This window comes from Actinoplanes sp. NBRC 103695, from assembly GCF_030269485.1.
In the GTDB taxonomy this organism is placed as follows: Bacteria; Actinomycetota; Actinomycetes; order Mycobacteriales; family Micromonosporaceae; genus Actinoplanes.
This window is the reverse complement of record NZ_BSTL01000011.1, coordinates 57,286-284,253: the sequence shown is the minus strand read 5'-3', so window position 1 is coordinate 284,253 and position 226,968 is coordinate 57,286. Positions and strand designations below refer to the sequence as shown.

212 protein-coding genes, 2 tRNA genes, 2 pseudogenes and 1 riboswitch (1 of these 217 only partly in view) are annotated in these 226,968 nt (G+C 70.7%); of the genes and pseudogenes, 119 read left to right on the top strand and 97 right to left on the bottom strand.

Annotated elements, in window-relative coordinates; translation table 11 throughout:
• The 8 genes from QSK31_RS21790 to QSK31_RS21755 form a co-directional block, all read left to right on the top strand.
• A protein-coding gene (locus QSK31_RS21790; RefSeq protein WP_285686098.1) for a DNA polymerase III subunit gamma and tau crosses the window boundary here: on the top strand, positions 1-566 show its end. Its footprint begins 3,058 nt before the window's first position; only the last 566 of its 3,624 coding nucleotides appear in the window; its start codon lies beyond the left edge, outside the window; it ends in the stop codon at positions 564-566.
• Positions 567-835: 269 nt separating this feature from the next.
• Positions 836-1,159: a YbaB/EbfC family nucleoid-associated protein gene (locus QSK31_RS21785; RefSeq protein ID WP_285686097.1), complete on the top strand. Its 324-nt coding sequence runs from the start codon at positions 836-838 to the stop codon at positions 1,157-1,159.
• 4 nt (positions 1,160-1,163) lie between these two features.
• The gene (gene recR / locus QSK31_RS21780; RefSeq protein ID WP_285686096.1) at positions 1,164-1,757 is read left to right on the top strand and encodes a recombination mediator RecR; all 594 of its coding nucleotides are present in this window, start codon (positions 1,164-1,166) and stop codon (positions 1,755-1,757) included.
• A gap of 442 nt (positions 1,758-2,199) precedes the next feature.
• Positions 2,200-3,126 carry an ABC transporter permease gene (locus QSK31_RS21775; RefSeq protein WP_285686095.1) on the top strand — a complete coding sequence of 309 codons (927 nt, stop codon included), beginning with the start codon at positions 2,200-2,202 and terminating at the stop codon, positions 3,124-3,126.
• Positions 3,127-3,208: 82 nt separating this feature from the next.
• Entirely contained in the window at positions 3,209-4,966 is a 1,758-nt protein-coding gene (locus QSK31_RS21770; protein WP_285686094.1) for an ABC transporter substrate-binding protein, read from the top strand.
• An 87-nt stretch (positions 4,967-5,053) separates the two neighbouring features.
• Positions 5,054-6,067 carry an ABC transporter permease gene (locus QSK31_RS21765; protein WP_285686093.1) on the top strand — a complete coding sequence of 338 codons (1,014 nt, stop codon included), beginning with the start codon at positions 5,054-5,056 and terminating at the stop codon, positions 6,065-6,067.
• A complete protein-coding gene (locus tag QSK31_RS21760; RefSeq protein ID WP_285686092.1) occupies positions 6,067-7,116 on the top strand; it encodes an ABC transporter ATP-binding protein in 1,050 nt (349 codons plus the stop codon). Before QSK31_RS21765 ends, QSK31_RS21760 begins: the two co-directional genes overlap by 1 nt.
• On the top strand, positions 7,116-8,159 hold the full coding sequence (locus QSK31_RS21755; RefSeq protein ID WP_285686091.1) for an ABC transporter ATP-binding protein: 1,044 nt from the start codon (positions 7,116-7,118) through the stop codon (positions 8,157-8,159). The genes QSK31_RS21760 and QSK31_RS21755 overlap by 1 nt, the downstream gene beginning before the upstream one ends.
• Here the strand turns inward: QSK31_RS21755 and QSK31_RS21750 are convergent.
• The 5 genes from QSK31_RS21750 to QSK31_RS21730 all read right to left on the bottom strand — a co-directional run bounded on the left by QSK31_RS21750 (position 8,149) and on the right by QSK31_RS21730 (position 13,435).
• Positions 8,149-9,636 carry a beta-N-acetylhexosaminidase gene (locus QSK31_RS21750; RefSeq protein ID WP_285686090.1) on the bottom strand — a complete coding sequence of 496 codons (1,488 nt, stop codon included), beginning with the start codon at positions 9,634-9,636 and terminating at the stop codon, positions 8,149-8,151. The two genes, QSK31_RS21755 and QSK31_RS21750, sit on opposite strands and share 11 nt — an antisense overlap.
• A 35-nt stretch (positions 9,637-9,671) precedes the next feature.
• A complete protein-coding gene (locus QSK31_RS21745; protein ID WP_285686089.1) occupies positions 9,672-9,914 on the bottom strand; it encodes a hypothetical protein in 243 nt (80 codons plus the stop codon).
• The gene (locus tag QSK31_RS21740) at positions 9,914-10,567 is read right to left on the bottom strand and encodes an HNH endonuclease family protein (RefSeq protein WP_502872991.1); all 654 of its coding nucleotides are present in this window, start codon (positions 10,565-10,567) and stop codon (positions 9,914-9,916) included. Before QSK31_RS21740 ends, QSK31_RS21745 begins: the two co-directional genes overlap by 1 nt.
• Before the next feature lie 189 nt (positions 10,568-10,756).
• Positions 10,757-12,490 carry a 2-isopropylmalate synthase gene (leuA, locus tag QSK31_RS21735; RefSeq protein ID WP_285686088.1) on the bottom strand — a complete coding sequence of 578 codons (1,734 nt, stop codon included), beginning with the start codon at positions 12,488-12,490 and terminating at the stop codon, positions 10,757-10,759.
• 132 nt (positions 12,491-12,622) lie between these two features.
• A complete protein-coding gene (locus tag QSK31_RS21730; protein ID WP_285686087.1) occupies positions 12,623-13,435 on the bottom strand; it encodes a hypothetical protein in 813 nt (270 codons plus the stop codon).
• Positions 13,436-13,595: 160 nt separating this feature from the next.
• Here QSK31_RS21730 and QSK31_RS21725 point away from each other — a divergent pair, with 160 nt between their 5' ends.
• The 3 genes from QSK31_RS21725 to QSK31_RS21715 all read left to right on the top strand — a co-directional run bounded on the left by QSK31_RS21725 (position 13,596) and on the right by QSK31_RS21715 (position 16,529).
• The gene (locus tag QSK31_RS21725; protein WP_285686086.1) at positions 13,596-14,861 is read left to right on the top strand and encodes an aspartate kinase; all 1,266 of its coding nucleotides are present in this window, start codon (positions 13,596-13,598) and stop codon (positions 14,859-14,861) included.
• A gap of 7 nt (positions 14,862-14,868) precedes the next feature.
• Positions 14,869-15,927: an aspartate-semialdehyde dehydrogenase gene (locus QSK31_RS21720; RefSeq protein WP_285686085.1), complete on the top strand. Its 1,059-nt coding sequence runs from the start codon at positions 14,869-14,871 to the stop codon at positions 15,925-15,927.
• Between the two features lie 68 nt (positions 15,928-15,995).
• A complete protein-coding gene (locus tag QSK31_RS21715; protein ID WP_285686084.1) occupies positions 15,996-16,529 on the top strand; it encodes a hypothetical protein in 534 nt (177 codons plus the stop codon).
• Positions 16,530-16,553: 24 nt separating this feature from the next.
• On the opposite strand, the gene QSK31_RS21710 is transcribed toward QSK31_RS21715, so the two are convergent.
• Positions 16,554-17,078 (bottom strand): orotate phosphoribosyltransferase, encoded by a 525-nt coding sequence (locus tag QSK31_RS21710; RefSeq protein WP_285686083.1) that lies wholly within the window; start codon positions 17,076-17,078, stop codon positions 16,554-16,556.
• Positions 17,079-17,170: 92 nt separating this feature from the next.
• Here QSK31_RS21710 and QSK31_RS21705 point away from each other — a divergent pair, with 92 nt between their 5' ends.
• The 3 genes from QSK31_RS21705 (at position 17,171) to QSK31_RS21695 (ending at position 20,922) form a co-directional block, all read left to right on the top strand.
• Positions 17,171-18,349 (top strand): FIST signal transduction protein, encoded by a 1,179-nt coding sequence (locus QSK31_RS21705; RefSeq protein WP_285686082.1) that lies wholly within the window; start codon positions 17,171-17,173, stop codon positions 18,347-18,349.
• 1 nt (position 18,350) lies between these two features.
• Positions 18,351-20,543: a putative bifunctional diguanylate cyclase/phosphodiesterase gene (locus QSK31_RS21700; protein WP_285686081.1), complete on the top strand. Its 2,193-nt coding sequence runs from the start codon at positions 18,351-18,353 to the stop codon at positions 20,541-20,543.
• Positions 20,544-20,619: 76 nt separating this feature from the next.
• A complete protein-coding gene (locus tag QSK31_RS21695) occupies positions 20,620-20,922 on the top strand; it encodes a hypothetical protein (RefSeq protein WP_285686080.1) in 303 nt (100 codons plus the stop codon).
• A gap of 75 nt (positions 20,923-20,997) precedes the next feature.
• Here QSK31_RS21695 and QSK31_RS21690 read toward each other — a convergent pair whose 3' ends face one another.
• Entirely contained in the window at positions 20,998-21,897 is a 900-nt protein-coding gene (locus QSK31_RS21690; RefSeq protein ID WP_285686079.1) for a glycoside hydrolase family 19 protein, read from the bottom strand.
• Between the two features lie 368 nt (positions 21,898-22,265).
• Between QSK31_RS21690 and QSK31_RS21685 the strand changes: the two genes are divergently transcribed.
• The gene (locus tag QSK31_RS21685; protein ID WP_285686078.1) at positions 22,266-23,204 is read left to right on the top strand and encodes a GntR family transcriptional regulator; all 939 of its coding nucleotides are present in this window, start codon (positions 22,266-22,268) and stop codon (positions 23,202-23,204) included.
• A gap of 57 nt (positions 23,205-23,261) precedes the next feature.
• On the opposite strand, the gene QSK31_RS21680 is transcribed toward QSK31_RS21685, so the two are convergent.
• Both QSK31_RS21680 and QSK31_RS21675 read right to left on the bottom strand, forming a co-directional pair.
• Positions 23,262-23,335 (bottom strand) — tRNA-Pro (locus QSK31_RS21680).
• A gap of 74 nt (positions 23,336-23,409) precedes the next feature.
• Complete coding sequence (locus tag QSK31_RS21675; protein ID WP_285686077.1) at positions 23,410-24,303, bottom strand: metallophosphoesterase; 894 nt, start codon at positions 24,301-24,303, stop codon at positions 23,410-23,412.
• A gap of 25 nt (positions 24,304-24,328) precedes the next feature.
• Here QSK31_RS21675 and QSK31_RS21670 point away from each other — a divergent pair, with 25 nt between their 5' ends.
• Positions 24,329-24,781 (top strand): GatB/YqeY domain-containing protein, encoded by a 453-nt coding sequence (locus QSK31_RS21670; RefSeq protein WP_285686076.1) that lies wholly within the window; start codon positions 24,329-24,331, stop codon positions 24,779-24,781.
• 52 nt (positions 24,782-24,833) lie between these two features.
• Here QSK31_RS21670 and QSK31_RS21665 read toward each other — a convergent pair whose 3' ends face one another.
• Positions 24,834-27,248 carry a transglycosylase domain-containing protein gene (locus QSK31_RS21665; RefSeq protein ID WP_285686174.1) on the bottom strand — a complete coding sequence of 805 codons (2,415 nt, stop codon included), beginning with the start codon at positions 27,246-27,248 and terminating at the stop codon, positions 24,834-24,836.
• A gap of 321 nt (positions 27,249-27,569) precedes the next feature.
• Between QSK31_RS21665 and QSK31_RS21660 the strand changes: the two genes are divergently transcribed.
• Complete coding sequence (locus QSK31_RS21660) at positions 27,570-27,872, top strand: WhiB family transcriptional regulator (protein ID WP_285686075.1); 303 nt, start codon at positions 27,570-27,572, stop codon at positions 27,870-27,872.
• Between the two features lie 12 nt (positions 27,873-27,884).
• Here the strand turns inward: QSK31_RS21660 and bagB are convergent, their stop codons facing one another.
• The 3 genes from bagB to QSK31_RS21645 all read right to left on the bottom strand — a co-directional run bounded on the left by bagB (position 27,885) and on the right by QSK31_RS21645 (position 31,357).
• Positions 27,885-29,030, bottom strand: coding sequence for an ATPase BagB (bagB, locus tag QSK31_RS21655; protein WP_502872990.1), 1,146 nt, complete (start codon positions 29,028-29,030; stop codon positions 27,885-27,887).
• Positions 29,031-29,055: 25 nt separating this feature from the next.
• Positions 29,056-30,015: an ATPase BagA gene (gene bagA, locus QSK31_RS21650; protein ID WP_285686074.1), complete on the bottom strand. Its 960-nt coding sequence runs from the start codon at positions 30,013-30,015 to the stop codon at positions 29,056-29,058.
• 76 nt (positions 30,016-30,091) lie between these two features.
• A complete protein-coding gene (locus QSK31_RS21645; protein ID WP_285686073.1) occupies positions 30,092-31,357 on the bottom strand; it encodes an Rv0361 family membrane protein in 1,266 nt (421 codons plus the stop codon).
• Between the two features lie 112 nt (positions 31,358-31,469).
• Between QSK31_RS21645 and sp36 the strand changes: the two genes are divergently transcribed.
• The 5 genes from sp36 to QSK31_RS21620 all read left to right on the top strand — a co-directional run bounded on the left by sp36 (position 31,470) and on the right by QSK31_RS21620 (position 38,111).
• Positions 31,470-31,625: a Sp36 family protein gene (sp36, locus tag QSK31_RS21640; protein ID WP_093619400.1), complete on the top strand. Its 156-nt coding sequence runs from the start codon at positions 31,470-31,472 to the stop codon at positions 31,623-31,625.
• 85 nt (positions 31,626-31,710) lie between these two features.
• Positions 31,711-32,202 carry a RidA family protein gene (locus tag QSK31_RS21635; RefSeq protein WP_285686072.1) on the top strand — a complete coding sequence of 164 codons (492 nt, stop codon included), beginning with the start codon at positions 31,711-31,713 and terminating at the stop codon, positions 32,200-32,202.
• An 86-nt stretch (positions 32,203-32,288) separates the two neighbouring features.
• Complete coding sequence (locus tag QSK31_RS21630) at positions 32,289-33,083, top strand: MBL fold metallo-hydrolase (RefSeq protein ID WP_285686172.1); 795 nt, start codon at positions 32,289-32,291, stop codon at positions 33,081-33,083.
• Positions 33,080-36,727: an adenylate/guanylate cyclase domain-containing protein gene (locus QSK31_RS21625; protein WP_285686071.1), complete on the top strand. Its 3,648-nt coding sequence runs from the start codon at positions 33,080-33,082 to the stop codon at positions 36,725-36,727. The genes QSK31_RS21630 and QSK31_RS21625 overlap by 4 nt, the downstream gene beginning before the upstream one ends.
• Before the next feature lie 79 nt (positions 36,728-36,806).
• A complete protein-coding gene (locus QSK31_RS21620) occupies positions 36,807-38,111 on the top strand; it encodes a serine/threonine-protein kinase (protein ID WP_285686070.1) in 1,305 nt (434 codons plus the stop codon).
• Here QSK31_RS21620 and QSK31_RS21615 read toward each other — a convergent pair.
• The 3 genes from QSK31_RS21615 to QSK31_RS21605 all read right to left on the bottom strand — a co-directional run bounded on the left by QSK31_RS21615 (position 38,054) and on the right by QSK31_RS21605 (position 42,517).
• Positions 38,054-40,060: an ATP-binding protein gene (locus QSK31_RS21615; protein WP_285686069.1), complete on the bottom strand. Its 2,007-nt coding sequence runs from the start codon at positions 40,058-40,060 to the stop codon at positions 38,054-38,056. The two genes, QSK31_RS21620 and QSK31_RS21615, sit on opposite strands and share 58 nt — an antisense overlap.
• A 58-nt stretch (positions 40,061-40,118) precedes the next feature.
• Positions 40,119-41,555, bottom strand: coding sequence for a carboxyl transferase domain-containing protein (locus QSK31_RS21610; RefSeq protein ID WP_285686068.1), 1,437 nt, complete (start codon positions 41,553-41,555; stop codon positions 40,119-40,121).
• A 284-nt stretch (positions 41,556-41,839) separates the two neighbouring features.
• Positions 41,840-42,517, bottom strand: coding sequence for a Crp/Fnr family transcriptional regulator (locus QSK31_RS21605; protein ID WP_285686067.1), 678 nt, complete (start codon positions 42,515-42,517; stop codon positions 41,840-41,842).
• 205 nt (positions 42,518-42,722) lie between these two features.
• Between QSK31_RS21605 and QSK31_RS21600 the strand changes: the two genes are divergently transcribed.
• Positions 42,723-43,901, top strand: a complete 1,179-nt coding sequence (locus QSK31_RS21600) for a CapA family protein (protein ID WP_285686066.1) — start codon at positions 42,723-42,725, stop codon at positions 43,899-43,901.
• Between the two features lie 71 nt (positions 43,902-43,972).
• Entirely contained in the window at positions 43,973-44,767 is a 795-nt protein-coding gene (gene nth / locus QSK31_RS21595) for an endonuclease III (RefSeq protein WP_285686171.1), read from the top strand.
• Here the strand turns inward: nth and QSK31_RS21590 are convergent.
• Positions 44,748-44,984 carry a hypothetical protein gene (locus tag QSK31_RS21590; protein ID WP_285686065.1) on the bottom strand — a complete coding sequence of 79 codons (237 nt, stop codon included), beginning with the start codon at positions 44,982-44,984 and terminating at the stop codon, positions 44,748-44,750. The genes nth and QSK31_RS21590 overlap by 20 nt on opposite strands.
• 61 nt (positions 44,985-45,045) lie before the next feature.
• Between QSK31_RS21590 and QSK31_RS21585 the strand changes: the two genes are divergently transcribed.
• The 4 genes from QSK31_RS21585 (at position 45,046) to QSK31_RS21570 (ending at position 47,776) form a co-directional block, all read left to right on the top strand.
• Positions 45,046-45,462: a TlpA family protein disulfide reductase gene (locus tag QSK31_RS21585; protein ID WP_285686064.1), complete on the top strand. Its 417-nt coding sequence runs from the start codon at positions 45,046-45,048 to the stop codon at positions 45,460-45,462.
• Between the two features lie 128 nt (positions 45,463-45,590).
• On the top strand, positions 45,591-46,274 hold the full coding sequence (locus tag QSK31_RS21580; RefSeq protein ID WP_285686063.1) for an NUDIX hydrolase: 684 nt from the start codon (positions 45,591-45,593) through the stop codon (positions 46,272-46,274).
• A gap of 31 nt (positions 46,275-46,305) precedes the next feature.
• A complete protein-coding gene (locus tag QSK31_RS21575; protein WP_285686062.1) occupies positions 46,306-47,484 on the top strand; it encodes a MarP family serine protease in 1,179 nt (392 codons plus the stop codon).
• Complete coding sequence (locus tag QSK31_RS21570; RefSeq protein WP_285686061.1) at positions 47,477-47,776, top strand: hypothetical protein; 300 nt, start codon at positions 47,477-47,479, stop codon at positions 47,774-47,776. The genes QSK31_RS21575 and QSK31_RS21570 overlap by 8 nt, the downstream gene beginning before the upstream one ends.
• A 91-nt stretch (positions 47,777-47,867) precedes the next feature.
• Here QSK31_RS21570 and QSK31_RS21565 read toward each other — a convergent pair whose 3' ends face one another.
• From QSK31_RS21565 to eccCa, 3 genes are all read right to left on the bottom strand, one after another.
• A complete protein-coding gene (locus QSK31_RS21565; protein ID WP_285686060.1) occupies positions 47,868-48,455 on the bottom strand; it encodes a P-loop NTPase family protein in 588 nt (195 codons plus the stop codon).
• 148 nt (positions 48,456-48,603) lie between these two features.
• Positions 48,604-49,830: a type VII secretion-associated serine protease mycosin gene (gene mycP / locus QSK31_RS21560; protein ID WP_285686059.1), complete on the bottom strand. Its 1,227-nt coding sequence runs from the start codon at positions 49,828-49,830 to the stop codon at positions 48,604-48,606.
• Positions 49,831-50,065: 235 nt separating this feature from the next.
• Positions 50,066-54,016: a type VII secretion protein EccCa gene (gene eccCa, locus QSK31_RS21555; protein WP_285686058.1), complete on the bottom strand. Its 3,951-nt coding sequence runs from the start codon at positions 54,014-54,016 to the stop codon at positions 50,066-50,068.
• 118 nt (positions 54,017-54,134) lie between these two features.
• On the opposite strand from eccCa, the gene eccD reads away from it, so the two are divergent.
• A complete protein-coding gene (gene eccD, locus QSK31_RS21550; RefSeq protein WP_285686056.1) occupies positions 54,135-55,571 on the top strand; it encodes a type VII secretion integral membrane protein EccD in 1,437 nt (478 codons plus the stop codon).
• Between the two features lie 60 nt (positions 55,572-55,631).
• Here eccD and QSK31_RS21545 read toward each other — a convergent pair whose 3' ends face one another.
• From QSK31_RS21545 to QSK31_RS21535, 3 genes are all read right to left on the bottom strand, one after another.
• Complete coding sequence (locus tag QSK31_RS21545; RefSeq protein ID WP_285686055.1) at positions 55,632-56,135, bottom strand: inorganic diphosphatase; 504 nt, start codon at positions 56,133-56,135, stop codon at positions 55,632-55,634.
• Between the two features lie 857 nt (positions 56,136-56,992).
• Positions 56,993-57,196, bottom strand: coding sequence for a hypothetical protein (locus tag QSK31_RS21540; RefSeq protein ID WP_285686054.1), 204 nt, complete (start codon positions 57,194-57,196; stop codon positions 56,993-56,995).
• Positions 57,197-57,250: 54 nt separating this feature from the next.
• Complete coding sequence (locus QSK31_RS21535; protein WP_285686053.1) at positions 57,251-57,697, bottom strand: hypothetical protein; 447 nt, start codon at positions 57,695-57,697, stop codon at positions 57,251-57,253.
• Between the two features lie 300 nt (positions 57,698-57,997).
• On the opposite strand from QSK31_RS21535, the gene dacB reads away from it, so the two are divergent.
• From dacB to QSK31_RS21500, 7 genes are all read left to right on the top strand, one after another.
• Positions 57,998-59,413 (top strand): D-alanyl-D-alanine carboxypeptidase/D-alanyl-D-alanine endopeptidase, encoded by a 1,416-nt coding sequence (gene dacB / locus QSK31_RS21530; RefSeq protein WP_502872989.1) that lies wholly within the window; start codon positions 57,998-58,000, stop codon positions 59,411-59,413.
• A 70-nt stretch (positions 59,414-59,483) separates the two neighbouring features.
• The gene (locus QSK31_RS21525) at positions 59,484-60,539 is read left to right on the top strand and encodes an Rv3626c family coenzyme F420 biosynthesis-associated protein (RefSeq protein WP_285686051.1); all 1,056 of its coding nucleotides are present in this window, start codon (positions 59,484-59,486) and stop codon (positions 60,537-60,539) included.
• Positions 60,540-61,490, top strand: coding sequence for a tRNA lysidine(34) synthetase TilS (gene tilS, locus QSK31_RS21520; protein WP_285686050.1), 951 nt, complete (start codon positions 60,540-60,542; stop codon positions 61,488-61,490). It begins immediately after the preceding gene.
• Between the two features lie 106 nt (positions 61,491-61,596).
• The gene (hpt, locus tag QSK31_RS21515) at positions 61,597-62,172 is read left to right on the top strand and encodes a hypoxanthine phosphoribosyltransferase (protein WP_285686049.1); all 576 of its coding nucleotides are present in this window, start codon (positions 61,597-61,599) and stop codon (positions 62,170-62,172) included.
• A 225-nt stretch (positions 62,173-62,397) separates the two neighbouring features.
• The gene (ftsH, locus tag QSK31_RS21510; protein WP_285686048.1) at positions 62,398-64,416 is read left to right on the top strand and encodes an ATP-dependent zinc metalloprotease FtsH; all 2,019 of its coding nucleotides are present in this window, start codon (positions 62,398-62,400) and stop codon (positions 64,414-64,416) included.
• On the top strand, positions 64,416-65,051 hold the full coding sequence (gene folE, locus QSK31_RS21505; protein WP_285686170.1) for a GTP cyclohydrolase I FolE: 636 nt from the start codon (positions 64,416-64,418) through the stop codon (positions 65,049-65,051). Before ftsH ends, folE begins: the two co-directional genes overlap by 1 nt.
• Positions 65,048-65,446, top strand: a complete 399-nt coding sequence (locus tag QSK31_RS21500; RefSeq protein ID WP_285686046.1) for a RidA family protein — start codon at positions 65,048-65,050, stop codon at positions 65,444-65,446. The genes folE and QSK31_RS21500 overlap by 4 nt, the downstream gene beginning before the upstream one ends.
• On the opposite strand, the gene QSK31_RS21495 is transcribed toward QSK31_RS21500, so the two are convergent.
• Genes QSK31_RS21495 through QSK31_RS21485 form a run of 3 tightly spaced genes read right to left on the bottom strand, consistent with a single transcriptional unit; the run spans position 65,443 to position 68,625 of the window.
• On the bottom strand, positions 65,443-65,703 hold the full coding sequence (locus QSK31_RS21495; protein WP_285686045.1) for a hypothetical protein: 261 nt from the start codon (positions 65,701-65,703) through the stop codon (positions 65,443-65,445). The genes QSK31_RS21500 and QSK31_RS21495 overlap by 4 nt on opposite strands.
• 13 nt (positions 65,704-65,716) lie before the next feature.
• Positions 65,717-66,418 carry a hypothetical protein gene (locus tag QSK31_RS21490; RefSeq protein WP_285686044.1) on the bottom strand — a complete coding sequence of 234 codons (702 nt, stop codon included), beginning with the start codon at positions 66,416-66,418 and terminating at the stop codon, positions 65,717-65,719.
• Positions 66,415-68,625 carry an FtsK/SpoIIIE domain-containing protein gene (locus QSK31_RS21485; protein WP_502872988.1) on the bottom strand — a complete coding sequence of 737 codons (2,211 nt, stop codon included), beginning with the start codon at positions 68,623-68,625 and terminating at the stop codon, positions 66,415-66,417. Before QSK31_RS21485 ends, QSK31_RS21490 begins: the two co-directional genes overlap by 4 nt.
• Positions 68,626-68,679: 54 nt before the next feature.
• On the opposite strand from QSK31_RS21485, the gene QSK31_RS21480 reads away from it, so the two are divergent.
• Entirely contained in the window at positions 68,680-69,672 is a 993-nt protein-coding gene (locus QSK31_RS21480) for a hypothetical protein (RefSeq protein WP_285686042.1), read from the top strand.
• 3 nt (positions 69,673-69,675) lie between these two features.
• Here QSK31_RS21480 and QSK31_RS21475 read toward each other — a convergent pair whose 3' ends face one another.
• The 7 genes from QSK31_RS21475 to QSK31_RS21445 all read right to left on the bottom strand — a co-directional run bounded on the left by QSK31_RS21475 (position 69,676) and on the right by QSK31_RS21445 (position 78,557).
• On the bottom strand, positions 69,676-70,269 hold the full coding sequence (locus QSK31_RS21475) for a hypothetical protein (protein WP_285686041.1): 594 nt from the start codon (positions 70,267-70,269) through the stop codon (positions 69,676-69,678).
• A gap of 11 nt (positions 70,270-70,280) precedes the next feature.
• Positions 70,281-71,396 (bottom strand): M23 family metallopeptidase, encoded by a 1,116-nt coding sequence (locus QSK31_RS21470; protein WP_285686040.1) that lies wholly within the window; start codon positions 71,394-71,396, stop codon positions 70,281-70,283.
• Entirely contained in the window at positions 71,393-71,944 is a 552-nt protein-coding gene (locus QSK31_RS21465; protein ID WP_285686039.1) for a hypothetical protein, read from the bottom strand. The genes QSK31_RS21470 and QSK31_RS21465 overlap by 4 nt, the downstream gene beginning before the upstream one ends.
• 6 nt (positions 71,945-71,950) lie before the next feature.
• On the bottom strand, positions 71,951-73,897 hold the full coding sequence (locus QSK31_RS21460; protein ID WP_285686038.1) for an MFS transporter: 1,947 nt from the start codon (positions 73,895-73,897) through the stop codon (positions 71,951-71,953).
• A 1-nt stretch (position 73,898) separates the two neighbouring features.
• Positions 73,899-77,702, bottom strand: coding sequence for an ATP-binding protein (locus QSK31_RS21455; RefSeq protein ID WP_285686037.1), 3,804 nt, complete (start codon positions 77,700-77,702; stop codon positions 73,899-73,901).
• Positions 77,703-77,898: 196 nt separating this feature from the next.
• Positions 77,899-78,261, bottom strand: coding sequence for a hypothetical protein (locus tag QSK31_RS21450; RefSeq protein ID WP_285686036.1), 363 nt, complete (start codon positions 78,259-78,261; stop codon positions 77,899-77,901).
• A gap of 2 nt (positions 78,262-78,263) precedes the next feature.
• Entirely contained in the window at positions 78,264-78,557 is a 294-nt protein-coding gene (locus tag QSK31_RS21445) for a hypothetical protein (protein WP_285686035.1), read from the bottom strand.
• Between the two features lie 370 nt (positions 78,558-78,927).
• Between QSK31_RS21445 and folP the strand changes: the two genes are divergently transcribed.
• The 7 genes from folP to QSK31_RS21410 all read left to right on the top strand — a co-directional run bounded on the left by folP (position 78,928) and on the right by QSK31_RS21410 (position 83,472).
• Entirely contained in the window at positions 78,928-79,752 is an 825-nt protein-coding gene (gene folP, locus QSK31_RS21440; RefSeq protein WP_285686169.1) for a dihydropteroate synthase, read from the top strand.
• Positions 79,749-80,111, top strand: coding sequence for a dihydroneopterin aldolase (gene folB, locus QSK31_RS21435; RefSeq protein ID WP_285686034.1), 363 nt, complete (start codon positions 79,749-79,751; stop codon positions 80,109-80,111). Before folP ends, folB begins: the two co-directional genes overlap by 4 nt.
• Positions 80,108-80,638: a 2-amino-4-hydroxy-6-hydroxymethyldihydropteridine diphosphokinase gene (gene folK / locus QSK31_RS21430; protein ID WP_285686033.1), complete on the top strand. Its 531-nt coding sequence runs from the start codon at positions 80,108-80,110 to the stop codon at positions 80,636-80,638. Before folB ends, folK begins: the two co-directional genes overlap by 4 nt.
• A gap of 35 nt (positions 80,639-80,673) precedes the next feature.
• Positions 80,674-81,147 carry a DUF3180 domain-containing protein gene (locus QSK31_RS21425; RefSeq protein WP_285686168.1) on the top strand — a complete coding sequence of 158 codons (474 nt, stop codon included), beginning with the start codon at positions 80,674-80,676 and terminating at the stop codon, positions 81,145-81,147.
• A gap of 76 nt (positions 81,148-81,223) precedes the next feature.
• Positions 81,224-82,447 carry an ABC transporter permease gene (locus QSK31_RS21420; protein ID WP_285686032.1) on the top strand — a complete coding sequence of 408 codons (1,224 nt, stop codon included), beginning with the start codon at positions 81,224-81,226 and terminating at the stop codon, positions 82,445-82,447.
• Between the two features lie 185 nt (positions 82,448-82,632).
• Positions 82,633-82,914, top strand: coding sequence for a hypothetical protein (locus tag QSK31_RS21415; RefSeq protein WP_285686031.1), 282 nt, complete (start codon positions 82,633-82,635; stop codon positions 82,912-82,914).
• Between the two features lie 63 nt (positions 82,915-82,977).
• Positions 82,978-83,472: a hypothetical protein gene (locus tag QSK31_RS21410; RefSeq protein ID WP_285686030.1), complete on the top strand. Its 495-nt coding sequence runs from the start codon at positions 82,978-82,980 to the stop codon at positions 83,470-83,472.
• A gap of 248 nt (positions 83,473-83,720) precedes the next feature.
• Here QSK31_RS21410 and QSK31_RS21405 read toward each other — a convergent pair whose 3' ends face one another.
• The 4 genes from QSK31_RS21405 to QSK31_RS21390 all read right to left on the bottom strand — a co-directional run bounded on the left by QSK31_RS21405 (position 83,721) and on the right by QSK31_RS21390 (position 87,084).
• Positions 83,721-84,746 carry an ABC-2 membrane transporter-related protein gene (locus QSK31_RS21405; protein WP_285686029.1) on the bottom strand — a complete coding sequence of 342 codons (1,026 nt, stop codon included), beginning with the start codon at positions 84,744-84,746 and terminating at the stop codon, positions 83,721-83,723.
• Positions 84,743-85,633 carry an ABC transporter ATP-binding protein gene (locus QSK31_RS21400; protein WP_285686027.1) on the bottom strand — a complete coding sequence of 297 codons (891 nt, stop codon included), beginning with the start codon at positions 85,631-85,633 and terminating at the stop codon, positions 84,743-84,745. The genes QSK31_RS21405 and QSK31_RS21400 overlap by 4 nt, the downstream gene beginning before the upstream one ends.
• Complete coding sequence (locus QSK31_RS21395; RefSeq protein ID WP_285686026.1) at positions 85,630-86,019, bottom strand: GntR family transcriptional regulator; 390 nt, start codon at positions 86,017-86,019, stop codon at positions 85,630-85,632. Before QSK31_RS21395 ends, QSK31_RS21400 begins: the two co-directional genes overlap by 4 nt.
• A gap of 69 nt (positions 86,020-86,088) precedes the next feature.
• Positions 86,089-87,084, bottom strand: coding sequence for an ABC transporter ATP-binding protein (locus QSK31_RS21390; RefSeq protein ID WP_285686025.1), 996 nt, complete (start codon positions 87,082-87,084; stop codon positions 86,089-86,091).
• Between the two features lie 2 nt (positions 87,085-87,086).
• Here QSK31_RS21390 and QSK31_RS21385 point away from each other — a divergent pair, with 2 nt between their 5' ends.
• From QSK31_RS21385 to QSK31_RS21370, 4 genes are all read left to right on the top strand, one after another.
• A complete protein-coding gene (locus tag QSK31_RS21385) occupies positions 87,087-87,806 on the top strand; it encodes an ABC transporter permease (RefSeq protein ID WP_285686024.1) in 720 nt (239 codons plus the stop codon).
• Entirely contained in the window at positions 87,803-88,522 is a 720-nt protein-coding gene (locus tag QSK31_RS21380) for an ABC transporter permease (RefSeq protein ID WP_285686023.1), read from the top strand. Before QSK31_RS21385 ends, QSK31_RS21380 begins: the two co-directional genes overlap by 4 nt.
• Positions 88,523-88,668: 146 nt before the next feature.
• Positions 88,669-89,667, top strand: coding sequence for a glycine betaine ABC transporter substrate-binding protein (locus QSK31_RS21375; protein WP_285686022.1), 999 nt, complete (start codon positions 88,669-88,671; stop codon positions 89,665-89,667).
• Between the two features lie 94 nt (positions 89,668-89,761).
• Positions 89,762-91,456, top strand: coding sequence for a hypothetical protein (locus QSK31_RS21370; RefSeq protein WP_285686020.1), 1,695 nt, complete (start codon positions 89,762-89,764; stop codon positions 91,454-91,456).
• Between the two features lie 2 nt (positions 91,457-91,458).
• Here QSK31_RS21370 and QSK31_RS21365 read toward each other — a convergent pair whose 3' ends face one another.
• Both QSK31_RS21365 and QSK31_RS21360 read right to left on the bottom strand, forming a co-directional pair.
• The gene (locus QSK31_RS21365) at positions 91,459-92,583 is read right to left on the bottom strand and encodes an NADH-quinone oxidoreductase subunit D (protein ID WP_285686167.1); all 1,125 of its coding nucleotides are present in this window, start codon (positions 92,581-92,583) and stop codon (positions 91,459-91,461) included.
• Between the two features lie 14 nt (positions 92,584-92,597).
• Positions 92,598-93,680 carry an SAM-dependent methyltransferase gene (locus QSK31_RS21360; protein WP_285686019.1) on the bottom strand — a complete coding sequence of 361 codons (1,083 nt, stop codon included), beginning with the start codon at positions 93,678-93,680 and terminating at the stop codon, positions 92,598-92,600.
• Positions 93,681-93,832: 152 nt separating this feature from the next.
• Here QSK31_RS21360 and QSK31_RS21355 point away from each other — a divergent pair, with 152 nt between their 5' ends.
• Genes QSK31_RS21355 through panD form a run of 3 tightly spaced genes read left to right on the top strand, consistent with a single transcriptional unit; the run spans position 93,833 to position 95,903 of the window.
• Positions 93,833-94,693, top strand: coding sequence for a Rossmann-like and DUF2520 domain-containing protein (locus tag QSK31_RS21355; protein WP_285686018.1), 861 nt, complete (start codon positions 93,833-93,835; stop codon positions 94,691-94,693).
• On the top strand, positions 94,690-95,508 hold the full coding sequence (panC, locus tag QSK31_RS21350; protein WP_285686017.1) for a pantoate--beta-alanine ligase: 819 nt from the start codon (positions 94,690-94,692) through the stop codon (positions 95,506-95,508). Before QSK31_RS21355 ends, panC begins: the two co-directional genes overlap by 4 nt.
• Positions 95,508-95,903, top strand: coding sequence for an aspartate 1-decarboxylase (panD, locus tag QSK31_RS21345; protein ID WP_285686016.1), 396 nt, complete (start codon positions 95,508-95,510; stop codon positions 95,901-95,903). Before panC ends, panD begins: the two co-directional genes overlap by 1 nt.
• Here panD and QSK31_RS21340 read toward each other — a convergent pair.
• Entirely contained in the window at positions 95,900-97,546 is a 1,647-nt protein-coding gene (locus tag QSK31_RS21340; RefSeq protein ID WP_285686015.1) for an L-aspartate oxidase, read from the bottom strand. The two genes, panD and QSK31_RS21340, sit on opposite strands and share 4 nt — an antisense overlap.
• A 47-nt stretch (positions 97,547-97,593) precedes the next feature.
• On the bottom strand, positions 97,594-98,493 hold the full coding sequence (locus tag QSK31_RS21335; RefSeq protein WP_285686014.1) for a septum formation family protein: 900 nt from the start codon (positions 98,491-98,493) through the stop codon (positions 97,594-97,596).
• A 176-nt stretch (positions 98,494-98,669) separates the two neighbouring features.
• On the opposite strand from QSK31_RS21335, the gene nadC reads away from it, so the two are divergent.
• The 4 genes from nadC (at position 98,670) to QSK31_RS21315 (ending at position 103,872) form a co-directional block, all read left to right on the top strand.
• Positions 98,670-99,521 carry a carboxylating nicotinate-nucleotide diphosphorylase gene (gene nadC, locus QSK31_RS21330; protein WP_285686013.1) on the top strand — a complete coding sequence of 284 codons (852 nt, stop codon included), beginning with the start codon at positions 98,670-98,672 and terminating at the stop codon, positions 99,519-99,521.
• 27 nt (positions 99,522-99,548) lie between these two features.
• Positions 99,549-100,307: a type III pantothenate kinase gene (locus tag QSK31_RS21325; protein WP_285686012.1), complete on the top strand. Its 759-nt coding sequence runs from the start codon at positions 99,549-99,551 to the stop codon at positions 100,305-100,307.
• 303 nt (positions 100,308-100,610) lie between these two features.
• A complete protein-coding gene (locus QSK31_RS21320; RefSeq protein ID WP_285686011.1) occupies positions 100,611-100,967 on the top strand; it encodes a histone-like nucleoid-structuring protein Lsr2 in 357 nt (118 codons plus the stop codon).
• Positions 100,968-101,343: 376 nt separating this feature from the next.
• Entirely contained in the window at positions 101,344-103,872 is a 2,529-nt protein-coding gene (locus QSK31_RS21315) for an ATP-dependent Clp protease ATP-binding subunit (RefSeq protein WP_285686010.1), read from the top strand.
• A gap of 48 nt (positions 103,873-103,920) precedes the next feature.
• Here the strand turns inward: QSK31_RS21315 and QSK31_RS21310 are convergent, their stop codons facing one another.
• A complete protein-coding gene (locus QSK31_RS21310; protein ID WP_285686009.1) occupies positions 103,921-104,805 on the bottom strand; it encodes an HhH-GPD family protein in 885 nt (294 codons plus the stop codon).
• 21 nt (positions 104,806-104,826) lie between these two features.
• Here QSK31_RS21310 and QSK31_RS21305 point away from each other — a divergent pair, with 21 nt between their 5' ends.
• The 5 genes from QSK31_RS21305 (at position 104,827) to QSK31_RS21285 (ending at position 108,106) form a co-directional block, all read left to right on the top strand.
• Complete coding sequence (locus tag QSK31_RS21305) at positions 104,827-105,339, top strand: glycine cleavage system transcriptional repressor (RefSeq protein WP_285686008.1); 513 nt, start codon at positions 104,827-104,829, stop codon at positions 105,337-105,339.
• Positions 105,336-105,887, top strand: a complete 552-nt coding sequence (locus tag QSK31_RS21300; protein ID WP_285686007.1) for a peptide deformylase — start codon at positions 105,336-105,338, stop codon at positions 105,885-105,887. Before QSK31_RS21305 ends, QSK31_RS21300 begins: the two co-directional genes overlap by 4 nt.
• Before the next feature lie 71 nt (positions 105,888-105,958).
• On the top strand, positions 105,959-106,708 hold the full coding sequence (locus tag QSK31_RS21295; protein WP_285686006.1) for an adhesin: 750 nt from the start codon (positions 105,959-105,961) through the stop codon (positions 106,706-106,708).
• Positions 106,705-107,376 carry an HAD family hydrolase gene (locus QSK31_RS21290; protein WP_285686005.1) on the top strand — a complete coding sequence of 224 codons (672 nt, stop codon included), beginning with the start codon at positions 106,705-106,707 and terminating at the stop codon, positions 107,374-107,376. Before QSK31_RS21295 ends, QSK31_RS21290 begins: the two co-directional genes overlap by 4 nt.
• 10 nt (positions 107,377-107,386) lie before the next feature.
• Positions 107,387-108,106, top strand: a complete 720-nt coding sequence (locus tag QSK31_RS21285; RefSeq protein WP_285686004.1) for a class I SAM-dependent DNA methyltransferase — start codon at positions 107,387-107,389, stop codon at positions 108,104-108,106.
• Positions 108,107-108,335: 229 nt separating this feature from the next.
• On the opposite strand, the gene QSK31_RS21280 is transcribed toward QSK31_RS21285, so the two are convergent.
• Positions 108,336-109,244: a DJ-1/PfpI family protein gene (locus QSK31_RS21280; RefSeq protein WP_285686003.1), complete on the bottom strand. Its 909-nt coding sequence runs from the start codon at positions 109,242-109,244 to the stop codon at positions 108,336-108,338.
• Between the two features lie 45 nt (positions 109,245-109,289).
• Between QSK31_RS21280 and QSK31_RS21275 the strand changes: the two genes are divergently transcribed.
• Positions 109,290-109,913 carry an HD domain-containing protein gene (locus tag QSK31_RS21275; RefSeq protein WP_285686002.1) on the top strand — a complete coding sequence of 208 codons (624 nt, stop codon included), beginning with the start codon at positions 109,290-109,292 and terminating at the stop codon, positions 109,911-109,913.
• 58 nt (positions 109,914-109,971) lie between these two features.
• On the opposite strand, the gene QSK31_RS21270 is transcribed toward QSK31_RS21275, so the two are convergent.
• Positions 109,972-110,916 carry a GlxA family transcriptional regulator gene (locus tag QSK31_RS21270; RefSeq protein WP_285686001.1) on the bottom strand — a complete coding sequence of 315 codons (945 nt, stop codon included), beginning with the start codon at positions 110,914-110,916 and terminating at the stop codon, positions 109,972-109,974.
• A 71-nt stretch (positions 110,917-110,987) separates the two neighbouring features.
• Between QSK31_RS21270 and QSK31_RS21265 the strand changes: the two genes are divergently transcribed.
• Positions 110,988-111,626, top strand: a complete 639-nt coding sequence (locus QSK31_RS21265) for an HD domain-containing protein (protein ID WP_285686000.1) — start codon at positions 110,988-110,990, stop codon at positions 111,624-111,626.
• Positions 111,627-111,731: 105 nt separating this feature from the next.
• Here the strand turns inward: QSK31_RS21265 and disA are convergent, their stop codons facing one another.
• The 4 genes from disA to QSK31_RS21245 all read right to left on the bottom strand — a co-directional run bounded on the left by disA (position 111,732) and on the right by QSK31_RS21245 (position 116,090).
• Positions 111,732-112,919, bottom strand: a complete 1,188-nt coding sequence (gene disA, locus QSK31_RS21260) for a DNA integrity scanning diadenylate cyclase DisA (protein WP_502872987.1) — start codon at positions 112,917-112,919, stop codon at positions 111,732-111,734.
• Positions 112,920-113,005: 86 nt separating this feature from the next.
• A complete protein-coding gene (gene radA / locus QSK31_RS21255) occupies positions 113,006-114,406 on the bottom strand; it encodes a DNA repair protein RadA (protein ID WP_285685999.1) in 1,401 nt (466 codons plus the stop codon).
• 30 nt (positions 114,407-114,436) lie between these two features.
• Entirely contained in the window at positions 114,437-115,171 is a 735-nt protein-coding gene (locus QSK31_RS21250) for a hypothetical protein (protein ID WP_285685998.1), read from the bottom strand.
• Positions 115,172-115,262: 91 nt separating this feature from the next.
• Positions 115,263-116,090 carry a UbiA family prenyltransferase gene (locus tag QSK31_RS21245; protein WP_285685997.1) on the bottom strand — a complete coding sequence of 276 codons (828 nt, stop codon included), beginning with the start codon at positions 116,088-116,090 and terminating at the stop codon, positions 115,263-115,265.
• Positions 116,091-116,136: 46 nt separating this feature from the next.
• On the opposite strand from QSK31_RS21245, the gene QSK31_RS21240 reads away from it, so the two are divergent.
• The 5 genes from QSK31_RS21240 to QSK31_RS21220 are packed head-to-tail and all read left to right on the top strand — an operon-like array spanning position 116,137 to position 119,929.
• Entirely contained in the window at positions 116,137-116,856 is a 720-nt protein-coding gene (locus QSK31_RS21240; RefSeq protein ID WP_285685996.1) for a methyltransferase domain-containing protein, read from the top strand.
• Positions 116,853-118,007 carry an acyl-CoA dehydrogenase family protein gene (locus tag QSK31_RS21235; protein ID WP_285685995.1) on the top strand — a complete coding sequence of 385 codons (1,155 nt, stop codon included), beginning with the start codon at positions 116,853-116,855 and terminating at the stop codon, positions 118,005-118,007. Before QSK31_RS21240 ends, QSK31_RS21235 begins: the two co-directional genes overlap by 4 nt.
• Positions 118,008-118,016: 9 nt before the next feature.
• The gene (locus QSK31_RS21230) at positions 118,017-119,057 is read left to right on the top strand and encodes a type III polyketide synthase (RefSeq protein ID WP_285685994.1); all 1,041 of its coding nucleotides are present in this window, start codon (positions 118,017-118,019) and stop codon (positions 119,055-119,057) included.
• A complete protein-coding gene (locus tag QSK31_RS21225) occupies positions 119,054-119,512 on the top strand; it encodes a DUF6023 family protein (protein ID WP_285685993.1) in 459 nt (152 codons plus the stop codon). Before QSK31_RS21230 ends, QSK31_RS21225 begins: the two co-directional genes overlap by 4 nt.
• A gap of 45 nt (positions 119,513-119,557) precedes the next feature.
• On the top strand, positions 119,558-119,929 hold the full coding sequence (locus QSK31_RS21220) for a transposase (protein ID WP_502872986.1): 372 nt from the start codon (positions 119,558-119,560) through the stop codon (positions 119,927-119,929).
• Positions 119,930-120,091: 162 nt separating this feature from the next.
• Here the strand turns inward: QSK31_RS21220 and QSK31_RS21215 are convergent, their stop codons facing one another.
• Positions 120,092-120,859, bottom strand: coding sequence for a hypothetical protein (locus tag QSK31_RS21215; protein WP_285685992.1), 768 nt, complete (start codon positions 120,857-120,859; stop codon positions 120,092-120,094).
• A 331-nt stretch (positions 120,860-121,190) separates the two neighbouring features.
• Here QSK31_RS21215 and QSK31_RS21210 point away from each other — a divergent pair, with 331 nt between their 5' ends.
• From QSK31_RS21210 to QSK31_RS21195, 4 genes are all read left to right on the top strand, one after another.
• Entirely contained in the window at positions 121,191-121,676 is a 486-nt protein-coding gene (locus QSK31_RS21210; RefSeq protein ID WP_184988251.1) for a CarD family transcriptional regulator, read from the top strand.
• Between the two features lie 42 nt (positions 121,677-121,718).
• A complete protein-coding gene (gene ispD / locus QSK31_RS21205; protein WP_285685990.1) occupies positions 121,719-122,459 on the top strand; it encodes a 2-C-methyl-D-erythritol 4-phosphate cytidylyltransferase in 741 nt (246 codons plus the stop codon).
• Positions 122,456-122,935 carry a 2-C-methyl-D-erythritol 2,4-cyclodiphosphate synthase gene (gene ispF, locus QSK31_RS21200; RefSeq protein WP_285685989.1) on the top strand — a complete coding sequence of 160 codons (480 nt, stop codon included), beginning with the start codon at positions 122,456-122,458 and terminating at the stop codon, positions 122,933-122,935. The genes ispD and ispF overlap by 4 nt, the downstream gene beginning before the upstream one ends.
• A 90-nt stretch (positions 122,936-123,025) precedes the next feature.
• Positions 123,026-124,198 (top strand): tetratricopeptide repeat protein, encoded by a 1,173-nt coding sequence (locus tag QSK31_RS21195; protein ID WP_285685988.1) that lies wholly within the window; start codon positions 123,026-123,028, stop codon positions 124,196-124,198.
• A gap of 16 nt (positions 124,199-124,214) precedes the next feature.
• On the opposite strand, the gene QSK31_RS21190 is transcribed toward QSK31_RS21195, so the two are convergent.
• The 4 genes from QSK31_RS21190 to QSK31_RS21175 all read right to left on the bottom strand — a co-directional run bounded on the left by QSK31_RS21190 (position 124,215) and on the right by QSK31_RS21175 (position 127,836).
• A complete protein-coding gene (locus QSK31_RS21190) occupies positions 124,215-125,171 on the bottom strand; it encodes an outer membrane protein assembly factor BamB family protein (RefSeq protein ID WP_285685987.1) in 957 nt (318 codons plus the stop codon).
• Positions 125,172-125,212: 41 nt separating this feature from the next.
• On the bottom strand, positions 125,213-125,671 hold the full coding sequence (locus tag QSK31_RS21185; RefSeq protein WP_285685985.1) for an SRPBCC family protein: 459 nt from the start codon (positions 125,669-125,671) through the stop codon (positions 125,213-125,215).
• 53 nt (positions 125,672-125,724) lie between these two features.
• Positions 125,725-126,573, bottom strand: coding sequence for a hypothetical protein (locus tag QSK31_RS21180; RefSeq protein ID WP_285685984.1), 849 nt, complete (start codon positions 126,571-126,573; stop codon positions 125,725-125,727).
• A 72-nt stretch (positions 126,574-126,645) separates the two neighbouring features.
• Positions 126,646-127,836: a chitosanase gene (locus QSK31_RS21175; RefSeq protein ID WP_285685983.1), complete on the bottom strand. Its 1,191-nt coding sequence runs from the start codon at positions 127,834-127,836 to the stop codon at positions 126,646-126,648.
• Positions 127,837-128,047: 211 nt separating this feature from the next.
• Between QSK31_RS21175 and QSK31_RS21170 the strand changes: the two genes are divergently transcribed.
• From QSK31_RS21170 to QSK31_RS21160, 3 genes are all read left to right on the top strand, one after another.
• Positions 128,048-129,190: an ROK family transcriptional regulator gene (locus QSK31_RS21170; RefSeq protein ID WP_285685982.1), complete on the top strand. Its 1,143-nt coding sequence runs from the start codon at positions 128,048-128,050 to the stop codon at positions 129,188-129,190.
• Positions 129,191-129,209: 19 nt separating this feature from the next.
• Complete coding sequence (locus tag QSK31_RS21165; RefSeq protein ID WP_285685981.1) at positions 129,210-130,028, top strand: SMP-30/gluconolactonase/LRE family protein; 819 nt, start codon at positions 129,210-129,212, stop codon at positions 130,026-130,028.
• Positions 130,029-130,178: 150 nt separating this feature from the next.
• Positions 130,179-130,718 carry an ATP-binding protein gene (locus QSK31_RS21160; protein WP_285685980.1) on the top strand — a complete coding sequence of 180 codons (540 nt, stop codon included), beginning with the start codon at positions 130,179-130,181 and terminating at the stop codon, positions 130,716-130,718.
• Positions 130,719-130,747: 29 nt separating this feature from the next.
• On the opposite strand, the gene hisC is transcribed toward QSK31_RS21160, so the two are convergent.
• From hisC to hppD, 4 genes are read right to left on the bottom strand one after another with little or no spacing between them, the layout of a single operon-like run.
• Positions 130,748-131,827, bottom strand: a complete 1,080-nt coding sequence (gene hisC, locus QSK31_RS21155; protein ID WP_285685979.1) for a histidinol-phosphate transaminase — start codon at positions 131,825-131,827, stop codon at positions 130,748-130,750.
• The gene (locus tag QSK31_RS21150; protein WP_285685978.1) at positions 131,827-132,759 is read right to left on the bottom strand and encodes an RDD family protein; all 933 of its coding nucleotides are present in this window, start codon (positions 132,757-132,759) and stop codon (positions 131,827-131,829) included. Before QSK31_RS21150 ends, hisC begins: the two co-directional genes overlap by 1 nt.
• The gene (locus tag QSK31_RS21145; RefSeq protein ID WP_285685977.1) at positions 132,756-133,343 is read right to left on the bottom strand and encodes an RDD family protein; all 588 of its coding nucleotides are present in this window, start codon (positions 133,341-133,343) and stop codon (positions 132,756-132,758) included. The genes QSK31_RS21150 and QSK31_RS21145 overlap by 4 nt, the downstream gene beginning before the upstream one ends.
• Positions 133,344-133,353: 10 nt before the next feature.
• Entirely contained in the window at positions 133,354-134,508 is a 1,155-nt protein-coding gene (gene hppD / locus QSK31_RS21140) for a 4-hydroxyphenylpyruvate dioxygenase (protein WP_285685976.1), read from the bottom strand.
• Between the two features lie 89 nt (positions 134,509-134,597).
• On the opposite strand from hppD, the gene QSK31_RS21135 reads away from it, so the two are divergent.
• The 3 genes from QSK31_RS21135 (at position 134,598) to QSK31_RS21125 (ending at position 138,175) form a co-directional block, all read left to right on the top strand.
• Entirely contained in the window at positions 134,598-135,086 is a 489-nt protein-coding gene (locus tag QSK31_RS21135; protein ID WP_285685975.1) for an Lrp/AsnC family transcriptional regulator, read from the top strand.
• 92 nt (positions 135,087-135,178) lie between these two features.
• Complete coding sequence (locus QSK31_RS21130; RefSeq protein ID WP_285685972.1) at positions 135,179-136,450, top strand: PQQ-binding-like beta-propeller repeat protein; 1,272 nt, start codon at positions 135,179-135,181, stop codon at positions 136,448-136,450.
• 60 nt (positions 136,451-136,510) lie between these two features.
• Positions 136,511-138,175, top strand: a complete 1,665-nt coding sequence (locus QSK31_RS21125) for a fumarate hydratase (protein ID WP_285685971.1) — start codon at positions 136,511-136,513, stop codon at positions 138,173-138,175.
• A 152-nt stretch (positions 138,176-138,327) separates the two neighbouring features.
• Here QSK31_RS21125 and QSK31_RS21120 read toward each other — a convergent pair whose 3' ends face one another.
• Complete coding sequence (locus tag QSK31_RS21120; protein WP_285685969.1) at positions 138,328-138,567, bottom strand: GntR family transcriptional regulator; 240 nt, start codon at positions 138,565-138,567, stop codon at positions 138,328-138,330.
• A 332-nt stretch (positions 138,568-138,899) separates the two neighbouring features.
• Positions 138,900-139,418, bottom strand: coding sequence for a hypothetical protein (locus QSK31_RS21115; RefSeq protein WP_285685968.1), 519 nt, complete (start codon positions 139,416-139,418; stop codon positions 138,900-138,902).
• Positions 139,419-139,508: 90 nt separating this feature from the next.
• Between QSK31_RS21115 and QSK31_RS21110 the strand changes: the two genes are divergently transcribed.
• Genes QSK31_RS21110 through rlmB form a run of 3 tightly spaced genes read left to right on the top strand, consistent with a single transcriptional unit; the run spans position 139,509 to position 143,494 of the window.
• On the top strand, positions 139,509-140,906 hold the full coding sequence (locus QSK31_RS21110; RefSeq protein WP_285685967.1) for a class II fumarate hydratase: 1,398 nt from the start codon (positions 139,509-139,511) through the stop codon (positions 140,904-140,906).
• A 51-nt stretch (positions 140,907-140,957) separates the two neighbouring features.
• Positions 140,958-142,373 carry a cysteine--tRNA ligase gene (gene cysS / locus QSK31_RS21105; protein ID WP_285685966.1) on the top strand — a complete coding sequence of 472 codons (1,416 nt, stop codon included), beginning with the start codon at positions 140,958-140,960 and terminating at the stop codon, positions 142,371-142,373.
• On the top strand, positions 142,373-143,494 hold the full coding sequence (gene rlmB, locus QSK31_RS21100) for a 23S rRNA (guanosine(2251)-2'-O)-methyltransferase RlmB (RefSeq protein WP_285685964.1): 1,122 nt from the start codon (positions 142,373-142,375) through the stop codon (positions 143,492-143,494). Before cysS ends, rlmB begins: the two co-directional genes overlap by 1 nt.
• 30 nt (positions 143,495-143,524) lie before the next feature.
• Here the strand turns inward: rlmB and QSK31_RS21095 are convergent, their stop codons facing one another.
• Complete coding sequence (locus tag QSK31_RS21095) at positions 143,525-144,151, bottom strand: TetR/AcrR family transcriptional regulator (protein ID WP_285685963.1); 627 nt, start codon at positions 144,149-144,151, stop codon at positions 143,525-143,527.
• 49 nt (positions 144,152-144,200) lie between these two features.
• On the opposite strand from QSK31_RS21095, the gene QSK31_RS21090 reads away from it, so the two are divergent.
• Together QSK31_RS21090 and QSK31_RS21085 are read left to right on the top strand one after the other, a co-directional pair.
• Complete coding sequence (locus QSK31_RS21090; protein WP_285685962.1) at positions 144,201-145,190, top strand: NADP-dependent oxidoreductase; 990 nt, start codon at positions 144,201-144,203, stop codon at positions 145,188-145,190.
• A 424-nt stretch (positions 145,191-145,614) separates the two neighbouring features.
• Complete coding sequence (locus QSK31_RS21085; protein ID WP_285685961.1) at positions 145,615-148,728, top strand: Hsp70 family protein; 3,114 nt, start codon at positions 145,615-145,617, stop codon at positions 148,726-148,728.
• A gap of 51 nt (positions 148,729-148,779) precedes the next feature.
• Here the strand turns inward: QSK31_RS21085 and QSK31_RS21080 are convergent, their stop codons facing one another.
• Positions 148,780-149,865, bottom strand: coding sequence for an ABC transporter ATP-binding protein (locus tag QSK31_RS21080; protein WP_285685960.1), 1,086 nt, complete (start codon positions 149,863-149,865; stop codon positions 148,780-148,782).
• A gap of 158 nt (positions 149,866-150,023) precedes the next feature.
• On the opposite strand from QSK31_RS21080, the gene QSK31_RS21075 reads away from it, so the two are divergent.
• Positions 150,024-150,097, top strand: a tRNA-Thr gene (locus QSK31_RS21075).
• Positions 150,098-150,312: 215 nt separating this feature from the next.
• Here QSK31_RS21075 and QSK31_RS21070 read toward each other — a convergent pair.
• From QSK31_RS21070 to QSK31_RS21045, 6 genes are all read right to left on the bottom strand, one after another.
• On the bottom strand, positions 150,313-150,525 hold the full coding sequence (locus QSK31_RS21070) for a hypothetical protein (protein ID WP_285685959.1): 213 nt from the start codon (positions 150,523-150,525) through the stop codon (positions 150,313-150,315).
• A complete protein-coding gene (locus QSK31_RS21065; RefSeq protein WP_285685958.1) occupies positions 150,518-150,913 on the bottom strand; it encodes an ArsR/SmtB family transcription factor in 396 nt (131 codons plus the stop codon). The genes QSK31_RS21070 and QSK31_RS21065 overlap by 8 nt, the downstream gene beginning before the upstream one ends.
• Positions 150,900-151,334 (bottom strand): SRPBCC domain-containing protein, encoded by a 435-nt coding sequence (locus QSK31_RS21060; RefSeq protein ID WP_285685957.1) that lies wholly within the window; start codon positions 151,332-151,334, stop codon positions 150,900-150,902. The genes QSK31_RS21065 and QSK31_RS21060 overlap by 14 nt, the downstream gene beginning before the upstream one ends.
• A gap of 59 nt (positions 151,335-151,393) precedes the next feature.
• Positions 151,394-152,170: a class I SAM-dependent methyltransferase gene (locus QSK31_RS21055; RefSeq protein ID WP_285686164.1), complete on the bottom strand. Its 777-nt coding sequence runs from the start codon at positions 152,168-152,170 to the stop codon at positions 151,394-151,396.
• A gap of 49 nt (positions 152,171-152,219) precedes the next feature.
• Positions 152,220-152,624, bottom strand: a complete 405-nt coding sequence (locus tag QSK31_RS21050) for an NUDIX hydrolase (RefSeq protein WP_285685956.1) — start codon at positions 152,622-152,624, stop codon at positions 152,220-152,222.
• Positions 152,625-152,897: 273 nt separating this feature from the next.
• On the bottom strand, positions 152,898-153,524 hold the full coding sequence (locus QSK31_RS21045) for a TetR/AcrR family transcriptional regulator (RefSeq protein WP_285685955.1): 627 nt from the start codon (positions 153,522-153,524) through the stop codon (positions 152,898-152,900).
• An 89-nt stretch (positions 153,525-153,613) separates the two neighbouring features.
• Here QSK31_RS21045 and QSK31_RS21040 point away from each other — a divergent pair, with 89 nt between their 5' ends.
• From QSK31_RS21040 to QSK31_RS21030, 3 genes are all read left to right on the top strand, one after another.
• A complete protein-coding gene (locus QSK31_RS21040) occupies positions 153,614-155,071 on the top strand; it encodes an MFS transporter (protein WP_285685954.1) in 1,458 nt (485 codons plus the stop codon).
• Positions 155,072-155,091: 20 nt separating this feature from the next.
• Complete coding sequence (locus tag QSK31_RS21035) at positions 155,092-155,505, top strand: GNAT family N-acetyltransferase (RefSeq protein ID WP_285685953.1); 414 nt, start codon at positions 155,092-155,094, stop codon at positions 155,503-155,505.
• 206 nt (positions 155,506-155,711) lie between these two features.
• Complete coding sequence (locus QSK31_RS21030; protein WP_285685952.1) at positions 155,712-158,963, top strand: S8 family serine peptidase; 3,252 nt, start codon at positions 155,712-155,714, stop codon at positions 158,961-158,963.
• Between the two features lie 62 nt (positions 158,964-159,025).
• On the opposite strand, the gene QSK31_RS21025 is transcribed toward QSK31_RS21030, so the two are convergent.
• Complete coding sequence (locus QSK31_RS21025) at positions 159,026-159,838, bottom strand: hypothetical protein (RefSeq protein ID WP_285685951.1); 813 nt, start codon at positions 159,836-159,838, stop codon at positions 159,026-159,028.
• A 140-nt stretch (positions 159,839-159,978) separates the two neighbouring features.
• On the opposite strand from QSK31_RS21025, the gene QSK31_RS21020 reads away from it, so the two are divergent.
• The gene (locus QSK31_RS21020) at positions 159,979-161,727 is read left to right on the top strand and encodes a potassium channel family protein (protein ID WP_502872994.1); all 1,749 of its coding nucleotides are present in this window, start codon (positions 159,979-159,981) and stop codon (positions 161,725-161,727) included.
• A 9-nt stretch (positions 161,728-161,736) separates the two neighbouring features.
• Here QSK31_RS21020 and QSK31_RS21015 read toward each other — a convergent pair whose 3' ends face one another.
• Positions 161,737-162,963, bottom strand: coding sequence for a DUF4032 domain-containing protein (locus tag QSK31_RS21015; RefSeq protein ID WP_285685949.1), 1,227 nt, complete (start codon positions 162,961-162,963; stop codon positions 161,737-161,739).
• Positions 162,964-163,058: 95 nt separating this feature from the next.
• Here QSK31_RS21015 and QSK31_RS21010 point away from each other — a divergent pair, with 95 nt between their 5' ends.
• Positions 163,059-164,507, top strand: coding sequence for a trypsin-like serine peptidase (locus QSK31_RS21010; protein ID WP_285685948.1), 1,449 nt, complete (start codon positions 163,059-163,061; stop codon positions 164,505-164,507).
• Positions 164,508-164,520: 13 nt separating this feature from the next.
• Positions 164,521-165,228, top strand: coding sequence for a phosphatase PAP2 family protein (locus QSK31_RS21005; RefSeq protein ID WP_285685947.1), 708 nt, complete (start codon positions 164,521-164,523; stop codon positions 165,226-165,228).
• Here the strand turns inward: QSK31_RS21005 and QSK31_RS21000 are convergent.
• Entirely contained in the window at positions 165,206-165,850 is a 645-nt protein-coding gene (locus tag QSK31_RS21000; protein WP_285685946.1) for an O-methyltransferase, read from the bottom strand. The two genes, QSK31_RS21005 and QSK31_RS21000, sit on opposite strands and share 23 nt — an antisense overlap.
• A 55-nt stretch (positions 165,851-165,905) precedes the next feature.
• Here QSK31_RS21000 and QSK31_RS20995 point away from each other — a divergent pair, with 55 nt between their 5' ends.
• Positions 165,906-166,472 (top strand): TetR/AcrR family transcriptional regulator, encoded by a 567-nt coding sequence (locus QSK31_RS20995; protein WP_285685945.1) that lies wholly within the window; start codon positions 165,906-165,908, stop codon positions 166,470-166,472.
• Here the strand turns inward: QSK31_RS20995 and QSK31_RS20990 are convergent, their stop codons facing one another.
• The 4 genes from QSK31_RS20990 to QSK31_RS20975 form a co-directional block, all read right to left on the bottom strand.
• The gene (locus tag QSK31_RS20990) at positions 166,473-166,850 is read right to left on the bottom strand and encodes a DUF3263 domain-containing protein (protein WP_285685944.1); all 378 of its coding nucleotides are present in this window, start codon (positions 166,848-166,850) and stop codon (positions 166,473-166,475) included.
• Between the two features lie 26 nt (positions 166,851-166,876).
• The gene (locus QSK31_RS20985) at positions 166,877-167,878 is read right to left on the bottom strand and encodes an ABC transporter permease subunit (protein WP_285685943.1); all 1,002 of its coding nucleotides are present in this window, start codon (positions 167,876-167,878) and stop codon (positions 166,877-166,879) included.
• Positions 167,875-168,858, bottom strand: coding sequence for an ABC transporter ATP-binding protein (locus tag QSK31_RS20980; RefSeq protein WP_285685942.1), 984 nt, complete (start codon positions 168,856-168,858; stop codon positions 167,875-167,877). Before QSK31_RS20980 ends, QSK31_RS20985 begins: the two co-directional genes overlap by 4 nt.
• A gap of 74 nt (positions 168,859-168,932) precedes the next feature.
• Positions 168,933-169,718, bottom strand: a complete 786-nt coding sequence (locus QSK31_RS20975) for a DeoR/GlpR family DNA-binding transcription regulator (protein ID WP_285685941.1) — start codon at positions 169,716-169,718, stop codon at positions 168,933-168,935.
• 189 nt (positions 169,719-169,907) lie between these two features.
• Between QSK31_RS20975 and QSK31_RS20970 the strand changes: the two genes are divergently transcribed.
• From QSK31_RS20970 to QSK31_RS20955, 4 genes are all read left to right on the top strand, one after another.
• Complete coding sequence (locus QSK31_RS20970) at positions 169,908-170,822, top strand: SIS domain-containing protein (protein WP_285685940.1); 915 nt, start codon at positions 169,908-169,910, stop codon at positions 170,820-170,822.
• 11 nt (positions 170,823-170,833) lie between these two features.
• Positions 170,834-171,748: an ROK family protein gene (locus QSK31_RS20965; protein WP_285685939.1), complete on the top strand. Its 915-nt coding sequence runs from the start codon at positions 170,834-170,836 to the stop codon at positions 171,746-171,748.
• Positions 171,745-172,830: an N-acetylglucosamine-6-phosphate deacetylase gene (gene nagA, locus QSK31_RS20960; protein ID WP_285685938.1), complete on the top strand. Its 1,086-nt coding sequence runs from the start codon at positions 171,745-171,747 to the stop codon at positions 172,828-172,830. Before QSK31_RS20965 ends, nagA begins: the two co-directional genes overlap by 4 nt.
• Before the next feature lie 77 nt (positions 172,831-172,907).
• Positions 172,908-173,792, top strand: coding sequence for an endonuclease/exonuclease/phosphatase family protein (locus QSK31_RS20955; RefSeq protein WP_285685937.1), 885 nt, complete (start codon positions 172,908-172,910; stop codon positions 173,790-173,792).
• A gap of 1,195 nt (positions 173,793-174,987) precedes the next feature.
• On the opposite strand, the gene QSK31_RS20950 is transcribed toward QSK31_RS20955, so the two are convergent.
• Entirely contained in the window at positions 174,988-175,950 is a 963-nt protein-coding gene (locus QSK31_RS20950; protein WP_285685936.1) for a helix-turn-helix transcriptional regulator, read from the bottom strand.
• A 172-nt stretch (positions 175,951-176,122) separates the two neighbouring features.
• Between QSK31_RS20950 and QSK31_RS20945 the strand changes: the two genes are divergently transcribed.
• The 3 genes from QSK31_RS20945 to QSK31_RS20935 all read left to right on the top strand — a co-directional run bounded on the left by QSK31_RS20945 (position 176,123) and on the right by QSK31_RS20935 (position 179,113).
• Complete coding sequence (locus QSK31_RS20945; RefSeq protein WP_285685935.1) at positions 176,123-177,517, top strand: FAD-dependent oxidoreductase; 1,395 nt, start codon at positions 176,123-176,125, stop codon at positions 177,515-177,517.
• 193 nt (positions 177,518-177,710) lie between these two features.
• Complete coding sequence (locus tag QSK31_RS20940; RefSeq protein ID WP_285685934.1) at positions 177,711-178,673, top strand: helix-turn-helix domain-containing protein; 963 nt, start codon at positions 177,711-177,713, stop codon at positions 178,671-178,673.
• A gap of 5 nt (positions 178,674-178,678) precedes the next feature.
• Positions 178,679-179,113 (top strand): SgcJ/EcaC family oxidoreductase, encoded by a 435-nt coding sequence (locus QSK31_RS20935; protein ID WP_285685933.1) that lies wholly within the window; start codon positions 178,679-178,681, stop codon positions 179,111-179,113.
• A gap of 39 nt (positions 179,114-179,152) precedes the next feature.
• On the opposite strand, the gene QSK31_RS20930 is transcribed toward QSK31_RS20935, so the two are convergent.
• On the bottom strand, positions 179,153-181,357 hold the full coding sequence (locus QSK31_RS20930) for an AAA family ATPase (RefSeq protein ID WP_285685932.1): 2,205 nt from the start codon (positions 181,355-181,357) through the stop codon (positions 179,153-179,155).
• Between the two features lie 168 nt (positions 181,358-181,525).
• Here QSK31_RS20930 and QSK31_RS20925 point away from each other — a divergent pair, with 168 nt between their 5' ends.
• From QSK31_RS20925 to QSK31_RS20910, 4 genes are all read left to right on the top strand, one after another.
• Positions 181,526-184,288, top strand: a complete 2,763-nt coding sequence (locus QSK31_RS20925) for an alpha/beta fold hydrolase (protein ID WP_285685931.1) — start codon at positions 181,526-181,528, stop codon at positions 184,286-184,288.
• Positions 184,285-185,136, top strand: coding sequence for an ABC transporter permease (locus tag QSK31_RS20920; protein ID WP_285685930.1), 852 nt, complete (start codon positions 184,285-184,287; stop codon positions 185,134-185,136). Before QSK31_RS20925 ends, QSK31_RS20920 begins: the two co-directional genes overlap by 4 nt.
• Positions 185,137-185,196: 60 nt before the next feature.
• Positions 185,197-185,304, top strand: a riboswitch (SAM riboswitch).
• Between the two features lie 8 nt (positions 185,305-185,312).
• The gene (gene thrC, locus QSK31_RS20915) at positions 185,313-186,587 is read left to right on the top strand and encodes a threonine synthase (protein ID WP_285685929.1); all 1,275 of its coding nucleotides are present in this window, start codon (positions 185,313-185,315) and stop codon (positions 186,585-186,587) included.
• 271 nt (positions 186,588-186,858) lie between these two features.
• The gene (locus QSK31_RS20910) at positions 186,859-187,857 is read left to right on the top strand and encodes a GNAT family N-acetyltransferase (protein ID WP_285685928.1); all 999 of its coding nucleotides are present in this window, start codon (positions 186,859-186,861) and stop codon (positions 187,855-187,857) included.
• On the opposite strand, the gene QSK31_RS20905 is transcribed toward QSK31_RS20910, so the two are convergent.
• Both QSK31_RS20905 and QSK31_RS20900 read right to left on the bottom strand, forming a co-directional pair.
• Positions 187,850-188,284 (bottom strand): hypothetical protein, encoded by a 435-nt coding sequence (locus QSK31_RS20905; protein ID WP_285685927.1) that lies wholly within the window; start codon positions 188,282-188,284, stop codon positions 187,850-187,852. The two genes, QSK31_RS20910 and QSK31_RS20905, sit on opposite strands and share 8 nt — an antisense overlap.
• Before the next feature lie 81 nt (positions 188,285-188,365).
• Positions 188,366-188,905 (bottom strand): GNAT family N-acetyltransferase, encoded by a 540-nt coding sequence (locus QSK31_RS20900; RefSeq protein ID WP_285685926.1) that lies wholly within the window; start codon positions 188,903-188,905, stop codon positions 188,366-188,368.
• 333 nt (positions 188,906-189,238) lie between these two features.
• Here QSK31_RS20900 and groL point away from each other — a divergent pair, with 333 nt between their 5' ends.
• From groL to QSK31_RS20885, 3 genes are all read left to right on the top strand, one after another.
• Positions 189,239-190,864, top strand: coding sequence for a chaperonin GroEL (groL, locus tag QSK31_RS20895; protein ID WP_285685925.1), 1,626 nt, complete (start codon positions 189,239-189,241; stop codon positions 190,862-190,864).
• 210 nt (positions 190,865-191,074) lie between these two features.
• Positions 191,075-192,850, top strand: a complete 1,776-nt coding sequence (locus QSK31_RS20890) for a glycerol-3-phosphate dehydrogenase/oxidase (protein WP_285685924.1) — start codon at positions 191,075-191,077, stop codon at positions 192,848-192,850.
• A gap of 13 nt (positions 192,851-192,863) precedes the next feature.
• Complete coding sequence (locus QSK31_RS20885) at positions 192,864-193,127, top strand: DUF4031 domain-containing protein (protein ID WP_285685923.1); 264 nt, start codon at positions 192,864-192,866, stop codon at positions 193,125-193,127.
• Here QSK31_RS20885 and QSK31_RS20880 read toward each other — a convergent pair.
• A complete protein-coding gene (locus QSK31_RS20880) occupies positions 193,117-193,749 on the bottom strand; it encodes an HD domain-containing protein (protein ID WP_285685922.1) in 633 nt (210 codons plus the stop codon). The genes QSK31_RS20885 and QSK31_RS20880 overlap by 11 nt on opposite strands.
• A 16-nt stretch (positions 193,750-193,765) precedes the next feature.
• On the opposite strand from QSK31_RS20880, the gene QSK31_RS20875 reads away from it, so the two are divergent.
• Both QSK31_RS20875 and QSK31_RS20870 read left to right on the top strand, forming a co-directional pair.
• Complete coding sequence (locus QSK31_RS20875; protein WP_285685921.1) at positions 193,766-194,980, top strand: FUSC family protein; 1,215 nt, start codon at positions 193,766-193,768, stop codon at positions 194,978-194,980.
• Positions 194,902-196,838: pseudogene (locus QSK31_RS20870) on the top strand (PrsW family intramembrane metalloprotease); the annotation flags it as partial. The gene QSK31_RS20875 and the pseudogene QSK31_RS20870, both read left to right, overlap by 79 nt.
• A 552-nt stretch (positions 196,839-197,390) precedes the next feature.
• Here QSK31_RS20870 and QSK31_RS20865 read toward each other — a convergent pair.
• Positions 197,391-197,687 carry a GroES family chaperonin gene (locus QSK31_RS20865; RefSeq protein WP_285686163.1) on the bottom strand — a complete coding sequence of 99 codons (297 nt, stop codon included), beginning with the start codon at positions 197,685-197,687 and terminating at the stop codon, positions 197,391-197,393.
• Positions 197,688-197,827: 140 nt separating this feature from the next.
• Between QSK31_RS20865 and QSK31_RS20860 the strand changes: the two genes are divergently transcribed.
• Positions 197,828-199,078, top strand: a complete 1,251-nt coding sequence (locus QSK31_RS20860; protein ID WP_502872993.1) for an AI-2E family transporter — start codon at positions 197,828-197,830, stop codon at positions 199,076-199,078.
• Positions 199,079-199,568: 490 nt separating this feature from the next.
• Here the strand turns inward: QSK31_RS20860 and QSK31_RS20855 are convergent, their stop codons facing one another.
• On the bottom strand, positions 199,569-201,569 hold the full coding sequence (locus QSK31_RS20855) for an ATP-dependent DNA helicase (RefSeq protein WP_285686162.1): 2,001 nt from the start codon (positions 201,567-201,569) through the stop codon (positions 199,569-199,571).
• A gap of 146 nt (positions 201,570-201,715) precedes the next feature.
• Here QSK31_RS20855 and QSK31_RS20850 point away from each other — a divergent pair, with 146 nt between their 5' ends.
• On the top strand, positions 201,716-202,222 hold the full coding sequence (locus QSK31_RS20850) for a DUF402 domain-containing protein (RefSeq protein ID WP_285685919.1): 507 nt from the start codon (positions 201,716-201,718) through the stop codon (positions 202,220-202,222).
• Here QSK31_RS20850 and sigJ read toward each other — a convergent pair.
• The gene (sigJ, locus tag QSK31_RS20845) at positions 202,205-203,092 is read right to left on the bottom strand and encodes an RNA polymerase sigma factor SigJ (RefSeq protein WP_285685918.1); all 888 of its coding nucleotides are present in this window, start codon (positions 203,090-203,092) and stop codon (positions 202,205-202,207) included. The two genes, QSK31_RS20850 and sigJ, sit on opposite strands and share 18 nt — an antisense overlap.
• Before the next feature lie 94 nt (positions 203,093-203,186).
• On the opposite strand from sigJ, the gene QSK31_RS20840 reads away from it, so the two are divergent.
• From QSK31_RS20840 to QSK31_RS20830, 3 genes are all read left to right on the top strand, one after another.
• Positions 203,187-204,140 (top strand): PI-PLC domain-containing protein, encoded by a 954-nt coding sequence (locus QSK31_RS20840; RefSeq protein WP_285685917.1) that lies wholly within the window; start codon positions 203,187-203,189, stop codon positions 204,138-204,140.
• A 107-nt stretch (positions 204,141-204,247) separates the two neighbouring features.
• Entirely contained in the window at positions 204,248-204,874 is a 627-nt protein-coding gene (locus QSK31_RS20835) for a DUF47 domain-containing protein (RefSeq protein ID WP_285685916.1), read from the top strand.
• The gene (locus tag QSK31_RS20830) at positions 204,875-205,882 is read left to right on the top strand and encodes an inorganic phosphate transporter (protein ID WP_285685915.1); all 1,008 of its coding nucleotides are present in this window, start codon (positions 204,875-204,877) and stop codon (positions 205,880-205,882) included.
• A gap of 22 nt (positions 205,883-205,904) precedes the next feature.
• Here the strand turns inward: QSK31_RS20830 and QSK31_RS20825 are convergent, their stop codons facing one another.
• Positions 205,905-206,870, bottom strand: a complete 966-nt coding sequence (locus QSK31_RS20825) for a Gfo/Idh/MocA family protein (protein WP_285685914.1) — start codon at positions 206,868-206,870, stop codon at positions 205,905-205,907.
• Between the two features lie 76 nt (positions 206,871-206,946).
• Here QSK31_RS20825 and QSK31_RS20820 point away from each other — a divergent pair, with 76 nt between their 5' ends.
• Positions 206,947-207,696: an NUDIX hydrolase gene (locus QSK31_RS20820; protein WP_285686161.1), complete on the top strand. Its 750-nt coding sequence runs from the start codon at positions 206,947-206,949 to the stop codon at positions 207,694-207,696.
• Positions 207,697-207,703: 7 nt separating this feature from the next.
• On the opposite strand, the gene pstB is transcribed toward QSK31_RS20820, so the two are convergent.
• From pstB to QSK31_RS20790, 6 genes are all read right to left on the bottom strand, one after another.
• Entirely contained in the window at positions 207,704-208,480 is a 777-nt protein-coding gene (gene pstB, locus QSK31_RS20815) for a phosphate ABC transporter ATP-binding protein PstB (RefSeq protein WP_285685913.1), read from the bottom strand.
• Positions 208,481-208,495: 15 nt separating this feature from the next.
• Positions 208,496-209,578 (bottom strand): phosphate ABC transporter permease PstA, encoded by a 1,083-nt coding sequence (gene pstA / locus QSK31_RS20810; RefSeq protein ID WP_285685912.1) that lies wholly within the window; start codon positions 209,576-209,578, stop codon positions 208,496-208,498.
• Positions 209,575-210,645: a phosphate ABC transporter permease subunit PstC gene (pstC, locus tag QSK31_RS20805; RefSeq protein WP_285685911.1), complete on the bottom strand. Its 1,071-nt coding sequence runs from the start codon at positions 210,643-210,645 to the stop codon at positions 209,575-209,577. Before pstC ends, pstA begins: the two co-directional genes overlap by 4 nt.
• Positions 210,646-210,685: 40 nt before the next feature.
• The gene (pstS, locus tag QSK31_RS20800; protein WP_285685910.1) at positions 210,686-211,780 is read right to left on the bottom strand and encodes a phosphate ABC transporter substrate-binding protein PstS; all 1,095 of its coding nucleotides are present in this window, start codon (positions 211,778-211,780) and stop codon (positions 210,686-210,688) included.
• A gap of 182 nt (positions 211,781-211,962) precedes the next feature.
• Entirely contained in the window at positions 211,963-212,829 is an 867-nt protein-coding gene (gene mshD / locus QSK31_RS20795) for a mycothiol synthase (protein WP_285685909.1), read from the bottom strand.
• 10 nt (positions 212,830-212,839) lie between these two features.
• Positions 212,840-213,562 carry a winged helix-turn-helix transcriptional regulator gene (locus QSK31_RS20790; RefSeq protein ID WP_285685908.1) on the bottom strand — a complete coding sequence of 241 codons (723 nt, stop codon included), beginning with the start codon at positions 213,560-213,562 and terminating at the stop codon, positions 212,840-212,842.
• Positions 213,563-213,836: 274 nt separating this feature from the next.
• On the opposite strand from QSK31_RS20790, the gene QSK31_RS20785 reads away from it, so the two are divergent.
• From QSK31_RS20785 to QSK31_RS20760, 7 genes are all read left to right on the top strand, one after another.
• Positions 213,837-214,832 carry a hypothetical protein gene (locus tag QSK31_RS20785; RefSeq protein ID WP_285685907.1) on the top strand — a complete coding sequence of 332 codons (996 nt, stop codon included), beginning with the start codon at positions 213,837-213,839 and terminating at the stop codon, positions 214,830-214,832.
• Positions 214,833-214,906: 74 nt separating this feature from the next.
• Positions 214,907-215,698 (top strand): LmeA family phospholipid-binding protein, encoded by a 792-nt coding sequence (locus QSK31_RS20780; protein ID WP_285685906.1) that lies wholly within the window; start codon positions 214,907-214,909, stop codon positions 215,696-215,698.
• 71 nt (positions 215,699-215,769) lie between these two features.
• Entirely contained in the window at positions 215,770-215,847 is a 78-nt protein-coding gene (locus tag QSK31_RS48840) for an Ms5788A family Cys-rich leader peptide (RefSeq protein WP_311772860.1), read from the top strand.
• 130 nt (positions 215,848-215,977) lie between these two features.
• Positions 215,978-216,826, top strand: coding sequence for a sulfurtransferase (locus QSK31_RS20775; protein ID WP_285685905.1), 849 nt, complete (start codon positions 215,978-215,980; stop codon positions 216,824-216,826).
• A 2-nt stretch (positions 216,827-216,828) separates the two neighbouring features.
• On the top strand, positions 216,829-217,152 hold the full coding sequence (locus QSK31_RS20770) for a DUF1416 domain-containing protein (RefSeq protein ID WP_285685904.1): 324 nt from the start codon (positions 216,829-216,831) through the stop codon (positions 217,150-217,152).
• Between the two features lie 66 nt (positions 217,153-217,218).
• Positions 217,219-218,073, top strand: a complete 855-nt coding sequence (locus tag QSK31_RS20765; protein ID WP_285685903.1) for a hypothetical protein — start codon at positions 217,219-217,221, stop codon at positions 218,071-218,073.
• An 85-nt stretch (positions 218,074-218,158) separates the two neighbouring features.
• The gene (locus QSK31_RS20760; RefSeq protein ID WP_285685902.1) at positions 218,159-220,969 is read left to right on the top strand and encodes an RICIN domain-containing protein; all 2,811 of its coding nucleotides are present in this window, start codon (positions 218,159-218,161) and stop codon (positions 220,967-220,969) included.
• A gap of 127 nt (positions 220,970-221,096) precedes the next feature.
• Here the strand turns inward: QSK31_RS20760 and QSK31_RS20755 are convergent, their stop codons facing one another.
• The 8 genes and pseudogenes from QSK31_RS20755 to QSK31_RS20720 all read right to left on the bottom strand — a co-directional run bounded on the left by QSK31_RS20755 (position 221,097) and on the right by QSK31_RS20720 (position 226,417).
• Positions 221,097-221,876 carry an EI24 domain-containing protein gene (locus QSK31_RS20755; protein ID WP_285685901.1) on the bottom strand — a complete coding sequence of 260 codons (780 nt, stop codon included), beginning with the start codon at positions 221,874-221,876 and terminating at the stop codon, positions 221,097-221,099.
• A 23-nt stretch (positions 221,877-221,899) separates the two neighbouring features.
• On the bottom strand, positions 221,900-222,370 hold the full coding sequence (locus QSK31_RS20750) for a hypothetical protein (RefSeq protein ID WP_285685900.1): 471 nt from the start codon (positions 222,368-222,370) through the stop codon (positions 221,900-221,902).
• Between the two features lie 39 nt (positions 222,371-222,409).
• Positions 222,410-223,297 (bottom strand): alpha/beta fold hydrolase, encoded by an 888-nt coding sequence (locus QSK31_RS20745; protein WP_285685899.1) that lies wholly within the window; start codon positions 223,295-223,297, stop codon positions 222,410-222,412.
• Positions 223,294-223,617 (bottom strand): DUF2516 family protein, encoded by a 324-nt coding sequence (locus tag QSK31_RS20740; RefSeq protein WP_285685898.1) that lies wholly within the window; start codon positions 223,615-223,617, stop codon positions 223,294-223,296. Before QSK31_RS20740 ends, QSK31_RS20745 begins: the two co-directional genes overlap by 4 nt.
• A 57-nt stretch (positions 223,618-223,674) precedes the next feature.
• Positions 223,675-224,136: a hypothetical protein gene (locus tag QSK31_RS20735; RefSeq protein ID WP_285685897.1), complete on the bottom strand. Its 462-nt coding sequence runs from the start codon at positions 224,134-224,136 to the stop codon at positions 223,675-223,677.
• A gap of 97 nt (positions 224,137-224,233) precedes the next feature.
• Positions 224,234-224,609, bottom strand: a pseudogene (locus QSK31_RS20730) (helix-turn-helix domain-containing protein); the annotation flags it as partial.
• 69 nt (positions 224,610-224,678) lie between these two features.
• The gene (locus QSK31_RS20725) at positions 224,679-225,590 is read right to left on the bottom strand and encodes an asparaginase (protein WP_285685895.1); all 912 of its coding nucleotides are present in this window, start codon (positions 225,588-225,590) and stop codon (positions 224,679-224,681) included.
• Positions 225,587-226,417: a beta-keto acid cleavage family enzyme gene (locus tag QSK31_RS20720; RefSeq protein ID WP_285685894.1), complete on the bottom strand. Its 831-nt coding sequence runs from the start codon at positions 226,415-226,417 to the stop codon at positions 225,587-225,589. Before QSK31_RS20720 ends, QSK31_RS20725 begins: the two co-directional genes overlap by 4 nt.
• Between the last annotated feature and the right edge of the window lie 551 nt (positions 226,418-226,968).

The window sequence follows — 226,968 nt, the reverse complement described above, 5'->3', positions numbered from 1 at the left end:
CCGCTCCGGCCGGGAGCGCCGCTCCGGCCGGGAGCGCCGCCGTACCCGGGCGTGCTCCCGCCGCTGTACCCGAGCCGATTGCCGCACCCGGGCAGGCCCAGGTCGCCCCAGCCGAACGCGCTCCCGCTGAACGCCCTCCCGCTGAGCGTGCCGCGTCCGAGCGGGCTGCGTCCGAGCGGGCTGCCTCCGAGCGCGCTGCCTCCGAGCGGGCCTCTGCCGCCGCGGCCCAGCGGCCTACCGCCGATGCCGGCCGACCAGCAGGCCGAGGCCTGGCAGCGGCCCGTGCCGCCGCCGCGGCGATCGCCAACCGCCAGTCGTCGGCCGCGAAGCCCGGCGCCGCGTCCAAACCGGCCCCGGGAGCCGAGGACAACGCCCCCGCCGAGGAAGCCCCTTACGACCCCGAGTTCGAGGGCCCGCCCAAGTCCTTCGACGGCTTCGACCCCGGCGACGAGCCGCTCGACGACGTCATCGATGAGAAGAGCGCACGCCAGAACAGCGAGCAGCAGGCGATGGACCTGCTACGAGAGGCCTTCGGCGCGGAGAAGATCGGCGAAACCCAGGGCTGAGCCGGGGAGGGCCGGCGAGACCCGGGGGCTGAGCCGGGGAGGGCCGGCGAGACCCGGGGGCTGAGCCGGGGAGGGCCGGCGAGACCCGGGGGCTGAGCTGGGCAGGGCCGGCGAAACCCAGGGCTGAGCCGGAGAAGAGCGGCGCGAACTCGGAGCTGAGCCGATCAGGGCCGACGGTGGCGTGTGGCCGGTGGTGCTGGGGGGACTACTACGCTGAACGGGACTTTCGGCATCCGAGCCGATGAGCCCGACTGAGTAGGAGCGGTGCGATGCGCCCCGGTGGACAGCCGAACATGCAGCAGATCATGAAGCAGGCGCAGAAGATGCAGGAGCAGATGCAGAAGGCGCAGGCCGAGCTCGCTGCCGATGAGCTGACCGGTACGGCCGGCGGCGGGCTGGTGTCCGTGGTCGTGACGGGTCTGGGTGAGTTCAAGTCGGTGAAGATCGACCCCAAGGCGGTCGACGCGGATGACGTGGAGACGCTGGAGGACCTGGTGCTCGCGGCGATCCACAACGCGGCCGAGGCGCAGCGGCAGCTCACCGAGCAGAAGATGGGTCCGGCCACTGGCGGTCTGACCCTGCCGGGGTTCTGACCCCGTGTACGAGGGCGCCATTCAGGACCTGATCGACGAGCTGGGCCGGTTGCCGGGCGTGGGCCCGAAGTCGGCCCAGCGGATCGCCTTCCATGTCCTGTCCACCGATCCGGCCGACGTGAACCGGCTGGCCGACTCGCTGCGCAAGGTGAAGGAGCTGGTGCGTTTCTGCACGACCTGCTTCAACGTGGCCGAGTCGGAGCAGTGCCGGGTGTGCCGTGATCCGCGCCGCGGCAACGAGGTGTTGTGTGTGGTCGAGGAGCCGAAGGATGTGGTGGCGATCGAACGGACCGGTGAGTTCCGTGGCCGCTATCACGTGCTGGGTGGCGCCATCAATCCGCTCGAGGGCATCGGTCCGGACAATCTGCGGATCCGTGAGTTGATGCAGCGGCTGGGGACGGGCGAGGTGAAGGAGTTGATCCTCGCCACTGACCCGAATACCGAGGGTGAGGCTACGGCTACCTACTTGGCGTTGATGGTGAAGCCGATGGGTATCGCCGTGACCCGGTTGGCAAGTGGCCTTCCGGTCGGCGGTGACTTGGAGTATGCCGACGAGATCACCCTGGGCCGTGCCTTCGAGGGGCGTCGTGCGGTGTAAGTGACCTGGTGGGCACACTGGTGATATTGAGTGGAAACAACAACTGGTGGGAACAACGGTGCGTTACCGTGTGTGCGCGGACGGATTTGTCACGCTGCCATCACGGCGCGGCCAGGAAACGGTAAAGGGCCTCAAAGCCTATTGACCGCTGGGCGGGATTACGTGAGCGTTCCTCTCACGGCGGCGGCGTAACCCGTCCGCTGGTTCGTGTCCGCATCGGCGACCATCATTGCCGAGGCGGTCCGCACCACCCCACGTACGCGAACAACCGATCGGTTGCCCGCGCTGCGGGGCCGGTCGATCTCGCGGTGTGCGCACCGCGACGGCGGCGGCGCCGTGGCCGGTGGCCGGGGAGAGGACCGGACGCTTCATGGTCGTTGGACCCGGCACGGTCTCGGACCAGGTCCCGCTGGCGCCGGATCCCGCGCCAGGCGGAGCGGTCGTGACCAAGCAGATCGAGGGCCGTTCGCTCGGTCGGATCGCCTGGAACCGCCTCAAGCGTGACAAGGTCGCCATGGCCGGTGGCATCGTTGTCATCTTCCTGATCCTGGTCGCGATCTTCGCTCCGCTGATCGCCGGCGCGTTCGGCTCGCCGCCGAACGATTTCCACCAGGACAAGATCGACCCCAACACGCTCGCGCCGATCGGCGGCACCGGCATCTCCGGCGAGCACCTGTTCGGCGTCGAGCCGCAGAACGGCCGCGACATCTTCAGCCGGGTGGTCTACGGCGCCCGGATCTCGCTGCTGATCGCCTTCCTGGCCACGCTGTTGTCGGTGGTCATCGGTGCCACGCTCGGCGTGGTGGCCGGCTTCTTCGGCGGCTGGGTGGACACGATCATCAGCCGCGCGATGGATGTCTTCCTCGCGTTCCCGCTGCTGGTCTTCTCGATCGCGCTGGCCGGTGTGGTTCCGGACACGGCGTTCGGGCTGTCCGGCGACGCTCTGCGGATCGCCCTGCTGATCTTCATCATCGGCTTCTTCAGCTGGCCGTACATCGGTCGCATCGTGCGCGGGCAGACGCTGTCGCTGCGTGAGCGGGAGTTCGTCGACGCGGCCCGCAGCCTGGGCGCGCGCGGTCCGCGGATCATCTTCAAGGAGATGCTGCCGAACCTGATCGCGCCGATCCTGATCTACGCCACGCTGCTGATCCCGACGAACATCCTTTTCGAGGCGGCGCTGTCGTTCCTCGGCGTGGGTGTGCGCCCGCCGACCGCGAGCTGGGGCGGCATGCTCTCGGACGCGGCGCGGTTCTACACGATCTGGCACTTCATGTTCTTCCCGGGCATGGCCATTTTCATCACGGTCCTTGCTTTCAACCTCTTCGGTGACGGCCTGCGAGACGCCCTCGACCCGAAGGGCAAGCGCTGATGCACCACACCAGTGAGGCGAAGACTTCTTCTCCAGCCAGGCGGTCCGGACCCGGGCCGTTCCTTCAGGGAGGTTGCTACAAGTGATCCGCAGAAACAGGGTGCTGGCGGCCGCGACGGCCGTCCTGGCACTCGGATTGACCGGCGCGTGCGGCGGCGGTGACGACAGTGATTCCGATTCCGGCGGGACCTCGGCCAAGGCCGAGTTCAACGCTGCTATGACCAAGGTGTTCAACCCTTCTGACAAGAAGGGCGGCACCATCAAGCTGGCGAACTCGGGCGACTGGGACACGCTGGACCCGGGTGAGACCTACTACGGCTACTCGTGGAACTTCCTCCGGCTGTACGGCCGGGCCCTGCTCACCTTCAAGGTGGAGCCGGGCAAGGGCAGCAACGACCTGACTCCGGACCTCGCCGAGGGCCTGGGCACGCCGTCCGAGGGCGGCAAGACCTGGACCTACAAGATCAAGCCCGGCATCAAGTACGAGGACGGCACGGTCGTCAAGGCCGCCGACGTCAAGTACGCGGTGCTGCGCTCGGTCGACAAGGCGACGTTCCCGAACGGCCCCGCGTACTTCGAGCAGTTCCTGAACCTGCCGAAGGACTACAAGGGCCCGTACAAGTCCAAGGGTGTGAACACCGACTCGGCGATCACCACCCCGGACGACACGACGGTCGTCTTCCACCTGAAGCAGGCGTTCGGTGGTTTCGACTACCTGGCCGCGCTGTCGCAGACGGTTCCGGTTCCGGAGGCCAAGGACACCGGCGCCAACTACAAGCAGCACGTGGTGTCCTCCGGCCCGTACATGTTCGACACGAACAACCTGGGCAAGGACTTCTCGCTCAAGCGGAACCCGAACTGGGACGCCGCGTCCGACCCGATCCGTAAGGCGCTGCCGGACCGCTACGAGGTCTCGCTGAACGTCAACGCGGACGACCTCGACAACCGGCTGCTCTCGGGCGACCTGGACATCGATGTCGTGGGCACCGGCGTGCAGCCGGCCGCTCTGGGCCGGGTCGTGGGTGACCCGGCGCTGAAGGCCAACACGGACAACCCGACGCTGTCGCGTCTCTGGTACACCTCGATCAACGGCACGGTCGCGCCGTTCGACAAGATCGACTGCCGCAAGGCCGTCGAGTACGCCGCGGACAAGACCGGCTACCAGACCGCGTACGGCGGCCCGCTCGCCGGTGGCATCCTCGCCAGCACGCTGATGCCGCCGCAGGTCCCGGGCTACCAGAAGTTCGACCTGTACCCGTCTCCGGACGGCAAGGGCGACGTGGAGAAGGCCAAGGCGGCTCTCACCGCGTGTGGCCAGCCGAACGGTTTCGCCACGAACATCGCCTACCGGGCCGAGCGTCCGAAGGAGAAGGCGGTCGCCGAGTCGCTGCAGCAGTCCCTGGCCCGGGTGGGCATCAAGCTCACGCTGAAGCCGTACCCGCAGGGTGACTACTTCTCCCAGTACGCCGGCAACCCGCCGTACGTGAAGGCCAACAAGATCGGCCTCGCGACCAACGGCTGGGGCGCCGACTGGAACGACGGCTTCGGCTTCCTGTCGCAGATCGTGGACAGCCGCGTCATCCGGGAGACCGGTGGCTCGTCGAACACGAGTGTCCGTGACCCCGAGGTCGACAAGATGCTGGACGCCGCGATCAGCAACACCGACGCCGCCGCTCGTGAGCAGGCGTGGGGCGCGATCGACAAGAAGGTCATGGAGGACGCCTACATCCTTCCGGGCATCCACGCCAAGTCGCTGCTCATCCGTCCGAAGAAGCTGACCAACGTATTCGTCAGCGAGGCGTACGCGATGTACGACTACACCGCGCTCGGCGTGGCCTGATCCAGGCCGGAAGACACACGATAGGTAGGTGAAGGCAGCAGGCGGCCGGTCTGGGACCTCCCGGGCCGGCCGTCTAGGCCGAGGTCAGTGATTACGTACATCATCAGGCGCCTGTTCGCGGCCGTCCTGCTGCTCTTCATCGTCAGCGCCGCCACGTTCGCCATCTTCTATCTCTTCCCCCGGCTCGTCGGGGGCACCCCGGAGACGCTGGCCACCCGCTACGTGGGCCGGGCGGCGACCCCCGAGACGGTCAATCTGATCGCTCACAAGCTGGGCTTCTACGACCCGGTCTACGTGCAGTACGGGCGCTGGATCAAGGGCATCTTCCTGGGCGCCGACTTCGACGCCGGCGCGGGCATCGAGCACTGCCCGGCGCCCTGCTTCGGCTACTCGTTCATCACCCACCAGCCGGTGTGGCCGGACCTGCTGGACCGCCTGCCGGTGACCCTGTCGCTGGCGATCGGCGCGGCCATCCTCTGGCTGATCCTCGGCCTCTCCACCGGCACGATCTCGGCGCTGCGCCGCGGCTCGCTGCTGGACCGCACCGTGATGACGGTCTCGCTGGCCGGCGTCTCGCTGCCGATCTTCTTCACCGGCCTGCTGGGCCTGCTGGTCTTCAGTTATCAGCTCGGCTGGACGGCGCCCGGCGGAAGCTATACGCCGTTCACCGAGAATCCCGGCGACTGGTTCTATTCGCTGCTGTTGCCCTGGGTGGTGCTCGCCTTCCAGTTCTCCGCCTCGTACGCGCGTCTGACTCGCGCGGGCATGCTGGAGACGATGAGCGAGGACTACATCCGGACGGCGCGCGCGAAGGGCCTGAGGGAACGCGACGTGAACGTCAAACACGGTCTGCGCGCCGCCCTCACCCCGATCCTGACCATCTTCGGCCTCGACTTCGGCCTGCTGCTCGGCGGCGCGGTGCTGACCGAGCAGGTCTTCTCGCTGCCCGGGCTGGGCAAGTACGCGGTCGACGCGATCACCAACAACGACCTGCCCAAGGTGCTCGGCGTGACGCTGATGGCCGCCTTCTTCGTGGTCATCGCCAACCTGATCGTCGACCTGCTGTACGCGGTCGTCGACCCGAGAGTGAGGCTGGGCTGATGACCGACGTGAGTCCGAAGGGTCGGCCCTTCCTCGAGGTCAAGGATCTGAAGATCCACTTCCCGACCGACGACGGTGTGGTTCGCAGCGTCGACGGCCTGAACTTCACGCTCGAGCGGGGCAAGACGCTCGGCATCGTGGGCGAGTCCGGCTCCGGCAAGTCGGTGACCAGCCTCGGCATCATGGGGCTCTACAACAAGAGCAACTCGAAGATGTCCGGGGAGATCTGGCTGGACGGCCAGGAGCTGGTCAGCAGCGGCGCCGAGACGGTCCGCAAGCTGCGCGGCAACGACATGGCGATGATCTTCCAGGACCCGCTGTCCGCGATGCACCCGTACTACTCGATCGGCAAGCAGATCGTGGAGGCGTACCGGGTCCACCACAACGTGTCCAAGCAGGTCGCCCGCAAGCACGCGGTGGACATGCTGGGCCGGGTCGGCATCCCGCAGCCGGACCGCCGGGTGGACGACTACCCGCATCAGTTCTCCGGCGGTATGCGGCAGCGCGCGATGATCGCGATGGCTCTGGTCAACGACCCGGAGCTCCTGATCGCGGACGAGCCGACCACCGCCCTGGACGTGACCGTGCAGGCGCAGATCCTCGACCTGATGCACGACCTGCAGTCCGAGTTCAACTCCGCGCTGATCGTGATCACCCATGATCTGGGAGTGGTGGCCGAGCTCGCCGACGACGTGCTGGTCATGTACGGCGGACGATGCATCGAGTACGCCGACGCCACCACGATCTTCGACAAGCCGGAGCACCCGTACACCTGGGGTCTGCTCGGGTCGATGCCCCGCATGGACCGGCCGAACATCGACCGGCTGGTGCCCATCCCGGGTCTGCCACCGTCGCTGATCAACCTGCCGACCGGCTGCTCGTTCCATCCGCGCTGCCAGTACGAGCCGCGTACCGGCGGCCTGGGCTCGACGACGATGCCCGAGCTGAGCCGGGCCGGCGGCAGCAAGCACCTGGTTCGTTGCCACATCCCCACCGAGGAGCGGCAGCGGATCTGGTCCGAAGAGGTCAAGCCGAAGCTGGAGGCGTGATGAGTGACAAGAAGGACGCGCTCCTGTCGGTGAAGGGCCTGGAGAAGCACTTCCCGATCACCAAGGGCGTGCTGCGCCGCAAGGTCGGCGCGGTCCGCGCGGTGGACGGCATCGACTTCGAGGTCTTCAAGGGTGAGACGCTGGGCCTGGTCGGCGAGTCCGGTTGCGGCAAGTCGACCACCGGCCGGTTGCTGACCCGCCTGCTGGAGCCCACCGGCGGCACGATCGAGTTCGACGGCCGGGACATCACACACCTGAGCCAGGGCCGGATGCGGCCGATGCGCCGGGACATGCAGATGATCTTCCAGGACCCGTTCTCGTCGCTGAACCCGCGGCACACCGTGGGCACGATCGTCGGGGCGCCGTTCCGGATCCAGAACGTCAAGACCGAGCACGGCATCAAGCGCGCGGTGCAGGACCTGCTCAAGCTGGTCGGCCTCAACCCGGAGCACTACAACCGTTACCCGCACGAGTTCTCCGGCGGTCAGCGGCAGCGCATCGGCATCGCCCGCACGCTGGCGCTGCGGCCGAAGATGATCGTCGCGGACGAGCCGGTCTCGGCCCTCGACGTGTCGATCCAGGCCCAGGTCGTCAACCTGCTCGACGATCTGCAGAACGAGTTCGGCCTGACGTACGTGTTCATCGCGCACGACCTGTCCGTGGTGCGGCACATCTCCGACCGGGTGGCGGTGATGTACCTGGGCAAGGTGGTGGAGATCGCCGACCGGGAGACGCTGTACAACAGCCCGCGTCACCCGTACACGGTGGCTCTGCTCTCCGCGGTGCCGGTGCCGGACCCGCGACGGCGCGACAAGCTCCAGCGGGAGCGCGTGCTGCTGACCGGCGACGTGCCGAGCCCGATCAACCCGCCGTCCGGTTGCCGTTTCCGCACCCGCTGCTGGAAGGCGCAGGACATCTGCGCTACAGAGGAGCCGCCGCTGGTTCCGCGGGTGGACGACCCCGCCTCGCACCAGACCGCGTGTCACTTCCCGGTGGTCGAGGGCGAGGCCGTCCAGGGCCGCAAGACCGCGCTTACCAGCTGATCTGGGGCGACGGGTAGAAGTCGACGCCGCGTGCGGTCCACTGTGGGCCGTACGCGGCGAGGCGCGAGCGGAACGCCTCCCAGTCGTGGCTCGAGGCCGGCGACCAGCCGAGTTCGGCGATCGCGGCCAGCCGCGGGAACGCCATGTATTCGATGTGGTCGATGTTGCGCAGCGTCTCCGACCACAGGGCGGCTTCAACCCCCAGGACCGCCGATTCGGGTACGCCGGTCAGGTGCGTCCCGGGATCCCAGTCGTACGCGGTCCGCACCTCGATCAAGCCGGCCCAGGTCAGGCCGAGCGGGGTGTTCCGGTCGTACTTCATGTCCAGGTAGGCCTTGTTGGCCGGCGACATCACCACCCGCATGCCGTTCGCCACGGCGCCGGCCAGTACCGGGTTGCTGCGTGACATTCCCCAGTTCTGCGCCACCGAGGAGTAGGCGGCGGGGGACTGGGCGATCTCGTGCCAGCCGTACGCCGTCTTGCCGTACTTGGCGACCAGCGGGATCACCCGGTTCTGGAAGGCCACGTAGTCGGCGGGCGGGGTGGCATGGGCCTCGTCGCCGCCGATGTGGATGTACGGCCCGGGGGTGATCGCCGCCAGTTCGCGGATCACGTCCTCGACGAACCGGTAGGTGGTCTCCGACGAGATGCACAGCGAGCTGTAGCCGACCGCGGTGTCGGTGCGCGGCGGCGGTGCGACCCCGTCGCAGGTCAGTTCGGGGTAGGCGACCTGTGCCGCGTTGACGTGCCCGGGCATGTCGATCTCCGGCACGATGGTCACGAACCGGGCGGCCGCGTAGGCGACCAGGTCGGCGTACTCCGCCTTGGTCAGGAAGCCGCCGCCGACGCCGTCCACGCCGGTGCCCGCCGCGCCGCCGATCTCGGTGAGCCGCGGCCAGCCGTCGATCTGGATCCGCCAGCCCTGGTCGTCGCTGAGGTGCAGGTGCAGGTAGTTGATCTTCAGGCGGCGGATCTCGTCGATGTACTTCTTGACCTCGTCCGGCGTGTGGAAGTGCCGGGCCAGGTCCAGGTGCGAGCCGCGGTAGGTGAACCGCGGCCGGTCCTCGATCGTCCCGCCGGCGATGGCGCGTCCCTCGCGCAGCTGCAGCAGCGTCTGCGTCCCGTCGAAGAGCCCGGCCGGGGTGGTGGCCGTGACCTCGACGCTGTTCCGGTTGACGACCAGCTTGTAGCCGTCGCCGAGCCCGCCGGCGATCTTCAACGAGATCTTCCGGCCGGCCGGCGCGGCGGAGGGCGTCACCGGGAGGGCGAGGCCGGTCTCGGCCGATATGTCGGCGGCCAGCTGGTTACCGACGGCCGGTGTCCGGGTCTGGATGACGGTGTTGCGATCGAGATGGAAGTCGGCGCCGCTAGGGACGGCGGACACCGGCGCCGGGATGACATCGGCGAAGCCATCCACGGACAAAACGGGCACTGGGGCCGCCAGCAAGGCGACCGTCAGGAGCTGAGGCAGGGCCATGCCCGACGGTATATCGATTACTGTAAATAAAGCTACTACTCCGGGCGATGCAGCAGAGACACCGTGAAGTCGTGCAGCACGTCGGCGTCGGCCGGGTCGGCGAGCGTCACCTTGCCGCCCGTCACGTGGTACCACTCGGCGGCGTCCTTGTACTGCACGGTCAGCGTGACGTCCTTGCCGGACACCTCGCTGACCAGCGTCACCTCGCCGGTGATCACCCCGACCTCGTCGGTCATCACGCCACCCGGCGCGTTCAGATCGCTGCGCTTGCCCGCCATCAGCACTCCTTGAGCATCGCGGTCAGCGCCTTCTTCTCGGCGCTGGTCACCGTCAGCTTCCAGTAGCTCTTCACCGTGATCCAGTCGCCGGCATAGGTGCACCACTCGGCACGGACCGAGGGCTTCCAGGTCGACGGATCCTGATCACCCTTACCCCGGTTCGAGGCCTGTGACACCGCCACGAGCTGCGGCCGATCCAGGTCGTTGGCGAAATCGCCGCGCTTGTCCTTCGTCCACGCCCCGGCGCCCGAGCGCCACGCGTTGGCCAGCGGCACCACGTGGTCGATGTCCACCAGGGTGGGCTTGGTCAGCGTCTTGCCGTCGTAGATGCTCTTCCAGGTGCCGCCGACCACGTTGCAGCCGGACAGCTTCACCTTGCGGCCGTCGCGCTTGAGCACCGTATCGCGGACGTCGCAGTTCGAGCCGGTGTCACGCCAGTGCGGGAACTCGTCCCGGGTGTAGCCGCGCATCGAGGCGGCCTTGGCCTCTTTCAGGCCGGCGAGCAGCTTCACGGGATCGCCGCTGGTGCCGCCGCCGGCCACGCCACCGTCCGGAGTCGTCGTGGGAGCGGGTTCGAGAGGAACCACTTCACAGCCGGTGGTGAGGGTCGCTGCCGCGATCAGGACAAGAGCGAGGGGGGTACGTGTGAGCACCCCTCAAGCGTAAGCGGGTTGTGCCCGTTTCTCGCCCTGGAGCGTACGGTGCCCGTTTTGCACCGCGCGCCGGAAAAGCCGGGAGCAGGGATGCCGGCGCCGGTAAGCCGGGAGCAGGGATGCCAGCGCCGGAAAGCCGAGACCCGGGATGCCGGCGCCGGAGAGCCCGGCGCCGGAAAGCCGGAACGGTCAGCGCGCTCGGTTCACCGCACTGGTGACGGCCGTGATCGAGGCGGTGACGATGTTCGCGTCCAGGCCGACGCCCCACACCGTGGTATCGCCGACCTCGCACTCGACATAGGCCGCGGCCTGCGCGTCCCCGCCGGACGACAGCGCGTGCTCGGCGTAGTCGTGCACCCGGACCTGGATCCCCAGCGGCTGCAGCGCCTGCACGTACGCGTCGATCGGGCCGTTGCCGACCCCGGTGAGCACCTTCTCCTCGCCGCGGTCGGTCACCGTGACGTCGATCTCCACCTTGCCGTCCACGGTGGCCGTCGTGTAGCGCTGCAGGACGATCCGGGCGAAGGCCTGGTGGTCCGTCAGGTACTCGCCGGCGAAGATGTCGTACATCGCCTGCGGCCCGACCTCGCCGCCCGCCGAGTCGGTGACCCGCTGCACCACGCCGGAGAACTCGATCTGCAGCCGCCGCGGCAGGTCGAACTTGTGCTCCTCCTTCATGATGTACGCCACGCCGCCCTTGCCGGACTGCGAGTTGACCCGGATGACCGCCTCGTACGTGCGGCCCACGTCCTTGGGGTCGATCGGCAGGTAGGGCACGCCCCAGGTGAACTCGTCCACCGGCGTCCCGGCCGCCTCGGCGTCCTTGACCAGCGCGCTCAGGCCCTTGTTGATCGCGTCCTGGTGCGAGCCGGAGAACGCGGTGTAGACCAGGTCGCCCACGTACGGGTGACGCTCGTGCACCGGCAGCTGGTTGCAGTACTCGACCGCGCGCTTGACCTCGTCGATGTCGGAGAAGTCGATCATCGGGTCGATGCCCTGCGAGAACAGGTTGAGTCCCAGCGTGACCAGGTCGACGTTGCCGGTGCGCTCGCCGTTGCCGAACAGGCAGCCCTCGACGCGGTCGGCGCCCGCCAGCAGACCCAGCTCGGCGGCGGCCACCGCGCAGCCACGGTCGTTGTGCGGGTGCAGGCTGAGCACCACGGACTCGCGGCGCGGCAGGTGGCGGTGCATCCACTCGATGGAGTCGGCGTACACGTTGGGGGTGGCCATCTCGACCGTCGCCGGCAGGTTGATGATCAGCGGCCGGTCCGGGGTCGGGTCGATCACGTCGATGACCGCCGAGCAGACCTCGAGCGCGTAGTCCAGCTCGGTGCCGGTGTACGACTCGGGGCTGTACTCGTAGAAGATCTCGGTGTCGGGGGTGTGGATCTCGGCGTATTTCTGGCACAGCCGCGCGCCCGTGGTCGCGATGTCGGTGATGCCGTCCTTGTCCAGGCCGAACACCACCCGGCGCTGCAGCGTCGACGTCGAGTTGTAGAAGTGCACGATGGCCCGCTTGGCGCCGCGGATCGACTCGAAGGTGCGGTCGATCAGGTGCTCGCGGCACTGAGTCAGCACCTGGATGGTGACGTCGTCCGGGATCAGGTCCTGCTCGATGAGCTGGCGTACGAAATCGAAGTCGGTCTGGCTCGCGGCGGGGAACCCGACCTCGATCTCCTTGTAGCCCATCTGCACGAGCAGCATGAACATCCGGCGCTTGCGCTCGGGGGACATCGGGTCGATCAGCGCCTGGTTGCCGTCGCGCAGGTCGACGGCGCACCAGCGGGGCGCGGTCTCGATGCGGCGGGCCGGCCACTGCCGATCGGGCAGGTCGATCGCGAATTGCTGGTGGTAGGCCTGGTAACGCTGGAACGGCATCGCGCTGGGGCGCTGGCGGGCGATGGCGTCGTCAACAACTGACATGGGAGAACTCCTGACGGACGAGACCTTTAGGCGGCCGCGCGCACATCAACTCCGCGACGAGGTGCCGGCCTGGGATGAGGCCTCGTCGCGGCAGCGAAGGAGGAGTGCGTTCCACATATCGCCGCAACCCTATCAGCCTTGCGGCTGCGCGCCAGGGGATGTGGGCCCGTTCGAGGGATCGACGGCCGGTGGTGGCGGTGGCGGCGGCGGGCTCTTCATGCCCATCGCCTCGCCCCCGCTGATCGGGCCGGGCAGGTCGATGCGCGGCGGCGCGGCCGCGACACTCACCAGCGTGAGCGTGCCGAAGTCGACCCGCGCGGCGGTGAGCTGGCCGTTGTCGGCGTAGCAGTAGATGCCCACGTCCACCGGTGGTTTCAAGGACGCGGAGATGCCGTCCACCGCGTAGCACTTGCCCTGGGCGGCCGGACCCTGGTTGGACAGCGGCTGCGCGGCGACCACGGAGAGCGGCGCCTGCCGGTCCTGGAAGACGCTGAGCCACTGCCGGAAGACCCGCTGGACCTTCGGGTCGTACTCCTTGGGGAGTTGCTTGTTCGGCTCGGCGACCCGGACGCAGGACGGGTTGACCGGGTTCGTCGCGGACGGCATCGCGCACTGGTAGACGCCGTCGCCGACCTGCACGATGGACACGTCGGTGGTGCCGCCCAGCGCGCCGCCCGGCACATCCACCCGCCAGGTGCCGTCGGTCGCGACCGTCGCCACCACCGAGCGGGTGCCCTGGCCGTCGCCCGGGTCGAAGTCGTAGAGCGCCGCGTAACGATGGTCCTGTGCCAGCGCCGCACGCGCGGCTAGCTCACCACGGGCCGCGTCGGTGTCCGCCGGGAGATCGCCGGTCGGCTCCGGAGCCGGGTCGGCCGCGGGCGCGTCGGACCCGCAGCCCGCTGCCAGGAGGGTCAGCAGGACGACGGGTACGAGGCGTGGACGCACCGAGACATTCTCGCCTCTGTGTCGCACATCGGTCGTGACTCGAACGGGCGTGTCGCGGCGCACAGGCCGGAATCTGGGATCGCCGCTCGGAGCCGAACCCCGGCGACGCTAGGCTGGTCCGCGTCCGTTCCCGCCCGGTGTTGAGAGGAAGTCTGCGGCCGTGGCCCTGGTGGTGCAGAAATACGGCGGCTCGTCCGTCGCCACGGCGGAGCGCATCAAGCGGGTCGCGGAGCGGATCGTGTCGGCGCGCAAGGCCGGCGACGACGTGGTCGTGGTCGTCTCCGCGATGGGTGACACCACCGACGAGCTGATGGACCTGGCCAACCAGGTCAGCCCGCTGCCGCCCGGCCGTGAGCTGGACATGCTGCTGACCGCGGGCGAGCGCATCTCGATGGCGCTGCTGGCGATGGCGATCCACAACCTGGGCTACGAGGCCCGGTCGTACACCGGCTCGCAGGCCGGCGTGCTGACCACCTCGGTGCACGGCAAGGCCCGGATCATCGACGTCACCCCCGGCCGGCTGCGCACCGCGCTGGACGAGGGCGCGATCGCGATCGTGGCCGGCTTCCAGGGCGTCTCGCAGGACACCAAGGACATCACCACGCTGGGCCGCGGCGGGTCGGACACCACGGCGGTCGCGCTGGCCGCGGCGCTGCACGCCGACGTCTGCGAGATCTACACCGACGTGGACGGTGTGTTCACCGCCGACCCGCGGATCGTGCCGAACGCGCGGCACATCAAGCAGATCACGTACGAGGAGATGCTGGAGCTCGCCGCCGGCGGGGCGAAGGTGCTGATGCTGCGCTGCGTCGAGTACGCCCGGCGCTTCGGCGTCCCGATCCACGTACGCTCCTCGTACACGAACAAGACCGGCACCATGGTCACCGGATCGATGGAGGACCCTTCCGTGGAACAGGCGCTGATCACCGGGGTCGCCCACGACCGCAGTGAAGCCAAGATCACGATCGTCGGGGTGCCCGACGAGCCGGGCGCCGCCGGCCGGATCTTCGAGACCGTGGCCTCGGCCGAGATCAACATCGACATGATCGTGCAGAACGTGTCCACCGAGGGCACCGGCCGCACCGACATCTCGTTCACGCTGCCCAAGGCCGACGGGCCGACCGCGATGGCAGCGCTCAACAAGATCCAGGCTCAGATCAAGTTCAAGAGCCTGCTCTTCGACGACCACGTCGGCAAGGTCTCCCTGATCGGCGCCGGGATGCGGTCGCACCCGGGCGTGGCCGCCTCCTTCTTCGCCTGCATCGGCGCGGCCGGCGTCAACATCGAGATGATCTCCACGTCGGAGATCCGGGTCTCCGTGGTCTGCCGGGACAGCGACCTCGACACCGCCGTCCGCGCCGTGCACGAGCAGTTCGAGCTCGGCGGCGACGAGCAGGCAGTCGTCTACGCGGGCACCGGACGTTAGCCCCGGGATGACGCGGCAGCCCACGCTCGCCGTCGTCGGGGCCACCGGCTCCGTCGGGACGGTGATGCGCGAGCTGTTGTCCTCCCGCCGCAACGTGTGGGGCGAGATCCGGCTGATCGCGTCGGCCCGTTCGGCGGGTCGGACGCTGCGTTGCCGCGGCGAGGACCTCACGGTCGTGGAGCTGACGCCGGAGGCCTTCGACGGCGTCGACGTGGCCATGTTCGACGTGCCCGACGCCGTCTCGCTGCAATGGGCGCCGATCGCGGTCGAGCGCGGCGTCACCGTGGTGGACAACTCGGCCGCCTTCCGGATGCACCCCGAGGTGCCGCTGGTGGTGCCCGAGGTCAACAAGGAGGCGATGCGCAGCCGTCCGCGCGGCATCATCAGCAACGCCAACTGCACCACGATGGCGATGATCATGGCGATCGCGCCCCTGCACCGCGAGTACGGCCTGCGTGAGCTGGTCCTCGCCTCCTACCAGGCGGTCTCCGGCGCCGGTCAGATCGGCGTCGACGTCCTGCACGACCAGCTGATGAAGGTGGCCGGCGACCGGACCCTCGGCTCCCGCCCCGGCAACGTCCGGCAGGCGGTCGGCGACGACCTCGGCCCGTTCCCGGCACCCTTGGCGCTGAACGTGGTCCCCTGGTCGGGTGACCTGGAGGCCGACGGCTGGTCGTCCGAGGAACTGAAGATGCGCAACGAGTCGCGCAAGATCCTCGGCCTGCCCGCGCTCAAGGTCTCCGCCACCTGCGTACGCGTCCCGGTGGTGACCGGCCACTCGGTCGCCGTGCACGCGGTCTTCGGCTCGGAGCTCACCGCCGAGGACGCCCGCGGGGTGCTGCGCAACGCACCCGCGGTGATCCTGGTCGACGATCCGGCCGCGGGCGAGTTCCCGATGCCGATCGACGCGGTCGGCACCGACCCGTCCTGGGTGGGCCGCATCCGCCGGGCGATGGACGACCCCCGCGCGCTGGACATGTTCATCACCGGCGACAACATGCGCAAGGGCGCCGCCCTCAACACGGTGCAGATCGCCGAGCTCCTCGCCAAGGAGCTCACGCGCTGACGGAGGCTCAGGTCGCCGGGTTGCGGACCGATCGTTAGGTCCGCATCCCAGCGACTCCAGGAGCCTTGATGGTCTGCCCGAACTGCGGCACCGGCGTATCCGTCGGGTCGCCCTGCCCGTCCTGTGGCCTCGCCGTCCCGGCCCCGGCCGCCGACCAGTTCGGCTCCCCGATGCCGTCCGGCCTGACCGGGTACGCCCCGCCGCCCACGACGGCCCAGCTCTACCCGGAGACAGCTCCCGCTCCGGCCTACCCCGTGCCCGGCTATGCCGCGCCGCCGCAGGCCGGTGGTTATCAGCCGGCCGGTTACCCGGCGAACCCCTATCCGGCTTACCCGGCTTATCCGGTGGGAGTGCCCTACAACGCCTACTTCGCGCCGGCCAAGGTGGGCAACGGCTTCAGCATCGCGGGCATCGTGCTGGGTGTCCTGGCGATCGTCGCCTGCCCGCTGGTCCTCGGCCTCGTCGCCGTCTCCATGGCGCAACGTGCCTACAAACGCGGCGAGAGCCTGTGGAAGGTCTCGCTGGGCGTCTCGATCACCGGCCTGGTGGTCGGCATCGTCGGCGGCATCGTCGTGGCGGTCAGCACCGGGGTGTTCCGCTGAGCAGCGGATTGTCAGCAGTGCCGGTCAGTTGGCGGCGTCCAGGTCGGCGCGGTTGAGCAGTGCCCTCAGCTTGATGCCGTGGTCGGCCAGCGCCTCGGCGCCGCCCTCCTGACGGTCGATCACGCACAGCGCGTGGTCCACGTGCGCGCCCAGCTTCCGGAGCTCGCCGGTGGAGATCACCACCTGGCCGCCGGAGGTCACCACGTCCTCGACCACCAGCACCCGCCGGCCGGCCACCTCCGCACCCTCGCAGAGCCGGGCGGTGCCGTACTCCTTGGCCTGCTTGCGCACGAACGCGCAGGGCAGCCCGGCGTGCCGGCCGAGAGCGGTGACCACCGCGATGCCGCCCATTTCCAGGCCGGCCAGCACCTCGGTGCCCTCGGGGATGAGGACCGCCATCCGCTGCGCCAGCTTGTCGAGCAGGACCGGGTCGGCCTCGAACTGGTACTTGTCGAAGTATTCGGTGGCGGTGCGGCCACTGCGCAGGGTGAACGTGCCGGTGAGCCGGGCGACGCTGTTCACCTGCTGGGTGAGGTCGGAGTCAGTCACAAGTAAACACCCTGTCAGGTGGCCCCGGAGGGGCGAAAGGCACCCCGGCCGCACCCCCTCAGCAACCGTTCACGGCTGCCGATCAGAGGATCATGCAGACACCGCACCGCTGGTTCGGCGCCGGTCACAGCACCGCGGCGGACAGCGCCAAGGCGGGCGCCGAGGCGGCCTTCTCGGCGATCAACGGGCGTACCCCTGCAGTGGTCTTTGTTTTTGCCTCGCACCGCCATGACCTGCCGGCGCTGCTGATGGGCGTCCGCGACGAGGCCGGGCCGCACGCCTTGGTCGTGGGGGCCTCCACGCTCGGTGAGCTGGCCAACGACGGCGCCGGTGCGGGCGGGGTGTCGGTGGGCGCGCTGGGCGGTGAGGGTTTCACGGCACGCGCGCGCGTCGCCCACATCGGCGACGCCGGGCACCGTCAGGCCGGTGCGGAGGCAGCCGAGGCGATGGCCGGCATGAACAGCCCGCCCGGCATGAACAGCCCGCACAGTGTCCTGATCCTGCTCGCCGACGGGCTGTCCGGCGACCCGCACGAGGTGGTCCGCGGCGCGTATTCGGTGCTGGGGGCCGCGGTGCCGCTGGTCGGCGGCTTCGCGGGCGGCGGTTCGGACGGGGCCCGGACGTTCCAGTTCGTCGGCGACGCCGTCTACACCGACGCGGTCGTGGGGGTGGCGCTCGGCTCGGACGCGCCGATCGGGATCGGTGTCGCGCACGGCTGGCGCCGGCTGGAGCCGCCGATGATCGTGACCAGGAGCAGCGGCGGGCGGATCTACGAGCTGGACGACGAGCCGGCCCTGGACGTGCTGCTGCGCCGCAACGACATGCCCGGCGGTGCCGCCGCCGACCTGTTCGACGGTGTGGACGCGCCGCCGGCGCTGGGCCTTTCCCGGCGCAACGGGGAGGACATCCGGGTGATTCACGACGGTGACGACGTGGAACGGTCCATCCTGGGGATGTCCGACGTTCCGCAGGGCGCGCTGTGCTGGCTGATGGAGGCCGATCACGAGGCGCTGATCCAGGGTGCGACCGAGTCGTGCCTGGAGGCGCTCGAGGGTCTCGGCGGGAAGGTGCCGCTGGGTGTGCTCGCCTTCGACTGCGGCGCGCGACGGGGTCGGCTGGGACCTGAGGGCATGCAGGAGGAGATGGCCGCTATGCGCTCCGCGCTGGGCAACACGCCGTACGCCGGCTTCTACACCTCGGGGGAGATCGCCCGGGTACGAGGGGCGCTCGGCACCCATCACCTGACCCTCGTCACCCTGGCACTGGCCTGACATGTCCCAGTGGTCGACGCATCAGCTCACCGACTTCTTCTCGGCGGTCAACGCGGCCACCGACGAGGAGTCCGCCGTCGCGTACGCCGTGGAGCGGGCCGCCGAGATGGTCGAGGCCGAGGTCGCCGCCGTGATGGTGGGGGACGAGGTCCGCGGCGAGTGGGGCTTCGGTCCCGAGGTGCCGGTGGCCGGCCTGCTCCGCGCCGACGAGCGGCTGGGCGTGCCCGGGCTGGGCGCGCTGCACACCTGCTACACCGGGCTGGGCGAGGGCCGGAAGCAGGGCGCGCTGATGGTCGGCCGGTTGAGCGACGAGTTCGGCGCCGAAGAACGGCAGATGCTCCATGGCATGGCTCAGGTGCTCGGCCTGGCCCTGCGCAGCATCCGGGTGCTCTCCGACGAGCGTGGCCTGCGTGCCGACTCCGAGCGTGAGGCGGAGGTCGCGCAGACGCGGCAGATGCTGGTGGAGACGCTGCTGACGATCCAGCGGAGCATCTCCGGCCGGCGGCCGCTGCCGGAGATCCTGGACCTGGTGACCAGCGGGGCGGCGGTGCTGCTCGGCGCCAACTCGGTGGCGCTGATGCTGGCCGAGGAGGGCCGGGCCCGTCGGCTGACCGTGGCGTCCACGGCCGGCACGCCCGAGGCCGCGACCCATGAGGGCGAGGCGCGCGAGGCGATGGCCGGCGGGCAGGCGCTGATCCGGGCGCTCTCCCGGGATTCGGTGATCGCGGCGCCGTTGCAGGTCACCAGTGAGATGGCCGGCAGTCTGGTGGCCCGGCTGCCCGGACCGGCCGAGCGGCACACCGGGCATCGCGATCAGCTGGCCGCGTTCGCCCAGCAGGTCAGCCTGGCGCTGACGGACTCCCGTACCGTCGAAGCGGTCCACGAAGCGCACCATGACCCGGTCACCGGCCTGCCGAACCGCGGTCTGTTCCTGAAGATCTTCAACCGGGTGCTGGCCTCGCGCGATGTCGCGACCGACCCGACCAGCGTGCTCTTCATCGACCTCGACCGGTTCAAGGCGGTCAACGACAGCCTCGGCCACGAGGCCGGTGACGCGCTGCTCGCCGCGGTGGCCGGCCGGATCCGGGGCTGCGTGCGGGCCAGCGACACCACCGCCCGGCTGGGTGGCGACGAGTTCGCGGTGCTGCTGCACGACTCGCCGATCGATTCCGCGATCTCGGTGGCCGAGCGGATCATCAACGCGGTGAAAGATCCGTTCCGGGTGGCCGACCGGGACATCTTCATCGGCGCGAGCATCGGCGTGGCCATCTCCCGGGAGACCTCCGAGCATTCGGATGTGCTGCTGAACAACGCGGACGTGGCGATGTACCGGGCCAAGAAGGAGGGCCCGGGCAAGATGGTGGTCTACGAGCCGTACATGCACACCGAGGCGCTGAACGTCCTCAGCCTGCGTGGCGACCTGCAGAAGGCGCTGGACGCCGGCGAGTTCGCGCTGCAGTACCAGCCGCTGATCCGGCTGGAGACCGGCGAGGTGGCCGGTGTCGAGGCGCTGATCCGCTGGCACAGTCCCGGTCGTGGGCTGGTGTCGCCGGTCGACTTCATCCCGATCGCCGAGGAGTCCGGGCTGATCGTGGAGATCGGCCAGTGGGTGCTGGAGACGGCGGCCACCCAGGTCGCGGCGTGGCGCCGGACGTTCCCCGACCTGACCCTCAACGTGAACGTGTCGGGCCATCAGCTGGTGCATCCGCGGTTCGCCGACAACGTGATGCGGGCCCTGGCGGTGGCCGGGCTGCCGTCCAGCACGGTCACCCTGGAGCTCACCGAGTCGGTGCTGATGAGCGACCCGGACCTGGCCCGCGCGTCGCTGACCGCCCTGCGCAGGCTCGGTGTCCAGCTGTCCATCGACGACTTCGGCACCGGGTACTCGTCCCTGGCGTACCTCCGCGAACTGCCTGTCGACGAGCTGAAGGTGGACCGGGCGTTCATCGCGCGCGCCGAGCTGACCGCCGAGGACCTGGCGCTGGTCCGGACCATCGTGCAGCTCGGCCAGATCCTCGGGCTGCGGGTGGTGGCCGAGGGCATCGAGAACGCCGCCCAGCTGGAGGCGCTGCGGTCGCTGGGATGCGGGTACGGCCAGGGCTACCATCTGTGCCGGCCGGCGGACGCCGCGGACCTACCGCCTTTTCTCGAGCGCGCAAGTCTCCGTCACCCGAACGCGTCACTCATCGCGTAGTTACGGCCCCTTCTGTCTGGTTTCGCGTATTTTGCACCTCATTGGGAGACCTTCACTTCTCTCGAGAGGACGGACCGTGACACCCTTCGCTCTGCTGTTCCTCCTGGCCCTCGCCGGGTCCTCCTGCTTCGCGATCGGCCGGGCACTGGGCCGCGGCGAACGCTACGAGAAGGGCTACCGGGCGGGCTTCCGCGACGGCGAGACCGGCTCCCTGGCCCGCGCCGCGCGCCTGATCTCGCTCAACGAGCGGCCGGCCATCGCTCCGGCGGTCGAGTCGATGCTGCTCCCGACCTATGCCGTGCCCCAGCAGCTGCCGCCGCCCCGGGCCGCGGCGCCGGCCGTCGTCGGGGTTCCGGCTCGTCCGCAACTCGCGCTTTAACCCAGGACAAACGACGAGGGGGGTACGACCGCCGCCCGGTCGTACCCCCCTCGGCCCCTCTTCCGAATTGAAGTCTCAGCAGTAGAGGTTGCCGCCCGGGTCGACCCCGAACAGCTGGGTGAAGGACAGGTACGCGTTGACCCGGTTCTGCACCTGGGCCGGATTGGCGCCGTTGCACTCGAGCGTGCCGTTGATGGCGCGGATGGTGCCGCCGAAGCCGGCCGACCCGGTGATCGCGGCGTGCGCGGTCATCGTGCTCGGGCCGTTCTGGGTCAGCCAGTACCAGAACGCGGTCTGGTAGGCGATCGACGATACGTTCTTGACCTGGTCGGGGTTGTTCAACAGGTCGATGCCGAGGTAGTCACCGGCCGCCTTGTAGTTGTAGTTCCAGCTCAGCTGGATCGGACCGCGGCCGTGGTAGGCGGTCTGGCCGGCCGGGCAGCCGTAGGGCCGGCTCCAGTCGCAGTAGCGTCCCCAGCCCGGAACGTCCTGCTCCTCGGTGTACCGCAGCTGGCCTGATTCGTGGTCGACGTTGGCCAGAAACGCCGCCACCTCCCGCTTCTTCGTGACGTCGCTGCCGCTGCCGAAGGCCGGGAAGCGGTTCGCGGCCTCGATCAGGCCGCTGTACGTGTACAGGCTGGCGCGTTGCGACGCCGGCCACCTCTGGTCGAACTGTGCCTGGCTGAGGGGGAAGCCGCCGGTCGGCGGCGGGTCCTCACCGCCTCCGCCGCAGGCGCCCTGGTCGGCCCAGACGTCCCACGGGCCGCTGTGCGTTGCCGGGCTCTCGTTCTGGGTCCACCACTTGGCTCGGTAGTTGTGGCCGTTCTGCGAGGCGACGTTCTCGCCGACGTACACCTGGGAAGCGCTCCAGGCGCCGGCGCAAGCGGCGGCCTGGGAGGCGGTGGCGGGGGCGATGGCTGCGAGGGTGCCGACGAGAAGAGCGCCGACGGACGCGAGGAAGCGCTGTCTGAGCATGGGGGATCAGAACCTTCCGGCTTGGGGGGCCGCGGAGACATATTGAGCCAACCCGATGTCTGGGGTGACGTCAACTACTGTTAGGAAAGTTCATGGATTAAACAAAGCAACCGTTTTGCACCTCTTCGAGGCTGCCGGCGCGGGACGGTAGATCCGAAATGAGGGATGGAACCCGATCCCGAAAGGCGCCTGATGTCCGCACTCGCCCGCCTGATCCCCGACGTGCGGCTTTCCGAGGAGGCCTTCACCGCCCGCCATCGGGTTCTGCGCGTACGGCCACGGTCGCCGACCGACAGACCTGCCTCCGCCGCGGACATCCCCACCTGTGTCCGGGACGGCGAAAACGTCCTATGACATAGGGTCACGTGATGAGCGAGCTGAGCGTCGATGCGGCGTCGGCCACCCCGGTCTACCGGCAGATCGTCGAGCAGGTCCGGTACCTCGTCGAGGGCGGCGGCCTGCGGGCAGGCGATCGCCTTCCGCCGGTTCGCCAGCTCGCCGACAATCTCGGCGTCAACCGGAACACGGTCGCCAAGGCGTACGCCACCCTGCGGGAACTGCGGGTGATCGAGACCAGGGGCGCGTCCGGGACGACGATCGCCGCGCACGCTCCCCGCCAGCATGCGGAGGGCACCGGCGACGCGCTGCGCGACGCCGTCGAGGAGGCGGTGCGGCACGGCATGTCGCCCGAGGCGGTTCGCGACGCCGCGTACGCCCTGGCCCAGCGCGCCGCCGCCGAGGTGCGAGCCGTCTTCGCCGAGTGCAACGAGGAGCGTGCCTCGGCCTTCGCCAAGGAGCTGTCCGGGCGGCTGAGCGCCGACGTCCGGCCGAGCCTGCTCACCGAGCTCGAGACCGCCACGACCGACGCCGACCTCGTGATCACCACGTTCTTCCACCTGGCCGAGGTCCGGCGGTGGGCGCACACGTCCGGACGGGACGTCGAGACCGTCGCGGTGGTGGTGGCGCCGCACATCCGGACCCTGATGAAGGTCGCCGAACTGCCCGAGGGTTCCCGGGTCGGCGTCCGCTACTCGACCGTCCACCAGGCCGAGCAGGTCCGCGACTGGCTGGCGACGGCCGGTCCCGCCGAGGTGGTCGTCGTTCCCTACGAAAGCACCGAACCCCGCACCGACCTGCGGATGCTCGTGGTGCCGAGCGAGGACCCGGCGCTGGGCGAGATCGCCGGCCCGGACACCGAGGTGGTGGAGTTCGGCAACGTCCTCGACGAGGGGTCGATCCAGATGGTCGGCACGGTCCTGGCCGAGATCCGCAGCCGCCTCTCGTTTGACCTAGGGCAACCACGCTGAAGATCAGGGAAATGAGAAGAGCCGGTCTCCCGAAGGAAACCGGCTCTGCACTGAGCGTCGGGGTAGCCGGATTTGAACCGACGGCCTCTACGTCCCGAACGTAGCGCGCTACCAAGCTGCGCCATACCCCGCTGCGTGCTCGACAATACTATCCGACGCTCGGGCGGCCCGGAAATCGGTATATCGCTGCACGCAAAACCGCAGGTCAGCGCGGTATCAAGGTGAGGATGGAGGCCTCCGGGCGGCAGGCGAAGCGGATCGGGGCGGTGGGGTGGGTGCCCAGGCCGGCGGAGACGTGCAGCCAGCTGTCGGTGCCGGGCCAGCGGTGCAGGCCCCGCGCCATGGAGTTCGGCAGGTCGCAGTTGGTGGTGAGGGCGCCGTAACCGGGGACGCGGACCTGGCCGCCGTGGGTGTGGCCGGCCAGCAGGAGGCTGAAGCCGTCCTGAGCCATCGCCGACAGGACGCGGTCGGCGGGGGTGTGGGTGACACCGATGTGCAGGTCGGCGCCGCGGGAGACGTGGCCGGACACCGACGGGTAGTCGTCGCGCTCCACGTGCGGGTCGTCGACGCCGGCCAACTCCACCGAGCGGCCGCCGGCCTTGAGCACGGTGCGGGCGTTGTTCAGGTCGGCCCAGCCGGCGTCGGTGAACGCGGACCGCAGGTCCTGCCAGGGCAGGTCGACGCCCTGCACGTACTCGCGCTCGGGCAGCAGGTACTGCAGGGGGTTCTTCCAGATCGGGCCGCGGTAGTCGTTGCTGCCGAAGACGAACGCGCCGGGCACGTCGAAGAACGGATCCAGGGCATCGAGTACGCCGGGCACGGCGTCCGGCGACGACAGGTTGTCACCGGTGACCACCACCAGGTCGGGGTCGGTGCCGCGCAGCGCGGCCACCCACGCCTGCTTGCGACGCTGCTCAGGCATCATGTGCAGGTCGGAGAGGTGCAGGATGCGCAGTGGTTCCGCATCCGGTTCGAGGACGGGCACGTCGAAGCGGCGCAACGTGAACATGTTGCGTTCGACCAGCGACGCGTACGCGAAGGTGGCACCCCCGAGGGCGGTGACACCGGCGGCCAGCGAGATAACGGTGCGCTTGCGCATGACGGCAAGGGTAGTTTCTCCGTCCATGGGAACGCTCAAGGACCGCCTGAACGAGGATCTGCGCACCGCCATGAAGGGCCGGGACGAGCTCACCACCTCGACCCTGCGGATGGCGCTGGCCGCCGTACGCACCGCCGAGGTCTCCGGAACCGCCGCGCGGGATCTGACCGACGACGAGGTCACCTCCGTGCTGTCCAAGGAGGCGAAGAAGCGGCGCGAGGCGTCGGCCGCGTTCGCCGGCGCCGGTCGCGACGATCAGGCGGCACGGGAGATCGCCGAGGAGGAGATCCTCGACCGCTATCTGCCCAAGCAGCTGTCCGACGAGGAGATCGCCGAGATCGTGGCGGGCGCGCTGACGGCAGGCGGCTTCAGCGGCAAGGGGCAGATGGGCCCGGCGATGAAGGCGGCCCAGGCGGCGGTCGCCGGTCGCGCCGAGGGCGGCCGGGTCGCCGCCGAGGTCCGCAAGCAGCTGGGCTGAGCCGGAAAGCAGAGAACCCCCGGGCCGGTGGGCCTCGGGGGTTCTCTTCGCGTCAGTTACGGCGTGGGAAGTTCGGCAGGTTCGGCTGCCCCGGTTTGGGCTTGCCCGGTTTCTCGCCGCCCTTGCCGTTGCTCACCTCGATGGCGATCGGGCTGTTCTTGATCGCCCTGCCGTCCGGGTTGGTCCCGGCCACGGTGCCGGCCGGGCACTTCGAGTCGACCTCGCCGCCGATCACGTACGGGTCGAAACCGGCGCCGGAGAGCCGCGACTTGGCCTCGCCGATCGACGAGCACTCCACGTTGGGAACCGAGCGCTGCTCACCGAGGGTGAGCTTTCTGTTGCCCGGTTTCTTGAAGTTCTCCTTCGGCTTGCCCTTCATGTAGTCGGCAGCCGTCTTGTACACCGCGGGGTTGATGATCGGGTGCTGCATGCGGTCGGTGTGGTTGGCCCAGTCCGGGTTGACCATGAAGCCGGCCACCACGATCGACGTGGTGCCGACGATCAGCGACGCGGTCTTGTCGCGGTCGGTCGTGCCGGACTTGCCGAAGACCGGGTGACCGACGTCCCGCCGGACGTTTCCGGCGGTGGCGCCCTTGCACCGGCCCAGGGCCGACTGGTCACCCAGCGGGCAGCGGGCCGCGTCCAGGGCCGACCGGGCGACCTCGGCCGACGTCGCCCGCGTGCAGTGCGGGTTGCCGACGTCGATCTTCTCGCCCTTCTGGGTCTTGATCTCCTGGACCGGGGTCGGCTCGCAGTACATGCCGTCACCGGCCAGGGTGGCGTACGCGTTCGCCATGTCCAGCGGGGTGGTCGAGGAGACGCCCAGGGTGAAGGCGCCCCAGCCGTGGGCGAGGTCCTTGTTGTTGGCGTACCGGGCGTCGTTGGCCGCGCGGAACTGGATGCCGAAGCGCTTGGCCACGTCCACCACGTTCTCGGCGCCGACCCGCTCCTCGAGCGGCACGAAGAACGTGTTCCGGGACAGTCCGAAGCCGGTCCACATGTTCGTCGGGCCACCGTCGGCGCCGCCGGAGTTCTCCGGGCAGTACTTGTTGGTGCCGGGGCAGGCGGCCGGGCTGCCGTACTCGACGATGTAGTTGGTCTTGGCCATCGGCCCGGCGTTGATCGTGGTGCCGAGCGGCATGCCCTTCTCCAGGGCGGCGACCATGGTGAACATCTTCATGACCGACCCGGCCTGGTAACCGGTGATGTCGCCGCCACCGCTGAACAGCGGGTTCGTGGTGTTCGGGGCGGACCCGCGTTCCTTTTTCCTCTTCTTCGCGGGGTTGGAGGAGATCTTGTTCTGCGGGTGGGCCGGGTCGTCCAGCTTGAACTTGCGGTTGGTCGCGAGGAACTTGACCCGTCCGGTCTTCGGCTCGACGCCGGCCAGCAGGACCGCGTTCTGGCTGGAGTCCGAGATCTTCTCGGTCGCCCGTTTGCGCGCCTGGTCCTGTGCCTTGGGGTCGAGCGAGGTGACGATGCGGTAGCCGCCGCTCTTCAGCTGGCGCTCGCGGTCGTAGTTGTTCACGCCGAACGCCGGCTGGCTGTTCCACCAGCGGTAGAAGTAGTCGCAGAAGAAGCCCCAGCTGTTCTTCACCACCGAGGTGCAGCCGTTGCCGACCCGCTTGATCTGGGTCGGGATCTTCGTGGCGATCGCGTCCGTGTACTCCTTCGGCGTGATCATCGCGAGGTCGCGCATGTTGCCGAGCACCCAGGTCCGGCGGTCCTTGGCCTGCGGGTAGCCGGTCTTGGTGGTGGGGTCGAACGCGGACGGCGCCTTGACCATGCCGGCCAGCAGCGCGGCCTCGGGGACGGTCAGGAGGCTGGCCCGCTTGCCGAAGTAGACCTGGCTGGCCGCGGCGATGCCGTACGCCCCGCCACCGAACGGCGCCGTGTTCAGGTACCGCTCGAGGATCTGCTGCTTGGTCATCTCCTTCTCGACCTGCAGCGCGTACTTCATCTCGTTGACCTTGCGCTTGGGCGTGTCCTTGGTCGCGTCGACGACCTCCTGCGGACTGGTCGCCGTGTACGCCAGCGACATCCGCACGTACTGCATGGTGAGCGTCGAGGCGCCCTGCTGGGACTTGCCGCTGTTGTTGTTCACGAATGCGCGGGCCACGCCCTTGACGTCCACGCCGTTGTGCTTGAAGAACTGGTGGTCCTCGGCGGCGACGATCGCGTCCTGCATGTTCTGCGAGATGTCCTTGAGGCGCACGTCGCTGCGGAACTCGTCATACATCGCGGCGATCTGGGTCTTGCCGTCGCTGGCGTAGACGCGGCTGACCTGAGGGGCCGTCGCGGTCTTGAGCTGGCTCGGGAGCTGCGCGAACGTGTCGCTGCCGGCCTTCGCGGCCAGGCCCGACATGGCGACCGCCGGGAATGCGGCAGCCGCGACCACCACCCCGGCCAGCAGGCCACAGATGAGCAGTGAGGTCGCGTTGGCGAAGATGTTGTGATCGCGTCGGCGCATCCAGGAACTCACGGCATGCAAGTTACCTGAAGGGTGCACGCGATCGCTCGGCGAGAAGGTCACGGTTCGCCCAGAATGATTCTGCACGGTCATCCTGCCCTGCGGGCCGTTTCTGTGGAAGTGGTTCCCCCACATGGTGCGTTCGGCTGGCCCGCATTGCCCGACTGTGCCCGTCTATGCCGATTTTGATGGTGAACGTTGCGTAATCGCCCGACTACAGAGCATGATGGTCCAGCGAGCTATCGCACGACGCCTACGCGGGCTCAGGGGACACATGAGCCCGCGGCGTCAGGGGGTAAAGGCAAGGGGGGACGTTTACCGATGGGAATGATCAGCGACTGGCCCAGCATGGCGGCGTGTCAGAGTGGTGATCCTGACGCCCTGTTCGTGCAGGGGGCCGAGCAGAACGTGGCGAAAAGGATCTGCCGCAGCTGCCCGGTTCGCTATGAGTGCCTCGCCGACGCGCTGGACAACCGCATCGAGTTCGGTGTCTGGGGCGGGATGACCGAGCGGGAACGCCGCGCGCTGCTGCGCCGCCACCCGCACGTGGCGAGCTGGCGCAAGATGTTCGAGGCCGCGCTCAAGGAGAAGAACGCCGACAAGGTGCTGGTCTCGGCAGGCTGACCATCGTGGGCGTCACGGCTGCCCGGCCGTGGCCAGGGCGGCGCCGATCGTCCGCAGTCCGTCGACATCATGCACGTCGGTGGGCTGCGCCGTGACCGCCGCCATGGGCACGGCCGGGAACGCGTCGGAGAAGGTCGCGGCGACCCGCGTCTCCCGCTCCGTCTGCCGCAGCAGAGAAGCGTGGATCCGCAGAGCGTCGGCGGTGACCTCGTTGCCGTCCGTCTCGTCCAACGCGGCCGCGGCCCGCTCGGCCTCGTCGGCGGTCAGCCCCGGCAACTCGGAGCGGTGCACCCTGTTCAGCACCAGGCCGGCCAGCGGCATCCGCTCGGCGACCAGCCGCTCGGCGAAGTAGGCGGCCTCCCGCACCGCGTCCCGCTCGGGCGAGGCGATCAGCAGGAACGCGGTCTGCGGGTCCTGCAGGATGCGGTACGTCTCGTCGGCGCGCTGCCGGAAGCCACCGAACATCGAGTCCAGCGCGGCCACGAAACCGGACAGGTCGGTCAGCAACTGCGCTCCCAGGATCTTCTGCACCGCCCGGGAGAACAGCCCGAACGACGCAGTGACCAGCGAGAACACGCTCCGGCCGCCGGACCGGGCCGGGGCTAGCAGCAGGCGAAGCATGCGCCCGTCGAGAAACCGGGACAGCCGGGCCGGCGCATCCAGGAAATCCAGCGCCGAACGCGACGGCGGGGTGTCGACCACGATCAGGTCCCACTCGTCGGTGCCCTGCAGCTGACCCAGCTTCTCCATCGCCATGTACTCCTGAGTGCCGGCGAAGGTGGAGCTCATGGCCTGGTAGAACGGGTTGGCGAAGATCTCCGCGGCCCGCTGTGGCGTGGTGTGCTCCTGCACCACCTCGTCGAACGTCCGCTTCATGTCCAGCATCATGGCGTGCAACTCGCCGCCGGTGCCCTCGGTGTCGATGCCCTTCACCTGCCGGGGGGTGTTGTCCAGCTCGGTGAGGCCCATCGACTGCGCCAACCGGCGGGCCGGGTCGATGGTCAGCACCACCACCCGCCGGCCGTGCACCTCGGCGGCGCGCACACCGATCGCGGCGGCGGTCGTGGTCTTGCCGACGCCGCCGGAGCCGCAACACACGACGATCTTGGTGACGGGATCGGCCAGCATCGCGTCGAGGTCGAAGCGCGCAGCGGTCACCACCCGAGCGTAACCAGTCCGGTGCTCAGTCACCCATCAACGCCTCGGCCAGCGCGTCCAGCCCGTCCCGGTCCACCCCGCGGGCGAGCAGCGGCAGCTCGACCATCGGCAGACCCAGCTCGGCCAGCTCGGCGCGCAGCGATTCCTCCAGCCCACGCCGGGTCAGGTGCGCCTTCGCCTCGTCCTGGAGCACCGCGACCGTGCCCGCGTCGGCGGCCAGACCGGCGGCGGTCAGACCCCGCTTCAGCTCGGCCTTGGTGACCTTGCTCTCGCCGAGCAGGGGCGGGCGTACGCCGTTCAGAATGATCCGCCCGATCGAGATGTCCAGGGCCCGCAACTCGGCGATGGCGTCCAGACTCTCCTGGACCGGCATCTCCTCCAGCAGCGTCACCACGTGCACCGAGGTGATCGGCGAGCGCAGCAGCGACGCCACGCCCTCGCTCTGCGTCTTGATCGGGCCGACCTTGGCCAGCCGCGCGGTCTCCGCGGTCACGTTCAGGAAGCGGCCGATGCGCCCGGTCGGCGGCGCGTCGAGCACCACCGCGTCGTACACCCGGCGGCCGTCCCTGGCCCGGGTGGTCGACTCCTTGACCTTGCCGGTGAGCAGCACGTCCCGCAGGCCCGGGGCAATCGTGGTGGCGAAGTCGATCGCGCCCACCTTGCGCAGCGCCCGCCCGGCCGCACCCAGCCGGTAGAACATCTCGAGGTACTCGAGCAGCGCCTCCTCGGCGTCCACCGCAAGCGCCCGCACCTCGCCACCGCCCGGCACCTGCGCGATCCGCAGCTCCTTGTAGGGCAGCGGCTCGGCGCCGAAGAGCTGTGCGATGCCCTGCCGGCCCTCGACCTCGACGAGCAGAACCCTGCGCCCGCCCTCGGCCAGGCCGAGCGCGAGCGCCGCCGCCACGCTGGTCTTGCCGGTCCCGCCCTTGCCGGTCACCACGTGCAGGCGCGCGGGCCAGCGCGAGGTCCGCTGTTGGTCACCCATGCTTTCGACTGTACGTACGCGCGGTCACCGGTTACCAGGCGGCTGCCGCGGAGCGAAGCGACGCCAATCAGCTCAGTCAACCGCTGATCTCGCAGACCAGCCAACCGGACTTGCGTACGGTCGTGAAGGTCAATGTCTGCTGGGCGGTCTTCTCGTCCTCGGTCGACATCGTGAGCTGCACGGAGACCGTGGCGCGTTCCTCGGTCTTGCCGTCCACCGCCGGTTCGTCCCAGCGGAAGCTCGGCGCGTCGTACTCGGCGGCATAGCCCTTGATCTGCTGCACCTTGGCGTTGATCTTGTCCTTGTCGCGCGCCTCGCGGCAGACCAGCTCGCCGGCCGCGCTCGCGTCCTGGCGGGTGTAGACGGCGGTGAGGAACTCGTTGACGGCCGTCCCCGGGTCGGGCGCGCCGCTCGCGTCGCTGTCCCGCAGCAGCAGGTAGGCCGACGCCGCGCCGCCACCGCAGAGCAGCAGCGTGGTGGTGAGCGCCACCGAGATCCACAGGCCGCTGCGCCGGCGCCGGTCGCCGTCCTCGGCCTTGAGCTGCACCTCCCACGGCTGGGCCGGCGGCTGTGGCACCGGCACCGAGGCGGCGCCGAGCAGGGACGGGATCTGCACCTCGGCCGGCGGCGAATGCTCGAACGCGAGGTGCTCGGGCGGCCGGTGCTGCCACTCGCCGGCCTTCTCGTGCTTGGCGTGCCACGGGCCGTCCGGCACGGGCTGGTGCCAGGTGGTGTCCGCCTCGGCCGGCACCGGCGCGATCGGGGCGGTGTCATCGGAGCGCACGGCGGGGATCTGGGCGGTGTCGTCGGCCCGCACGGCCGGGATCTGCTCGGTCTGATCGGAGACGACCGGGATCAGCTCGGTGCTCGCCTCACCCGGGGCCGGCGTCCCCGAGGTCGAGCCTGGCGCGGCGGCCGACGCTTCCGGGGTCGAGACCGGCGCGGTGGCCGACGTTTCCGGGGTCGAGACCGGCGCGATGGCCTGCGTTTCCGGGGACGGGCCCGGCGCGGTGGCGGGCCCGTCCGAGGGCGAGCCGGGCGCGGTGGCCTGCGGCTCCGGGGTCGGGCGCGGCGCGGTCGCCTGCGGTTCGGGGAACGAGCCCGGCATCGGGAACAGGGCCGGCGCTGTGGCGGGGAACGAGCCCGGAGGCGGGAAGGCCGCCTGGGTGGCGTCCGGGCCCGCATCGATGAAGTCCGCCCCTGCTTGCGGGGCGGACTCGTGTGGCGGTTCCGGAGCGGGCACCGGCTCGGGCGGCGGGATCGGCTGCGGCGGATCCGGCTCGGGCGTCGGGACCGGCTCAGGCTCCGGATGACTGGATGCCGGGTTACCGGTTGCCGTCATCGGTGCCCTCCGTCCTCGGCGGTCGTTGTGACATCGCGCTCAGCCTAACCAAATCGGGACATGCGCGAGCCCTAAGCTGTCGCGGTACCCGAATCGAAGGAGCACATCGACGATGCAGAAGTGGGAATACGTGACCGTTCCGCTGCTGGTCCACGCGACCAAGCAGATCCTGGACAACTGGGGTGAGGACGGCTGGGAGCTGGTCCAGGTCGTGCCCGGCCCCAATCCGGAGCAGCTGGTGGCGTACTTGAAGCGGCCCAAGTCGTGACCGCCTGCACCGAGCGGCACACGCCGGCGGCGAGAAACGGCGCCGCACGCGAGGGCCAGATGGGCATGACGGAGGAGGGTTCAGCGTGACGGCACCTACGCCGGTTAGTGGTGACGGCGGGGCGGCGATCTACGCCCGCCTGGCCGAGCTGGGCCTGACCCTGCCGCAGGTGGTGCCTCCGCTGGCCGCCTACGTGCCGGCCGTGCAGTCCGGCAACTACGTGTACGTCTCTGGCCAGCTTCCGATGGTCGAGGGCAAGCTCCCGGCCACCGGCAAGGTCGGCGCCGAGGTCACCGCGGCGGACGCGGCCGGCCTGGCCCGGATCTGCGGTCTGAACGCGCTGGCCGCGATCGACGCTCTGGTGGGCCTGGGACGCCTGGTGAAGATCGTGAAGATCACCGGTTTCGTGGCGTCCGCGCCCGGGTTCACCGGTCAGCCGGGTGTGATCAACGGCGCCTCCGAGCTCTTCGGTGACGTGCTGGGCGAGCTCGGCCGGCACGCGCGGAGCGCGGTCGGCGTGGCTGAGCTGCCGCTCGGGGCTCCGGTCGAGGTGGAGGTCATCGCCGAGGTCGCCTGAGCTCGTGTGCGTTTGTGCACGAGACTTGACCGAAAGTGACCGGATCGCACATCCGGTCCCTGCCGGGTCGCGCGAAGCGACGTACCATCCGTGACGTGGGTGGTGCAGCTCAGGACGGTTTGCCCGGCTGGGTGACGCTGGTGCGTGCGCCCAATCCAGGCCCGATGACGCTGGACGGCACCAACACCTGGGTGTTGCGTGCCGCGGGCGCCGGCGACGCGGTGGTGATCGACCCCGGGCCACTCGACGACGGGCATCTCGCGACCATCGCCGAGCACGCGCCGGTGAGCACGATCCTGATCACGCACGGCCACGGCGATCATGTGGCGGGCGCCGCCAAGCTGTCTCGGCTGCTGGGCGGCGCTCCGGTGCGTGCTGCCGACCCACGGCACTGTGTGGACGGCGACCCCCTGGTCCCGGGCCGGCTGACACTGGCCGGGTTGGAGCTCGAGGTGCTGGCCACGCCCGGTCACACGGCCGACTCGGTGTGTTTCGTGACCGACGACGCGGTGTTCACCGGCGACACCATCCTCGGCCGGGGCACCACGGTCGTCGCACATCCGGACGGCGACCTGGGCGCCTACCTCGACAGTCTCGACGTGCTCACGGCGTACCCGAGGATTTTGCTCCCGGGGCACGGCCCGGCGCAGGAGGACTGCGCGGGGGTCGCACGGGCCTATCTCGCGCATCGCCGCGAGCGGCTGGCGCAGGTGCGCGCGGCGATCGCGGAGGGTGCGGACAGTCCGAAGGCCATTGTTGACTCTGTGTATCGCGACATTGACCCGAAGATCCGCTTTGCGGCTGAGATGTCCGCGCGGGCTCAGCTGGAATATCTGAGGCGGGAATCACAGCCGGGGTCGCAACAGTTGGACTCCCTGTGACCTGTCCCGTGTGTGGAACTGTGGCTGTTCCCGGTGCCCGTTTCTGCCACAACTGCGGTGCCGCCCTGCCCGCCGCGGCCAGCCTGCCGGCGGCCGAGCGACGCATCGTGACCGTGCTCTTCGGCGACCTCTCCGACTTCACCTCCTGGTCGGAGGACCTCGACCCGGAGCGGGTCGGCGCCGTCACCGACCGGGTGCTCGCCGCGCTGGCCGGCGCCGTGAAGACGTTCGGCGGCCACGTCGACAAGCTCACCGGCGACGGGATCATGGCCGTGTTCGGCGCGCCGGTCGCCCACGAGGACGACGCCGAGCGGGCCGTTCGCGCCGCGCTGAGCATGCAGCGGGCGGTCCGCCGGGTGCTGGACGACGAGCGCGGCGGCGGCGCACCGCTCGGCCTGCGCGTCGGGTTGAACACCGGCGAGGTGGTGGCCGGCATCCAGGCGGCGATCGAGTACACCGTGATCGGCGACACCGTGAACACCGCCGCCCGGCTGGCCGACGCCGCCGCGGTCGGTGGGGTCTACGCCGGCGTCCGGACCAGCGCGGCCACCCGGCACGTGGCGTCCTGGCGGCAGCTGCGCCCGCTCCGGCTCAAGGGCAAGCGCGAGCCGGTCCCCGCGTACGAGCTACTCGGCCTGCACGACGCGCCCGGCACCCGCTCCGGCGTGGGCGACGAGGCGCCGTTCGTCGGCCGGGAAACCGAGCTGGGCCGCGTTTCCGGCCGGCTGACCGAGGCGATCGACTCCCTCACCCCGCGGATCATGGTGATGACCGCCGAGGCCGGGATCGGCAAGACCCGCTTCGCCAGCGAGATCAAGCGCATGGCGGCCGGGTACGACCTGGGCAGCCACAGCCGGTTCGCCGCGCACACCGGCGCCCGGGTGCTGCGGGTGCGGTGCCGCGCGTTCGGCGAGCGCCGCCGGTTCGCGCCGCTGGCCGACCTGGTCCGCAAGTCCGCCGGTCTGCCGAAGGACGTGACCGCGACGATCACCCGGCCGGTGGTCGAGGAGCGGCTGCGCAAGCTGGTCAACCGCCTGGGCCGGGACGGCGAGACGCCCGAGGTGGACATCGACCGGCTGCTCGGGCTGCTCGGCTACGGCGAGGCGCCGACCGTGCCGGTGGGCCCCAACGCGACCGCCGACTGGCAGCCCAGCGGCAAGCGCACCGACGCCGAGGCGATCTCGATCGCGGTCGGTGACCTGCTCACCGCGCTCGCCACCGAGGCGCCGCTGGTCGTGATCGTGGACGACCTGCACGACGCCACGGCCACCACGATCGACGCGCTGGGCAGCACGCTCGCCCGGCTGGACGGGCCGGTGGTGGTGATGCTGCTCGGGCGGCCCGAGCTGGTGCGTACGGCCGGCGCCCTGACCCGGCTCTCCGAGGCTGAGGTGCACACCCTGCCGCCGCTGCGGGGCGCCGACGCCTCCCGGCTGCTCACGTCCTATCTGAACGGTGGCAAGCTGCCGCAGGCCGACTCGGACAAGCTGCTGGCCACCGCGCAGGGCAACCCGTTCTACCTGGCCGAGATGGTCACGTTGCTGCTGGAGCGGGGCGCGCTGATACCCGCGGTCGGCGCCAACGCGGCCGGTCGCTGGCAGCTGGCCGCCGGTTCGCTGGGCAACCAGATGCTCTCCCGGGACCTGGCCGCGGTGCTCGCCGCGCGCATCGACGCGCTGCCCGCCGAGCCCCGCTCGGTGCTGAGGGACGCGGCGGTGGTCGGCGACACGGTGCCAACCGGGGTGATCGAGGCGCTGCGTGAGCGCCGCGCCGCCGGTGACGCCCGGCCCGGCGCGGTGGCCGCGGTCGAGCTCGAGCGGGCGGTCGACGAATTGCTGCAACGCCGCATGCTGCACCGGGTGCGTGGCGGTTTCGCGTTCAGCACGCCGCTGATGCGCGAGGGCGCGTACGCCGGGATCGGCAAGGCCGAGCTGGCCGACAAACACGCCTACCTGGCTCGCTGGGCGGCGCCGGAGTCGGTCACCGAGCTGGGCTACGACGCGGCCCTGCGGCTGAGCCTCACCGAGAACGAGCGGGACGCCTTCGTGGCCACCCACGCCGAGTGCGCGGTGGAGCTCGCCGACCAGGTGCGGCTGCGGGCCGACGCCCCGGCCCGGCAGGTCGGGCCGCTCGGCATGGACGCGCTCAGCCGGCTGGCCCGGCGGGCACTGGCCAACGTGGAGCCCGGCGCGGCCATCGAGTACGGCGAGCGGGCCACCGCCCTGGCCAAGGGCAACCTGCCGCTGACCGACCAGCTGGTCCAGGCCCGTGCGCTGCTGCGGCTGGGACGGGCGGACGAGGCGCTGGCGTACGGCGAGAAGATCGCCGGGACGGCCATGGACGACGCGGTGGCGCGGGCCGAGGCGCTGCTCGTCGCCGGCCGGGCGCACGAGGCGCTGGGCGACATGGCGCGGGCGACGGTGGCCTGGCAGGAGGCCCTGGACGTGGCCACCGAGGCCGAGCTGGCGCCGGAGCGGGCCAACGCGATGCGCCGGCTGGGCATGGCCGACTTCCTGTCCGGGCGGCTCAGTCAGGCGAGCAGCCGGTTCGCGGCGGCGTACCAGGTGACGCTCTCCGCGGGCGACCGGCACGGCCAGGCCTGGGCGCTGCAGAATCTGGCCTGGGTGACGACCACCCGCGGCGACTTCACCGGCACGGACGCGGTGCTCGGCCGGGCCGCGCGGCTCTTCGCCGAGCTGGGCGATCCGGTCGGGCGCTCCTGGCTGCGCGGCACCACCGCGTTCGCCCGGTTGCTCTCCGGCCGCCTCGCCGAGTCGCGCCGCCTCGCCCGGATCTTCCTGCCGTTCGGTGAGCGGGTCGGCGAGGGCTGGGCGGTGGGCACGCTGCGTGCGGTCGAGGCGTACGCGGCCAGCGAACTGGGCGACCTCGGTGAGGCGGATCAGGAGGCTCGCCGCGCGTACAAGGAGTTCAGCGCGGTCTCCGACGACTGGGGGCGTGGCCTGGCGCTGGTGGTGCGCGGGGCGATCGCCCGCGGCCTCGGCCAGTGGGACCATGCCGCCGACCTGCTCGGCGACGCGCTGGGCTACGCCGACCGGACCGGGCATCCGCTGCTGCTCGGCATGGCCGGGACGATCCGCGGCTTCGTGTCGCTGCAGATGGGTGACGTGGCGGGGGCCGAGGCGGATGCCCGCCGGGTGATGTCCGCGGTCGAGCCGCACAACCCGATGGCGCCGGCGCAGGTCGGACCGCGGGTGTTGCTGGCCGAGGCGCGGCTGCGGTCGGGTGACGCGGCCACCGCGGTCGGGCTGCTGGCGCCGATCGCGGGTGACACGGGCGCGCCGTCGCTGCTGTTCTCGCGGCGGCACGCGCTGGCCGCGTACGCATCGGCTCTGCTCGCCGAAGGCCGCACGGACGCCGCGCTGACGTGGGTGAAGCGGGCCCGCGAGGTGTGCTCGGAGGATGTGCGCAGCAGCGTGACGGCCGCCGCGGTACACGCCCGGGTGCTTGCGGCGATCGGATGTCTGGACGAGGCGCGGGTGGCGGCGGACGAAGCGGTCATGCTCGCGTATTCCACCGAACAGGCTGGTGAACGCGTCGGGGCCGAGGAATTGCGGGATGCTTTGGCGCTGCCGATGACCGGTCCGGCGGAATCTGTCATCCTCACGTCTGACGTGCCGGGATGATCTGCTCGGCATCTGGGTTATTTTCATACGCGTGAACGACACCCCGCCTGGCGCTCTGCCCACGCCATACGTGCCAGGCATGTCCGGCTTGTCGGTCATGGCGCGCGGTGGTTACGCCACTGTGTACAAAGCGACCCAGGACTCGGTCGGCCGCGAGGTCGCGATCAAGGTCGAGAACCGCACCCTGGAAAACCCCCGTGACCAGGCCCGATTCCTGCGTGAGGCGCGCGCGGCCGGCCGCATGTCGTCGCATCCGCACGTGGTCGACCTGTTCGACGTCGGTGTCACGGTCGACCAGCACCCGTACCTGATCATGGAACTGTGCGACGGGTCGTACCTCGATCGGATGCGCGTCACCCCGCTCGGCGCGGTCGAGGCCCGTGACCTGGGGGTGAAGATCGCCGACGCGCTGGTGCACTCGCACGCCAACGGGGTGCTGCACCGCGACGTGAAACCGGCGAACATCCTCTACTCGCACTTCAACCCGGCCGTGCTCGCCGACTTCGGGCTGGCCGTGCTGGGCGAGATGCGCGATTCGTCGGTCACCCTCGAGGTCCTCACTCCCGCGTACGCGCCGCCGGAGATGTTCCGCCACGACACCCCGTCCGGCGCCGTCGACGTCTACGCCCTCTGCGCCACGCTGTACGCGGTGATGAAGGGCCACCCGCCGCGCTGGGAGGGCGACCGCAGTCCCAGCCTGATCACGTTGATGGACCTGTTCAACCGGCCCATTCCCGACCTGCCGCACATCCCGCAGTCGATGACCGAGGTGCTGCGGTACGGCATGGCCAACGACCCGCGCGCCCGGCCCACCGCCGAGCAGCTGCGCGAGATGCTCGGCGGCCTGCAGCTGGCGCCGGGCGGACCGCCGCCCCAACCGCCGGCGCTGTACCGCTCGTCGCACAGCTTCGGCACGCCGCGGCCGGTCCCGCCGACCAGCCAGACCCAGCCCGACGAGACGCCGACCGTGCACACCCAGCGCAAGAAGCGCAAGTGGTTCCTCGGCGGCTTCGGCGTGTTCCTGCTGGTCGGCGCGTCCCTGGCGGGCGCCTGGCTGGCTTCGACGCCACCCGCCGGCCTGCGGTCGGTCGCCGGCAAGCTCCGCGTGCCGGTCGCGTCCACCTCGCCGCTCGGGTGGCGGGAGTTCGGGCGTGGCACGTTGCCCGCCGGCGTCGATCCGGCGGACCGGGCCGCGGTGACCGGCGACGAGACCGTGCGTGAGGTGTGCAGCGTGCGCTCGTTCCGGCGGGCTACCGCCGTCGACGATCTGGCCGGCTGGTCCTTCGCGGTCCAGCCGACCGGTCGATCATTCGTGTGCCTGGCGGCTCACTCGGGGTCGAGGACGGCCAGCAACTCGCCGGTGTCCACTTCGGCACCCGGGTGAACCGGTAGCGACGCCACCACCCCCGCGGACGGGGCGTGGACCGGGTGCTCCAGCTTCATCGCCTCCAGGGTGAGGAGCAGTTCTCCCGCCCGTACGCGCTGGCCCGGAACCACCAGCACCCGCCGCACCGCGCCCGGCAGCGGGGCGATCAGCGAACCCTCCGCCGCCTCCGGCGCGGGCAGCGGGAAGCGCGGCACCTCGCGCAACGTGACCGACCCCTCGGGGCTGTCCACATACGACACCTCGCCGACCCGGTGCACCAGGAAGGTCAGCCGGATCCCGCTCACGTCCAGCGCCACCCTGTCGCTGCTCGCGTGCACCACCGTGGTCGGCGGGTGGTCGTCGATCGTCGGCTCCTGACCCAGGCCGGCCAGGTCCAGCTCCTCCGGGTCCACCGCGCGCACCCACCAGCCGGCCAGCTCGCCGTGCCGGTTCATCCGGTAGCCCACCTCGACCGGGCCGGCCGGGCCGTCGTAGACCGCGGTCTGCGAGCCCGACGGCACGTTGCGCCAGCCGCTGGGCAGAGACGCGAGCACGCGGGCGGACGAGCGGCGGGAGGCCGCGCCGGCCAGGGCGGCGGCGAGACAGGAGATGCGTACGGCGTCGACCGACGAGAGCAACGGCGCGAACACCTCGGGGTGCCGGTCCAGGAACCCGGTGTCCACCTCGCCCACCCGGAACGACGGGTGACGCAGCACCCGGACCAGCAGGTCACGGTTCGTCACCACGCCGTGCAGCTGGGCCCGGGCCAGCGCCGAGCCGAGCATCCGGGCCGCCTCGGGCCGGGTCGGCGCCCACGCCACCAGCTTCGCCAGCATCGGGTCGTGGTGCGCGCCGACCACTGAGCCGTCGATCACTCCGGAGTCCAGGCGCAGGCCCGGCTGCGGCAGCGGGCGGAACGAACCGGCTACATCGGGGACGGCGAACCGGTGCAGTGTCCCGGCCGCGGGCAGCCACGCGTACGCCGGATCCTCCGCGCAGATCCGCACCTCGATGGCGTGCCCGCGGATCGGCGGCGGTCCGGGCATCGGCAGCGGGCCGCCCTCGGCGATCAGGAACTGCAGCCGGACCAGGTCGTACCCGGAGACGCACTCGGTGATCGCGTGCTCCACCTGGAGGCTGGGCGTGAGCTCCAGGAAGTGGAAGTCGCCGGACGGATCCAGCAGGAACTCGACCGTGCCGACGCCGACGAAGCCCAGCACCTTGACGCTGACCATCGCCGCCCGGCACAGCTCCTCACGCAGGCCCGGGTCCACCGCCGGGGACGGCGTCTCCTCGACGATCTTCTGGTAGCGGCGCTGCACCGAGCACTCCCGCTCGCCGAAGGGCACCACGTTGCCGTGCGCGTCGGCCAGGATCGGGATCTCGATGTGCCGGGCGTCCTCGACGAACGGCTCGCAGAAGACGTCCGTGCCCACCTCCTGGCGGGTGCTCGCGACCGCCTCGGCCAGCGTGACCCGGTCCCGGACCACACGCATGCCGGCGCCACCACCACCGATGGCCGGCTTGATCAGCACCGGGAAGTCGGTGACCCGGTCGGGGTCGGTGTACGTCGGCAGCACCCGTACGCCCGCCTCGGCGACCCTCTTCTTGCTCTCGATCTTGCTCTGCAGCGTGCCCAGAATCTTCGCCGGAGGTCCCACCCAGATCATCCCGGCGTCCGCGACAGCGGCGGCGAAGTCCGGGTCCTCAGCCATCACCCCGTTGCCCGGATGGACCGCGTTCGCCCCCGCGCGACGGGCGGCGGCGATGATCAGGTCGCCGCGGAGATAGGTCGACGACGGCGAGTTGCCGGGCAGGTGGACGGCGTAGTCGGCCTCCGTCACATGCGGCGCGTCGGCGTCGGCATCGGAATAGACGGCAACCGTCTCGATGCCGACCAGGCGGCAGGTGGCGAACACCCGGCGGGCGATCTCACCACGGTGGGCCACCAACAGACGTCGGATCACTTCTTCAGAGTCTCCTTATTGCAGAGCGGCGGAGCCGCCTCAGGCAGCTCGCTACCTCTCAGGGCCTGAACACGCCCACGTGCTCGGCACCCTGCACGGCCGCGCTGTGCACGGCGGAAAGGCAGAGACCAAGCACCGTACGCGTGTCGCGGGGGTCGATGACGCCGTCGTCCGGGAGCTTGCGCCGCTGGTCCGGCTCCTCGGCCGGCCGTTCCACCGGCCAGCTGAAAAGGAACCGGGGCTCGTACGCCCGGCCGTAGATGCCGCCCAGTTGCTCGGCCGGCGTCGCGCCGATCATCAGCGTCAGATGCGGAACGCCCGACTTCGCCACCGCGTGCACCAGTGGCGCGCCGTGCCGGACGTCGGCCGCCTCCCGGTCCTCGACCTGGGCGTCGCTGGTGTACTGCACGAAGAGCAGGGTGGTGTCGGTCGCGTTGGCCAGCTGGATGAAGTGCACGGCCTTCTGGGTCTCGGCCGGGGTGAACGTGCCGCCGAGATTGGCGACCACGCCGATCGGATAGCCGTGCAGCTCGCCCCACCCGGTCACCACCGCGGTGCCCTGGGTCGGCTTGAACTCGTCGAAGTCGCTGTCGTCAAGGATCCGGGCGAGCACCTCGCGCGGGTCGAACGACTCCGCACCGGCCATCGTGAGCAGGGCCTCGGCGTCGTGGCGGGGCGGGCGCGGGGGTGTGGTGCGCGGGAACGGGCCGCGCTTGCGCCAGTTGAAGCGGCGTACGCACTGCCGGGCCAGCCGCAGGCCGTCACGCTCGTCCTCGGCCAGCTGGTCGGCCGGGCCGGTCACGCCCGCCGGCACGGTCGGCGCGCTGCGGACCTCGGCGCCACGGCCGTTAGTGGCGGCCCGTACCGGCTGAGGGTGGATCGTGAGCACTTTGGCATGCCCACGGACCATGATCGTGTAGTCGGAGAGCGCCGGCAGGTAGGCGGCGTCGCCGTTGGTCGCCCCGAACACCACGCAGACGGTCGGCACCCGGTCGGCGGTGAGCTGGCTCAGGTCGCGGGCGATCGCGCCGCCCGGCGGCGGACCCGTCGGTGCTGCCGCACCGGTCGACTCGACCAGGTTGACCAGGGGGAGACGGTTGACCGCGGCGATCCGGGCCGCCCGCCGGATCTTCTCTACCGTGTACGGGTTGACGGCGCCACCGTCCACCGTCGGATCGTTGGCGATCACCACGCACTCGACGCCCTCGACGACGCCGATGCCGGTCACCACGCTGGCGCCCACCGGATAGCCGGAGCCCCAGGCCGCCACCGGTGACAGCTCCAGGAACGGGCTGTCCTGGTCGAGCAGCATCTCGACGCGCTCGCGCGGCAGCAGCTTGCCCCGGGCGTGATGGCGGGTCACCCATTTCTCGCCGCCCCCGGCCCGGGCCTCGTCGAGCGCCGCCTCGAGTTCCGCCAGGCGCTCCAGCATCGCGGACTTGTTCTGGAGGTAGGCCGGGGTGCGGTGGTCGATCGACGACTCCAGGACCGTCATGATCGACTGCACCGAGCGGCAGAAGCTGGCGCCGAATGACGGCGCCGCAGGCGAGGGCCAGGAGAGCATGACAAAGACAGCTCAGTCACGATCTCACCCCGCTGCGCTGCCCGCCGGCCCGTGCATTGCTCAAGTCCGCGCCCTCTCGCTGTATGTCGTGCCTCTCGACCACCTCCACAACGAGCGTCTGACCGGGTGCGACACGGATCTTGGCGTCCTTCTCCGGGGTGTTACAAATACAAAAAGGCCGCCCGTCTCCGGGCGGCCTTTCTCGTGCTCAGGGGTCAGACGCGGGCGCGGCGGGCCAAGCGCTCCGGGTCGAGAATTATGACGCTCTTGCCATCCAGCCGCAGCCACGCCCGGGAGGCGAAGTCGGCCAGCGCCTTGTTCACCGTCTCGCGGGAGGCGCCGACCAGCTGGGCCAGCTCCTCCTGAGTCAGGTCGTGGGTGACCCGCAGGACGCCGCCGTCCCGGGTGCCGAAGCGACCGGCCATCTGCAGCAGGTTTTTCGCCACCCGACCGGGGACATCGGTGAAGATCAGATCGGCCAGGGCGTCGTTCGTCCGGCGCAACCGTCGTGCGAGCACACGCAGTAACTGCTCGGCGATCTCCGGCCGGTTGTTCAGCCACGGGCGCAGCGACGACTTCTTCAGCCGCGCCAGCCGGGTGTCGGTCACCGCGGTCGCGGTCGCCGTCCGCGGGCCCGGGTCGAACAGGGAAAGCTCACCGAGCATGTCGGACGGGCCCATGATCGAGACAAGGTTCTGCCGGCCGTCGGCCGCCCGGCGTCCCAGCTTGATCTTGCCGGAGAGCACGATATAGAGACTGTCACCCGCCTCGCCCTCATTGAAGACGATGTCGCCCTTGCGGACCTCGATCGTGTCCATCTCCTTGGCGAGCGCCTCGGCCGCCTCCGGGTCAACACCCTGGAAGATCCCGCTGCGCGCCAGCACCTCATCCATCGCCGCACACCTCCACCTGCGCGTTTGCCCGCGCTCGATCAGTCTAGGCGCACGCGGGCCGGAAACAGGCGGGCACCCCTTGATCCAGATCCCGCAGCGTAACCGCTACGGGCCGTCTCGCTCGAAAAACCGTCGCTCTCGGTGACCACCTGTCGGCTGAAAGACCGTCGTCCACGCTTGCTCCCTGACGGTATCGTCGCCGTCGATGAATGCCCACCCCCGGACCGGTCTGTTCGGTCGCCCCGTGCTCACGGTGACCATCGCCGTCGCCGCGCTGGTCGGCGCCGGGATCGGCGGCGTCGCCCTCGCGGGCCGGGACAAGAACACCGACCCTCCCCAGTGGCAGCCGGCGCCGGCGGCGTCCACCCCGCGCTCGTCGGCAACCCCCCGGAAAGAGTCGGCCGAGGTGCCCGCGGCCGAGGCGATCTCCCTGTCGGCCACCGGGGACATCATCATGGGCAGCGCGCCCAGCAAGCTGCCGGTCAAGGGCGGCGACGGCTTCTTCGACTCGGTCGCCGACGAGCTCAAGGCCGACCTGGTCATGGGCAACCTCGAGCAGCCGCTCACCGGCGACACCGGCTCCTCCAAATGCGGGTCGCCGCCACGCGACAACTGTTTCGCGTTCCGGGCGCCGCCGTCGTACGCGAAGCATCTGAAAAAAGCCGGCTTCCAGCTGCTCAACACGGCGAACAACCACTCCAACGACTATGGGCGGCAGGGCTACAAGAACACCGCGGCGGCGCTCGAGGCCGCCGGGCTCCGGCACACCGGGGCTCAGGGTCAGATCACCGTCGTCGAGGTCAAAGGCGTCAAGGTCGCGGCGGTGGGCTTCTCCTCGTACGCCGGGGCGAACAACCTGAACGACCTGGACGCCGCGCGTGACGTGGTCGCCAAGGCCGCCGACCAGGCCGACCTGGTCGTCGTGCAGGTGCACATGGGCGCCGAGGGATCGGACAAGAACCACGTGCGCTCCGGGCACGAGCTGTTCTTCGGCGAGGACCGCGGCGACCCCAAGGCGTTCAGCCGGGCGGTCATCGACGCCGGCGCCGACGTGGTGGTCGGGCACGGCCCGCACGTGCTGCGCGGCATGGAGTTCTACAAGGACCGGCTGATCGCGTACAGCCTGGGCAACTTCGCCGGCGGCGGCAAGACGCTGTCCAGCACCGGCGTCCTCAAGTACGGCGCGATCCTGCACGTCTCGCTCGAACCGGACGGCAGCTGGGCTGGCGGCAAGGTGGTCTCCACCTACATGAACGCGGCCGGTGTCCCGACCGCCGACGAGAACGGTAAGTCCCGCGATCTGATCGCCGACCTGTCCGCCGACGACTTCGGCGACTCGGGGGCGAAGATCGGCGAGGACGGATCGATCTCCCCGCCGGGGTGAGTTCTCCTGTCGTACGGGCGACGTATTCTTTGTCGGTGACTCCGCCCCCCGCCGCGCCTGCCGCCGCTCTCCTGGCACGCTCGGCCAAGCGTTTCGCCGGCGAGACGCCGATCGGGCGCAAGCGCCGGGCCCGCAAAATGGCGCGCGAGCTGGCGGAGACGCACCCCGACGCGCACTGCGAGCTCGACTTCACCACGCCGCTCGAGCTGGCCGTGGCGACCATCCTCTCCGCGCAGACCACCGACGTCCGGGTCAACGAGGTCACGCCGCGGGTGTTCAAGAGGTATGTGACACCCGCCGACTACGCGGCCGCCGACCGCGGCGAGATGGAGGAGGTCCTGCGGCCCACCGGCTTCTTCCGGGCCAAGACCGACTCGCTGATCAAGCTGGGGCAGGCCCTGGTCGATCGGTACGACTCGGAGCTGCCCAGCAAGCTGGACGACCTGGTCAGCCTGCCCGGCATCGGCCGCAAGACGGCCAACGTGATCCTCGGCAACGCGTTCGACGTCCCCGGCATCACCGTCGACACCCACTTCCGGCGCCTGACCAACCGGTTCGGCTGGGTCCACGAGGAGGACCCGGTCAAGATCGAGTTCCAGGTCGCCGACCTCATCGAGAAACGCGACTGGACCATGCTGTCGCACCGGGTGATCTTCCACGGCCGCCGCGTGTGCCACGCCCGCAAGCCGGCCTGCGGCGCCTGCACGCTGGCGCCGATGTGCCCGTCCTACGGCACCGGGCCCACCGATGCGGCCGGCTCGGCCAAGCTGCTCAAGGGCCCCCGGGCTCGCGAGCTGGCCGTCCACGCCGGCGTCGACCCGTCCCTGGTCCCCGCCGCCGCGATCGTCACGCCGGAGGCCCCGTGAGGCGTGGGCCGCGATGGCTCGCCGCACCGATGGTGCTGGCGATGGCGGCATGCACCTCCCCGCCCCGGACCTCGGCCACGCCCACGTCAGAGACCCCGTCGCCGTTCGACGACTGCGCCACCTTGAGCGCGGCGCCTCCCTCCGCGGCGCCCGCCTCCTCGCTTTCGCCGTCGTCCTCGACCGCGCCCGCGTCCTCCCTTTCGCCGTCGTCCTTCACCGCGCCTGCCTCTTCCGTCTCGCCGCCGTCCGCTTCCGCGTCGCGTGGGACAAAACGGGCGGTGACTCTGCCTGAGCTGTCGTTGCCGTGCTTCACCGGTGGGCAGGAGGTCGCGCTGGGCTCCCTGCCCGGGCCCGCGGTGATCAACATGTGGGCGTCGTGGTGCGGGCCGTGCCGGGATGAGCTGCCCGTCGTACAGCGGCTGGCCGATCGGGCCGACGGCCGGCTGCACGTGCTCGGGGTCGACGTCGGTGACAGCCGGGAGGCGGCCGCGTCGTTCGGCTCGGGCCGGGGGGTCACGATCCCCACGCTGTACGACCGGGACCGGCGGCTGCTCGCCGCGCTCGGCAAGATCAACCTGCCGGTGACGGTGTTCGTCGACTCGGCCGGCCGGGCCGTCGTGCATCCGCTGCCGGTCGACGCCCGGGAGCTGTCCGAGCTGACCCGCACCCACACCGGCGTGACGGTGACGCCGTGACTGAGCTCGCCCGCTTTTACCTCGGCGTGACGGTGACGCCGTGACTGAGCTCGCCCGCTTTTACCTCGGCGTGACGGTGACGCCATGACTGAGCTTGCTCTCTTTGACGCCGGTGTGACGGTGACGCCGTGACTGAGCTGCCGGACTGGTGGGAACCGTTGGTGAGCCGGACGCCTTCCCTGCGTACCGAAGACTTCACCACCCTGCGCGCCCCACGCGGCGAAGGGCGACCCAGCGCCGTGCTCGTGCTCCTCGGCGAGGACCGGCCCGGCGAGCCCGACCTGCTCGTGCTGCAGCGCGCCGCGACCATGCGCAACCACGCCGGTCAGCCCGCCTTCCCGGGCGGCGCGGCCGACCCCGGCGACGCCGACCCGGCCGCCACCGCGTTGCGCGAGGCCGGCGAGGAGGTCGGGCTCGACCCGGCCAGCGCCACCGTCCTCGCGCTGCTGCCCGAGCTGTACATCCCGGTCAGCGGCTTCGTCGTGACGCCGGTGCTGGCCTGGTGGCACGCGCCGCACCCGGTGCACGCGTGCCAGCCCGCCGAGGTGGCCCGGGTGGAACGGCTGCCGGTGGCCGAGCTGGTCGACCCGGCCAACCGGCTGCGGATCCGGCATCCGAGCGGCTGGATCGGCCCGGCGTTCCTGGTCCGCGACATGCTCGTCTGGGGTTTCACCGCCGGTGTGACCTCGACCCTGCTCGACCTGGCCGGCTGGAGCCGGCCGTGGGACACCGACCGTGTCGAGGACCTTCCGCAGGAGGCCGCGCCGGTTCCGGCCGGGTCCGGCGGCGCCCCCGACGAGGTTGTCCCGTGAGCGAGTGGCCCCTCCCTTCTACGCTGAGTTGGTGCACGTGGTCGATGCGATCCTGATCCTGCTGATGCTGGTCTTCGCGATCAGCGGATACCGGCAGGGTTTCGTCATCGGTGCCCTGTCGTTCGGCGGCTTCTTCAGCGGCGCGCTGATCGGGCTCCAGGTCGGCCCGCTGATCGCCAACCAGTTCGCCGACGGCGCGGTCCGCGTCGTGGTGTCCCTGGTGTCGATCTTCGCGCTGGCGGTGCTCGGTCAGACGCTGGCCGGCTGGTTCGGCACCCGGCTGCGGCGGTCGATCACCAGCAAGCCGGTGCAGCGGATGGACGACGCGGGCGGCGCCATGGTGTCGCTGATCGCGGTGCTGCTGGTTGCGTGGCTGGTGGCGATCCCGCTGAAGTCGACGTCGCTGCCCTGGCTCAACCGCGAGGTGCGCAGCAGCGCGGTGCTCGACGGCATCAACACACTGATGCCGCAGGAGGCGCAGGCGCTGTCCTCGGCGCTGCGCAGCACCCTCGACACCAACGGTTTCCCCGAGGTGTTCAGCGGGCTCGCCCCGACCAACGCCCGCGAGGTGGCAGCCCCCGATCCGGCCCTGGCCAAGTCCCAGGTCGTCGTCAACAGCCGCCGGTCCGTCCTCAAGATCCTCGGTACCGCGCCCAGCTGCTCCCGGCGCATCGAGGGCTCAGGCTTCGTGTACGCCGACGAGCGCGTGATGACCAACGCGCACGTGGTGGCTGGCACCCGCGAGGTCGAGGTGGAAACCTCGAACGGCCGCCTGGACGGCACGGTCGTCGTCTACGACCCGAAACGCGACCTGGCCGTCATCTACGTGCCCGGCCTGCGGGCGGCGCGGCTGAACTTCGTGGCCAAGCCGGCCGCCACCGGCCAGAGCGCGGTCGTGCTGGGCTACCCACTGGACGGACCGTACGACGCACAGTCGGCCCGGGTCAGCGACGTGGGCAACGTGCCCGGTCCGGACATCTACGAGGCCGGCGAGGTCAACCGCGAGATCTACACGATCCGGGCGCTGGTCCGCAGCGGCAACTCGGGCGGTCCGCTGGTGGCCCCGAACGGCCAGGTCCTCGGCGTGATCTTCGCCGCGGCGGCCGACGACCGGAACATCGGCTTCGCGGTCACCGCCCGCGAGGCGGCGGGCGTGGCCCAGGCCGGCCGCGACCGCACCCGCGGCGTCCGCACCGGCGACTGTGCGTGACGGGCTGCCCCGCATCAAGCGCGCCCTCCGGGCGGTCAGCGCGCAGACCCGGGCCAACGCCCTCCAGTCACTCGGCCACCACGCCCGCCTGCATCGGGCGATCGACGCCGAGTCGGTCGACCTCCTGCGCCGGGCCCTCACCGACCGAACCGTGCTCGGCGGCTGCCAGATCCGTGTATATGCGGACAATGCCGCCAGCGACGTCGGCATGTTCGCCCCGAGGTGTGCCCTGCCTCGCTGGCTACGCCGCCGCCACGCCGGCCCGAGGCCGAACCTCACCGGCTCGCGGTAGAACATCACCGGCCTGCGGTAGATATCCGGCGGCGCGTCGTCGCATGGCTAGAACTGATCGTCAGATGAAGCGAAGGCGACCGCCGTCTCGGCTAATCGCCGTTCTGGTCCGGGCCTGCCGCACGGTGAAGCGGACCGGCCAGCCAGGTGGCGACCTCCCGCCGATTGCGCAGCCGGACAACCCGGAGTTCCGGGCGCTGGGCCAGGAGGTCGGCGATCCGATCGGCCGCCCGATGGTGCGTGGTCCAGGCCCAGCGGACGATGTGCTCGGCATTGGTGAAGATCGTCCATGGTGGAGGTTCGCGGTTGCCGTTGAAGATCGGCTTGCGGCCGACCTGCCGGGCAACGGTTCGCCGGATGACCTGTGCCATCACGACAGAACGGCGCAGATCAAGCCAAACCACCAGATCCGCCCGGGCGGCCATGCGTGGGCGCACTAGGCTGTACTGCCATTCCGCGACCCACTCCGGCTGTCCGATCAGAGCATCGACGTCCGCTTCGAACGATGGTCTCGGCACCCAGTCGGGCCCGTGATAGAGCGAGTCCATCTCGGTATGGGGAACCCTCAGAGCCTCGGCGATCCATCCGGCGACCGTGGTCTTGCCCGCGCCGGACGTCCCCGCGACCAGCACCCGCGACGGCCGGCCGATCAGCTCGTCGGTCGCGCTGAGGATCGGCATCCGATGACGTTAACGCCAGACGGTCGAGGCGCGGTGCGGCGCTCCCGGTCGAGGGAGAAAGGCCGGCAGGGAGACGCGATGGCCGGGGAAGCGAGAGTCCGGTGACGTGGGCGGTCCGGTGACGTGGACGGTCAGGTGACGTGGACGGTCAGGTGACGTGGGCGAAACGGCGGACGATCAGGATCCCGACGCCGGCCGAGAGGGTGAAGAAGGCGGCCGCCGCCCACCAGCCTCGGGACTTCTTCTCGTCGTCGGCGGGAGCCGCTGTCACGACGGAGCCGGCGTTCTTGCCGGGGGCCCGGTTGCTGTGGGCCGCGTCGGCCAGCTTGTCCGGGGCGGACTGGGCCGAACCAGACACGCGCGCGGCGCCCAGGCGGGCCACGCCGGGCGGCGGGGACGTGTCCAGCGGGTTCCCGGCCACCGCGGGAATCTCCGCGGTCAGGGCGCCGGTCGGGTCGACCAGACCGAAGCCGTACTTGTCGTCGCGGCCCTCCGGACCCCGGTCGCGGGCCGTCCTGATGATGCGGTTGACCACCTCGCCGGCCGGCATCTCGGGCCAGCGGGAGCGGATCAGCGCCGCCGTCCCGGAGACCATCGGCGCGGCGAAGCTGGTGCCCTGCACGTTCCAGTAGCCGGTGGGGCGGGCGCCGACCAGCTTGGTGGCGGGCGCCGTCACCACGGTCTCGGCGCCGGTGATCGAGCCGGACCAGAGCACGTCGCCGGAGCGTTCCATGCCGGCCACCGCGAGCACGCCGGGCTCGCGAGCCGGGTACCACACACCGCTCGACGACGAGGCGCTCGCGTTGCCGGTGCAGGCGACCACCACGACGTCCTTGGCGAAGGCGTAGTCGATCGCCGCCGCCAGCGCCGCGCTGCTGCCGCTGCCGCCGAGGGACAGGTTGATCACCCGGGCGCCGTGGTCGACGGCCCAGCGGACACCCTTGGCCACGATCAGCGCGTCGTTGTACCGGTTTTCCTGGTCGAGGACGCGAATCGGCAGGATCTTGGCCTTGGGCGCGATGCCGACCACCCCGGCGTCGTCGTCCTTGCCGGCGATGATCGCCGAGACCGTCGTGCCGTGCCCGACCAGGTCGGTGTCGCCGTCGCCCTTGTCGTCCACCAGGTCCAGGCCGGTCAGCACCTGGCCCTGGAGATCGACGTGCCGGGCGTCGACCCCGGAGTCGATCACGGCGACCGTGACACCGGCGCCCATCGACCAGTTCCACGCACCGGTCACGTTGAGCGTGCGCAGATGCCACTGCTCGGTGCGGACCGTGTCGTCGGCGAGAGCCGCCGTTGCGGGCAGCCCGAGCGCGGCGAAGAGGCCGGCGACAACACCGGCGGCCGCACGCAGGCAACGCCCGCCGGCGGTCAACAAAGCGCACCACCACGCGGGATGCGCGTGGCGGAGCAGTAAGTCGCGGAACCCTGGGGGGAGGTGCTCGCTGCGCTCACTGGTCGATGACGCCTATCTGGTGAGGTGAACGGGGCCGTTCGATGCAGGGAGATTACTCCGAAAAAGCGAGAGGTTGCGGGGGTGTGGACAACTCAATCGCACCGTTCGTCCGTTCGACCTAGTAGGGCGACCGGTGCGACCGAGAATCGACGCCCTAGTAGGGCGGCTGGTGGGCGAGCTGGACGAGACGCACTCCCTCACGTCGGGTGATGAGGCGGCCACGTCCTGGTGGCATCGGGACGGCCTTGACCGGGCCGATGAGCGCGCCCTCGTCGGTCGGACCGGACATCACCAGGCCCGGCGACGACAGCTCGCGCAGCCGCTGGATGACCGGCTCGTACAGGGCCCGGCTCGCGCCACCGGCCCGGCGCGTGACCACCAGGTGCAGGCCGACGTCGCGGGCCTGCGGCAGGTACTCCAGGAGCGGCGTGAGCGGGTTGGTCGGGCCGGAGACGACCAGGTCGTAGTCGTCGACCAGCACGAACAGCTCCGGCCCGGTCCACCACGACCGGTCCCGCAGCTGCTGCGCGGTCACGTCGGGGCCGGGCAGCCGGCGTTCCATGTACCCGGCCACCGACTGGATCAGCTCCAGCGTCTTCTGCGCCTGCATGCCGTAGCCGATCCGGTGCTCGGTCTCCGGCAGGTCCATCAGGCTGCGCCGGTAGTCGACCAGGATGATCCGGGCCTCCTCCGGCTGGAACCGCTGCATCACGGTGGTCGCCAGCGCGCGCAGGAAGGACGACTTGCCGCATTCGGCGTCGCCGAAGAGCAGGAAATGCGGGTCGGTCGCGAAGTCGATCTCCACCACCGAGAGGTCCTGCTCGGACAGCCCGATCGGCAGGCGCAGGCCGCTGCTGCGGGTCTGGTCCATGTCGGCGTACGGGTACGACTGCGGCAACAGGCGCACCCGCGGGGCCAGCGGGCCACGCCAGTTCGCCGCGATCTCCTTGACCAGCTCGGACGTCTCGCCGATGGTGCTCAGCTCGGCGCGTACCGTCAGAAGGTGGTAGCTCTTGTTCTTGTCGGTCGGGTGCTCGACGATGCCACGGCCGGCCTGCTCCGGCACGTTGATCGCGGCGCGACGGTTGACGCTGGAGTCGCTCGGATCGCCCAGCCGCAGCTCCAGCCGCGAGCCGAAGATGTCCCGGATGGCCGGCCGGAAGTCCATCCAGCGGGTGGCCGTGCCGACGATGTGGATGCCGTAGGAGAGGCCGCGGGTCGCCATGTCGGTGATGACCGGCTCCAGCTCCTCGAACTCCTTGCGCAGCGTGGACCAGCCGTCGATGACCAGGAAGACGTCGCCGAACGGGTCGGCGTCCACGGCTGACGGGTTCGCGCGCCGCCGCCGGTAGGAGGACATCGAGTCGACGCCCATCTCGGCGAACCGCTGTTCCCGTTCGGCCAGCAGGGTGAGGACCTCGCCGACCGTCCGGCGCACGCCCACCACATCGGTGCGCACGCTGACACCGCCCACGTGCGGCAGGTCTTTGAGTACGCCGAGAGCGCCGCCCCCGAAGTCGAGGCAGTACACCTGCACCTCGGCAGGCGTATGGGTGAGCGCCAGGCCGCAGACGAGCGTACGCAGCGCCGCCGACTTGCCGGACTGCGTCGCCCCGACCACGGCGAGGTGCCCGGCCGCGCCGCCGAGCTGGATCCACATCGCGTCCCGCCGCTGCTCGCGCGGCTTGTCGATGAGCGCGATCGGCACCTGCAGCGCGCCGTGCAGCTCCGGGTTCGCGAAGCACAGGCCGCGCACCGGGTCGACCGCGACCGGGCCGAGCAGCTCGTCCAGCACCGACGACTGGGTCAGCGGCGGCAACCACACCTGGTGCGCCGGCGGTCCCTGGCCGGTCAGCCGGGCCACCATCACGTCCATCAGGCTCTCGCCGGCCGGGGCGTCCTCGGGCTGCGGCTCGACCGGTTTGACAGTCTTCGGTACCGGCACGTAATGGGTCGAATAGGACAGCACCTGGGGTGCCGCATTGCCGCTCACGCCCGCGCGCCGGCCGCCGGCCTTGCGGTACGGGCCGGAGACGTACGCCGCCTTGAACCGGACCAGCGGCTCGGTGCCGAACTTGAGGTAGCCGTGCCCGGGGGCGCGGGGCAGCTCATAGGCGTCGGGCACCCCGAGCACCGCCCGCGACTCGAGAGCGGAGAAGGTTCGCAGACCGATCCGGTACGACAGGTGCGTGTCCAGTCCCCGCAGCCGCCCCTCCTCCAGGCGCTGGCTGGCCAGCAGCAGGTGCACGCCCAGCGATCGCCCGAGACGTCCGATCTGGACGAAGAGGTCAATGAAGTCCGGTTTGGCGGACAGCAGCTCGGAGAACTCGTCGCAGATCACCAGCAGCGACGGCAACGGTGGCAGCGCCGAGCCACTGGCCCGCGCCTTCTCGTAGTCGCGCAGGCTGGCGTAGTTGCCGGATTTCCGGAGCAGCTCCTGGCGGCGCAACATCTCGCCGTCGATCGCGTCCACCATGCGGTCGACCAGCGGAAGCTCGTCGGCCAGGTTGGTGATCACCGCCGCGGTGTGCGGCAGCCGGTCCAATGACGCGAAGGTCGCGCCGCCCTTGAAGTCGACCAGCACGAAGTTCAGCGTCTCCGACGAATGCGTGCCGGCCAGCGCCAGCACCAGCGTGCGCAGCAGCTCCGACTTGCCCGAACCGGTCGCGCCGATCAGCAGGCCGTGCGGGCCCATGCCGTCCTGCGCCGACTCCTTCAGGTCCAGCTCGATCGGCCCGCCGTCACCGCCGATCCCGATCGGTACGCGCAACTTGTCCCGGTTCGGCCGGGGCAGCCAGCTCTGCGCCACGCTGAACGTGTCCACATCGGCGATGCCGAGCAGCTCGCCCAGCCCCATCTCGGCGGCCAGCGGCGAATCCGGCGACTTGGACGCGGCGGCCAGCCGGTACGGAGCGAGCCGCCGCGCGATCGCCTCCGCCTCCGGTTCGCTCAGCCGGTCCGGCGTGCCGACCTCGGCGGCGTGCTCCGTGGCGTACGTGTGCAGGTTGCGTTTTCCGGCAGCCTGCCGGACCTCCAGCACCAACAGCGACCGATCGAGCAGCTTGGGTGGGGTCTCGTCGAGATCGAGAACGGTCACGCCGTCGATGCCGTCGTCCAGCTGAGTGGCGCCGCGCAGGTCCACGCCGTCCAGCACGATGATCATATGCGGCGTGCTCATGCCGATCGCGGCCGCGTTGAACCGCGGCCGGTTACCGATCACGTCCTCGATCATCTTCTCGAGGTCCGGCCCCGAACTGGCCACCATCCGCACCGGGCCGAGCGCGTCGGTGCGATGCGGGTGCAGGTTGTGCGGCAGCCACTTGACCCACTCCCAGGACGCCCGCCGCTCCGGGCCGGCGGCCACCGCGATCAGCAGGTCGTCCGGCGCGTGGAAGACCGCGAGCTGGGCCAGCACGGCACGGGTCAGCGCCCGCGACTCGGCCTCCGGCCCACGCATGAACACCCGCGCGAAACCGCGCAGGGAGACCGCGACCGGCAGGTCCGGCACCACCGAGTACGCGTCCAGGAAGCGCCGCAACGCCCCCGCGGTCATCGGCTCCAGATCCTCCAGAGGCCTGGTCACCGGGGGTACCAGTGGAGTCGCCAAGGTCTGCGGGCCGACCGCCAGCCGGACCACCCCGAAATCGGGATCAGCCGGGCGGCGTTCCCACACCCGGTGGCTCCCGGCCGTCGACCAGAGCTGGCCCGGCTCCGGGTGCCGGTAGTAGAGGCCGGTCCGCTGCCGGCCCGCCGTCTCACGGACCCGGCGGCGCAAGTTCGCCAGATGACGCAGATATTCGCGCCGGGCGGCCATCATCTCGGCCTTCTTCGGCGAGCCGTTGCTGCCGAACGACGTGGCCAGCATCGCCAGCGAGGACACCCCGAACAGGCCGCCGACCACATAGGACATGGCACCGCCACTGCCCCGGCCCATCATCATGGCCATCGCGACCGAACCACCCAGCATGGGCAGCGCCATCATGGCCTGCTGCCAGCGCCGGCCACCCTCCTGCGGAACCTCCGGCGGTGCGTCCACAGCCAGCTCGCCGGTCGGAATCTCCGGTGCCGGTCGGCGGGCGGACCGCTTGATCACGGTCGTACTCATGACAAGCTGTCCCTTTCGTCCCCGTCACCTGCATCCACAGGCGGGCATCGCGCCGGGCCCAGGATAGGTAAAGTCCCCTCCGTTCCGCAGCCTCGCTTCCGTCGATGGGTTTTCATTCATGAGTGTCGGGTTGGCGCGCATCACGATCAGCGCTCCGCAACGCCGCGTCGATGTGGCGTTGCCCGAGCACGTTCCGCTGGCCGAGCTGCTGCCGGAAGTGCTCCGGCACGCCGGTGAGGGGCTGGCCGACGACGGCGAACGACACGGCGGGTGGCTGCTCCGGCGCACCGACGGCGTTCCCCTGACCATCGCGCAGGGGCTCTTCCCCCAGGGCGTCCGCGACGGCGAGGTGCTGCACCTGGTGCCGGCCCGCGACGACTGGCCGGAGCTGGAGTACGACGACGTCGTCGAGGCCATCGCCGAGGGCGCGCGCCGCCGCGGCACCGTCTGGACGCCCGCGTCGACCCGCACCGCCACCGTGTTCAGCGGCGCGTTGCTGCTGGGCATCGGCCTGATCGCGGTGCTCGCCGCCGGGCCGTCGTGGGCGGGCTCGGCCTACGTCGGGCTCGGCGTCGGTCTGCTGCTCGCGCTCGCCGGGGTGACGGCTTCTCGTGCGTACGGGGACGCCCGCGCCGGTGCGGCCCTCGGCGCCTGCGCGATGCCGTACGCGTTCGCCGGCGGCGCCGTCCTCGTCTCCTCCGGCTCGGCCGACCGCGTCGGAGTGTTTCCGCTGCTCCCGTGGCTGGGCGGTCCTGAGCTGCTGACCGGCTCGGTGGCCCTGCTGCTGGTCGCCGCGCTCGGTGGCATCGGCGTCGCGGCCGGGCTGCGCGTCTTCACCGCCGGCGCGATGATCGGCCTGCTCGGGGCGATCACCGCCCTGATCAGCGTCTGGACGTCGGCCGCCGGCGGCGCGGCGGTCCTGATCTCGGTCCTGGTCTGCGGCATCGGCGTGATCCCGCTGCTCGCGATCCGGTTCGGCAAGGTCCCGATGCCGCCGGTCACCCTGCCGACCGGCAGCGGCGCCGAGGGCTTCACCGCGGCACAGACCGCCGGCGCGGCCGACCTGGCCCGCGAGCGTCCCGACCGGGCGACCGTCTTCGCCGCGGTCACCCGCACCGAGGAGCTGCTGGCCGGCATGCTGCTCGGCCACGCGGTCCTGGCGAGCGGCGCCTTCCTCGTACTGGCCACCGCCGGCAGCGTCTCGGCGCGCATCCTGATGGCGGTTACGGCGGCCGCGCTGCTGCTGCGTTCCCGCCTCTTCGTCACGCTGCGCCAGCGGGTGCCGCTGCTCTGCGCCGGCCTCTTCGGCGTGGCCGCCCTCGGCGTCGACCTGCTCACCGGCGCCGGCACGCCGGTACGCCTGGGCGTCAGCGCCGCGGCCGTGATCCTGGCACTGTCCACGATGGCCGCCGGTGCCACCTACTCCCGCAAGCCCCCGTCGCCCTACCTGGGCCGGGCCGCTGACCTGCTCGACACCCTGGTCGTGGTCTCGGTGATCCCGGTCGCCTGTGCCGTGGCCGGCCTCTATGGCGCCGTCACCAACATCTCCTTCTGAAAGATCAGGGCCGGTCCCCGCGGAAGCGGAACCGGCCCTGCGTCGTCGGCTGCCCTCGGGTCAGTGGCCCTCGTCGTGGTGTTCCAGATCTTCCTGCCGCTTGAAGGAGGCACGAATCTCCTCCTCGGCCTCCACCCGGCCGGTCCAGGTGGCGCCCTCCACCGACTTCCCCGGCTCGAGATCCTTGTAGACCGTGAAGAAGTGCTGGATCTCCATCCGGTCGAACTCGCCGAGGTGATGGATGTCGCGCAGGTGCTCCTGACGCGGATCCTCGTAAGGCACGCAGAGGACCTTGTCGTCGCGGCCCTTCTCGTCGGTCATCCGGTACATCCCGATCGCGCGGGCGCGCACCAGGCAGCCCGGGAACGTCGGCTCCTGGATCAGGACCAAGGCGTCGAGCGGGTCGCCGTCCTGACCGAGGGTGCCCTCGATGAAGCCGTAGTCCGCCGGGTACTGCGTCGCGGTGAACAACGTGCGGTCCAGCCGGATGCGCCCGGTCTTGTGGTCGACCTCGTACTTGTTGCGCTGACCCTTCGGGATCTCAACCAAGACGTCGAAATCCATGATGTGCTCCCTCGGTCATCTGCCGGCCGTGTGTAAGCCCGATCACGATGGGCGGCAGGCGAGCTCGGGCTCGGCACAATCCGCGCGCCGCGATGTGCGGGATGTCAGTAGTCTCCCCTAAGTCTGCCGCCACGAGCGAGGAGGGGCCGGTGGGGAGGGAAGATTCACACAGGGGACGGGCATCGGTGCCCGCAAACCCTCCCGAGTCGGTCGCCGCCCCGTCGGCGGGCGACGGGTCTCCGCCGCCCCAGCAGCCCCACCAGCCACAACCGCCCCAGCAGCCGCAGGTCGCTCAGCCCGCGCGCGGGGCGGTCCCGGCCGGCGGTGAGTCCGGGGCGGGCCGCGGCCGAGCGTCGGTCCTGGCAACACCTACCGGCAACGACGGCCGCGCTGGAGACAGTCACGTCGAGCACGGCCGGGCCGGCGACGGCCGAGCTGATGGCAGCCGAGCTGAGGACGGCCGGGCCTGGGATGGCCGGGCTGATGGCAGTCGGGCTGGGGACAGCCGGGCTGGGGACGGTCAGGCTGATGGCAGCCGAGCTGGGGACGGCTGGGCAGCGGCTGGTCAGGCAGGGGACGACCACATGGGGGACGACCGGCGCAGGGGCGGCGCGGGCTCGGATGGGCCGGAAAGGGCTGAATTGTCACGGGGAGAGTCGGCGCCGGAAGGTGCCGCTACGGGGGCCAGGGGATCGGCTCGGGTCGGCGGTCCGCCGGCCGAGGGGCAGCAAGGACCGGGTCCGTCCGGGGGACCACAGGGATCAGGCGCGGGGTCACCGGCCGGAGGACAACAACCCTCGGGTACGCCGGGAGCGCCGTCGATCGGGGGCCATCAGCAGCCGGACACCCCGCCGCAGTCACAGCCTCACCCGCAGTCTCATCCGCAGGCCGGTCGACAGCCGCAGGCCGGCCCGTGGCCGCAGGCCGGGGCTCAGCCGCAGGCTGGAGCGCAGCCGCAGGCTGGAGCGCAGCCCGGTTCGCACCCGCAGTCTGGTCCCCACCCACAGGCCGGCCCGTGGCCGCAGGCCGGGGCTCAGCCGCAGGCCGGATCGCAGCCGCAAGCTGAAGCGCAGGCTGATCCGCAGCCGCGAGCTGGAGCGCAAGACGGGGCGCAGTCACGTCCGGATGGCGCGCAGCAGGGTGATCATGTGCAGGCGGTCGGGGGTGGGCAGCTGAGCGGGCCGCCACCCAAGAAGGCGGGCCGCGCATCGGTGCCGATGCCGGCAGCCTGGGCCACGCCTCCGGGCAGCGGCGCCGGTCAGCAGCCAGGCAACGTGCAGCGACCTGAGGACGGTCAACAGCCAGGCAACGGTCAGCAGCCAGGCAACGCTCAGCGGCCTGGTGGTGGTCAGCACCCGGGCAACGCTCAGCAGCCGGGCAACGTCGTCCCAGGCGGTATGCAGCGCGGCCCAGTGCAAGGGGGCCCGGGCGTTATCCACAGCGGCTCGGGCGGTGCTCAAGGAGTCCAGGGCGGCTCGGGCGGTGCTCAAGGCGGCCCGGGCGGTGCTCAGGGAGCCCATGGCGGCTCGGGCCGTGCGCAGGTCGTTCCCGACGGTGGTCAAGGAACGCCGGGCGGTTTTCAGGGAGGTCAGGGCGGCGGCGGTGCGGGGGTTTGGCCTGCGGGTGGGGAGTCCGCGGGCGGCGAGAGTGACGTTGAGAGTGCGGCCGGTGGGCTGCGGCCCGCGGTCGGGCGGGTCAGTGTGTCGCGGCCGGTGGGGATCGACCGGGCCGCGGGCGGTGGCGCGGGGCCGGGCGGGAGTCAGGCGGATGGGCCGGGACAACCCGGAACGAGCGCACCGGGAGCGGGCGGGCAACCAGCCGGTGCGGCCACGGGGGAACCGTCTCGGACTCGGCGTACCTTAATGGTTTCCGGTTTGTTGGGTTTGATCCTGATGGTGGCTGTCGGGGCGGCGACCTTCATCATGCGGCCGGGGCCGGTCGCCGGGTGGCTGGCCGATGAGCCGGCGGCCAAGGCCTCCGTGACGCTCGCGCCGGAGCCGATGCCTACGCCGGTGCTGGTCGCGGCCGATGAGGGCGCCGCGGCACCCAGCGCGGCCGGTGTGCAGCAGGCGATCAAGGGCCTGATCGCGGCGCCGGCGCTGGGTTCCCGGGTGCGCGTCTCGGTGGTCGACGCCGCTACCGGCGCGACGCTCTTCGCGCAGGGCGCCGACACCCCGACCACGCCGGCCTCCACGACCAAGCTGGTCACCGCCGCGACGGTGCTCGCCGCGCGTGGCCCGGCCTACCGGCTGACCACCCGCGCGGTGGCCGGCGCCCAGCCCGGCGAGGTGGTGCTGGTGGGCGGCGGCGATCCGACGCTGGCCGTCAACTCCAAGGGGCAGTTCCCCGGCGCCGCGCGGCTGGACCGGCTCGCCGACCAGGTCAAGAAGGCCATGGGCGACACCCCGATCACCCGGGTGCTGATCGACACGTCGATGTTCACCGGCCCGTCCACGGGCAAGGGCTGGAACAGCACGATCATCTCGCCGGAGGGTCAGGTCTCCGCGATCACGCCGCTGATGACGAACGCCGGGCGGCGGACGCCGGTGCACAACGACGTCGGCGGGGATCCGCGGCACTCCGATCCGGCGCTGGCGGCGGGGCAGGCGTTCGCCAAGCAGCTCGACGTCACGGCCAAGGTCACCCGGGGTACGGCGCCCGCCGCGGCGCCGGCCGGACCGTCCGCCGCTCCGGGATCGGCCGCGCCGGGCACCGAGCTGGGCGCGGTCCAGTCGCCTCCGCTGGTGCACGTCGTCGACTGGATGCTGGAGCAGTCCGACAACACGATCGCCGAGGTGCTGGCCCGGCAGGTGGCGCTGGCCGCTGACGAGCCGGCCTCGTTCGAGGGTGCCAGCCGGGCGATGATCGCCAAGGTGGGCGAGTTGGGCCTGCCCGCCGACCAGCTCGAGCTGTCCGACGCGAGCGGGCTGTCCCGGCTCAACCAGATCAGCCCGGCGCTGCTCACCAAGCTGCTGACCGTGGCGGCCAGTGGCGAGCACCCGGCGCTGAACCCGATGTTCGGGGGGCTGCCGGTGGCGGGGTGGTCGGGGACGCTGCGGACCCGCTTCGTGACGCCGGCGCCGAACAAGGCGGGCCAGGGCCTGGTCCGGGCCAAGACGGGGTCGCTGACCGGGGTGAACACGATCGCCGGCCAGCTCGTGACGAATGACGGGCGGCTGCTGGTCTTCGCGATCATGGCGGACAAGACGGGGGACTCGACCTCGGCGCGGCAGGCGTTGGACAGGGTCGCCACCCGTCTGGTGGCCTGCGGCTGCTGAGGTCGGGTAAACACAGTTCGGGGTTTCTTCAGGGGCCGTTCGCTGGTGGGCCGCGAGTACTGTCGGCTGCATGGCGCAGTTCGTTGACTGGGATCTGGCCGCCGCCACCGCGGGCGCGCTGTCGAAATCCGGCCCCGCGGTGTCCTACGAGGAAGCCATGCAGGTGGTGACCGAGCTCCGGGAGCTGACCGACGAGGCGGCCGGTCACGTGGCCGCCTACACCGGTCTGTCCTCCCAGGTGGAGGTGCCGCCGGTCCGGGTCGTCGACCGCAAGGACTGGGCGGCGGTCAACATCGCCGGGTTGCGGCAGGTGATCGGCCCGCTGGTCACCCGGCTGGCCGGCGACCGGCAGCCGGGCGGGGTGGCCGACGCGATCGGTTCCCGGGTCACGGGCGTGCAGACCGGCACCGTGCTGGCCTATCTCTCCGGCCGGGTCCTCGGACAGTACGAGGTGTTCTCCGGCGAGCCCGGCCAGCTGCTGCTGAACGCGCCGAACATCGTCGAGGTCGAGCGCAAGCTGGAGGCCGACCCCCGCGACTTCCGCCTCTGGGTGTGCCTGCACGAGGTCACCCACCGCACCCAGTTCACCGCGGTGCCGTGGATGCGTGGCTACTTCCTCGGCGAGGTGCAGGCCTTCGTCGACGCCTCGCAGAACAGCGAGCACATCCTGGAGCGGCTGCGGCGCGGCGTCGCCACGTTGTCCGACGCGCTGCGCGACGAGAACAGCCGTTCGTCGGTGCTGGACATCGTGCAGACCCCGGCACAGAAGGCCGTGCTGGACAGGCTGACCGCGCTGATGACGCTGTTGGAGGGCCACGCCGAGTTCGTGATGGACGGCGTCGGCCCCGAGGTGATCCCGAGCGTGGAGTCGATCCGGGCCAAGTTCAACCGGCGCCGGGAGACCGGCAACCCGCTGGAGAAGGCGATCCGCCGGGTGCTGGGCATCGAGGTCAAGATGCGGCAGTACGCGGAGGGCCGGAAATTCGTGCACGGCGTCGTCGAGCGGGTCGGCATGCCGGGGTTCAACCGGATCTTCGAGTCCCCGCTGACTCTGCCGCGGCTGGAGGAACTGGGCGACCCGGATGCCTGGGTGGCCCGGGTGCACGGCGGCGTCTCCGCCGGCTAGATGGCGTACCTGCCGGCGCCGGTCGCGGCCACCCGCCGGGCGGTCCGGTCGGCGCTGGCCTGGCTTCCGGCGGGATCGTTGGTGCTGGTGGCGTGCTCGGGCGGGGCCGATTCGCTGGCGCTGGCCGCGGCGACCTCGTTCGTGGCACCTCGGATGGGCCTCCGCGCGGGGCTGGTGACCATTGATCATGGGCTGCAGGCCGGCTCTGCTGCTCGCGCCGAGGCGGTCGTCGGGTGGGCTGCTGGCTTCTCGCCCGTTCTGTCCATGGCGGTCGAGGTGTCCGGTGCCGGTGGACCCGAGGCGGCTGCCCGAAATGCGCGATACGCAGCCCTCGAGGCGGCGGCCCTGGAGTACGCCGCCGCCGCGGTGCTGCTGGGGCACACCCGCGATGACCAGGCCGAGACCGTGCTGCTGGCGCTGGCCAGGGGCGCCGGCCCGCGCGGGATGTCCGGCATGCCGGTGCGCCGCGGCCTGCTGCTGCGCCCCTTCCTCGGCGTGGCCCGCTCGGAGACTCGCAAGGCCTGCGCGGCGCTCGGCCTGGAGATCTGGGACGACCCCCACAACCGGGATTCCGCGTACGCCCGCGCGCGCGTCCGCGCCGACCTGCTGCCCGCTCTGATCGCCGCGCTCGGCCCGGGCGTGGTCGACAACCTGGCGCGTACGGCCGGTCAGCTGGCCGCCGACAACGCAGCCCTGGACGCCCTGGCCGCCGCCGAGGTGCGCGACGAGCTCGTGGTGACCGACCTGTCCGTCCTGCCGGACGCGATCCGCACCCGGGTGCTGCACCAGTGGGCCCGGCGGCTGGGCGTCCCCGGCGGCTCGCTGTCCCACCGGCACGTGGCCGCCCTGGACGCTTTGATCACGGACTGGCACGGCCAGGGTTCGACAGCGTTACCGGGTGGGGTGCAGGTGGCCCGGCGAGAGGGACGCCTGACCCGAGTTGACCTGTGACGGTCGCCACGCCGTGTCGCGAACACCAGGGGTTTCGCCGGGTTTGCGCTGGTCCCAGCCGCGACCCCGGCCGCTGCGCGCAACCTTGATGCGGCAGGCTAGGCCCATGGCAGACGGCTCCTGGTATGACGCCGACATCGACCACGTGATCCTCTCTGAGGAACAGATCCGGGAGAAGGTCGAGGAACTGGCCAAGCAGGTCTCGGCCGACCATGCCGGCGCCGACGGCGGCCTGCTTCTGGTCTGCGTGCTGAAGGGCGCGGTCATGTTCATGGCCGACTTCGCCCGGGAGCTGGGCCGGACGGGTCCGTCCGTCGAGATGGAGTTCATGGCGGTGTCGTCCTACGGCTCCGGCACGACCTCGTCGGGGGTGGTGCGCATCCTCAAGGACCTGGACCGCGACATCGCCGGCCGGCACGTGGTGATCGTCGAGGACATCGTCGACTCCGGCCTGACCCTCTCCTGGCTGATGAAATACCTGCAGAGCAGGTCACCGGCCAGCGTCGAGGTGGTCGCGCTGGTGCGCAAGCCGGACGCGGTGAAGGTCAACGTTCCGGTGAAGTACATCGGCTTCGAGATCCCGAACGAGTTCGTGGTGGGCTACGGCTTGGACTTCGCCGAGCGTTACCGTGAGCTGCCCTATATCGGGGTGTTGAAGCCGGACGTGTACGCCCGTAGCTGAACGGGTTCCTCAGCGTCTTCTCAGGAATGGGCCGATTCGCCCGCTTTTCACCTGGCTAGGCCGTAAACGGCCGGTGTCGAGCGGGTGGGCTCACGGAGTCGCGACCGGCACTCACGGTGTACCGTCGAGTGACCAATGGCGCAGCCCCATGCTCGCCGGCAGCAAGTCAGGTGACCAGGACGCCGATCAGGAGGGTCCGGGCGCGCTAACCGCCCGACAGACAGTATGGAACGTACGCGTTTCTTCCGCCGCCCGGTGGTCTGGATCAGTCTGGTGATCATCGGTGCGATTGCGCTGAGCTCAATCTTCACCAGTGGTCCGAGCTACCAGCGAGTTGACACTTCGGTCGCCCTCGAGCGGCTGACCCAGCCAGGCATCAAAAAAGTCCTGATCAAGGACAAAGAGCAGACCCTGCAGATCGATCTGGTCTCCGACGAGCGATTCGCCGGCAAAGAGACCAAGCTGATCGAGACGCAGTACCCCTACGAGGCGAGCAACCAGATCCTTCAGTCCGTCCAGCAGGCCAAGGCCGCCGGGCGGGTCCAGGAGAACTTCAACGTCACGGTTTCCGGCGACAGCATCCTGCTGAGTCTGCTGGTCAACCTGCTGCCGATCGCGATCCTGGTGATCCTGCTCCTGCTCTTCATGTCGCAGATGCAGGGCGGCGGCTCGAGGGTGCTCAACTTCGGCAAGTCCAAGGCGAAGATGATCACCAAGGACACGCCGAAGACGACGTTCGCCGACGTGGCGGGCGCCGACGAGGCAGTCCAAGAGCTGTATGAGATCAAGGATTTCCTGCAGAACCCGGCGAAATACCAGGCGCTCGGCGCGAAGATCCCGAAGGGCGTGCTGCTCTTCGGCTCGCCCGGCACGGGTAAGACGCTGCTGGCTCGCGCGGTCGCCGGTGAGGCCGGTGTGCCGTTCTACTCGATCTCCGGCTCGGACTTCGTCGAGATGTTCGTCGGTGTCGGCGCCAGCCGTGTCCGTGACCTGTTCGAGCAGGCCAAGGCCAACGCGCCGGCGATCGTCTTCGTCGACGAGATCGACGCCGTCGGCCGGCACCGCGGCGCCGGCATGGGCGGCGGTCACGACGAGCGCGAGCAGACGCTCAACCAGCTGCTCGTGGAGATGGACGGCTTCGACACCAAGGGCGGCGTGATCCTGATCGCGGCGACCAACCGGCCGGACATCCTCGACCCGGCGCTGCTGCGCCCGGGCCGCTTCGACCGGCAGATCCCGGTGGACAACCCGGACATGGAGGGCCGCAAGGCGATCCTCCGGGTGCACGCCAAGGGCAAGCCGTTCACGCCGGATGTCGACCTCGACGCGGTGGCTCGCCGGACGCCCGGTTTCTCGGGCGCCGACCTGGCCAACGTGATCAACGAGGCCGCGTTGCTCACCGCGCGTAACGAGAAGCGGGCGATCAGCAACTACTTCCTCGAGGAGTCGATCGACCGCGTTATCGCCGGACCGGAACGCAAGACCCGGGCGATGAGCGACAAGGAAAAGAAGATCACCGCGTACCACGAGGGCGGTCACGCGCTGGTGGCGTACGCGCTGCCGCACTCCGCCCCCGTGCACAAGGTGACGATCCTGCCGCGCGGTCGCTCCCTCGGTCACACGCTGGTGCTGCCGACCGAGGACAAGTACACCCAGACCCGCGCTGAGATGATCGACACTCTGGCGTACGCCCTGGGTGGCCGGGCCGCCGAGGAGCTCGTCTTCCACGAGCCCACCACCGGCGCCGGCAACGACATCGAGAAGGCGTCGAGCCTGGCCCGCGCCATGGTCACGCAGTACGGCATGAGCTCCAAGCTGGGCGCCATCAAGTACGGCACCAGTGGTGACGAGCCCTTCATGGGTCGCAACATGGGCCACGAGAAGGACTACTCGGACGCCGTCGCCGCCGACATCGACAGCGAGGTCCGGGCGCTCATCGAGCTCGCGCACGACGAGGCGTGGGAGATCCTTGTGGAGTACCGCGATGTCCTCGACGACATGGTGCTCGAGCTGATGGAGAAGGAAACCATCACGCAGGACGACATGAACCGCATCTGCGCCCGCGTGCAGAAACGTCCTCCGATGGCGCCCTTCAGCGGCTTCGGCAAGCGCCTGCCGTCCTCCGCCCCGCCGGTTCTCACCCCGGCGGAGCAGTCCGCGCTCAAGGCGCAGGCCGAGGCGGACGGCCAGGCGGCGGTCGGTCCCGGTCCCTCGGGCAGCAACGGCGCGGAAGGCGGCCACTGATCGGCGAGCTCGACTCTCTCGCAGCACGACTGGTCGACGGCAAGCTCAACGGGTCTCCCGTCGAGCAGGCCGTCGACCTGCCGCGTATCGAGAAGGCGGTCCGGGAGATCCTCATCGCGATCGGTGAGGACCCGGACCGGGACGGCCTGCAACACACCCCGTCCCGGGTGGCCCGGGCGTACGCGGAGCTCTTCGCCGGTCTGCGCGTCGACCCGTCCCAGGTGGTCCGCACGACGTTCGAGGCCAACCACGAGGAGCTCGTGCTCGTGCGCGACATCGAGGTGCAGAGCATGTGCGAGCACCACCTGCTGCCGTTCATCGGCAGCGCGCACGTCGGCTACATCCCCGGCACCGACGGCCGCATCACCGGCCTGTCCAAGCTGGCCCGGCTGGTCGAGGTGTTCGCCCGCCGGCCGCAGGTGCAGGAGCGGCTCACGTCGGAGATCGCCGACCTGCTGATGAAGCAGCTGGGGGCGCGCGGCGTCATCGTCGTGCTGGAGTGCCGGCACCTGTGCATGGAAATGCGTGGCATCCGCAAGGTCGGAGCCCGTACGGTCACGTCCGCGGTCCGCGGCGCGTTCCAACGCGACGGCAAGGTCCGCGCGGAAGCGATGATGCTGATCAACGCGAGGTGACTGTGCTGGAGCGCTCCAACCCATCGGATCTGCACCAACCCGACGGTTACTCACACATCACGGTCTCGCCGGCCGGCCGGATGATCCACTTCGCCGGTCAGTGCCCGGTCGACATCGACGATCACGTCGTCGGCGACGACTTCCTGACCCAGACCGACCAGGTCATCGCCAACTGCATGGCCGTGCTGGCCGCTGCCGAGGTCAAGCCGGACGCCGTGGTGCGGTCCCTGGTCTACGTGGTCAGCGGGGACAGCGCCGACCTCAGCGCCGTCTGGCGTCGCCTGATGGACTCGCCGCTCGCCCCGGCCTTCACGACGGCCAGCACCCTGCTCGGGGTGACCGCCCTCGGCTACCGGGGCCAGCTCGTCGAGGTGGATCTGACCGCGGCGGGCTAGACGATCATGCGATAGGTGTCGGCGGAGTCCATCGCGCCGCGCGCCAGAGTCGCCGCCTCGTCCAGCCGCATCCGGGCCTGCTCCAGCTGCGCGATCGCCGACGCCACCGACGGGTGGAACGACCCGATCGCGGTCAGCCGCAGCAACGACAGCGCGTCGTCCAGCTGCTCCGACACGTGCTGGATGCCGGTCACCGCGCGCCCGGTGCCGTCCACCGACGCCGCGACGTTCGCCTTCACCTCTTCGACGCTGGCCACCCGGGCCGCCCCCTCACTTGACGAACTGCAGCAATCCCACGGCCATGCAGGTCAGCAGCACCGGCGTCAGGCACGCCACCACCCCGACCAGGGGGGTGCGGTCCACCTTCTCCGGGCCGCCGCCGTAGACGAACCCGATCGTCACCCAGCCCAGCCCGAACGCCAGCAGCGGCATGCTCAGCCCGCACAGCAGCGCATAGGTGGGCACCGAACCGGCCGGCGCCACCAGGTAGAGCACGATCTGCACGATCAGCACGGCGGCCGCGAACGGGCCGTACACCAGCAGGTTGCGCGCCCACGGCCGCAGCGACGCGATGCGTTTGCCCGGCGAACCCAGCATCGCCGCGTCGGCCGCGTCCGCGGTGCCCCTGACCTGCCGCAACGCCGTCAGGACCGCAGCTGGTCCGCCGGTCACCGCGGGCGCGGCGAGGGCCTGCTCGGCGGCCTGCGGCACAAGATCCTTCTCCGGTACGCCGAACTCCTGCACCAACCGGGCGCGCTGCGGTGCGAGCCGCGCGCGTACAGCGGAAAGCTCTTGCCTGGCGGACCCCAGAGCCGCAGCCCGCTCACCCGCCATCGCACTCGCCTGGCGCCGGAGGGTGTCCAACCGCTGCGCCGCGGCCAGATAGTCGGCCCACGGCCCACCGATCGGCTGCGCCGGCGCCTGCCCACCCTGCGTCGGGATCGGCACTTCCTCCGTGGTCGGCTCGGTCACGGCTCCTCCGCCTCAGGCCGCGCGAACGGCACCAGCCGGTCCGACTTGTCCGTCTGCCGGTCGTGGAGCAGCGCACGGTTCGGCCGCGGGTGCCAGTCGACCGGCCGGCCCAGCATCAGCGCCACATCCTGCTGCGACGTGTTCAGGAACAGCAGCCCGGCCACATCCTCCCGGCCCGCGCTGCCGCCCGTCTCCTCGGCGAACCGCCGCATCCCCCGCCACCACGACAGCAGGTGCACGCCGCGGCTCGGCCCCTCACGCAGCACCTGACGCAGCGTCGGCAGCGTCCCCGGGCTGGCCGCGTCCATCCCGAACACCACCAGGTAGCTCGGCCGCTCCACGGTCAGCTGGTCGGCCAGGCCGGACGCGCCGACCGCCACCACTTCCTGCCGGTGGCCGATCTCCACAGCCAGGTCCTTGGCCAGCTCGTCACCTTCGGCGACCAACGACGAGATCACAAATCGTGCGGTACGCGGGGCGTGGAAGGCCGCCACGCTCAACGCGGCCGCCTGCAACACCTCGGCGCCGTCCGGCCGCGACCCGAAGATCGCCAGGTGCCGTCCCGGCGACGTGTCCAGCGGGAAGGCGGCCGTGGACAGCTGCACGTCGATCGACCGGCCGACCAGAGCCGCGGGACGGCCCGCGCGGCCGGCCAGCGCCGCCCGGTAGGTCGGGTCGTCGGCCAGGTGCTGCTGGGCGTAGCCGGCGAAGATGCGCGGCGGGACGGACTCCGGATCGCGGGCGCCCCACAGCTTGTGCCGCAGGTCGCTGAGCGCCGCCTTGTCGGCGTGCGGGTCGGGGAAGCGCACCACGCGTTCGTGGCCGCGGGTGGCGCCGCGCGGGCCGCCGAGGCCACCGGCGGTGTTCACCACGGCGGTGCCCAGGGCCACGCCTGCCGCCGAGTCGTTGGTGGGTTCCAGCACGTCGCCGCCGCCGGGCAGGGCGATGCGGACCGGGAACTGGCCGAAGATGGAGTCGCGTTTGGCGTACAGGGCCTCGACGCCGAGCACGGTCTGACTGGCCAGGACCAGATGGATGCCGTACGAGCGGCCCTTGCGAGCCAGCGACTCCAGCAGGCCGACCGCTTCCGTGGCGATCGGATCGTTGCCGGCGAGCAACACCTGGAACTCGTCGATCACGCACAGCACCCGCGGCATCGGCTTACCGCGGCCCTCCTCGGCGGCGACCGCGCGCAGGTCGGCGAACTTCGTCACCCCCGCCCGCTTGTACGCCACCGACCGCCGGGTCATCTCGGCGTCCAGTTCGCGCAGCACGGCCAGGCCGTACTCCCGGTCGGACTCGACACCGACGGCCCGCGCGTGCGGCAGCCAGGTGCGGTCCCGCTGGGTCGGGACGAACTCGGCGAACGAGACGCCCTCCTTGAAGTCGAGCAGGTACAGCGACAGCTCGGCGGGGGAGAACCGGGTGCACAGCCCGTACAGCACGTTGATCAGGAACGCGGTCTTGCCGGCGCCGGACCGCCCGCCGACCATCCAGTGTGGCGTCAGGTCGTTGAACTGCAGCACCACCGGGTTGTCGCCGGCCTGACCCACCGGGGTGCTCAGCCCGTCGGCGGCGTCCGCCGTCCAGATCTCCTCGCCCGGCTCGGGCACCAGGTCGGCCAGCGTCACCCGGTCGGCCTGGGCGGAGCTGGCGACCAGTTCCTGGCACACCGCGTCGATCAGGTGCGGCGGCGGGTCGTCGTCGAGGAAGACCGGAACGTCGAGGAACCCGTCGACGGCCGCGGTGAACCGGCCGGCCGGCGTGTTGCCGATCCGTACGTCCGGGTTGAGCAACCCGACCGGCGTGGAGTGCGGCAGCATGCCTTGCTGGCTGTCGCCGGTGTTCTCCGGCGGTGGCGGCCAGCCCGCCACGATCAGATGAAGCCCGGCCTCCGGCCCCTGCTGGGCGAGCAGCGCGATCTGGCTCAGCTCACCCCACGCGGTCGGCGGCAGGCTGGCGATCACCAGCAGCATGACCTTGTCGCGCCTGCTCCGCCGAGGCCCTTCGGCGCGGCGGGTCCGCAGCCACTTCTGCACCTCGTTCAGGGTTTCGCGCAGCTCGGCCTGATCGGTGGCCACCGGCGCCAGAATCCCCGCGTCGGTCAACGGCTCGAACGGCGCGAAAACGGTCCCGCCGCCCGCACAGTCCACGGCCCGCAACAACAACGACCCGGCGGGCGTGGCGGCCAGCAGACGCAGAACCACGCTGCGCAACATGCCCGCCACCCGAGCATCCCGAGCGTCCTGATCGACGGTCAGATGTCCCGCCCCGAACAACGGCACAACGGCGGGGAAGGTGGCATCGTCCAACGGCTGGGCGACACCGATCCGAACGAACTGAGGCAGCCCAGCACCACCGAGCGGCGTGACGGCCGACCGTGCTTCAAGGGGAGCGCCCAGCCATCCAGGTGCAAGCTCAGCGGCCGCAGCCCGCAACTCTTCGGCCAGGGCATGCTGCTCCCGAGGATCGCCCGCAGCCGGCGCCTGCCCATCAAGCGCACCCGCCGCGGCGGCGACGACAGCCTCGGCTTGCCGATGCAGGGCAGCGGCCTGATCGATCCGCGAACTCGATTCCGCCACCGCCTCACCTCCCTGTGTGCGCTCAAACCGTATCCCAGCCACGCCGAACCTTTGCGTTCCGTAGCCACAGCACGTTCCGTGGCGCAGATCAATCGATGGCCGGAACGCACTAAAGTCGACGGTGTGCAGCCCCCGGAGCCCTCGTCCCCCCCGACACAGCCCACCCCGGCCGTGCCACTCCAGGGCGCGCCCCCACCCCCCGCAAAGCACCCCAACCGCCGCGCCCGCCTCATCCTGGCCATGATCGCCGGCATCGCAGCCTTGCTCTGCCTAGGCGGCCTAGGCGTCGCCGTCTCCCTCTACGACGACGCCACCGAAATCAAGCGTGACGCCCCGGACGCGGTGGTCGATTCTTTCTTGAGGGCCTATCTAGTCGATCGTGACGACAAGCAGGCTGAGCTCTTCATGTGCGAGGCGCAACCGAAACTCGCAGCCATTTCCGCTCTCCGTGACGAGAACGTCAAGCGGGAGAAGGACTTTGGCGTATCGGTTGGAGTGAGCTGGAGCAGCCTGCTGATCTCCGGTAGCGGGAGTCAGAGACTGGTCACCACGGATCTGACGATCGCCGGAAGACGAGATGGTCAGACGCAGAGTAGGCGGACGGAAACGTGGAGTTTCCACCTTGTTGACAACGAAGGTTGGCGCGTCTGCGGTGCCAATAAAGAAGCGTGAAACCTACTCCACCCAGAGCGTGTTCACCGGCACTTCGAGGGTGCTCGGTGCACGACCGGTCCAACCCCACCTGTACCAGTCCAACTCGGTAGTCACGCGGACGCAGACGTCGCCCTCATCACCACTGTGCACCTCGGTCACGCCACGAAGGTCGCGACGCTCGTGGCCATTGTCCAAAATCTGAACTACACGGCGCCCCGTAATAACATCCGCGTCCAGGGCCGATACCGGGCTGCGGCGCGGCGGACCATCTAGCGATACGAGCCGAGAGATCATGTCGCTAGGCAGGACGGCGGTACCGGCGAGCCCATACTCCTCGGCCCAGACCCTCTCAACAGGGACCATCGGAGCGAAGACCTCAGTCTGCTCGGCTTCGGCCCGGTACCACTCTGACTCAGACATGACCGGAACGTACGTTCGGCTGCCCTGAACGACCTTCTCGTCCGCACGCAGGTCCGCCCGCCACCCCATGCCTGGAAGACCGATGAGCACTCGGCGGCCGCGCAACGGGCCCGCCATGTTGGCCGGCGTCGGCACGATCGGCCGTAGGCCCTCGTGCTCCCATCCCCCGGCTTGGCCGCTGAACGGGTCGGGCATTGCACCCCTACTCACTCGTCGCCCCCAAGTGGCGCGCCCTGTTCCCGCATGTAACGGATAGGGTCGATCGCGCCTCTGCTGGTTCGATCGTTGTTCCTGTGCACCTCGAAGTGGAGGTGCGGTCCGGATGAGTTTCCGCTGGTGCCCACTCGCCCGATGATGTCACCTGCCGCCACCTGCTGGCCGACGGTCACGAACGGCTTCTGCACCATGTGGCAGTAGCGCGTCATCACGTCATTGGCGTGAACGATCTCGACCATCCACCCGCAACCGCCCTTGCCCGGGTAGCCATCGACGTCACAACTGCGCCGGCCGCGCCGGTCCTCGTCGCACTTGACCACCGACACCACTCCGCTAGCCACCGCCGCGATCGGCGTGTACCGGCTGACGATCAGGTCGACGCCCTGGTGGGTAGGCCTCTGCGGCGTGCGGAACCCCGACCCGACCGTCGACTTTAGCGGGATACCGTAGCCGGACGCCGCGATCTGTCCGCCGGCCGCGCACATCAGCGCCGTCGAATTACCGATTGCGTGAGCAGCGCCGTCGGCGAGCTCGTTGACGATCATGGTGGCGAGGGCCTCGTGCTTGGCGTAGGCATTCGGGTATGCGCTGCGCTGGACCTTCTGGGCGGCTTTGGTGAGCGAGAGCTTGTCCCAGTTCTTGACGGTTTGCAGCTTCTCGTAGAACTTCCGGCTGGCGTAGACCGGATCCTGAACCTGTTTCGGCGTTCCCCAGCCGGCGCTTGGCCGCTGCTGAAAGAGCCCCAGCGAATCGTGGTCGTTGCGTGCGCCCAGATTCCCATAGTTGTGGAGTGTCGACTCCTGCATAGCCGTTGCAACCGCGATGACCCAGGCGCGCGGCGGCAACTTGAGGTCGGCACCGGTGTTGATGATGATTGCCGCATTCCTGATCTGGTCCGCGCCGTAATTGGAGATAGACGGCATCTTGCCGTTCTCATCGATCGGACCACCTTGCCCGCAGCCCAACGTGGAGAAGGCGTTGGTGTCGTCTTCGGCGCCCAGTCCGCCGATCAGAATCGCGCTGACGCTGCCACCGCAACAGAGGAGAACCAACGTCGCGACCAGGGCGATCAGCAGCCCGAACCGGCTCGGCCGGGGGAATCTCATGGTCCGTTCCAGTCGATGGCACTCACCAGCCAGCGGCCTTCGGGTGCTGTCAGGCGCAGCGTGAGTTGTCCGGAGTCGGTCTCGATGACGGCATCGAGAAGGTTCTCGCCGATCGGTACCAGCTTTGGTTGCCCGTTGACACGATCTGCCGGTACGTCCTCCGGATCAGTGCCCGCGAGATCGTTAGCGAGTTCCTCGGTTGCGTTCGGCCTCAGACGATCGCGCCAGGTCTTTGCCGAGACGCTCCGATGATCGACCCAGGCGCCGGCGAAGGCATATGCGACCGCCTCGGGCTGGGCGGTACCAGGACTGGTTTTGGGCTGTGGAGGCGGTTCGGGTGAGATGACGCTGTCCTCGTCATCAAGGTTAACGCTGAGCGTGGGCCTCGGTGATCCCGCCCCCACCGGAGTGCGGTCGGGCTCAGACCCATCGGAGAAGACGCGACCGATCCCCACAACAGCGAGCACGATGATCGCGAGTACCAACGCGACACCCCACCGAGATCGGAACAATCCCGTCAGACCACGTTCCAGCATGCGCGGAGCCATCGATTATCACTTCGCCTCTGTGCGCACCCGCGGCTCGGAAGGTTCGCGTGTTGTGGTCTGTGTCTCCGGTCGATAGATCGAGAACGAGGCCGGTCGTTCGGCGACATCGGGTTCCGACCAAATGGCGGGCCGTCGCGTCCGCGCGGGGTCGGCTGGAGTGCGCGGCGTCGAGGTGGGCGCCTCATCAGGCGTCCGCTCGACGGCCTCCTCCGGCCGCGAATCGGGCTTGGCTGAGCCTTTCCTCGAGGCGGGAAGCGGCGACGACTTTCGATCGGGCTGAGTGCTCGACGGATCTTCGGTCCTTGATTCCGGTCGCAGGGAGGACCAGCGGCTTCCGCCGCCCAGCGGATCGACGCTGATCGTGCTGCTCTTCCCGTCCTCGTTGGTCAACAGGACGTCTCTGCCCCGTCGGCTGACAAGGTTTTCGAAGAAGCGGGAAAGCTGCCTCGTGTTGTTCTTGCCGCCGAGTTGAGTAATGCGCGTATAGGGGCGCAACAACACCCAGCCGACAACGCCGCAGAGGAAGACCAAGACCACCTGCAGCCATCCGGCGAGACTGGCAGTATTCATGATCAGATCGACAGCGAATAGATAGATTGCCGAGCCTGTGCCGAAGATCGCAATGTTGAACACCGCGGCGACAACGGCGTTGCCCAACCGCTTGATCCCGGCACTTGCCGGCCGGAGCATGCCCACCGTGCCGAGAATCGGCGCCGCGATTACCGCCCACCGGAAAATCAAAAAGCCGAGCAGGACTAGCAGTGAGGCGGTCAGATCGAACAGCGCAAACATGATGGCCGCGAGCATCGCGATGAACCCAGCGCCTACGCGGTCCATTCCGTTGACGCCCTTGAGGTACTCGTACGCCTCCGGGTCCTCGCCTTTGATCTGTTCGGCGACCGCCCTCCACTGGTCCTTCTTGCCGTTGCGAACAGCGTCGCGGGTGCTGGGATTATCGCGAATCCGCTGCGCTTCTTCCCAAGTGAAAGAGCGCGCGTCATAAAGCGCGCGACCATACTTCTTCGCAGTATCGCTATCGGCGGATCCAAGAATTCCTCGCAACCAGTTCCGATAGAGCATCGTGTCGGTCGCGGTATCGCTGGCCCGGACAGCCGGCGGTCGATGATCATCGCATGCGCCAGGATTCGGGTCATCGCACTGGCTCGGGGGGAGGGTCTGCGCACGTGGTCCTACAGCATCGTGGACCACGCCAAGAGTCGAAATGAGGCCTTGATCGGCGAAGTTGGCCGATCGGACCGGCCAGGCGGCGAGAGCCGTCACTGCGACCATCACCAAAATCGCCCAGCCCGCAGTTGTAGTCGCCGCACCCATCTCTGCTTGGCGGGATCGCCATATCAGGTACAAGCCGACGATTGCCAGCGTGATGACACCAAAAACGCTGAATACCTTCTCGTAGACCGCCTTTGTGGCTTCCTCCACAAGCGGATCCGCCCAGCTCCACATGGTGCGCGGATCCCAAGACCGCTCTCGCAGCGCATTTGATGCGCCGATAACGGCCGTGGCGATCATAAACTCGCCGTTCGCAACTGTGGTCTCGAATTTGTATTCGGGGTCTATGAGTGTTGAGGCGCAGCCATTGTCGAGGTCGTAAGTAGTAAAACTGTACCCCGCATAGCCGTACTCGCTGTAGATGCCTTGAGGTCCAGCCTTACCCGCTGAGCTGGGGCGTTCCGCGAACCAGCCCGCCAAACCCGAATCCGGGGTGCTCGGTTCGGGTGAATAAAGGCATCTAGCTTGCCCTTCTCCGACCTTGGCCAGCCGCTTCACGCAGCCGTCCATGTCGTTCCGCCACTCTTCGAGGCTGCAGGCGCCCGGGGCGCGTTCGAAGACCGGTGTTGCGCTGGCGGGGGGCGGCGCCGCTACCGCCCATGCGATCGACGCTACCGCTGTTACCAGCAAGGTCAGCAACGTCGCCAGGGCCCGCCGCATCATCTCAGCCCTCCAGGTCGGACATGCTGGGAATGGTGGTCACCGGGGCCGCCTGTGCCGCCGGCGTCGTGTCCAGGTGCTCGAGGAGGCCGTCGACGTAGGAGACGTCGACTCTCACCTTTTGCACCCGGCCGTCCACGTCCCGCATCACGAACTCGCGGAAGCCGAGTCGATGGGATGAGGACGTGTCCACCTGGGACAGCGAGGCTAGCGTGGATTCGTACCCGTCGTGAACCGGCACCCGCAGCAACCGGAGCGCCTCGCTGGCGATCTCCTGGTCTTCCGCGATGCGGCCGACGAAGACCGTCGACACCAGGTTCTGTACGTCCAGGCCGAGGATGTCGCGGGGGTTCTGCGAGGCGATCAGGGCCGCCAGGTTCCACTTGCGGGAGTCGCGGGCGAGGCGGACCAGGAAGGACCGTCCCGAGCGCCAGCCCTCCATGAAGTGGGCCTCGTCCAGGCCGACCATCTTGCGGGCCGACATCGAACCGCCGTAGGAACGGCGGACCGCCAGGCGGTGCGCGGTGTGCAGCATCGGCAGGGCCAGGGACTCCTCCGCCGACCAGTATTCGCGTTCGATTTTCAGGTCGGGCAGGCGCAGGCCGGCCATGGTGATCACGGTGAGGGTCGAGTCGGCGCCGAGCAGGTGTTTCGGCGGGGAGCCGAAGAACAGCAGGGCCAGCGGCATCTCGGCGGTGTCGAGGAGCAGGTTGGCGAGTTCCTTGCCGTCGTCGTCGAGGCCCTGGAGGGTACGCACCACGTCGTCCAGCGTGGAGGTTTCCTCAGCCGGCACCTTCCGGACTGCGTGCCGCAGCAGCGTCGCCGTGGACGCCTCCTTGGCCACCTGCGGCGGGACCAGCATCGAGCAGATGTCCTGCACCAGCATGCGGCGCTCGGCTCGGGCGTTGGACACCGCGATCTCGTATTCCCGGTCGCCGCCGGGGCCGGCCGGGAACTCGGTGCGGATCGGGGTCGGGATCAGCGCGTACGGCGCCAGCGTGCCCTGCTCCGAGCCGGTCAGGTTGAGCACCCGGGAGTACGGCTTGAGTTCCGGCATCTGGCACAGCCGGGCGAGCGGGCCGGACGGGTCGAGCAGCGTGACCTGCACACCCCGCCGCGCGTTCAGGTAGCCCAGGGCGCCCATCAGCGTCGACTTGCCACCGCCGGGCTCCGCCACGAAGACGCCCAGCCCGGAACGCTCGCGCACCTCCATCGGGAAGTGCAGGTCGAGGAAGACCGGCCGCCGACAGGTGCCCGCGGTGCGCCCGATCAGGTCGCCGCGCCGGTCGCCGACGGTCGAGGCGGCCTGGGGCAGCGCCGCGGCCAGCAGCTTCACCGGCATCCGGCGCACGTAGCCGGTGTTGGCGATCGGCTCGCCGGGGATGAACTCGCGCGCCAGCTGGTCCTGGTTCTTCGGGTGCTGCAGGGAGATCCGCAGCTCCCTCGAATACAGCTGGATGAGGCGGCGCGCTCTTTCCAGACATTCTTCACGCGTACGCCCACCGACCGCGATCCGGTGCCAGCCGTGCGCCCGCGCCGATTCGACCGGTAGTCCCGTGGTCATCTCGTCGCCGATCACCAGCGCCCGTTTGGCCAGCCGTTCCAGCTCGGGCGGCGCGTCGATGCCGTGCTCGGCGTAGTCGAGCTGCTGCGAGCGGATCATCCGCAGCCGATGTTCGAGGTTCTTGAACGAGCTGCCTGAGCCCAGGATGTCGATCCGTGACGACAGTTCCATCGGCCACGGCAGACGCTCGTGGAAGTGCATCCACGGCTCGTGTTTCTCGGGGATCTCCAGCGGCTCCATCCGGCCGACAGACAGCACTGCGACGTGCCGTTCCTCGCCGGTCATCCGGTTCACCAGTTTGACCGTCGAGCCGTACGGCGTGCGGTACCGCTCCACCTGCTCGGTCAGCGCCAGCAGGTCGCCGGAGTCCCACTGCCCGCTGGTCACCGGCGACAGCGGCCCGGGCGGCGCCATGCACAGCGCGACCGACCGGAAGAGCAGCCATTCCAGCTCCTGCGGGGTGACCCGGCGGCCCCGCATGCCGAACGCGTTCAGCACCTCGTCGAACTGCTCGACGGTCCGGCCCAGCTTGCGCCGCTCGCCGTCGGAGGTGCCCTTGCCGAACATCCGCAGGATGCGCTCGGAGAACGTGTCGCCGAGCGAGCGCCGCGCGAACGTCACACCCAGGTAGGTCTGCCCTTCGGCGTGGTTCACCGAGAGCAGGTGCCGCTGGGCGGCGACCAGGTGGTCCGACCAGGAGGTCGCCCCACTTACGTCGGGGAGCGGGCGGACGGTCAGGGAGTCGACGGTACGGGCCCACTCGTCCGCCGGGAACGGCCTGGTGGTGCGGCGCAGGTGCAGCCGGAAGCCGGCCAGGCCCGCGTACTGTTCGGAGATCGCGGAGAGCAGCGCCTCCCGTTCGGCGTCGGGGCGGAACGCCCAGCGCACCTCGGGCAGCCAGTACCAGGCCGTCACCGTGGACTGGGTGAAGGTCAGGTGGCCGGCGATCTCGCTGATCTCCAGCTCGATCGAGGGGTCGCGGTCGCTGAACTTGATCTTGCCAGGCTTGACGGTCGCCGGCTTCAGATCGCTCTTGCGTACGGCGGGAAGGTTGTCCGGCTCGTCACGCTTCCGCCGGCGCTTGGCGGGCGCTTTGGTCTGCGGACGCGCGGGTGCCCGTTCCGGCATGGTGGCCGGCAGGTCTCGGGGTTCTGGCTCGGCGAGCGCTCGGCCGGAACGAATCGGCTGGATGTCGCGCTCCGGAGCCCGTGGCACCGGGGTGACGCCGGGGTGCCCGCCGTTGGCGCTGTGTGACCGGTCCGGCGTGGCGACGGTCTGCCACAGCGGCGGCGTCGAGACGGGCGGGGCGGAAACCGGCCGCGCCGCCGAGACAGGTGGTGCCGAGGCGGGTGGGACCGAGGCCGGCGCGGCCGAGACGGGCCGTGAGCCTGGCGGAGTGGAGACCGGCCGCGGAGCCGAAAGCGGCGCGGCCGATGGGGGTGTGGCGGAGACCGGCCGGTCGGGCGCGCCGAGGACCTCGTCAGGCCAGTCCTCCAGCCCGGCGTCGAAGTCGTCCACCGGCGGAGCTTGGTGGGGAGGCGTAGCCGGCGTGGCCTGGGCGGGCCGCACGTCGTGGACCGGCTGTGCGGCCGGCGAACCGTATTCCCGCAGAGGCCCGTCCTGGGAGGCGCGCGGCGCGTCGTCGTCCCGCGCGGCGGGCTGCTCAACAGTCGTGGCGGTGCCGAGATCCGAAGGAGCCCGGTCGCGATCCGGCGGCGCCACGTTGTGACCCGAAGGCGCCTGGCCGAGATCAACAGGCACCCGATGGAGATCAAGACCCCGGTCGCGATCGTGCGAATCGCGGACGTGGTCGAGTGGCCGATCGAATCCGACCGGCGGCCGGTCGGGCGCACGCGGCGCCGGGTCAGGACCGACAGCGGCCAGACCAGGATCAGGATCGGCGGCGGCCCGACCAAGACCGGGATCAGGATCGGGGAAGGCGGCGGCCCGGTCGGAGTCAGGAGCCGGGTCGGTGTCGAGGACGAAGGTGTCGGGATCCAGGACGGACAGCGCCGGCGCTCCCGCGGGCGTCCGCTCCTCGAATTCGAACCCGAAATCGAAGTCGTCATCGTCGCCCGGCGGGTCCTGCTGCTCGCCCTCCGAAGCCGGTGCGGCCGGCGCGGACGCGGGCGCCCCGCCGAAGAGATCGAGGAACGGCGAGTCGATGTCCAGTGAGTTGTCGTCCAGTCCCGCGCTCCCGTTCGCACGGGGCCGCACGGGCTGCGGCGCCTGGAACACGCCCACGGCACCATGCCCCGGGCTCGTCACCAACTCGGTGTCGGGAGAGTTGAACTCAGCAGAAGCATCGTCTGTGTAATCATTCGAACGCACACCGTTACTTTGCCTGGCCGACTGGGGGGATCCGCCTCGGGGACGTCCCGGCGGAGGGGATGTGGTCATGAAGCGGCCCCGCTCGGGTGTGCGACAGGACTGTGGATCGTCATATCAGCTCCTCCCGAATGCGGATGCGAGAGGCGACGAGACGAGGGTCGCGCCGCTCGGTGGCAGGTTCGCGGGTGCGCTTCCAGTCGGTGAGCGCGGTCCGGATGACCACACGTGCGGGCCGGTCGGGGTCGACGTGCCGGAACACGTACGACGTGCTGACCATGGCCAGGGCGATCTCCCAGGCGGGGAAGGGGTCGATCTCGAACGAGATCAGATAGTGCACGAACATGAAAAGCGGCACGAGAAGGACGAACATCCCATACTGCGCGTACGGCAGGTGCATGGGCAGCGTGTATCCCGGCGGCCCGAGGTAGACGAGTCGCGCCCGATAGATGTCGTCATCCGTACGTAGGCGCATGACTAGCTGAAGATCAAATCGATCAGGTAGTCGCCCAGGAAGAACAGCGTCGCGGCGCCGGCGATGAAGGCGAGGCCGACGATGGCGATCGCCGAGCTGGTGAGAACCTTCGAGATCTCACCGCGACTGGCCCGGCCGATGAAGATGACGCCCAGCACGGCGAGGAGAATCGGCGCGATGTTGCCCGCGAAGAAGGAGACGACACCCTCGGTGTTGATGCCCTTGGGTTCGGGGGCCGCGAGCACGGCCTGCTGGAGCACCGTCGCTGCCTGAGCGGCGAGTTCGGTGGCGATCATCGGTTAAACCTCCCGGGTGACCGACCAGAAAGATCGATCACTGCAGTTGTGAAGCCTGACGGCAACCCCATATGGTGCTACTTCTGGCTCTCCCACGTCCAGTGAGCCGTAAGGGCGACCTGTCCTGCGCTAGCCCATCTGCTTCCTTCGGTCCTTCAAATGATGCCTGTCCGAAGCGTACGGGCCGCCCCTCTTACCTACAAGCTGCCTGATTCGTTACCCAAGGTAAAGGCGTGACTGAACCTGAGTGACGGGACGGATGAGCCGCCCGCAACCTGCGCGATGGTACACACGTTCGAAGATCCACAGTGACTAAGTTGGGACTGTGCCGATCGGCGACGAATTGCTCCATCTTGATCACCCGGTGGTGATGGGGGTCCTCAACGTCACCCCGGACAGCTTCAGCGACGGCGGTCTCTACGCCGACCCCGATGCCGCCGTGGCGCACGGCGTGGCGATGCGGGACGAGGGCGCGGACATCGTGGACGTCGGCGGGGAGTCCACCCGGCCCGGCGCCGAGCGGGTCGACACGCGTACCGAAACAGACCGGGTCGTCCCGGTGATCGCCGCGCTCACCGCCGCCGGCGTCCCGACCAGCATCGACACCACCCGGGCCGACGTCGCCGCGGCCGCGCTGGACGCCGGTGCGGCGCTGGTCAACGACGTCTCCGGCGGCCTGGCCGACCCCGGCATGACGCCGCTGGTGGCGAGCGCCGGCTGCCCGTACGTCGTCATGCACTGGCGTGGGCACTCCCGGGAGATGAACGCCCTGGCCCGCTACCACGACGTGGTCGCCGAGGTGGCCGCGGAGCTGGCCGGACGGGTCGAGGCCGCGCGCGCGGCCGGGGTCGCCGCCGAGCGGATCATCCTCGACCCGGGACTGGGCTTCGCCAAGAACGCCGAGCACAACTGGGCGCTGACCCGCCGGCTGGACGTGCTGGTCGGTACCGGTCAGCCGGTGCTCTTCGGGGCCAGTCGCAAGTCCTACCTGGGCCGTCTGCTGGCCGCGCCGGACGGCACGCCGCGGCCGGTCGCCGGACGCGCCGACGCCACGCTCGCGACCAGCGTGCTGGCGGTGGCCGCCGGGGTGTGGGGAGTGCGCGTCCACGAGGTGCGCGCGACCAAGGACGCGATCGAGGTGTGGAGCGCGTCCGGCGCTCCGAGGTTGGCACAACCATCCGGGGGTACGCCGTGAGCGATCGGATCCGGCTGACGGGACTACGCGTCCATGGCCGCCACGGCGTCTACGACTTCGAACGCGCCGACGGTCAGGACTTCGTGATCGACGCCGAGCTGGAGCTGGACCTCGCCCCCGCCGCGGCCACCGACGACGTCACCCGCACCGTGCACTACGGCGAACTGGCCGGCCGCCTCGCCGCGATCGTCGCGGGTGAACCGGTCGACCTGATCGAGACACTGGCCGACCGGCTGGCCGCCGCATGCCTGACCGACGAGCGTGTCGCCGCGGCCACCGTCACCGTCCACAAGCCGCAGGCGCCGATCCCGCACGAGTTCGCCGACGTCGCCGTGGTCCTGCGCCGGGAACGTCCGTGAGCAGGGCCGTCCTCTCGCTGGGCAGCAACCTGGGCGACCGCATCGGCTACCTGCGCCGGGCCGTCGACCTGCTCGGCGACCGGGTACTCCTGGCCTCCGGGGTGTACGAGACGCCGCCCTGGGAGAACGACAGCGCTCAGCCCCCGTACCTCAACGGGGTCCTGCTCTGTCTGGACCCGGAGGCCGAACCGGCCGACTGGCTCGCGCTCGCCCGGGCCTGCGAGACCGACGCGGGCCGGGTGCGCGACCCGGAACACCGCTTCGCGCCGCGCACGCTGGACGTCGACGTGATCGAGGTGCACACCGCCGACGATCAGCCCGTGGTCAGCGCCGACGCCGAGCTGACCCTGCCGCACCCGCGCGCCCACCTGCGGGCCTTCGTGCTCAAACCGTGGCTGGACATCCAGCCGTACGCGCGGCTCACCGGGCACGGCTGGGTGACCGACCTGCTCAACCAGCCGGGGCTCGCCGCCGACGCCGCCGCGATGACCCCCCGGCCCGACCTCCTACTACAGTCGGACGCGTGAGCAACAACCCGAGCGGTCCGCGCGCCGACCCGTCGATGCGCCCGACCAGCATCTCGGCGCTGGTGGTCGCGGCCCTGGTCGCGGCGGCGGTCGGCTGGCTGCTGCTCAGCTTCTTCTACAACGAGTGGCCGGCCCCGCCCTGGCTGCCGGTCATCGTGATCGCCGCGCTGGCCGCCGCCGAGGGCATCCTCGCGCAGAACACCGCCGCCCGCGTCCAGCGCAAACGCGGCGCGCTCCCGGTGGAGCCGCTGGCCGTGGCGCGGTACGCCGTACTCGCCAAGGCCTCCTCGCTGGCCGGCGCCCTCTACGGCGGGTACTGCTCGGGCCTGCTGCTGTTCTTCGCGCTGGACATGTCCCGCGAGTTCTCCAACGACGCCCTGCCGGCCACCGCCGCCGGGGTGGCCGCGGCGCTCGCCCTGATCGGTGCCGCCCTCTGGCTGGAGCGCTCCTGCCGGGTGCCAGACCAGGACGACCCGGACGACCTGGACAAAGATTCCAAGCTGAACTGACCCGGCGCCTTGGTCTTGAACTCCGCTGGTGGTTACATCCGTATCCTCAGTAAGGGGCAGGGGCCGGAGGCAGAAGATGGCGTACGACGAGCAGGTCAGTGATCCGGCGGCGTACCGAGCGGGATACGCCGCGCACGACTTCCGGAGCAGGCACGGGCTCGATCCCGACCAGGACGGCGGATCCGCCCAGCCGCTGCGCCTGATCTCGAGCGAGGACACCGGCCGCGACCGGCTCGGCATCCACATCGGCTGGGAGATCGTGCTGCTGCTCGCCGTCGCGGCGATCGGCTTCCTGCTCTACCGCCTCGAACCGGACGCGCTGCGCCGTCCCGCACTGGACACCCTGCTCATCTGGGGCGCGGCGATCGGACTGCTCGCCCTCGGCGCCGGGCTGTCGCTGCGCGCCGGCGTACCCAACCTCGCGATCGGCCCGATCGCCGTCGCCGCCTCCCTGCAGTACGCCGAGAACGGCGACAAGGGCCTGCTCCAGGCGGCCGTCCCCGCGCTGATCATCGCCGCGATCGCCGGCCTGCTGGTCGCCATCCTGGTGGTCAGCCTGCACGTCCCCGGCTGGGTGGCCACCCTGGCGGCCGCGTTCGGCGTGGTCGTCTTCAACCAGCTGCGCGCCGGCCCGGTCAACGTCCAAGGCGACTTCGACCCCTCCGACCAGGCGTTCTTCCTCTTCGGCGGCTTCGCGCTGCTGGCCGTGCTGGGCGGCGCCACGGGCACCGTCGCGCCACTGCGGCGCTTCATCGGCAAGCTGCGCCCGATCGGCGACCCGGCCCGCCGCCGCGGCGCCGGCGTCACCGTACCCGTGGTCGCCGCCCTGGTCTTCTCCTCGCTGTTCGCGGTCGTGGCCGGCGTCCTGCTCGCCACCGTGCAGCCCGGCCGGCCGGTCACGCCGGCGCCTGGCTTCGAGTGGACCGGCATCGCGATCGGCGTCGCCATGCTGGCCGGGACCAGCGCGTTCGGCCGGCGCGGCGGCATCTTCGGCACGCTGCTCGCGACCGCCGCGCTCACCCTCTTCCTGGACTACGCCGACCGCCGCGACTTCGACATCGCGCTCTACGCGATCGCCGCCGCGGTGCTCGCCGCCGGCCTGGTGGTCACCCGCCTGATCGAGACGTACGGCCGCCCGCAGCCCCTCGGCGGCTCCGACGACGACTGGCAGATGACCGCCGCGAGCTCCGCGGGCACCTGGCACCCGGATCAGCCGGAGACCTGGTCCCAGCCCCCCGCCCAGCCTCAAGCCAGGACGGATCGCTGGGACGACGGTCCCTGGGGTGGAGGCAGAGCTTAATTGCTTCGCTTCGCTCCGCGGGGCGATCGGCCCCCTGATGCCGTTGAGATGGCCCGCGGTTTTCTGACGCCCGCAAAGAGCGACGGGCGTCAGAAAACCGCGAGCCATCTCAACGACGGGCCGATCGCGGGACGGAGTCACGCCACCTCGAACGTTGGGACGGGGTGCCGCCTAGACTGGGTGGCATGACGTCTGCGAGCTTTGCTGAGCTGGATGCGCTGGAGACGGAGCAGTTGCGTGAGCGCGCCTTCGCCAAGGCGCGGGAGCAGCGTGATGTGAGCTTCTTCTGGTCGGTGTTCAAGCACCTGCCCGACTCGGACGAGGCCTCCGCGCTGGACGGCGCGCCCAACTCGGTCGGCCCCACCATCGACGAGGCGGTCGCCCTCTGGCGCGAGCTGACCGGCCACCACTACGGCGAACAGGAACCTCTGCTGCGCGCGGCGTTCATCGACTATTTGCAGAGGTAGATCCCGTTCCGGGCATTTATGCCCGTCGTTTGAAGCTGTACGCCACCTGGGAAATAGCGGCGCATGGCTCTCGGTAACAAGTACAAGTCCGCACCAGGGGCAGGCACCTTCGCCGCGCTCATCCTGGTGCTCGTCTTCGGCAGCCCGTGGTATCGGGACTGGGCCGCGGACAACACGAACCCGGCCACGGCCCTCGGCTGGTGGCTCCGGCTGCTCGGCTGGCCGGCCTGGTACATCGACTCGGGCGACTCCCTGCGCGAAATCCTCGTGCAGGACCTCCGAGCGATCCTGGTGGTCGTCCTGACCGCGCTCTTCCTTTTCCTGCTGCCCGGTTCACAACTCGCCCGGGCCCGCGGCACCATCAGCCAGTTCTTCGCCGGCTGGGGTGCGTACATCTTCTCCTGCGGCTTCGCCGCCCTGCTCACCACACTGTTCCTGGCCAACCCGACGCTGCTCCGAGCGTTCGAGTCGGCCTCGTCCGGCGCCAGCTACGGCATTTTCGTCGGCTGGCTGATCGGACTGGCAACACTCGGCGGACGCCGAGGCACGCGCAGCTAGTCCCCTCCAGTGCAGCTAGTCCCCTCCAGTGCGGCGTGCCGTTGCCCGTCCCCCGCGGCACGCCCATGGCCGGGCGGTCCCCGCTCCAGGGAACCGCCCGGCTCGGGGTTGTCCACAGCGCCCAAGTGCCTGTGGACAGCAACCGAATAGTCTTCCCGACCGGCTAACGTCGACGGCCCACCCAGTGACGGGGTGGGGGAGGGGGCGGGTCGTCGGTCAGCGCGACCCACCCACCACCGGGGAGGGTGTCAGCTCAGGCGGCGTCGGACCCACCAGAAGGTCAGCGCCGCCAGCAGCGCCGAGACCACCAGGATCAGTGCCGTCTCGATCCACTGCAGTGGCCAGAAGCGGCTCGCCGGCTGGAACTTCGCGTCCTGGTGCAGGTTTTGGGACAGGACCCACTCCTCGCACCTCCTCGGGCCGCCGGCGTCGCGGCCGCAGAACGCCGGGTCGTACGGTCCGGTGAAGGTGGAGCCGTCGGCCTTGACCGCCCGGTTCGACAGGACCCAGGCGCCCGGCTCCGCCAGCCGGGGTATGACGTGGAGGCTGCCGTCCCCGCTCATCATGAGCTCCTCGAAGCCGCCGTCGAGGCCGGTCTGGGCGACGAGCGCCCCGGTGTAGTGCTTCGGCGGGATCAGGTTCGGGCGGACCAGCGTCGGCATCACCACCTGGACCGTGGCGATCAGGATCAGCGTCACCGCCATGGCCGGCACGGTGCGACGCAGCACGGTTCCGATCAGCACGCCCAGGACGAAGGCCAGCGCCGCGTACGCGATGGGCACGATCCCGCGCGCGCCGAACACCTCGGCGATCAGCCGGTTGTCGTTGGCCCGGTCGAACGGGACGGAGAACCAGGTCACGGCCAGGCTGAGCAGCCCGGCGGCGAGCATCGCGGCGCCCGCGCCGGCCAGCAGCTTGACGGCCAGCCAGCGGCTCCGGGTGATGCCCTGGCTCCACACCAGCCGGAAGGTGCCGGACTCCAGCTCGCGGGCGACCATCGGTGCGCCCCAGAAGATCCCGATGATCGCCGGGATCAGGTAGATCGCCGCGAAGCCGGCCCAGAAGAGCGGCTTGGCCGCGAGGTCGTCGGCACGAAGGAGGAAGTCCCGCACCTGCTCCTGCGTGCAATCCGTGGTGCACGACGCCAGGCCGGTGGACCGGTACAGGTCCATCAGGGCGGGGCGGGCCACCACTAGCGCGACCACGACCAGCGCCACCATCCCGGTCACCAGCCCCACGGGTGTGCGGAACTGACGCCACGTCAACCAGGTCATCGGTGCCCCTCCAATACCCGGGCCGGGGCGATCCGGCCGGCCTCGGTCATGTACGCCAGGACCAGGTCCTCCATGCTGAGCTGCTCCACCGTCCACCACGGATCCTCGATCGGGGCGGAGCTCCGCACGATCATCGTGCTCTGCTTACCGGTGTGGCTCTGGTAGACGACCTCGTGTCCGGACGGCAGGCTCGACGCCTCCCGCCGGGCGCCGGTCACCCGGTGGTGCTGGGCGAGCAGTTCCTCGACGTCGCCGGCCAGCCGGATCCGCGAGTCGACGAGCACGACCAGGTAGTCGCAGGTGCGCTCCAGGTCGGCGATCAGGTGCGAGGAGAGTACGAGCGACGTGCCGTGCTCGGCGGTGTGCTCCATCAGTCCTTGCAGGAACTCGCGGCGGGCCAGCGGGTCCAGGGCGGCCACCGGCTCGTCGAGCAGCAGCAGTTCGGGCCGCTTGGCGACGGCCAGGGTCAGCGCGAGCTGGGACCGCTGACCGCCGGAGAGCTTGCCGGCCCGCTGCGCCGGGTCCAGCCCGAGTTGCTCGATGCGCTCCCGGGCCAGGGCGTCGTCCCAGCCGCGGTTCAGGGCGCGGCCGAGGCGCAGGTGCTCGGCGATCGACAGATGCGCGTACGTCGGGGTGTCCTGCGCGACGAAACCGATCCGCGCGGTGTGCTCCGGCCCGTTGCCCGGCCGCTCGCCGAGCACCTCGATCGAGCCGGTGGTCGGCCGGAGCAGCCCGCAGGCCAGCTGGAGCAGGGTGGATTTGCCGGCGCCGTTCGGGCCGACCAGGCCGACGATCCGGCCGGTCGGGACGGTCAGCGTGCAGTCGTTCAGCGCGGTCTTGCGGCCGTAGTTCTTGGTGAGGCCCGTGGTGGCGATCGCATCAGTCATGATCGGGCCTCCGTTTGCGCGCGAAACGCGCTGAGGAACAGGGCCTCGATGCTTTCGTCCTCGAGGCCGGCCTCGCGTGCCCGAGCCAGCCACCGCTCCAGCTCGGCGCGCAGCGGGGCGTGGGCGGCCAGGGTCTTGTCGCTGAGCGTCCGGGCGACGAAGGTGCCGACGCCGGTGCGCAGCTTGACCAGGCCTTCGAATTCCAGCTCGCGGTAGGCCTTCAGCACCGTGTTCGGATTGATGGCGATCTTGCCGACCACCTCTTTGACCGTGGGCAGCTGGTCGCCCTCGGTGAGCAGGCCGAGGCGCATGGCGCGCCGGACCTGATGGATGAGCTGCATGTACGGCGCGACGCCGGACCGGGCGTCCAGATGGAATTCGATCACGGACAGCCTCCATTCAACTAAGGTGCTATGACACTAGCATCCTAGTTCAATGTGGAAGCTGAGAGTTGCCTAGGCGTTCGGCGCCTCGAAGATCGCCGAGCGGGAGATCGTGCCCACCGGCCTGTCGTCCTCGAGCGCGACCACGTTCAGGGCGTCGGCGGTGAGCATCGCGGCCAGGGCGTCGTAGAGGGTGCCGTCGGCCCCCACCGTGGGCAGCCGGTCGACGTTCTCCGCCTGGCCCAGCGGGCGCAGGGAGGCACGCAGCGGCGTCACGGTCAGCCGCCGGATACCCCGGTCGGCGCCCACGAAGTCGCGGACCTGCGCGGAGTTCGGCTTGCTCAGCAGCTCGGGCGGCGCGGCGTACTGCAGCAACTGGCCACCCTCGCCGAGCACCGCGATCCGGTCGCCGAGGCGTACGGCCTCATCGATGTCGTGGGTGACCAGCACGATGGTCTTGCGAACCGCGGCCTGGAGCCGCAGGAACTCCTCCTGGAGCCGGCCGCGCACGATCGGGTCCACCGCCGAGAACGGCTCGTCCATCAGCAGCACCAGCGGGTCCGCGGCGAGCGCCCGGGCCACCCCGACGCGCTGGCGCTGGCCGCCGGACAGTTCGTTCGGGTAGCGGCCGCCGTACCGGCCCGGGTCCAGGCCGACCAGGTCCAGCAGCTCGTCGGCGCGCTCGTTGGTCCGCTTCTTGGGCCAGCCGAGCAGCCGGGGGACGGTGCCGACGTTGGCGCGGATGCTCTGGTGCGGGAAGAGGCCGACGTTCTGGATGACGTAGCCGATCCGCCGGCGCAGCTTCACCGGGTCCTGGTCGGTGACGTCCTCGCCGTCGATCAGGATCCGGCCCTTGGACGGCTCGATCAACCGGTTGATCATCCGGAGCACGGTCGATTTGCCGGACCCGGACGGACCGATCAGCACGACCAGCTCACCGGCCGGTACGTCGAGGCTGATGTCGCCGACCGCCACCGTCCCGTCGGGATAGACCTTGCCCACGTTCTCCAGCGTGATCGACGCCGCGCTCCGGCCAGCGCCGGAGTCGTTGATCGCGGTAGCGTCCACGTATGTCCTTCCTGTCGTGGGGCCTCGCGGCGTCCCCGCTGGCCGCGCCCGCCGATGACGGGCCGGGAAACCCGTGGTTCTCCTGGCGCTACATCCACGACAACGCCGACGCGATTCTGGAGGCCCTGCGCTTCCACGCCGGGCTCACCGCACAGACCGTGCTCATCGCGCTGGTCGTCGCCGTGCCGCTCGCGGTCGTCGCCTACTGGATACGCCCGCTGACCGGCCCGATTCTTGCACTGTCCGGCATTCTCTACACGATTCCGTCGCTGGCGTTGCTGGCAATGCTCGCCCCGCTCCTGGGCGCCACGAACGTCGCGTCGGTGCTGATCGCGCTCGTCCTCTACGCCCTGCTGGTGCTGGTGCGTAACTCGCTGGCCGGGCTGACCGGCGTTCCGGACGAGGTCAGAGACGCTGCCGCGGGCATGGGGTACGGACGGTTCGGACGCCTGTTGCGGATCGAGCTGCCCCTGGCCCTGCCCGGCATCATCACCGGCCTCCGGCTGGCGACGGTGTCCACGGTCGCGCTGGTCACGGTCGGTTCGATCATCGGGCAGGGCGGGCTGGGCGACCTGATCCTCAGCGGCTTCCGGAACAACTTCTACAAGGCGCAGATCCTCACCGGCGCTCTCCTCTGCGTGGCCTTGGCGCTGGTGCTCGACCTGGTGCTGGCCGGGATCGGCCGGTTGCTCACGCCGTGGACCCGGGGGCGGACGTCATGAACTTCTTCGAACAGGGCTTCGTCTGGCTGAACGACCCGCTGAACTGGACCAACCCCGGCGGCATGCTGGACCGGCTCGTCGAGCATCTGACCATCAGCGCGCTGGCCGTGCTGCTCGGCTGCCTGGTCGGCTGGCCCATCGGCATCTGGCTGGGTCACCGCGGGCGGGGTGGCGGCGCGGTGATCACCGTCGCCAACCTCACCCTGGCCATCCCCACGCTGGCGTTGCTCACCATCCTGCCGCTGACCCCGCTCGGGTTCGGGCAGCCGCCGGTGGTGGTCGCGTTGGCCGTCTTCGCGGTGCCGCCGCTGCTCGCCAACGCGTACACCGGCCTGCGGCAGATCGACCCGGAGACCCGGGAGGCGGCCAAAGGCATGGGCCTGTCCGGCGGGCAGATGCTGCGCCAGGTGGAGCTGCCGCTCAGCGTGCCGTACCTGGCGGCCGGGCTGCGGACCGCCGCGGTGCAGGTGGTGGCCACGGCGGCGCTGGCCGCGTTCGTCAACGGCGGCGGCCTGGGCGAGATCATCAGCGCCGGGTTCGGCATCGGGATGAGCCAGGGCGGCGGCGGGCAGATCGTCGCCGGCGGCATCGTGGTGGCGCTCCTCGCGCTGATCGTCGAGGCGCTGCTGGCTCTCCTTCAACGTGCCGTCACCCCGAAACCGCTGCGGGTCCGCCGGCGACGCCGATCCGCGCCCGCCGCGGTACCGGCTGGGTAACGGTCGCCACACCACCTGCGAACTTGTCATACCCAGCAGGTAGGAAGGGCAGTGAAGATTTCACACGGGCATCGGCCCCTACCGACTCGCCCGTCGGACACGCGGCGCGGCCTCAGGGCCGAGCCGGGACACAGAAGGCGGCAGTAATGCGTCGACACCTGCTCATGACGGCCACTTCGTTGACTGCGGCCGTCCTCATCCTTTCCGGCTGCGGCAACGCAGGGTCGTCGGGCACCGAAGCCCCGGCCTCGAGCGCCTCGGGCGCCGGCTGCGCCCCGGCCGCCGGTGACAAGCTCGTCGTGCTCGACGACGACAAGAAACTGCAGAACACCGACAACGTGATTCCGGCGATCAACGCCAAGTCGTCCAGCCCCGAGCTGATCGCGGCCCTCGACAAGGTCTCCGCCGCGCTCGACACCACCAAACTCATCGAGCTCAACAAGGCGGTGGACGTCGACCGCAAGTCGTCCAAGGCGGCGGCGCAGGAGTTCGCGACGGCCAACAACATCGCGGCCGGTCTCACCAAGGGCAAGGGAGGCGCGATCACCGTCGGCGCCGCGAACTTCGCCGAGAACGCGACGCTGGGCGAGCTCTACGCGATCGCGCTGACCGCGGCCGGTTACACCGTCAAGGTGCAGCAGATCGGCAACCGCGAGCTGTACGAGCCGGCGCTGGAGAAGGGCGACATCGACGTCGTCCCGGAGTACGCCGCCACGCTGGCCGGCTTCATCAACGGCAAGGTCAACGGTGAGAAGGCGGCCGACCCGTCCTCGCCCGACCTGGACAAGACCATCGCCGCGCTGACCGAGCTGGGCCAGAAATCGGGCCTCGTGTTCGGCAAGCCGTCCACGGCACAGGACCAGAACGCGTTCGCCGTCACCCAGGCGTTCGCCGACAAGAACGGCGTGAAGACCCTGTCCGACCTCGCCGCCAAGTGCTCGGGCGCGGCCACCGTGCTGGGTGGTCCGCCGGAGTGCCCGCAGCGGCCGAAGTGCCAGGCGGGCCTGGTGGAGACCTACCAGTTCCAGGCCGGCAAGTTCACCTCGCTGGACGCCGGCGGCCCGCTCACCAAGACCGGCCTGAAGCAGGGCACGATCAGCGTGGGCCTGGTGTTCAGCTCGGACGCGGCACTCGCGGCTGGTTGATCTAGCAGCACGACGGGCAGCGCCGGGCCACTTCTCGAGGAAGTCTGGTGCTGCCCGTTTCGTACCCGGATGAGGATGAGTAGCATCGGCCCTCATGTCATCGGACCGGGTTGCTGAAAACGGGCAGAACGCGCGGCTGTTGCGCGCGCTCGTCTGGGGCGGCGTGAGCCTCGCCCCGGTGGCGGCGCTGGTCGTGATGGTGGGCGACAGCCAGGGGCCGATCCGCTTCGCGGTGCTGCTCATCGCGGTCTGCGTGGTGCTGGTCGGCGCCTCGCTGCTGGTGCGCAACGACCCGGTGCTGCTGAAGATGCATGTGGACGACCGGGTGGCCGAGGAGGTCGGCGCGCTCCGCGAGGAGATGCGCTCCGAGATCGCGACGGTCGCCGCCCGGGCCCGCCCGCCCGCGCCGGTGCAGGCCGCGCCGATGCAGCACCCGGCGATGCAGGCCGCGCAGAACCAGCACCCGGCGATGCAGCCCAAGCCGATGTCAGCCAAGCCGATGTCACCCAAGCCCATGCAGCCTCAGCCGATGGCCGCGCCGCCGATGGCCGCACCGGCCGTCGCGCCACCGCCGGGGCGAGAGCCGCTAGCGCCGGGACGAGAGCCGGGACGAGAGCCAGGGCGTGATCCCGGCCAGCGCACCGGCGGCCGTCCCCTGTCGAAGCCAGGCGCGCCGATGGGCGGCGTCGTCGTCGCTGCCGCGCGGGTCGCCTCAGCGCCCGGCTGGCCCGACGTCGACCCGGTGGAAGGGCCCGTCGAGCCTCCCCGACTGCCGCCGCCCCCACCCACCGCCGGCGGTCCGCACGGCAGTTCACACGGCGGCCCGCACGGAGCGGGCGGCCCGCACGGAGCGGGTGTCCGTCCGGTGCACGGTGGACGGCCGTCCGGCGGTGCGGTCGTTCCCGGTCAGCGTGGCGCGGGCCGTGGCGCCGCGTCGGTGCCCCCACCGGCGATGGCCCCGGTCTTCCAGGCACCACCCGAGCAGGCCGCCGCGGCGCAGGGCGGCACCTACGGCGCGGCGCGCCCCACCCGCCCGGGACCGCATCCGCCGCACCCCGGCGGCCGCCCGATCCAGGTCCGCCCGCCACAGTCCGGTCACGTCGTCCTGCCCGGCCGCGTACCGCATGCCGGGGCACGGCCGCCTCAGCAGCGGACGGCGCCGCCGGCGGGCGAGGTCTACGGCGCCGCCGAGGTGGCCGAGGAACTGCACGATTCCGGCGGCCTGCACCGGTCCGGCGACATCTACGACTCCGGCGACCACCGGTCCGGCGACATCTATCAGTCCGGGGACATCTACCGGTCGGGCGACATCTACCAGTCCGGCGACGCCTACCAGCCCGACGACCCCTATCAGTCCAGCGAGGTCTACCAGTCCGGCGAGGTCTACGGCGGCGGTGTCTACGGCGCCCGGACCGGCGTCGAGGAACCCGGCGTTCACGACGAGGGCTTCGACGAACACGGCGGGAAGCGGCGGGCCGACGTCACCGCGGTCGACCTCGGCTACACCGGCCGGCGGGCCAAGCCGGAGGACCCCGTCGCCGGCTACCCAGCCGTGGACGATTACGCGGCATCGGACGATTACGCGGCTGCGGGGGATTACCCGGCTGCGGGCGATTACCCGGCCGCGGTCGACCGCCCGGCCGAGTCCGATGCGAACGCCGAGCCGGACGAGAACGACGACGGCTACTACGGCAACGGCAACTACTGGGAGGCGGGCGGCTTCGGCAACGTCGACTCCGGCTACCCCGGTTGGACCGAGGCCGAGGAGCGCCACGGCAAGAACTGGTGACGCTATTTGTCGATGTCGCCGACGACGAAGAACATCGAGCCCAGGATCGCGATCAGGTCCGGGACGAGGCAGCCCGGGATCAGGGTGGCCAGGGCCTGCACGTTGGCGTACGACGCGGTCCGCAGCTTGAGGCGCCACGGCGTCTTCTCGCCCCGCGACACCAGGTAGTAGCCGTTGATGCCGAGCGGGTTCTCGGTCCAGGCGTACGTGTGACCCTCCGGCGCCTTGACCACCTTGGGCAGGCGCACGTTCACCGGCCCGCTGATCGTGTCCACCCTGGCCAGGCACTGCTCGGCGAGGTCCAGGGACACGTACACCTGGTCGAGCAGCACCTCGAAGCGGGAGTGGCAGTCGCCGGCCGTGCGCGTCACCACGGGCACGTCGAGCTGGTCGTACGCCAGATAGGGCTCGTCCCGCCGCAGGTCGAGGTCCAGACCACTGGCGCGGGCCACCGGACCGGACGCCCCGTAGGCCGCCGCCTGCTCGGCGGTCAGAACGCCGACTCCGACCGTACGCGCGAGAAAGATGTCGTTCTTGCGGATCAGCCGGTCGAGGTCGGGCAGCCGGCGACGGACCTGCCCGATGGCTTCCCGGGCACGCCGCGTCCACCCGGCCGGGACCTCCTCCTTGAGGCCGCCCACCCGGTTGAACATGTAGTGGATGCGCCCGCCGGAGACCTCCTCCATCACCGCCTGGATGGTCTCCCGCTCGCGGAACGCGTAGAACATCGGCGTGATCGCGCCGATCTCCAGCGGGTAGGAGCCCAGGAACATCAGGTGGTTGAGCACCCGGTTGAGCTCGGCCAGCGCCATCCGCAGCCAGACCGCGCGTTCCGGCACCTCGATGCCCATCAGCCGCTCGACGGCCAGCGCCACGCCCAGCTCGTTGGAGAAGGCGGACAGCCAGTCGTGCCGGTTGGCCAGCACGATGATCTGCCGGTAGTCGCGCACCTCGAACAGTTTCTCGGCGCCGCGGTGCATGTACCCGACGATCGGCTCGCACGCGGTGACCCGTTCGCCGTCCAGCGTGAGCTTGAGGCGCAGCACACCGTGCGTGGACGGGTGTTGTGGCCCGATGTTGAGCACCATGTCGGCGGTGTCGAGCCCCGCGCCGGTGCCGACGGTCATCTCCCGCAGATCGCTCACCCGAGCATCGTGCCACGCTCGGCGAGGCCGACCGACTGCAGCAGCCACCAGTGCCCGCCGAGCCCGTCCGGATCGGTCAGCTCGGCCGCGGCGCCGGCACCGCTCAGCGCACGCAGGTAGGCCGCCGGGTCGCTGCTCGCCAGTTCGAGCGGTGGTCGCGCGCCGTCGACCCCGAGAGCTCGCAGGGCCTCCCGCTGGGTGATCAGCGCGTACGGCCACCCGCCCGCGACCGCCACCGCGTCCATGGCGACGTGCGCCGTGACATCGCAGGAGCCGTCGGGCACCGGCGTCACCTGCCGTCCGCCCCGGAATCCGGCCAGCGTGCCCCGCTCCGGCCGCTCGGTCCGGCGATGTCCGTAGTCGACGGCCAGCGCCACGCCGCGCCGCAGCATCCCGACCGCCTCGCTCCAGGCCGCGTCCCGGGGCCAGCCGACCTCAGCCCGTTCGCCCGGGCGCACCGGCCACCACCTGTCGATCCACATCCGATCGGCCGCGTCGACGGGTGGTCCTGGCGTCTCCTCGCCGGTCCGCGGATCGACGAGCACCCGCCGCAGCATGCCGCGATCGTCCCTCTCGGCCACGTCGAGCGGCACGTTGTCCAGCCACTCGGTGGCCAGGACCAGCCCGGCCACGGGTCCGGGCAGGTCGGGCCGCCAGTGCACTCGCGAGTCCAGCCCGCCGGGTCGGGGCGCCTTCTCCACCGCCACGATCCGCAACCGCTCCACCAACGGTTTCGGCACGTCCGATTTGCGGATTTTGTCCCCAGCGGCCACCTCCTCCCCCACCCCGGTCACTGGGTGGGCGGAAAAGTAGCCGCCAGGTGTGACACTTTCCGGCGTCTGTCCACAGGACGCGTCCAGCCCCGCGAGCAGAGCGGTCAGTAGCTCACCCCGGCCGGCCCCGACATCGACCAGATCGAAGACCGCCGGATGCCCGAGCGCCGCATCAACCCGCCCCAGCAGCCGCCCCACCGCCCCCGCGAACAAGGGCGACGCGTGCACGCTGGTCCGGAAATGCCCACCCGGCCCGTCCACCCCCCGGACGAAGAACCCACCGGCCCCGTAGAGGCCGGCTTCCATTGCCGCACGCCACCCGACCCCACTCACCCCGCAACCGTAGGACACCCGCCCCCGGACCCCGTGGAGTTGACCACAAGCGTTGTTTCCGGGCGGTGAATCGAGCGCATACTGACACCCGACCGGTACCCCTGCTCAGAGGACTGGATCTACACATGAACAACGTTCCGCTGGTCATCGGCGTGATCGGCGCCGGCCGGGTCGGCGCCGTGCTGGGTGCGGCCCTGCGCGACGCGGGTCACCGCATCGAGGCCACCGCCGCCGTCTCCGCGGCTTCCCGCGAGCGCGCCGGGCGGCTGCTCCCGGGCGTGCCGATCCGCCCGGCGCACGAGGTGGCCCGCGCCGCGAAGGACCTGCTGCTCCTGGCCGTGCCGGACGACGCCCTCCGCGCGGTGGTCGCGGGCCTGGCCGAGACCGGCGCCCTGTCCGAGACCCGCATGGTCGCCCACACGTCCGGCGCGCACGGCGTGGCGGTCCTGGGCGACGTCAAGGGCCTGGCCCTGCATCCGGCGATGACCTTCACGGGCGGCCCCGCCGACCTGGATCGGCTGCCGGGCATCGCCTGGGGCATCACGGCCGACGACCGCCGCTTCGCTACCCGCCTGGTCGCCGATCTGGGCGGTGTCCCGGAGTGGATCGCCGAGGCCGACCGGCCGCGCTATCACGCCGCCCTGGCTCACGGCGCCAACCACCTGGTGACGCTGGTCAACGAGGCGGCCGCGATCCTGCGCGCCGCCGGCGTCGAGCACCCCGAGGCCGTTCTCCGCCCACTGCTCACCGCGGCGCTGGACAACGCGCTGCGGCTGGGCGACGCGGCCCTGACCGGCCCGGTGTCCCGTGGTGACGCCGGCACGGTGCGCCGCCATCTGGCCGCCCTTCCGCCCGAGTCGTTGCCCACCTATCTGGCCCTGGCCCGCCGCACCGCCGACCGGGCGATCGCATCGGGCCGCCTGCGCCCCCAGGATGCCGCCCACCTGCTGGACGTCCTGGCGCACGTGACGGAGGCGGTTCGATGACCGAGCTGGTGACCGAAAAGGCCGCCCTGAAGGCCCTGCCGGGCACGACGGCCGTGGTGATGACCATGGGCGCGCTGCACGACGGGCACCGTGAGCTGATGCGGGCCGCCCGGGCGCACGCCGACCGGCTGATCGTGACGATCTTCGTGAACCCGCTGCAGTTCGGTCCGGACGAGGATTTCGACCGCTATCCCCGTACCCTCGACAAAGATCTTGAACTTTGTGCCGCCGAGCGGGCCGATGTGGTCTTCGCGCCGAGTGTCGACGAGATGTATCCCGGTGGGCTGCCGGCGGTGCGGGTCGAGGCGGGCGCGCTGGGCGAGGTCTTCGAGGGCGCCAGCCGTCCCGGCCACTTCACCGGCGTGCTCACCGTCGTCTGCAAGCTGCTGCAGCTCACCCGGGCGGACGTGACGTTCTTCGGCGAGAAGGACTTCCAGCAGCTCGCGCTGGTCCGGCGGATGGTGCGTGACCTGGACCTCCCGGTCGATGTGCGCGGGGTGCCGACGGTGCGCGAGCCGGACGGTCTGGCCCGGTCCAGCCGCAACCGGTACCTGTCGGTGGCCGAGCGCGAGGCCGCGCTCACGCTGTCCCGGGCGCTCCACGCGGGTGCGGCTCAGGTCACTGCCGAGGGTGCGCTGTCGGCCGCCCACAAGATCCTCGACGAGGGTACGGGCGTCCGGCTCGACTACCTGGCTCTGACCGACCCGCTGCTCGGCCCCGCCCCGGCGACCGGTCCCGCCCGCCTGCTGGTGGCCGCCCGCGTCGGCGCCACCCGCCTGATCGACAACGTCCCCCTGGACCTGAAGGGCCCCTGATGCAGCGCACGATGCTGAAGTCCAAGATCCACCGCGCCACGGTCACCCAGGCCGACCTGCACTACGTGGGTTCGGTGACGGTCGACGAGGATCTGCTGGACGCCGCCGACATCCTCCCCGGCGAGAAGGTGGCGATCGTCGACGTGACGAACGGCGCCCGCCTGGAGACCTACACGATCGCCGGTGCGCGAGGCTCCGGCGTGCTGGGCATCAACGGCGCGGCCGCCCATCTGGTGAAGCCGGGCGACCTGGTGATCCTGATCGCGTACGGCGTGATGGACGACGCCGAGGCCCGCTCCTACCAGCCCCGGGTCGTCCACGTGGACCCGGACAACAAGATCCTGGACCGCAACAGCGACCCGGCCACCGCCGCTCCGGGCGTACCCGGCGTCTAAGCCTTCTCTTCGAAGGTCTGCACCAACCGGCCGCGAGCGTCGATGGCGTCGAGCAGATGCCCGCGCCACTCGTCGGCCGCCGTCGGGTAGTCCTCACGCCAGTGGCAGCCACGCGTCTCCAGGCGCGTGGCCGCCGAGGCCACCAGCGTCGACGCCACGGTCAGCAGGTTCGTCGACTCCCACGCGGCGTTGTTCGGCCGGGCCCGCTCGCCGCCCAGCCGGCCGAGTTCCTTGGCGGTCGCCGCCAGCGAGTCGGCCGAGCGCAGCACGCCCGCCCCGCGCGTCATCGCCCGCTGCAGGTCCGGCCGGGACGATGCCGGGATCACCCACGACTCGGCCTTGACCGGCGCCGGGTCGGCCCGCGCCGGCGGCTCCCGCCCGATGTCGTCGGCGATCCGTTTGGCGAAGACCAGCCCCTCCAGCAGCGAGTTGCTGGCCAGCCGGTTGGCGCCGTGCACGCCCGTGCAGGCCACCTCGCCGCAGGCGTAGAGCCCGGCGATGCTCGTCCGGCCGTGCAGGTCGGTGCGCACGCCACCGGAGGCGTAGTGCGCGGCCGGCGCCACCGGGATCAGTTCGGTGGCCGGGTCGATGCCCGCCGACCGGGTGGACGCCACGATCGTCGGGAAGCGGTGCTCCAGGAAATCCTTGCCCAGGTGCCGGGCGTCCAGGTAGACGTGGTCGGCGCCGGTGGCGCGCAGCACCCGGTGGATGCCCTTGGCCACCACGTCCCGGGGTGCGAGCTCGGCCAGCTCGTGCTGACCCACCATGAAGCGTTTGCCGGTCTCGTCGACCAGGTGCGCGCCTTCGCCGCGCAGCGCCTCCGAGATCAGCGGCCGCTGCACCGAGGTGATGCTCGCGGTCACGAACGACGTCGGGTGGAACTGCACGAACTCCACATCCGTGACCGTGGCGCCGGCCCGCAGCGCCAGCGCCACCCCGTCGCCGGTGGAGACCGACGGGTTGGTGGTCGACGAGTACACCTGACCCATGCCGCCGGTCGCCAGCACCACGGCCCGGGCCAGGATCGCGCCCACGCCGTCGTCGGCGCCCTCACCCAGCACGTGCAGCGTGATGCCGCAGGCCCGGCCGTTCGCCGTCCGCAGCAGGTCGAGGACCAGGGCGTGCTCGACCAGCCGGATCCACGGGTCGCGGTGCACCGCCTCGTGCAGGGCGCGCTGGACCTCCGCCCCGGTGGCGTCGCCGCCGGCGTGCACGATCCGGTCGGCCCGGTGGCCGCCCTCCCGGGTGAGCATCAGCGACCCGTCCGGATGCCGGTCGAAGGCGGCGCCGATCCGCATCAGCTCGCGTACGCGTGCCGGACCCTCCTCGACCAGGACCCGGACCGCACGCGGGTCGCAGAGCCCGACCCCGGCGATCTCGGTGTCGTTGGCGTGCGCCTCCGGCGTGTCGAGCGGATCGAGCACCGCCGCGATGCCACCCTGCGCCCAGCGGGTGGACCCGTCGTCGATGTTGACCTTGGTGACGACGGTGACGTGCAGTCCCCGCTCCCGCAGGTGGAGCGCGGCGGTCAGCCCGGCCACGCCGGAACCGACGACCACGACGTCGGTGGTCTCCGTCCAGCCCGGCTCGGGTGCGGCCAGACGACGGGGCAATGCGGGGAGATCCATCCGCTCAGTGTTCATCGACGGCACGAAAGTTTCGACAGTCGGGCCGCCAATAGTGCGCTCCGTTACTTGAACTGAACCGGCAGTCCCTTGACGCCGACGCCCCTGATCGAGGCGGTCAGCTCGGCGCCGTCCAGCCACGCGTAGCAGCGGACCTGGTGGTCTCCGAGCGCCCACACGTCCTCGCCGCCGGGCAGCGACACCACGCCGCTGCGGAACTGCAGGTCGGCGTCGTCGGGCACCTTGGCGTACGCGGCGACCAGCTTGCGGCATCCGGTGTGGAAGGCGGCCCACTGCTTGTCGGTCTTGGGGTAGACCAGCGACTTAGCGTCCCAGACCCCGACGAACTCGCCGTTGTGCCGGGCGCCGCAACTGGCCGCCGGCATCGTGCTGATCGCGCCCGCCGAGTCCAGCTGGATGGCGTAGCACCCGAGCTCGAGCCCCGATCCGGCCGCCTTCAGCGCGTCCCGGACCGTGCCCAGCCGCATGACCAGCCCGCCGTCGTCCTCGACCGAGCTGATCTCCAGCACTTCGCACCGGAACCACCGGGCCCCGCCGGTCCAGGCGGCCGGCGACGGATGCGTCACACCGATCCAGAACCGTCCCGTCCGCCACTGCGCGCCGACGTAGGCCGTCGTCTTCTGATCGCAGACCCGGTAGGCCGCGCCGGCTCCGGCGGATCCCTCGGCCGGTGGGGTGTCGGCTACGGCGGCCGGGTCCTGGTACTCGCCGACGAACACGGTCTCGGTCCGGTGCTTGAGGTCGCAGTCCACCTCTTCGTAGGCGGCCCGCGTACCGGTGGCCGAGTAGTTCCCCAGGTGACAGGTCTCCGCGACGGGTGTGAATCCGGTCGGCGCCGGAATGGCCGCCCATCCGTCGGTCAGGTTGCCGTCGACCCCGCCGGGGTTGCCACAGCCGGCCAGCGTCACCACGAGCGCACCGACCACCCACCCCCGAAACCGCACGACCCCGACCCCTCAGCAATGTCCGTTTTGTCGATCATAGGGCAAATGCCAAGAGCTTGATGTCGCATCGGGGTGGGTGGTACAGACCGCTGCTCTCGCCGAGGGTCGCTTCGCTCCACGTGCGTAAATGGTTGCGCTCCCCAAAACCGCGGGGGCCGGACGTGGAGGAGACTGCTGTGACAGGGCTGGATGCGGCTGCGGTGGAGCGGATCATCGGCACGGCGCTCGCCGAGGACCTGGGCGACCCGCCCCGGGACGTGACCAGCGAGGCGACCATCCCCGCCGATCAGGTCGACACCGCCGAGCTGGTCGCCCGCGCGCCCGGTGTGGTCGCCGGCCTGGAGGTCGCCGCGCGGGTCTTCGCGGCAACCTCGGGCGGGACCGCCACCTTCGAGCAGCTCGTGGCCGATGGGACGGCCGTGACGAGGGGTGACGTCCTCGCCCGCGTCACCGGGCCCACCCGCGCGCTGCTGACCGCCGAGCGGACCGCGCTCAACCTGCTCTGCCGGATGTCCGGGGTCGCCACCCACACCCGGCGCTGGGCGGACGTGCTGGCCGGCACCAAGGCGACCGTTCTGGACACCCGTAAGACCACGCCGGGGCTGCGGGCGCTGGAGAAGTACGCGGTGCGGGCCGGCGGCGGCACGAACAAGCGGATGGGCCTCTACGACGTCGCCATGATCAAGGACAACCACAAGCTGGCTGCGGGAAGCATCACAGCGGCCTACCGGCGCGTACGCGAGACCTTCCCGGACGTCGGGGTCCAGGTCGAGGTGACCACGGTGGCCGAGGCGGTGGAGGCCGTGGAGGCGGGCGCCGACTTCCTGCTGTGCGACAACATGCGCCCTGACCTGCTGCGGGAAGTCGTGGCGGCGGTAGGGGACCGGGCCGAGCTGGAGGCCACCGGCAACCTGACGCTGGAGACGGCCGCGGACTACGCCGCCACCGGCGTGGACTATCTCTCGGTGGGCGGGCTCACGCATTCCTCGCCGATTCTCGACATTGCGATGGATCTACGAGCGCGCTGACGCTCGCGGCAGTGAACAATCGGTTCCGTGCTGCTTTGTATCGACATCGGGAACACGAACACCGTGCTGGCCACCTTCGACGGGGACAAGCTGGTGCACAACTGGCGGATCAAGACCGACGCCCGGTCGACCGCGGACGAGCTCGGGCTGATGTTCCGCGGGCTGCTCGCCGGCGACGCGGTGGAGGTGTCGGGCGTGGCCGCCTGTTCGACCGTTCCCGCGGCGCTGCGCAGCCTGCGGACGATGCTCGCCCGCTACTACGGCGACCTGCCCAACGTGGTGGTCGAGCCGGGTGTGAAGACGGGCGTGCAATTGGCCATCGACAATCCGAAGGAGGTGGGCGCCGACCGGGTGGTGAACACGCTCGCGGCGCACGCGCTCTACGGCGGGCCGTCGATCGTCGTCGACTTCGGCACCACCACCAACTTCGACGTGATCAGCGCGAAGGGTGAGTTCCTCGGCGGGGCGTTCGCGCCGGGCATCGAGATCTCGTTCGACGCGCTGGCCGCCCGGGCCGCGCAGCTGCGCAAGGTGGAGCCCGCCCAGCCACGCTCGGTGATCGGCAAGAACACCGTCGAGTGCCTGCAGTCGGGCATGTACTTCGGGTTCGCCGGCCAGGTGGACCGGATCGTCGAGCGGATGACCGAGGAGCTGGGGTCGGTGCGCGCGGTGATCGCGACCGGCGGCCTGGCGGGGCTGGTCAAGGAGGAGTGCCGGACCATCACCGCATACGAGCCGATGATCACGCTGATCGGCCTGCGGATGGTCTACGAGCGCAACGTCTAGTTTCGGCGGCGCATTTATCTCGACGAGGAAACGTCGATGTTGCGGTTGCCGCACGCCTGCGCCACTGCCCGCCCATTAGTGACGCACAGCAACGCGGTTGATCTAGATCCGTATCTGCGCATCGCGCCGGAACTTTCCGCCGGGCGCCCGGCGGAAATGGAAATCCTGTTTCCGCTCGTCGGTCCGGGTGAGTGGCGACGATAAATCTGCCACCCTCCATTGACGGACGGCGCGGGCAGCAAGTTATTGTTCACCTGATAAAGCGCGGGATACACCGCGCGATGCTCGGAAGGATAACGGCGCGTGGCGAAGCAGATCATTCACAAGCTGGTCGATGACCTCGACGGCGGTGACGCCGACGAGACCGTCAAGTTCGCCCTCGACGGCATTCAGTACGAGATCGACCTGTCGGGGAAGAACGCCGCGAAATTGCGGGATGTGTTCGCACCCTTTGTCGGATCCGGCAGCAAGGTCGCGCGCGGTGGTGTCGTGGTCGGCGGGCGTGCCGCCCGGGGCCGGGGTGGCGCGACGGCCGACCGGGAGCAGAACAAGGCGATCCGGGACTGGGCGAAGAAGAACGGCAAGGACATCTCCGACCGGGGTCGCATCCCGCAGGAGATCGTGGACGAGTTCCATGCGAAGGGTCCGGGCCGGGGCTGAACCGCCCGCTCACACGTGTGGAGGGTCCGCGGCGCGAGAGCGCGCCGCGGACCCTCGCGCTTTTCGCCCAGCGTCCGGTCCGGGTGCGTACGGTTATCCACAGGGGTGGACAACGTTGTCCACAGGCTGTGGACAACGAGCGATCTCGTCCTAATTTCGCTGTGCGCGTACTCGATCGGGGTGGGGAACACCTGGTCAGCGTGCGAAGTTGGGGAGAACATCGGCGCCAGGGTGTCCCGCTCGAGCTGGTGAGCCCCCAGCGGACGCACCCGGCGGCGATAGAGTTACAGCACGGGCATCACCGATGCCCGTGCGCTGGCCCCGCCAGTTCAGAGAAGCTGAGCCTTGGCGCACGGCACGTGAGGAGCACGAGGGCATGTTCGAGCGGTTCACCGACCGAGCGCGACGGGTTGTCGTCCTGGCCCAAGAAGAGGCCCGGATGCTCAACCACAACTACATCGGGACAGAGCACATCCTGCTCGGCCTGATCCACGAGGGCGAGGGCGTCGCCGCCAAGGCTCTGGAGAGCCTGGGCATCTCCCTCGAAGGGGTCCGGCAGCAGGTCGAGGAAATCATCGGCCAGGGCCAGCAGGCGCCGAGCGGGCACATCCCGTTCACGCCGCGCGCCAAGAAGGTGCTGGAGCTCTCGCTCCGCGAGGCGCTGCAGCTGGGCCACAACTACATCGGCACCGAGCACATCCTGCTCGGCCTGATCCGTGAGGGCGAGGGCGTCGCCGCCCAGGTGCTGGTCAAGCTCGGCGCCGACCTCAACCGGGTCCGCCAGCAGGTCATCCAGCTGCTCTCCGGCTACCAGGGCAAGGAGCCGGCCGCGGCCGGCGCCGCAGCCGGCGAGGCCGCGCCGTCCACGTCCCTGGTCCTGGACCAGTTCGGACGCAACCTGACGCAGGCCGCCCGCGAGGGCAAGCTCGACCCGGTCATCGGCCGGGAAAAGGAAATCGAGCGGGTCATGCAGGTGCTGTCCCGCCGTACCAAGAACAACCCCGTGCTCATCGGCGAGCCGGGCGTCGGCAAGACCGCCGTCGTGGAGGGCCTGTCCCAGTCCATCGTCAAGGGCGAGGTGCCCGAGACGCTGAAGGACAAGCAGCTCTACACGCTCGACCTGGGCGCGCTGGTCGCCGGTTCCCGTTATCGCGGTGACTTCGAGGAGCGCCTGAAGAAGGTGCTCAAGGAGATCCGCACCCGCGGCGACATCATCCTGTTCATCGACGAGATCCACACCCTGGTCGGCGCCGGCGCCGCCGAGGGCGCGATCGACGCCGCGTCGATCCTCAAGCCGATGCTGGCTCGTGGCGAGCTCCAGACCATCGGCGCGACGACCCTCGACGAATACCGCAAGCACCTGGAGAAGGACGCCGCTCTCGAGCGTCGCTTCCAGCCGATCCAGGTGGGCGAGCCGTCGCTGGCACACACCATCGAGATCCTCAAGGGCCTCCGCGACCGGTACGAGGCGCACCACCGGATCAGCATCACCGACGCCGCCCTGGTGGCCGCCGCGACGCTGGCCGACCGGTACATCTCGGACCGCTTCCTGCCGGACAAGGCGATCGACCTGATCGACGAGGCCGGCGCCCGGATGCGCATCCGCCGGATGACCGCGCCGCCGGACCTGCGTGACTTCGACGAGCGCATCGCCCAGGTGCGGCGCGACAAGGAGTCCGCGATCGACGCGCAGGACTTCGAGCGGGCCGCCCAGCTGCGCGACAAGGAGAAGCAGCTCCTCGGCCAGAAGGCGCAGCGGGAGAAGGAGTGGAAGGCCGGCGACCTCGACGTCGTGTCCGAGGTCGACGACGAGCAGATCGCCGAGGTCCTGGGCAACTGGACCGGCATCCCGGTCTACAAGCTGACCGAGGAGGAGACCTCCCGGCTGCTCCGCATGGAGGATGAGCTGCACAAGCGGGTCATCGGCCAGGAGGACGCGGTCCAGGCGGTGTCCAAGGCGATCCGGCGTACCCGGGCCGGCCTGAAGGACCCGAAGCGCCCGTCCGGCTCGTTCATCTTCGCCGGCCCGTCCGGTGTCGGTAAGACCGAGCTGTCCAAGGCGCTGGCCGAGTTCCTCTTCGGCTCCGAGGACGCGCTGATCCAGCTGGACATGTCCGAGTTCCACGACCGGTACACGGTGTCCCGCCTGGTCGGTGCCCCTCCCGGTTACGTCGGTTACGACGAGGGTGGCCAGCTCACCGAAAAGGTGCGCCGCAAGCCGTTCTCGGTGGTCCTCTTCGACGAGATCGAAAAGGCTCACCCGGATGTCTTCAACACCCTCCTCCAGATCCTGGAGGACGGCCGTCTCACCGACGGTCAGGGCCGCATCGTGGACTTCAAGAACACGGTGATCATCCTGACCACCAACCTCGGTACGCGGGACGTGGCGAAGGCCGTGTCGCTCGGCTTCCAGGCCTCCGAGGCCGAGGAGTCGAACTACGAGCGGATGAAGCAGAAGGTCAACGACGAGCTGAAGAACCACTTCCGCCCGGAGTTCCTGAACCGCATCGACGACACGATCGTCTTCCACCAGCTCCGCCAGAACGAGATCCTGCAGATCGTCGACATCTTCGTCTCCCGGATCGAGACCCAGCTCAAGAACAAGGACATGGGTCTCGAGCTGACCGACAACGCGAAGAAGTACCTGGCGAACAAGGGCTTCGACCCGGTGCTGGGCGCCCGGCCGCTGCGCCGGACCATCCAGCGCGATCTGGAGGACACCCTGTCCGAGCAGATCCTCTTCAACGAGCTGCGCCCCGGCCAGATCGTGGTCGTGGACTGCGAGGGCGACCCGGCGAACATCGAGAAGAGCAAGCTGACGTTCACCGGGGCCGAGCGTGGCTCCAGCGTTCCGGACGCGGTTCCGGCCGACCTCGGCGCGGGCACGCCCGAGACCACCGAGTAAGGCTCAGTTTCAAGGACGGCCCGGCGGGTTCCGATCCGCCGGGCCGTTTCACGTCCCCGTCGCCGGTGCGTCTCCGGCCAGGACGAACTCGTCGCCGTGCGGCTCGACCAGGCCGTCGTCGACCAGCCCGGCCAGTGCCCGGGCCCGCTGGACCTCGTCGCTCCACACCACGTCGAGGCGCTGGCGGGGGACCGGGCCGGTGGCGTGCCGCAGCACCTCGAGGAGCAGGCCGCGGACCTGCCGGTCGGTGCCGGCGTAGCGCTGCGGTTTGCGGCTGGGCCCGTCCGGGAGTTCCTTGCCGGAGGCGCGCCACAGGCAGACGGACTCCAGCGGGCAGATCCGGCACCTGGGGTTGCGGGCGACGCAGACGATGGCGCCGAGTTCCATGAAGGCAATCGACGCGCGCGCGGCTCTGGGAGGGTCGGCGGGCAGCAGATCCTCGACGGCGACGAGGTCCGCCGCGGTGGTGGCCGGTCCGGCGTCCGGCTGTCCTTCCACCACCCGGGTGACGACCCGGCGCACGTTCGTGTCCACGACCGGGTGACGTTGCCCGAAGGCGAAGGTAGCCACCGCCCGCGCGGTGTACGTCCCGATTCCCGGCAGGGCGAGCAGCTCGTCCAGGTCGGAGGGGACGTGGCCGCCGTGCTTCTCGGTCATCGCCACGGCGCACGCGTGCAGCCGCATGGCCCGCCGGGGATAGCCCAGCCGTCCCCACATCCGGATGGCCTCGGACGGCGGGTCGGCGGCCAGCGCGGCGGGCACCGGCCAGCGGGTCATCCACGAGCGCCAGGCCGGCTCCACCCGTACGACGGGGGTCTGTTGCAGCATCACCTCGCTGACCAGCACGCCCCATGGGCTGGTGTCGGGCTGCCGCCAGGGCAGATCTCGGGCATTTACGTCATACCAGGCGATGGCGTTGTCAGCGAGCGTCATAGCGCCCCCTACTGTAGGGCTGTGCACGAGCTAGCCATCACCGTGATCGGCCCGGACCGCACCGGGATCATCGCCGACGTCGCCGAGGCGCTGGCCGAGGTCGGCGCCAACCTCGCCGACTCCACCATGACCCGCCTGCGCGGGCACTTCGCGATGACCCTGATCTGCACGGGTCCGGCCGCCGAGGCGGTCGAGGAGGCGCTCGCACCCCTCACCGCCGACGGGCGGCTGGTCGCGACCGTACGCGCCGTGCGGCCCGAGGCCGACGCCGCCGCACAGGGTGAACCGTTCCTGGTCAGCGTCCACGGCGCCGACCGCCTCGGCATCGTCGCCGCGGTCAGCCGCGTGGTCTCGGCCGCCGGCGGCAACATCACCGACCTGACCACCCGGCTGGCCGGCCCGCTCTACGTCATCGTCGCCGAGGTCGACCTGGACCCGGCGCACGCCGACGGGCTGGCCGAGCAGCTGGCCGTGGCGGCCGCTGAACTGGCCGTGGACGTGACGATGCGCCGAGCCGAGTCGGAGATCCTGTGACCTCGGATCTCCTCGACTGGAAGCCCGAACTGCTCGGGGTCGAGGGCAACGTACGTGCGGTGGTCACCGCCCCGGCCACCGTGCTCGGCACGCCGGGCGAGGACGTGGACCCGGCCGACCCGGAAACCGTCCGGCTCGCCGCCGACCTGGTCGCCACCATGCGGGTGTCGCCCGGCTGCGTGGGCCTGGCCGCGCCGCAGCTCGGGGTGAGCGCCCGGATCTTCGTCGTGGACGTCACCCAGCACCCGAAGACGGTTACCACGCACGGGACGTTCGTGCTGTGCAACGCCGCGGTGGTGGAGGCGAGCCGGTGGCGGCCGGGCCGGGAGGGCTGCATGTCCGTGCCGGACCTGACCGGCGACGTGAAACGGGCCGGCCGCGTCGTCGTCGAGGGTGCGCTGCCCGGCTCGGGCGACCCGGTCCGGCTGGTCACCGACGCTTTCGAGGCGCGGGCGTTGCAGCACGAGATCGACCACTGCGGAGGGAAACTCTTCCTCGATCGGGTGGCCGGCGCTCACGCGATCTATCAGCGCAAGGTTTACCTATAAACGAAGCACCGTCGCGTCCCTCGGCGCGTCGCGTCGTTAGAACAAGGCCCTCCGCGTACGGTGAGGCCATCATGCGATCGACGGTCGGTCCCCTTTCTCCCGCCGTTTACTGGCGGCGCCGGGTCGTGGTGCTGGGAGCACTGCTGCTCGTCGTCATCCTGCTCTTCGTGTCGTGCGGCGGCGAGGACGACAGCAAGAAACGCGGGTCCGGCAAGGGCACGGCGGCGTCCCAGGCGCCGACCCCCGAGCCGGATGATTCCAGCAGCCCCGAGGCGGAGCCGTCGTTCACCGACGACAAGCCCGCGGGCCCGGGCGCGCCAGATCCCGGCTCGTCGCAGTCCGGCGTGCCCGATCCTGGCCCCGGCACCGCACCGTCCGGCGGCACCGTGACCGGCACGAACAACAACGTGACCGCGCCCGCCGACGGCTCCTGCGCCGACCAGGAGATCACGCTGACCCCGATCGCGGCGTCCACGACCATCAAAAAGGGCACGTCGGTCGGCTTCCGGCTCAAGATCAAAAACGTTTCGGCCCGCTCATGTACGCGTGACCTCGGCGCCGGCGCGCAGGAGCTCTACGTGGACCAGGGCGCCCGCAAGTTCTGGTCGTCGGACACCTGCAGCACCGACCGCAGCAAGAACGTGGTCACGATGCGACCCGGCTCGGAATTCGAGTACACGGTCACCTGGAACGGCCGCCAGACCACCACGTGCACCGGCGGGATGCCGGGCGGCCCCGCGGCCCCCGTCGGCCAGTACGCACTGCGCGCCCGCCTCGACCGCAAGATCAGTGAGCCGGTGACCCTCACCGTCGCCGCGTGAAGGCGCTGATCTTCGACTTCGACGGTCTCCTGATGGACACGGAGACCACGCTGCTGGAGAGCTGGCGGCACGCCTGGCGCCGGCACGGCCTGGAACTCGACCCGGCAGGTTTCTTCGCCGACCACGGCGGCGACATGACCGCCCATCACCACGAGCTGCTCGCGGCGGCGGTCGGCCCGTCCTACGACCAGGCAGCCAGTCAGGCCGCGCGGACCGCGTACCGGAACGAATTGCACCGAACGCTGAACCTGGCGCCCGGCGTCGAGGGTTGGTGGGCGCGGGCCGAGGAACTCGGCCTGCGGCTGGCGGTGGCGAGCAGCTCACCCGAGTCGTGGGTGCGCGGCCACCTGGACCGCGTCGGCGTGCTCGAGTCCATCGAGGTGACCGCCTGCGGCGACGAGGTGGCGGCGCACAAACCGGACCCGGCCGTCTACCACCTGGCCCTGACCCGGCTCGGCGTCGCCCCGTCGGAGGCGATCGCCTTCGAGGACACCCCGCACGGCGTGGCCGCGGCCCAGGCGGCCGGCCTGTTCTGCGTGGCCGTCCCCAACCCCTACCTGGCCGCCGGCCGTTTCCCGCACGCCGACCTGCTCCTGCCCAGCGCCACCGCGATGCCCCTGGACGAGATCCTGCGAAAATCGGGTCGCGACGACGAAGCGGGCATGTGACGATCCGCCGATGACGTCGCAACTGTGGGACAGCTTCCGCGCCGAGGGCTACGACGAGGGCACCGACCGGATGCCCACCGACGCCGCCGTCGACTTTCTGGCCGCACTCGCCCCCGGCGGCAGCGCCGTGGAGTTCGCGATCGGCACCGGCCGCGTCGGCGTCCCCCTCAGCCACCGCGGCGTCACCGTGGCCGGCATCGACACCTCGGTGGCGATGCTCGACCAGCTCCGCCCCAAGCCCGGCGCCGACCGCATCACCATCGTCGAGGGCGACATGTCCATCGACCGCGTCCCCGGCGCCTTCGACCTGGCCTACCTGGTCTTCAACACGATCACCAACCTGCTCACCCAGCAGTCCCAGGTCGACTGCTTCCGCAACGCCGCCGCCCACCTCCGCCCCGGCGGCCACTTCGTGATCGAGTGCTACGTCCCCGACCTGCGCCTCCTACCCATCGGCGCGGTGGCCGTCCCGTTCGCGGTGGAGGACGAGTACGTCGGCTTCGACACCTACGACATGCTCACCCAGCGCCAGACCTCCCACCACTTCACCGTCGCCGAGGGCAGATCCCGCGCAGTCCGCTCCGAGCACCGTTACGCCTGGCCCTCCGAGATGGACCTGATGGCCCAGCTGGCCGGCCTGACCCTCACCGAACGCTGGGCCGACTGGACCCGCGCCCCCTTCACCGCCGACAGCAGGTCACACGTCTCGGTCTGGGAGAAGCCCCTCTGACGGCGCGCCACCAGCTGATGGCCGCGGTCCAGGGCGGAGAACCAGCTCTCGTCGGCGCCCGATATCACGTTCTCGCGCTGCTGCGCCGGCGAGCCCGCGCGCTTGCGGATCCCTTGCAGCCACCAGTCGTAGTAGAGACCGCCGGACACCGGTCAGCTTGCCGTCGACCGGCTGCGGCCAAAAGGTGCGCCCGGGCGGCTTCTGTTCGCCGCCCGACGGCTCACCGCCGTCATCGCGCCACCCGCCGGGCCAGCACCTGCGCGGTGGCGTCGGCCATCGGTTGGAAGATCGGCTTCGTCACGGTCGTGAACAGGGCGGTCAGGTCGGCGCCGGCCGTTTCCGGTGAACCGGTGTTGAAGGGAGGCTTCGGGTTGTACTCCATCCCCAGCTGGACGAACTCGGCGACCTCCCGGCCGAGGACCTCTCCCACAACTGCCAACCCGAAGTCGATGCCGGCGGTTATGCCGCCTCCGGTGATCCGGTTCCGATCCATGCAGACACGCTTGGTGGACACCTCGACGCCCAAGGCGGCCAGGAGGTCGCGCGACGCCCAGTGTGTCGCGGCGCGGTAGCCGTCCAACAGGCCCGCTGCCGCGAGGATGAGCGCACCGCTGCACACCGACGTGACATATCGCGCGGTCGCGGCACGGGCACGCAAGAAGTCTCGCAGCTTGATGTCGAGCATGGCGTCCCCGACTGAGCCGCCGGGCACGCAGACGATGTCCAGGTCCTGCGGACAACGTTCGATGGTGACATCGGGCGGGAGGCGGATGCTGGTGTCCGTGCTGATCGGAGTCAAGGTTTCGGCGACGAGCTGGACGTTCATGCCCGCGAGAGCGAACGCGGTGTGCGGTCCGATGACATCGAGCAGCGTCACGCCGTCGAACACGACGATGCCGGCGGTCACCACCGGCCGGTCGGGCAGGCCGGGTACCGGCGCGGATGGTTGGTCGGACATCGGCTCTCCCAAGGTGAGAAACAGGTGTGACGGGCCGGGCGGCGAGCTGAACCCGTTCACGATGATCGTGGCGCCGCACCTTGGGTGGCCATGGGCATTGTTGCCGCTTAACGAAATTTTCGTGCCACCGCCGTCAACTGTCACATTCAGCGATGTCACGAATTGCGCGGCCGTTGGCATTCCAGCCGCTTGTGATCGTTCCTCGGCCTGGACAGAGTCGGTGTCATGATCACGATTCCGTCGATGCTTTCCGAGCCCTTCGCCGTCGAGACCCTCCAATTCCTGAGGTCAGCGGTGCCCGAACCGGTGGCCAACCACTGCATCCGTTCGTACGTCTACGCCGAACTCCTCATCGACGAGTGGCACATGCGCGATCACCAGGAGTACCAGCCTCTCGAAGTCTTCTACGCGGTGACGCTGCACGACGTCGGGCTCGGCCCCGCCGGAGCGGAGCGGCCCGACCGGTTCGAGGTGGCCAGCGCCGACCTGGCTGGTGAGTTCCTGCAACGGCAGGACATCGGCCCGACCGAGATCGACCGGATCTGGGACGCGATCGCTTTGAACACCTCGACCGGCATCGCGCACCGCCGGAACTTGCTGTGTCGCGTCACCGCCGTGGCGACGGGGGTCGACTTCGGCGCGGACTCGGATTTCGTCACCGATGAGATGGCCGCCGGCCTGCACGGCCGCTATCCGCGTCGGGGAACCGCGTCAGCGATGCAGGCCGCCATCGTAGGGCAGGCGAGAGTCAACCCGGCCAAGGCGCCGATCGGCTCGCTGGCTCTCTATCTCCTCAAGACGGCGAACACCGGATTCGACGAGAATGTAGCGGCCCGGTGGGGCGACTGAAAACGGCGCGAAGAGTGGCAGGGTCCGCATCCGTTGGCCCGTCGGCGGCGGCTATCACCTATGGTCGCGGGCTGAATCCGTACTGTTTGCGGTACGACGAAGGACTCAAACCGCACTGCTGACCGAAATGGGTGCGGAAGTTCGCCGCCGAGCCCAAGCCACACATGCGGGCGACCTGCTCGACCGGCGCGTCCGTCTGCTCGAGCAACTGCTTCGCATGATCGATTCGCGCCCGTTGCAGCCATTTCATGGGTGGCAGCCCGGTCTCGGCGATGAAGCGCCGAATGAAGGTGCGCTGGGAAAGGTGTGCGTGAGAGGCCAAGTCACGCAGCGTCAACGGCTCACCGAGACGCTCGATTGCCCAGGCCCGGGTGGCCGCCAGCGAATCGGCCTGCGCCACCGGAAGGTGCCGCTCGATGAACTGGGCCTGACCCCCGCCGCGGTGCGGTGCGGCGACCGCGTTGCGAGCGGCCTGATTGGCGACCGCGGCCCCGTAGTCCTTCCGTACCAGGTGCAGGCACAAGTCGATGCCCGCGGACGTGCCCGCGGACGTCAACACCGTCTCCTCGTCGACGAAGAGCACGTCTTGATCGACCGTGATATCCGGATGCTCGCGGGCCAGGCGTTCCGTGTACAACCAGTGTGTCGTCGCGTGCCGCCCCTCCAGCAGTCCCGCCTCGGCGAGCGCGAAGGCGCCGACGCACAACGACACCACGCGTTGGGACCGCTGCGCACAGCGGTGCAGAGCATCCGCGACATCCGGCGGAAGTCCTCGATCGACGGCGTACGCAGGAACGAGCACCGTGTCCGCCCGCCCCAGATCATCCAGCGTACCGGCCCCGCTGAGCCGCACTCCGCCATTCGCCAGCACCCCCTCGCGGGCCGCGGTCACCACGGACACCGCGTACCGGTCGTCGAGAGAGCCGAGAATCGTGAGAGGCATACCCAACTCGAACGGGAGCACACCGTCGAGGGCAAGAACGGACACCCGATGACCGGTCATGGCAAAAAGCTAGCGCAGGACGGCGAACTTGCCTATCGTGCCCGGAGCCGACCAGAACCAGGATCCCTTCCATGGATCTCGCACCCGGCCTGGCCGACCCCGCCCTGCAGTCGTCAACCCTGCGCAAACTCGTGGTTGAGCACGTCTCCCGGAGCGAACCGGCCGCCGTCGCGCACCACAGCCTCCGTACCTACTTCTTCGCCACCAAGGCGGCCGAGTTCCGCCGACTCCGGCGAGATGTCGACTACGACGACGATGCGCTGTTCTTCGCCACGGTGCTGCACGACCTCGGACTCACCCGCGAAGGTGATATCCGCCCGGACCGCTTCGAGATAGCCGGCGCCGACCTGGCTGTCGAATTCCTGCGCGAGCACGGGGTGCAGCCGGAAACCACCGACCTGGTCTGGGACGCGATCGCGCTCCACACCGTTCCCGGGCTCGCTCAACGCAAAAGCATCCTCTGCGACCTCACGTTCGCGGGTAGCGCCCTCGACTTCGGACAGGACTCCGACTTCCTCTCCGAACAGGACGCGGCCGCGATCAACGACGCCTTCCCCCGCCTCGACGTCGTCCCCGTGATGACCGGCCTCGTCGTCCGGCAGGCCGAGCGCAACCGCGCCAAGGCCCCGCACCTCTCGGCCGCCGACATCTTCTACCGCGCAGTCCACGGCGGCGACCCCGACTTCCTATCCCGGTGGGGCAATTCCTGATGGTGCGTGCTCATCAGCACGCCGCCGGGGCGCGTAACGGGGGCTCTCCAGCAAGGTTTCGCAGGCACGTCAAGGTCTGGGTCGCTCCCGCGGGGGCGGGCGCCGTCAGACGTAGCGCTCGAGGATCGAAGCCTCGGCCAGGCGGGACAGGCCCTCGCGGACCCCTCGGGCGCGGGCGTCCCCGACGCCCTCGACGGCCTGCAAGTCTTCGACCGTGGCGCCGAGGAGGCGTTGGAGGCTGCCGAAGTGGCCGACCAGGCGGTCGACGATCGGGCCGGGAAGGCGCGGGACCTTGGCCAGCAGGCGGAAGCCTCGGGGGCTGACCGCGGCGTCCAAGGCGTCGGTGGCGCCGGCGTAGCCGATCGCCTTGGCCACCGCGACCAGGTCGATCATCTCGGTGGCGGTGAGCAGGTCGAGTTCGACCAGGGCCTCGTCGAGGGTGCGCGCCTTGCGGCCGGTCGGCAGGTAGTCGCGGATGACCAGGGTGCGGTCGGCGTCGACGCCGGCCATCAGTTCGTCGAGCTGGAGGGCGAGGAGGCGGCCGTCGGTGCCGAGCTCGACCACGTAGCCGGAGATCTCGTCGGCGATGCGGCGGACCATTTCGAGCCGCTGGACGACGGCGACCGCGTCGCGGACGGTCACCAGGTCTTCGATCTCGAGGGCGGACAGGGTGCCGGACACCTCGTCGAGCCGCAGCTTGTAGCGCTCCAGCGTGGCCAGCGCCTGGTTGGCGCGGGACAGGATGGCGGCCGAGTCGTCGAGGACGTGGCGCTGGCCGTTCACGTACAGCCCGATGATGTGCATGGACTGGCTGACCGAGATGACCGGGAAGCCGGACTGCTTGGCGACCCGCTCGGCGGTGCGGTGCCGGGTGCCGGACTCCTCGGAGGGGATCGCCGGGTCGGGCATCAGGTGCACGGCGGCCCGCACGATCTTGGTGCCGTCGCTGGACAGGACGACCGCGCCGTCCATCTTGCACAGCTCGCGGAGGCGGGTGGCGGAGAACTCGACGTCGAGGGCGAAGCCGCCGGTGCAGATGCTTTCGACGACCGCGTCGTGACCCAGAACGATCAGCGCGCCGGTGCGTCCGCGGAGGATCCGCTCGAGGCCGTCGCGCAGGGCGGTGCCGGGCGCCATCAACGCGAGATTGGCCCGCAGCGGGTCGGCGGTGACGCCGCCGCCGGTCAGCCCGGGCGGGCTGGGAACGATCCCACGGGACGCCGAACCGTTGACGCCCGGGCGTGTCACATTGCTGGGCGCGGCGGGCTTCGAAGGATCACGGTCGAGCGGCACCAACACATTCTACGGACTGTCAACCAGGTCAACGAGGCGCGGTGCGAGGAATGCTCCGTAGCGTGATGATCCGTGACCTTGCGTGATCACTTGGCGGAGAGGCTGGCCGCCGATCGCAACGCTGTGCGCAGGTCGCCGACCTCGATGACCTCCATGCCGCGGGGCGTGTCGCCGGCACAGCCGGGCGGCACCAGCGCCGCCTTGAAGCCGAGCCGCACCGCCTCGGCCAGCCGCCGCCCGACGGCGCCGACCCGGCGGATCTCGCCGGTCAGCCCGACCTCGCCGATCGCCACCAGATGGGGAGCCATCGCCAGGTCAAGGCCACCGGACGCGACCGCGAGCGCCACCGCCAGGTCGGCGGAGGGCTCGACCAGCCGGATGCCGCCGACGGTGGCCGCGAACACCTCGCGGTTGTAGAGCTTGAGCTGTTTGGTGCGGCGCTCGAGCACGGCCAGCACCATGGCCAGCCGGGCACTGTCGAGGCCGGACACGGTCCGCCGCGGCGAACCCTGCACCTCCGCGCCGATCAGCGCCTGCACCTCGGTGACCAGTGCGCGACGGCCCTCCATGGCGACCGTCACACATGTGCCGGGCACCGGCTCCTGATAGCGGGTGAGGAACAGCCCGGACGGGTCGGCGAGGCTGCTGATGCCGCCCTCGTGCATCTCGAAGCAGCCCACCTCGTCGGCGGCGCCGTACCGGTTTTTCACACCACGCACCAGGCGCAGCGCGGAATGCTTGTCACCCTCGAAGTGCAGCACCACGTCGACCAGGTGCTCGAGCACGCGGGGACCGGCGACCTGACCGTCTTTGGTCACGTGACCGACGAGCACGACGGCGATGCCGCGCTCCTTGGCCACGGCGACGATGGCGGCGGTGACCGCGCGGACCTGGGTGACGCCGCCGGGCACGCCCTCGGTGCCGGGCATCGAGATGGTCTGTACCGAGTCGAGCACCAGCAGGCCGGGCTTGACCGCGTCGAGGTGGCCGAGCACCGCGTCGAGTGAGCTCTCCGAGGCCAGGTAGAGCCGATCGTGCAGGGCGCCGAGCCGCTCGGCGCGCAGCCGCACCTGGCTCACCGACTCCTCACCGCTGACCACGAGGGACGGTGAGCCCGCACCGGCCGCCCACTGCTGGGCCACGTCGAGCAGCAGCGTGGACTTGCCGACGCCGGGCTCGCCCGCGAGCAGCACCACCGCCCCGGGGACCAGGCCGCCACCGAGCACCCGGTCGAGCTCGCTGACGTTGGTCGGCACCGCCTTGGCCGGGGCGGCGCTGATCTGGGAGATGGGACGGGCCGGCTCGGACGGCAGGCGGGAGGCGACGACGCGGCCGGACACCAGGGGACCGGTCACGGTGGACTCGATCACCGAGCCCCACTCGTTGCACTCCGGGCAGCGGCCCAGCCATTTCGGCGGCTGGTGTCCGCAGGCGTCGCAGACGTAGGCCGGCTTGGGCGCCTTGGTGGAGGCGCGAGTTGTCGTCACCGGGCCAAGCTATCCGGCCGGTACGACAACTTACTCGTGCTCGACGCCCTCGTTCTCGGCCGAGCCACGCGGCGCGGGCGAGAGCGGAACGCCGACCGGCGCCTGGAGCTCCAGCGGCTGAGCGCCGTTGCTGAACTCGAAGACCAGGTTGACCGACTGGCCGGCGACCACCGGGCCGGTGAGGCCGGAGGCGATCAGCTGCTGCTTGTCACCGGGCAGGAAGGACGCGGAGCCCATCGGCTCGAGCGTGATCCGGGCCGGTTCCAGCTGCGTCTGCGCCGGGGCCGGCGGCGGCAGGGCGGGGGCGGACGAGGCGTCGCCCGAGGGCACGTTGTCCGGCGTCTCGGTGTCCGGTGTAGCCGGCGGACGGCTGCCGGACGGCTCGGCGGCGGCGCTCGGCGGGGTGCTCGGGGTGCCGCCGGTCAGACCGACCCGGCCGGCCGCGACGACGCCCTGGCCCTCGGTGGCGCCGGACAGCGGCCGGCTGGTGATCGTCACCACGACCTGCTCGGTGGTCTGGTTGAACAGACCGACCTCGAGCTGCGCGTCGCTGTTGGCCGCGTACCCCTTCACGTCCTTGTAGACGACCAGCAGGTTGCGCACCACCACGCTGTCGTTCGAATTGTTCGCGTTCACGCCCGAGTTGGACGGCTTCTTCAATGCGGTCTCGGCGACCTGGCCGGCACTGCAGCCGGTCAGCGCGATGGCGGCGACCGCGACGGAACCCGCGAGCAGCACGGTGGACCGGCGACCAGAGAAGCGCATCGTTCAGCCTCCAACTCAAGGACAGTGGCTGAGGGTCAGCCTAGAGGTCCCTGATCCGGCCCGTGCGGCGACCCAGCCAATCAACGGAGGATCAACGGACCGGCCCGCTGAAGATCAGCAACACCACGTCGATCAGGGCCACCACGATCACGGCGCGGAACATCGCCACCGCGCGCCCGTTCGCTTTGCGAGCCGCGTACCAGCCGAGGGGAAGGACCACGACGGCGGCCGCGCCCGCGGCCAGGCCGGACCACGACGGCGGCCCGGGCGGCCCGAGGACCAGCGCGAGCGTCGCACCCAGCAGGAGCACCGCGGCGGCGATCTGGGAACCGGTGGCGCCGAGCCGATGCGGCAGGCCACGCACCCCGGTCGCGGCGTCGTCGGCCAGGTCGGGCAGCACGTTGGCGAAATGCGCGCCCCCGCCCAGCAGCGCCCCCGCCGCCACCAGCCAGATCGGCGGCGTGGGATGGCCGGGCAGCGCCACCACCACGAACGCCGGCAGCAGCCCGAACGCGACCAGGTAGGGCACCACCGACAGCGCCGTCGACTTCAGCGGCCAGTCGTAGAGCAGCGCGAAGACCCCGACCAGCGTGATGCAGACGGTCGCCGCCGCGCCGAACGGCAGCCCCAGCACCGGGATGAGAAGCGCGGAGATCAAACCCGCGATGCCGACGGTACGGCGGGGAACGGCGCCCCGGGCCACCGGCTTGTCGGCCCGTCCCGCCGCGCGGTCCCGGTCGGCGTCCAGCCAGTCGTTGACCCAGCCGACCGAGAGCTGGGTGGCGCCGACCGCGGCCGCCACCCCGAGGATCGCCCAGCCCCGATGTCCCGCGGCGACCGCCAGCAAGGTCATCGCCAGGGTGACGGCCCCGCCCGGCTCGGGGTGGGCGGAGCGGAGCAGCGCGAGAGCACGGGACATCCCTGCAGTGTGGTGGTTGGGCGCGGCCCGTGCCACGCTCGATCACATGCGGGCGCGAAACGACCCCGGACAGTACGACGAGCTGGCCGGCGAGTGGTGGCGGCCGGGCGGCACCTTCGAGCTGCTGCACTGGCTGGCGGCCGCCCGCGGGGCGCTGATCCCGCCGGCGACCCGGCCGGCGGCGGTGCTGGTCGACGCCGGCTGCGGCGGTGGCCTGCTCGGCCCGCACGTGGCTCGGCTCGGCTACCGGCACGTCGGCGTGGACCTGCGCCGGCCGGGCCTGGAACAGTCCGCCGCCCGGGACATCACCCCGGTCAACGGCGACGTCACCGCCCTGCCCCTGGCCACCTCCTGTGCCGACGTGGTCGCCGCCGGCGAGATCCTCGAGCACGTCACCGACCTGCCCGGCGCGGTCGCCGAGCTGAGCCGGGTGCTGCGCCCGGGTGGACTGGTCGTGCTCGACACCTTGAACGACTCCGCGCTCGGCCGCTTCATCACGGTCACCGCGGGCGAGGGGCTCGGCATAGCCCCGCACGGCCTGCACGACCCGGAGCTGTTCGTGAAGCCGCGGCGGCTCATCGACGAATTTCGCCGTCATGGAGTTGATCTGCGAATCCGGGGTATCCGCCCGACCATGACGGGGTTGCTGCGCTGGCTGACGGGCCGGCCGCCGGCCGGTGGCGGCCCGTTCGGCCGGATGGTCCCGACCTTCTCCTCCGCGGTGCTTTATCAAGGGCGAGGGCGCAAGCGAGAGGGGTACGCATGATCGACGAGGCCCGGCGGCTGGCGCCCCGGTTCGCCGCCCGCGCCGCCGAGCACGACCGGGACGGCAGCTTCCCCGCCGACGACTTCGCCGACCTGCGCCGATCCGGGCTGTTCGGGCTGATGGCGCCCGCCCGGCTGGGCGGTGCGGGCGCCGGGTTCGCCGACTACGCCGCGATCGCGTACGAGCTGGCCCGCGGCAACGGCGCCACCGCGCTCGTCTTCAACATGCACGCCTCGGTCACCGGCGCCCTGGCCGCCGTCACCGACGACCTGGCCGACGTGCTGGGCCTGCCGCCCGAGGCGCTGACCGCCCGCGACGACTACCTGCGCGCGGCCGCCGAGGGCCACTGGTACGCGGTCGCGATGAGCGAACGCGGCGCCGGTTCCCGGCTGTCCCAGCTCAGCACCAGCTACGACAGGGTGGACGGCGGCTACCGGATCACCGGCAGCAAGACGTTCTGCTCGGGCGCCGGGCACGCCGACGGCTACCTGGTCGCCGCCCGCAGCGCGGCCGACCCCACGCAGGTCAGCCAGTTCATCGTGCCGCCCGGCGACGGGCTGCGCGTGGAGCAGACCTGGGACGCGCTGGGCATGCGCGCCACCGGATCGCACGACCTGCACCTGGATGTGACCGTGCCGGAGGGTGCGCTGCTCGGCGGCGTCGAGGGCCTGGCGCTGGTGGTCGCGCAGCTCGCGCCGCACTGGATGGTGGCCAGCTACGCGGCCGTCTACACCGGGGTGGCCCGGTCGGCCGTGGACGCGGCGGTGGGCCACGTCAACAAGCGCGAACTGGGGCACCTGCCGGCCGTACGCGCAAGAATCGGCCGGGCCGACGCCCAGGTCGCGGCCGCCCACCTCGCCGTTTCCGAGGCGGCCCGCAGGGTCGACGAGGTGCCCGGCGACGCCGAGACCAACCGCTGGGTGTGGCGGGCGAAGCTGCTCGCCGGCACCACCGCCGCCGACGTGGCGGCATCCATGCTCGAGGCGGCCGGGACGTCGGCGATGCGCCGCGGCCACCCGCTCGAACGGCTCTATCGCGACGCCCGCGCCGGCTCCCTGCAGCCGGCCACCTCGGACGTGTGCGCGGACTGGCTGGGCGTGGACGCGCTCGGCGGCGATCCCGACTCGGAGGGGTCGGCGCCACGCTGGTAGGAGGCCCCCTTGCGTTCATCCCGGATTGCCGGCATCGGCATTTCCCTCCCCCCGTCCACCGACCAGGACGACCTGTGGTCCGGCTTCTTCGCCGGGCACTACGACAGCCGCCGGCGTGCGCTGGCCGAGAGGATCTTCAAGAATTCGGGCGTACGCAGCCGGCAGGCGGCCGTCAGCCCGCTGCTGGAGGACGTCTCCGAGTGGTCCACCGAACGCCGGATGGAGCGCTACATGGTGGAGGCGATGCCGCTCGGCAAGGACGCCATCGACCGCGCGCTGGCCGACGCCGGGGTCCGCGCCGACGAGATCGGCCTGTTCGCCGTCTGCTCGTGCACCGGCTACGCCACTCCCGGCCTGGACATCCTGCTCGCCCGCGACCTCGGCATGTCACCGAGCGTGCAGCGCCTTTTCATCGGGCACATGGGCTGTTACGCCGCGCTACCGGCGATGGGCACGGTCGCCGACTACGTGGTCGCCCACGACCGCCCCGCGCTGCTGCTCTGCATCGAGCTGACCAGCCTGCACGTCCAGCCGGCCGCCCGCTCCGACGTGCAGCAGATCGTGTCGCACGCGCTCTTCTCCGACGCGGCGGCCGCCGTCGTGCTCACTCCAGGCGACGACAACGACGGGTACGCCTTCAGCAGGCTGACCGCACTGACGGACACGACGACGGTCGACCACATGACCTGGGACATCACCGACGCAGGCTTCCGCATGGGCCTGTCCCCGCAGGTCCCGGCGGTGCTGGCCCGGCACGTCCGGGCCTTCGCCGACGACCTCGGTGTCACGGGCGCGGACGGCTGGGCGGTGCACCCCGGCGGCCCCAAGATCCTCGACGTCGTGGAGGAGCGGCTCGACCTGCCACCGGACGCGCTCCAGGCCTCGCGGAGCGTGCTCTCGGCGTACGGAAACTGCTCGTCCCCGACCGTGCTCCTCGTCCTGGACGCGCTCCGCCGCCGGGACCGGCGACCCGACCGCGTGGTACTGATGGCCTTCGGACCCGGCCTCACCCTGTACGGGGCGATGCTGGGACCTACTGTTGCGGGGTGACCGAGGAGCGCATCCGAGGCGTGACGCTGTACGCGCTGGCCGCCGTGGTGCTCCTCGGCGGCGGGCTGTGGTTCGTGCGGGCGGCGCCGCAGACCGGTGAGGACCCGCGCCTGCGCGCCTGGCAGCAGAAGGTGGAGCGGGTGCTGCCGGACGTGCCGCTGCAGGCTCTGGCCGACACGGTGACGCTGACCGGCGACCTCGCCACCGAACGCACCAGCCCCGTGGACCGCGGCTCCTACAGCCTCGTGATGGCGTGCGCGGGCACGGGGAAGGTTCGCGTGCGGGTCAGCAACAACCGGCGGGACTCGGGGCGGGCGATCTTGTGCTCGGAGAATCCGGTGGTCGGGCGGCTGGCGGTGGCGCTGGCGGACGAGTTCTACATCCAGGTCTCCGGCGAGGAGGATCACGGGGGCGCGGTCTTCCGGTGGCGGCTGGAGCGCAACCTCGGCTATTGATCGGCGCGCTCGCCGTCCGGGCTGGGCGATCGCCGCCGGGCCGCGATGCCGGACGACGCGGTGCACCAGGAGAAACGGCGTCTCGCCCGGAACATGATCGACGACGCGGTGGCCCGGGGCCGGACACCACCGTTGATCGTCGCGGACGCCGGATACGGCGATGCCGCCGAGTTCCGTCAAGCCCTCGAAGACCGGGCGATGACCTATGTCGTCGGCGTGACTGGCAAGCACACTGCGTTCACGATCGATGCTCAACGCACCGCGCCGCCCTACCAGGGTGCCGGACGCCGGCCACCAAAGATCCACCGCGAGGCCGCACCCACCCTGAAGACTCTCGTCATGGCCGCCGGTCGCAGCGCAGCTCGCAGAGTCGGATGGCGCCCGGATCCCGCCGCCGAGGCGGCCGGATCCAGATGATGTACGGCACCTTCATCTTCATGCGTGTCCGCCCGGCCAGCTGGACACACCGCCGCGCCGTGAGCTTCGGTGACCTGCCCCGCCGCCTCCCCGCCCCGGCACTGGGTGGGCGTCAACGTAGGGCTCGGGTACGACATTTTGTGGCGGCTGTCCACAGCGCCGTCAGAGGCGGGCGAGGTCTGCCTTGATCGCCAGGATGGACACGATGCGGAGCTCCTTGCGGACGATCTCGCCGCCGCGGTCGACCAGGAAGGCCGCCGCGGTGCCGTCAGGAGCCGACAGGCCGAAGTGCTTGCGCAGCTCGTCGGTCGGGTCGCGCAGCTCGCGAACGGTCTTACCCAGGCGTTGCGGGGCGGCGCCGGTGGGTGGCGTCGTACCGGCTGTGGGACGGATGGCGCTCACTGTGACCACCGCGATCTCCGGACGCACCGCGGTGATGGTGTCGTCGACCAATTGTTTGCAGTCGCAACCATCGGTGAGCAGGATTACGGCGGGTAGCTGACCACGGAGCGCAACCGCCTTGCCGTCCGGGCCGAGCAGTTCGAGCGCGGGCAGGGTGGTGCCGCGGTCGTTCGTCGTGGTCGCCGTGCGCTGGGTCGCCGGTGATCGGGCCGGGCCGGGCCACGCCGACGCGAAGAGACTCGCCACGGTCACGAGCAGAGCCATCGAGATGATCAGCACCGGGGCACGGACGCCGGCGCTCGCGATCCGGCGCAGGCGACGGACCGCCGGGCGGGCCGCGAACCTCTCCCACCGGGTGTGTGGCGCGGAGATCGCCAGCTCGGCCCGCACCGCCCTGACCTCGTCGGCAAGCTCCGACAGATCGTCGGGGATGACGATGACGCCCCACTCCTCGGGCAGCTCGGGGAGGTCATCGGGAGAGCCGCCGTCGTGCGGAGAGTCGCCGCCGTTGTCGCCGAAGCTACCCATGATTCACCCTCCCCCCAGGCCGACCACATGCGCCGTTCGAGGACTTCTGCCAAGCCTCTCTCACGCGGGGCCGGGACGCCAGTAGTGCGTGGTTCCGGTCCCCAGCGATAAGCTTGACCTCACAAAGACACCACTTCCGACATTTACGACTCCATCTATGCAGTCGTAACGCTGTGCTCACGCTGTGTCACGCAGGCAGCTCATCGGCCGCATGTCAAGCGGTAGAAAGGCCCGTCACAGGGCCTCTGAGCTGCACTAACAGTCACGGGCTGGGTGAGACATCGCTGCCTGAGCGTGTTACCCTAGACACAGCGAAAGGGGTTTCGAACCTATGGTTTTCAGTGTCGGCGAGACCGTTGTTTACCCCCACCACGGGGCCGCACTCATCGAGGCAATCGAGACTAGAACTATCAAGGGCGTGGAAAAGCTGTACCTCGTCCTGCGGGTTGCCCAGGGCGACCTGACGGTCCGTGTGCCCGCTGAGAATGCCGAGATCGTCGGCGTGCGTGAGGTGGTTGGCGAGGAAGGCCTGGGGAAGGTCTTCGACGTCCTCCGCGCACCGCACACCGAGGAGCCGACCAACTGGTCGCGGCGTTACAAGGCGAATCTCGAGAAGCTCGCCTCCGGCAACCCGCTCAAGGTTGCCGAGGTTGTTCGTGACCTGTGGCGTCGTGAGCGTGAGCGCGGTCTTTCGGCTGGGGAGAAGCGCATGCTCGCCAAGGCTCGCGACATCCTGGTCGGCGAGGTGGCCCTCGCGGAGAAGAGCACCAAGGACGAGGCGGAAGTCCTCCTCGACAAGGTCCTCACCGAGGCCTGATCCGCATCACCGCCCACAGCTCCATCTGAGAAGGACCGCGACGTGACCGCGCAGCTCAATGCTCGGGGTGACGTCGCGGTCCTCGTTCCGGCGGCGGGCGCCGGGGTGCGTCTCGGGCCGGGCGGGCCCAAGGCGCTCCGGTTGCTCGCCGGGGAACCATTGTTGGTCCATGCGGTGCGCCGGGTCGCGGCGGTTTCCAGCGTACGCATGATCGTGGTCGCCGCGCCCGCGGCCGACGTCGAGGCAGTGTCGGAGTTGCTCGCTCCGATCGCCCCGGTGACAGTCGTGGCCGGCGGCGCCGAACGTCAGGAATCCGTCGGGCGGGCGCTGGCCGCTGTGCCGGCTGATGTCCCGATCGTCCTGGTTCACGATGCGGCGCGTGCTCTCACCCCTCCCGCGATGATCGAGTCGGTCGCCGCGGCGGTTCGCTCGGGGTGGCCCGCGGTGATTCCGGTTCTGCCGGTCGTGGACACGATCAAAGAGGTCGCTCCAGCTCCCGCCCCCTCGGCTGTTTTGGCCGTGGCGGTGGGGGCTGAGGTTGTGGTCGGCACGGTTGATCGGTCGGTGCTGCGAAGCGTGCAGACGCCGCAAGGTTTTCGGCACGAAGTGCTGGCGGCGGCTCATGTGGCCGCCCGTGACCCGCTGACCGACGACGCGGGGCTGGCCGAGAAGGCCGGGATCCCGGTCACCTGCATCCCCGGATCCGAGCTCGCCCTCAAGATCACCCGACCCATCGACCTGGTCATCGCCGAAGCGCTGCTCGCGCATAAGGTGACCGGGTGATCTTTCCGCGGGTGGGCCTCGGCACCGATGTGCACGCCTTCCAGCAGGGCGAGGAGTGCTGGGTCGCCGGCCTGCACTGGCCCGGCGAGGTCGGCCTGGCCGGGCACTCGGACGGAGACGTCGCCGCCCACGCCGCCTGCGACGCGTTGTTCAGCGCGGCCGGTCTGGGCGATCTGGGCAGCAACTTCGGGACGTCACGGCCCGAGTGGGCCGGCGCGGCCGGCGTCACGCTGCTGACCGAGGCGGCGCGGCGGCTGGAGGCAGCCGGCTTCCGAGTGCTGAACGTCTCGATCCAGGTGATCGGTAACCACCCGAAGATCGGCCCGCGCCGGGATGAGGCGCAGCGAGTGCTCTCGGAGGCGGCCGGCGCGCCGGTCACCGTCGCCGGCACCACCACCGACGGCCTGGGCCTGACCGGCCGTGGCGAAGGACTGGCGGCCACCGCGGTCGCGCTGGTCCTCCCGCCCGGGTCCTGAGGCTGCCGCTGCGGCCGGCTTTCCGCCCGAACCCCTCCGCAGGGCGCGGGCGGGGCGGAGGCGTTCAGGTTGGTCGCCTACGCTCGGGGCGTGACCGCCACGCCGTCGGAGCCGGATACCACGCCTGAGGAGTATCGGCAGCGGGCTCTGCTCTTCGCCGACCTGGGGCGTTATGACGATGCGGCCGCTGAGGTCGCCGCGGGGCTGGTGGATGCGCCGCTGGATGCGGAACTGCTGGCCACGTTGGCACGGGTGCATCTTGTGGCTGATCAACCCGCTGAGGCCCTGGTCGCGGCGGATCGGGCCGTTTCGGCTGCCGCCGACACCTTGCCGGCGTTGGTGGTGCGGGCCATGGCGCTTGCTGACAACCGTCGATTCGGTGAGGCCGCGGTGGTGGCGGCCGACATCCTGGCGCGCTGGCCGGCGGATGCCTATGCGCAGCGCACCGGTGCGGCTCTGCTCAGCGAGTCGCGTAACGGGCAGGACGCTCTCAACGCCGCGTGGAACGGGGTTCGGGTCGCGCCGACCGATGCCGAGGCGCATCTGGTGCTGGCGGTGGTTGCCGCCCGGCTGCGGCTCTTCGATCTGGCGCAGCGTGCGTACGCGGAAGCCCTCGATCTTGATGACGCGATCGGGGACGCTCAGCTCGACGTGGGCATCGTGCGGCTGGAACGTCGCCGGTGGGCGCTGGCCTTGGAGGGACTGGCCGACGAGGCGGCGATCGACACGACGGCGCAGGCACGGCCGGAGGAGGCCGAGTTGCCGCGGGCCTATCCGGCGCCCGACCGGCCCGATCCGGCGCCGACCGCCTACGACTCTACGGCGGGGCTGCGGGGCGACGTCTTCCGTGAGCCGGCGCCGGTGAGCCGGCCGCGCGGTCCGGTGCTGGATCCGGCGGGGGACTCGCGCGACGCGGTGCGGCAGATGATCATGTACGGCAGCAACGGCGTTCTGGTGGCCGGCCTGCTGACGGCGTTGATGGCGCAGGCAAGCTCGGGGGCGTCCCGGGTGTGGGCGGGGCTGATCAGCGTGATCATCTTCGTGGCGATCCTGGTGTGGGTGAGCCGCCGCCTGACCGAGCCGACGGCGACCGCCCTGACGCGGCTGCGGCAGCAGGAAAAGCCGTTGGCGATCGCGGCCTATGCGACGTTCGTGGCACCGTTGATCGTGTTCGGCTATGCGCTGGTGGGCGGGCTGATTCCGCTGGTCGCGGCCATGGTCGTGGCGGCCGCCGCCGAGATGATCATCCTGGTCCGGCGCTGAGCCCGAAAACGGGAACTCAGGGAAGCTCGGCCAGCAGGACCTGGTCGCGGGTGAAGCCAGGTCCCCGGTCGATGGCGAGGTAGCCGTCGGCCAGTTGCCATCCTCGGGGCGCCCAGTCGGTGGCGTCGTGGGGATAGGCGAGCGGGAATTCCTCCCGGACCGCGCCGGTGGCGATGTCCCGGGCCAGCAGGTGGCGGGCGGCCGTCAGCTCGTAGGAAACTCCGCCCGCAGACCCCAGGACGACCGTGGAACCGGACGGCGGCACCACCGAAGTGGGCCAGACCTGTCCGGACGCGTCCCGCGCGCCCAGGCAGCCGACGCCGCAGACGACTCCGGTGAACGGACCGGTCGCGCCGGCCACCGGCTCCCCGGTGGCGGCCGACAGCAGCATGTCACCGCAGGCCAGCGCGTCGGCCGTGGCGAAGGCCGCTCCGGAGCACGGCCGGGACCACACCGTCGCGCCGGTGGACGGTGACAGCGCCCGAACCTGTCCGCCGGCCCGGATCAGCGCCACGCCGCCCGCCGAGTACAGGTCGGGCGGCGCCCACAGGACGGTCCGGGCGTCGGTGAAGCCGCCGGACGACGGCACCGACAGACGCCACCGGATCTTGCCGGTGAGGCCGTCGAGGGCGATCACCTGACCGTCCGACCAGCGGCTCACCACCGTCGTTCCGGTGGCCACGACGCCGGTGACCGACGCGGGCCAGCGGCGCAGGGACCAGAAGGGGGTGCGGGCCGTCTTCGCCGCCACCGGGCCGTCGGCGCGCACCTGCCTCGGCGAGACGAAGACCCGCAACCGGCCACCGACCAGCAGCGGCACCACGGACATACGCCCGGTCACGCCGGGGGGCGCGGAAGGCGCGGAGGGCGGGGCGGCGCCGGTGGAGTGCAGCTCGGCGGGGCGGAGGACCCGCCACCCGATCAGTCCCGTGACACCCACCAGCACCAGGGCGAGCAGTGATCGCGCCAGCATCGGCTGAACCTAGCTCAGGCGCCGGTCAGGCGGTCAGGCGGTCAGGCGGCGGCCGCCAGGTCGTCCAGATCCCGGCGCAGCGCTCCCTCGACCGTGCGGGCGGCCAGGCCGCCGAAGACCATGGCCAGGAACCGGCCGGCGGGAGCGGTGGGGGTGCCGTCCTGGACGACGGTGACCATCGTGCCGCCACGGTGGCGGCCCTCCAGGACGGGGACGAACGTGTACGTCATCCGGTAGTCGGCGCCGATGCCGGGCGACTCGACCTCGAAGTTGTCCAGCGAGGCGCAGGAACGGACCCGGAACTCCTCGGTGATCTCGCCGTCGTCGGGCATCGTGCGCGTCTCGCGCCACACCGTGCCCTGCGTGAACGGGCCGGGGGTCTGCACCTCGACGGCGGTGACCGTCGACAGCCAGCCCGCGCGGCCGGGCAGGTCGGTGAAGACTCGCCAGACCTCTTGTATCGGTGCCTCGATGAGCCGTGTGACAGCGACCGTCGACATTGCGTGACCTCCCGCGTACAAAGTACGGGCAAACGCGGGGTGTCGAACAGTGGTTATGAAGAGTAGCCACCGTTGATCAAGCCGAGCCGGACCATCTCGGTCAGCGGCTCGACGATCGTGCTCGCGCCGAAGCCGGCCCAGAGCGGCCGGATCTCGTCGCGGCGGGCGCGGGCCGGCTCGACCAGAGGCACGGGATGGGTCGCCCCGAGCGCCTCGGCCACCTCGGCGACCTCGTGGCCGTCGGTGGCCAGCAGCACCGCCACCAGCACGTTGAGGAAGCCATGGTGGGTGAAGCCGGTTTCCGGGTCGGTGTGCCGCAGCGCGTGCCGGATGCCGGCGGCCAGCTTGAACGGCAGCTCACGGTCGCGGCAGGCGCAGATCACCGCGGCCAGCTCGACGGGTGTGGGGAAGAGTTCCCCGGCCAGCCCGCCGACGCGGAACTTCGGCGCGATCCGGAGCCCGTCCGCGCGCATCGCCGCCACGGCGTCCAGTGCGGCCAGCAGGCCCCAGCTCAGCGGGATCTCGGCGTACACATCGAGGTCTTTGTCCGAAGTCGTCAATCGGCGCAGCTCAGCGAGGCCGGGCTGGGGGTCCTCGCCGCGCCGGGCGACCGCGGCCTCGATCGCGCGCACCGACGCGCCGCACGCCCGCAGCTTGGCGACCGCGACGGGCAGGATGGTCAGGGCCGCGTCGCTGATCACGCAGACCGGCAGGCCGGGAGGATCACAATCAAGATCAAGGAGCGATGAGGGTACGAGCAGAGCGCCGACCAGTTCGCCGTACCAGGCGTCCCGGTGCTCGCGGAACCCCGCGGCGGCGTGAGCGACGGTGGCGTCACCGGGCTGGAGCAGCGCGGCGTCATCGAGCAGCCCGGCGAACAGCGGAGGCACCATCGATGACACGAATCGAACCTAACGGACGCTGTGAGCGGTGTTCAACAGCGTCCGTCCGGCCGGGTGGGGTGATTGCCGAGGTCAGTCGATCCGGAACTGCTCCCCGTAGACCGCGAACACCAGCGGCGTGTTCAGGTCGAAGTTGCCGTTGTTGAGGAAGACGCGCTGCGCGGTGTCCACCCGGGACGTGTCCGAGTGCGCCTCCTCCTTTTTCATCTCGGCCACCCGCGCGTTGAGGAACGCGTTCAGCCAGGTGGCTTCGGTGCCGCCCTGGGACGGCGGCACCGCGTTGCGCAGCGCGGCCGAGCGGATCGAGCGCATGCCCTCGTAGCCGTGCATGACCGCGGCGTCGTAGTAGGCGAACTGGCCGAGCGCCCGGACGCCGTCGTTCTTCGCGTCCCGGACCGACGGGTTGAAGTAGACCCGGTCCCGCTCCGACTCCTGCGCGGCCTGGAAGACACTGTCGGCGGCGGCGGTACGCCAGTCGGCCGGGTAGTTCGGGTCGAGCCCGGCGTGCGAGTCCGACCCGTCCACCTGGCGCAGCGCCGGCAGGTACTTGGCGAGCACGTTGTTCGGCTTGGTCTGGGTGTACCGCTCGACGAGCTCGAGCATGTCGCCGGTGCCGGAGCAGAAGCCGATGATCCCGGCGGTGTAGCCGCGCCCGTCGCCGATGTCCTCGATGTACCGGAACTGGGCCCGCCAGTCGAGCGACGAGTTCTCGGCCGCGCTGACGAGCTTCATCGCGACCTCCTTCTTCGCCGGGTCGTCGAGCGGGGTGCCGGCCGGCGGCGGGTTCTGGCCGCCACCGTCGGGCAGCGTCCAGCGCTGGTTGGCGCCGGTGCCGCAGGTCCAGATCTGCAGCCGGGTGCCGTCGGCGGAGTTGTTGTCCGAGACGTCCAGGCACTTGCCGGAGCCGGTGTTGCGCAGGCGGCCGCTGTCCGCGGTCCACTGTTGCGCGGCGGTGCCGTTGCAGTCGTACAGCTGGATCTTGGTGCCGTTGGCCGTGCCGGCAGCGGTCACGTCGAGGCATTTGCCGAGCGCGCGGACGTCGCTGCCGACGGTCCAGCTCTGCGCGGCGCTGCCGTTGCAGGTGTAGAGGTTGATCGCGGTGCCGTTGGCGCCGGCGCCGCCGGCCACGTCGACGCACTTGCCGGCGAGGCCGGTGATCGGGCCGGCGCCGGCCGCGCTGGCCGGGAGGATGCCGGCCACGAGGGATCCGGCGGAGATGAGCACGCCTGCTGCGGACGCTATGGCGGCCTTGGGGATGGACATGAGCGCTCCTCATATTGACGGGGGAAGGTAACGCTATGTCAGTTAACTTGGTTTATCAATTCTCACTTGTCAATGTCTGCGAAGAGTCCGGCATCGCTTGACACTGATGCGGCACGCGCCTACGTTCCGTGACAACTGTTCGATGTCGTCGCAGTGCACTGGGGAGCATCGGTTGTCGCGACCAGCGGGTTCGTCGAAGCTCCTGCGTGCCATGAATGAGAGCGCGGCGTTCTCGTACCTGCTGGATCCGGGCATGCTGACCAGGGCCGACCTGCGCCGGCTGACCGCGCTGAGCACGCCGACCATCTCCGAGGTGCTGCGCCGGCTGACCGGCGCGGGGCTGGTCTCCGTGGTCGGGCACAACAGCGGCCGGCCGGGCCCGAACGCCGAGGTCTACTCAGCCAATCCGGACGCCGCGTGGACGGTCGCCATCTCGGTCCGTGACATCGGCGCCAGTGGCGCGCCGTCACTGGCCGCGGCCGTCTGCGACCTCACCGGGGTGGTCCGCGGCCGGGTCGAGTCACGCGTCGACTTCCTCGATACCGACCCGGTGGACGCCCTCGCCACCGTGGTGTCCCGGCTGCGCGCGGAAACCGGCGCGCCGGCCTCGTGGCTCCGGCAGATCCAGCTCGGCGTCGCCGGCTCCTACGACCCGCGCACCGAGACCATCCACCACGTCGAGGTCCCCGGCTTCGGGCGCAGCGGCCTGGTGCCGGAGATCGCCGCCCGGTTCGGCACCCGGGTGGACGTCGACAACGACGTGAACCTGGCCGCGGTCGCCGAACGCCGGCGTGGAGTCGGGCAGAACGCGGACGGCTTCGCCCTGCTCTGGCTCGGCCAGGACGGCCTCGGTCTCGCGATCGACATCGGGGGCGCGCTCATGCGAGGCGCGCGCGGCGGTGCGGGCGAGATCGGTTACATGCCGCTGTACGCCCCCGACTCGACCCACAGCAAGATCGCCCTGCAGGACCTGGTCGGTGGCGCGGCCGTGCTGGACCTGGCCCGCGAGCACGGCATCCCCGGCGAGACACCGCCCGAGGTGGTGTCCTACGCGGGCAAGCGACGCGCGGAGTACGCCGAGTTCTTCAGCCAGCTCGCCGACCGGGTGTCGGTCGGGCTGGCCGCGGTGATCGCGGTGCTCGACCCGCCGCTGGTGGTGCTCGCCGGCGAGGTGGCGCAGGCCGGAGGCGAGGCGCTGCGCGACGCGGTGGCCACCGCCATGCAGCGCAACGAGCCACTCCAGGCCCAGATCGCCGTCACCACGATCGACGACGACGCCGTCCTGCTGGGCGCCCTGGACACCGGGCTCACCGCGATCAGGGAGGCGCTGCTCTCAGCCATCAGCGATGCCTGAGTTCGCATAGTCTCGTGACATGGTGGTCGAGGTGGTGCTGGACGGGATCGCGTTGGGGGAGTCGGCTCGCTGGCACGGCGGGCGGCTGTGGTTCTCGGACTGGGTGGCCGGCGAGATCATCGAGGTCGAGCACCGGCAGGCGCGGGTCGCCGCCCGGGTCGACGGGATGCCGTTCTGCTTCGACTGGCTGCCCGACGGCCGGATGGTCAGCACCAACGGCCCGCACCAGCGACTGCTCGCGATCACGCCCGGCGGCGAGCACACCGTGCACACCGACCTGTCCGGCCTGGTCGCCCCGCACGCCTGGAACGACATCGCGGTCGACCCGCGCGGCCACATCTTCATCAACAACATCGGGTACGACTTCCCGGGGGGCGACCCGGCGCCCGGCCTGATCGCCGTGATCACCCCGGCCGGCGAGACCCGCCGGGTGGCCGGTGACCTGCTCTTCCCCAACGGCATGGCGGTCAGCCCCGACGGCGGCACCCTGGTCGTCGCCGAGTCGCACGGCGAACGCCTGACCGCCTTCGACATCACCACCGAGGGCAACCTGACCGACCGCCGGGTCTGGGCCGAGCTGCCCGGCGACGCCCCCGACGGCCTGTGCTTCGACGCCGAGGGCGCGATCTGGTACGCCTCGGTCCCCGGCAAACACTGCCGCAGGGTCCGTGCGGGCGGCGAGATCGTCCAGACGGTCACGCTGGACCGCGGCGCCTTCGACTGCGCCCTCGCCCCGGACGGCACGCTCTACGCCGTGACCGCCGACTTCGCCGACCCGGAGGCCGTCTTCCGCGGCGCCCGCACCGGCCGGCTGATCGCGGCCAAGGTCAATTTCTAAGATCCACTTCTGGGGGTACGAGCACACCGGCGCCTTGTCCCCGCTCCGCGGGCCGGGCGATCCGTCCAGGTCCGTGCCGCGACTTCCGGCGGCTACGGATCCGTCCGGCCGGTGTCCCGCCCCGGATCGCTTCCCGCGATGATGATGCTGATGACGAAACCACCGACGCTGTTCCTGACCGTGGGGCTCCCCTGCACCGGCAAGACCACGGCCGCCCGCCGCATCGAGATCGAGCATGACGCAATCCGTCTCACGAAGGACGAATGGGTGAAGGCCCTCTACGGGAACGGGAACCCGCCGTCCGCCGCGGACGTGATCGAAGGACGGCTCATCCGGATCGGGCTGCGAGCCCTGGAACTGGGCACCAACGTCGTGATCGACTACGGCCTCTGGAGCCGGGACGAGCGCTCCGCCCTGCGCCGGGCCGCCGCCGACCGCGGCGCGGCGGTCGAGATGCACTATTTCGAGGTCACCGCGGCCGAGCAGCGAAGACGAGCCGACCAGCGGCAGGCCGAGGCGCCGCACACCACCTGGCCCATGTCCGACGAGGAACTGGCCGAGTGGGCCGCCGTCATCGAGATCCCCACCCCGGGCGAACTCGACGGCACCGACCCCATCGGTGCCCCGCCACCCGGCTTCCCGACCTGGGACGACTGGCGCGCCCACCGCTGGCCCCCGTCCGTCTCCTGACGCGCGGCCGAACCCAGCCGCTTGCCCGGCTAGGCCAGGGCGACCTCGGCGGCTGACAGGAACGCGTCGTTCTCCTCGGGGGTGCCGATGGTGACCCGGACGCCGTCGCCCTGGAAGGCTCGGACGATCACGCCGCGCTGTTCGCAGGCGGCGGCGAAAGCGGCGGCCCGGTCGGTGAGCGGCAGCCAGACGAAGTTGGCCTGTGACGTCGGCACGTCCACGCCGAGTTTGCGTACCGCCTCGGTGACCCGGTCCCGTTCGGCGATCACCAGTGCGCAGCGCCGGCGGACCTCGTCCTCCTGGTCCAGTGCGGCGATCGCCGCGGCCTGGGCGACCAGGCTGGTCGAGAACGGCGTCACCACCTTGCGGACGGCGGCGGCGACCTCCGGCTGCGCGACCAGGAAGCCGATCCGCAGGCCGGCCAGACCCCAGGCTTTCGAGAGGGTACGCAGCACGGCCACGTTCGGCCGGTCGCCGTAGGTGGTCAGCGCGTCCGGCACCTGCTCGTCGGTGACGAATTCCCGGTACGCCTCGTCGAGGACGACCAGCACGTCGGACGGTACGTCGTCCAGGAACCGGTCGAGCTCGGCGCGGCCCACCGACGTGCCGGTCGGGTTGTTCGGGTTGCACACGATCACGACCCTGGTCCGGTCGGTGATCGCCGCGGCGATGGCCGGCAGGTCGTGTCCGTGCGCCGCGGTGTTCGGCACCCGGACCGAGGTGGCGCCCGCGGTGGCCGTGATGATCGGGTACGCCTCGAACGACCGCCAGGCGTACACGACCTCGTCGCCGGGCAGGCTGGTCGCCCTGATCAGGTGCTCGGCCAGGGCCACCGAGCCGCAGCCGGTGACGACCCGGTCGGCGGCCACGGCGTACCGGTCGGCGAGTTTGTCCCTCAGCTCCACCACGCCCATGTCGGGGTAGCGGTGGGATCCGAGCATGCTCGCCGCCACGGCCTCGACGACGCCGGGCAGCGGCCCGAACGGCACCTCGTTGCTGGCCAGCTTGATGGCTTCGGCGATGCCGAGTTCCCGCGCCAGGTCGGCGACGCTGCGCCCGGGTACGTAGCTGGGCAGCGCGTCCAGGTCGGCGCGGGTGAGCCGGGTCATCAGGGTTGTCCTTCCGAGTTGCCGCCGCCGGCGTCCGGGGAGGTGGACGACGAGGAGGATGACGTGCCGCCGGGGGCGACGGCGCTGTGCTGCCGGTTGTCCGGCGGGAGCGCGACGACGACCGTGCGGGCCGTCTTGTCGTGCAGTGCCTGTCGCAGCTGCTGGTCGAAGAGCGGCGACAGGGAGTCGACGAGTTGGAGCAGGAGCCCGAACCCGGCGCAGCCCCAGAACGGCGTCCACAGTCCGAGCCGTGCCCAGCGCTTGAACGCCCGCCCGAAGCCGAGCGCGTCGGTGTTCTCCACCGCCATCACCTTGATGCCCATCAGCCGCTTGCCGAGCGTCTGACCGCGGGATCCGACGGCCGGCGCCTCGTACAGCAGCCAGAGCAGCGTGGCGATGATCAGCATGGTCCAGAGCAGGTACTCCGAGCGGGCCGTGGGCTGCGGCTGCTCGCCGAACGGGTCGGCCATCGCGGCCCGCCACATCGGGACGAACTCGAGGTAGAACTGGTACGCGAACCAGCCGTTGACCACCACGTTGAGCAGCAGGACGGCGAACACGTCGACCAGCCGGGCGAGGAACCGCTGGCCCATCCCGGCGAGCGCGAACCCGTGCGGCCGGGCCTGCACGACCCAGCCGGAGCCGGGTGGCGGCGCCCAGCCGGGCGGCGGCATCCATCCGGGCGGGGGCGGCGGGTACCCGGGAGGCGGCGTCCAGGTCTGCGGGTACTCCGGGACCTTCTTCGGGTCCGGGGTGGCGGCGGGCGTGCTGACCGGCTCGGGAGCGGCCGGTTCGGGCTCCGGCTCCGGCGGCCCGGAGGGCGGCGTGGCGTCGGCCGGGATGGCCTTGCCGAACCAGCCCTCACCGTCCCAGTAACGCTGGGTCTCCGGGTCGGCCGGATCCTTGTACCAGCCGGCGGGCAACGAGCTCATGGGCCAACCTTTACCACGACCGTCTGGGCGAACTTGTCGTGGAGGGTCTGCAGGTACGGCTTGTCCCACAGTTGCCAGAGCCCGTCCAGCCAGCTGAAGAGCGGGATCACCACGCCGCCCACGATCTCCACCAGGTAGCGCTTCGCCGCCATGCCGCGGGTCAGTGTGGCCTGTGGGTCGAGCGGGACCACCCGCAGCTTCATGATCTTCTTGCCGAGCGTCTGGCCGTTCCGGTGCATGTATTCGACGTGGTAGCAGTAGTAGGCGATCAGCATGAAGAGGATCAGCCCGGCCTCCAGCAGCAGGAAGGGCCCGACGAAGTCGCCGAACGGGTCGATCTCGGCGGTGCTGCCCGTCTCGGGGTCGAATTGCAGGTCCGACATCGCGTTGAACATCACGAAGCCGAACGCCGGTACGAAGACGACCATCAGGACGGCGCTGACGATCGCGCTGTCGATGATGTAGGCGAGCAGCCTCGTGCCGAAGTCGGCCAGCGGCTGCCCGCCCGGGCTCATCGGTTGCGGCAGCGGTCGGTATTGCGGCTGCTGCGGGCCCTGATAGGGCGGGTAGGCCTGGTAAGTCACCGGGACAGTGTTACAGGTTTCCGCGCAGCTCTTGTTCCCGCTCGATGGCCTCGAACAGCGCCTTGAAGTTGCCCTTGCCGAATCCGAGCGAGCCGTGCCGCTCGATCAGCTCGAAGAAGACCGTCGGGCGGTCCTGCACCGGCTTGGTGAAGATCTGCAGCAGGTAGCCGTCCTCGTCCCGGTCGACCAGGATCGAGCGCTTCTTCAGCTCCTCGATCGGTACCCGCACCTCGCCGATCCGGGCGCGCAGTTCCGGGTCGTCGTAGTACGAGTCCGGCGTGTCGAGGAACTCGAGGCCGGCCGCGCGCATCGCGTCGACGCTGCGCAGGATGTCGTTGGTGGCCACCGCGACGTGCTGGGCGCCCGGGCCGCCGTAGAACTCGAGGTACTCGTCGATCTGCGACTTGCGCTGCGAGACGGCCGGCTCGTTGAGCGGGAACTTGACCTTGCGGGTGCCGTCCGCGACGACTTTGCTCATGAGGGCGGAGTAGTCGGTGGCGATGTCGTCGCCGATGAACTCGGCCATGTTGGTGAAGCCCATGACCCGGCGGTAGAACTCGACCCACTCGTCCATCTTGCCGAGCTCGACGTTGCCGACCACGTGGTCGACGGCCTGGAAGTAGCGCTTGGGCTGGACACCCGCGGCGATGGCGGCGCTGCGGTCGACGATCGGGCCGCGGGTCACGAAACCGGGCAAGAACGGGCCGTCGTACTGCGAGCGGTCGATCAGCGTGTGCACCGTGTCGCCGTAGGTGCCGATGGCGGCGAGCCGGACGGTGCCGTGCTCGTCCTTGACGTCGTACGGCTCGGTGACGCCGCGGGCGCCGGCCGTGACCGCGTGCTCGTAGGCCTTGTCGACGTCGGGGACGGCCAGCGCGATGTCCTTGATGCCGTCGCTGTGCGCGGCGACATGGTCGGCGCCGGCCGCGCCCGCGTGCACCGCACCGGTGATCAGGAAGCGGGCGCCGCCGCTGGTCAGCACGTACTCGGCGTGGTCGCGGTAGCCGTTCTCGGGGCCGCGGTAGGCCACGCAGGTCATCCCGAACGCGGTCGAGTAGTAGTGGGCCGCCTGCTTGGCGTTGCCCACGAGGAACTGCAGGTGGTCGACGCCCTGGACGGGGAAGACGTCGGCTGTCGGGGTCGCGCTTTCCATCATCTGCGTCATGGCGTGATGGTCGTCTCACGGCCGGTGAATGGGCAATAGTTGTAGTTTTGGCTGGTCAACCTGCGCAATCCGTAGAGTGGGAGACCGCGATGACTGGTCAGGATGTCCAGTTGGACGAGCTCGACGCGCGGCTGCTCTCGTTGCTGCGGGACGAGCCGCGGATCGGCATGCTCGAGCTCTCCCGCCGCCTTGCGGTCGCCCGCGGCACGGTCCAGGCCCGGTTGGACAAGTTGATCGCGCGCGGCGCGATCCGCGGCTTCGGACCCGACGTCGCGCCCGCGTCGATCGGCTTCGGCGTGACCAGTTTCGTCACCCTCGAGATCAGTCAGCGGTACGGGCACAGCGCGGTGGCCGACCACCTGGCGGCGATCCCGGAGGTTCTGGAGACGCACACGATCACCGGCAGCGGGGACCTGATGTGTCGCGTGGTGGCCCGATCGAACACCGACCTGCAGCGGGTGATCGACGAGATCCTGGGCTACGAGGGAATCCTCCGGGCGGCCACCATCATCGCCCTTGCCGAGCTCATCCCGTACCGGATCATGCCGTTGGTCCTTCAAGCCGCGAAGCGGTCTTAATAGGACGACACGGGCAATTACCCCCTCACGGACGTGGCGGGTGGATCTCGTTAGCGTGTGCTGTGGCTTCCGGCGGCACCCCGAGGGGGTATGTGGCGATCTTCATCGTCGTCGGCCTCGTCGTGCTCGCCCTCACCAACGTCTTCAACCCCTGGCCGAAGGTCTGGAGCTGGGTCACCGCCGCCGGGCCGATCGCCGACGGCGCCTCGCAATGGCAGATCAAACTCAGCGGATCGCCGGCCAGCGTGACCATCGCCGGCGACGCGGCCATCATCGAATACCGCACCCGGGTCGAGTCCTACGGCCTCGGCGCCGGCGTGAAACTGTGGCAGTCGGACGCCGACTGGGCCTCGGTCGCCGGCGTCGGATCGGACGCCGTGGTGGTAACCGGCAAACTGCTGACCAAGGGCTACCAGGTGCTCGACCCGCGCAGCGGAGCCGTCCGGCGCAGCGACAAGACGGCCACCGCGGTGTGGGCGTACCGGGACGCGATCGTCGACCTGAGCTGCGTCAAGGGCGGCGAGTGCGAGCTGACCGCCTGGGATCCGCGCGGCACCCGTCCGCTGTGGACGGTGAGCACCGGCGGCATCGGCTTCGTACTGGACGCGGCCAACCCCGACCTGCCGGACACCCACCCGATGACCGGGTCGCATGTGGACGGGCAGGTCGCCGGCCGGCCCTACCTGCCCTCGCTGATGGGCCTCCCGGACGGCGGCCGGGTGCGGATCGTCGACACCGCCACCGGCAAGGTCGTGCAGACCGTGACACCCAAGCCGGAGGAACGCGTCTCGGTGGCCGGCGGCCGGGTGCTCACCGTCACCGGCGAGGCCGGCGACGGCACCTGCTACTACAGCGTCGTCGCCACCGACCCGGGAGCCGGCGTGGTGTGGCAGCGCACCGGCCTGAACCTGCGCACCGCCGACAACGGCTCGTCCTGCAAGCAGGAACGGGATCCGGCCGGCGGCGACGACGTGGTGCTCGGCGTCGACCCGGTCGGCCGCGAGGAGCTGATCGCGGCGCACGACGGGCGGCGGCTCTGGTACGGCGCCAAGGACCAGGATGTGCTCGCCGTCAACGACGCGCACGCGATCATCCGCAGCGCCGACAGGAAGACGCTCACCGGACGGTCGTTCAGCACCGGGGACGTGACCTGGCGGCGGAGCGTCAACGACCAGGCCTCCGCGGCGCTCACCCCGTACGCCGCGATCGTGACGAACACGTCGCCACGCCGCGTCACCGCACTGTCGCCCTCCGGCGGGCGGGTGCTGGTCGACACGCGTACCGAAGCCTCGGTCTTCGCCTCCGGACCCGAGGGTCTGATCGTGGTCGACGGGCGGGACATGGCCTACCTGCCCTACCGGTGACCGAACTTTGATCCGGGGGAGTTCGCACTCTCGATACGCACTGGCTTAGGCTTGCCGCTCATGACCGCACCCTCCTCCTTCACCTACGCGCCTCTGCTGCCGGTCGGCGACGACACCACCGACTACCGACTGATCAGCGACGAGGGCGTGGACGTGGTCGAGGGGCCCGGCGGGCGCCGGTTCCTGACCGTCGAGCCCGAGGTGTTGTCCCTGCTCACGGCCGAGGCGATGCACGACATCGCGCACTTCCTGCGGCCGGCGCACCTGGCCCAGCTCGCCTCGATCATCGACGACCCCAAGGCGTCGCCCAACGACCGCTTCGTGGCTCTCGACCTGCTGCGCAACGCCAACATTGCGGCCGGTGGCGTGCTGCCGATGTGCCAGGACACCGGCACCGCGATCATCATGGGCAAACGTGGCCGGCACGTACTCACCGACGGCCGCGACGAGGAGGCCATCGCCGCCGGCGTGTACGAGGCGTACACCCGGCTGAACCTGCGTTACTCGCAGCTCGCGCCACTGACCATGTGGGACGAGAAGAACACCGGGTCCAACCTGCCGGCCCAGATCGAGCTCTACGCCGAGGACCCGGGCGGGCAGCCGGACGCGTACAAGTTCCTGTTCATGGCCAAGGGCGGCGGCTCGGCCAACAAGTCGTACCTCTACCAGGAGACCAAGGCGCTGCTGAACCCGGCGCGGATGATGTCGTTCCTGGACGAGAAGCTGCGGCTGATCGGCACCGCGGCCTGCCCGCCGTACCACCTCGCCGTCGTGATCGGCGGCACCAGCGCCGAGTACGCGCTGAAGACGGCGAAGCTGGCCAGCGCGAAATACCTGGACAACCTGCCCCGGCACGGCACCATGGCGGCGCACGGCTTCCGCGACGTCGAGCTCGAGGCGGCGGTGCTGGAGCTGACCCGCGACTTCGGCATCGGCGCGCAGTTCGGCGGACGGTACTTCTGCCACGACGTACGCGTGATCCGCCTGCCGCGGCACGGCGCGTCCTGCCCGGTCGCGATCGCGGTCTCCTGCTCCGCCGACCGCCAGGCCCTCGCCAAGATCACACCGTCCGGGGTCTGGCTGGAACGGCTCGAGGCCGACCCGGCCCGCTTCCTGCCCGAGGTCGAGCTGGGCGACGAGGAGGTCGTCCACGTCGACCTCAACCAACCGATGGACCAGATCCGGGAGATGCTCTCCAAGTACCCGGTGAAGACCCGGTTGTCGCTGAGCGGCCCGCTGGTGGTGGCGCGGGACATCGCACACGCCAAGATCGCCGAGCGCCTGGACGCCGGCGAGCCGATGCCGCAGTACCTGCGCGACCACGCGGTCTACTACGCGGGACCGGCCAAAACCCCTGAGGGGTACGCCTCCGGCTCGTTCGGCCCGACCACGGCCGGGCGCATGGACGCCTATGTGGAGCAGTTCCAGGCGGCCGGCGGCTCCCTGGTCATGCTGGCCAAGGGCAACCGTTCCGCCCAGGTCACCCGCGCCTGCCAGAGCCACGGCGGGTTCTACCTGGGCTCGATCGGCGGACCGGCAGCACGCCTCGCCCAGGACTGCATCCGGCACGTCGAGGTGCTCGAATACCCCGAGCTGGGCATGGAGGCCGTCTGGAAGATCCAGGTCGAGGACTTCCCGGCCTTCATCGTCGTCGACGACAAGGGCAACGACTTCTTCGCCGACGTCACCCGCCCCAACCCGCTCCTCACCATCGGGAAGCCCTGACTCTTATGTCCCGGCCCCAGATGGTGATCTTCGACAACGACGGGGTCCTCGTGGACAGCGAGCGCCCCGCATGACGGACCTCCCCGCGGCGATCGCCGGCCTCTGACCACTCGGCTCGGCCATCCGGCACGACGCAGGTTCTCGGTTCACCGTTACTTGCCTGCGCGGCGGGTCACGTAGGTCCCGCGCTGTGGTGCGGTGGTGACGAGGCCGCGATCGCGCAGCAGGCGGACGGCTGAGCGCACGGTTCCCCGGGCGAGTCCATACTCCTGCTGTAGGTAGGACTCGCTCGGGAGCGGATCGCCCTCCTTGAGTTCACCGCGCTCGATCATCCTCGCCAACAGGTCGGCGAGCTGCACATACAGCGGCGTGGGAGCGAGCGGGTCAATCACACGCCCACGGTAGGACGTCGGCGTGTTCGAAAGATCGTCGAATACGTTCTAGACGTTCAATACGTACAGGACTTAGAATTGGGGTAGCTCGCGAGTAGACAGCGTGGCGGATGGGTTCAGGTTCGCCCGTGGTCAAGACGAAAGGCCCGGCGCAGTCGTCGAGATGCGTCGGGCCTCTGTCTTGCTGGGAAGGGAAATTCCTGGTGCGCTGCGGAGCTTTGGCCGGACGGATCCGTGGCCGCCGGAGGGCGCGGCACGGACCTGGACGGATCGCTCGGCTCGCGGGGTGGGGACGGGGCTCTGGTGTGCCCGTACTCGGAGGAAGTGGATCTTTAGGCGCAATACCCCGTGACCGGGTTCATCCAGTCGAGCATCTTCGACTCGATGCGGGCGTCCAGGTCCTTCGTCGTCTTGATCGAGTCGAAGAAGGCCTTGTCGGTCGCGCTGCCGGTGACCTTCGCCGCGCTTGCTGTGCCGGCGGCCTTCAGGTCGGGGTCCTCGGCGGCCGCGACCTCCTTCTTGATCTGCGCGCCGACCTTCTTGAGCTCCTCGCCCGCGGCCTTGCGCGCCACCTCCGCCGAGCCGGCCTGCTTGGCCTCCTTGTTGGCGATCATCTTCCCCAGCTGGGTGGAGAAGCCGGCGAAGCCGTCCTGGTAGATCGCCGCGACCTTGTCGCAGACCTGCTTGGAGTTCGCCGTGTAGTCGGGCGCGTGGAAGGTCGACTCGGCCGTCGGGGAGGGCGCCGTGGGCGCCTGGTCCGCGGTGGTCGAGGCGTTGTTCGCGTCGTTCCCGCAGGCGGCCAGGGCCACCAGGGCACCACCCGCAACAGCGGCCAACAGAGCGCGTCGCATCAGCAAAGATCCTGTTCAGTAGGCAGTCCAAACGCTCGCCCACGGTACGTTCCGTCGTCCAGCGCGTCCACTGCGGTGTACGAATGGACTGTGACGACTGACGAGAGCGGTTACCGCATCGAGAAGGACACGATGGGCGAGGTCCGGGTTCCGGCCGACGCCCTGTGGCGAGCGCAGACCCAGCGGGCGGTGGAGAACTTCCCGATCTCCGGGCGTGGCCTGGAGCCGGCGCACATCCGGGCGCTGGCCCAGATCAAGGGTGCCGCGGCCCAGGTCAACGCCACCCTGGGCGTGCTCGATGACGACCTCGCCAAGGCCGTCGCCACCGCTGCCGCGCACGTGGCGGGCGGCGGGTACGACGACCATTTCCCGATCGACGTCTTCCAGACCGGTTCCGGCACGTCGTCGAACATGAACGCCAACGAGGTGATCGCCGGGCTCGCCGCGCGTGAGCTGGGCCGGAGCGTGCACCCCAACGATCACGTGAACGCCTCCCAGTCGAGCAACGACGTCTTCCCCTCGTCGATCCACCTGGCCGCGACCGAGGCGATCACCAGCGACCTCATCCCGGCGCTCGATCACCTGGCCGCGGCGCTCAAGGTCAAGTCCGACGCCTGGGCCGAGGTGGTCAAGAGCGGGCGTACGCACCTGATGGACGCCACGCCGGTCACGCTGGGCCAGGAGTTCTCCGGGTACACCGCGCAGGTGCAGTACGGCATCGACCGGCTCACCGACACCCTGCCCCGGCTGGCCGAGCTGCCGCTGGGCGGGACAGCCGTCGGCACGGGCGTGAACACTCCGCCGGGGTTCGCGCCCGCGGTGATCGCCACGCTCAAGGACATGACGGGACTGCCGCTGAGTGAAGCGCGCAACCACTTCGAGGCGCAGGGCGCCCGGGACGCGCTGGTCGAGGCGTCGGGGCAGCTCCGGGTCGTCGCGGTCGGCCTCTACAAGATCGTCAACGACATCCGCTGGATGGGCTCGGGCCCGCGGGCGGGGCTGCGCGAGCTGCGCCTGCCCGACCTTCAGCCGGGGTCGTCGATCATGCCCGGCAAGGTGAACCCGGTGGTGCCCGAGTCGGTGCGCCAGGTGTGCGCCCAGGTCATCGGCAACGACGCGGCGGTGGCGTTCGCCGGCAGCCAGGGTGACTTCGAGCTCAACGTGATGCTGCCGGTGATGGCCCGCAACCTGCTCGAGTCGATCCGGCTGCTGGCGGCGGCCGCGCGGATGCTCGCCGACCGCTGCATCGACGGTCTGCAGGTCAATGAGGAGATCGCCCGGGGGTACGCCGAGGGTTCGCCCTCGATCGTCACGCCGCTCAACCGCTACCTGGGGTACGACGAGGCGGCCGCGATCGCGAAGGAGGCGCTGGCCTCGGACAAGTCCATCCGCTCGGTGGTGCTGGAACGCGGGCATGTCGAGCGGGGCACCCTCACCGAAGATCAACTCGATCAGGCGCTCGACGTCCTCCGGATGACCAGGCCCTAGTTGTCCACAGGCGGGGCGTTTCCGGTTAGACGGCCTCGGTACCCTTGATTGGTGACGCTCCGCCTGCATGACACCGCGACCCGATCCGTCCGGGACTTCGTCCCGATGACGCCCGGTCAGGTCGGCATCTACCTGTGCGGTCTCACGGTCCAGTCGGTGCCGCACATCGGCCACCTGCGCTCCGCGGTCAACTACGACGTGTTACGGCGCTGGCTCCTGCACACCGGCCTCGAGGTCACCTTCGTCCGCAACATCACCGACGTCGACGACAAGATCCTCGACAAGGCCGTCACCCAGAAACGTCCCTACTGGGCGATCGCGTACGAGAACAAGCTCGCGCTCGAGCACGACTACGCCGCGCTCAACGTGCTGCCGCCCACCTACGAGCCGCTGGCCACCGGGCACATCACCGAGATGCACGACATGATCGACGATCTCATCGAGCGTAAACACGCCTACCCGTCCGACAACGGCTGCGGCGACGTCTACTTCGACGTGCCCTCGTTCGACGGCTACGGCTCCCTCTCCGGTCAGAAGCCGGAGGACATGCGCGCCCCGGCCGACGGCGGCGAGCGGGACAAGCACGACTATCGCGACTTCGCGCTGTGGAAAGCGGTCAAGCCCGGCGAACCGGCCGACGCGTCCTGGCCGTCGCCGTGGGGCCGCGGCCGTCCCGGCTGGCACATCGAGTGCTCGGCGATGGCCCGGCGCTACCTCGGCGACGAGTTCGACATCCACGGCGGGGGGCTCGACCTGACCTTCCCGCACCACGAGAACGAGATCGCCCAGTCACGCGCCGCCGGGCTGCCGTTCGCCCGCTACTGGGTGCACCACGCGCTGCTCAACCTCGGCGAGGCCAAGATGAGCAAGTCGCTGGGCAACGTGATCGACCTCGAGTCGGTCACCGGGCAGGGCATCCGGCCGGTCGAGCTGCGCTACTACCTCGGCACGCCGCACTACCGCTCGCGCATCGACTACTCCGACGAGGCGCTGCACGAGGCCGCCACGGCGTACCGGCGGATGGAGGGCTTCGTCCAGCGGGCCGTGGAGATCGTCGGTCCCGGCCGGCCGATGGACGTGCCGCCCGACTTCGCCGCCGCGATGAACGACGACCTCAACACGTCCGCGGCGCTCGCCGTGGTGCACGACACCATCCGCGAGGGCAACACCGCGCTGGCCGCGAGCGACGAGACCGGCGTCCGCGCCGCGCTCACCGCCGTCCGGGCCATGCTCGGCGTCCTCGGCCTCGACCCGCTCGACCCCGCATGGGGCGGCGGCCGCCGTGGCAACGACCTCAAGCCCGTGGTGGACGCCCTCGTCCACCTTGCCCTCGAGCAGCGTGCTCAGGCGCGGGCCCGGAAGGACTGGGCCGCCGCAGACGCGGTCCGCGATCAGTTGAAGAATGCGGGCGTACAGGTGGAAGACACCCCGGCCGGACCCCGCTGGACCGTGGGAGAGCAGCACTGATGCCCGGAAATTCCAACAACCGTAGCCGTCGTGTGACGTCCAAGAAGGGCGCCACGGTCGGTTCGGGCGGCAAGCGGCGCGATGCGCTCAAGGGCCGCGGCCGTACCCTGCCCGCCGACGAGCGCCCCTGGCACAAGGGCTACTCCGGCACCGAGGAACTGCCCGCCAAGACCGCTCGCAAGCAGGAAAAAGAGCGCAAGGCGGCGGCGGCACAGGGGCGCGCGCCCAAGATCGGCATTCCCGGCACCAAGGACACCACCTGGGGCCGGGGTGGTGGCCGGGGCGCCAGCGCCGGTCGTCCCGCCCCGCAGCGAGGCAAGGCGAACCCGCGCAGCGGGCCCCGGATCGCGCCGGGCCGCCGGTCCAACCCGACCAAGGAGGGGCCGGAGCTGCTGCTCGGCCGCAACCCCGTGGTCGAGGCGCTGCGGGCCGCCATCCCGGCGACCGCGCTCTACGTGGCGCAGGGCATCGACATCGACGACCGGGTGAACGAGATCATCCGCACCGCCGGCGACCGGGGCATCCCGATCCTCGAGGTGAGCCGCAACGAGCTCGACCGGATGACCGGTGGCGTCCTGCACCAGGGCATCGGGGTGCAGGTCCCACCTTTCGCGTACACGCAGCTCGACGACCTGATCGCGTCCGCCCTGGAGCAGACCGCGCCGCTGCTGGTCGCACTGGACGGGGTGACCGACCCGCGCAACCTGGGCGCGGTCATCCGCTCGGTCGCGGCGTTCGGCGGTCACGGCGTCTTCATGACCGAGCGCCGCGCCGCTGGCATCACGCCCACGGCCTGGCGGACCAGTGCCGGGGCGGCCGCCCGGGTGCCGGTCTCGCAGGTGGTCAACCTGACCCGGGCGATCAAGGCCTGCCAGCAGGCGGGCTTCACGGCGATCGGGCTGGACGCCGACGGCGAGATGGACCTCTACCAGCTGGAGGTCGCGGTCGGCCCGCTCCTGGTGGTGGTCGGCTCCGAGGGTCGCGGCCTGTCCCGCCTCGTCGGCGAGACTTGTGACCTGCGGGTGAGCATCCCGATGTCGTCCGAGGTCGAGTCGCTCAACGCCTCGGTCGCCGCGGCGGTCACCCTCGCCGAGGTCAGCCGCCGCCGCACCTACACCTGAGCCACCTGCCGCCCGTCGCCTGCCGCCTGCTCAACCTCGGATGAAGAGGGGCAGGCGGACGGCCGGGGGGAGCGGGGTCGGCGTCGGGCGTGCCCGGAACGACTGGATCATCAGGGCGGCGAACCGGCGCGAGGCGGCGACCCGCATGTCCGGCGAGTCGGCGCGGATGCCCTCGTTCGCCATCATCGCGAGCACCAGGTCCTCCAGTACGACGTCCTTGCGCAGGTCGCCGGCCGCCTTGGCGCGTGCCATCAGCTTCAGCAGCGCGCGCATCGTGCGGTCCCGGCCGTCCGCGAAGTCGAAGATGCGCGGGTACTGCGAGGTGAGCGCGCGGGCGAAGCCCCGATCGAGGGCGTGCACCACCAGCAGTTTCTCCACCACCAGGCAGAATCCCTCCCACGGGTCGCCGACCGTCAGGCCCTCGTCGACGATCGCGATGCAGACCGCCATCTGCTCGGCGAAAGCGGCCGTGAGCAGCGCCTCCTTCGTCGGGAAGCGGCGGTAGAGGGTGGCCACGCCGACCTCCGCGCGCCGGGCGACCTCGCGCATCGGCACATCGAGACCCTCCACGGCGAACGCCTCGCGGGCCACCTCCAGGATGCGGTCCCGGTTGTCGCGGGCATCCGATCGCAGCTTCTGAACCACTTGCTCCGTCACCAGTCTCACTTTAGCTAAACGGATCAGCTGTTCCGTTACGTTCCGGGGCATGAGAGCTGTTCAATTCTCCGAATACGGCCCTGCTGAGGTCGTACACGTGGCCGAAGCCCCCGCCCCGCACGCCGGACCGAACCGCATCCGCATCGCGGTGCGCGCCTCCGGAGTCACGGCCGGCGAGACCTACCTGCGCTCCGGGCGCCTCCGCGACATCGTGCCCACCGAATTCCCCTTCGTCACCGGCGTCGACGCCGCCGGGGTGGTGGACGAGATCGGCGACGGCGTCACCGGGGTCAGCCTCGGCGACGAGGTGTTCGGGGTGTCCGCGACCTTCGGCGGCACCAACGCCGACCACGCGGTGCTGGAGGCGTGGGCGCCCAAACCCGCGGAATGGAGCTGGGCGGAAGCCGGCGGCGCCTCGGGCAACGTCGAGACCTCCACCCGGGTGCTCGACCGGCTCGGCACCCGACCCGGCCAGACCGTCCTGATCCACGGTGCGGCCGGCGGTGTCGGCACGGTCGCGATCCAGCTGGCCGTCGCCCGCGGCGCCACGGTCATCGGCACGGCGAGCGCGCACAACCACGACTTCCTGCGCTCGCTCGGTGCGACACCCACCACGTACGGCCCCGGCCTGGTCGACCGGGTCCGCGAGCTGGCGCCGGCCGGCGTGGACGGCGTCTTCGACTGTGCCGGCGGTGCCCTGCCCGACCTGATCACCATCGCCGGGGACGCGGCGCGCGTGGTGACGATCGCCGACTTCGAGGCGGCGGCCCACGGCGTGCACATGTCCCACGGCGCTCCCGCCGGCGAGGTTGACCAGGGCGGCGAGGGCGGCGAGGGCGGCGAGGGCGGCGAGGGCGGCGCGACGATCGGTGCCGCTGATCCGCCGGCGTTGCACGGGCTGGCGATCGCGGCGGAGCTGGCTGGGCAGGGGCGGCTGCGGATCCCGGTGGCGGCCACGTTTCCGCTGGAGGCCGCGGCGGAGGCGCACACTCTGGTCGAGACGCGCCATGCCCGCGGCAAGATCGTGCTGCTGAACTAGGTCGGCCCTGAACTGGGTCGGCCCGCACCAGGTCGGCCCGCACCGGGTCGGCCCGCACCGGGTCGGCCCGCACCGGGTCGGCCCGCACCGGGTCGGCCCGCACCAGGTCGGCCCCGCACCAGGTCGGCCCCGATTTGGCCCAACTCACACCGGCGAAGCTGTGGATAACCGCCGAAAGCGTCTTGCCGAGCCGTACATTCTGACCCACCCAGTGCCGGGGTGGGGGTGGCGGCGGGGCCCGCGCAAATCGGTTTTGACCGATCAAACGGAAATGCTGAGAATCGCGCGGCGCGAGCGGGGCTCGTGTTTTGGCTGGTGGGACGCGGGTCGGGTGAGAGGACTTGTCGTCCGGGGGCCGTAACATGGCGGGCCGGGTGTCCGTTGGCGGAGGGCGGCGAGGATGACCGGACCTGGGGACGGCTTTGTGCTCGCCGTTGACCTCGGCACGTCGCACACGGTTGCCATGCTGCGCTGGCCCGACGGGCGTACGCGACCGATCCTCTTCGACGGGCAGCCGCTCCTGCCGTCGGCGGTCTACCTCGACGCCGAGCGCAGGCTCCACGTCGGACGGGACGCTCAACGCCTCGGGCACGCCGACCCGGCCCGGATCGAACCCAACCCCAAGCGGCGCATCGACGACGACGGCATTCTGCTCGGTGACGTCACCGTGCCGGTGGCCGACCTGCTCGCCGCGCTGCTGGGGGCGGTCGCCCGGGAAACCGTTGCCACGGCGGGGTTTCTGCCGCAGGCAGTGCTGACCTACCCGGCCGCCTGGGGACAGCGGCGGCGGGGGATCCTGCACGACGCACTGGGCCGGGCCGGGTGGCCGCCGGAGACCCAGCTCGTGCCGGAGCCGGTTGCTGCCGCGCGGTACTTCTCCGACGTGCTGCGGCGGCCGGTTCCGGTGGGGGCGGCGCTCGCGGTGTTCGACTTCGGGGGCGGGACGCTGGACGTCGCCGTCGTCCGCAACGAAGGGCTCGGTCCGGACGGGCGGCCGCGGTTCGAGGTGGCGGCCTCCGGTGGGGTGGACGACCTCGGCGGGCTCGACCTCGACGCGGCGCTGGTCGACCACCTCGGGAAGTCGCTCGCCGGCGGCGAGCCGGAGGCGTGGGGCGCGCTGGTCGATCCGCGCACGCTCGCGCAATGGCGCGCTCGGCGGCAATTCTGGGATGACGTACGCGGTGCCAAGGAGATGTTGTCGCGTTCCGCCCTGGCGCCGGTGGCCGTGCCGGGGGTGGAGCAGGCCCTGCACCTGACCCGGGATGAGCTGGAGGCGTCGGCGGGGCCACTGATCCGCCGTGGCGTGGCCGAGACCGGCGCGGTGGTCAAGGCGGCCGGGTTGACGCCGGGGGAGCTGGCGGGGCTGTTCCTGGTCGGTGGGTCTTCGCGGGTGCCGCTGGTGGCGCGGCTGCTGCACGGTGAGCTCGGGGTCGCGCCCACGGTGCTGGAGCAGCCGGAACTCCCGGTCGCCGAAGGTGCGGTGGTGGCGGTGGTCGCGGCTCGGGCAGTAGCGGGCGCCTCACCGGCGGCGTCGGTCTCCCCGGCGGGGCTGGCGGCGCCCCCGGCAGGCGCGGCAGCCGGACCAGGGGCGGCAGCCGGACCAGGGGCGGCAGCCGGAGTAGGCGCGGCGGCGGGAGCGGGCGCGCCTGGCATTGACTCGGCGGGACGGGGCGAGGCGGGGACCGGAACGGGCGGGCTGGACGGCACTCAGGTCGATGAGCGTGCTGGGTGGGATACCGGGACGGCGGCGGCTGTTCCGGATGACGAGGTGCGGTATCAGTCGGGCATTGCCAAGGCGGCGACCCCTACGCCCACGCCGGTGACCATTCCCCAGCAGGAGCCGGGACCTGGGCCGGACTATGCGGAGCCCGTCGACCCGTGGGCGACCGGTGAGGCGGCGGCCTTCGGGCCGAGCGGTCCACCGACCTACGCCGGCGGGATCGGGAGAGGAAACGGCGCCGGCACCGCGAGCGGGCCAAGCGGCGGAACCCCAGGCGGGCAAGGCAGCGGCGGGCTGGGCGGCGGCGACCCAAGCGTGCGAGGCAGCGGCCCAGGTGGACCAGGCGGCGGGCGCGGCGGCGACGGCAGGCCCGTCGGGCCGGTCAGCGGGGCGGGACAGCAGTCGTGGCTGGCGTCTGAGGAACAGCAGGGCGGTCAGAACGCGCACGTCCCGGCGTACCGGAAGAAATGGGTCTTGATCGTCGCTGCCGGCCTGGTCGTCGTGGTGGGGGCGGGCGCGGTGCTCGCGTGGACGCTGTGGCCGGGCTATCGGGCGCTGGACTTCCAGTCGCTGGACAAGTCGGCGGCCGTGACGATTCCGGCGGCGGTGAAGTTCAGCTCGAACTTCGCGGACACCACGATCGTCGGGGACCGGGTCTACTACGCGACCGAGGCGGACGAGGGTGTGCTCGGCGTGGTCGCCGCCGAAGCGGGCACCGGGAAGAAACTGTGGTCCGGCACCGATGCGGGGCTGGCCACCGGGTGGGACCAGATCGTCGGGCTGCCGGACGGGCTGGCCGCGATCACCGACACCGACACCGGGTCGGACTCCAAGCGGCTCGTCGTGCTCGACCGGGAAACCGGCAAGGCGCGCTGGCAGCACACCATGAAGGGCAGCGACGGCGTCGTCTTCATCGGGGGCAACGCCGTCATCGTGGACACCGACGGCAAGCGGCTGGTGGCACTTCGGGTGAGCAACGGCGAGACCGCGTGGGAACTCGCCGACCCGGCCAGCGAGTCCAGCGTCGTGCCGGCCCTGTTCACCAGCTCCACCAGCGACGACGTGTCGGGGGCGGCGGCCGTGTCCGGTGCGCCGTTCGCACCGGACCGTGGCGACGACACCCGGCTGCTGCAGGTGATGGGCGATCGCTCCGCGCGGGTCATCGACGCGAAGGACGGGACCGTGCTGGTCGAGCCCAAGGCGGACATCGCCGACACGGACGGGGCGGTGGCGGTGCACAACGGCCGGGTCGTCGTCGCTGAGTCGTCCGGCAACACCCTACGGATTCTCGCGTACGACCTGGACAGTCTCGGCAACCCCAAGGTGCTCGGTCAGGTCGCCAAGGAACAGCGGATCCAGCGCATGGCCCCGTGCGGCGACGACTACGTGTGCTGGGTCGAGACGGCTTCCTTCGACGCCAAGACCGCCCAGGTGGCGGGCATCAACGTGGCCGACGGCGGGAAGATCTGGCGGGTCGCGCTGCCCAACGCCGAAACGCTCACCCCGGTCGGCGACAACGTGCTGGTCAACCAGTCCACCCAGCCGGCCAAGGCGACCCTGGTCGACGCCACCACCGGCAAGGTGCAGTGGTCGGGCGAGGGTGCGGGCGCCCGGCTGGACGGCGGGAACGTGCTGCTCTTCTCGCGGGCGCTGTCCACCTCGGCGGAAGATCCGTCGTTGCTGGGACGGCACCTGGGCGACGACCCTGTGCAGCTGGGGCCGCTGACCGGCGTACGCACCGCCTCTTGCTCGTGGAACACCGAAGCCATCGCGTGCGTCGCTGACGAAGATCTCCGCTGGCAGCGCATCGCGAAATGAGAACGGCCCCGGCGGAAACCGCCGGGGCCGATCCATCAAGAGGAGATCAGGTCAGATCCGCTCGCCGCTCGTCGCGTTGAACGCGTGCACCTGGTTGATCTGCGGCTTGATGTACACGGTCTCGCCCATGTTCGGCATGGTGCGCCGGTCGGTGCGGACCACGAAGCGCTCCGAGCCCTCGTCCAGGGCCGCGTGGCCGTAGACGTTGGCGTCCGAGCCCAGGTCCTCGACCAGGTCGACGACGATCGGCAGTCCGCCGCCGGACTCCGTGACGATGTCCGTGGCCTCCGGCCGGAAGCCGAGGGTGACCTTGCCGCCGCCGCTCTGTGCCGCCGCGACCTGCTCGCGGGTCAGCGGGAGAGCCAGCGGGCCGAACGAGGCGCCCGCCTCGGTCAGCGCCACGGTCTTGATGTTCATCGCCGGCGAGCCGATGAAGCCGGCCACGAAGACGTTGCCGGGGGTGTCGTACAGGGCGCGCGGGGTGTCGCACTGCTGCAGGACGCCGTCCAGCATGACCGCCACCCGGTGGCCCATCGTCATGGCCTCGACCTGGTCGTGGGTCACGTAGACGGTGGTGATGCCGAGCTTGGCCTGCAGCGTGGCGATCTGCGAACGGGTCTGGACGCGGAGCTTGGCGTCGAGGTTCGACAGCGGCTCGTCCATGAGGAACACCTGCGGCTCACGCACGATCGCGCGGCCCATGGCGACACGCTGACGCTGACCACCGGAGAGCGCCTTCGGCTTGCGCGCGAGGTACTCGTCGAGCTGGAGCAGCGCGGCGGCCTCCTTCACCCGGCGGTCGATCTCCGGCTTCGGGGTCTTGCGCAGCTTCAGGGCGAACGCCATGTTCTCGTACACCGACATGTGCGGGTACAGCGCGTAGTTCTGGAAGACCATCGCGATGTCGCGGGACTTCGGGGGGAGGTTCGTGACGTCCTTGCCCTGGATCAGGATGCGACCGCGGTCGACATCCTCCAGGCCGGCGAGCATGCGCAGGCTGGTGGACTTGCCACAACCGGAGGGGCCGACCAGGACGAGGAACTCGCCGTCACCGATCTCCAGGCTGAGCTCGTTGACCGCGGGACGCTCGGAACCTGGGTAGATCCGGGAGGCCTTCTCGTACGTAACGGTAGCCATGCAGTATCAGCTTTCCTTTCCACCGGCAGGAACGTGCCGGACGATCCGAGTGGGAAGAGCATCGTTACGTTAGGTCTTTTTCACAGTTCTGCCAAGGTCCGAACGTGCTGACCTGGCGTTTCGAGGGTCAACACGGCCAACCGGTATGCTGTCCGGGCGCCCTTGTAGCTCAGCTGGCCAGAGCAACCGCCTTGTAAGCGGTAGGTCGCCGGTTCGAATCCGGCCGGGGGCTCTCTTCGCGCCGTACCGTCGGGGTCGTGTCCTCCTCACGTCGGTGACGAACCGTCTTCGGCGAGGCCGCCGACGCTTACGACCGCCTCCGCCCGAGCTATCCCACCGCATTGGTCGACGACGTGTCCGCTCTCGCCGCGCCCGGCCCGGTCCTGGAGGTCGGCGCCGGCGCCGGCTAGGCCGTGGGCACGTCGTTCGAGGAGCACGGCGGCACGATCACGTTCCAGGTACGTACGGACGTCGCACCGGCACGGCGTCCGGGCTGATCCGGTCGGCGAGCCGGCGCAGCGCCGTCACCGTCGCCCGGCGCATGGCCACCCCACGCTGCCGCGGCGGACGATCGGGCACCGTCGGCGCGTCCGGTCGAGCGGACAGCACGTGCCGCCGGGTCGCGTCGTCGGCCAGTTTCACGTGCAACAGGTCAAGCATCGGTTTCTCCCTCGAGTCTCTGCCGCAGGGCGGCCAGCGGGCCGTCCCAGTCGCGGGCCAGTGCGCCGAGGAACTGCTGGGCCACCCGCATGGGCGCGGAGTCCAGCCGGTAGCGCACGCGGCGCCGCTCACCCGGCTCGGCGACGGCCAGCCCCGCCTCGGTCAGCAGGGCCAGGTGCTTGGCGATCGCCTGCCGGGTGATCGGCAACCGGCCGGCCAGGTCGGTCGCGGTGGCCGGCCCTCTGGCCGCGAGCTCGGCCAGGATCGCGCGCCGGCTCGGATCGGCCAGGGCGGTGAAGACCTCGGCGGCCACCGCCTCCAGGTCAGGCCCTTTTGGTTCAGGCTGCGCCATCGTCGGGGCCGCCGTCTCGCGGTCAGGCTCGGTCATCGAGGTACGCGACCAGCTCGCCCAGCTCGCTCGTCCAGCCGCCCTGGTTGCCCTGCCACGCCACCTTGTGCTCGGCGTCGGTGGTCTGCGCGAACCCGCTCTCGACCATGGTCAGCGTGGTGCCGGTCGTGCTGGGCTCGAGCGTGAACTCCACATAGGTGCGTCGTGGGTCGCTCTCCGGCAGCCCGTAGATGTGCCAGGTGTAGCCGAAGACGTGTGGCGGCTCGAGGCGCTCGATGGTCAGCCGCGCGGTGTCGCCGCTGTCCCAGGCGAGTTTGGCCTCGCCGCCGACCCGCAGGTCGACCTCGGCGGTGTTGCCGAACCAGGTGCCGAGGCCCTCGGCGGTGGTCAGGGCCGCCCAGACGCGCTCGGGCGAGTGGGTGAGTTCCAGCGTGCGCTCGATCCGATCGGGGAATGGCATGTCGTCTCCCTTAGCAACTGATTGGTTGCTACTCAACTTATAGCAACCTTCGGGTTGCGTCAACGGAGCACATAAATCATCGGGACGAAGCGGCCCAGGAGCTGGTTGACACCCCACTGCAGGCTGGCCTGGGCGGTGCGGAAGGCGTCGGCTCCGTGCCGCTCGATCACCCGGTCACGCGTACGCCGTAAGCGCGCCAACCGGAGCAGGTCGCGCGACACCCACTGCTCGTGCTCCTCGATAAACTCCCGCCACCGCGTCCCGACCACATCCCTGCGAACGATCCGCAGATCGTGCCGGGCGAAGGCCGCCTCCAGGTCCTCCTCGACGAGGTTCCCGGCCACGTTGCCCAGCGGCTCGTGGATGTCCCGCGTCTCCACCGGATCCAGCGGCCCGTTCAGGACATTCGTGTAGATCACCACGTGGCCGCCCGGGCGGAGCACCCGGCGCATCTCGGCCAGCGCACCGTCCAGATCGGGCAGCACCTCGACGACGTCGCGGCACCAGACGGTGTCCACGCTCCCGGAAGCCTCGGCCAGGTCCTCCGCCACGCCGCGACGTACCGTGATCCGGTCCTCCAGACCGGCCTCCCGTACGGCGAGCCGCGCGCGCTCGACGTGCCACGGCACCGGATCCACGCCCGAGCCGGTCCCGGCGTGCCGCTCCACCAGCGTGACGAGGTGGCGGGCGTCGCGGCAGCCCACATCGAGAATGTGCCCGCCCGGCTCCAGGAAGGGCGCGGCCACCTCGAACAGCGAGTCCGGCCCCGGCGGATCCAGGCTGACGTCCAGCTCCTCGAACAGCCGCCGGCTGCCCTCGCTGTAGATCTGATCCATCTCCACCGGCCGAGCCTCGTCGCGGCCGGGTGCCGGTGTCGACCCGATATCAGCCCAGGTGCCGCTCCAGCACCGCGGCGGAGGTGACGGCCAGATCGCGGTCGAACACCTCGTCCTCGGGCACGAACACCATCGCCACTCCCTCGCCGAGCACCACATCCTGCTGGCGGGCGGTCGTGGTGCCCCGGAAGACGTGCACGGTCACGTCGTGCGGGAAACCCTCCTCGTACGGGCGCGGGCCGCTCCACAACGGAACCAGCCAGCCGGCGGTCAGGCCGGTCTCCTCCAGCAGCTCCCGCCTCGCGGCGTCGACCGGGGCCTCCCCGGGTTCGATCCGGCCGCCCGGCAGGCTCCACTGATTCGGCGAGGCCGGCGCGTGCTCATCCCGAAGCTGCATGAGCACGGCCCCCGTCGAGTCGACGAGCACCACGAGCGCGACCTCATATGTAGCCATCCTTCGATCTCACCACCGTCGTCAACGTCACTCGCTTCCGCCTGTGGACAACCGCCGAAATCGTCGGTGCCGCGAGCTACGTTTCCACCCACCCAGTGGCGGGTGGGGGAGGTGGCGGCGGCCCCACAGCGATTCTTTTTGATCTTCGGAGAATCGAACGTCGGTGTTTGGCCGCGTCCCCTGAGGGCGCGGCCGGTCCGGGCCCGATGACCGCGGGCGCCGAGGCGCTCGGCCGGGTCAGTGCTTGGCGCCGCGTCAGTGCTTGACGCCGGGTCAGTGCTTGGCGCCGCCGGGGGTCGGGCCGTAGACGAGGCGCAGGATCGCGTCGGTGAGGGTGTCGAGCAACTCGTCCTCGTCGTAGGCGCCGGGATTCGCGTAGACGTCGGCGAACGTGATGCTGCGCAGGTGGACGGCCATCTTGGCGACCAGGGCCGGTGGGCCGCCGACCGTGCGGCCGGCCCGGGCGTCGCGTTCGATGCGTGTGCTGAACAGGGTGCAGCCCTCGTCGACCAGCCGGTCGCGGACGTGCATCACCTCGGGGCCGGGGTCGGGCGTGACGAAGGCCTCGCGCAGCCAGCGTCCGTCGACCTTCCACCGGGTCAGGCCGGCGGCCAGGCCGCGGCGCAGGGCGTCCCGGTCCAAGCCGTCGGAGTTGATCCACTCGGCCATCTCCAGGTCGGCCTCGGCGAGACGCTGGTCGACGAGGGCGGCGAGCAGCGCCTGCTTGGACTCGAAGTAGAAGTAGAAGCCGGAACGCGCGATGCCTGCCGCGCCGGCCAACTCGTCGATCGTGACCTGGCTGATCGACTTGTCCCGGAAGGCCGACCGTGCGGCGTCGATCAGGGCCTGCTCCCGCTGGTCGCCCTTCGTGGGGGCGCGGCGGCTCTTGATGGCTGGCACAGCATCGACCTTAACAGTCCATCGGCTGGAATCGACGTCACATCGATTTTTCTCGACACCGTGTTGAGAATGGGTCTAGGTTCAGCCCCATGCCCCTGAAAACGCGCCTCGCACTGCCCGTCGCCTGCTACGCGGTGCTCCTCGTCTCGGCGCTGCAGACGCTGGTCGTCCCGGTCATCGCCGACATCCGGGCCGATCTCGGCGTCTCGACCAGCGCGGCCGGCTGGGTGGTGACCGCGAACCTGCTCGCCGCCGCGGTGCTCACCCCGATGCTCGGCCGGCTGGGCGACCTCTACGGCCGGCGTCCGGTCATGCTCGGCGTGCTGACCGTGGTGCTGCTCGGTTCGGTGCTCGCCGCCACCACCTCCAGCCTTCCGTTGCTGCTCGCCGGCCGGGTCGCCCAGGCGGCCAGCTTCGGGCTCTTCCCGCTGGCCATCGGCGTTCTGCGGGAGGAACTGCCGGCGCAGCGGCTGACCGGCGCGATGGCCCTGGTCAGCGGCATGCTCTCGGTCGGCGCCGGGTTCGGGCTGGCGGTCACGGGGCTGCTGATGCGCGACGGCGGCGACTACCACCAGCTGTTCTGGCTGGCGTCCGCGCTGACCGCGATCGGGCTGGCGGGGGTGTGGCTGCTTCCTCGCCGGGCGGGCGCGGCCACCGGCGGGCTCGACTGGGCCGGCGCGGGTCTGCTCGGGCTCGGCCTGGTGCTGCTGATCCTGCCGCTGGAGGAGGGCAACGGCTGGGGCTGGGGTTCGGCCCGGGTGCTCGGCTCGCTGGCCGGCGCGGTCGTGGTGCTGGTCGCGTTCGTCCTGTACGAGCGGCGGGTCACACACCCGCTGGTCAGCCCGCGGATGCTCCGGCACCGCCCGATCGTGGTCGCGAACGTGGCCGGCCTGTTCCTCGGCTTCTCGATGTTCGCCGTCTTCCTGGCCGTCTCCGCGCTGGTGCAGACGCCGCCCGGGGTCGCCGGCTACGGCTTCGGCGCCTCCGTGCTCGCCGCCAGCCTGGTCTACCTGCTGCCGGGTACGGCCAGCGGCGTGATCGCCGCGCCTCTCGGCGGCCGGCTGGTCGCCCGCTTCGGGGCGAAGGCGACGCTCGTGATCGCGGCGGTGCTGGCCGGCGTCGGATTCTCGATGCTCGCGGTGCTGCACTCGGCCACCTGGCAGGTCATCGTCGGTGCCTTGGCGGTCAACACGGCGGTCACCGTGGGGTACGCGGCCCTGCCCGCGCTCCTGATCGCCCACGTCGAGCCCGCCGAGACCGGCATCGCCAACAGCGTGAACTCGATCGCCCGCTCGGTCGGCATGTCGCTGGGCACCGCGTTCGTGGTCACCATGATGACTCGTAACCCGATTCCGGGCCCGGTGCCGTTGCCGCGGGAGGCGCAGTTCGTGACCGTCTTCGTGATCGGCGCGGTCGTGGCCGCGGTCGCCGCCGCCGTGGTCGGCTGGACCCTGCCCCGGGTGCGGCAGGCGAAGCTCACGGCGTCCGAGGTCGAGGCCGACGACATGCTGGGTGCGGCCGGGCTCGAGGTGCCGGTCAGGCACTGATCCTGCCTATGGTGGCTGGCATGCGGATCGAGCGTGTCACGGAGGCGGCCGAGGTGATGCGGGCGCCGGATCTCTTCGACGGGCCACCGCTGGTGGAGGCCACCCGGGACTTTCTGGAACGGCCGGGACATCATCTGCTCTTCGCCTACGACGATGCGGGGCGGGCGGTGGGGATGATCTCCGGGGTCGAGACGATCCATCCGGACAAGGGGACCGAGATGTTCGTGTACGAGCTCGGCGTCGCCCCGGCCGCACGGTTGCAGGGGGTCGGCACGGCTCTGGTGCGGGCGCTCGCCGAGCTGGGCCGCGAACGAGGGTGTTACGGCATGTGGGTCGGTACCGAGAACGACAACGCCGCGGCTCAGGCCACCTACCGGAAGGCCGGCGCGTCGGCCGAGGAACCGTTCCTGCTACTCAACTGGGACCTGACATGACCGCCCGGCTCGGGGCGGCTCCCCGGCCGTCGGCAGCCCGACTAAATGGACTCCATCGGATAAATACATTGACATGCGCGACTGTCTATGTCTCATCATCGTCACGAACTCCATCGACCATAGTGACTAGCTGACTACCCGGTCCGAGGATCCCCTGGTACGCCCGCGCAACCCCTCGCGGGCGACCATTGTCCGGAGGACCGTACGTGAGACATCGATCCGCCTGGAGCCGGCGCACCTGCGTGGCCGTGCTCGCGGTGGGGGTCGCCGTACTCGGCAACGCCCTTCCCGCGCAGGCCGCGCCCAACCCGACCGCGCCACCCGCCCAGGACACCCCTGGCGATTCGCCCAAGGAAGCCACCGCCGACACGCTCGGCTCGCACGACTCCGAGCTCCTCGCGCAGGCGGAGGCCAAGGGCGCCGCCACCGTCACGCTGATCATCGCCACCGATTCCGGCCAGGCCGACGAGGTCGCCGCCCAGGTCAAGAGCCTCGGGGGTACGGTGACCCGCCGGTTCGACACCGTCGGCTACGTGCTGGCGCAGGTGCCGACCGGGAACGTCCTGAAGGCCGCGAAGCTGCCCGGCGTCACCGCGATCGACCTGGACGAGAAGATCCAGCTGCCGGACCCGTCGGCCGAACTCGGCCGCACCAAGGGCGTGAAGCAGACGGCGACGCTGCCCGGTCCGGGCCCGCGGACGCCGGCCGCCAACGCGTACATGCCGACCGGCGAGATCGGCTCGGTCCAGTTCAAGCGCAAGCACCCGGAGTGGGACGGGCGGGGCGTCACGATCGGCGTCATGGACTCCGGTGTGGACCTGGAGAACCCGGCGCTGAAGACCACCTCCACCGGCGAGCGCAAGATCGTCGACTGGGTGACCGCGACCGACCCGCTGCTCGAGGGCGACGGCAGCTGGCGGGCGATGCTCAACGCGCCGCCGGCCAGCGTGAAGGTGCCCGCGGGCTCCTACCTGTACAGCACGTTCGCCGAGGCGATCACCGGCCCCAGCGACCCGGGCGGCGACGTCAACCGGGACGGCGACACCAACGATGTCTTCGGCATCCTCTACGACCCGGCCTCGCACGACATCCGGGTGGACACCAACCAGAACCGGGACCTCACCGACGACGCCGTGATGCGGCCGTACAAGGAGAAGTTCGACGTCGGCTACTTCGGCACCGACAACCCGGCCACCGCGGTCGCCGAGCGCATCCCGTTCGTGGTCGAGTTCCGGGAGGACGTCGACCTGACGCCGGCCGGTCTGCCGGGCCGGCTCGCCGACTTCGTCAACATCGGCATCCCGGAGAGCCTGCACGGTTCGCACGTCGCGGGCATCCTGGCGGCGAACAACATGCTGGGCAACGACAACCTCGACGGCCAGGCGCCCGGCGCCAAGATCGTCTCCTCGCGGGCCTGCTCGTGGGGTGGCGGCTGCACCGCGGCCGCGCTGACCACCGGCATGTCCGATCTGGTCATCAACCGTGGCGTCGACGTGGTGAACATGTCGATCGGTGGCCTGCCGGCGCTGAACAGCGGCGACAACGCCCGCGCCGAGCTCTACAACCGGCTGATCCGCGACTACGGCGTCCAGCTGTTCATCTCGGCCGGCAACTCCGGTCCGGGTGTGAACACCGTCGGCGACCCGTCGGTCGCCACCGACGTGGTGAGCGTGGCGGCGAGCATCAGCAAGGACACCTGGCTGGCCAACTACGGCTCGGTGGTCCGCAAGGACATGGCGATGTTCAACTTCTCCTCGCGGGGCCCGCGGGAGGACGGCGGCTTCAAGCCGAACATCACCGCGCCCGGGTCGGCGATCTCCACCATCAACATGTGGCTGGACGAGCCGAGCATCGCCGAGGCCGGCTACACGCTGCCGATCGGCCTGAACCACCAGAACGGCACCTCGATGGCCTCGCCGCAGGCGACCGGCGCCGCGGCGCTGCTGCTCTCCGCGGCAAAGGCCACCCACAAGGACGTCTCACCGGCGCAGCTGCGCAAGGCGATCTACACCTCGGCGAAGCCGATCAAGGGTGTGTCGGTGGCCGCGCAGGGCGACGGCCTGATGGACGTCAACGGCGCCTGGTCGCTGCTGTCCCGCACGATCGACGACCTCAAGTACGAGTCGTCGGCGCCGGTGTGCACGCCGCTGTCCGGGCTCCTCGAGCCGACCCCGAACCAGGGCGTCGGCATCCACAACCGTTGCGTCGCGGGCGAGGGCGGCCAGCGGGCCGGTCAGGCCAAGGTCTACAACGTGCGGATCAAGCGGACCAGCGGTTCGTCCCGGACGGTCCGGCACCGGCTGACCTGGGTCGGTGACAAGGGCGCCTTCAAGTCGGCCGGCAACGTGCAGCTCCCGCTGAACAAGACGGTCACGGTGCCCGTCACGGTCACCCCGAAGGACGGCCTGAACGCGGCCATCCTCAAGGTCGACGACCCGATCACCCAGGTGGTCGACTTCGAGATCCTGAACACGGTGGTCACCTCGGTCACTACGAAGAAGCCGGGGTACGCGCTGACCGGCGAGGGCAAGGTGGACCGCAACTCGTCCGTCTCGTACTTCGTGGTCGTGCCGGAGGACGCCACGTCGCTCCAGGTCGACCTGGCCGGGCTGAAGGGCGCCTCGCAGACCCGGTTCATCGCGATCAACCCGTACGGCGTGCCGATGGACTCGACGTCCAGCCTGGCGTGCTACCCGAACTTCTCCGACCCGGCCGCGTGCAAGCCGGACGAGCGTTCGTACGACGACCCGATCCCGGGCGTCTGGGAGATCGAGGTGGAGTCGCGGCGCACGTCGCCGCTGCTGTCCAACCCGTACCGAGTGACCGCCAAGGTGCAGGGCATCACGGTCGACCCGGAGACGCTCACCCTGGAGAACGTCAAGCCGGGCGTCCCGGCACCGGTGAGCTGGACCGTCAAGAACCTGTACGGCCCGATCACGCTCTCCGCGCAGGGCGGTCCGCTGGGCAGCTCCAAGTCGGAGCGTCCGACCATCGCCGACCAGGCGAAGCAGGAGTTCGAGGTGGTCGTCCCGGCCGGTGCGACCCGGCTGGACGTCTCGATCGGCAATGCGGCGGACGCGGCGGCCGACCTGGACCTGGCCGTCTATCTGGGCGACGACCTGGTCGCGCAGCAGGCGGACGGCGACGCCGAGGAAGCGGTGTCGATCCCGGCGCCGGCGGCCGGCACCTACACCGTCGTGGTCGACGGTTACGCGGTGCCGTCCGGCAGCACGGCGTACGACTACCTCGACGTCTACTTCAGCCCGGCGCTCGGCTCGCTGGACGCGGAGCGGACGGCGACGCCGCTGGCCAACAACGCCTCAACGACCGTCACCGGCGCGGTGAACGTCACGGCGCCGCCGACCGAGGGCCGCAGGCTCTTCGGTGAGGCGGTCTTCGTGACCAGCCAGGGCGCGGTCGTCGGCCGTGGCCCGGTAGTCATCGGCTCCGTCGGGTAAGCATCGCGGTAACGGAGCAGGCCCCTTCCTCAACGGCGAGGAGGGGGCCTGCTCCGTTGCGTCTACTTGAAATCCGGGTCCTCGCCGGCGATCGGACGGCCGTCCGAGAACGGGCGCTCGGACGCCTCGTCGTCGATCGGCTCCTCCTGGAGGCGACTCTGGTCGTCACCGGGCCCGGCAGTGTCCGACCCGCCGGCGCCCGGGGCCGGGGCCGCAGTGTCGGGGGCCGGCGCGGCGGTGTCCGGGGCCGGGGCCGCAGTGTCCGGGGCCGGCGCTGTGGTGTCCGGCGGGACGTCCGTGCCGCCCTGCGGCAGGCCGCTCACGTCCGACGGGTCGTCGGCGGCCACGGGCAGCGTGCGCGCCGGCTCGTCCGGCAGCAGGCCGCCGAGCAGCGGCAGGTTGCTGCCGACCAGCCCGGACTCCTGGCCGGCGACCGGGCGCTCGAGACCGGACGAGCCGCCGCCGTTCAGCCCGCCGAGCACCGGCAGCCCGCCACCACCCAGCAGGTCGCCCACCACCGGCAGCCCGAGGCTGTTGTTCGGCCCGTCGGCCGGCTTCGCGTTCTTCTCCGGCGCGGTCCCCGCACCCGGCAGGCCCGGCGCGGTCCCCGCACCCGGCAGCTTCGGCGGCGTCACCGAGTTGTCGCCCGGCTTGAAGTCGACGATCGGCGGACCACCGAGCGGGTTCTCCATCGTGGTGTCGCCGCCGAGCGGATTCACGCCGCCGACCGCGCCGCCGGGATCGAGCACACCGCCCAGCAGGCCACCCGCGCCCTGGTCGGTGGCGGGCAGCGGCAGGTCGTCCGCCTGCGCCGGCGCGGTTCCCAGCAGGAGGACCCCGCCGGCCGCCACCGCGGCGATCAGGTACCTACGCATCTTTCCTCCGGTCTTTGACTTCAGGACAAATGGCTCGGAAGGGGCAACGAATGTCCGACGCACCAGGTTCCGGTGACGGCCATGATTACGATCGGACCGTGAGTGCCGACCAGCAGCCAGGAGCGTTGCGCCGCGGGCTCATGTCCCGGCTCCAGCAGCGCCTCGCGAACGGCGCGGACGGGCGCCCGCACTTCGTCATCTGCGGCAGCGACTCGCTGGTCTACACGCTGGCCGAGGAGCTCTCCAACGCCGGCCACCGGATCAGGATCACCCTGGTGGTGCCACACCGGCTGCGCGCCAACGTCCCGGATCTCGGGGGGCTTCGAGGCGTACGCGTGGTGCGCGCCGACCGTCTCGACGAGTCGACGTTCCGCGCCGCGGGCCTGGCCGGAGCGGCGGCGCTGGCCCTGGTCATGCCGGACGACGTGACCAACCTGCACGCCGCGCTGTGCGCCCAGGCGGTCGAGGCCGACCTGCGGCTGGTGCTGCGGATGTTCAACACCGGTCTCGGGTACGGTGTCCGCAAACTGTTCGACGACTGCGCCGTGCTCAGCGACGCCACGATGGCCGCGCCCGCGTTCGTCGCCGCCGCGCTGGGCGAACCGGCGCCCACCCACTTCCGCCATGCGGGCCGCACCATGCACGTGGCGCGCCGGTCCGACGTACCCGGGAAGAATGTGGTCTGCACCTTGACCATGCCGGACGGGTCGGGTGAGGTCGCGGTGCTGCCCGCCGACCCGGCGCCGGGCGAGGGCGGCGACAACGACCTGGTGCTCGCCGAAGCGTCCCGGAAACCGGCCGGGCAGGCGGTGGCCGCCCGCAAACTGGTCCGCTCGTCCCGCCGGCTGCGCCCGTTCCGGGCCACCGGCCGTGCCATCCGTGCCGCGATGAACCGCAAACTCGGCGTCGCCGTGCTGACCACCCTGGTGATCACCGTGCTGGCCGGCGCCGTGCTCGCGCACACCGACAAGGTGCCCGGCGGCTTCTGGACGTCGATGTACGTGACGCTGCTGACCGCCGTCGGATCGTCCGATGTGGAGGTCGACCGCAACGGCGTGGCGCAGGCCGCCCAGCTGATCCTCACGCTGGCCGGGGTCGCGCTGATCCCGCTGATCACCGCGGCGGTCGTCGAGGGCATGGTCAACGCCCGGCTGGAACTGGCGAACGGTCAGATCCGCGGCGGGCACACCGACCACATCGTGCTGGTCGGCCTCGGCAGCGTCGGCACCCGAACCCTCCGGCACCTCAATGACCTGGGCCTGGACGTCGTCGCCATCGACCGCGACCCGAACGCCCGCGGCGCCAAGGTGGCACGGCAGCTCGGCGTCCCGTTCATCGTCGGCGACGCGTCCTCCGACGAGACGCTGCGCCAGGCACACATCGACACCGCCAAGGCGCTGGTGGTCGTCTCCACCGACGACGTCACCAACCTGCAGGCCGCCCTGAACGCGCGGGCCGCCCGCGCCGACATGCGCGTGGTCCTGCGCCTCTTCGACGACGACTTCGCCCGCCGCGTCCAGAAGGCCTTCAACATCAACATCTCGCGCAGCGTGTCCCGCCTCGTGGCACCGGCCTTCGCGGCGTCCCTGCTCGACCGCGACGTCATCGTCACGATCCCGGTCGACCGGCACGCGCTTCTGGTCGCGGCCGTCCGGGTGCTGCCCGGCTCACCCTTGGACGGCGCGGCGCTGGAGCAGGCGGACGCACTGACGAGCGTCCGGGTGATCGGCATGTCCACGGCCGACTCGGAGTGGGTCGACTGGTCCCCCGACCGCCGCCGGGTCCTGAACGCCGGCGACCGCGTGGTGATCGTGGCCCGGCGGGCCGGCCTCCGGTCCCTGCTGGAACAGGCGACCCCGCCGCCGTCACCCGCGCCGGAGCCCGCGTGATCGGGCCCGCTATGGCAGCGGCTGCACGTCCTCGAGGGCGCTGACCTCGACGCCGAGGACGGCCTGCTCGTCGGGCTTGTGGGCCAGGACGTCCGTGAGGTAGCCCTGCACCGCGGGGGCCATGCCGATGTCGCGGCCGGCCTGCTCGGACAGCAGCCACTTGTGCTGGATGATCTGCGAGAAGATCTCCTGCGGCTCCAGCTTGCGGCGCAGGTTGGCCGGCACCGCGCGGACCACCGGCTCGAAGACCTCGGTCAGCCAGCGGTGCGCGGCCTGCTGCTCGTCGGTCAGGTCGCTCTCCGCCCGGTACGCGTCCAGGTCGTTGAGCAGCTGGCGTGCCTGGTTCTCCTCGGCGTCCAGGCCGGTCAGGCGCAGCAGGCGCCTGGTGTGGTAGCCCGCGTCGACCACCTTGGGGCGGACCCGGTAGCCGCCGTCCACGGTGGACATCGCCACCTCGGCGACGTCGAAGCCCAGGTCGTTGAGGCGGCGGATGCGGCCCTCGATGTCGTGCCGGGCCTCCCGCGGGATCTCCTGCTCGTAGGTGACCTCGTGCCAGAGGCGCTCGTACCGGGCGACGATGTCGTCCACCACCGCCTCGGGGTCGATGGCCTCGTGCAGCAGCTCGGCCGCCTGCAGGTCGAGGCTCTCGCCGTAGATGTTCAGCCGGAGGATCTCGATGTCCTCGCTGCGCTGGCCCTCGGAGAGCTTCGGGTAGAGGTTGCCGGTCTCGGCGTCCACCAGGTACGCCGCGAAGGCGCCGGCGTCGCGCCGGAACAATGTGTTGCTCAGGCTGCAGTCACCCCAGCTGAACCCGGTCAGGTGCATCCGGACGATCAGCGCGGCGAGCGCGTCCAGCAGGCGGTTCATCGTCTCGGGGCGCAGCACGTGCGAGAAGAGCGCCCGGTAGGGCAGCGAGAACTGCAGGTGCCGGGTGATCAGCACCGACTCCAGCGGCTCGCCGTCCTCGGCCACCCGATCGGTGACGATGGCCACCGCCTCGACGGCCGGGAAGTCGATGCGTTCCAGGGCGCGGAGCAGGTCGTACTCCTTCTCGGCGATCCGCTCGCGGGTCTCCTTGAGGGCGTACACGGTCTCGTTCAGCTTGACGAAGCGGACGATGTGCCGCGAGATGCCCTGGGGCAGGGCGACCAGGTGATCGGCCGGCCACTCCTCCAGCGGGATCGACCACGGCAGGTCCAGCAGAGCCGGGTCGACGAGGGCGGACGTGATGCGCACCGACCCAGTGTGCACGGTCTCCGGCGCGCGACGCTGCCGCACGTGGCTCGTTACACACACTGCCAGATCGCCGTATTGGCCTTTATGTGCCTTTCATGAGCTTCGGGAGCAGCATGCGACGCAAGACCGGCCTCGCCGTGGGGGCGTGCGCCGCCCTGGTACTCGTGGGTTCAGCGGGCACGGTGGCCTGGAAGCAGCAGGCCGACGAACTGCGGCCGGTCGGCGCCTGGCACGAGGCGACGGCCGCGGACCGTACCCCGGTGTCCCTGGCCGAGGCCGGGACCGGCGCCGCGACCGAGGCGCGACCGCAGCAGCAGAGCATCCCCCGGAGGAAAACCGCCGGCGAGAAGCTGCCGGAGAGCGAGGACCCGCGCACGCACGCCGAACCGGTCAAGCAGAAGCGCGAGATCGTCGAGGAGAGCGCGGCCGCGGCCGCCGCCAAGGGCCGGCAAAAGGTGGGTGAGCTGCTCACGGTCGGCAAAATCCTGGGGTACGCCCGGAAGCCCGCCAGGGAGAGCTTCCGCTACCCCGGCGCCTCGTACGTGAAGCTGCACTTCGACCGCATGATGATGCTGCCCGGCGACTACGTCACGGTCTCCGACGCCGAGGGCGAGGAGTCCTACCGGTACGACGCTCCGCCGCTGCTCGAGGGCATGTCGGTGGACAAGTGGGCGATGTCCGTGACCGGCGACACCGCCGTGGTGGAGGTGCACCGGACCGCCGACCCGCTGGGCGCGCGCTCGCTCGGCCAACACTCGCTGGCCAAAGATCTCGGGGTCCGGGTGGACCGGGCGGCGCGTGGCTTCTCGCGTACCGAACAGAAGGGTGTGCCCGAGGAGAGTCTCACCGCGCCGGGCCGCACGGGCCGCGAGGAATCGGTCTGCGGCTCGGACGAATCGCGGGACGCGGTCTGTTACAAGGCGAAGGACCCGGTCGCCTACACCCGGTCCAAGGCGGTCGCCCGGCTGCTGATCGACGGTACCGAGCTGTGCACAGGCTGGCGGGTCGGCACGAAGAACCGGATGCTCACCAACAACCACTGCTTCGACAGCTCGGACACCGCCTACGACACGGAGGTCTGGTTCAACTACCAGTGCGCGGCGTGCGGCGGCTACGACACGTACAAGCCGACGAAGGTGTGGGGTGACCAGGTGCTGGCCACCAACCGCACGCTCGACTACACGCTGTTCACGGTGGAGAACTTCAAGGCCGTGCAGAAGTTCGGCTTTCTGACGCTGGACACGGCCCGCCCGGCGAAGGGCCAGCCGCTGTACGTGCCGCAGCACCCGGCCGGCGATCCGGCGCGCATCGCCGGTGTGCTGGGCGACAAGGCGGACAACTGCGGGGTGTCCGACCCCGGCTACACCGGCTACACGGCGGACTCGGACGTCTCCTACTACTGCGACACCGAGGGCGGCTCGTCCGGCTCGCCGGTGCTGTCCCGCAAGACGAACAAGGTGGTCGCCCTGCACCACTTCGGCGGCTGCCCCAACTCCGGGGTGCGCGCCGATCTGCTGTCCCGGCAGCTGGCGAGCAAGCTGTAGGTACCGTGGTCGCGTGACCCGACCGCGCAGCTGGTGGCCCGACCTCGTGTTCGCGGCCGGGTTCGTGCTGCTCACCGTGCTGCTGGCGCAGGGACATCTGCTCGGTGCCGACGCGGCCGTGTCGGACTGGTCGGCCGCGCACCGGCCGCCGATGGCGTACTGGATCGCCCGGGTCCTCAACAGCCTGGGCCAGGGCGGCTGGCTGCTGATGCCGCTCACGGTGACGCTGGCCGTCCTGCTGGCCTGGCGCCGCCGCTCGGTGCGGCCGATGCTGGTGTTCTTGGCCACGGCGGCGCTCACCTACGTGACGATCGGCCCGGCGAAGATCCTCTTCCAGCGGGCGGCGCCGGCCTTCACCGGCCCCGACCGGACGGTCCTGTTCAACGAGGCGGCGGTCGGCCAGTACGGCATGAGCTACCCGTCCGGCCACGTGGCGAACGCGGTCGTCTGGTACGCGGTGATCGCGTTCCTGCTGGCCGGACTGGTCGGCGCGCTGGGCCCGCGAGTGGTGGTCGCGCTGCGCGTGCTGCCGCCGGTGATCGTCTTCTGCACGACCACCTATCTGAGCTGGCACTGGATCACCGACTCGATCGCGGGGCTGTTCCTCGGGCTGGTGCTGGCCCGGTTGCTGGCCCGGGTGCCGTGGGAGACGTTCCCGCTCCCGCGGTGGCTGACCAGGTTCGAGGCCGGACGCCAGGTCAGCCACCGACCCGTGAGCTGATCTCCATGCCGTCCTCGACGGGGAAGTCGACGCTCACGTAGCCGTTGGCCGGGTCGCGCACATAGTCGACGTACTCCTTCATGCTCGTGAACGTGGAGTCGTCGCCGACCACTACCGCGCCCGGCGCCAAGCGGTCCTCGAGCAGCCGGAGCACCGGCAGGCACACCGGTTTCCAGCCGTCGAGCAGCAGCACGCCGATCGGTCCTTCCAGGTCGGCGAGGGTCTCCTGGGCGTCGCCGGGCAGGACCGTGACCAGGTCGGCGACGCCCGCTTCGGCGAGGTTGGCCCGCGCCGCCTCGATCTTGACCGCGCTCAGCTCGGTGGTCACCACCCGTCCGACGCCGTTGTCGCGGACGGCGGCGGCGAGGTAGAGCGTGGAGATTCCGTAGGACGTGCCGAACTCCACCACCGTCTGCGGGCGGGCCGCGCGGGTCAGTGCGTACAGCAGCCTGCCGCCCTCGGCCGAGACGGGCATGTAGACCTCGGCCAGCGCGTCGGCTCGTTCCTGGTCGCTGGCGTCGTCGGGCAGCGGCGGGATCTCCAGCCGGTCGTCGCGCTCGGCCCCGGCGTGCAGTCGGTCCAGGACGCCGCGAAGTGGTTCCGCGAGAAGAAGAGAAGTCATGCCCAAAGAGTAGACGCAACGTTGCGTCTACTCAAGATGGCGCTAGCCTGGGCCGGTGCATCACGGGAACCGCCACGGCCGCAGCGAAGAGGCCCGGCGCAGCGTGCTCGAGGCGGCCGACGACCTGCTGGTCGAGCGGGGTTTCGCCAAGCTCACGATCGAGGGCATCGCCCAGCGCGCGGGGGTGGCGAAACAGACCGTCTACCGCTGGTGGTCGTCGAAGACCGAGATCCTGCTGGAGGCGTTTGTCGAGGACGCCGCCGAGGAGCTGACGCCGCCGGACACCGGTGACCTCGAGCGGGACTACCGGGAACACCTCCGGCGGCTGGCCCGGTTCCTGACCGAGTCGGACGCGGGAGCGGTGTTCCGGGCGCTCACCGCCGAGGCCCAGCACGATCCGGCGCTGGCCGCCCGGCTGCGGGCCGTGCATCTGGACCGGCAGCGGGAACGTGACCGGCTGCCGCTGGAGCGAGCGATCGAGCGGGGCGGTCTGTCCGCCGGCGCGGACCTGGACGCACTGGTCGATCGCCTGGTGGGCCCGATCTATTACCGGGCGCTGGTCACCGGGCAGGAGGTCACCGACGGGTACGTCGCCGAGCTGGTCCGGACAATCCGCGTCTGATCAGCGGCGGCGGGTGCGGGCCCGGGTGGAGCGCAACCGCCGCAGCCGGCCGACCAGCACCGGGTCGTGCTCGAGCGCGCCCGGATTGTCCAGCAACGCGTTCAGCAGCTGGTAGTAGCGGGTCGAGGACAGCTCGAAGGTGTCCCGGATCGCCTGCTCCTTGCTGCCCGCGTGCCGCCACCACTTCGACTCGAAGGCGAGGATCCGCAGCTCCCGCTCCGAGAGGGCAGGGGCAGGGGCGGCCGGCGCCTCGGCCGGGTGCGCGGCCGGGCAAGGCGCGGGCGGCCGCTGCGACGGCACGGAAGGGTCCGGCCGCTCCACATCGGACGGCGGCGTTTCGGGGTGCATGGTGCTCCTGAGCGTGGGATCGAAGAGCATCGTATCGACTCGATCCTCAAGCTACCTCAAGCGACGTCTCTGTTACGCATAGTCCACATAGCGGCACCCACAATGACGATGAAGATCACCGCCCACAGCGCGCCGGCCATCGGCCAGGTCAGCGTCAACGAGTCGGGTACGCAGCCGTTGACCCCGGAGTAGTTGCAGGAGTTGTAGTTCTCCAGCTTGACCTCCTTGCTCATCCAGGCGAACGCCCAGACCGGCAGCAGCCAGATCTCGCTGTACGGCACATCCGCGTTGCTGAGCACCAGGTAGAGGCCGAACTGCAGGACCACGACGACCCCGGCCGCCACGCCGAGCGCGACCGCGGTGTGCCGGCCGAGCGACGCCAGCCCGAAGCCGATCGCCGCGCCGAGCAGGATCAGCACGATCGCCCGGACCTCGGTCAGCGCGGTCGATCGCCAGCCGCCGGCGGTCATCCCGTCGGTGGTGCCGCGCAGCCTCGCGATCACGACGAAGGTGAGCGTCCAGAGCACCGCGACCACCGCGCTCAGCGCCGTCATCGCGCCGAGCAGCACACCGAGCTTGGTGGCCAGCACCTGCAGCCGGCGCGGACGCCAGAGCAGCAGGTTCATCATGCTGCCGCTGCTCCACTCGGCGCCCACGTAGGAAGCGCCGACCACGAACCCGAGGAGCACGAAGATCGCGGCGAAGGTGGTGATCACGGCGCCGAAGTCGCTCTTGAAGACGAACGACGACGGCAGGTACCAGTCCAGCGGGAAGTCCTGGGGCTGCGGCGGGGTGAGCTGCGTGCAGTCGGCGGGGTAGCCGTTGGTGCCGGGCGCCAGCTCGCAGTTCCGCCGCTCCTGCTCGGCCTGGCGCACCGTGTCCTGGTACTCGCGCTCGGCCGCCACCTTGGCCTCGGCGATCTGCCTCGGGCCGACCTTCTCGTTGCTGAGGAAGAAGCCGGCCGCGATCGCGACCATCACCGCCATCGTCCCGGCCACCAGCCAGCGCACGAACCGCCGCTTGGTGAGCCGGCGCAACTCCGCCGTCGCCAGGCTCATCGTCCCCACCCGCCGCTCGCGGCCGTGGTCTCGTCGACCTGCCGGCTCTCGCCTCGCACCGGCGCGGTCCCGGTCAGCTCCAGGAAGACGCTCTCCAGGTCGACCGCGACCGGCGCGAGCTCGCTCACCCACACCTCGTGCTGCGCGAGCACCCAGGTGATCCAGGCCGGTCGTTCCACGCCGCCGACCATGACGTGGTCCTCGGCCGGGGTGACCTGGGGCGCGCCCGCCGACCGCAGCAGCTCGGCCACGGCCAGCAGATCAACACCGGGTTCCACGCGTACGCGGACAGCAGCCGACCTGTGGGTCGCGAGCACCTCGGCCACCGACCCGGCGGCCACCCGGCGCCCGGCCGAGATGATGGTGACCGAGTCGCAGATCAGCTGGATCTCGCCGAGGATGTGGCTGGACAGCACCACCGTCATGCCGGATTCGCTGAGGGTGCGCATCAGCGAGCGCATCTCCCGGATCCCGCCCGGGTCGAGCCCGTTCGCCGGCTCGTCGAGAATGAGCAGCTTCGGGTTCTTGAGCAGCGCGGACGCCACCGCGAGCCGCTGTTTCATGCCGAGCGAGTAGGTCTTCACCCGGTCCTTGGCGCGGTCGCGCAGCCCGACCAGTTCGAGCACCTCGTCGATCCGCCGGCGGTCCACCCCGCCGGCGTCGGCCAGCAGCGACAGCGTGTCGCGGGCGGTGAACGGCAGGAAGAACTGCGGGCTCTCGACGATCGCGCCGACCTGTCCGGCCACGTCGGGCAGGTGCGCGGGAAGCTCCCGGCCGAGGATCGCCATGCGACCGCCGTTCGGCTTGATCAGGCCCAGCAGCGTACGCAAGGTGGTGGTCTTGCCTGAGCCGTTGGGCCCGAGGAAGCCGTGCACCTGACCCGCCTCGACGACCATGTCAAAGCCGTCCAGCGCCCGGCGTACCCCCTTGCGGCTGCGATAGGACTTCCGCAGACCTTCGATCTCGAGTACGGCGGTCACGGAAGTGACCCTATGTGCCTCGTTTCAAATTCCGACGCAGGTCAACGCCTCGGAAGCGAATGTGCAACAGGGCATCAGGCGACGACCACCTGAACGCCCGCCTCGCGGAAAGCGTTCAACGCACTCTCCGGGGCGCTGTTGTCGGTGACCAGCACCTCGACCTTGCTGATCGGGCAGATCCGGGCGAAGGCGTGACCGCCCAGCTTGGACGAGTCGGCGATCACCACGACCCGCTTGGCCCGGGCGACCATCAGGCTGTTCATCGCGGCCTCGCCCTCGTGGTGGGCGGCCGCGCCGAGCTCGACGTCCAGCGCGTCCACGCCGAGCAGCACGACGTCCAGGGTGACCTCCTTGAGCAGCGCGCCGCCGAGCGGCCCGACCAGCTCGAAGGACTGCGGGCGGACCACGCCGCCGGCCACCACGATCTTCATCCGGGAGCGGACGAGCAGCTCGTTGGCGATGTTCAGGGCGTTGGTCACCACGGTGAGCTGGGCGCCCTCGCCGCTGGTGTTGAGGTCGGGGCGGACCGCCAGGGCCCGGGCGACCTCGGTCATCGTGGTGCCGCCGTTGAGCCCGACCACCGTCCCGGGCTCGACCATCCGGGCCGCCGCCTCGCCGATGCGCTGCTTCTCGGCCGAGTGCTTGGCGCTCTTGTAGCGCAGTGGCAGGTCGTACGAGACGCCGTTGGCGACCGCGCCGCCCCGGGTCCGGGTGATCATCTGCTGCTGGGCGAGCTGGTCGAAGTCGCGGCGGATCGTGGCCTGGGACACGTCCAGCCGTGCGGCCGCGTCCTCGACGGTCACCCGCCCGCTCTCGGCGAGTAGCTCGAGCAGGGCATTCCACCGCGCGTACCGATCCACCCACCACTCCTCGATGCACGTTCCGTGATAAGAGTGTGCACATTAGTGCGCGAAAAGCGGCGAAGCAAAGATCTCGGCTGCGCGAACGTGACTCGACTGTTGCGTGGGCGCGGGAGATCCACGCAGAATGCAGCTCGAAAGGGCACCGTACCGAGCGCTTATGCGCATCCCCCGGCGGAGGAACCCGACATGACGCACGTCCGGACCGAGATCGCCAGCCAGCCCGACTGCTGGGAGCGGGCGGCGAAACTGGCAACCGCGCCGGGGCTGCCGGTCGCCGGCGAGCGGGTCGCCGTGGTCGGCTGCGGCACGTCGTGGTTCATGGGTCAGTCGTACGCGGCGCTGCGCGAACAGGCCGGTCAGGGCGAAACCGACGCGTTCCAGGCGTCCGAGTTCCCGGCCGGCCGGCGGTACGACCGGATCGTCGCGATCACCCGGTCGGGCACCACCACCGAGGTGGTCGACCTGCTCGGCGCCGTGCGCACCCCGACGACCGTGGTGACCGCCGATCCGTCGCAGCCGGCCGCCACGCTGGCCGACGACGTGATCGTGCTGGACTTCGCCGACGAGCAGTCGGTGGTGCAGACCCGGTTCGCCACCAGCGTGCTCGCCCTGCTGCGGGCCGGGCTGGGCGAGGACATCGGCCCGATCGCCTGCGACGCCGAGGTGGCCGTACGCCTGCCCCTGCCGGTCCGGACCGACACCACCCAGATCACCTTCCTCGGCCGCGGCTGGACCGTCGGGCTGGCCCACGAGGCCGCCCTCAAGTGCCGCGAGGCCGCGATGCTGTGGACCGAGGCGTACCCGGCGATGGACTACCGGCACGGCCCGATCTCTGTCGCCGGCCCCGACCGGGTGGTCTGGGCGTTCGGCGACGTGCCCGCGCACCTGACCGACGACGTGGAGGCGACCGGCGCGGCGTTCGTGCACGCCCGGCACCACGGCGGGTACGGCGCGATCGGGCGCTGGTGCGGCGGGCGTACCCCTCTCGACCCGATGGCCGACCTGATCGTCGCGCAGCGGGTGGCCATCGCCCTCGCCGAGGCACAGGGCCTGGACCCGGACCACCCCCGGAACCTGACGCGTTCCGTCGTCCTGCAATGAACGGGCCGGCCATGAACCGGGTCGTCATCGCCTTGGACGTGGGTGGCACCGGCATGAAGTGCGCGCTGGTCCACCCGGACGGCCGCGTGCTCTGGACCGAGCGGCATCTGACCCGGGCCGAACGCGGTCCCGAGGCGGTGACCGAGAACATCCTGTCGGTGGCGCTCGGGCTCCGCGAGAAGGCCCGTTCCGACGGGCTGGAGCCGGCCGCGGTCGGCCTGGTCGTGCCCGGCGTCGTGGACGAGGCGAACGGCGTCGCGGTCTGGTCGTCCAACGTCGGCTTCCGGGACGTGCCGATGCGCGACCTGGTCGCCGCGCACGTGGGGTTACCCGCCGCCCTGGGACACGACGTCCGGGCGGGCGGCATGGCCGAGGCGCGATTAGGCGCCGGCCGGGGCGAACCGCACGTCCTGTTCATCGCGATCGGCACCGGCATCGCGGCCGCGCACGTGGTGAACGGCGCCGCGTTCGCCGGGGCGCACGGCGCGGCCGGTGAGGTCGGGCACGTGATCGTGCGGCCGGGCGGACCGCTCTGTGCGTGCGGCGGCCACGGCTGCATGGAGGCGATCGCGTCGGCGTCGGCGATCGGCCGGAGCTACACCACGCTGTCCGGGGTGGCCGGGTCCACCGCCTTCGACGTGGCCACGCGGGCGGCGGCGGGCGAGGCTCTCGCGCGTACGGTCTGGATCGACGCCGTGGAGGCCCTGGCCGACGGCCTGCTGACCGCCCAGGCCCTGTACGACGCCGGGATGATCGTGGTCGGCGGCGGGCTGGCCGAGGCCGGCGAGGACCTGCTCGCGCCGCTGCGGGCCGCACTCGACGCGAGGAAGCGATTCCTGCGGCTGCCGCGCGTGGAGCGGGCGGCACTCGGTGATACCGCGGGGTGCCTCGGCGCCGCCCTCCTAGGACTGGACGCTCTTACGTGAAGATCCCTGGTCGCATCGTCCGCCCCGGCTCGATCGTCACCGGCCACGTGGAGGTGTCCGGGCCGGCGATCATCTCGGTCGACGCGTTGCCGGTCGAGACCACCGACTACGTGGTGCCCGGCTTCGTCGACCTGCACTGCCACGGCGGGGGCGGCCACTCCCTCGCCACCGGCGACGCCTCCTCGGCGGCCGAGGCCGCGGCCTTCCACCTGGCGCACGGGACGACGACGTTGCTGGCCAGCCTGGTCAGCTCGCCCCTCGCCCTGATGCGGGAGGCGGTCGCCGCCTACCAGCCGCTGGTCGCCGATGACGTCATCGCCGGGGTGCACTTCGAAGGGCCCTATCTCTCCGCCGTCCGATGTGGAGCACAGAACACCGACTTCCTGCGCGACCCGGACCTGTCCGAACTGCGCGAACTCGTGGCGTCCGGGATCGTCCGCGCCGTCACGATCGCTCCCGAGCTGCCCGGCGCCCTGGACGCGATCTCCTTCCTGGACGAGGCGGGCGTGGTCGCGGCCATCGGGCACACCGACGCCACGTACGAAGAGACCCTGAAAGGTGTTGAAGCCGGCGCCACGCTCGGGACGCACCTCTTCAACGGGATGCGCCCGGCCCACCACCGCGAGCCCGGCCCGATCATCGGCCTGCTCAGCTCGCGGCGGGCCGTCGTCGAGCTGATCGCCGACGGCGTCCACCTGCACGACGGGATGCTGGCCTTCGCCGCCCGCACCGCCGGCCCCGACCGCACCGCCCTGGTCACCGACGCGATCGACGCGGCCGGCATGCCCGACGGCACCTACGAGCTCGGCGGCCAGACCGTGACCGTGGCGGACCGGGTCGCCCGCATCGGCACCGGCTCGATCGCCGGCAGCACGCTGACCATGGACGCGGCCCTGCGCCGGGCGGTCGGCGCGGGCCTCTCGCTGCCGGACGCGTGCACGATGGCGTCCACGACCCCGGCCCGGGTGCTCGGGCTCTCGGACCAGGTGGGCGCCCTGGCGGCCGGCCTGCGCGCCGACCTGGTCGTACTGTCTGAAGATCTCCAGGTCAAACGCGTGATGCGAGCCGGAGTCTGGCTCTGACGAGCTGCCCCCTACCGGACTCACTATCCACCTAGGATCGTCGATGTCCGGATTTTTCCGATCGACGGGGGAACGTCTTGAGGAAGCTACTGACCGGCATCGCCGGGGCCCTGCTCGCCGCCATGCTGATCCCGGCCGCGCCGGTGCACGCCGCCGCCCCGCCCGGCACCAGCCTGCAACTGATGTCGTGGAACATGTGCGGGTCGAAGCGCGCCACCTGGAACTGCGGCGCGTACGGCACGGTCGCCGACAAGCTCGGCGTCGTCGAATACCACGTGGCGAACAACTTCGTGCAGGCCATGCTGCTGCAGGAGATCTGCGAGAACGACCTGAGCGCCCTGATGGGCCGGCTCGGCGCCGGCTGGAGCAGAAGCTTCGCCCCCTACCGGTACGCGAACGACGGCGTCCTGTCCAACACACCGTGCGGGGACTCCGGTACGGACCGGATCGGCACCGCCATCGTCGTGAAGGCCGGCCTGTCCGATCCTCGAACCATCGCTACGACCCAGCCGTGGACCGGGCTGCAGCGCCCCTTCCAGTGCGCGACGGCGACCTACTTCAACAGCATCCGCCTGTGCAACCTCCACCTCACCCCGCGGGCCGGCAATCCCGACCACCCCGAGTGGGAGTACGCCGACGACCAGCTCGCCGAGATCAAGACCGTGGTCGACGGGTACGAGCACGTCGCCTTCGGCGGCGACCTCAACGTGGTCCCGCCGGACTGGGCGGCCGACAGCTCCCGCGACTGGCTGTGGCCGGCCGGCCTGTACTGGAACGGCCCCGGCACCCCCGGCTACCGCGAGTGCGACCAGACGGACGCCACCCGCACGGGCCGCTCGACGACCGTGTGGGGCGTCAAGTTCGACCACATCTTCAGCACCCAGCCGAAACGCTGGTGCGCGGTCGGCACGTCGGCCTACTCCGACCACGCGGTCGTGATCTACAGCATGGAAATCGCCTGACGGGTTTCCGCGATTCGAGACAGCGGACTCCGGCACCTATGGGGTCCGCTGTGACGCGAAGGTTCCTCCGGCTCGCTGATGGGCAGGCGTTGCCGCCGACGTTTTCTGGTGCGCGGCGCTGCTGCCGGCGTTTCCGCTGGGGGCGGGGTGGGGTCGGGCCGGGTTTGCCAGGCGCCCGGGGTGCCCGCTCACCGTCGCTGCCGCCGCTTGCGGTGGTAGCCGGGCGCGGCGGTGGTAGCCGGGCGCGGCGGTGGTAGCCGGGCGCGGCGGTGGTAGCCGGGCGCGGCGGTGGTAGCCGGGCGCGGCGGTGGTAGCCGGGCGCGGCAGTGGTAGCTAGGCGCGAGGGTGATAGGTCGAGGCGATATCTGCGGCGTTGACGGTCGGCCCGGCTCTTGCGCGCCGACCGCACCGGGCGGCCGGTGGTAGGACCGGGCGCTATCCACTGAGTTTCCCCCGCTCTGAGCTACCACGCGCGCGGACCGTGGTGGCTCAGGGCGGCACTCCGGCCCGGATGCCGCTCTGAGCCACCACTGCGTGCCTGTCCTACCGCTCGTGCCTGCTCCTACCACCGGACCGAGCCCGGCCACGGCCGCGAGCGGCGGCAGAAACGGTGAGCGGGCACCCGGGCCGCATGGCAACCCGGCCCGACCCCACACCCTGCGGAAACGCCGGCAGCAAGGCCGGACCAACTCTTCGCCCTGAAAAGGTGCCACCCGACCCCACACCCTGTGGAAACGCTGGCAGCAAGGCCGGACCAAACCTTCGCCCTGAAAAGGTGCCACCCGACCCCACACCCTGTGGAAACGCCGGCAGCAAGGCCGGACCAAACCTTCGCCCTGAAAGGTGCCAGTGGTAGAACCTGGTGGTATCTGGGCCTCCGATATCGCCAGCTTTCCCGCGAGTTCGGGAATTCTGAGGGTTAGTCGGTGCGAACTCACGGGTGTGGTCGGCTGCAGGTAGCCGATGGGACGCCGGGTCACGGGATCTCGGGTCTGTGTCTCGATGCAGTTCGCGTTCCTGCCGGTGTGCCCGGCGGAGAAGGGGGCTGTTCTGGTCACGGCCGGATACATCGTGTATCCGGCCGCTACCAGCGCCTGCATCCACGGGCCCCGATCGGTCTCGATCCCGACAAGCCGCAGCTCAATTGTGCAGCGCTCGCCGATCTGCGGGGGCTCGGCGGCTGGGGACGGGCCGATCAGCCCGCGGCGGACGGGCTTGGGCGGGTGCGGCGGCGGGCGGCGGGTGTCTGGCCGTAGTGCCGGCGGTATGCCTTGATCAGGTGGCTCTCGTCGGTGAAGTGCCAGCGGGCGGCGAGTTCGGAGACCGTCCACGTGGTGGAGAGCAGTTCCGTGCCGGCTCGTTCCAGGCGTCGTTGCCGGACGTAGCCCATCACTGAGATGCCTTCCCGGGCGAAGGCCCGGTGCAGGGTACGAACGGATACGTGCAGCGTGGTGGCGATCGCGGCCGGGTTGAGGCCGGGGTCGGTGAGCAGCCGCCGGTCGATGCACTCCCTGGCTGCGGCGACCAGTGCCGGTGATTGGTGGTCGTCGTCGATGACCTGCTGGTCGAGCAGGCCACGGAACAGCTCCAGGGTGGCGTTGCGGGCGGCGGCGCCGACGCCGTCGCCCAGGTCGAGGCAGCTGCGGATGTGGGCCAGGAGCAGGCGGGCGGCCGGCGAGTCGCGGTCGGCGGGCACGGCTGATCGGCGGGCTCTGGGGCCGGCTTCCTCGATCGGCACCGACAGCATGAGGGCGTGGGTGCCGCGGTCCACCTCGAAGTCCCACGGCTGATCGTTGCGCCGGATGTAGGCTCGGCCCGGCCCCACCACCGCGGAGCGTCGCGCCGAGCCGAATCGCCACTCGCCCCGGAAGGTGAAATGGCTGACCACCCGGTCGGCGAGGTGACCGTGCGAGCCGCCGGTCCGGCCGGCCACGGCGTCGCTGTACTGGTCCTCGACGACCAGGTCGAGAATGCCCAGGCGGCGGATGCGGACCCGGTAGGAACCCTCGCTGTGGCGGGGCAGCGTCAGCGGTGGAGGGGGGACCAGATCTCCGGCCTGTTGTCGCCACGCGGTCCGCAGCGTGTCGTCGCGGCGGTCGTCGGCGTAGTCCACGTTGATGTCGATGTCGAACCGTCTGCGAGCGCGATCTCGTCGCATCAACATCTCCCGCCGCTGGTGTGCTCATGGTATTCAGCGGGCACCCGCCGGGCGGCGTGCTTGGTGCGTCCGTACACACCGGAATGTCTCGGCGCGTGAGTTGGCGCGTGGATACCGCCGGCGTGGCATCGCCGTACCGGTGCGCGCGGGCGCCGCGTCCTAGCGTGACGCAATGTCCGAAATTTTGACTTCCGTCTTCGACCGGCTCGTCGACGCGCGACCGCCGGCCGAGCCCACCGTCCTCTTCGAGACCGCCACGGTGCTCGGCGGCAGCATCGCCGGCCTGCTGGCGGCGCGGGTGCTGGCCGACCACGCACGGCGGGTCGTCATCGTCGAGCGGGACGAGCTTCCCAGCACGCCGCAGCCCCGGCCCGGCACGCCTCAGGACCAGCAGGTGCACACCCTGCTCCCGGCCGGTCAGCGGTGGATCGAGCGGTGGCTCCCGGGTTTCACCCAGGTCGCGGTGGACCGGGGTGCCGTCCTGTCCGGGCCGGGCACCACGTCCACCGCCTTCGACGGCCACCGGCAGGTGCGTACCGACACCGACTTCTGGCTGCTCGTGGCCGGCCGTCCGCTCCTGGAAGCCTGCCTGCGCGAGCAGGTTCTCGCCCGGCCCGAGGTGTCCGTCGTCCGCGGTCGCGTGACTGGCCTGCGGTTCCGGGACGACGCGGTCAGCGCGGTGACCTACCTCGACGACGATCGCGAGCGGGTCCTGGCGACGGACTTCACCGTGGACGCGACCGGCCGCGCGAGCCGGCTGCCGGCCTGGCTCCGGGAGCACGCCTTCGACCAGCCTCGACTCGAGCGGCTGACCGCGCCGATCAACTACGCGACCGCCCTGTTCCGCCGCGACGAGCCGACGTCCGAGCTGGAGATCGCCTGCGCGCTGGGCCTCTTCTCGCCCGGGCACGGGGCCGGCGGCGTGTCCGTCGCGGCCGCCAACGCGATCGAGGACGATCAGTGGATCGTGATGCTGATGGGCTACGACGATTCCCGGCCCGGCCGCACCCTCGATGAGTTTCGCGAGATCACCGCTCAGCTGCCGGGGGTCTTCGGCCGGGCCGCGGGCGGGCCGATCACCCGCGAGATCCTCACCTACCATCAGGAGGAGAGCCGGCTACGCGACTTCACCGGGCTGCGGCGCTTCCCGGCGCGGCTGGTCAGCGTGGGTGACGCCGTCGCGTCGTTCAACCCGATCTACGGGCAGGGCATGAGCTCGGCGGCCCTGCACGGCTCGTGCCTCTCCGCCCATCTGACCGGCGGACCCGATCTGAGCGCCCCGGCCACCGGCTTCTTCGAGCTTCAACGGATGGTCGTGGACGCGGCCTGGGCGATCTCGGCCGGCGGCGACGCCGAGCGCCTCGACGCCGTGCACGGCACCGAGGTTCCCGCCGAGGTGAGCCGCCAGCGCCAGATCCTCCGGCAGATCATCGGCGCCACGCTGAGCGACCCGGTCGTGGCCGAGGCCTTCAACAACGTCTCCTACATGCTCCGGCATCCGGCCACGCTCGCCGATCCCGCCATTGTCGAACGTGCCGTCGCCGCGACCACCGGTGCCGCCGGCTGAGACCCGCATCCCCGGCGGGGTCGGGGTCCGGCGCCAGGTTCGATCTCGTCATCCGGTCGCGCCGGACCGTCACCGCCGAGGGAAACACCCCAGACCGCCGTGGGGAAGGCCCGCGCCGCGGTGGGGTGCTGCCGTCGGGACTCTCATAGTCCTACCACTGCCGGGTCTGGACGTGGGGCCTAGCGTGGGCTCGGTGTTCACCGACATCGAAAGCTTTCAGCAGGCGCTTGCGGCGACCGGGCTGGCGCCGGTGCTGGGCGGGCGGCACGACGAGGCGGAGTTTCGGGCCGGGGTCGCGGCTCGGGACTTCGGGTCGCTTCGGCTGATCGAGCTGGTCACGCCTGCGGGGGAGTGCTTTCGGACGGCCCGGATCGCCCGCGCGGTGGACGAGGAACTGTGGCAGATCGAGCTGATGACTCGGGGGCGAGCGCGGGTCGAGCAGGGATCCGGTAGTGCCGATCTCGGGCCGGCCGACCTGGTGCTCGTCGACCCGGCGCGGCCGGTGCGGTTCGCCAGCACCGCTTCGCGGCATGTGAGTGTGCTCGTGCCTCGGCGGGAGCTTCGGCTGCGGCCACGGGACGCCGAGCGGCTGGTCGGGGTCGGCATCCGCGGGGACCGTGGGCCGGCCGCTCTGGTGTCCGCGCTGATCAACGCCCTGCCTCGGTCGAGGGTGGTCGGCGGTGGGCTCGCGGAGCGGTCGGCGGGGGCGGTGATCGAGCTGATCTCGGTGGCGTTGGAGGAGCAGCTCGGCGGCGTGAGCCCGGACACCGACGAGGCGCTGCGGCGGCGGGTTGTGGGATTCATCGAGGCGCGACTGTCCGAACGGGAGCTCGGACCGGCCTTCATCGCCAGGGCGCACCACATTTCCGTACGCCGGTTGCACAAGCTCTTTGAAAGCGAGCCCCTCACGGTGGCGGCGACGATCCGACGGCGCCGGTTGGAGCGCTGCCGGGCCGAGCTCGTTCGGGGCGACCGCACGGTGACGGCCGTGGCGGCCCGCTGGGGCTTCACCGATCCGGCCCACTTCAGCCGGCTCTTCAAGGCGACCTACGGCTACAACGCGGCGGCGCTCAGATCCAGCAACCGGGCACGGACGGTCAACGCGCCGGCCGGGCGGCGCGATGAGGATGGTGGCGCTCACAACGGAGAAAGGTGATCACGTTGGAACAGTCGGTTGAGGCGATCAGTGCCATTCCGCACCGGATGTACGAGGCCTGGAACCGCGGGGACGTCGCCGGGTTCTTCGCCGACTTCGCCGAGGACGTCGTCTTCGCGGAGCTGGAGGGGACCATCTATCGCAGCCGCGCCGAGGCGGTCGCTGCGCATGAGGTGCTCCTGGACACGGTCATGAAGGGCTCGCGGCTGGAGCGGGGCGAAGTCCATTTCGCCCGGATCGTCAGCCCGGGCGTCGGCGTCGTCCACAGCCGGGTCGGCATCCTCATGCCGGGCGAGCAGGAGCCGCCGTCGACGCGGTACTCCATGCAGCTCTTCGTCACGGTCTGGCAGGAGGACCGCTGGGTGGTGGTCGCCTTGGAGAACGCGCGCCTGCTCTCCCTGCAGAGCATGGCCGCCTTGGAGTCCATGCCTGCCTCGTGAAGCGATGGCCGCGGGGGCCCGCGCCCGCCTGGTGAAGGACTAGGCGCGGGCGTGCTGCTCGGCGAAGTTGGCCAGCCAGGAGACCTGAACCGGGTCGAGGGACGGGCGGATCCGGCTGCGGGCGGTCGCCACGTTGGCCGCGGTGACCGTGGTGGCGTCGAGCGACTCGCGCATCGCCGACAGGGCCGACTCGCGGATCAGGGCCGCGCAGTCGGCGGCCGAGAAACCGTCCAGGTCGGCGCCGAGCGCGGCCAGGTCGACCTCGCCGTCCAGGGGCACCGAGCGGGACGACGCCTTCAGGATCGCCGTGCGCGCCTCGCCGTCCGGTGGTGGCACGTAGACCAGTCGTTCCAGGCGGCCGGGGCGCAGCAGCGCCGAGTCGATCAGGTCGGGGCGGTTGGTCGCCCCGATCACCACCACGTTGCGCAGTTCCTCGACGCCGTCCAGCTCGGTGAGCAGGGCCGCCACCACGCGGTCGGTGGTGCCGCCGTCGGTGCCCTGGCCGCGCTGCGGTGCGAGGGCGTCCACCTCGTCCAGGAAGACCAGCGTGGGTGCGGCCTCGCGGGCGCGGCGGAAGAGCTCGCGGACCGCCTTCTCACTGTCGCCGACCCACTTGCTCAGCAGCTCGGCGCCCTTGACGGACAGCACGTTCGCCCGTCCCGTACCCGCGATGGCCTTGACCAGAAAGGTCTTGCCGCACCCGGGCGGGCCGTAGAGCAGCACGCCCCGCGGCGGCGAGACGCCCAGCCGCGCGAACGTGTCCGGATAGGTCAGCGGCCACAGCACCGACTCGGTGAGCACCTGCTTGACGTCGGCCATGTCGCCGACGTCGTCCAGCGTGACCGACGCGACCTCGAGCGTCGACTCGGCCATCGACGTCGGCCGGACCACGTCCAGCGCCGCCTCGAAGTCCGGCATCGCCACCGTGGGCGACTCCGCGTCCTTCTGCCGCAGCGCCGCCCGGACACCCGCCTCCCGGGCCAGCGCGCCCAGGTCGGCCGCGACAAAGCCGGGGGTACGCCCGGCGACGTCGTCCAGCCGTACGTCCTCGGCCAGCGGCATGCCCCGGGTCAGCACCCCGAGCTGCTCGCGGCGCATCGCCTGGTCGGGCAGCGCCACCGCCAGCTGCACCGCCAGCAGGTCGGGCGATCGCAGCTCCGGGTCGACCGCCTCGGGCCGGCTGGTCGTGCAGACCACCGCCACGCCGGCCTTGACCGTTTCGGCGAGCACCTGGCGGAACACCGTCGCCATCGGACCGGGCTGTTCGCGCGGGGCGAGCGCCTCCACGTCGGCGACCAGCAGCACCGAGGGGCCGCCCCGGCGGGCGTCCTGGGCGGCGGCGCGCAGCCGGGTCGCGGCGGCGTCGTTGGTGAGCGCGGCCAGCTCGGGCGCCCACAGCGGGAAGACCTCCGCGCCCACCCCGGCGGCGACCGCCCGGACCAGCGCGGCCTTGCCCGACCCGGCCGGACCCGAGATGAGGACGCCCAGCGACACCGTGGTGCCCAGCCGGCCCAGCACCTCACCGTGGTGGAAGCCGAGGTCGAGCAGCTCGGTGAGTTCCTTGGCCTGGGCGCGGAGCCCGGGCAGGTCGTCGATGCTGGGCGGCGGCACCTCGGGATCGGTCGTGGCCCGTTCCCGGGGCTTGGCCGTCGTGCCGACGGTCGGCCGGGTCTGTTCGCCGTGCTCCCAGGCCACCAGGGTGTCCATCGTGACCAGCGCCGCGTCCGCGTCGTCGACCGCCACGACCTCGAGCAGTGTGCTCGTCCAGGCGTAGCCGACCCGGTTGGACAGGCTGCGCCGGGCGCCCTCGACGGCGGCCCGGTGGTCGGCCGGGAGCAGCACGTCCTGTGGCAGCAGCGACACGTCGTCCCCGGCGCTGACCACCTTGCCGAGCAGTGCCAGCCGGAGCATCTCCGGCGAGATCACGGCTACGATCTCGGCCGGCCCGCGCAGGGCGACCCGGCGGGCGGCGACGACCGGGATCGGCGTCACGGTGACCTGGCCGCCGTCGCGCATGCCGAGGTTGCCGATCGTGAGGTCGTCCGCGTAGAGCAGCGCGCGGCTGGCGGTCCCCTCGGCCTTGGCCGCGATGCCGGCCGTCGTCCGGGCGCCGACCAGCCGCAACGGGTCGCCGGGGTTGATCGCGAGCGCGGCCATCACCTCGGGATGCAGGCGAACGATGCCGCGGCGTGCGTCAAGTGCCGCGGGCCGCTGGGTCACGGTCAGCGTGAGATCGTCTGCCACGCGTACAAAGCTATCGTCTCCGCGCCGGTCGCATCCCCTCGCTGGTAAGGGCTGTTCGCGACGGTGGAGACCGAGCGCGTCACTCACGCGGGTTGCAAGTCGAGGTGGGTCGCGAACAGCCCTCAGTTCACAGCACTCGCACAGTTGAAGGGAGATAGTTTTGGCCGCATGCAATCAGGCCGTCGTAGGGTTCTGTCCGCCGCGGCGGTTCTGGTGATCGTCGCGGGTGTCGTGGTTGCCGCCGTGGCGCCTGATCGGGACTCCTGGACGACGTCCGATCAGATGATCGCCGTGCCGGAGGCGCCGGGCGGGGCCGGGACGATCGACCTGGACAGCCGCCTCTACCTGCCGCGCGACCGGGACGGCAAGGTGCCCGCGGTGCTGCTGGCGCATGGTTTCGGCGGCACCAAGAACTCCGTACGCACCGATGCCCAGTCCCTGGCCGAGCGCGGCTACGCGGTGCTGACCTGGACCGCGCGGGGCTTCGGGCGCAGCGGCGGCCAGATCCACCTGGACAGCCCGGACTACGAGATCCGCGACGGGCAGCGCCTGCTCGACTGGCTGGCCGCCCGGCCCGAGGTGCGGACCGATGCGACCGGCGACCCCCGGGTGGGCGTGGTCGGCGGGTCGTACGGCGGCGCGCTCGCCCTGCTGCTCGCCGCCCAGGACCGGCGGGTGGACGCGATCGTCCCGCTGATCACCTGGAACGACCTGGGCCGCTCCTTCCTGCCGCAGTCCGCCGACACCGATGCGACCGGCGTGTTCAAGAAGGGCTGGGCGGGGCTGTTCTTCGGCAACGGCGCGGCGGCACCGACCTCGGAAGGTACGGCGGAGACACCCGACGGCTCGGGGGAGCAGCCGGAGCTTCCGCAGACGCTGCCGCCCGGCATCAACCCCGCCTGCGGACGGTTCGCCGCCGACGTGTGCGCCGCCTACCTGAGCATGGCGACGACCGGCATCCCGGACGAGGCGGCGCTGGCGGTGCTGCGGAAGTCCAGCCCGGCGCCGGTGCTCGGCAACATCAAGGCGCCGACGCTGCTCATCCAGGGCGCGGTCGACACGCTCTTCCCGCTGTCCGAGGCGGACGCCAACGCCCGGGGCATCGCGGCCGGCGGCACACCCGTCCGGGTCGCCTGGTTCACCGGTGGCCACGACGGCGGGCTCGGGCCGCAGACCGACCAGGACCGGACCAAGTTCCTCACCGCCCAGTGGCTCGACCACTACGTCAAGGGCGAGGGCGCGGCGCCGGCCGACAGCTTCACCTACTCGCGGGTGGCCGGGTTCAGCGCGCTGGACCGCGGGCTGGTCACCAACGGGTACTCGGTCGACGCGTACCCCGGAATCAGCGGGACCGGTCGCAGCGAGATCTCCCTGAACGGCCCGGCGCAGCCGATCGCGAACCCGCCCAACGGCAATCCCGGGGCGCTCTCCTCGCTGCCCGGCATCGGCGGCCAGCTCTCCACCGTGCTCGCGGGCGTGGCCGGCGACATTCCCGGCCAGCACGCCACCTTCGCCTCCGAACCGGTCGCCACCTCGGTCGACGTGGCCGGCGCGCCGACGGTCCGGCTGCGTGCCGCGTCACCGACCGGCGAGGCCACGTTGTTCGTCAAGCTTTACGACGTGGACCCGGCCGGCGTCGAGACCTTGAGCGCGGGGTTGGTCGCTCCGGTCCGGCTCACCGGCCTGCCCAAGGACATCGCGCAGGCGCAGCCGGTGACCGTCACGCTCCCGGCGATCGTCCGGCGGATCCAGGCAGGCAACGCGCTGCGGATCGTCGTGTCCACCTCTGACCAGGGCTTTCTCACTCCCGCCGCGCCCACCACCTACACGGTCGCGGTCGAGCCGACGCTCTCGCTGCCCACGATGGTGGGCACGCCGATCAGCAACCCCCAGGTCATTTGGCGGTACGTGCTGGCCGGCCTGCTCGCGGCGATCCTTCTGGGACTGGTCGTGGTGCTGCTGGTGCGCCGCCGCCGGGCCGCCCGGGCGCCGACCGTCGAGGAGTTCGCCGACACCCCGCTGGTGGTACGTGGCCTGCGCAAGGAGTACGCGGACGGCTTCGTCGCGGTCGAGGAGATCAGCTTCACCGTCGAGCGTGGCCAGGTCGTCGGGCTGCTCGGGCCGAACGGCGCCGGCAAGACCACCACGCTGCGCGTCCTGATGGGCCTGACCATGCCGACCAGGGGCGACGCTCTGGTCTTCGGCAATCCGCTGGTGCCCGGGGCGCCGATCCTGTCCCGGGTCGGCTCGCTGGTCGAGGGGCCGGGCTTCCTGCCGCACCTGACCGGCGAGCAGAACCTGCGGGCGTACTGGCAGGCGACCGGGCGGCCGTGGGCGGACGCGAGGTTCGACGAGGCGCTGGAGATCGCCGGGCTGGGCGACTCGGTGCACCGGCGGACCAAGAACTACAGCCACGGCATGCGGCAACGCCTGGCCATCGCGCAGGCGATGCTCGGGCTGCCCGACCTGCTGGTGCTGGACGAGCCGACCGACGGGCTGGACCCGCCGCAGATCGCCGAGATGCGCCGGGTGCTCCGGCGGTACGCCACCGACGGGCGGGCGGTGCTGGTCTCCAGCCACCTGCTCGCCGAGGTCGAGCAGACGTGCACGCACGCGGTCGTGGTGAACAAGGGCCGGATCGTGGCGTCCGGGCTGGTCGACGACATCGTCGGCGAGTCGCCGTCGGTGCAGATCGAGGTGACCGACGTGGCCGAGGCCGAACGGGTGCTCGCCGGGATGGACGTCGCCTCGGTGCTGCCGGACGGCGCGACCGGGCTGATCGTCGACATGAACGGCACCGCGCGCTCCGAGGTGGTGGCGTCGCTGGTCAGAGCCGGGGTGGGCGTCGACCGGGTGGTGCCGCGGCGCCGCCTGGAAGATGCGTTCCTGGCCTTGGTGGGGGAGAACTCGCGAGGAAGTGGAGACCGATGAGCGCCGCTACCGGGTACCGGCCGTCGGCCACGTTGCCGATCTGGGCCGAGGTGAAACGGCAGGCTTCACGCAGGCGTACGCAACTCGCTCTCGGTTTTATGGCTCTTCTGCCCTTGATCGTGCTGGTGGCGTTCGAGTTCGGCGGGTCGGACGACGACGACAACGGCGGCGGGCAGTTCTCCAGCCTGGTCGACCTGGCCACCTCCGGCGGGCTGAACTTCGCCCTGTTCAGCCTGTTCGTCTCGGCGTCCTTCCTGCTGGTCGTGGTGGTCGCGCTGTTCTGCGGCGACACCGTGGCCAGCGAGGCGTCCTGGGGCAGCCTGCGCTACCTGCTCGCCGTCCCGGTGCCGCGGGCCCGGCTGCTCGGCGTCAAGCTGGTCGTGGCACTGATGTACTCGCTGCTCGCCCTGCTCACGCTGGCCGGGGTGGCACTGCTGGTCGGCACCCTGCGGTACGGCTGGCACCCGCTGGGCAGCACGATCGCCGCTGAGATCCCGCCCGGCGAGGGCCTGCTCCGGCTGCTCGGCATCCTCGGCTACCTCGCCGTGATGCTGCTGATCGTGGCCGGGCTGGCGTTCCTGCTCTCGGTGCTCACCGACGCGGCGCTGGGCGCGGTCGGCGGCGCGGTGCTGCTCTGGATCATGTCCAGCATCCTGGACCAGATCGAGGCGCTCGGCGTGGTCCGCGACTTCCTGCCCACCCACTACAGCGAGGCCTGGCTGGGCCTGCTCTCCACGCCGATGCAGACCGACGACATGGTGCGCGGGGCGATCTCCGCGGTCAGCTACGCCACGATCTTCTGGTCGATCGCGTTCTGGCGGTTCACCCGCAAGGACATCACGTCGTGAGCGTCACACTGCGTTTTCCGTGAGCGCCATGTGCACGTAGTGTGTGGGAAACAACTGAATACCTCATCCAGAGGGGCAGAGGGAACGGCCCGACGAAGCCCCGGCAACCACCGCGCAGCGGCAGGTGCTAATTCCGGCCCAGCCTTTCCGTGCTGGGAAAGATGAGAGGAATCTCCATGACGTCCACCGTCAGCGCACTCGTCGCCGGCCCGGCCCGCGCCCTCGTCTGCCGCGCCTGCGGCGCCGAGTTCCCCCTCGCCGCCCAGCACGCCTGTTACGAGTGTTTCGGGCCGCTCGAGGTCGCGTACGACCCGGCGGCGATCGCCCAGGTGACCCGCGCCCAGATCGAGGCGGGCCCGCAGAACATCTGGCGGTACGCGCCGCTGCTCCCGGCCGGTCAGGACCCGGCCTCCCGGGTGACCCTCGACCCCGGCCTCACCCCGCTGGTCAGCGCCCCGGCACTGGCCGCCGCGATCGGCCTGGACGCGCCGCTCTGGGTCAAGGACGACTCGGCCAACCCGACCCACTCGTTCAAGGACCGCGTGGTGTCCGTCGCGCTGACCGCGGCCCGCGCCCTCGGCTTCACCCGCTTCGCCTGCGCCTCCACCGGCAACCTGGCCAACTCGGTCGCCGCGCACGCGGCCCGGGCCGGCGTCCCCTCGATCGTCTTCATCCCGGGCGACCTGGAGCAGGGCAAGATCATCACCACCGCGGTGTACGGCGGCGAGCTGGTCGCGATCGACGGCTCGTACGACGACGTGAACCGGCTCTGCGGCGAGCTGGTGGAGACCGACGAGTTCGAGGACACCGCGTTCGTCAACGTGAACGTGCGGCCGTTCTACGCCGAGGGCTCCAAGACCCTCGGGTACGAGGTGGCCGAGCAGCTCGGCTGGCGGATCCCCGCGCAGGTGGTCATCCCGATGGCCAGCGGCGAGCTGCTCACCAAGATCGACAAGGCGTTCAGCGAGCTGGTCGAGATCGGCCTGGTCGAGGCCCCGGCCGGTGGCTGGCGGGTGTTCGGCGCCCAGTCGGCCGGCTGCAACCCGATCGCGACGGCCCTGCACAACGGCACCGACCAGGTCGTCCCGGTGAAGCCGACCGGCATCGCCAAGTCGCTGAACATCGGCGACCCGGCGGCCGGCGCCTACGCCATCGAGGCGGTCCAGCGCACCGGCGGCTGGATGGACTACGCCGACGACGACGAGATCCGCGAGGGCATCCAGCTGCTGGCCCGGACCACCGGCGTGTTCGCCGAGACGGCCGGCGGCGTGACTGTGGCCGTGCTCAAGAAGCTGGTCGCCTCCGGCAAGCTCGACCCGGCGAAGGAGACAGTCGTCTTCAACACCGGCGAGGGGCTGAAGACGCTGGACGCGGTGGCCGACCGGGTCGGGCCGACGCACCGGATCAAGCCGTCGCTGCGGGGCGCCCGCGATGCCGGCCTGCTGGGGTAACCGCGCTGGTTAGTTACGGCTGGTAGTCGTTGATCCGACAGTAAGTTCGTTTTTCCATCCTCCGAGGACTTGCGAACCGATCACCACGTCGGCAAGATGCTCTCTGCGGGAGGACGCGACGCCGTACGAGGCCCCACCTTCGAGCTTGGCGACAATCTCTACCGGGGCCCAACGACCCAGTGCCGGAGGCGCTGTGCGAGCGTCCTCCCGACCAATTCTCACCTTCGGTAAATCGGTCGCGGCGGACAGCCGGTGCGTCCAGTCTGTCCTGATGAGCATCGACGTCGCTGTGTTCCCGGCCTCCGACGAGGCGACCGCCCGCGAGGCCATCCAGGTGGACAGGGCCGCGTTCGAGTACCAGACGCCGGACATCCCGTACTCGCCGGAGGACTTCGTCCTGGAGTCCTGGCGCAACCCGTTCCCGGGCCATCGCAGCATCCGCGCGGTCGCCCGGCTGGACGGGCGGGCGGTCGGCTACGTCGCGCTGGGCCTGCCGCTCCTGGACAACCTGGAACTGGCCAGCCTCGACCTGAACGTCCTGCCGGACTTCCGCCGGCGCGGCGTCGGCCGGGCGATGCTCGACTTCGCGATCGAGCAGGCCCGGGCCGAGGGCCGCAAGCACCTCACCTCCGAGACGGTGCAGACCCGGCCGGACGGCGACGCCTTCGCCGCGGCCCAGGGTGCGAAGGCGGCCCTGCCGGAGACGCGCAGCCGGCTCGACCTGACCACCGTCGACCAGGATCGGTACGACCGGATGCTCGCCGAGGCCTGGACCCACGCGGACGGCTATCGCGTGGTGAGCTGGGTGGGCATGCCGGCCGAGGAGTACCTCGACGCCATCGCCTACCTGGACGGCCGGATGGTCCAGGACGCCCCGATGGGTGACCTCACGATCGAGCCGGAGAAGGTCGACGCCGATCGGATTCGCAAATCCGAGCAGAACCGGCTCGACCGGGGCATCGACCGCTTCCACACCGGAGTTGTGCACGAGGCGACCGGGCGGATGGTGGCCTGGACGACGCTCTCCGGCCCGCCCGCGCTCGAGACCCACATCTGGCAGCACATCACGATCGTCGACCCGGACCACCGCGGCCACCGGCTCGGCATGATCGTCAAGCTGGAGAACCTGCGGCACACGCTCGCCCACAAGCCGGCGCTGACCGCGATCGACACGTTCAACGCCACCGCCAACGACTTCATGCTGTCGATCAACCGGGAGATGGGCTTCCGGGCGGCGGACACCTGGATGCAGTGGGAGCTGGCTATCTAGTCCTTCTCCGGCTGGTCCTTCTCCAGCGGACGGGGACGTCGGTGGGGTAGCCGCCGGCGTGCAGACCCGCGTGCTTCTCCAAGGCGTTACGGCAGCCGTACGAGCCGGTCACCGCGTACGAGTAGCCGCACAAGAGGTAGTAGACCGGCCAGAACAGCGGTCCGAGGACGGCGTACTGGCTGACGTGCCGGCTCTCGTGCTCGAAGAGGGCGGACCGCTTCTCGTGCAGCAGCCACTCGGCGGTGCGCTTGGTGATGATCACCGACCCGACGGTGAAGCAGGTGTTCCGCGGGATCGTGCGGGCGTAGTTCTCGGCGATCAGGACGCCGTCGCGGCCGCGACGGATCGTCGCGCCGGTGAGTTTCGCGATGGCCAGGCCGACCAGGGTCGTCCCGTTGATCGCGGTGAGCACCGTGCGCGCACGCATTACGCGGCCCGGCGCATCTGCGGGTGTCGGCGGGCGGCCATTACGCGGCCCGGCGCATCTGCGGGTGTCGGCGGGCGGCCATTACGCGGCCCGGCGCATCTGTAACTCGGTCAGGGCGGGGATCACCGGGTGCGGCACGCGGACGCCGGTGTCGGTGAAACCGAGGCGTTCGTACGCCCGGACCGCCCGATCGTTGCCGACCACCACCTCCAGCATCAGCTGGTCGCGCCCGGCCTCCTTGGACCAGGCGGCGACCGCGTCGACCAGATCGGCCAGGATGCCCGTGCCGCGCCGGGCCGGGGTGATGTAGACCGCGAAGACGACCGTGGTCGAGAGGTCCTCGGGCAGCACGGTGCCCCCGGCGTGCCCGACCAGCGGCCCGCCCGGGTCGGCCACGAACTGCGCCAGCGTCCGGCCGGCGCTGGCCTGCGTGATCCGCCGGCGGTAGTCCTCGTGCGAGCGGGCGGCGGCCGCGGCCAGGGTCTCCAGGAAGGCGAGCGGGCTGTCGGCGAGCATCTCCAGGCGCAACGCCCTCATCCGGGCGGCATCGCCGGGCGTCACCCGGTGGACCGTCTCGGTGGACGTGACCGTGGATCGGGGGCCTGTGCGCAGCGACACCATGATGCTTGCCTACCTGGCGGGAGGAGGGGGCGGCAAGCAGGTTGCGCGTATCCGACGTCCACTGCCATGGATTTCGCCACTGGCGTAACTAGTCCCGGGACTAGAGTCCTTTCCTTGCACTCGACCCCGGAGAGTGCTAAACATGGGCTTGGCACTCGCGACCGGTGAGTGCCAAGCAGGTCGGGACGGTGGGGTTCCGGCCGGGCGCCGCCATCGGCGCCCCGGCACGGGGCCGGTCGTCGCGGGCTATCCGGCTCGGCCTGAGGACGTCGCATCGCCAGGTGGCGACGTCCGCAGAGGTTCTTCAGTGATTGTCCGGGAGGACACAGCCGTATGGCCAAGATCATCGCATTCGACGAGGAAGCTCGTCGGGGCCTCGAGCGGGGCATGAACCAGCTCGCCGACGCCGTGAAGGTGACGCTCGGCCCCAAGGGCCGCAACGTCGTGCTCGAGAAGAAGTGGGGCGCTCCCACCATCACCAACGATGGTGTGTCGATCGCCAAGGAGATCGAGCTCGAGGACACCTTCGAGAAGATCGGCGCTGAGCTGGTCAAGGAGGTCGCCAAGAAGACCGACGACGTGGCCGGCGACGGCACGACGACGGCGACCGTCCTGGCCCAGGCACTGGTCCGTGAGGGCCTGCGCAACGTCGCGGCCGGCGCCAACCCGATGGCCCTCAAGCGGGGCATCGAGGCCGGCGTGGCCAGCGTCATCGAGGCGCTGACGCAGCTCAGCAAGGACGTGGAGACCAAGGAGCAGATCGCTTCGACCGCCTCCATCTCCGCCGGCGACACCACGGTCGGCGAGATCATCGCCGAGGCCATGGACAAGGTCGGCAAGGAAGGCGTCATCACCGTCGAGGAGAGCAACACCTTCGGGCTCGAGCTGGAGCTCACCGAGGGCATGCGCTTCGACAAGGGCTACATCTCGGCGTACTTCATGACCGACGCCGAGCGCATGGAGGCCGTCTTCGACGACCCCTACATCCTGATCGCGAACAGCAAGATCTCCGCGGTCAAGGACCTGCTCCCGATCCTGGAGAAGGTCATGCAGGGCGGCAAGCCCCTCGTGATCATCGCCGAGGACGTGGACGGCGAGGCCCTGGCGACCCTGGTCGTCAACAAGGTCCGTGGCACCTTCAAGTCGGTCGCCGTCAAGGCGCCGGGCTTCGGTGACCGCCGCAAGGCCATGCTCGACGACATCGCCATCCTCACCGGTGGCACCGTCGTCAGCGAGGAGGTCGGCCTCAAGCTCGACGCCGCCGACCTGTCGCTGCTGGGCCAGGCCCGCAAGATCGTCATCACCAAGGACGAGACGACGATCGTCGACGGCAACGGCAACGCCGAGCAGATCCAGGGCCGGGTCAACCAGATCCGGGCCGAGATCGAGAAGTCGGACTCCGACTACGACCGTGAGAAGCTGCAGGAGCGCCTGGCCAAGCTGGCCGGCGGCGTCGCGGTGATCAAGGTCGGCGCGGCCACCGAGGTCGAGCTCAAGGAGCGCAAGCACCGCATCGAGGACGCCGTTCGCAACGCGAAGGCGGCCGTCGAGGAGGGCATCGTGCCCGGCGGCGGTGTCGCGCTGGTGCAGGCCGGCAAGACCGCGTTCGACAAGCTGGACCTGGTGGGCGACGAGGCCACCGGTGCCAACATCGTCAAGGTCGCGCTGGACGCCCCGCTGCGTCAGATCGCCGTCAACGCCGGCCTCGAGGGCGGCGTCGTGTCGGACAAGGTGCGCAACCTTGAGATCGGTCACGGCCTGAACGCCGCGACCGGCGAGTACGTCGACATGCTGGCCGCGGGCATCATCGACCCGACCAAGGTCACCCGCTCGGCGCTGCAGAACGCCGCGTCGATCGCCGCGCTGTTCCTCACGACCGAGGCGGTCGTGGCGGACAAGCCGGAGAAGAACCCGGCTCCGGCCGGTGGCCCCGGCGGCGGCGGGGACATGGACTTCTAAGTCCACCTCGCAACTCAGCACTTCAGCACGCCGGAAAGGGCGGGCCGCATCAGCGGCCCGCCCTTTCCCTATGCCCGGCGGGTCCTCGTCGGGCGGGCCCGAACCGGACAGTCCGGGGTCAGCCTGACGCTTGGGACGGCCGGGTGCAGCGAAGGTGCTGGTCAGAGCCGTTGTCGTTACAAGCGGCCGCGGAGCGCTAACGTCATACGGGTGCGTGATCCCTCGGTATCCCGGTACGCGGCCGGCCGGCTCTCCCCGATCCGCCGTACCAACGACCTGAAACGCCTGCGTGACGAGCAGTTCGACGTGCTCGTCATCGGTGGTGGCGTGACCGGCGCCGGCGCCGCCCTCGACGCCGCCTCCCGGGGGCTGAAGGTGGCCCTGGTCGAGGCCCGCGACCTCGCCGCCGGCACCTCCAGCCGGTCCAGCAAGCTGATCCACGGCGGCCTGCGCTATCTGGAACAGCTCGAGTTGCACCTGGTCCACGAGGCGCTCACCGAGCGGGGCCTGCTGGCCAGCCGGATCGCCCCGCACCTGGTCCGCCCGGTGCCGATCATGGTGCCGTTGGAGCGCGCCCGCCCACCGGCCCGCGTGTGGCACCGCGCCTACTACGGGCTGGGCGTGGCGGCCTACGACGTGTTCGCCGGGGTCTTCGGACCCGGCCGGGGCATGCCACTGCACAAGCATCTGAGCAGCCACGGCGCCCGGCACCTGTTCCCCAGCCTGCGCGCCGACCGGGTGGCCGGCGCGATCCGCTACTACGACGGCCAGGTCGACGACGCGCGGCTGGTGGTCAACCTGGCGCGTACCGCGGCCAGCCTGGGCGCGGCCGTGGTGACCAGTGCCCGGGTGGTGGGCTTCCTGCGTGAGGCGCGCGAGGTGGTCGGCGTCCGGGTTCGCGACCTGGAGTCGCCCGACGAGCCGGACTTCGAGGTCAGAGCACGCACGGTGGTTGCCGCGACCGGTGTGTGGAGCGACGACATGTCGCAGATGCTCAGCGATGTCGGTGTACGCCCCGGCATGCGCGTCCGGGCGTCCAAGGGCGTCCACCTGGTCGTGCCGCGCTCGGCGATCACCGGTGAGGCGGGTCTGATCCTGCGTACGGCCACCTCGGTGCTCTTCGTCATCCCGTGGGGCGGGCACTGGATCATCGGGACCACGGACACCGACTGGCAGCTCGACCGGGCCCACCCGGCGGCCTCCGCGCGGGACATCAGCTACCTGCTCGACCAGGTCAACATGTGGCTGGACCGGCCACTGACCACCGACGACATCGAGGGCGTCTACGCCGGGCTGCGCCCGCTGCTGTCCGGCGAGGCGGACTCCACCTCCAAGCTGTCCCGCGAGCACGCGGTGGTCGAGCCGATGCTCGGGCTGATGCTGGTCGCCGGCGGCAAATACACCACCTACCGGGTGATGGCCGCCGACGTGGTCGACCGCGCGGTACGCCGGTTGGGCGGCCCGCCGCGCCCGTCGCAGACCGCCGAGCTGCCCCTGCTCGGGGCGGACGGCTATGCGGCGGCCTGGCGGGACCGGCTGGACACCGCCCGGCGGCACGGCGTCACCGCCGGGGTGGTCGAGCATCTGCTGGAGCGCTACGGCACGCTCACCACCCACCTGCTGGCCATGATCAACACCGATCCGGCGCTGGCCGCGCCGCTGACCGGGGCGCCGGAATACCTGGCGGCCGAGGTGGCGTACGCCGCGCAGGCCGAGGGGGCGCTGCACCTCGACGACGTGCTCACCCGGCGTACCCGGATCTCGATCGAGACCGCGCACCGCGGCAGCGAGACCGCCAAGCACGCGGCCGCGATCATGGGCGAGGTGCTGGGCTGGGACGACGCCGTGCGGGCGCGCGAGATCGAGCACTACCTCGCGCGGGTCGAGTCGGAGCGGCAGTCGCAGAAGATGCCGGACGACGCGACCGCCGACGCCGCCCGGATCGGGGTGCCCGACGTGCGCGGATACGCCTCGGACCGTCCTTGATCCTGGTTTCCCGGTGATTCTGGTGGACCGGCCGGTCTGGCCCGCTCACGGCCGGCTATGGGCGCACCTGGTCAGCGACGTGTCGTACGAGGAGCTGCACGTCTTCGCCGAGATGCTGGGGGCACCCCGGCGGGCCTTCGATCGGGACCACTACGACATCCCGGAGGCCCGCTTCTCGTCGGCGCTGTGGCTGGGCGCGACGCTGCTGCCGTCCCGGGACCTGGCCGCCCGGCTGCGGTCGAGCGGGTTACGCCGCCCCAAGCACCTCAACCGTTGAGCTCGCGTTCCAGATTGGCCCGCGCCTTTGCCTCCCACGCGTCCCGCAGCGGCTGGTGGCGGTAGATCGACGGTAACTCCAGCAGCGCCTTCAGCACCTGGGCGCGGCCGTCTCTGAACGCGTCGTCGGGCACGTGCGCGTACTCCCGCCGGATCGCCGCCGTATACGCCGCGTAGCGGTCCTCGTCGGCTGCCAGGATCGCCAGATCGGCGTCGCAGAGCAGCTCACCGTCGGCGTCGTCCTCGCCGGTCGCGTGCCCCGCCGTCAGCCCGACCAGCCGCGCCACCTCGGCCGCCACCTCGGCCGGTGCGCCCAGCGTCGTCAGCAGCCCCTCGGCGAACTCGGCGCTGTCCCGCTCGTTAGCGTCACCCAGCGCCTCCGGGTCGTAGATCGCATCGTGCAGCCACGCCGCAACGCGCACGCGGTCCGGATGCGGCGCGAGCGCCGCATGACGATCGATCACCTCGAGTACGGCGGACAGATGCGTCACGTCGTGATACTGGCGTTGCGGTTCCGCCCAGCGCGACAGCAGGTAGGCGCCCGCCGCATCCAGGTCATCGTCCGCCGCGGTTGCCCCCGCGCCCCGAACCGCCGCACGCCATTGCTCGCCAAGACTCGTCACCCCCTAAGTTTGGTTCATGACCGAGGCGGGTGCCGAACCCACCGACCGCAGGGTGGCGAAAATCCTGGCCGGGATCCCCGGACGCTCCCGGAACAGCGTCGCCGCCGCGTGGACCCGGGTGCGCGGCGGGCTGTTCCTGGCCGTGCAGGCCGCGCTGGCCGCCGGGCTGGCCTGGTTCCTCGCCCACGACGTGTTCGACCGGCCGACGCCGTTCTTCGCGCCGATCGCCGCCGTGATCACGCTGGCGTCGTCGGTCGGCCAGCGCGCCCGGCGCACCGCCGAGCTCGTCCTCGGCGTGGCCATCGGCATCGGCGTCGGCGACGCGCTGATCTTCGTCATCGGCAGCGGACCCTGGCAGATCGGCCTCATCGTGCTCGGCGCGGTGCTGGTCGCCACCGCGGTCGGCGGCGGCACCCCGCTGGTCGTGCAGTCCGCCTCGTCCGCCGTGCTCGTCGCCACCCTGACCACCGGGCCCGGCCTTCCGTACACCCGGTTCCTGGACGCCCTGATCGGTGGTGGCGTCGGCCTGATCGTGATGACGCTGCTGCTCCCGCTCAACCCCCTCACCGTCGTACGCCGGGCCGCCGACCCCGCGCTCACCGAACTCGCCGAGGGCCTGCGCGCCGTCGGTAAAGGCCTGGCCGACGGCGACGACGAGGAGGTCGGCGCGGCCCTGACCCGGCTACGCGCCGCCGAGGCCGCCTTCGCCGCGTTCACCGCCGCGGTGGCCGCCGCCCGGGAGAACGTGGCGTTCGCCCCCGCCCGGTGGCGCACCAAAGGCGCCCTCGCCCAGTACGTGGACGGTGCCCAGCAACTCACCCACGCCCTGCGCAACGTCCGCGTGCTGACCCGGCGGGTACTGACCGCGATGGGCGACCAGGAGACCATGCCCGAGGTCCTGCCCGACTCGATCGGCCTGCTCGGCGACGCGGTCGACCTGCTCCGGCAGGAGTGGGCCAGGGGCGCCGAGCCGATCGCCACCCGCGAGCGGGCGCTCCGGGCCGCCGCCGAGGCCGGTCGCGGCTTCGACGAGGGCGTCGGCTTCTCCGGCGGCGTCGTCGTCGCCCAGATCCGGACCACGGCCACCGACCTGCTCAGGGCCACCGGCATCGAACACGCGGAGGCGCCCCGCCTGGTCCGCAAGGCCGTGGGCTGGCAGGCCAAACGCCGGGCCGGCCGGTACCGCACCGCCCGCCCGCGCCCCGGAGCGTCCGGCAACCACACCCCCTGACCTCCTGCCCTTCGCCGCCACCCGCTGTCCTCGGCGGGCCCTCTCCGTCCCGCTCCGACCTGTTCGTCCCGGCTCGGGCCAGCCGGGCCGGATCCGGATGGCTACGCTGGTCGCTATGGCCGAACCGACCCCGCCGAGCGGCATGCCCGACCCGCATACGCGGCCGGTCGCGCCCGCGAGCGCCCCGCCGCAGCTCTCGCAGCCTTCTCAGGGGCAGCCTCTCGAGGGGCAGCCGCCGGTCATCGCCGCGGTGCCCAGGCGCAAAACCGGGTGGCGGCGCTGGCTCCCGCTCACCCTGGTGATCACCGGCATCGCCGCCTGCTCGGTGGTGATGCTGCTGGTCCTCGGCTTCAACAACGGCGTCCAGGGCCTGATCGTCGGCCTGATCGCGGCGATGCTTCCGGTTCCCGTACTCGTCGGGTGTTTCCTCTGGCTCGACCGCTACGAGCCGGAACCCAACCGCTACCTGGTCTTCTGCTTCGCCTGGGGCGCCGCCGTCGCCACCCTCACGGCCTACTGGGTGAACAACGGCGCCGCCTGGCTCTTCGACCAGCTCGGCCTGCCCGACGCCCTGGTCGCCGTGCTGGTCGCGCCGTTCATCGAGGAGTCGATGAAGGCGCTCGGCCCGCTGCTGCTCTTCTGGCGCCGCCGCGGCGAGTGGTCCGGCATCACCGACGGCATCGTCTACTGCGGAATCTCCGCCCTCGGCTTCGCCATGGTGGAGAACGTCCTCTACCTGGGCGGGCACGGCTACGCCGCCGGCGCCGAACAGTACGGCCCGGCCACCGGCATCCAGAACGTCTTCCTGATCTTCATCGTGCGCATCCTCTTCACCGGCTTCGCGCACCCGCTCTTCACCTCGATGACCGGCATCGGGCTCGGCCTCGCGTCCCGCTCCAACGACCGCCGGGTCCGCTGGCTCGCCCCGATCGGCGGCCTGCTGCTCGCGATGATCCTGCACGGCACGTTCAACCTGCTGCCCACACTGTCCGTGGCCACCGGGCAACCCCTGATCATGCTGTACGGGTATCTGGGCTTCATGGTGCCGTTCTTCTTCGGCACGGTCGGCTTCGCGATCGCGCTCCGCGGCCACGAGGGGCGGCTCAGCGAGCGCATCCTGCCGGGCTACGTGGAGGCCGGCTGGTTCGCGCCACCCGAGGTGGCCAGCCTGAGCAGCCTCGGCCGCCGCCACTCGGCCCGCCGCTGGGCACACCGGGTGGCCGGCGCCGGCGGCATGAAGGCGATGCGCAGCTTCCAGTTCGCGGCCACCAGGCTGGCCATCGTCCGCGACAGCATGCAGCGTGGACTGCTCCGCAAGCCTGAGGACCAGGCCCGGGCCATGGAGGAGGAGCAGGAGCTGCTGACCGCGATCGGCGGCTACCGGGCGGTCTTCTCGGGCCGCGACCCGCAGATGCCTCGCGCGTTCTGGAACGGCGCCGACTACCAGATCGCCTTCCCGGACGGCGTGACCCGCACGGTCGCCGCCCCGATGGAACCGGTCGTCCCCGTGCCGATCCGTCTGGCACAGCCGGCCATGGCGTGGTCCGGCTACGGCGGGCAGCCTCCGGGCTACGGCGCCCCGCCCGGGTACGGCGCTGCCCCCGGGTACGGCGCTGCCCCCGGGTACGGCGCTGCCCCCGGGTACGGCGCTGCCCCCGGGTACGGCGCCGGTCCTGGTTATGGCGCTGCCCCCGGTTATGGGCCCGCCCCCGGTTACGGTGCTGCGCCTGGTTACGGCGCTGCCCCCGGTTATGGGCCCGCCCCCGGTTACGGTGCTGCGCCTGGTTACGGTGCTGCGCCTGGATATGGGCCCGCCCCCGGTTATGGCGCTGCGCCTGGCTACGGCGCTCAGCCCGGGTATGGCGCGCAACCCGGTTACGGGCCGCAGCCCGGGCCGGCGCCGCAGATCAGGCCGCCGGCGCCCTCGCGGCAGGAATACCCTGCCTACGGCGACCCGACGAACTACGGAAGCTCCGCGCCGGCAGCGCCGCAGCCGCCGTCCACGTCGTGGAACCCGGCGCCTCCGGTTGCGCCGCCGCACACCACCGGCTGGGGGGACGCTCCATCGTCCGCGGCTGGGAATCCTGGCTACAGCTCGCCGTGGCCGGAATACCACTCGCCGTTGTCGCCCGGTTCGGGTTCGTCGGCACCGGATTCCGGCTCGTCCCGGGACTCCGGCTCTTCGGGCTCGTCCTGGGACTCGGGCTCGTCGGGCTCGTCCTCGTCCTCGGACTCCGGGTCGTCGGACTCCGGGTCGTCCTCGTCATCGGGGAGTTCCTCGTCCGACTGACCGGACCACCCACCTTCGGCCGGATGCCGGCGCAACGGCCTCGAGTGGCAGCTCGTCGCCGAGGCATCGGGGACTGTGTGCCCGGCGTAGCCTTCGCAGTTTGATCTTGAAGTTGTTCTTTCAGAGGTAGAGACCGGTGCCGTCGGACTGGACCCGGCTGGCGGCCACCGCGTGGACCTCGCGCTCGCGGAGCAGGGTGTACTCGCGGCCGTGGAGCTCGACCTCGGAGCGGTCGTCGGGGTCGAAGAGCACCCGGTCGCCCACCACGATGGAGCGGACGTTCGGGCCGATGCCGACCGCGGTCGCCCAGGAGAGGCGGCGGCCCATCGACGCCGTCGCCGGGATCACGATGCCGCCGCCGGAGCGGCGCTCACCCTCGCCGCCGTCCATGCGGACCAGGACTCGGTCGTGCAGCATGCGGATCGGCAGCCCGGTGTCGGTGGTGGTCTCGGGAGTCACGACGGAGACGGTACGCCCGCCGCGCCGACCAGGAAACTCGGCCACGCGGGGCGCGGAAACTGTCGTGCGGTACCACTACGGTTGTCGGGGTGAGTCGGATCCAGCGTGTGCGGGACAACCTGCGGCGTGCCTATGACAGCGGGCGCGAGTCCGTGCGGGTCGCCCGCGCCGAACGTGAGCGGGAACGCGCCGAGCCGGACGTCGAGTTCGTTCCCCCGCCCCCGCCGGACCCGGCGGACAACCAGTCGACCAACAGCCGCGACGACGCCGAGGTGCCGCACCCGCTGCGGATCGCCGCAGCCTGGTCGTGGCGCCTGATCGTGGTCGGGGTGGTCGGCTGGGCGCTGCTGCGCTTCGTCGGCATCATCAGCATCGTCATGATCCCGTTGGCCATCGCGCTGCTGCTGTCCGCCCTGCTGGCTCCCGCGGTGGGCTGGCTGCTCCGGCTGAGGCTGCCGCGGTCGCTGGCCACGTTCCTGGTGCTGATCTGCGGGCTGGCGGCCGTGGCGGGCACCCTGACGCTGGTGGTCAACCAGTTCGTCGACGGGCTGCCCAAGCTGACCGACAACGCCAGCGCGGGCATCCGGCAGATCCAGCAGTGGGCACGCACCGGCCCGCTGCACCTGTCGGACGCTCAGGTCGACCAGGCCATCGACCAGCTGCAGCAGTGGGTGAACGCGAACACGTCATCGCTCACCTCGACCGGCATCTCGACCGCGGCGACGCTGGCCGAGATCCTGGCCGGAGCGCTCCTGGTGCTGTTCGCGACGTTCTTCTTCCTGCGCGACGGGCGGAAGATCTGGCGGTTCATCGTGCGGCTCTTCCCGGTGAACGCCCGCTGGTCGCTGTCCGACGCCGGCGACGCCTCCTGGGTGACGCTGGGCGCCTACGTCCGCGCGACGGTGCTGGTCGCCTTCATCGACGCCACCGGCATCGGCCTGGCGCTGGTCATCCTGGACGTCCCGTTCCCCTTCCCGCTGGCCGCGCTCGTCTTCCTGGGCGCGTTCATCCCGATCGCCGGCGCCAGCATCTCCGGTGCGGTGGCCGTCCTGGTGGCCCTGGTCGACAGGGGCTGGGTGATCGCACTGTTCGTGCTCGGCGCGGTGATCGCCGTGCAGCAACTCGAGGGCCACATCCTGCAGCCGCTGATCATGGGCCGGGCGGTCGCGATCCACCCCCTGGTGGTCATCGTCGGCATCGCATCCGGCGTGGTGGTGGCCGGCGTGATCGGGGCCCTGGTGGCGGTGCCGTTGATCGCGGTGCTCAACACGGCGGTCCGGCGCCTGGCCCGCCGCGTACCCGAGGTCCCACCCGATGCCGTGGTCGTGACAGCTCAGCAGCCGGCTTAGCCGCGGTTCGCGGTTCGTGGGTGCGGCGCCGGGTGGGTCCGGGCGTGAGTGGTGGGTCCGGGCGCAGGTGGTGGGTCCGGGCGCAGGTGGTGGGTCCGGGCGCAGGTGGTGGGTCCGGGCGCGAGTGGTAGGCCTTGGCGGTATCCGGCATCGATTTACCGTCCTGAGCTACCACCGTCCCCGCGAGTGGTAGCCAGGCGCGACAAGTCTGTCCCGGATAGCGCCCGGTCCTACCACTCTCGTGCCCGGCGACCGCCTTGAGCGGCGGCAGCGACGGTTAGCAGGCACCCCGGCGGCCTGACAGCCGGCGTGACCCCGGCCTGGCGTGGCTCTCGGGCTCGGCGTGACTCCCGGGCCTGGCGTGACTCCCGGGCCTGGCGTGACTCCCGGGCCTGGCGTGACTCCCGGGCCTGGCGTGACTCCCGGGCCTGGCGTGACTCCCGGGCCTGGCGTGACTCCCAGGCCTGGCGCGGCTTGGTGGGTGGCGGGGCTAGGCCTTTGGGGCGGCGAGGCGCTTCAGGGCACCCAGCGCGACCTCCTGGCGGGTCGTGTACCAGAACGGCGGCAGGGACTTGCGGAGGAACGCGCCGTAGCCTCGGGCGGTCTCCAAGCGGGAGTCGAGGACGGCGACCACGCCCTTGTCGCCGGTGGAACGGATCAGGCGGCCGACGCCCTGGGCCAGGCGGATCGCGGCGATCGGGACGCTCACCGACGAGAAACCGGAACCGCCGGCGGAGTCGACCGCCGCTGCTCGGGCGGCCGCCAGCGGCTCGTCGGGGCGGGGGAACGGGAGCCGGTCGATGACCACCAGCTGGCAGGACTCGCCGGGGACGTCAACGCCCTGCCACAGCGACATCACGCCGAACAGGCAGGTCTCGCGCTCCTCGCGGAAACGCCGGACCAGCAGCGGCAGCGCCTCCTCGCCCTGCAGCAGCACCGGGAGCGTGGTGCGGGCGCGGACCAGTTCCGCCGCCTGCGTCGCGGCCCGGCGGGACGAGAACAGGCCCAGAGTGGCGCCGCCCAACGCGTTCACCAGCTCGAGCAGTTCCTCGCCCGCCTGGTCGGGCAGGCCGGACGCCGCGGGGCGGGGCAGGTGCGACGCGACGTAGAGGATGCCCTGTTTCGGATAGTCGAACGGGGAGCCGACGTCGAGCGACGTCCAGCCCTCGCCGTGGGTGTCCTGCGGGACGCGCGGCGCGGGCAGGCCGAGCGACCGGGCGACCGTGTCGAAGCGGCCGCCCAGTGTCAGGGTGGCGGAGGTGGCGACCACCGTGCGCTCGTCGTACAGCCTGTTCGCCAGCGTGCCGGCCACTGACAGGGGGGCTACCACGAGGGCGCGGCGGCCGTTGCCGAGGTCGGATTTCTCCACCCACGCGACGTCGAAGTCGGACTCCTCCAGCAGGCGGCGTGCGGTTTCGGCGATCTCGTCCAGGGACGCTTTGGCCTGCTGCTTGCGTACCGGATCGGGGTCGTCGCTCTTGATCTCGCCGATCGCGGACAGGGCCGCGCGGGTGGACGAGTCGATGAGGATTACGGCCTGGGCGAGCAGCGGCGGGAGGCCGGTGGTGATGCGGCCGGCGGGCATGTCGGCCAGGCCCACCGTCAGCGAGTCGGCGGCCGTGGCCAGCGCCTCGGCGGTGTCCTGCGGGAGCAGCGTGCGGGCGCGTTTGGCGGCGCGTTCGAGCACCTCGGGGGTCAGCTCGGCCTGCGACGCGGACGAGACCCGGTCGGCCAGCTCGTGCGCCTCGTCGATGACCAGCAGCTTGTGCGGCGGCACGATGTTGCGCTCGGCGAGCATGTCGACGGCGAGCAGGCTGTGGTTGGTGATGACGATGTCCGCCTCGCGGGCCCGCACGCGGGAGGCCTCGGCGAAACACTCCTGACCGTACGGACACCGGGCCGCACCGACGCAGTCCCGTGCGGGCATCGACACCTGCCGCCAGGCTGTGTCGTCGACGCCGGGGTCGAGCTCGTCACGGTCGCCGGTCTTCGTCTTCTCCGACCAGGCCTGGAGCCGCTGGATCTGCTTGCCGAGCCGGCCGGCCTCGCCCAGCCACTGGGTGCGTTGGGCGGGCGCCGCGTCGAAGAGCGTGTCGGTGGGCTCCTCCTCGTCGGCGTGCTCCATCTTGGCCACACAGAGGTAGTGGTGCCGGCCTTTGAGCACGGCGAACTTGGGTCGCCGCCCGAGCACCGGCTCGACCGCGTCGGCCAGCCGGGGAAGGTCGTGCGCGATCAGCTGGTTTTGCAGGGCCAGGGTGGCCGTGGACACCACGACCGGGCCGTCCACCAGCAGCGAGGGCGTCAGGTAGGCCAGGGACTTGCCCGTGCCGGTGCCCGCCTGGACGAGCAGGTGCTCTTTTTCCTTCACGGCCCGCTCGATGGCGTTGGCCATCTCCTGCTGGCCCGGACGCGCCGCGCCGCCGGGCACCGCGCCGACCGCCGCGTCGAGAAGATCTGCGGCTTTGGCTTTGCGGCGGGTGGCGGCGGTCATGACCGCCTGCACCGAGCGGCAGGTGCCGGCGGCGGACCGCTCGGCCGGAGGCGACGGCCAGAAGGGCATGACAAAGAAGGCTCGACCACGTCGGAGACCGTACCCGCAGCCACCGACAAATTCCGTGCACCGTTAGGGTGCCTGTCATGCCGAGCGAGACGGTCCGGGTGGTCTATACGAAGTTCGACGGCTCGGCGCACCGGGACTATCCGGCCCGCAAGCTCAGTGAGGATGACCTGGGCATCTGGGTCGGCGTGCCCCGTGGGACGGCCTCGGTCTACCACGGCCGGCCGTCGGTCGAGCAGATCCCGTTCGTGCTGCTGATCCCGCATGCGGCGTGGTGGACCGGCATGTTCAACCCGCCGCCGCGCACCAGTGAGGTCTACTGCGACATCACCACCCCCGCGCGGTGGGAGGGTGACACGGTTCACATCGTCGATCTCGACCTGGACGTGGTGCGGCGGCGCGAGACGCAGGCCGTCGAGCTGCGCGACGAGGACGAGTTCGAGGACCACCGGGAGCGGTTCGGCTACCCCGCCGAGGTCGTCACCGAGGCGTACGCGGCGGCGCGCAAGCTGATGGTCGCCCTGGGCGACGGCTCCGAGCCGTTCGCCACGCAGTACCGCAAGTGGCTGTCAGACGTCGTCGACTGACCCCAGCTTCTCCGGGTTGAGCTGGTGGTAGACGGCGGTGACCCGGCCGTCGGCGATGGCCAGCACGAAGACCGACCGGAACCCGCGGCCGTCCGGGTAGGCGCCTTGCACATGCAGCCCCAGGTCGCCGTTGACCAGCACTGGCGTCATGGTCATGTCGGTCATCCCGTGGAACCGGTTGCCCATGATGCCGATCCAGAAGCGGGCCACCTTGTCCGCGCCGAGGATCGCCCGGCTGCCGGCGTTGACGAAGCCGCCGCCGTCGCCGATCGAGACCACGTCCGGCGCCAGCACTGCGGCCAGCGCCTGGGTGTCGCCGGAGTTGGCCGCCGCCAGGAACGCCTCGAGCACCCGCCGCTGCTCGGGCAGGTCGGCGTTGTGCCGGGCACGGTCGTCGGCCACCGCCCGGCGGCCGCGTGAGGCGTGCTGGCGGGCCGCGGTCACCGTGGTGTGCAAAACCTCGGCGATCTCCTCGTACGGCACCGCGAACGCGTCGTGCAGCACCAGCGAGACCCGCTGCTCCGGGGTGAGTTTCTCGAGGACGACCAGCAGCGCCAGGCCGACCTCGGTGCGCTGGGTGACGCGTTCGGCCGGGTCGTCCAGGCGGGTCACGACCGGCTCGGGGAGCCACTGCCCGGGGTACGCCTCGCGCCGTACCCGCGCCGACTTGAGCACGTCGAGGCTGAGCCGTCCGACCACGGTGGTGAGCCAGCCGCGCAGGTCGTTGATATCGCCGACCCGTCGCGCCTTGTCGAAGCGCAGCCACGCCTCCTGGACCACGTCCTCCGCCTCGGCCCGGCTACCGAGCATCCGATAGGCCACGGAGATCAGGTGCGGCCGTTCGCGCTCGAACTCTTCTTCGGGGGACATGGGGGTAATTCTCTTCGACATTGCCTGATAGCGGCAGCCATCTGTGTCACAGTGGCAGCACCGAACGTACGATTTGTCCGATCTCGGAGAAGCCGTGGCGAACGATGTGATGAGTGTTGCCGCTGGTGCGCTGACCGCCAGGGTTGCCGCGGTGTGCCGACCGGCGCCGTACCAGCCGTCCGGGCATGCCCTGGCGGGAGCCGACGACGCCGATCCGCTGCCCGATGTCCTCCGGAGCGGACTGGCCGGCCTGACCGTGCCGGTGCTGCCCGGACCGCACGGCGAGCTGTTCATCGGGCCCGGGGCGCCGCAACCCGGGCGTACGCTGCGCCGTCTCGTCCTCGGGCCGCTGCTGGCCCGCGCCCGGTCCCGGGGCGGCCGGCTGCGCCCCGACCAGACCGTCCCGTTCCGGCTGGTCGTCGAGTTCATCGGACCCAGCCGCGACGCGCAGACGCTGCTCCGCGCCTATCGGATGCTCGAACAGCAACTCCGCGACCACGCCCCGCTGCTCAGCCGCTGCGTGGACGGCAAGCTGGAGCCGGGAGCGGTGACCGTCGCGGTGGCCGGCATTGTGGACGTCCGCGAGCTCCTCACCGCGGAACGGCACCGCTACGCGTTCGCCGACGGCACCTTCGACGACATCGGCTCCCGGTCGGCGCCCGCCTCGCTGGTGCCGATGATCAGCGAGCCGTGGTCGCGGCGCTTCGGCTGGGACGGCCTGGAACCCATCACCGCCGAGGAGCGGCATCTGCTGCACGCCATGGTGCGCGCGGCGCACGAGGACGGGCGTACCGTCCGCATCTCGGGTCTGAGCTCGGGCGCACGCAGCGCACGTCGCGCTGTCTGGACCGAGCTCGGCCTGGCGGGCGTCGACGTGCTCGCCGACGCCGATCATGCCGGGCTGGCCCGCCACCTGCGACGTCATCCGGTGCGTCCACCGGCGGCGGTGCGCACCTCGGTCGGCAAGCCGATCCGGACGTCGGCGCCGGCCCCGCGTGCCGTGGTGTCCGACGAGGCGATCGCGTTGCGTAGGGTGAACAGCGCCTGACCGGCGGGTGATCGGGGCAGGAGCCGGGGTGGGCGACTCAACGTGCCTCCCGGGCGTTACCTATTGTTCCCAAAGAATCTCCGCTCCCGTCGATCGAGGTCCGCGCCGTGAAGTTCTCCTTCCGCCCCACCGAGGGCGCGTTCTACGAGCTGTTCACCCGTGCCGCCCACAACCTGGTCCGCGGCACCGAGCTGCTCAACGAACTCGCCCTGCCCGGAGTGGATGTGCAGTCGGTCAGTGAGCGGCTCACCGACGTCGAGCACGACAGCGACGAGATCACCCACACCCTCTACAAGAAGATCAACTCCACCTTCATCACGCCGTTCGACCGCGAGGACATCTACTCGCTGGGCTCCCAGCTGGACGACGTGATGGATCACCTGGAGGCGGTCGGCAACCTGCTCTACCTGTACGGCCTGACCGAGCTGCCGTCCCTGCCCCGCGAGATGCACGAGCTCGTCAACGTGCTGGACCAGCAGGCGAAGATCACCGCCGAGGCGATGCCGCGGCTGCGCTCGATGAAGGGTCTCGAGGAGTACTGGATCGAGATCAACCGCCTGGAGAACGACGGCGACCGCGCCTACCGGATGCTCCTGGTCCGGCTCTTCAGCGGCGAGTACGACGCCCTGACCGTGCTGAAGATGAAGGAGGTCGCCGACGAGCTCGAGGCGGCCTGCGACGCGTTCGAGCACGTGGCCAACACCGTCGAGACCATCTCGGTCAAGGAGTCGTAGTTGTCCGCCGAGCTCATCGCCGTCCTCGCGGTGATCGCCGTCGCGCTCGCGTTCGACTTCACGAACGGCTTCCACGACGCGGCCAACGCCATCGCGACCAGCATCAGCACGCGGGCGCTCACCCCCCGCGTGGCTCTCGGCATGGCGGCGATCGGCAACTTCATCGGCGCGCACGTCGGCACGAAGGTCGCGGAGACCGTCGGCAGCGGGCTGGTCACGTTGCCGACGAACGTCGCCAGCCTCGGCGTGGTCTTCGCCGGCGTGCTCGGCGCCATCTGCTGGAACCTGATCACCTGGTACTTCGGCCTGCCGAGCAGCTCGTCGCACGCGCTGTTCGGCGGCCTGGTCGGCGCCACGATCTTCGCCTCCGGCGGCGAGGTGCAGTGGGCGAACATCGTGGAGAAGATCCTGATCCCGATGGTGCTGTCGCCGGCCATCGGCCTCTGCCTCGGGTTCGTGGCGATGATCGCGGTGCTCTGGATCTTCCGCAACGGCCACCCGGCCCGGCTCAACCGCGGCTTCCGGCGCGCGCAGACGGTCAGCGCCGCGGCGATGTCCGTCGGCCACGGCATGCAGGACGCCGCCAAGACCATCGGCGTGGTGGTGCTCGCCCTCTACGTCGGCGGCTTCCAGCCCGACGCCAAGCACATCCCGGAGTGGGCCATCTGGGCCTCGGCCTCGGTGCTCGCGCTGGGCACCTACTCGGGCGGCTGGCGGATCATCCGTACCCTCGGTCGCAAGATCATCGACCTGCGCCCGCCGGAGGGTTTCGCCGCCGAGACGGTCGCCAGCGTGGTGCTCTACTTCAACGCCCTGGTGCTGGGCGCGCCCATCTCGACCACCCACACGATCACATCGGCCATCATGGGCGTGGGCGCGACGAAGCGGCTTTCCGCCGTCCGCTGGAACGTCGCCGGCAACATCGTCCTCGGCTGGGTGATCACGTTCCCGGCCGCGGGCACCTTCGCCTGCCTGCTCTACCTGGTCGTCCGCCCGCTCTTCAGCTGAGGCCGGCCGCCCGGGCGGCGGGTCAGTAGGCGACGCCGATCTGTTCGCGGACCATGTCCAACAGGGTCATCACCTCGAGGGTCGTGCCGATCGGGACCAGCGGGCTCTCCAGCAGGCCGGCGTCCAGGCAGCGCTGGACCTCGGCGGCCTCGAAGCGGTAGCCGAGGCCGTCGTAGTCGCGCTTGTGGTCCTCGGTGCGGTCGCCGCGGGTCACCGTGAAGCCGCGCGGCGCCCAGAAGCTGTCGGCGATCTCGATGCGGCCGGTCTCCCCGGTGATCGTGGCGCCGTTGCGGGACGGGCCGTCGATGCTGCACGTCAGGGCGGCCACCGCGCCGTTGTCGTAGCCGAACAGCAGGCCGGTGGTCTCGTCGACGCCCTCGGGGGTCAGCTGGGCCCAGGACTGCACCGAGGCCGGCGCGCCGAGGAAGAGGTGGGCGAAGTGGATCGGGTAGACGCCCAGGTCGAGCAGCGCGCCGCCGCCCAGCTCGGGGGCGCGCAGGCGGTGCGTGGGCTCGAAGGGGCCCTGCAGGCCGAAGTCGGCGTGGATCGCTTTGACCCGGCCGATGTGGCCGTCCTCGACCAGCTGGGCGATCTCCAGGATGACCGGGTTGCAGCGCATCCACATCGCCTCCATGAGGAACGCGCCGTGGGCGCGGGCCTCCTGCACCAGCAGTGCGGACGACGCCAGGTCGAGGGTCATCGGTTTCTCACAGAGGACCGCCTTGCCGGCCCGCAGGCACTCCAGTGCGGCCGCCTCGTGCTGGGCGTGCGGAGTGGCCACGTAGACCACGTCGACCTCGGGGTCGGCGGCCAGGTCGGCCCACGAGCCGTGCGCCCGCGCGAAGCCGTGCCGCTCGGCGAACGCGTCGGCCGACGCCTGCGTGCGTGAGCCCACCGCGGCCAGCTCGGCGCCCTCCACCAAGGGCAGGTCCGAGGCGAACGAGGCCGCGATGCCGCCGGTGCTCAGGATCCCCCAACGCGTCGTCATGATCGCCACCGTATCGTCCGGCGCGTGCCGGTGGGAGGATCCACCCGTGACTGACGGATACCCGCTCCCACCCGCCATGATCAAGCGTGCCCGTGAGTTCAGCGGGCCTGCCGCCGCGGCCCGTCCCGCCGCCACGGTGGTGCTGCTCCGTGACCGGCACCCCGGGTTCGAGGCCTACGTGCTCCGGCGCGCGGCCGCGATGGCCTTCGGCGGGGTGTACGCCTTTCCCGGCGGCGGCGTCGATCCGGACGACCGGCCGGAAACCGTACGGGAGACCTGGTCCGATCTGCTCGGCGTGCCCGGCGCGGAGGCCCGGGCGGTGATCGGCGCCGCCGTCCGTGAGCTCTTCGAGGAGGCCGGTGTGCTGCTGGCCGGCGGCATCGAGGACGGCGGGGCCCTCACCGACGTCGCGGGCCCGGAGTGGGAGGCGGACCGGCTGGCCGTGCAGCGGCGCGAGCTGCGGATGGCCGATCTGCTGGCGCGGCGCGGTCTGCGGCTGCGGGACGACCTGCTGCACCCGTGGGGCCGGTGGGTCACGCCCGAGTTCGAACCCCGGCGGTACGACACGTGGTTCTTCGTCGCGGCGCTGCCGGACGGGCAGGAGGCACGGGACGTGTCGGGGGAGAGCGACGGCGTCGCCTGGATCCGGCCGGGGGACACCGCCGGGCTGACGATGCTGCCGCCGACCCGGGTGACGCTGGACGCGCTCAGCGCGTACCCGAGCATGGTTGAGGTTTTCGGTGCGAAGCGTGACGCCGCCGTGCCGGTGCAACCCCGGGTGGAGCTGACCGGCGACGGCGGCGCCGTGTTGCGCGTGGAGGCCTAGACAGGCCCTAGCCGAAGCGGCCGGTGATGTAGTCCTCGGTCTTCTTCTCCGTGGGGTTGGAGAAGATCTTCTGGGTGTCGTCGTACTCGATGAGGCGGCCGGGGTCGCCTGTCTTGTCGATCGAGAAGAAGCCGGTCTTGTCGCTGACCCGGGCGGCCTGCTGCATGTTGTGGGTCACGATGATGATCGTGAAGCGGTCCTTCAGCTTGAACATCAGGTCCTCGATCGCCAGCGTGGAGATCGGGTCGAGCGCCGAGCAGGGCTCGTCCATGAGGACCACCTGCGGCTCGACCGCGATCGTGCGGGCGATGCACAGGCGCTGCTGCTGACCACCGGAGAGACCGGCGCCCGGACGGCCGAGGCGGTCCTTCACCTCGTCCCACAGGTTCGCCGACCGCAGCGAGTTCTCGCAGGCGTCGTCGAGCACCGACTTCTTCTTGGCGCCGTTCAGCTTGAGGCCGGCGACCACGTTCTCGTAGATCGACATCGTCGGGAACGGGTTGGGCCGCTGGAACACCATGCCGATCATGCGACGGACCGCGGTCACGTCCACGTCGGCGTCGTAGATGTTCTGGTCGTCGATGGTCAGCCGGCCCTCGATGCGAGCGCCCGGCAGCACCTCGTGCATGCGGTTGACCGACCGCAGGAACGTGGACTTGCCGCAACCGGACGGCCCGATCAGGGCGGTGATCGTCTTCGGCTCGACGGTCATCGAGATGCCGTCGATCGCCTTGAAGCTTCCGTAGTACGACGTCACATTCGACGCCTCAATGCGCTTGGCCATGGGTGACACCTCTTGTCAGGAAAGCCTGTTGCGGCGGGCGAGCAGCTTGGCGGCGATCGTCAGAATCAGTACCAGGGCGACCAGCGTCAGCGCTGCCGTCCAGGCGCGGTCCGGCGCGTACCGGGACGCGTCACCCGCCTGCTGGTAGACGAACAGGGCGAGCGACGACTGGTTCCCGGCGAACGGGTCGAAGTTGATCGCCGCGGCGCCACCGGCGACGAGCAGCACCGGTGCGGTCTCGCCGGCCGCGCGGGCGACGGCGAGCATGACGCCGGTGACGATGCCGGGGAGCGCGGTGGGGAGCACGATCTTGAGGATCGTCTTCCACTGCGGCACACCCAGCGCGTACGCCCCTTCGCGCAGCGGCCCGGGCACGAGCCGCAGCATCTCCTCGGTCGACCGGACGATCGTCGGCAGCATCAGCACCGTCAACGCCAGCGAGGCCGCGAAGCCGGAGAACCGCGGCGTGCCGTTGTTGAACCACGGGCTGACGATCAGCACCCAGAACGCCAGGATGAACAGACCGGCGACGATCGACGGGATGCCGGTCATCACGTCCACGAAGAAGCGGACCGTCAGGGCGAACCGGCCCCGGCCGTACTCGACCAGGTAGATCGCGCCGAGCACACCCAGCGGCACCGCCATCAGCGTGGCCAGGCCGACCTGCTCCAGTGTGCCGATGATGGCGTGGTACGCGCCGCCGAGCGGATCCCGCGCGCCGATGTTGTTCATCGACGAGCCGAAGAAGTTGCCGTCCAACCGGCCGGCGCCCTTGGAGATCAGCGTCCAGACCACCGAGGCGAGCGGCAGGACGGCCAGGATGCAGGCGGCGTAGATCAGAGCCTGCATGATCTTGTTGCGCGCCGAGCGGCGTCCCTCGACCCGGGTGGCGGCGACGAACAGGCCGACCAGGTAGAGGATGCCGGCGACCACGGCCACCAGCGGCCAGCCGCCGATGCTCAGGCCGAGCACCAGCGCCGCGGCGACCACGATCGCCGCGACCGCGATGACCAGGTTGACCGCCACCGGCAGGCGCTTGCTGCGCAGCCCGGACGGCGTCATCACAACGTCGGAGAGTTCCTTCTGCAAGAGGCTCATGCGGCACTGTCCCGGAACTCGCGACGACGGTAGATGATCGCCCGCGCCGCCATGTTGACCACCAGCGTGATCGCGAACAGGACCAGGCCGGAGGCGATCAGAGCGCCGCGGCCGGTGGCGTTCGCCTCGCCGAAGGTGTTGGCGATGTTGGCGGCGATCGAGTTACCGCCGTTCTCGATGAGATTGAAAGAGATGTTGAAGACGATGCCGAGAGTCAGCGCCAGCGCGATCGTCTCGCCCAGGGCCCGGCCGAGGCCGAGCATGATCGCGGCGATGATGCCGGGCTTGCCGTAGGGGACCACCGCGGTGCGGATCATCTCCCACTTGGTGGCGCCCAGCGCCAACGCCGCCTCCTCGTTCATCCCCGGGGTCTGCATGAAGACCTCGCGGGACAGCGAGGTCACGATCGGCAGCACCATGATCGACAGCACCAGGCTGCCGAGCAGGATCGAGCGGCCGAACGGTCCGTCCCCGCCGAAGATCGGGATCCAGCTGAAGTACTCGTTGAGCCACAGCGACAGGTCGCGGACCGGGTTCAGGAACACGTCCCGGCCCCAGAGGCCGAAGACCACGCTGGGCACGGCGGCGAGCAGGTCGATCACGAAGCCGAGCGGCGTGGCCAGCCGCTTCGGCGCGTAATGCGAGAGGAAGAGAGCGATACCCAGTGCGATCGGCACCGCGACGATGAGCGCGATGACCGACGACAGGACGGTGCCGAACGCCAGCGCGGCGATACCAAAGTTCGGCTCGGCATCATTCGGGAACCACGCCTTGTAGGTCAGGAAGTTCTCGGTGTTGGCCTGCAGGGCCGGCACCGCCTTGGAGACCAGGAAGAATCCGATGGCCACGATGATGACCAGCACCATCGCTCCGGCCGCGGTGCTCAGCCCTCGGAAGCCGGCTTCCATGCCGAAACGCTTCTTGGTGGGCAGTGCGCCGCCGCCACCCAGGGACGGTCCAGCGGGGGCGTTCGGCGATACGCCGGTGCCGGCGGGCCGGGCGTGACGTCCTGTCACGCCCGGCTCGCCGGCCGGTGTCGTCGCCGAGCGGGAGGGGATGTCACCCATTCGCTCGCTCGCTTTTGATTAGAAGGGGCTGTCGAGTGGGTCAGGCGATGGCCGCGACAGCGGTCTCGACCTTGGCGCGAACCGTCTCCGGCAGGGGGGCGTAGCCCAGCTCGGCGAGGGACTGCTGGCCGCCGGTGCTGGCGGTGTAGGTCAGGAAGCCCTTGATGGCGGCCGCCTTGGCGCTGCCCTTCGAGCAGGCGATCTCGTACGTGACCAGGACGATCGGGTAGGCGCCCGGCTCCTTGGTCGCGTAGTCGATGGACAGCTTGAGGTCGTTGCCGGTGCCCTCGATCTTGGCGCCCGCGATGGTCTTGCCGGCGCTCTCACCGGTCAGCTCGGCGAACTCGCCGGCGCCGTTCTTGATCTTGGCCTTCTTCAGGTCGCTGTTCTCGGCGAACGAGAGCTCGACGTAGGAGATGGTGCCGACGGTGCTCTTCACCTGGGTGGCCACGCCGTCCGACTTGGCCGCGCCGGTGCCGCCCGGAGCCTTCCACGCCTTGGCGTTGCCGAAGGTCCAGACCGACTCGGCGGTCTTGCTCAGGTACTTGGTGAAGTTGTCGGTCGTGCCCGACTCGTCGGAGCGGTGGACCGACTGGATCGCGGTCGACGGCAGCTTCGCCGACGCGTTGTCAGCCTTGATCTTCGGGTCGTCCCACTTGGTGATCTTGCCCGCGAAGATGCCGGCCAGGGTCTCCGGCGAGAACTGGAGGCCGTCGACGCCGTCCAGGTTGTAGACGACCGCGATCGGGCCGATCACCATCGGGAGGTTGAGGGCCTGGCCGCCGGCGCACTTGGCGTCGGCCTGCGGCTGCTCCTCCTCCTTCAGCGCGGAGTCGGAACCGGCGAAGTCGGCGGTGCCGGCGATGAACGCCTGGATGCCCGCGCCGGAGCCGGTGCCCTCGTAGCCGATCTTGGCGTCGGCGCACTGTCCCTGGTAGGTCTTGATCCACTCGTCCATCGCGTTCTTCTGAGCGCTGGAACCCTGAGCGGTGATGTTGCCGGCCACGCAGTTCGCGTTGGCCGCGGAGGCGCCGCCGGCGGACGGGGAGGCCTCGTTGTCCGAACCGCACGCGGTGAGCGCGAGTGTCGCAGTCAAAGCAATGCCGGCCACGTAGCCGAGCCGCTGGAGCTTCACGGTTGTCCCTTCGAATGGATAGCGCGCCGGTGTAAAACCGGCTCATCCGAAAGCTAGGAGGACCAGATGACTTGCTTCAGGGGCCGAAATGAACGCAGCGTGAACAGGTGCACGCCTCAGGGTTTCCGTGGACTGAGGATGTGTTGTCCGTTACGTGAACCGACGGGCGGGTTGCCTGATCGTCAGGCCCCGCGGTGGTACATCACGTCGGTGGCGTGGACGCCGAATCCCAGGCCCCGGTAGAGCCGGACGGCCGCCTCGTTGGACTCGTCGACGTAGAGCATCGCGGTGCCCAGACCCTGCTGTTTCAGGTGGGTCAGCCCGGCCACGCTGAGCGCCCGGCCCAGCCCTCGCCGGTGGCCGCCCGGGTCGACGCCGAGCACGTAGATCTCGCCGAGCGCGGGATCGACGGCGGTCGACGGATGCACTTTCGTCCAGTGGAAGCCGAGCAGGGTGTCCGCGACGTCGACGGCGAGCAGGAAACCGGCCGGGTCGAACCACGGCTCTTGCTCACGCAGCGTGAGGTCGTGCTCGGTCCAGCGCCCCTGCTCGGGGTGGTGGGCGAACGCCCGGGCATTGACACCCAACCAGGCCGCCTCGTCGTGGCCGGGGCGGAACTGCCGCACGGTGACGCCGTCGGGCAGCCGGTCGGGCGGCAGCGGCTCGGCCAGCGACCGGCGCATCTGCCAGAGCACGCGTTCCCGGGAGAAGCCGAGGCCCTCGGCGAAAGCCCGTGCGCCGGGATCGTCGCCGTGCGCCCAGAAGCTCGAGGGACCGTCGCCGGCCGACTCCAGCAGCGCGGTCCCGACGCCGCGGCGCCGCACGGAAGGATGCACCACGAGCTCGCCGGCGCCGTCGTCCACGGTGGCGAAGCCGGCGTCGCCGGCCAGGAAGAACACACCCCGCGCACCACGGACGCGCAAGACCACGTCCTCGGACAGGGGGTAGACGCCGTCGGCGAGCTCAGCCGCGTCGGCCAGGTCGAGGATGGCGGTGATTTCGTCGGGAGTAAGCCGGTCCGTGCGCCGAACCGGCTCCACCCGCGTCATGTGAAAAAGACTAGACCGGCAGCGAGACAGGCTCGTTGTCGGGCAACTGGCGACCGCTCGGCGGGGTCACGAACTTGTAGCCCACCTGGCGGACGGTGCCGATCATCGACTCGTACTCCGAGCCGAGCTTGGCCCGCAGCCGTCGCACGTGCACGTCGACCGTGCGCGTGCCGCCGAAGTAGTCGTAGCCCCAGACCTCACGCAGCAGCTGGTCGCGGGTGAAGACCCGGCCCGGGTGCTGCGCCAGGAACTTGAGCAGCTCGAACTCCTTGTAGGTGAGGTCGAGCGGGCGGCCCTTGAGTTTCGCCGCGTACGTGTCGGGGTCGATGTTGAGCTCGCCGGCCCGGATCGAGCCGCCGGCGCCGGCCGTCGCGTTCGACAACCGGCCGACACCCAGCCGCAGCCGGGCCTCGACCTCGGCGGGACCGGCGCTGGCCAGGATCACGTCGTCGACGCCCCAGTCGGCGTTCAGCGCGATCAGGCCGGCCTCGGTGACCACCGCGACGAGCGGGACACCCAGTCCGGTCGCGTGCAGCATGCGGCAGGTCGCCCGGGCCTCGGAGAGCTCCGAGCGCGCGTCGACCATGACCGCGTCGGGGCTGGGCCCGGAAACCAGAGTGCGTACGTCGCGGGGCGCCGTACGCACGGAGTGGGGCAGCAGGTCCAGGGCGGGCAGCACGGCGGAAGGCTCACCAGCACGTGCCGTCACCAACAGGAGGATTTCCACACTCACCTCGATCCTTACGGGCCCGGAAAGGGGCCACGCAGGTGACCCGGCCAGAACTCAGCCGGAGGAACAGTCCCGGCGTCACCGACGGGTGGGCTGCGCATACCTTAACCGATGCATCGCGTTGTTCACCCGGGTCGCACGCGCCTGTGATGTGGCGTACGCCTCCGTGCTGGTCGAAAGCGACTACCGGGTGACCGAACGGCCGAGTGGTAACCATCCGTTCATCCGACTGCCGCGCCCGGACGTGTCGTGCCGTTCGTCTGGCACGATCGCAGTCGTGTTCCCCTCCCTGCCGAATGACGGCGACCGCGATTCGTGGGATTCCGACTCTGGCTTCCCTCGTGCGGCCTCCGGTGCGTACGGCGCGGTGCCCGACGAGCCCGAGCCGCCGGCCGTCACGCCGGCCACCGACGAGGTCGACGAGGAGGACCACGAGGTCGTGGTGGTGCCGGTCCGCCGGTCGCTGTCGGTGGCCATCGCCGGGTTCGCCGGGCTGCTCGGCGTCGCGCTGATCCTCGGCGCGCAGACCGCCGGGCCGGATTCCCGCTGGCCGTTCGCGCTGGTCCTGTTCGGTGTGCAGCTGCTCTTCGTGCTGGCCTGGACGATGGCGATCCGCCCGCCGGTGCCGCTGCTGATCATGGGCGTGGGTGTGGCCGCGGGCGGGGTGGCCGACCTGGTCGCCACGAACGCGGACTCGGCGGCGCTGCTGCCGCTGTTCCTGGTGGCACTCGCCGGCGTCGTGCTGGTCGTCGGCGGCCAGTTCGCGTTCCGGCTGGACCGGCTCCAGGTCCGCGACGCGATCACCTCGACGGTGCTGATCATCGGCGGCGTGGTGACTCCGGCCGCGTTCGTGGTGCTGTCCCGTGAGCCGGTCGGCACCCAGACCCAGATCGTCTGCCTGGCCGCCGCGACGGCCGGACTGCTCATCGCCCGTCTGGTGGACGCGATCTTCCCGAAGCCACGGATCGCGCCGCAGGTGCCGCGCGGCGCGACCGGCATCATCGTCGGCGCGATGCTGGGCACGCTGGGCGCGGCTCAGCTGGGCAGCGTCATGGTGCTGCCGTTCACCCCGGCGAAGGGCGCGATCATCGGCCTGGTCGCGGCCGGGGCGGCGGTGCTGGTCGACCTGGCGATCAACTTCACCGAGGCGGGCCGGGACCAGCCGGACCAGGCGCCCACGTTCTGGCTGGCCCGGCACATGCAGGGCCCGCTCGGCGCGTTCGCCGCGGTGGCACCCGTCGCGTACATCCTGAACTCCTTCTATCTGACCTGAGGCACCCCGTTTCGCGGAGCGGTGGACGGGGGCATATACGGTCCTCCACGTTCGCGACTCGTAGAGGAGAACCGGTGGCCGAGGTGTACGGGCAAGCACGCCCACGCAAGCGCTGGGGACGGCGTCTGCTGATCACCTTCATCGTGCTGCTGGTCCTTCTGGGCCTGATCGCGGTGGTGGCCGACCGGCTGGGCGCCTCGTTCGCCGAACAGATGATCGGCGACCGGGTCAAGGCGCAGATCACCGAGCAGAAGGCGACGTCGGCCGAGCCGGACGTGTCCATCGAGGGCGTTCCGTTCCTGACCCAGGTGCTCAAGGGCGAGTACCAGGAGATCCAGATCCGGCTGCGGGACTTCTCCGGTCCGGCGGGCAACGGCGAGACGATCCGGATGCCGCTTCTCGACGTCCGGGCGCTGGACGTCCGCGCGCCGCTCGAGACGCTGCGCACCCGCCAGGGCGACATCGTGGCCGGCACCATCACCGGCACCGGCACCGTCGATTACGCCACGCTGGCCGAGCTGAGCGGCGAGGACGGCGTGAAGCTGGCCGAGAAGGACGGGAAGCTGGCCGTCACCGCGCCGGTGAAGATCCTCAACCAGCAGGTCACCGTCAACGGCACCGCCAATCTCGAAGTGGCCGAGGGCAACGTGATCCGGGTCCGTTTCGACCAGGTCACCGCCGAGGGTCTGCCGGATGTCCCGCTGGTCCAGAACGCGCTGAACAACTACGCCAAGCAGCTCGCCATCGACGTCAAGGTCCCGGCGCTCCCGTTGCAGCTGAATGTGGAGAAGGTGCAGCCGACTGCCGGCGGCCTCGCGGTCACCGCGACCGCCAAAGAGGTCCCGCTGAACGGCGCCGGTGGCTGAGCGTGTGACGGTCGTCCCGGATCGTGGTCGGCTGTGTTCCGGTGGCTGGAACCGCTGGTAGGGTCGGCCACATGAGCCTGTTGCTCACCAAACGGCGCGCGGTCGACCTGTGCCGCGTGGCCGCCTGCCTGTGTCGCCCTGTCATCTGACGGGGTCATTCCGGCTGCGCTCTTTATCTTTCGCCCGGCAGTGGCGCCGTTCGCATTTCACGCTGATCCGACCCTCAGGGTCCGTGCGTGTGCGGACCCTCCCTCTCATCCGACATAGGGAGAAATCTCCATGAGCCGCGACTCTGCGCTCGTATCTGCCGACTGGGCCGAGAAGAACCTGGACACTCCGGGTGTCGTCTTCGTCGAGGTCGACGAGGACACCACGGCCTACGACGGCGGGCACATCCCGGGCGCCATCAAGCTGGACTGGAAGAAGGACCTGCAGGACCAGGTCCGCCGGGACTTCGTCAACCAGGAGCAGTTCTCCGCGCTGCTGTCCGAGCGGGGCATCAGCAACGACGACAAGATCGTGCTCTACGGCGGCAACAACAACTGGTTCGCGGCGTACGCGTACTGGTACTTCAAGCTCTACGGCCACGGCGACGTCGTGCTGCTCGACGGCGGCCGCAAAAAGTGGGAGCTCGACGCCCGCACGTACACCACCGACGTGCCGCAGCGGGCGAAGACCAGCTACACCGCCTCCGCACCGGATGTGTCCATCCGGGCGTTCCGCGACGAGGTCGTCGACGCGATCGGGACGAAGAACCTGGTCGACGTCCGCAGCCCCGACGAGTTCGCCGGCCGGCTGCTCGCCCCGGCACACCTGCCGCAGGAGCAGGCGCAGCGCGGCGGGCACATCCCGACCGCGGTCAACGTCCCGTGGAGCAAGTCCGCCAACGAGGACGGCACCTTCAAGTCCGACGACGAACTCGCCAAGATCTACGGCGAGGCGGGACTGGACGACGGCAAGGACACCATCGCGTACTGCCGCATCGGCGAGCGCTCCTCGCACACCTGGTTCGTGCTCAAGGAACTGCTCGGCAAGGAGAACGTGAAGAACTACGACGGTTCGTGGACCGAGTACGGCTCGCTGATCGGCGTGCCCGTGGTGCTCGGCGACGAGCCCGGAAAGGCCTGATCATGACCGCACCCGACATTTCCGGTTGCGCCGCTCCGGACCAGTCCGCGCCGATTCCGGCCGGCGTCGACCTGGAGAAGGAGACGGTGATCACCGGCATCGTGAACAACGCCGAGGGCGAGGCGGTGGGCGGCGCGTACGTCCGCCTGCTGGACTCCTCCGGTGAGTTCACGGCCGAGGTGGTGACCTCGCCGCAGGGAGTCTTCCGGTTCTTCGCGGCGCCGGGGTCCTGGACGTTGCGGGCGCTCTCCCGCCACGGCAACGGGGATCTCGTCGTCGACGCCGCCCGCGGTGTCAACGAGGTCGGCCTGAAGCTCGCCGCCTGACGCTCTGTCGCAGAAGGCCGGGCCCCGTCACCGGGGTCCGGCCTTCTGCGTGTCACGATGGTCGCCGTGACCACGCCGACCGCCCAGGAGCCGCGCGTCCGACGGCCCTGGCTACGGCGGCGCTGGCTGAGTGTGGTCGTGGTGCTCTGGATCGTGCTGGTGGCCGGGCTGGGCCTGTGGTCCGTGCGCAACGACCCGCCGACGGTTCCCGAGCAGCGCGACATCGCCGAGGCGATGCCGGTGCTGGAACGGGCGAGCGGCGCGGTGTTCGAGGCGGCGGCGGCCGGGCGGGACCGCGCGGCCGAGATCGACGACGTCCGGGTACGCCCGGGCTGCCGCGTGACACCGGTGAGGTCGGGTGTCGAGGCGACCCGGGTGGTGACCGTGTACGTCCGCGGCGACGGCGCCCTGCCGGTGCTGAAGGCGATCGCCGCCGCGCTGCCGGCCGGCTTCCACGCGCGGGCCGACGCGAGCACGAGCGGCCGCCGGGTGGGCCTGGAGGCGGATGCCGGTGGCTACGTGGCGATCGACGCCCGTGCCGACGCGGCCAGCCAGGTGCTGCTGATCGAGATATCCACGGGTTGCCGTCCGGAGGGTGACCTGACGCCGCCCGTTCCCGCGGTGGCGGAGCCGCCCGCGCAGCTGACGGCGGTGGTGCGGGCTCTCGGGCAGCAGGCGGCCGGTTCCGTCGGTCTGAGCACGGTGGCCTGTCCCGGCGGCGGGTCGGGGCGGACGTACACGGTGGACGGTGTGCCGCCGCCGCGGGATCTGGGCGCCGCGTTGCAGCCGGTGGTGGGCGGCGCCTCGGTGGTGCGCGCCGAGCCGGGCGGATGGGCGTTCCTGGCCGGCGGGCGTGCGGTGGCGGTCACCAAGCGGGAGTCGGCGCTGCGGGTCAGCGTCACCGAGCCCTGCAGTCGATAGACAAATATCGATGGGCTGCGTTACCCTCCGGTTACGCGCTTAATCGAACATTTTCTATCAACGGTGAACGCCCCTGGAGGCAGCCGTGCGTCGTCGAACTCTCCTGGCCGGTGCCGCCGCGGCCGTACCCGTCGCCTCGCTGATCGCCTCGCCCGCGGCCGCCGCCGCGCCCGGATACGTAGTCAACCGGGCCCCGCTGCGGCCGGACGCGCTGATCCGCCTGACACCCGGCTCGACCCGGGCGACCGGCTGGCTCGCCACCCAGCTGAACTACCAGCTGACCGGGCTGAACGGCAGGATGACCGAGGTCTCGCACTTCCTCCAGTACACCAACACCGGCTGGATCACGCCGAGCCTGGCCGGCTGGGAGGAGCTGCCGTACTGGCTGAAGGGCTTCGGCAGCCTGGGCTACACCACCGGCGACAGCCGCGTGCTGAGCGAGACCCAGCGCTGGATCGACGGGGTGCTCGCCACCCAGGCCTCGGACGGCTTCTTCGGACCAGCACGACTTCGCACGAGTTTGAACAACGGCCCGGATTTCTGGCCGCACATGCCGATGCTGCACGCCATCCGCTCGCACGCCGAGTACACCGGCGACACCCGCGTCGTGCCGTTCCTCACCCGGTTCTTCCAGTACGTCAACTCGCGCCCGACCAGCGTCTTCCAGTACGACTGGGGCAGCTTCCGCTGGGCCGACACGCTCGAGGTCGTCTTCTGGACCTACAACCGCACCGGCGACGCGTTCCTGCTCGACCTGGCGCGCAAGATCCACCAGTACTCGCAGAACTACGTGAACAACCTGCCGACCGACCACAACGTCAACCTGGCGCAGGGCTTCCGGGAACCGGCCGTCTACTCGGTCCTGTCCGGCGACACGGCGCACCGGCAGGCCAGCTACAACGACTACAACCAGATCATGGCGCAGTACGGGCAGTTCCCCGGCGGCGGATTCGCCGGAGACGAGAAGGTGCGCCCCGGCTTCGGCGACCCGCGCCAGGGCTTCGAGACCTGCGGCATCGTCGAGTTCATGGCCAGCCACGAGATCCTCGCCCGGATCACCGGCGACGCGCTGTGGGGCGACCGCACCGAGGACCTCGCGTTCAACTCGCTGCCCGCGTCACTGGACCCGCAACAGCGCGGCATCCACTACGTCACCGGCGCGAACAGCATCGCGCTGCGGGACCGGCCGGGCAGCCAGGGGCAGTTCCAGAACTCGTTCGCGATGCAGGCGTACATGCTCGGCATCGACAACTACCGGTGCTGCCCGCACAACTACGGGATGGGCTGGCCGTACTACGTGGAGGAGATGTGGGCGGCCACGCCGGACGGCGGGCTGGCGGCGACCCTGCACGGGCCGTCACGGGTCACCGCGAAGGTCGCGGACGGGACCTCGGTGACGATCACGGCGGACACGACCTATCCGTTCTCGGACACCATCACGTACACCGTCAGCACGCCCAAGTCCCTCGCGTTCCCACTGCTGCTGAGGGTGCCGGGGTGGTGTGCCGCTCCCATCGTCACTGTGAACGGGGCCGCTGCGCCTGGCGTCGCCGGTCCGGCGTACGTTCGCATCGAACGGACCTGGACCACCGGTGACCGTGTCGTTCTCCGCCTGCCGATGCAGGCGCGGACGCGCACCTGGACGGGCAACCACGGCGCGGTCTCGGTCGATTTCGGGGCGCTGACGTTCTCGCTGGCGATCAGCGAGAACTGGGTGCAGACCGGCGGCACCGCCACGTGGCCGACGCGCGAGGTGCGGCCCGGTTCCCCGTGGAACTACGGGCTGGCGCTGAACGGCTTCGCGGTGACCACCGGGCTGGGCAACGCGGCCGACCCGTTCACGCCGGCGAACGCGCCGGTCCGGATCACCACCGGCGCGCGCAAGATTCCCGCGTGGAAGGCCGACGCCGACGAGATCGTCACGCCGCTGCAGGACAGCCCCACGCCGTCGGCCGAGCCGCTGGAAACCGTGACGCTGATCCCGATGGGCGCGGCCCGGCTGCGGATCACGTCGTTCCCGCGGATCGGCGACGGCCGCCCCTGGACCGAGCCCGGCGTGGCGTTCCGCATCCAGAACCAGAACTCCGGCAAGGTGCTCGGCGTCGACCAGATGTCCACGGCGGACTCGGCGCGCGTGGTGCAGTTCGCCGACAGCGGCACCGCCGACCACCTGTGGGTGCCGGTCGACAACGGCGACGGCTGGTTCCGCATCCGTAATGCCAACTCCGGCAAGGTGCTCGGCGTCTCGGGCATGTCGACCGCGGACAGCGCGCAGATCGTGCAGTTCACCGACAACGGCACCGCCGACCATCTGTGGCAGATCGTCGACAACGGCACCGGCTACGCCCGCATCCGCAACAGGAACTCCGGCAAGGTGCTCGCGGTCGCCGGCATGTCCACCGCCGACTCCGCGAACGTGGTGCAGTTCGCCGACAACGGCACGATCGACCACAACTGGCGGCTGATCCCCGACGGCCGCGTCAAGATGCAGGCCACCCATTCCGGCAAGGTGCTGGCCATCCAGGACATGTCGACAGCCAACGGCGCGCAACTCACCCAGTGGCCGCCCACCGGCACCGCCGACCACGTCTGGCACTTCGAGGACGCGGGCAGCGGCTACTTCCGCATAGTCAGCGACCACAGCGCCAAGGTCGTCGAGGTGACCGGCGGCGCCACCACGGACGGCGCCCGCATCGTCCAGCGCGACTACGCGAGCGCGGCCAACCAGCAGTGGCGTCTCGCCTGGACCGGCTTGTCGACGTTCGCGATCGTCGCCCGCCACAGCGGCAAGCTGCTCGAGATCTCCGGCCAGTCCACCGCGGACGGCGCCGTCGCCACCCAGTGGGGGGATCTCGGCCTCGCCAACCAACGCTGGCGTCTCGTCCCAGGCGCCTGACAAGAGATCAGGATCAAGAGCTTGATGTCGTAGCCGGGTGGGTGGTGCTGACCGCCGCTCCCGCCGAGGGTCGCTGCGCTCCACGTGCGTAAGCGGTTGCGCTCTCAAGAGCGCAACCACCGGGTCTCTAGGCGGCCGCCCTGATCTCGTCGCGGGCGGGCAGGCCCAGCACCGAGCGGGAGAGCAGCGCGCCACCGGCCACCGCCGCCGGCATCAGCAGCACCGCACCCAGCGGGATGAGGAAGCAGAGGAACACCGCCACGCCGAAGCCGAGGGCGACGGGCCGGCGCGTGCGCAGGACCGCGCGACGGTCGCGGAGGCGGCGGCCGCGGCGCTGGAAGGGGACGCCGGTCAGTTCGACCGCCAAGAGCCAGCCGCCGACCGCGCCACCGAGGACGATGCCGAGGATCTGGCCGACCACCGGGATGAGCCCGAGCAGGAAGAGCGGGACGCCGAGCAGGATGGTCAGCCCGATCAGCCGCAGGCTGTCGACCAGGCTGCGGCCCAGCGAACGCCACCAGACGGTCTCGACCGCGTCGGGCACGCCGCCGAAGCGGTCCTCGACGAGCTCGGAGATCTTCTCGTAGAACGGGTCGCCGATCATCAGCGTCACCGCCGTGAAGGTGAGGACCGTGAGCAGCCCGGCCACGCCGACCAGGGCCAGCCCGGCGAACACTCGCAGCCCGTCACGTAGGCCGGCCGACCAGTCGTCGGCGAACCAGGTGACCGCGGTGGCCAGGTCGTCGATGAAGACGATCAGCGTTACCAGCGCCGCGGCGTACAGCAGACCGGAGATCAGCGCGGGCAGAACGCCCAGGCCGAACAATCCTGGCCGGCGAAGCACCTGGCCGAGGCCCCGGCCGAGCAGGCCGGCACCGGTGACGAATTCGCGAACCGCAGCGCCCATCCCGACAGGGTAGGGCGAGCCGACTAGTGGCGCCGGAGCAGCCCGGCGCCGATGCCGCCGCCGGACGACGACGGCGGGTCGGAGGACGGGGTGGCCGTCGGCGGCGGGGGCTCGCTGGTGACCATCGTCGGCGTCGGGACCGGCGGGTCGGTGAGCGGCGGCAGCGTGGTCAGCGTGACCAGCGGGCCGCCGGGACTGGCCGCGGCGGGCGACGACGGCGACGCGATCTCCGGCGCCACGGGGGGAGCGGACGGGGCAGCCGTCGCCGCGCGTGCGGGAGTGCCGGCCGCGTAGCGGCCGGGCAGCCACACCGGCCGCGGCGACGTGGTGTCCTTGACCGGTGCCGTGCCGATCGCGCCCGACCCGCCGGGCGTGGCGGCCGAGGGAGGCTTGTCCGTGGTGAAGGGGTTGCCGAGGGTCCAGCCGAAGGTCACGGCGAACGGCAGCCCGAGCGCTATCAGGCCGACGAAGATCGATTTGGGGGAGAGCCGCACGTCTGGAACACCGGTCGGCGGGCCGGAAAGGTTACGGGCTCAGGCGTTAAGGAATGTGGAGATGCGCCCGCGCAAGTCGGACCGGTTGGTCCAGAGGACCGACGGGCGGTCGTAGACGTGCAGCTCAGCGCCCGGAATGGCGGCGGCGAGGCGTTCGGCGGCCCGGACCGGGTGTACGTCGTCACCGGCGCAGCCGAGCACCAGCGCGCGGGCGGTGACCGCGCCGAGGGCGCCGAGATCGGGTACGGCGGGCGTACCCCACAGCGTTTCCAGGTCGGGCGAGAGCCCGTCGCGCATCAACTGCTCGACCCGGTGCCGCAGATGGCTCCACCCGGACGGGGTGTTGCGCACCGCGGGCGGCAGCTCCGCGTCGATCGCCTCGGCGACCAGCGCCGCCTCCCCGGTGTCGAGCGCGGCGAGGAGCCGCCGCAGCCGGGCGACCGCGGCCGGCGGGCGTACGCCGTCGAGCGGCGCCGGCAGGTAGAACACGACCCGCTCGAACCTGTCCGGCGTGTCGGCCAGCAACCGGCAGAGCGCACCGGCGCCCATGCTGACCCCGAGCGCCCGGGTGGCCGTCACGTGATCGGCGACGGCGCGCAGGTCGGCGGCCAGATCGGCGAAGCTCCACGGCCCGGCGGGCGAGTCGGAACGCCCGTGGCCGCGGAACTGGAAGAAGACCCGCCGGCCGGTGACCGCGCTGCCCAGCGGCCGGGTGCCGGCGATGTCCCCGGCGAGCCCGTGCGCGAACACGGTGACGGGCGTGCCGACGCCGGTGGCCAGCTGCTCGAGGCGCGGCCCGCTGGGCGTGGCGATCAGCTCGGTGGGCGGCGTCGGGAGGGTCGGCCGTCCGGTGCGCGGACCGGTCGGTCCCGGTCCCCAGGTCCGTGGCCCGCCGTCCGGAGGCGGCGGCCAGCGGAAACTCCTCACCAGAAGCCTTTGCCATCCGTCAGGTCGCGCAGGCCCTGCCGGACGTCAAGCAGGTAGATCAGGGCGGCCGCCACGCCGACCAGGCCGAAGATGCCGGTGGCGCCGCCGCCGACGCCGAGGAAGGTCAGCACGAAGCAGACCACGAGGATGGCCAGCCACGCCCCCTTGGGCAGGGTGCCGATGGCCTGGAACCCGTCGCCGCGCTGGGTAACGCAGTGGATCACGGCGACTGCCTGCACGATCAGCGACGCGATGAGCACAGTGAGCGCGATGGCGTTCTGCACCGTGATGAAGAAGATCGGCGCGCTAAGGGTGGCCATGACGTCAAGTCTATGCCGGAGGCCCCAGCAGCCGCTGGGGCCTCACGAAGCGGTGGATCACTTGTCGGTGGACGGCTTCGCCGGGGCGGTCTTCTTGGCGGCGACCCGCTTGCGGGGCTTCGCCTCGGCGGCCTGGGCGGCCTCGATGGCGGCCGGCTCCTCGGTGGTCTCGATGTCGGCGTTGACCACGTCGGCGGCGTTGACGACGCCGGTGCCGACGACCCGCTCGCCGCGAGCGACGAGCGCGGTGTACGCCGCGATGGCCCGCTCGGAGGCGACCTGCGCGAAGGCGACCGCGTTGGACGCGGCGTTGTCCCGCAGCTTGTCGAAGTCGGTGGTGTTGGCCTTCTCCCGGAGGTCGGCGGCCTGGGTGTTGGCGGCCCGCAGCGACGCGGTGGCGCGCTCGCCGAGCTCGTCGACCAGGGCCGGGAGCTTGCGGAGCTGCTGGTACGCCAGGTCACCGGCGCCGGCGGCGGCGTACAGCGGGGCGGGAAGGCGGGTCTTGGTCTGCTCGGGCATTACTTCTCCTCCGTAGCGATGCTGGTGGTCTCTTGAGCGAGCCGTGACCGGATCGCCGCCTCCTCGTCGAGGTCAGGCGTCGTCTCGATATCGGGCTCGGAATCCGTGGCGGCGGCCGGCTCGTTTCGCGCGTTCTCGTTGCGGAACGTCTCGTAGATCTGGGAGAGCGACTGCTTCTGCGCGATCGTGAGGTCCGGGTCGACGGCGATCGCGGCCAGCACGCCCGGCTGGCCGTCGCTGTCGAGAAGGCCGGCCCGCAGGTACATCGCCGGGGTGGACACCCGCAGCGCGCTGGCGATCTGCTGCAGCACCTCGGCGCTGGGCTTGCGCAGGCCCCGCTCGATCTGGCTGAGGTAGGGGTTGCTCACCCCGGCCTTGTCAGCGAGCTGCCGAAGCGAGATCTTGGCGGTCTGCCGCAGGTCACGGATGAACGTCCCGATGTCCTGCGGTAGTTCCTTGTTGTCTCCGGCCATGCGATCGACGTTAGCCCGCTCTGCTAGCTCCTGCAAGCAAAACGCTAACTCCAGCTAGCGTGAATCAGGTCACCAGGTGCTGCGCACCTCGCCGACCGGTTCACCGCCGCCCAGGATCAGCTCGGTCAGGTGCGGCGCGTCCACGCCGAGTCGGCGCAGGCCCGAGAGGAGCACCGGGGTACGCGCACGCGAGCTGCCGTCCGAGATCTTGAGGGCCACCGCACCGGCCCCCGGCATTGCGGCCGCCACCACACCCTCGGCGCCGACCTTGGTGAGCAAGCCTGGAACGGCCCGCATCAGCACGGTGTCGTCGGCGCCGGTGCCGGCCACCAGCTCCGGATGCGCCCGCATCTCGTCGGCGACCTGGCGTTCGGGACTGCCCGGTGCGGCGTCCACCAGCGCGCTGAACGAGCGGGCCAGCCCCGTCAGGGAGAAGCCGAAGAGCGGCGCGCCGCAGCCGTCGACCCCGGTCATCGCGATCGGCTCGCCGGCCAGGGCGGCCACCGTTTCGGCCAGCGCCACCTGCAGCGGATGCTTCGGGTCGAGGTACGTGTCGGTCGGCCAGCCGTTGGCCACGCAGGTGGCGAGCATCCCGGCGTGCTTGCCGGAGCAGTTCATCAGCACCCGCTCGGGCCCGCCGCCGGACCGCAGCCAGGCGTTCCGGTCGGGCTCGGCCAGCGGCAGCGACGCCGGGCAGCGCAGCGCGCCGAGCTCCAGACCGGCGCTCCGCAGGATCTCCTGGACCATGCGCACGTGGACCGGCTCGCCCCAGTGGCTGCCGCTGATCAACGCGAGCGCCGCGCCGTCCGGGACGGTCAGCCCCGCGCGCAGCATGCCGACCGTCTGCAGGGGCTTGTTCGACGAGCGCGGGAACATCGGCCCCGTCACGTCACCGGCCGCGGCGACATCCGGCGTGACCACGACCGAACCGTGGTGCACGCTCTCCACGAAGCCGGAGCGCACCACCTCGGCGAGGATCATGCCGGGATGCCGAGAAGCCGGCGTGCCTCGGCGGGCGTCACCGGCGGCCGCTGGGCGAGCTGGGCGAAGCCGACCGCCCGCGCCACGAGCTGCATGTTCGACTCGACCGGGCGGCCCTTCGCGTACGTGACGGTGTCCTCCATGCCGACCCGCAGATGCCCGCCGGCGGACAACGAGGCCAGCATCACCGGAATGGTCGACCGGCCGATGCCGGTGGCACTGAACGTCGTCCCCTCCGGCAGATCACGGATCGCGGACGCGCAGGCGACCAGGGCCTCCGCGGTACCCGGCATCCCGCCGGGCACACCCATCACCAGGTCGACGTGCACATGCCCGCCGACCGGCAGCCCGTGCTTACCCAGCAGCCGCTGCAACGTGGTCAGCTGGCCCAGGTCGAAGATCTCGTACTCCGGCACGATGCCGCGCTCCTGCATGCGGGTGTGCAGGTCGACGACGAACGCCCAGCGGTTGAGGAACACATCGTCACCGAAGTTGACCGTGCCCATCGTGCAGGACGCCATCTCCGGCCCGGCGTCCAGCACGGCCAGCCGCTGGTCCTCCGGGTCGGTCACCGCGCCGCCCGAGGAGAGCTGCACGATCAGATCGGTGGACTGCCGGAGCGCCGCCACGGTCGCCCGCAGCCGCCCCTGATCGAGCGTCGGCCGCCCGTCATCGTCCCGGATGTGCACATGGATGATCGCCGCGCCGAGCGCCTCGCACTCCTTAGCGGTGGCGACAAGCTCATCGAGCGTCACCGGCAGCGCGGGTACGGCTGCCTTGCTGCTCTCCGCGCCGGTCGGCGCAACGGTGATCAGGGTGCCGGTCATGCCCGCATCCTGCCACGCCGCTTACCGAAGCAGCCGCCACTCCCTCCCCGCTCCCTCTCCGCAGGAGGGAGGCTCGCGCTGCTCGACAGCCCGCCCCTCCCGACCCCACTCCCTTCCCCGGCAGGAGGTTTGCTCGCGCGGCTCGACGATCCACCCCAGGGCGGTTTCAAGGGGCCGTTGCTACACCGGTGGTGTCGGGGAGCTCAGCCAGGTGGTCGGCCGGCGGTCACGGTCGCTGCCGCCGCTATCGCGCGGCGGTGGGCCCATCGCTATCGCGCGGCGGTGGGTCCATGCGGGCGTGCCAGGCGCCCGGGTGCCCGCTCACCGTTATTGCCGCCGCTCGCGGCCGTGGCCGGGCGCGGCCGGGTGGTAGGAGGGGGCGTGAGTGGTAGGCCAGGCTTGCGGTGGTGGGACGGAGCGGCATCCGGGCGCGGCCGGGTGGTAGGAGGGGGCGTGAGTGGTAGGCCAGGCTTGCGGTGGTGGGACGGAGCGGCATCCGGGCGCGGCCGGGTGGTAGGAGGGGGCGTGAGTGGTAGGCCAGGCTTGCGGTG

What these genes read in the sequence shown, in the direction of transcription:
- QSK31_RS20865 (WP_285686163.1), bottom strand. Translation starts at nt 197,687, where the DNA reads ATGCTGCACGACCGAGTCCTGGTCCGCATGGACGGCGGCGAGGGTGAG.
- sigJ (WP_285685918.1), bottom strand. Translation starts at nt 203,092, where the DNA reads ATGTCCCCCGAAGAAGAGTTCGAGCGCGAACGGCCGCACCTGATCTCC.
- QSK31_RS20905 (WP_285685927.1), bottom strand. Translation starts at nt 188,284, where the DNA reads ATGCGTGCGCGCACGGTGCTCACCGCGATCAACGGGACGACCCTGGTC.
- pstB (WP_285685913.1), bottom strand. Translation starts at nt 208,480, where the DNA reads ATGGCCAAGCGCATTGAGGCGTCGAATGTGACGTCGTACTACGGAAGC.
- groL (WP_285685925.1), top strand. Translation starts at nt 189,239, where the DNA reads ATGGCCAAGATCATCGCATTCGACGAGGAAGCTCGTCGGGGCCTCGAG.
- QSK31_RS20965 (WP_285685939.1), top strand. Translation starts at nt 170,834, where the DNA reads ATGAACCGGGTCGTCATCGCCTTGGACGTGGGTGGCACCGGCATGAAG.
- QSK31_RS21715 (WP_285686084.1), top strand. Translation starts at nt 15,996, where the DNA reads ATGGTCTGCCCGAACTGCGGCACCGGCGTATCCGTCGGGTCGCCCTGC.
- QSK31_RS21115 (WP_285685968.1), bottom strand. Translation starts at nt 139,418, where the DNA reads ATGCGACGCGCTCTGTTGGCCGCTGTTGCGGGTGGTGCCCTGGTGGCC.
- QSK31_RS21160 (WP_285685980.1), top strand. Translation starts at nt 130,179, where the DNA reads ATGACGAAACCACCGACGCTGTTCCTGACCGTGGGGCTCCCCTGCACC.
- QSK31_RS20725 (WP_285685895.1), bottom strand. Translation starts at nt 225,590, where the DNA reads ATGATCCTCGCCGAGGTGGTGCGCTCCGGCTTCGTGGAGAGCGTGCAC.
- QSK31_RS20970 (WP_285685940.1), top strand. Translation starts at nt 169,908, where the DNA reads ATGACGCACGTCCGGACCGAGATCGCCAGCCAGCCCGACTGCTGGGAG.
- QSK31_RS20875 (WP_285685921.1), top strand. Translation starts at nt 193,766, where the DNA reads ATGACCGAGGCGGGTGCCGAACCCACCGACCGCAGGGTGGCGAAAATC.
- QSK31_RS20950 (WP_285685936.1), bottom strand. Translation starts at nt 175,950, where the DNA reads ATGCGACGAGATCGCGCTCGCAGACGGTTCGACATCGACATCAACGTG.
- QSK31_RS21470 (WP_285686040.1), bottom strand. Translation starts at nt 71,396, where the DNA reads ATGAGATTCCCCCGGCCGAGCCGGTTCGGGCTGCTGATCGCCCTGGTC.
- QSK31_RS20720 (WP_285685894.1), bottom strand. Translation starts at nt 226,417, where the DNA reads ATGACCGGCACCCTGATCACCGTTGCGCCGACCGGCGCGGAGAGCAGC.
- QSK31_RS21380 (WP_285686023.1), top strand. Translation starts at nt 87,803, where the DNA reads ATGAACTTCTTCGAACAGGGCTTCGTCTGGCTGAACGACCCGCTGAAC.
- QSK31_RS20900 (WP_285685926.1), bottom strand. Translation starts at nt 188,905, where the DNA reads ATGGTGTCGCTGCGCACAGGCCCCCGATCCACGGTCACGTCCACCGAG.
- QSK31_RS21460 (WP_285686038.1), bottom strand. Translation starts at nt 73,897, where the DNA reads ATGATGCGGCGGGCCCTGGCGACGTTGCTGACCTTGCTGGTAACAGCG.
- sp36 (WP_093619400.1), top strand. Translation starts at nt 31,470, where the DNA reads ATGCAGAAGTGGGAATACGTGACCGTTCCGCTGCTGGTCCACGCGACC.
- QSK31_RS21065 (WP_285685958.1), bottom strand. Translation starts at nt 150,913, where the DNA reads ATGACCGAGCCTGACCGCGAGACGGCGGCCCCGACGATGGCGCAGCCT.
- QSK31_RS20855 (WP_285686162.1), bottom strand. Translation starts at nt 201,569, where the DNA reads ATGACCGCCGCCACCCGCCGCAAAGCCAAAGCCGCAGATCTTCTCGAC.
- QSK31_RS21410 (WP_285686030.1), top strand. Translation starts at nt 82,978, where the DNA reads ATGGCTCTCGGTAACAAGTACAAGTCCGCACCAGGGGCAGGCACCTTC.
- QSK31_RS21675 (WP_285686077.1), bottom strand. Translation starts at nt 24,303, where the DNA reads ATGCGCAAGCGCACCGTTATCTCGCTGGCCGCCGGTGTCACCGCCCTC.
- hpt (WP_285686049.1), top strand. Translation starts at nt 61,597, where the DNA reads ATGGCAGACGGCTCCTGGTATGACGCCGACATCGACCACGTGATCCTC.
- hppD (WP_285685976.1), bottom strand. Translation starts at nt 134,508, where the DNA reads ATGACGCAGATGATGGAAAGCGCGACCCCGACAGCCGACGTCTTCCCC.
- QSK31_RS21135 (WP_285685975.1), top strand. Translation starts at nt 134,598, where the DNA reads ATGACTGGTCAGGATGTCCAGTTGGACGAGCTCGACGCGCGGCTGCTC.
- QSK31_RS21020 (WP_502872994.1), top strand. Translation starts at nt 159,979, where the DNA reads ATGTCCCGGCTCCAGCAGCGCCTCGCGAACGGCGCGGACGGGCGCCCG.
- QSK31_RS21270 (WP_285686001.1), bottom strand. Translation starts at nt 110,916, where the DNA reads ATGACCGGTCATCGGGTGTCCGTTCTTGCCCTCGACGGTGTGCTCCCG.
- QSK31_RS21785 (WP_285686097.1), top strand. Translation starts at nt 836, where the DNA reads ATGCGCCCCGGTGGACAGCCGAACATGCAGCAGATCATGAAGCAGGCG.
- QSK31_RS21025 (WP_285685951.1), bottom strand. Translation starts at nt 159,838, where the DNA reads ATGCGTAGGTACCTGATCGCCGCGGTGGCGGCCGGCGGGGTCCTCCTG.
- eccD (WP_285686056.1), top strand. Translation starts at nt 54,135, where the DNA reads ATGAGTGTCGGGTTGGCGCGCATCACGATCAGCGCTCCGCAACGCCGC.
- QSK31_RS21175 (WP_285685983.1), bottom strand. Translation starts at nt 127,836, where the DNA reads ATGTCCATCCCCAAGGCCGCCATAGCGTCCGCAGCAGGCGTGCTCATC.
- rlmB (WP_285685964.1), top strand. Translation starts at nt 142,373, where the DNA reads ATGCCCGGAAATTCCAACAACCGTAGCCGTCGTGTGACGTCCAAGAAG.
- QSK31_RS20825 (WP_285685914.1), bottom strand. Translation starts at nt 206,870, where the DNA reads ATGACGACGCGTTGGGGGATCCTGAGCACCGGCGGCATCGCGGCCTCG.
- tilS (WP_285686050.1), top strand. Translation starts at nt 60,540, where the DNA reads ATGGCGTACCTGCCGGCGCCGGTCGCGGCCACCCGCCGGGCGGTCCGG.
- leuA (WP_285686088.1), bottom strand. Translation starts at nt 12,490, where the DNA reads ATGTCAGTTGTTGACGACGCCATCGCCCGCCAGCGCCCCAGCGCGATG.
- QSK31_RS21090 (WP_285685962.1), top strand. Translation starts at nt 144,201, where the DNA reads ATGAGAGCTGTTCAATTCTCCGAATACGGCCCTGCTGAGGTCGTACAC.
- QSK31_RS21170 (WP_285685982.1), top strand. Translation starts at nt 128,048, where the DNA reads ATGAATGAGAGCGCGGCGTTCTCGTACCTGCTGGATCCGGGCATGCTG.
- QSK31_RS21700 (WP_285686081.1), top strand. Translation starts at nt 18,351, where the DNA reads ATGTCCCAGTGGTCGACGCATCAGCTCACCGACTTCTTCTCGGCGGTC.
- QSK31_RS20945 (WP_285685935.1), top strand. Translation starts at nt 176,123, where the DNA reads ATGTCCGAAATTTTGACTTCCGTCTTCGACCGGCTCGTCGACGCGCGA.
- QSK31_RS21445 (WP_285686035.1), bottom strand. Translation starts at nt 78,557, where the DNA reads ATGATCGCCACCGAACTCGCCGCTCAGGCAGCGACGGTGCTCCAGCAG.
- QSK31_RS20820 (WP_285686161.1), top strand. Translation starts at nt 206,947, where the DNA reads ATGATCAAGCGTGCCCGTGAGTTCAGCGGGCCTGCCGCCGCGGCCCGT.
- QSK31_RS21705 (WP_285686082.1), top strand. Translation starts at nt 17,171, where the DNA reads ATGCAGACACCGCACCGCTGGTTCGGCGCCGGTCACAGCACCGCGGCG.
- QSK31_RS21565 (WP_285686060.1), bottom strand. Translation starts at nt 48,455, where the DNA reads ATGCCGATCCTCAGCGCGACCGACGAGCTGATCGGCCGGCCGTCGCGG.
- QSK31_RS21275 (WP_285686002.1), top strand. Translation starts at nt 109,290, where the DNA reads ATGATCACGATTCCGTCGATGCTTTCCGAGCCCTTCGCCGTCGAGACC.
- dacB (WP_502872989.1), top strand. Translation starts at nt 57,998, where the DNA reads ATGGTTTCCGGTTTGTTGGGTTTGATCCTGATGGTGGCTGTCGGGGCG.
- QSK31_RS21190 (WP_285685987.1), bottom strand. Translation starts at nt 125,171, where the DNA reads ATGCTGGCGCGATCACTGCTCGCCCTGGTGCTGGTGGGTGTCACGGGA.
- QSK31_RS21425 (WP_285686168.1), top strand. Translation starts at nt 80,674, where the DNA reads ATGCGCCCGACCAGCATCTCGGCGCTGGTGGTCGCGGCCCTGGTCGCG.
- QSK31_RS20740 (WP_285685898.1), bottom strand. Translation starts at nt 223,617, where the DNA reads ATGGCCACCCTTAGCGCGCCGATCTTCTTCATCACGGTGCAGAACGCC.
- QSK31_RS21035 (WP_285685953.1), top strand. Translation starts at nt 155,092, where the DNA reads ATGCGGATCGAGCGTGTCACGGAGGCGGCCGAGGTGATGCGGGCGCCG.
- QSK31_RS21215 (WP_285685992.1), bottom strand. Translation starts at nt 120,859, where the DNA reads ATGGGTAGCTTCGGCGACAACGGCGGCGACTCTCCGCACGACGGCGGC.
- panD (WP_285686016.1), top strand. Translation starts at nt 95,508, where the DNA reads ATGCAGCGCACGATGCTGAAGTCCAAGATCCACCGCGCCACGGTCACC.
- QSK31_RS21165 (WP_285685981.1), top strand. Translation starts at nt 129,210, where the DNA reads ATGGTGGTCGAGGTGGTGCTGGACGGGATCGCGTTGGGGGAGTCGGCT.
- QSK31_RS21690 (WP_285686079.1), bottom strand. Translation starts at nt 21,897, where the DNA reads ATGCTCAGACAGCGCTTCCTCGCGTCCGTCGGCGCTCTTCTCGTCGGC.
- QSK31_RS21525 (WP_285686051.1), top strand. Translation starts at nt 59,484, where the DNA reads ATGGCGCAGTTCGTTGACTGGGATCTGGCCGCCGCCACCGCGGGCGCG.
- QSK31_RS21760 (WP_285686092.1), top strand. Translation starts at nt 6,067, where the DNA reads ATGACCGACGTGAGTCCGAAGGGTCGGCCCTTCCTCGAGGTCAAGGAT.
- QSK31_RS20755 (WP_285685901.1), bottom strand. Translation starts at nt 221,876, where the DNA reads ATGGGCGCTGCGGTTCGCGAATTCGTCACCGGTGCCGGCCTGCTCGGC.
- QSK31_RS20990 (WP_285685944.1), bottom strand. Translation starts at nt 166,850, where the DNA reads ATGCTCTTCGATCCCACGCTCAGGAGCACCATGCACCCCGAAACGCCG.
- QSK31_RS21545 (WP_285686055.1), bottom strand. Translation starts at nt 56,135, where the DNA reads ATGGATTTCGACGTCTTGGTTGAGATCCCGAAGGGTCAGCGCAACAAG.
- QSK31_RS21405 (WP_285686029.1), bottom strand. Translation starts at nt 84,746, where the DNA reads ATGACCTGGTTGACGTGGCGTCAGTTCCGCACACCCGTGGGGCTGGTG.
- QSK31_RS21415 (WP_285686031.1), top strand. Translation starts at nt 82,633, where the DNA reads ATGACGTCTGCGAGCTTTGCTGAGCTGGATGCGCTGGAGACGGAGCAG.
- QSK31_RS21450 (WP_285686036.1), bottom strand. Translation starts at nt 78,261, where the DNA reads ATGCGCCTACGTACGGATGACGACATCTATCGGGCGCGACTCGTCTAC.
- QSK31_RS20910 (WP_285685928.1), top strand. Translation starts at nt 186,859, where the DNA reads ATGAGCATCGACGTCGCTGTGTTCCCGGCCTCCGACGAGGCGACCGCC.
- QSK31_RS21150 (WP_285685978.1), bottom strand. Translation starts at nt 132,759, where the DNA reads ATGAGCTCGTTGCCCGCCGGCTGGTACAAGGATCCGGCCGACCCGGAG.
- thrC (WP_285685929.1), top strand. Translation starts at nt 185,313, where the DNA reads ATGACGTCCACCGTCAGCGCACTCGTCGCCGGCCCGGCCCGCGCCCTC.
- QSK31_RS21340 (WP_285686015.1), bottom strand. Translation starts at nt 97,546, where the DNA reads ATGAACACTGAGCGGATGGATCTCCCCGCATTGCCCCGTCGTCTGGCC.
- QSK31_RS21055 (WP_285686164.1), bottom strand. Translation starts at nt 152,170, where the DNA reads ATGGATCAGATCTACAGCGAGGGCAGCCGGCGGCTGTTCGAGGAGCTG.
- QSK31_RS20735 (WP_285685897.1), bottom strand. Translation starts at nt 224,136, where the DNA reads ATGCCCGAGCAGACCAAGACCCGCCTTCCCGCCCCGCTGTACGCCGCC.
- QSK31_RS21645 (WP_285686073.1), bottom strand. Translation starts at nt 31,357, where the DNA reads ATGACGGCAACCGGTAACCCGGCATCCAGTCATCCGGAGCCTGAGCCG.
- QSK31_RS21660 (WP_285686075.1), top strand. Translation starts at nt 27,570, where the DNA reads ATGGGAATGATCAGCGACTGGCCCAGCATGGCGGCGTGTCAGAGTGGT.
- QSK31_RS20775 (WP_285685905.1), top strand. Translation starts at nt 215,978, where the DNA reads ATGAGCCGCGACTCTGCGCTCGTATCTGCCGACTGGGCCGAGAAGAAC.
- QSK31_RS21050 (WP_285685956.1), bottom strand. Translation starts at nt 152,624, where the DNA reads ATGGCTACATATGAGGTCGCGCTCGTGGTGCTCGTCGACTCGACGGGG.
- QSK31_RS21665 (WP_285686174.1), bottom strand. Translation starts at nt 27,248, where the DNA reads ATGCGCCGACGCGATCACAACATCTTCGCCAACGCGACCTCACTGCTC.
- pstA (WP_285685912.1), bottom strand. Translation starts at nt 209,578, where the DNA reads ATGAGCCTCTTGCAGAAGGAACTCTCCGACGTTGTGATGACGCCGTCC.
- QSK31_RS21420 (WP_285686032.1), top strand. Translation starts at nt 81,224, where the DNA reads ATGGCGTACGACGAGCAGGTCAGTGATCCGGCGGCGTACCGAGCGGGA.
- QSK31_RS21370 (WP_285686020.1), top strand. Translation starts at nt 89,762, where the DNA reads ATGTCATCGGACCGGGTTGCTGAAAACGGGCAGAACGCGCGGCTGTTG.
- folP (WP_285686169.1), top strand. Translation starts at nt 78,928, where the DNA reads ATGGGGGTCCTCAACGTCACCCCGGACAGCTTCAGCGACGGCGGTCTC.
- QSK31_RS21245 (WP_285685997.1), bottom strand. Translation starts at nt 116,090, where the DNA reads ATGTCCCGTGCTCTCGCGCTGCTCCGCTCCGCCCACCCCGAGCCGGGC.
- QSK31_RS20925 (WP_285685931.1), top strand. Translation starts at nt 181,526, where the DNA reads ATGCAATCAGGCCGTCGTAGGGTTCTGTCCGCCGCGGCGGTTCTGGTG.
- QSK31_RS21220 (WP_502872986.1), top strand. Translation starts at nt 119,558, where the DNA reads ATGCCGGACGACGCGGTGCACCAGGAGAAACGGCGTCTCGCCCGGAAC.
- QSK31_RS21745 (WP_285686089.1), bottom strand. Translation starts at nt 9,914, where the DNA reads ATGGCGGGCAAGCGCAGCGATCTGAACGCGCCGGGTGGCGTGATGACC.
- QSK31_RS21080 (WP_285685960.1), bottom strand. Translation starts at nt 149,865, where the DNA reads ATGGCTACCGTTACGTACGAGAAGGCCTCCCGGATCTACCCAGGTTCC.
- QSK31_RS21365 (WP_285686167.1), bottom strand. Translation starts at nt 92,583, where the DNA reads ATGACCGTCGGCACCGGCGCGGGGCTCGACACCGCCGACATGGTGCTC.
- QSK31_RS21465 (WP_285686039.1), bottom strand. Translation starts at nt 71,944, where the DNA reads ATGGCTCCGCGCATGCTGGAACGTGGTCTGACGGGATTGTTCCGATCT.
- ftsH (WP_285686048.1), top strand. Translation starts at nt 62,398, where the DNA reads ATGGAACGTACGCGTTTCTTCCGCCGCCCGGTGGTCTGGATCAGTCTG.
- QSK31_RS21060 (WP_285685957.1), bottom strand. Translation starts at nt 151,334, where the DNA reads ATGCCATTCCCCGATCGGATCGAGCGCACGCTGGAACTCACCCACTCG.
- QSK31_RS21385 (WP_285686024.1), top strand. Translation starts at nt 87,087, where the DNA reads ATGTCCTTCCTGTCGTGGGGCCTCGCGGCGTCCCCGCTGGCCGCGCCC.
- QSK31_RS21235 (WP_285685995.1), top strand. Translation starts at nt 116,853, where the DNA reads ATGATCGACGAGGCCCGGCGGCTGGCGCCCCGGTTCGCCGCCCGCGCC.
- bagA (WP_285686074.1), bottom strand. Translation starts at nt 30,015, where the DNA reads ATGGGTGACCAACAGCGGACCTCGCGCTGGCCCGCGCGCCTGCACGTG.
- QSK31_RS21355 (WP_285686018.1), top strand. Translation starts at nt 93,833, where the DNA reads ATGAACAACGTTCCGCTGGTCATCGGCGTGATCGGCGCCGGCCGGGTC.
- QSK31_RS21755 (WP_285686091.1), top strand. Translation starts at nt 7,116, where the DNA reads ATGAGTGACAAGAAGGACGCGCTCCTGTCGGTGAAGGGCCTGGAGAAG.
- eccCa (WP_285686058.1), bottom strand. Translation starts at nt 54,016, where the DNA reads ATGAGTACGACCGTGATCAAGCGGTCCGCCCGCCGACCGGCACCGGAG.
- QSK31_RS21265 (WP_285686000.1), top strand. Translation starts at nt 110,988, where the DNA reads ATGGATCTCGCACCCGGCCTGGCCGACCCCGCCCTGCAGTCGTCAACC.
- QSK31_RS21475 (WP_285686041.1), bottom strand. Translation starts at nt 70,269, where the DNA reads ATGCCCGACCCGTTCAGCGGCCAAGCCGGGGGATGGGAGCACGAGGGC.
- QSK31_RS21185 (WP_285685985.1), bottom strand. Translation starts at nt 125,671, where the DNA reads ATGTCGACGGTCGCTGTCACACGGCTCATCGAGGCACCGATACAAGAG.
- QSK31_RS21285 (WP_285686004.1), top strand. Translation starts at nt 107,387, where the DNA reads ATGACGTCGCAACTGTGGGACAGCTTCCGCGCCGAGGGCTACGACGAG.
- panC (WP_285686017.1), top strand. Translation starts at nt 94,690, where the DNA reads ATGACCGAGCTGGTGACCGAAAAGGCCGCCCTGAAGGCCCTGCCGGGC.
- mshD (WP_285685909.1), bottom strand. Translation starts at nt 212,829, where the DNA reads ATGACGCGGGTGGAGCCGGTTCGGCGCACGGACCGGCTTACTCCCGAC.
- QSK31_RS20770 (WP_285685904.1), top strand. Translation starts at nt 216,829, where the DNA reads ATGACCGCACCCGACATTTCCGGTTGCGCCGCTCCGGACCAGTCCGCG.
- QSK31_RS20850 (WP_285685919.1), top strand. Translation starts at nt 201,716, where the DNA reads ATGCCGAGCGAGACGGTCCGGGTGGTCTATACGAAGTTCGACGGCTCG.
- QSK31_RS21750 (WP_285686090.1), bottom strand. Translation starts at nt 9,636, where the DNA reads ATGGCCCTGCCTCAGCTCCTGACGGTCGCCTTGCTGGCGGCCCCAGTG.
- QSK31_RS21600 (WP_285686066.1), top strand. Translation starts at nt 42,723, where the DNA reads ATGAATGCCCACCCCCGGACCGGTCTGTTCGGTCGCCCCGTGCTCACG.
- QSK31_RS21010 (WP_285685948.1), top strand. Translation starts at nt 163,059, where the DNA reads ATGAGCTTCGGGAGCAGCATGCGACGCAAGACCGGCCTCGCCGTGGGG.
- QSK31_RS20920 (WP_285685930.1), top strand. Translation starts at nt 184,285, where the DNA reads ATGAGCGCCGCTACCGGGTACCGGCCGTCGGCCACGTTGCCGATCTGG.
- QSK31_RS21280 (WP_285686003.1), bottom strand. Translation starts at nt 109,244, where the DNA reads ATGCCAACGGCCGCGCAATTCGTGACATCGCTGAATGTGACAGTTGAC.
- QSK31_RS21125 (WP_285685971.1), top strand. Translation starts at nt 136,511, where the DNA reads ATGACCGCACCCTCCTCCTTCACCTACGCGCCTCTGCTGCCGGTCGGC.
- QSK31_RS21310 (WP_285686009.1), bottom strand. Translation starts at nt 104,805, where the DNA reads ATGACGCTCGCTGACAACGCCATCGCCTGGTATGACGTAAATGCCCGA.
- pstC (WP_285685911.1), bottom strand. Translation starts at nt 210,645, where the DNA reads ATGGGTGACATCCCCTCCCGCTCGGCGACGACACCGGCCGGCGAGCCG.
- QSK31_RS21400 (WP_285686027.1), bottom strand. Translation starts at nt 85,633, where the DNA reads ATGACTGATGCGATCGCCACCACGGGCCTCACCAAGAACTACGGCCGC.
- QSK31_RS21000 (WP_285685946.1), bottom strand. Translation starts at nt 165,850, where the DNA reads ATGACTTCTCTTCTTCTCGCGGAACCACTTCGCGGCGTCCTGGACCGA.
- QSK31_RS21620 (WP_285686070.1), top strand. Translation starts at nt 36,807, where the DNA reads ATGTCCGGCTTGTCGGTCATGGCGCGCGGTGGTTACGCCACTGTGTAC.
- QSK31_RS21375 (WP_285686022.1), top strand. Translation starts at nt 88,669, where the DNA reads ATGCGTCGACACCTGCTCATGACGGCCACTTCGTTGACTGCGGCCGTC.
- QSK31_RS21040 (WP_285685954.1), top strand. Translation starts at nt 153,614, where the DNA reads ATGCCCCTGAAAACGCGCCTCGCACTGCCCGTCGCCTGCTACGCGGTG.
- QSK31_RS21295 (WP_285686006.1), top strand. Translation starts at nt 105,959, where the DNA reads ATGCGATCGACGGTCGGTCCCCTTTCTCCCGCCGTTTACTGGCGGCGC.
- QSK31_RS21315 (WP_285686010.1), top strand. Translation starts at nt 101,344, where the DNA reads ATGTTCGAGCGGTTCACCGACCGAGCGCGACGGGTTGTCGTCCTGGCC.
- QSK31_RS21685 (WP_285686078.1), top strand. Translation starts at nt 22,266, where the DNA reads ATGAGCGAGCTGAGCGTCGATGCGGCGTCGGCCACCCCGGTCTACCGG.
- QSK31_RS21670 (WP_285686076.1), top strand. Translation starts at nt 24,329, where the DNA reads ATGGGAACGCTCAAGGACCGCCTGAACGAGGATCTGCGCACCGCCATG.
- QSK31_RS21070 (WP_285685959.1), bottom strand. Translation starts at nt 150,525, where the DNA reads ATGCTTGACCTGTTGCACGTGAAACTGGCCGACGACGCGACCCGGCGG.
- QSK31_RS21605 (WP_285686067.1), bottom strand. Translation starts at nt 42,517, where the DNA reads ATGGATGAGGTGCTGGCGCGCAGCGGGATCTTCCAGGGTGTTGACCCG.
- QSK31_RS21610 (WP_285686068.1), bottom strand. Translation starts at nt 41,555, where the DNA reads ATGACGGTCCTGGAGTCGTCGATCGACCACCGCACCCCGGCCTACCTC.
- QSK31_RS21360 (WP_285686019.1), bottom strand. Translation starts at nt 93,680, where the DNA reads ATGGAAGCCGGCCTCTACGGGGCCGGTGGGTTCTTCGTCCGGGGGGTG.
- QSK31_RS20985 (WP_285685943.1), bottom strand. Translation starts at nt 167,878, where the DNA reads ATGAGCCTGGCGACGGCGGAGTTGCGCCGGCTCACCAAGCGGCGGTTC.
- hisC (WP_285685979.1), bottom strand. Translation starts at nt 131,827, where the DNA reads ATGACCCGGCTCACCCGCGCCGACCTGGACGCGCTGCCCAGCTACGTA.
- QSK31_RS21210 (WP_184988251.1), top strand. Translation starts at nt 121,191, where the DNA reads ATGGTTTTCAGTGTCGGCGAGACCGTTGTTTACCCCCACCACGGGGCC.
- QSK31_RS21480 (WP_285686042.1), top strand. Translation starts at nt 68,680, where the DNA reads ATGTCCCGCCCCGAACAACGGCACAACGGCGGGGAAGGTGGCATCGTC.
- QSK31_RS21250 (WP_285685998.1), bottom strand. Translation starts at nt 115,171, where the DNA reads ATGCGCTTCTCTGGTCGCCGGTCCACCGTGCTGCTCGCGGGTTCCGTC.
- QSK31_RS21720 (WP_285686085.1), top strand. Translation starts at nt 14,869, where the DNA reads ATGACGCGGCAGCCCACGCTCGCCGTCGTCGGGGCCACCGGCTCCGTC.
- QSK31_RS21240 (WP_285685996.1), top strand. Translation starts at nt 116,137, where the DNA reads ATGCGGGCGCGAAACGACCCCGGACAGTACGACGAGCTGGCCGGCGAG.
- QSK31_RS48840 (WP_311772860.1), top strand. Translation starts at nt 215,770, where the DNA reads ATGAGCCTGTTGCTCACCAAACGGCGCGCGGTCGACCTGTGCCGCGTG.